This is a genomic window from Lactococcus petauri, assembly GCF_023499275.1.
GTDB classification, from domain to species: domain Bacteria; phylum Bacillota; class Bacilli; order Lactobacillales; family Streptococcaceae; genus Lactococcus; species Lactococcus petauri.
The window spans coordinates 921951-1152636 of record NZ_CP094882.1; the positions used below are offsets into that span (position 1 = coordinate 921951).

The following is a 230686-nucleotide window of genomic DNA, read 5'->3' on the forward strand; positions in this document are numbered from 1 at the left end:
TGTGGCGGATGCTTTTATCGGTACAGATACACAGCTGGTTTTAGCGGGTCACAGTCACGGTGGTCAGGTCTGGATTCCCTTCTATCCGATAAAAAATGTTCTGGCTGAGAAGTATACACGGGGCTTATACCAGCTTGATGCCATTACACAATTATATGTCAATACAGGGATAGGAACCACATCGATTCACGCGCGTTTTGGAGTTATACCTGAGGTAACTCAGTTCACCATTTATATTTAAAAGAAAAGAGGGGCTACTCTCTTTTTTTTGTTACAAAAAGAGCTTTGCCATCTCCTGTAAAGTGACTATTTTGCAGCTTTAAATATTATAAAATAGAAGAGTTGTCTATACATGAAACGGAAAGAATTGTAGGTGAAGCCTTGATTAGAGTATACTACCGCAAACCTTGTACCGCCAGTCAAAAAGCAAATTCGTGGTTTCAGAACTATGGGATAGAAGCGAAATATGTCCGAATTGAAAAAATATCAGAAACGGATTTACTGGAAATTTTATCTCTATCTGAAGGTGGTTTTGCAGAAATTACTAAAAAATCACGAACATCTTCAAAGAAGACCTTGAAAGCCCTAATGGGACTCAATAAATTAACTTTTAAAGAAGCTCTTGCTTTCGTCACTGAGTATCCAGAATGTTTGATTACACCCATTATTATTGGTAAAAATAAGATGTTGGTAGGATATAATGAAGTCGAAATGAGGAAGTTCATTCCACGTTATCTGCGCGATTAAAAACTGTAATGTTTACAAATTTAGAGTTATAATAAGGAGATAGGGCATTCAAAAAGTAAGGGATATTTATAATGAAAATAACAGCGATAGAAGATAGTGTGAGTTTGGAGCTCAAACTTTTGGAACTTATGAAAGAGAAGGGCGACTGGATTGATGCCGAAGAAATGGCAAAAACTTTGGGGATCAGTACAAAACGTACGACCAGTTTGATTAATAGTTTACTTCATGAGATAAGATCTTTTGACTCTGACAATCTCAATCTCAAAATATTAAAAGGGCGCGGAAACCTTTTAGAAATTAAGGATGCGCGTGATTATCGAAAATTTCGCCAGAAACTCATCGAAAATATCATTATTTATAAGATTCTCTTTTCGATTGCTTTAAATAAAGATGCAAATCTGGAACGTTTGGCTATGGAGAACTTTGTCAGCGAATCTTTGATTAAAAAGCGCATCGCAAGTGCCAATCAAATGATGGCCAATCTAGGTGTGAAGGTTGTAACCAGAAAAAAACAGTATCTTTTTCAAGGGGATGAACAACAAGTCAGAGGAATGTTAAATATTCTCTTTTGGCGCCTTTACCGAGGCGATGAGTGGCCTTTTTCAGGAGTTAATAAAGAAAAAATCATTAACTTGATTTCGCAAATAAGCCTTGAGATAGACTTACAGATGAATCAGTTTACAGCTTATCAAATTGCCTATATGTTTGCCATAAATTTCAGCAGATATCAACGCGGCTTTTCAGTAAACTTGGAAGAAGGCTGGGAGAAATATCGTTCGATTTGTGAATGGATTGATGATAAGACGGATATTTACGCTTTATTTTATAAAAATTATGGTTTTCCTAAACATGAAGTGGACTTTTTACTGATTGAAGCCATGACTAAGAGCAAAATTTATAATAGTCTTGAGCATAAAGCACCCGATTTTTGGAGTGTTCTTGAAGGGACACCCGCCTTTGAAGCTACAGAACGTTTGGTGCAAAAAATGGAAACACACACAGGGAAACTCTCTGGAGAGAAAAGAAGATTGTTCTTGCGGTATATTTATCCCTGTCATTTGCATGCGGACCTATTCTCAAACATCATTTTCTCAGAGTCTGGGCACCATGCAATTAACGTTTCGTCTTACTTTTTCCCAGTCATGCGCCAGTCTTTGAAAAAACTCCTTGCTGAGCTATATCAAGAAAGTGGACTCACACTCTTTTTAAATGAAGAATACTTGATTGGCGAGTATATACTGGCTTTATCCTTCTTTATGCCCGTCCAGTTTCAGGAAAAAGAAATCACGCTCTTCATTGATACTGATTTGTCCGAGATGCTAGAAAAATTGTTAATCCGGCAAATTTTTAATCAATTTGGTCATCTTTATAATTTAAAAATAATCACAAGTCTATCAGAACCAGAACAAAATGTAGACATCGTTATTTCGACAAGCGCTATGGGTGAGCACAGTAATTTGAAAAAACCAGCGCAGTTATTCCTTGTTCATCCTTTCCTCACGCGAAGGGAAATCGAGGATATTGAGGACTATCTACATATTTTAATCACCAAAAATGACGAGTAATATTCGTCTTTTTTTGTTGCTTCCCATCTGCCATTTTTTACCCCAATATCTTTTCCTATAGTGATAAGCTAGAAGTATTAAAAAAGACGATAAGAGGTATTAAAATGGCTTTAGATGCTATAAAAATATTACAAGATGTGGTCCAAATCAACTCAGTCAATGGCAACGAAGAAGAAGTGGCGAACTATTTGCGTGCGTTACTTCAAGAGCATGATATTGCAGCCAAGATAATTCCTTACAGCGAAGGACGCGCCAGTCTTGTTGCCGAGATTGGAAACGGTAATGGTCCGGTAATAGGTTTTGATGGGCATGAAGATACAGTATCTTTAGGAGATGAAAGTAAGTGGACATATCCGCCTTTAAGTGCGACTGTAACCGAAGAGGGAAAAATGTACGGACGTGGCACTACAGACATGAAGTCTGGCCTTGTTGCAGCCGTTGTAGCTATGATTAATCTCAAAGAAAGTGGCGTTTCTCTGAATGGGACAGTGCGCTTACTCGCTACTGTAGGTGAAGAAAAAGGTGAACTTGGAGCAGGTCAGCTTGCAGAACTTGGTTATGCCGATGATATGGAAGCTTTAGTTGTCTGTGAGCCAACAGGTGGAGACTTCGCCACATTGCAACAAATGAAAGATACTATTCCGCTCGATATTCCGAAGTTCGACGGGGAGATGCGTCTCATCTTTATTGGCCATAAAGGTTCCGTCAACTATAAGGTACATGCCAAAGGCAAGGCTGCACATAGCTCAATGCCAGAGCTTGGTCAAAATGCCATCGAAGGTTTACTTAAGTTTTATGATAAACAAAAAGCATATTTTGATAAGCTTACAGAAGAAGATGATCTTTTAGGTTCAACTATTCCAGTCGTGACTTTGATTAATGGTGGTGAACAGATCAATACTGTTCCGGCCAACGCGAGTATGGGTGTGAAAATCCGTACCATTCCCGCATTGTCTAATGAAAAATTGATTGCGGATATTCAAGCGCTGATTGATGAATGTAATCGTGAGCAAGCAGTAGAGTTATCTTTAGAGGTCACCGAAAATGTTGCCCCTGTCAAAAGTAGCCCAGACTCAAAAATAGTAAAAGTAACTTCTGAAGTTTTGGAAGAACATCTGCAGCAGAAAGCACCACAAGTTGGTGTATCTGGTGGAACAGACGCCTCACAGTTTGTAAGAGCTAATCCTAATCTTGATATTGTGGTTTGTGGACCCGGAAATGCTACAGCGCATGCTGTTGACGAGTATGTCCTTATAGATAGCTTTTTAGACTTTATCAAAATATACGAAAATATGATTCAAAAATATTTTGCAAGTTGAAACGGATAGGAGGAGATAACACTTTTGGCCAAGTAACCTTTCTTGAGCCAAAGTGTTATTTTTTGTGACTTTTCCTCAATTTTCTTCCTATATGAACTTCTATTATCTTTTATTGGCTCTATATAGTATAATAAAGAGTATGAAAAAAATAATCTCCCTTGGCTTAATACTTCTCGGTATTCTTGCAGATCAGCTATTGAAAGCTTGGACTGTTGCTAATATTCCATTGGGAGGAGAAAAGGAATTTATTCCTGGTATCCTCAGCCTAACCTATCTTCGAAACGAAGGTGCAGCTTGGTCGATGCTCGAAGGAAAACAATGGTTTTTCCTCATCTTGACACCGATCGTGATTATAGTCGCCCTTTATTTCCTTAATAAAAAAATAAATCAAAACTGGTACTTTGCCGCACTGACTTTGATTATTTCGGGAGCGCTAGGGAACTTTATTGACCGGGTGCGACAATCTTTTGTGGTGGACATGTTCCAGACGGATTTCATCAATTTTCCAATATTTAATATCGCTGATATACTGCTTTCAATAGGTTTTGTAGTACTCTTTATCGCGATTATTTTAGACAAAGAGGTAGAATAAATGACAGTAGTAATTATTGACGAGCCAAATGCGGGGCTTCGTTTAGACAAGGCTTTAGCAAACTTGAGTGATACTTCACGTTCAGTATTGACAGAGCTGATTCGTGATGGGAAAGTCACGGTAGACGGGCAAGTAAAAAAAGCAAAATATAAAGTAAAAGCAGGGGAAACTATCGCCTACGAATTACCAGAAGTTGAAGTGCTTGATATCCAAGCTGAAGATATTCCTTTAGATATTGTTTATGAAGATTCTGATGTGGCAGTAATTAACAAGCCCCAAGGAATGGTTGTTCACCCAAGTGCGGGACATGCTTCAGGTACATTGGTCAACGCCATTATGTACCACATCAAAGATCTTTCTTCTATTAATGGTGTGATTCGCCCCGGAATTGTCCACCGTATTGATAAGGATACTTCTGGTTTGCTGATGATTGCCAAAAATGATGCCGCACATGAGTCTTTAGCGGCACAGCTCAAAGCAAAAACAAATAAACGCCGTTATATTGCACTTGTGCATGGCGAGTTACCAAATGAAAAAGGTACGATTGAAGCCCCGATTGGTCGCAATCCTAAAGAGCGTAAGAAGCAAGCTGTGATTTCAGGTGGAAAACCAGCAAAAACGCATTTTACCGTTTTGGAACGTTTCCCTGGATATACTCTTGTTGCCCTTGAGCTTGAAACAGGGCGTACACATCAGATACGTGTACACATGGCTTATATTGGCTTCCCAATCGCTGGAGATCCTCTCTATGGCCCAAGTAAAACTTTAACGCCAAACAAGGGACAATTTCTCCATGCCGAAACCCTAGGTTTTGAGCATCCTGCAACGGGCGAACTGCTTGAGTTCCAGGTCGACATTCCTGAAATATTTGCTCAACAACTTGATAATTTAAGAGGCTTGTCGTAAGACAGGTTTTTTATGTCCAATACGCCTTAGGTTATTGTATAATTTCAGAGTGCCTAAGTCCGTTGTGAATTCTGAGTTATTGTTAAATAAAAACCATCAAGCTGTTTTATAAATTTTTACCGTCCTAGAATGAATTTGTGGTAAAATAGTTCTATGCTAAAAAAATCTGATTTCGAAAAATTTCCTGATTTGCTTGTCAAATATGACGAGCCATTGTCAAATTACACCTACACCAAAGTTGGCGGACCAGCAGATTTTCTTGCTTTTCCCGCTTCAAGTGAAGAGTTAAGCGAGCTTCTCGACTTAGCACGAGCAGCAGAAACACCAATTACAGTATTGGGTAATGCATCCAACTTAATCGTTCGTGATGGTGGCATTCGTGGCTTAGTGATTTTACTTGAAAAAATGAATCACGTAAAAGTAGATAAAAATGTAATCACAGCTGAAGCAGGCGCAAAATTGATTGACACCACACATGTTGCGCTTGATCATGCCTTGACGGGCTTCGAGTTTGCATGTGGAATACCGGGTTCTGTTGGTGGGGCAGTCTTTATGAATGCTGGCGCCTATAGCGGTGAAATTGCCCATGTTTTGCTCAATTGTACTGTTATTGACCAGGAAGGTCATCTCCGTGTATTAGAGGCAGATGAAATGAAATTCGGCTATCGTCATTCTGTTATTCGTGATGAGGACTTGATTGTTGTATCAGCTCAGTTTAAACTTGAAGCTGGTGATGCTTCTGTTATCAAAGCGGAAATGGATCGCTTAACAGGACTACGTGAAAGTAAGCAACCGCTCGAATATCCGAGCTGTGGCTCAGTATTCAAACGCCCTGCCGGACATTTCGCTGGACAGCTTATCCAAGAGGCAGGTATGCAAGGGCACCGTATCGGTGGTGTGGAAGTATCTAAAAAGCATGCTGGCTTTATGGTTAATGTCGATCAGGGTACAGCTACAGATTACGAAAATTTGATTGCTTATGTCATTGAGCATGTGAAGGAAAATTCTGGATTAACACTAGAAGCAGAAGTCCGTATTATCGGTGAGAAATTAGAAAGATAAAAACAAAGAAAAATGATTAATGCAATAGTTTTTGACGTTGACGATACAATTTATGACCAGCAAGCACCATTCAGACGTGCCATTTCGAAAGTCTTCCCAGACTTTGACATGACCGACATGAACAAAGCTTACATTCGCTACCGTCACTATTCAGACCTTGGTTTCCCAAAAGTAATTGCGGGCGAGTGGGATATTGAGTATTTCCGTTTTTATCGTACAAATGAAACACTTAAAGATTTAGGCTATCCTGAAATTTCACGTGCTACCGGAGATTATTTCCAAGAAATTTATGAATACGAATTGGAAAATATCACGATGCTTGATGAAATGCGTTTGACACTTGATTTTCTGAAAAAACGTAATATTCCAGTAGGTGTGATTACTAATGGTCCAACAGAACATCAGCTGAAAAAAGTACGTAAACTTGGTTTGTATGATTATGTTGAACCAAGTCATGTGATTGTTTCGCAAGCAACTGGTTTCCAAAAACCAGAAAAAGAAATCTTTAACTTGGCTGCGCAACAATTTGGCATGAATCCTGAGACAACTTTGTATGTAGGGGACTCTTACGACAATGATGTTATGGGCGGTCACAACGGTGGTTGGAAAACAATGTGGTTTAATCACCGCGGACGCAGTATTTCACAAGGAAAAAAAGTACACGACGTCGAAATTGATTCTTTTGAGCAACTCTTTGGCGCCGTAAAAGTTCTTTTTGATCTTCCAGATAACAAGTACATCATGGATTCTAATGACAAGACAAATCCTGTCCTTGAGTTGGGCATTAAGTCTGGTGTAAACCTCGCAGCAGAGCGCCTTTTGTCTACAGGGAAATTTGACTTAGAAACGGTAGCTGATATGCTAGAATTAAGTAAAAAACAGGTCGAATTCCTGACTTTAAAAGGATACAAATAAAAAATGAAATCAGAGAAGTCTCTGATTTTTTAATTCGCTACTAGCATTTGTAGCTAAAGCCACTAAATGCTAGACGGCAAGCTCTATGAAATCTTGCCTAATCTCCAGGAAAAGAGAAAATTCACTCTTGCATTGACATAAAATTTACGTTATAATTATAAAAGTTTCTGCTCAGCAGAAAATAGGACTCATTTTTGCTGTAAACAAGCGAAAACTAAGGCCATACGGACAGCCAGAGTCACAGCCGATTGGCAATTTTATTGCCTTATTGATTAAGCAAATTATTTTGCTTATGGAGCTTCACACTCCACCCAAGAAACACGCTTGCGCGCATCAATAAGAGTACTAAAAGTTGACTACTCGGTCTCTCCGCAGTAAGACTGCTTTTTATATGTAATCAAAGATTGAATGTGAATCCAAGTGTGTGTACACTTGGATTTTTTGATATGCTACCATCATTGCGCCTGAAGGCGCTAATGATGGACGGAAAGTCCTATAGGACCTTTCCTGAGCATCTCATTAGTCAAAAATCAAAAAAATATCGTTTTTGATTTTTTGCCGTCATAATATGCTGTTGTTCATTTAAAGGCCCTGATAGCAAACGGAAATCCCTATAAGGATTTCCTAAGCCCCTCATTAGTTGAAAAACAAAAAATATCGTTTTTGTTTTTCAACGTCAGGTGCCGTTATAATATGCTATTGATATTAACCATCAGCTAGCTCACTTTTAGCTCTCTTTGTAAATAACGAAAACTTATTTCTCTCAACCGGTTTTGAGATTCCGGTGTTGGTTGCCAACAATTAAAACTCTAAATCCAAGACGAAGGATGAAACCATGACTAAAAATATCATTGAATTTAAAAACGTAACGAAAACCTATGAAGATAGTGGTACGACAGTGCTCAAAGACATTACTTTTGAGATCGAAGAGGGGAGGTTCTATACCTTACTTGGTGCTTCTGGTTCAGGTAAATCAACGATTTTAAATATTATTGCTGGACTTCTAGATGCCACATCTGGAGATATTTTGCTAGACGGTCAGCGTATCAATGATGTCCCGACAAACAAGCGCGACGTGCATACGATTTTCCAATCTTACGCATTATTCCCGAATATGACGGTCTTTGATAATGTGGCTTTTGCTTTGAAAATCAAGGGAGTGAACAAATCAGAAATCGCACAACGTGTTTCTGAGTCGCTTAAGCTTGTGCAACTAGAAGGCTTCGAGAAACGTGCTATCAGTAAACTCTCTGGGGGGCAAAAACAACGTGTTGCTATTGCACGCGCCATTATTGACCGACCCAAAGTTCTCTTGCTGGATGAATCCCTGTCGGCTTTGGATATGAAGCTCCGTAAGGATATGCAATATGAACTGCGTGAGTTGCAACAAAGCCTGGGTATCACTTTTATTTTTGTGACTCATGATCAGGAAGAAGCTTTGGCCATGTCCGACTGGATCTTCATTATGAATGAGGGTGAAATTGTTCAGTCAGGCACACCAACCGATATATATGACGAACCGATTAACCATTTTGTAGCCGAGTTTATCGGTGAATCAAATATTATCAATGGCCGCATGATTGAGGACTATCTTGTCGAGTTCAACGGTCAACAATTTGAAGCTGTCGATGGCGGAATGCGGCCTAATGAGCCGATTGAGGTGGTCATTCGTCCTGAAGATATTGAGTTTACCCTGCCAGATGAAGGAAAATTCAATGTGAAAGTCGATACACAACTCTTCCGTGGGGTACATTATGAGATTGTGGCTTATGATGATTTTGGTAACGAATGGCTGATTCACTCCACCCACAAGGCCTTAGTTGGAGAAACGGTTGGTTTGAACTTTGAGCCTGAAGCTATACACATTATGCGTCTTGATGAGACCGAAGAAGAATTTGATGCGCGTATCGAAGAGTATGTTGAGGAAGAAGAGCAAACTATCGGTATCGCCAATGCGGTCGAAGAAGAAGCTGCAGAAGAAGAGGCAGCCATCATGGATGCTGTTCAGGAAGCCTTGGAAAACACAATGGACTTGACTGAGCTGGCGCAAGCTGTAAACGATATTTTGCATAAGCAAGAAAACGGGGAAAGTGAGGAAGAAGAATGACTAAAAGACTCTTCTCTGTCCCTTACTTTCTGTGGGTTGGACTGTTCGTAGTAGCACCTCTTATCCTCTTACTTTGGCAATCTTTCTTCAACATTCAAGGACATTTTACCTTTTCTAACTACAGCCAGTATTTTACAAGCTCAACTTATCTGATGATGACTTGGAATTCGATCCTCTATGCCCTCATCATTACAGTCGTTACACTCTTGATTAGCTTTCCTGTGTCCTATGTGTTAACGAAACTCAAGCACAAACAGCTTCTCTTGATGTTAATTATCTTGCCCACTTGGGTGAATTTACTGCTGAAAGCTTATGCTTTCATTGGTATCTTCGGAAAGTATGGCTCTGTGAATAGTTTCTTACAATTTATCGGACTTGGCCGACCACAGATATTGTTTACAGACTTTAGCTTTATCTTTGTAGCAACCTATATTTCTATTCCTTTCATGGTGTTGCCTATTTTTAATGCTCTTGAGGATTTGGATGAAAACCTCGTCTTAGCCAGTTATGATTTAGGTGCAACACGGTGGCAAACCTTTATTCATGTGGTTTGGCCTTTATCGCTCAATGGTGTACGCTCAGGTGTCCAAGCTGTTTTTATTCCGAGCTTGTCACTTTTCATGCTGACACGCTTGATTGGCGGAAATAAGGTAATAACATTAGGTACTGCAGTTGAAGAACATTTCCTCACCACCCAAAACTGGGGGATGGGTTCAACCATTGCCATCATCTTAGTTTTTGCGATGATGATTATTATGTTAGTGACAAGAGAAAGAAAGGTGGGTAGCTAATGCGTAGTAAAAACCGTGTCGGAAAAATCTATCTGGGCTTCGTGCTCTTTATCCTTTATGCCCCAATCTTTTTCTTGATTTTTTATGCCTTTAACGAAGGCGGGGATATGAATCAATTTACAGGCTTTACCTTAGATAACTTTAAAGAACTTTTTCAAGACAGCCGTTTAATTTTGATTGTCGTACAAACCTTTTTCTTGGCTTTCTTGAGTGCTTTAATTGCCACAATCATTGGAACTTTTGGTGCCATGTTTATCGAAAATCTTAAAGCCAAGGGTAAGACGACTTTCTTAGGCTTAAACAATGTCTTGATTGTATCGCCTGACGTTGTTATTGGTGCAAGTTTCTTGATTCTCTTTACCTTAGTAGGAATGAAACTTGGCTTTGCCTCAGTTTTGTTGAGCCACATCGCCTTTTCTATTCCGATTGTTGTCTTGATGGTGTTGCCACTTTACCAAGAGATGGATAAATCTTTAGTTGAGGCTGCCTATGATTTGGGGGCAACGCAGACTCAAGCATTAAGAGAAGTGATTCTGCCCTATTTGACACCTGGTGTCATCGCTGGGTTCTTTATGGCCTTCACTTATTCCTTAGATGACTTTGCCGTTACCTTCTTTGTCACAGGAAATGACTTTACGACAATGTCTGTCGAGATTTATTCACGTGCTCGTGCAGGAATCTCCCTTGAGATCAATGCACTATCCGCAATTGTATTTCTCTTCTCAATCTTACTGGTTATAGGGTATTATATAATCATGAGAGAATCAGATACTGCCGGAAAAACGCCAAATATTACTTAAGAAAGGACAGTTATCTTGAAAAAATTAATCTATTTCTTGTCAGGGATTTTAGCAATTACTGTTCTTCTTGGGGTTACAGCTTGGAGAATGTCCGCTGCGACAGGTGTTTCAACCTCTACCAATAGCTTGACGATTTTTAACTGGGGCGAATATATCGATCCGCAGCTTCTCAAAAAGTTTGAAAAAGAGTCCGGCTATAAGGTTAATTATGTGACATTTGACTCCAATGAAGCCATGTATTCTAAAGTTAAACAAGGCGGTACTGCTTATGATATTGTTGTGCCCAGCGAATACATGGTGCAAAAAATGGCCAAAGAAAATCTTTTGCTTCCTTTAGATCACACCAAGATTAAAAATCTTAATTATGATAATCCGAAGCTCTTGGATGCGGCATTTGACCCTAAAAATACTTATTCTGTGCCTTATTTTTGGGGGACTTTGGGGATTGTATATAATGATAAATACATCACTCAGCCACCCACAAAATGGGAAGACCTATGGTCTAAAGACTACAAAAATTCGATCCTCCTCACAGATAGTAGTCGAGATGTGATGGGGATGGGCTTAATCGCTACAGGAAGCTCTGTGAATACGACGAACCAGTCAGAGATTGATCGTGCTTATGACAAGCTCCTACAGCTCACACCCAATGTTAAAGCTATTCTCGGAGACGAAATCATGAGTTATATGATTAATAACGAAACACCGTTATCTGTCGTTTATAGTGGACAAGCATCCGAAATGACTTCAAGCAATGAACATTTACACTATGTGGTCCCTGTCCGAACAAACATTTGGTATGATAACTTGGCTATCCCAAAAACAAGTAAAAATACTAAAGCGGCCTATGCCTTTATCAACTTCATGCAAGAACCAGAAAATGCAGCGGCCAATGCTGAATACGTTGGCTATTCAACACCTAACGTTAAAGCAGAAGCACTCTTGCCTGCAGAAGTTCGTGAAGACAAGTCTTATTATCCTGATGAAGCTCTGATAAAAGAAGATGAAGCTTATGTTAATCTCAGTCCATATTGGACAGGTATTTATAATGATTTGTATCTTCAGTTTAAGATGAATAAATAAAAATAGCTCTAACCCTTGTGGTTGAGCTGTTTTTGTTTTCTATGCTCCAACTTAGTGTACATATTTTTTAAATTTTAGCATTCTAAACTTCCTTGATTATTATTTTTATTTTCAGGGAGACCATGCTAAAATTGATAATGTCCTAATTATATTCAAACCCTAGTATAATTTTGATTTTTCATAATAAATATCCAACCCATGGATATAACCTTGATGTCCCCCTTTCTCCATAGGGGGATTTTTGCTTTGTTCCTGCGCTTTTGACAGTTGCAACTCTCTTTGTTAACGCTTACTTTAGTGCTATAATATAGATAAGGTAAATGCTGAATCCTTTATTTCAGTAACACCTTTATTTGATCGCTCCATATCTGTGCTTTGGTTCTTTGCCCGCAGATGTGGAGTTTTTCTATATAAGCAATGATTTGTAATTATAATGTTATATAAGGTAATGAGAGGAGAACGAGATGGAATTTCTTAGTGAAAACAAGATTTAGAAAAATAAGAAGAACAAGTGCATAAAAACAAGGAAAAATATTATGAAAAAGAGAACAAATACCATTATGAGAAAAAGTCACACAATAATTTGTTCAAGATTAAAATAAATACCATTATTGGTATTTTAAGAAAATTATTCCAACATACGGTCCAGAAAAAATTATTTCTATTAACTGCCTCTCACATTAGAAAAAGAAGTTTTCGAAATAAATTCCTTAAACATCAATGATAATGAACTATAAGAGTGTTTTAAGAGTAGAAAAAAATATGGAAATAAAAGAATGAAAACAAGTGCAATTTCTCCTTAATTTTTATTAAGAAAGTGGTTTAAAATCCCCTTATCTTAACTGAAACTAAAAATATTGAAAAAATTACTTAATTTAATTAGCAAAAATTTTTAATGTATTTAAATACAAAAAAAGACATGGTTAATTTTTTTAAAATAAGAAGCGCATTAAATAGGGGTTTTTATTATACATTTTTCCATTTTGTAGAATAAATTTTCTGAATATTTTGTTTACAAATGTTTTCGCTTTCTTTTTTTACCTCGTTTATTTTAAGTTATGTTTAAGGTAAAGGTCATATAATGAGTCCCTCATGAAGGAAATGAATTTGACTTTGAAAATTTATTTTCTTCTGAGTGAACTTATACATTTTAAACCGAGAGCTTTCAAAGATATGTAATTTCGCAAGCAGCAGAGATTTGAAGGTTCCTTATAACAAACGTCCATAGCGTGCAATGACGTTAAACTGCTGACGGTAATCCTACACAAGCGTTCAAGACTTTATGATGTGTATGGGAAGTAACCATGATGATAGAGTATATACGGGGGTTCGTAATTGAGCTTTAACTCTATGGAATATTCTTAGTGGCGAAATTGAAAGGTCTAAATGAAATTCAGTAAAGTTGCTATTTCAACTGGTGTTATTGCTTCATTCATGTTTATCGGTACTGGTATGGCCCACGCGGACACACCAAAACAAACTACACATGATGTTGCAATTGAAGTTATTAACGGTAACTACGGTACAGGTCAAGATCGTGTCACAATGTTGACAAACAAAGGTTTTGACTTTGAAGACGTACAAACAGAAGTTAACAACATTTTGTTAGGAAAAGCTTCAGCAACTCCTACAACTGCCAAAAAAGTTGAAACACAACCTGCTAAATCTAAAGTAGCACAAACTGTATCAGGACTTGACTTAGGTCAAACTTCTGGTCAAGTAAATATTGAAGCCCTTGCCAACTACATGGTTTCTAATACTGCCAACGCAGCAGGATATTCTGCAAGCGAATGGGCATATATTATTGAACATGAGTCTAATGGACGTGCAGATGTTGCAAATGCAAGTTCAGGTGCATACGGTGCGTTCCAATTGTTAGGTCACGGTGAATACGCTGGCATGACTCTTGCTGAACAAATCGAAATGGCAAGTAAACTCCCTGCAGGAAGCTGGGTTGTTTATAACTAATAGGAAGTGAATTACAATTCGTTTCCTGGAGTGCTTAACTAAGATTAAACATCCAAGGCTATCACAAACAGTGAAGGCCTTTTTGTTTTGCCTTTAACCTTTTTAAAAATCAAAAAATCAAAAAATCAAAAAAACTCTTAAAAAATTTAAAATTATATGTTATAATAAAAGAGTAGATTTAGTAAAACGTACTAAATTCATAACAATTAAAGAGACAATATAGGTTGGGCGCAAGCTTCAAGAGATTTCCTCCGAGGGTAAGGAGGAGATTTTTTGATAGCTTGTGCCCTTTTTGTTTACATTCTTTTTTTTCGATTGCTACGCTCTTGGAAAAAAATGAAGTGTAGACCTAACTGTCGAAAATACAAGGAGGAAGCTTTTGGAATTTTATAAAAAAGCAAAAGAAGAAGTTATTGAGGAGTTTTTAGTTGATCCTAAGACTGGCTTAAATCATGAACAAATATTGAAACAAAGGGAGCTTCATGGAGAAAATAAACTTCCGGATGAAGAGGAAGAATCATACTTAGCTACGTTCCTCAAAAGTTTTAAAGAACCTATCGTTATTGTTTTACTTGGTGCGGTAGCTCTGTCCTTTGCTAGTTCTTACTACGCTTTTCAATTTCAAAATGATAGTAAGCATGGGATGGAGGCACTATATGAAGCGATTGCTATCTTAATCTTAATTATCATAAATGCCTTTTTAGGCTTTTATCAAGAAATTAGTGCACGTAAGAGTTTGAACGCATTAAAAGAGATGAACAATCGTTATGTTACTGTGTTACGAAATGGTCAATTTGAAAAAATACTTTCAACAGAGCTTGTCACAGGGGATATCGTAAAAGCCTCAATTGGAGACTTTGTCGAAGCAGATGTCCGTTGGATTGAAACCAATGAGCTCCAAGTTATCGAGTCGCATTTGACTGGCGAAGCAGATGCGATTAGCAAGCACACAGATGCTATTCTCGAGACGACAGAACTAGGTGATCGTCATAATATGGGCTTCTCCGGTTCAAGCGTTTCTGGTGGACAAGGTTTAGGGATCGTTGTGGCTGTTGGGGAACATACTGAACTTGGTAAAATTGCCAAACTGATTCAAGCAGTTGAAAACAGGACGTCGCCACTGCAAAATACGGTTCATAAGTTAACCAAAACCTTGATGCAAGTTTCAGCCGGTATTGTTGTCTTTACCCTCGTAGTGGGTATCATCCAAGCTGGTGAATTAAGCATAGCATCAATTACATCTGTTTTATCAACCTCAATCGCCTTAGCTGTAGCCTCTATACCTGATGCTCTACCTGCTGTGCTTTCGATTGTTTTAACGATTGGCGCTGCCAAAATGGCGAAGAATAAAGGGCTTATCAAGTCACTTAACAGTGTGGAAACACTAGGAAGTACTTCCTACATCTGTTCAGATAAAACAGGAACACTTACCAAAAATGAAATGACCGTTACACATTTCTATACAAACGGCCAGTACTATGAAGTTTCTGGTCTGGGCTATACTCCAGAAGGGGAAATTCGTAGTCTTTCTGATGAAGAGCAAGAGCCTTCATATTCGGCCTTTATTGCAGGTGCACTTTTGTGTAACGAGTCTGCTCTCAAAGAAGTCGAAGGAAAATTCGTGCCTTTTGGTAATCCAACTGAAATTGCCTTGACTGTTTTGGGGCAAAAAGCTGGCCGCACAAAAACTCAACTTTTAGAATCACATGAGCTCATCCGGACGCTACCTTTCACTAGTGACCGTAAAACAATGAGTGTCATTGTCAAGAAAGGCGACAACTATCTTCTCTATATCAAGGGAGCGCCAGATGTTCTGGTTGAGAAAAGCCGCGCCCTTTTGATTGATGGTGAATTAAATACCGAAGAAAGTGAAAAGCAAAAATTTATCACGACTGTAAATGATTATGCCAATGAAGCTTTGCGTACCTTGGCGGTAGGATACCGTATCCTCAGTAAGGAAGAAGCAGAACAAGGTCAGCTAGAAGATTTAGAAAAAGATATTATCTTGACGGGGGTTGCAGGAATTATTGACCCTGCGCGTGAAGAAGTCAAAGCTTCTGTTAAAACATTGCAAGAGGCAAGTGTCGAAGTCGTTATGATTACAGGTGATCACGAAAATACAGCTCGTGCTATTGCTTATAATCTTGGCATTGTAAAATCCAAAGAGGCTAAAGTCATCAAAGGTATCGAAATTGAAGAAATGACAGATGAAGAGCTCTATGATGTCGTTAAAACAACAAATGTCTATGCGCGTGTTTCCCCTGAACACAAGCAAAGGATTGTTAAGCAACTTCAAAAGCACGGGGAAGTTGTGGGTATGACAGGAGATGGTGTTAATGATGCGCCAGCTCTGAGAGCAGCTGATATTGGAATTGCCATGGGAATCGCAGGAACTGAAGTAACCAAGGATTCTGCTGACTTGATATTGCTTGATGATAAGTTTACAACGATTGAAAAAACAGTCGAAAATGGTAGAACTATTTATGCCAATATTAAGAACTTTATCCGTCACGAATTAACGACGAATGTCGCAGAAGTACTTTCCTTGATATTAGGCTTACTTTTCTTCACTGTAAGTATCGGGAATGTTGACTATACCACACCAACTTTAACAGCCTTAATGGTACTTTGGGTCAATATGGTCAGTGATGCCGTGCCTTCTTTCGCTCTAGGATACGATGTCGCTGAGTCAGACATTATGAACGAAAAACCACGTGACCCTAAAGAATCTGTCCTAGCCAACTACACGTGGTCAAGAGTCTTGATCCGAGGCACAATTATGGGCTTGATGGTCTTTGTAGCCTTTGTTTGGGCAGCAAAACAAGGCATGTCAAGTAACGAAGCACAAACGGTGGCCTTCTTAACACTTGTTTATGGTCAGTTGTGGCATGTTTTTGATGCAAGAAGTTCACAAACTCTCTTCAGAAGAAATCCATTCGGCAATCCACGTTTAGTCCTTGCTGTTGTCTTTGCAGGTATCTCTTCATTTTTAGTGACAATAATTCCATTCTTCAATGTTGTCATGGGAACTGCACCATTGAGCTTACCTGTTTATCTTCTTGTACTCTTTGTGCCAGCTTTACCAACATTTATCCTATCAGGTATTAAAGAAATCTTTAAAGTGAAAATTTGGTAAGGAGAATTTTTGAGATGTGTAACTATAATATGCTAAAATAACAGTATAGTAATCCTTGGAAGGAAGTATATACATGGAAAAAGTAAAAAGCTTTTTTACACCCAAAAGAATTTTAGTTCTCTTGATTCTTTTGCTCATCGTAATTTTTGCGGTTCTTAATTTCTCACCTGTTCGTGTTAACATGCTTTTCTTTAACATTGATATTCCCATGTTCTACGGCATCATCGCTGTAGGATTGATTGGGTTTATATGCGGTTATGTGATGCGTGGGAGAAAATAAATCTGAAAAAAATAAAAACTGAAGTGTATCATACACTTCAGTTTTTATATTGTTAGGTTTTCTCTTGCAAAAATATTAGAATTTAGAAGGGAAATTAAAATGAAATGAGTATATGATATGGAAGAATTAATCCGGTTCTACATTAAAAAGAAGGAGTTTAAAAAACTTCAAGTTATTCTTAAAGATTTACAAAGACATGAACTGAAAGAGATTTTTAAACATCTAAAGCAAGATGAACAGGTCATTTTTTTTGAAGTCCTTTCAGAAGATAAAGCAGTGGCGTTGTTCAAAATTCTTGGCACTCAGCAGCAAAAAAATCTTTTAGATGCGCTACAACCGCCAATGGTGCAAACTTTTCTCAATCAGCTGTCGTCAGACGATCGTGTCAGACTTTTTGACCGACTACCTGAAAGACGAGTGAAGAGTCTTCTGGGTGTTTTAACACCCGATAATAGAGCAGAAACACTCCACCTCCAAGCTTATGTCCCAGAAACAGCCGGTCGAATTATGACAACGGAATTTGTAACTTTGACAGAAGATATGACCCAAGAAAAGGCGTTGGCAAAAGTCACAGAGGAAGCCACGCGCAAGGAAAACATCTATATTTTGTTTATTATTGACGAGAAGTTAAAGCTCACTGGTTTTATAACTTTACATCGACTTTTGATGATGGCACCAACAGCAGTCATTAATGAGCATATGTCGCGTCAACCGATTTCTGTTAAAACTTCTGAGGACCAAGAAAAGGTGGCACAAAAAGTCAAAGAGTTGGATCTTCTGGCTTTAGCTGTGGTGGACGATACTAATAAATTAGTAGGCATAGTAACTTTCGACGATGCAATGGAAATTCTTGAAGAAGAGGCAACAGAAGACATTTTGAACCAAGCAGGTTTATCCGACTTAAAAGATACAGAGGAGGACCGCAGCAAGCTACTTATTAATGGCAAATTAAACAAAATTTTGGCAGTACGTTTACCCTTTCTTTTAGCCACTTTGTTGTTAAGCATGCTTTCTGGTTTAGTCATTGAAAATTTTGAACAAACATTAGAATCCATCGCAATGGTGGCAATTTTTATCCCATTGATTATGGGCATGGGAGGAAATATTGGGACACAATCTTCAACAGTCTTTACACGAGGCTTGGTTTTGGGGCATATTGAGATTGAGAACTACCTTGAGCACTTTTTCAAGGAATTACGTGTCGGTTTGACCATTGGCGCATTGATGGGAATTATGGCGGGGCTAATGGCGACCATATGGCTAGGTTTTCCGATGTTAGGTTTGGCAGTTGGTTTAGCCCTTTTTGCCACGATGACCGTCGCATCCTTGCTGGGCTTTTTAGTCCCTTTTATCTTAATCAAGTTAAAAATCGACCAAGCTGCAGGATCAGCACCAATCATTACAACGATTAAAGATTTAGTTGCCTTACTGATTTACTTCACCTGCATCTCGCTCTTCCTTGGTCATCTTATTTCATGAGTTTGATAAGATAGAAAAAATTTAATTTTTGTTAAAATAGACAAATATGAGACTAGATCACTACCTGTTCCTCAATGGATGGAAGGATAAGAAAGAACGCAAACGCTTGATACAGACCAGAAAGATTATAATTGATGGAGAAGTAGAGTATAACCTAAGTCGCAATGTCGATCCTCAGATGCATGAAATTATTGTCAATCAGCAACAGCTCACAACATTTGGACATCATTATTTTATGATGAATAAGCCAGCTGGTGTACTTTCAGCCAATAAAGATGAGCACCTGCCCACCTATCGTGACCTTGTGGAAGAAAAGAATGATGCACTCTATCCTGTGGGACGGCTAGACTTTCTAACGACAGGATTATTATTCATCACGGACAATGGGCCACTGGGCATCGATATGCTAAAGCCACAGCAACATGTTTCTAAAACATATTTCGTAGAGACATGGGAACCACTTGAAGTAAGTGATAGAGTTGCATTTGAAGCAGGCCTTGAATTTATCGGAGGCGTTCGTACGCAGCCAGCGCAACTCGAAATTTTAGATGTGCATCATGCTAAAGTTACTATCCAAGAAGGTAAATATCATCAGGTTAAGAAAATGTTCTTAGCTTTAGGTAAAAAAGTTGAGCAACTTCAACGTTTAAATTTTGGACCGCTGGTCCTAGATGAAGATTTGCAACCAGGTGCTTATCGCCCTCTTACGCAGCAAGAAATCTTGAGTCTGAAGCCTTATATGAGAAAGTAAGATTCTTTGACAGTCTGATAAGGCAAGTGTTATAATCATTATCACTTAGAGCCGATGAAGAAAGGAAGTGTCACTATGCCTATTTATGATTTCACAGTGAAGGGAAAACAAGGAGATGATATCTCTTTGTCCGACTATAAAGGCAAAGTTCTACTCGTAGTGAATACTGCGACAAGATGTGGTTTTACACCACAATATGATGGACTTCAAAAACTTTATGATGAATATAAAGAGTCCGGATTTGAAATTCTCGATTTTCCTTGTAATCAATTTAAAGAGCAAGCACCTGGCACAGCTGATGAGATTGATCAGTTTTGTACATTGAACTATGGGACAACTTTCCCACGCTTTCAAAAGATTGATGTTAATGGCGCGGATGAAAGCCCGCTCTATACATGGTTAAAAGAAGAAAAAGGAAGCCCGCTTGGAAAAAAAATCAAGTGGAATTTTACGAAGTTTTTGATCAACGCTCAGGGGGAAGTTGTCGCACGTTATGCTCCAGCAACAGAACCTGAAAAAATTGCCAAAGATATTAAAAAAGAGCTTGAAAAAGTAGAAAAATAGGAGCACGTGCCTCCTGTTTTTTCTTTTGGTATCATTATAAAGAAGCTCATATTTATAGCTGGTTTATGCTATAATTGAGTCATGAATATTCTGCTCGAAATCCAAACGAAATTAAGAGAACTTTCCCCTAACGAGTCAAAAGTTGGAAAGTATGTTCTCGCTTTTCCTGAGGCTGTCATCAACCTAAGCACCCAAGACATTGCTAAAAATAGTCAAGTGTCACCAGCTACAGTTATTCGCTTTGTCAAATCCATCGGACTTGAAGGTGTTCCCCAACTTAAGCAGCAACTTTCCGTCTGGAAGGCGAGCGCCCAATCGGATACAGATTTTCAAGAATTACGTCCTAATGAAGAGATAGACTCAATAAAATCAAAATTAAAAGCGCGCATTAATCATATGACAGAACTTGTTAATGGTCATTTAAACAATGAAAGACTTGCTAAAACGGTCGACCTGATTGATGAAGCGGAGTTAATCTTTATTTTCGGGATTGGGGCTTCTTTTCTTGTGGCACAAGACTTAGCTCAAAAATTGAACCGTATTGGCAAAATCAGTATTTGTGCGGACAATACGCATACGATGGCTGTTAATTTAACCAATAATAATCAAAAGAAACTCTTTATCGCTGTCAGTGACCGAGGGGAATCCCGTGAAGTTTTAGCTATGCTTGATTTGGCTCAAGCTGAAAAGATTGAAACCATTGCGATTACCGGTATTGAAAACTCAAGTCTTGCTAAACGTGCCGAATATCCGCTCATTTCTCTATCAGGAGAGAATTTTGAGTTTAGGCATGCAGCTACGGTTTCAATGCTGGCACAATTGTATCTCATCGATTTGCTCTTTTATGCCTATGTCAGCAAAAACTTTGATGATGCACGAGAATCAGTGATTCGTTCTTTAGATATCGTTCGTCATCTGGAAAAAAATTATTGATGTGAAGTTATACATAAAAACAGTAAAAATCTTGGCGTTTTCGTTGTGAAGCGAGATTTTTACTGTTTTCTTTACCTTAAACTTTTTTATGTTAAAATAGAAGAATGATTTTACTACAAGGGAATGGGATAGCACGCACTTTTGGTGGCGATGTTTTATTCGAAAATATAAATTTTAATCTTCAGGACCACTCACGCATGGCTTTAGTCGGACGCAATGGTGCGGGAAAATCGACTTTATTGAAGATTATTGCAGGCGTTGAAGAACCTTCAGCAGGATCGATTTCTAAGGTCAAGGATTTGCATTTAAACTATTTGGCTCAAGATACAGGACTTTCTTCAGAATTAACGATTTTTGAAGAAATGTTGACGGTCTTTGAAAAACTCCGTCAAACAGAGCGACAATTGCGCCAGATGGAATTACAGATGTCGGAGTTAACGGGTGGTGACTTAGAGAGTTTGATGCACCGTTATGATTCTTTATCGGAAGAATTTCGTCAAGCCAACGGTTTTACCTATGAAGCAGAGATTAAGTCAGTACTTAATGGTTTTCGTTTCGAAGAGAAGATGTGGGACCGTGCTATTTCTTCTTTATCTGGTGGACAAAAGACAAGGTTGGCTTTGGCAAAAATGCTTTTGGAAAAGCCTGATTTGTTGATTTTGGATGAGCCAACCAACCATTTGGATATTGAAACATTGGCATGGTTAGAAACTTACCTGAAAAACTATTCAGGAAGTCTTTTGATTGTCAGTCACGACCGTTACTTCTTAGATAAGGTTGTGACAGAGACCTTGGAGATTTCACGAGGCAAGCTGACACGCTTTGCAGGAAATTACAGTAAATATATTGAACTTAAAGCAGAGATGCTCGCCACTGAGCAAAAGAACTATGATAAGCAACAAAAAGAAATTGAAAAATTAGAAGATTTCGTTGCTCGAAATATGGTTCGTGCCTCCACAACAAAACGCGCCCAATCCCGCCAGAAAAAGTTGGAAAAGATGGAGCGTATCGAAGCACCGAGCGCAAGCGAAGCGGCTGCTCATATGACCTTTTCTCCAGCTAAAAAGTCGGGCAACATCGTTCTTACAGTGGAAGATGCAGCAGTGGGATACGATAAAGTCCTCGCTGAACCTATCAATATCGATACACGAAAACATGATGCCATTGCTATTGTTGGACCAAACGGGATTGGGAAAACAACATTGATCAAGTCAATCATTGGTCAAATTCCTCTTCTTAAGGGCCAGGTGAAGCTGGGAGCGAATGTCGACTTAGGATACTATGATCAAGAACAAGGGGCGCTGACACCTTCTAACAGTGTTCTTGACGAGATTTGGAATGAGCATCGTCTCTTACCAGAGGTAGAAATACGTAATCTTTTAGGGGCCTTCCTTTTCAGCGGCGAAGATGTGAAAAAGACCGTTTCGATGTTATCGGGGGGAGAAAAAGCACGTCTTCTTTTGGCGAAGCTCGCTATGCAACATGATAATTTTCTTGTGTTGGATGAACCTACCAACCACTTGGATATCGACAGCCGCGAGGTTTTGGAGAATAGCTTGATCGACTTCGATGGCACTTTACTCTTTGTCAGTCATGACCGTTATTTTATCAATCGGGTTGCGACCAAAGTTCTCGAAATATCACCTCAAGGAAGTAAACTTTACCTGGGAGATTACGATTATTATTTAGAGAAAAAACGCCAAGAAGAAGAGACACATCAAGAAGTTGTTTTGGAAGAACAACCAGAAAGTTCGGGCCAGATGGACTATGCACAACAAAAAGAAGCACAGAAAATCCGTCGCAAGTTCGAACGTGAAGTCAATGCTGCGGAAGAAAAACTTGCTGATCTGGAACAACAAAGCGAAGAAATTTCTCGAGCTATGTTAGATATAACAGATGACTTTGTTAAACTAGGTGAACTCCAAGCAGCACTCGACCAACTGGCTGAACAAAAAGAAGAAACAGAGATGAACTTACTGGAAGCAATGGAAAGCTTAGAAAGTTTATGATTGCAAACTCACAGTAAATCTGTTAGACTATATAACAAGAAACCTTTAAATTAGCACGAGAGGCTAGCAAGGAAACCGTATAATTGTCTACTTATATAGTATTTAGGTGTATTCTAAATATTACTGGCATATTTTTTTACGCACTTGCAGCTTTCTGCAAGTGTTTTTTTGTGCAAAACAGCGTGCTATTGATATTAACTTAAAGGACTAGAAAGAGGATAACATGTCATTATCAAAAACTATCGCTTCTGATTTACTCGAAATAAAAGCTGTAAGCCTATCGCCGAGTGCACCATTCACATGGGCAAGTGGGATTCAATCTCCTATTTACACAGACAACCGTGTGACCTTGGCTTATCCTGAAGTACGTACTCGTATTGAGCAGGCTTTTGCGGAATTGGTCAAGGCAGAGTTTCCTGAGGTCGAAGTGATTGCAGGTACAGCAACAGCAGGTATTCCTCATGGTGCAATTATTGCTGACTATCTTCAATTGCCTTTTGCCTATATTCGTAGCAAACCAAAAGATCACGGCGCAGGAAATCAAATCGAAGGACGTGTCTCTAAAGGACAAAAAATGGTATTGGTTGAGGATCTTATCTCAACAGGAGGCTCAGTACTAGAAGCAGTGGCTGCCGCACAACGTGAAGGGATCGAAGTTCTCGGTGTGATTGCTATCTTTACCTACCAACTCGAAAAAGCAACAACAAAATTCCAAGAAGCACAAGTGCCACTGCACACATTAACAAATTATTCTGAACTTATCCAAATCGCTCAGGAAACAGGCTATGTAACAGAAGCTGAACTTGAAATGCTTAAAAAATTCAAGGATAATCAAGAAACATGGGATAAATAACATAATAAACATTATGTAAAATATAAAAAGGGGAACAGATGATACTCATAAAAAACGGCCGTGTAATCGATCCTGAGTCTGGCTTTGATCAAGTTGTTGATGTGTTAGTTAAAGATAAGAAGATTATTCGTATTGCCCAAGATTTGGAAGAAGAAGGTGCAGATATCATTGATGCCAGCAACATGATTGTTGCTCCTGGGCTCATCGATATTCATGTTCATTTTCGTGAACCAGGTCAAACGCATAAAGAGACGATACACACTGGTGCTTTATCTGCAGCACGTGGTGGTTTTACGACAGTAGTAATGATGGCAAATACTAAACCGATTTTATCGAGTCCTGAAGTGCTTGTAGAGACACTGAAACTTGCAGATGAAGAGAAAATTCATATTAAGTCCATTGCTTCTATTACCAAAGATTTTGACGGGCGACATTTGACGGATTTTGATGCTTTGTTAAAGGCAGGCGCAGTTGGCTTTTCAGATGATGGTATTCCACTGAGTGATTCAGGGGTCTTGCATGAAGCTTTGAAGAAAGCCAAGGAAACGGATAGTCTGCTCTCTATTCACGAGGAAGATCCCAACTTAGTGGATACGCTTGGAATCAATGAAGGCGAAGTGGCACACCAATGTGGTCTAACAGGAGCGACAAAGGTGGCTGAGTACAGTATGATTGCACGTGATGCAATGTTGGCTTTGGATATTCAAGCGCGTTTACATATTCAACATTTGTCTGCAGGCGAAAGTGTAGATGTAGTTCGTTTTGCGCAAAAGATGGGCGCAAAAGTTAGTGCTGAAGTTACACCACAACATTTTTCATTGACAGAGCAAGCTGTCCTAGAGATTGGTACAAATGCAAAGCTTAATCCTCCACTGCGTCAAACAAAAGATATTGCGAAAATTTTGGAAGGCTTGAAAGATAACACGATTAGTGTTATTGCGACCGATCATGCGCCACATACCCATGAAGAAAAAAATGTTGCTTTGGCTGAAGCACCGAGCGGAATGATCGGCTTAGAAACTTCTTTGCAACTGGGGCTTACACATTTGGTTACTCCTGGACATCTTGAACTGGCTCAATTGCTGGCGAAAATGACTGTTAATCCAGCCAAACTATATGGTTTTGATGCAGGATATTTAGCGGAAGGTGGACCGGCTGACATTACCATTTTTGATGCTCATAATACTTATAAAGTGGATGAAAACTTTGATTCCAAGGCAAGTAACTCACCATTTATCGACCAAGAACTTGTGGGACAAGTCAAATATACGATTTGTTCAGGAGAAATTGTTTACCGCCCATAAAAATCTTGCAAGAGCTTACATAAATTGTTAAAATGATTTTAATGTTTAATAAATTTTATTCTAAGCAATAGGAGAAATCTCATATGAAAATCAGTAAAACAATTAATGCTCCTGTCGAGTTTGTCTACAATCAGATTCTGGATTCATCACTTTACGATATCGAAAAAAATACTGGGCACAGACCTGACATCAAGTCTCTTAATGGCTTTGAATACTCAAAAACATTTGGCAAAAACCAACATGGAACTATTACGATTGATGAAGTTGTGAAAGCCAATAAGTATGCTTTTACCACGAAAACTATCCGTAATACATTCAATACACGTTGGAATTTTCATCCTGTTGATGATAAGAAAACAGAGATAACTATTGAGGAAAGCCGTACTTCCAGCGGAATGATTCAAAAATTAAATGATATGTTTGTCGGAACGCTTCTGGGACACTGGAAAAAACGTCAGATGGTCGCTATTTTGAATCACATTGAACAAGCTTATAGTGGTGGGAAGTGAAAAGATGGAAAAGAAACAGCATGAACTTTTAGATCTCGCGACTTATGCTTTTAATAAGCCCCGGAGTAAGGAGCGAGAAGAAGCGTTTGATAAACTTTTAAGTTTTTCAAAACCTTACAGTTACTGGGAAAACGATGAGCTATCCTCTATGATTATCGATACCTCTTTTAGGGTCTATTGGAAGGATGCAAAGCTAAAGATGTCAGGAATTGGTTATGTTGCCTCTTACCCAGAATTTAGAGGAAACGGCAGCATTCGTAAACTCATGACCGATATTTTAGAAGACAACTATGAAGCTGGCACCGCCTTAAGCTATCTGGCTCCCTTCTCTTATCAGTTTTACGGACAATTTGGTTATCATTACGCTTTTGACCAAAAAGCATATACGATTCCTGCACAAGAATTTCCTAAAGGCAAAAAAACAGTGGGTCAAGTGCAGCGCCGCACTGTAAGTGAGGAGCTTTTGGAAGAAGCGGCTGAGGTCCATGATCAAGTCTATAACCAAGGTTCACTAGTCCGTCCACAACATGTTTGGGAATACTATTTCAAGTATAAAGCACAGCCCTTCTTTGCGACTTATGAGGAAAATGGCAGAGTTCTAGGTTACTTAATTTATGAATTTGCAGGTACGGCTTTTGTAATTCGTGAATGTATTACATTGACCCATGAAGCTCAAGATGCACTTTATCGTTTTGTCTCAAGCCACGCTGCAAGTTTTGAAGTTATTAAATGGACTGCTCCTTCAAATGTTTTCCTCGAATATGATTTGGCTGAACCATCGCGCATAGAGCTACAGTTGCAACCTTATATGCAAGCTCGTATTGTTAATCTGCAAGCATTTTTGAAAGTGAACGGTCAGCCTGAATTTTCTGCCCGTATTGTTGATGATATTTTGCCACAAAATAATATCTGTGTTGGCCCTGAGACAGACCAACCAGAGGAAATGACCATTGGAGTATTTACTGCCCGTGTACTACGAGAAAATAAAGCCATTCTTCGTGAATATTTTTAAAATAGTCAAACTAAACACCGAATCTTAACATTTTTTGTAAGATTTGGTGTTTTTATTAATTAAAACTAAAAAAATAACACGATTTTGTTTCTAAATTTGTAACATGTTTCAGAAATCAGCCGGAAAATTAAAGTTTTTAATGGTTTGAAGAAAATGAAAGCGCTAAAAATAAGGGTTTCATTAAAAAATACTTGTTTTTTCGCTTAATATTGTTTGGACAAATTATATTTGAAATCGCTTTCTGAAACCGCTATACTATTGGTATAGATAAAAAGAAGGAGATCATAGAAATGGCAGAAAAAGTTATTGCATTAGCCTGTGCAGCAGGTATGTCAACATCATTACTCGTGACAAAAATGCAACAAGCTGCACAAGAAGCAGGAAAAGATTATGAAATCTACGCAAAGTCTGTAGCTGAAATTGACAACATGTTGTCTGGCTCAGAGAAACCAGATGTATTGCTTCTCGGTCCGCAAGTGGCTTACATGAAAAATGAAGTCATCAAAAAAGCAGCAGCAGTTGATGTTCCTTGTGATGTGATTAAAATGCAAGATTACGGCATGATGAATGGAAAAAATGTTGTAGCAGCCGCTGACGCATTAATGAATGGATAAAGAGAATTTGTAGAAATTCTAGATAAAGAAAGGAGTATTATGGGGAAACTAGGAATCTCGATTTATCCGGAACGTTCCAACTTTGAAGCTGATAAAGCCTATTTAGACTTAGCGCACCAATATGGTTACACTCGTGTCTTTACCTCACTTTTAGAAATCAAAGGAGATAAGGAAGCAGTTCTTGAGGGCTTTACGAAAGTGATTGCTTATGCTAATAGTCTTGGTATGGAAGTCATGGTAGACATTAATCCCGCCTTATTTGAACAACTTAACATTAGCTATGATGATTTAAGTTTCTTTGATGAAATGGGTGCTGATGGTATTCGTTTAGACCTCGGATTTACAGGAGCTGAGGAAGCACGTATGACGCGCAACCCTTATAATCTTAAGATTGAGATTAATATGAGTCAGGGAACAAGTTATGTGGACAGTATCATGGATTACTCGCCTAACATTGAAAACTTACTTGGCAGTCATAATTTCTATCCTCACCGTTACACAGGTCTAGCGTTTGATCATTACGTGAAATGTACCGAGAAATTCAAAAAGTATAATTTAAATACTATGGTGTTTGTTAATTCTCATGAAGCAACATTTGGACCGTGGCCCACACAAGATGGCTTATGTACCTTAGAGGATCATCGTGACTTAAGCTTGAAGACACAAGTAAAACATTATAAGCTTTTAGATGGTATTGATGATATTACTATTGCTAATGCTTATGCGAGTGAAGCAGAGCTTAAAACAATGGCAGAAGTTTTCCATACGCAAATGCCAGAACTCAAAGTTGTGCCAAGAGCTACGATGACGGAAAATGAACGAAAATGTGTCTTTGAGGCTACGCATAGTTATCGTGGCGACCGCTCAGAGTACATGCTACGTTCAACCATGACTCGCGTTATTTACAAAGACTTGGATTTTCCGCCACATGATACAGATACTATAAAACCAGGCGATGTGATTATTGACAATGATGGATATGGTCAATATAAGGGGGAAACCCAAATTGCTCTGAAGGAAATGAAAAATGATGGCCGGGTCAATGTTGTTGGACATATCGCGGAAGACGAAATGTTCTTACTTGACTTTATCAAGCCTTGGAGTTCGTTTAAATTTATTGAAAGTGATGAGCTATAATTTATAACCTTATACGCAAATAAATTAAAATTTTAGGAGGAATTCTATGAACGGAATTACGATGTGGATGGAGAAATATCTCGTCCCAGTAGCAGCAAAAATCGGGTCGCAAAAGCACCTGGTTGCCTTGCGTGACTCATTCATTGGTATCCTGCCAGCAACACTGACAGGTGCCCTTGCAGCGATGGTATCAGCCATCGTCACAACATTCCCACAGTCCATTCAACAAATGGTTTTGGGTCCAACCAAGTTTGCCCAACTCGCACCAGAAGATGTTTGGACGCTTGCTAATACACCAATCATTGGCGATTTGAATAACATTTCAACACTTGTCAACCAAGGGACTTTGACAGTTATTGGTCTTATCTTTGCTTTCTCTTGGGGTTACAATTTGGCCCGTGCTTATGGTGTCAATGACCTTGCAGGTGGTGTTGTAGCAGTTGCCACTCTCTTTGCTGGTTTGCCAAACCAAATGCCTAAATTCTTGGATGCTTTGGGTGTGAGCGATGCCGGCGTAGCTGCAACAGACAAAATCAATGGTGTATTGACTGGTCAAGGTCTCGCAGCATGGAAGCCACTCTTTGCTGCCGCACATATGGATGCTGGTGCTTACTTTACGATTATCATTATGGGTGCCCTTGCGGTGATTATTTATGCTAAACTTATGTTAGCAGATATCACTATCAAGATGCCTGAGTCAGTCCCACCGGCTGTAGCAAAAGCTTTCCTTGCGATTATTCCAACGATTGCTGCAATCTACGCTGTGAGCTTGATTTACTATGTTATTGATAAATTGACACATGATTCTGTAATTAATTTGATTACACACTATATTGCAGAACCCTTCCAAATTCTCTCACAAAATATTTTCTCAGTTCTTATTGTTACACTCTTCGTTTCAATCTTCTGGTTCTTTGGACTTCATGGACCAAACGTCTTGGCACCTGCTCTTGATGGGATTTGGCTTCCACTTGGTCTTAATAACCAAGCCCTTTACTTCCAAGTTCACTCAGACGGTATTCGTGACTTAGTAGCGCGTGGTGCGATTGATAAAGCACATGCGATTAATGGTGACTATGTCAGTCTTTGGGTTCGTGGTTCATGGGATGCCTTCGTCTGGTTTGGTGGTTCTGGTGGTACAATTACCTTAATCCTTGCCATTCTGATCTTCTCTAAACGTAAAGATTATAAGACAGTGGGACGTCTTGGTTTAGCACCAGGTATCTTCAATATTAATGAACCTGTACTCTTTGGTATGCCAATTGTACTGAACGCTATCTTCTTTATCCCATTTGCAATTGCTCCATTGGTAGCGGTTATTATCGCCTATGTTGCAACGATGCTTCATTGGGTAGATCCAGTTGTCAGTGCTGTGCCATGGGTTACACCACCAATTATGAATGCCTTCCTTGCTACAGGATTTGACTGGCGTGCAATTATCTTAGCAATTGTCAACTTACTTGTAACCTTTGCTATTTGGACACCATTCGTTATTGCAGCAAACAAGATGGAAGAACCAGAATTATAAAAAACAGAAAGGAACCCAATGATTATTGTTAATGTAGCTATGATGCAAGAAAAAGTAATTCAACTTCTAGAAGAAAATGGATTTACTTATAAGGAAAAAAAGGGATTGAAACTCTATTTTCGAGGTCCGAATAGCGACTTAGCTACGGATGCTCAAACTGCAAAACGCTTAATTAAACAAAGTTCATTTGGTTCAGCATTATTCTTTAACGTCGAGGAGGTTTAAATATGGCTTGGATATATGCATTACTTAGTTTGTCACTCTTACTTCTAGCTTATCAAAACTGGAGTTTTGGAGGTACACTCTTTATTCTATCTGTGGTCATGCTTATACTTGCACGACAAAAGAAGAAAAAAGAAGAATAATAAAAAAGACTTGCTACGGCAGGTCTTTTATTATGTTTGACTTTAAAGCAGAAGCGTTATAAGATGAAAGAAGTGAGTATAAGCTTTATGGTTTGAGGCAAATCTCATCCTTTGACTATATACCCCTAAGGGTATATAATGGATATATCAAAAATTTGAGGAGAGAAATATGCGTTCAATCCAAATGAAGCAATTAAAAGAGAAACTTGGTCACGTTGTACTGATTGATGTTCGAGAAGAGGATGAATATCTCGAAGGACATGTGCCAACAGCAATCAACATACCCCTGAGTGTTTTAGAGCAAAGATACTTAGAGATAGAAGATGAGAGCTATATTATTTGTCAAAGCGGTATGCGGTCTATGCGCGCTTGTCAATTCCTAAAGGCACAAGGAGTGGCAACTACGAATGTTACAGGTGGTACTCTATCTTGGGATCAAGAATTAGAAAAATAAGAGGAAGAAAATGACGAAAAAATATCTTATCGTTGGGGGCGTTGCCGGTGGCATGAGTGCAGCCACTCGATTACGCCGTTTAAAAGAAGATGCAGAAATTATTGTTTTTGATAAAGGACCGTATGTTTCTTTTGCAAACTGTGGGCTCCCCTACTATCTCTCTGGTGAAATCGAATCAAGAAATAAACTTATCCTACAAACACCTGAAAGTCTGGCACAGCGTTTTAATTTAGATGTTCGTCCTGATTCTGAAGTGGTTTCTATTGAGCCGGATAATAAAGAAATTACTGTAGTATCGAATGGGACAAGCTACACGGAAAATTATGATGCATTGATTTTGTCACCTGGCGCAAGTCCTTTTATTCCGCCTATAAAAGGTTTAGCGGAAGCGGATAATGTCTTTAGCCTGCGTAACATTCCTGACTTAGATAAAATCACAAACTATATGGAAATGGAGCACCGCAAGCAAGCATTGATTATTGGCGCGGGTTTCATCGGTCTAGAGATGGCTGAAAACTTACGAAAACTTGGTTTAGAGGTTACAATCATCGAAAAAGCCAATCATGTTTTACCAACTCTTGATCAGGAAATGGCCGTTCATATTGAAGAAGAGTTGACACATAATGGCTTGAAAGTACTCACGGGTGTGTCTGTTGTAGAGTTCCAAGACCAAGGAAAAACGGTTATTCTGGAAAATGGCGACAGTCTTAGTACGGATGTGGTTATCCTTTCTGTGGGGATTCAAGTGGAGTCAAAACTTGCTACTGATGCGGGGATTAAGCTTGGAATGAGAGGAGCAATTCTTGTCGATGAGCAATATCAAACATCTGTGCCTGATATTTATGCTGTGGGAGATGCCATTCTTGTTAAAAATCAGATTACCGGTAATGATGCGCTCATTTCCTTAGCAAGCCCAGCCAATCGCCAAGGACGTCAAGTTGCAGATATCTTAGCAGGATTACCTGTTACAAATAAAGGGAGTATCGGAACAGCTATTGTTCGAACTTTCAGTTTGACAGCTGCCTCTACTGGACTTTCAGAGAAGCAGACACAAGATGCGGACTTAAAATATAAGACTGTGCATATCACAGCTAATGATCACGCAGGTTATTATCCTGGCGCAAGCTCTATTCTTCTCAAACTTATCTTCAATCCAGAAAGTGGTTATATCTATGGAGCATCAGCAGTTGGGCAAAAAGGTGTAGATAAGCGTATTGATGTTTTGGCAACAGCGATTAAAGCAGGGATGACGGTTTTTGATTTACCAGAACTTGAATTGAGCTATGCGCCACCATTTGGCTCTGCTAAGGATCCTGTTAACATGATTGGTTATGCGGCTATGAACATTGCTATGGGCTTGTCAGATAACATTCAGTGGCATCAGCTCGAAGCAGAACTTGCCCAAGGTAAAGTACTCTTAGATGTGCGCCAAGTAAATGAAGTGGCGCGTGGTGGTTTTAAAGAAGCGATAAATATACCATTAAACAATTTACGCCAAAATATGGACAAATTAGATAAAAATAAAGAATACATTGTCAGCTGTCAATCAGGGCTTCGTTCTTATACAGCTGAACGTATCTTGAAACAAGAAGGCTTTAAAGTAGAAAATCTTGATGGAGCTTATGGCTTGTACAGTAAAGTGAAGGACATTTAACTCAAGCTGAACGAAGGGATTATTTTAGGATAGTCCTTTTTCTTATTGAAATTTTTAATGAATTTGTAGGCTGCTTATGGTATAATATTAAAAAATATTTGTTAGATTTGGGGAAGTCATGAGACTTGAACTATATGAAGAAAAGCCAGAAGAAGCGAGTGCAGCTCTTGCTCAGGTTTTTGAAGCCTTTAGTAAAGAAACAGAAGAAGCCGAGTTACAAACAGTACGCTATAACTTAGCTGAAGATGCGGACATCTTTGCGCATCATCCTGTTGTCAATCAAGCAATACAAAAAATGGAAGCGGCTTTGCCTTTGATGTTGGTAGATGGAGAAATTATGACGATTGGCGCTTACCCTGATATGGAAGATTTGACGGAGATTACGGGTTTGAGTTTTCAAGATATTAGAACACGAGAATGTCAGTGTGGCAATTGTAACTGTGGAAAGGGATAAAATGATCGAAAATTTTCAACGACCAAGCAAGGAAGAATATTTTAAAGAAATCGTCGAAGTTGTAGCTAAACGCTCTACCTGTACGCACGCTCAAGTTGGTGCTCTTCTCGTGACTGCGGATGGGCAAATTCTTTCGACAGGCTATAATGGTTCTGTAGCACTTATGCCGCATTGTACAGATGTAGGGTGTCTGGAAGATAAAGACGGACATTGCATTGCGACTGTTCACGCGGAGCAAAATGCAATTGCCCAAGCAGCAAAGCACGGTGTTTCACCAGAGGGAGCAATTCTTTATACGACTTTATTCCCTTGTATCGCTTGCTTGAAGCTCGTCTTGGCATCGGGTGTAAAACATATCAAATATATCAATGAATACCATGCTAAAAATCCTTATGAGGAAGAGTTGATTGAAACTTTAGGTATTCAAGTTGAAAAAATATAAAAATCCAGAAATCATGCTGGTTTTTTTATTTTAACGTAAAAAACGGTTCCCTAAGTTTATCTGTAAAATTTATTCTTACTTGAGCTTTTTATGTCTGTTTTTGCTAAAATAAATAAATGGGAATAAAATACAGTCAAACACATAAAGTCGCTTTTTATGAGAGCGACACACGAGGCAAGATGAAAATATCAGATCTTCTTGCCGTAGCACTTCAAATTTCGGGAGAGCAGTCTTATACGTTAGACCGTAGCGACACATGGATTTGTGATAACTTCAATCTATTTTGGGCAGTTATCGAGCACGAAGTTCAGGTTCATCGCTTACCCGAGTTTAATGACCAGATTACAATTGAAACAGAAGCCACGTCTTACAATAAATTCTTTTGTTATCGTGACTTTATTTTCAAAAATACAGCTGGCGAAACCTTAGTAAAAATAAGTTCAACTTGGGTTTTGATGAACAAAGATACACGTAAGGTAGAACGTGTTGTTGATGAGATTGTGGCACCTTATGAGGCACCAAAAGTCAGCAAAATTGTTCGTCCTCACAAATATCTTACCTTGTCTGATCAAGCGCAATGTAGCCTAGCTTTTCCAATTCGTTTCTCTGATCTGGATATGAATGGACATGTGAACAATGCTAAATATTTCGACTGGGCTGTTGATCAGTTGGACTATGATTTCCGTATGGCATACGAACCTAAAAAAATATATATTCGCTATAATCACGAACTCCTTTATGGCAATCATGAGTTTATTCATCCTGTTTTTGAATTTCAAGGAGACACCACTTGCCATATTATTAGGAAAGATGGTGTAGATAATGCTAATATTGAGATTGAGTGGTCAAAAATAAGCGAGGAGAATGAACGAAAATGAGAAAAGGTTACAAAAAGTATAAAGGATATCTGATTGATTTAGATGGCACGATTTATATGGGCAATCATCGTATTCCTGCAGGGGAAGACTTTGTTCATCGTTTGCAAGAAGCGAAAGTTCCTTATCTGTTTTTAACAAATAATACGACAAAAACCCCACGTGTGGTTCAAAAACGTTTGGCTACACAGTTTAATATTGATACACCTTTAGAAACTATCTATACAGCAAGTGCAGCTACAGTCGATTATATGAACGATTTAGGTTTGGAGAAGACAGTTTATATTATTGGTGAAGATGGCTTAAAAGAAGCAATCTATGAAGCAGGCTATAAAAAGGATCGTGAAAATCCAGCATATGTCGTTGTTGCTTTGGATTCTGACTTGACATATGAAATGCTTGCTTTGGCAACTCTTGCTATACATAAAGGTGCGAAATTCATCGGAACAAATCCTGATTTGAACCTTCCAAGCGAACGAGGACTTTTGCCAGGAGCGGGCTCTTTGGTTAAAATGATTGAAGCAGCCACACGTGTTCAACCCACCTTTATTGGAAAACCTGAGGCGATTATTGCAGAAAAAGCGGTGGAAAAAATGGGCATTCCTAAAGAAGATCTTTTAATGGTTGGTGACAACTATTTGACAGATATTCGTACAGGGATTGATAATGGTATCGACAGTTTGCTTGTTACAACAGGCTTTACAAAAGCTGAAGAAGTTCCTGGACTTCCAATACCACCAACACATGTCGTTTCAAGTTTAGAGCATTGGGAAGTTTGAGATGCGTGATCGCCTGATTTTCACGAGTCTTATTTTATGGGGTATTGCAGCAGCAGTAAGTTTAACCTTACTTTTGGCTGTCCCACTCTTTTACATAGATATTCATTTGGAAAATTTGACCCAGATATCAGGACTTTCAGCAGAAGTACTAAGACATAACTTTAATGTTCTGATGGCGTATCTGGTTAATCCATTTGAAGGTGTGTTACAGATGCCTGATTTTCCTTCGTCTCCCGATGCTTTACAGCATTTTAAGGATGTGAAAAAGCTCTTTATGCTTGCTTTAGGACTCACACTTGTATTGAGTCCCGCGCTCATCTTATTTTTGAAAGAACATTTAGCCATTCTCTATCATAATGGCCTACGTTTTGTGATGGGAACTCCTTTGTTTATTGGTTTGGTTGCTTCCTTGATTGGATTTGATAACTTTTTTATCTATTTCCATGAGATTTTTTTCCGAGATGACACCTGGCTCTTCAATCCCGATACAGATCCGATCATTAATGTCTTGACGGAGAACTATTTTATGTTTACTTTTATTCTATTTGTCGTCCTTTTTGAATTAATTTTTTTCCTCCTTTACTGGTCAGGAAATAAAAGACTGCAAAAGAAAACTTTCGGGAAAACCGAACAATAAGATGTAAAACTGATATAAAATCAGTTTTTTTTCTTTTGTTTTTATCAATATGCGTTAAAATAAATAAGGAAGGTTTGGTTTGCAGAGATTTTTATCGCCAAACTAGCGAGGTTGTCCATAACGGAAACTCGGTCGGTATTCTGTAATAACAAATGAATAAAGAGGCATTCTTATGAACACAATGGTTCCAGTTTTTGATTACGAAGATATCCAACTTATCCCTAATAAGTGTATTATTAACAGTCGTAGTGAAGCAGACACGTCAGTTAAGTTGGGGGATCACACTTTCAAACTTCCCGTTGTTCCAGCAAATATGCAAACAATTATTGATGAAAATATTGCTGAAATGTTAGCTAAGCAAGGTTATTTCTATATCATGCATCGTTTTGAAGAAAGTACACGTAAAGACTTTATTGAAAAAATGCATGCTCAAGGTTTGATTGCATCAATTTCTGTAGGTGTTAAAGACAATGAACGTCAGTTTGTACGTGAGTTGGCAGAAACAGCAACAATTCCAGATTATATTACAATTGACATCGCGCATGGTCACGCCAATTCTGTTATTGAAATGGTACAGCTCATCAAGCGTTTGATGCCACAAGTTTTTGTAATTGCGGGGAACGTAGGAACACCAGAAGCTGTCCGTGAGTTAGAAAATGCTGGTGCTGATGCAACGAAAGTTGGGATTGGCCCAGGTAAAGTTTGTATCACTAAGGTAAAAACAGGATTTGGTACAGGCGGTTGGCAACTTGCAGCTTTACGCTGGTGTGCAAAAGCAGCAAGTAAACCAATTATTGCTGATGGTGGTATCCGTACGCACGGTGATATTGCTAAGTCTGTTCGTTTTGGTGCAACAATGGTAATGGTTGGCTCACTCTTTGCAGCTCACGAAGAGTCACCTGGTAAAACTATTGAACAAGATGGCAAACTTTTCAAAGAATATTTTGGCTCAGCAAGTGAATACCAAAAAGGTGAACACAAAAATGTTGAAGGAAAGAAAATTCTTTTGCCACACAAAGGTGCATTGAAAGATACACTTCAAGAAATGCAAGAAGATCTCCAAAGCTCTATTTCTTACGCCGGTGGACGTGATCTTAATGCATTACGTAAAGTCGATTATGCTATCGTGAAAAATTCTATTTGGAACGGTGATTCATTATAAAAGATAAAAACTGTCTAGTGACAGTTTTTATCTTTATATTAAATAGTAGAAAGTTAATTATTTTTGAATCCAAGTAGAAGATGATGTAGAATGTTAGTAAAGATAGAAAAAGAAAGCAGGGTGAGATATGAAAGTACTTGTCGTTGGTGCAAATGGAAAAGTGGCGAAACATTTAGCCAAAAACCTAAAAGACTATCCTAAACTTCAAGAAAAAGCTGTTATCCGTAAAGAAGAACAACAGGAATTTTTTAACCAATTAGAGATTGAAACTATAATCTTGGATATTGTCAATAATTCAATTGAAGAATTTGCTGCAGCAATGTCTGACGTTGATGCTGTTGTTTTTAGTGCCGGCGCAGGTGGTTCTGGATTGGATAAAACAATTATGATTGACTTAGATGGAGCGGTTAAAATTATGACGGCAGCCGAAAAAGCAAAGGTCAAACGTTTTGTTATGGTCAGCACTTTCCGAGTGGGAAGAGAAGAAATTACACGTCAAATTCAAGAAGATTCTTCGCTTAAGATTTACACGATTGCAAAGAATTATGCGGATGAATGGCTCAAAACACGAACAGAGTTAGACTGGACAATTATTCATCCTGGAATGCTTACAGACAAAGAAAGTACTGGTAAGGTAGCATTAGCAAGCCATGTGGAAGCAGGAGGAATTCCGCGAGAAGATGTGGCTAAAGTTATTTTGGAAACGTTGGTAAACGACGTGACCATCAGAAAAGAATTTGAAGTGGTCAGTGGAGTCACTCCGATCGATGAAGCCGTCAAAAATTTAAAGGATTAAAAGAAATGAACGTGTGACTTAAATCACACGTTCACTTTTTTTACATGAATGTCATATTGTTGCTGATAATATTGGGCAATTTCTTGACTACCAATTTGATGAAATATTTCTAATGCTTGAAGCATCATCGTATTTCCAGCCTTTTCATCTTTGAAACGATAGGTCCAGAAACCTTTGGAGAGGTTAAGGAGATTGCGCAAAAACATCGATTGTACGAGTTCTAGTGATTCAACCCGATTGAGAATATGTGCACTGTATTCTTGGTAGCCTTTGCTTGCTAAGAGTGCTATAGCACGACAGCATGCACAAACAAAAATTTCCAGATATTTCACGGAGTTAAATATTTTATGCTTTTTTTCTAAGAGGAATAAGTCAAGAATATATAAAATATCGCGTATGCTTAATTTATTCATTGTAAAGTAAAATACATAAAGCTCAATCTGGCCCCAAACTTTGATATCATAGAGATAATCTGTGATTGTATCAATATTTTCTGAACTTAATTCAGTATATGAAGCTTTTGCTGCTAAGGAGATATAAGGATAGCCTGCTTCAAAAGCGACTTTATAGAGATTGTCAAGTGCTTTTTTATCTTGTTTAAGAAAAGCCATCTCGATTTCCTTTAAAAGGGCTTCTGATTCATTGGGTGCATAATCGTTTAAAAGGTACTCGTATTCCTCAAGCCCAATCCCCATCAGTTGCAAAGCTTGTACGACTTTTTCAAAATTCATCATGGTTTCAGCTCGCTCAAAACGAGAAAGGGTGGCTTTTGAGATTCCTATAGAAGAAAAGTCCGATAAGGAGATATGTTTTTGCTCACGTATTTGCCGAAAAACATATCCAAATTTTTTATATACCATAAAATCTCCAGTCATTCATAGTGGCAGTTATAGCTATACTATCAGAAAATGCAACAAAAAATTAAAGTGTTATCAAATACGTGACGATAAAGAATATCGTTGCTTTTATGCAACGACATGAAAAGATAAAATTATTTATTATATTATAATATATTGTAAGAAGCAGAAGAAGAAAAGCCACTTTTCTTTTTCATCAAAAGGATAGAGGTGAAGATGATGGATATTATCAAAGAAATACTGGGGCCTTATTTTTTTGCCAAATTATTTTTGATTCCGGCAATCTTAGGTGGAATATTTCTCACTAAAAATATCATCCATCGCAGTAAATACGCTGAAAATCCTTACTCTGCCTTTTGGTTCTATTCGAGTAATTTTACATTATGGATTTTTCTTTTAAAATTATTATTTATTGAAATAGCTCAGGGTGGTGCTTATGGTTATTTACTGAGTGATATTTCGCTCATTTTCATCGCTATTGCAGTCGATTATTGTATTGTTACGCATTATGAAAAAATAGAATATGCTATGCTTCCACTGTTTACAATTTTCTATCTGTTTTATATTTACAACTATGGTTTTCATTGGAAGTCGATTTTATTAGTTACCTTATCTCTGGGTCTTTTTTGGCTGACGCTCTATTTTATTGCCAAAAATCAAACGGCTGTAATGCAAAGTTATGGTAAAATGATGCTTATAGGTTTAAGTCTGGTTGTTTCTGTGCAGCTCTTATTCCTTTCCGAATTTGCTTTTAGTTTGATACATTCACTAGAAATTTTCTGGAAAACATTTATACTCCTTGTGATTGCCAAGTTTATTTTGTTGGATATTTCTTCTATTGTAGGAGAGTATGCAAAGTACAAACGATATACTTATATTGATGCACTGACCAATGTATATAATAGGAGAAAATTTGAAGAAACGATGGATGAAATCCTCGCCAGTGATCAGATTTCCAAATTTTCATTAGTCTTTTTTGATATTGATAATTTTAAACACATTAACGATCATTATGGGCATAGCTCAGGTGATTATGTATTAAAAGAAATTTGTATGCTCATCAAAAAGTATTTAAGAGAAACAGGAGAAAACGGGCAACTTTTCCGCTATGGTGGTGATGAATTCTTTCTTCTTTTTCGCAATCGCAAAGGAGAAGTCGTACGTGATATTATGGAGCAGATAGCCAAGGAAATTTCCGAATATGTCTTTCACGCGAGTTCTAACACTATTAAAACATCAATTTCAGTCGGGGTGGTTGAAATTACGGATAAAGTAACACGTGACCAAGCTATTTATCGTGTCGATAAGCATTTATATATTGCAAAAGAAAACGGGAAAAATCAAGTTTACTTTAAATAGAAAAAAATGATTTTTCTCTTTTTTTTGTCTATTTCATTTTGTTTTAAGAAAGTTTTTAAGTATACTGAAGTTGTAGGAAACAGGAAGGTGTGCTTTTACATTAAAGGAGTATCAGATATTGCAAAAGGAAGAATTAAACAAGGAACAAACCGAAGAAAATTACAGTTATTCCGATCTGTTCTTTGAAAAGGGACATTGGCTTTTAAAAATTAAACAACTCCTCATCGCTCTTTTGGGTTGGGTGTGCTTCATTGTGCCGACTTTTATTACCATAGCATCCTTTTTATATAAGACTTCAAATGGGAAGTATGGCATTGCCTTTTGGAAATATTCCGAAGGAGTTTTGGAAATTAAATTTTTGTTGATTCTGCTGGCTTTCTGTGTGGTCATCACCTTTACTTATGCAGCGAGCATGACAATTATTCAAAATAACCGAAGGGAATCGGTCATTGAAAAATGGCCTACATTTGATTCGGTCTCCAGTATTGAGCGAAGAAAAAGGGGAAAGAAATTTATGGCGGACCGCTTCGGTGAAGAAGAATTCCGTCATAATGTAAAATATTTTGAAGTTCTACCAGAAAAGAATTTAAAAAATGACGAGCTTTCAAAAGTTCTAGGTAAAGATGAGGTTGATACTTATGATATCTGATATTTTCGGCCAGATGTTTACATCGGATAGTGGTCTACAAATGGTTATCACCGTGTGTTTAATAATCTTGTGTCTTTATCCCGTTATTGGTGCTTTGTTTTGGTTTTTTGGCTCTTTGAGTTACCGTTTCCTAAAAAAAGGGCGAAAAGAGACAAATTTTGTGGAACTAGCACCTGATGAGCAACCGATGATTACGATTATGATTCCTGCTCATAATGAAGAAGTGATGATTGAGGAAACGATTGAGTACTTAGCTACAATGCTCAATTATAGTAACTATGAAATATTAGTGATTAATGATGGTAGTACCGATCAAACTTTGCCTATTCTCCAAAACTTACAAGAAAAGTACGATAAGTTGCGTGTTATTAATATCTTGAAAAATCAAGGAAAGGCACACGGCTTTAACATTGGTACTTACTTTGCGAAGGGGGAATATATTTTAAGTAATGATGCGGATACAATCCCCGAAAGAGATGCGCTTATGAAATATATGAACTATTTCATGAGTGAAATCGATGTCAACACAGCTGCGGTTACAGCCAATATGGATGTGCAGAACCGGACGACTATTATGGGAAAATCGCAAACTGTTGAGTTTTCAAGTATCGTTGGTGTCATTAAAAGAAGCCAAACCGCGATCAATGATTCAATGTACTCGTACAGTGGAGCGAATACCATGTATAAAAAGCAGTTTTTGATCGACGTTGGCGGCTTTAGACAAGACCGAAGTACAGAGGATATTAGTATCGCTTGGGATCACTTAATGTATGGTGTGACGCCGCGTTTTGCCCCAGATATTATTTTTCACATGAATGTACCAGAAACCCTTTCGCAGCTCTATAAGCAAAGAAAACGTTGGGCTCAGGGAGGTACTGAAGTATGGTTTACTAACTCACTGAAGTTTATCTTGCATCCCATTAAGTACCGTTATGTTCTGTCAATGTTTATTGACACGACTTTTTCCATCATTTGGTCATTCTTCTTTTTCATTACGTCAATTATATTTATCTTGGCTATGCTCTATTTCCTTATTGTAGGTAATTATGAGCGGCTTTGGCATGGGTTTGCGATGTCCTTTATCTTTGTTACCTTCGAGCTTATAGCGGGCACCTTGCAGCTTTTAGCCGCACTAATCTTAGACAGTAAGGGACAAAAATTCAAATACTTTATTTTTGCTCCCCTCTATATGTTATTTTTCTGGATGGTCAATCCATTGACGATAATCACGACTTTTATACCAGCCATGAAGGCTTGTTTTGGTAAAAGTGAACACGCTGGTGCTTGGGTCAGCCCTACAAGGAAAAGCCTGAAGAAAGGATAAACTATGCTTTTAGATGTAATGTTTCTGTTGACAATAATCTTTATTCTTCTCTGCTTGCTCGGAATTGTGACCAGCTATGTTTGGGCGAAACGACAAAACAGAATTTATCCTAAAACAATGGAAGATGCTGAAAATTATACATTTTACTTTCAGACAATTATTGATAATAAAGGAGAAAAAACTGGTTTAGAAGCACTGCTCCGCAAGTATGATGTAGAAAAACAAGAATGGGTTTTCCCAGATGATATTGATAAATTTACCTTACGTGAAGTGATTTATCTGCTTCATAAAAGTTTTGTGAAAATAAACTATCCGTCACAATTTTTAGCCATTAATATTAGCCTGAAACAACTTTCAGATCCACGTTACGAATACTTTATTCGCTGGGTCAAAGGCGAATGCTATCCGATGGAGCTGCGGATTGAAATCAATGTGGAGTTGACAGACAAGATTGGCTGGCTTATGAAATCAAGGATCAAGAAGAATTTGAAGTTAAGCCAAGACATTGGTGTTCATGTTATCCTAGAAAAAGTCGAACCAAGTAAAAAATACTTTCACAAGATCAAGTGGCTATTGAATGATATCTATGGTGTGAAAATCCCGCTTTCTAAATTTCAAAAGAAAAGTGATTCTGAATGGTTTGATCTCAACATGGGCGATTGGGTCCGTTTGATTAGAGAAAAAAACAAAAATATTGATATCACTGAGGTTGAAGATCGAGAAGGTATTGATTTAGCCGATAAATTAAAAATCGACAATCGACAAGGTTATTTTATAGACAAGCCTCATTATGAGAAATAGCTTGTTCTATTTTTTTTGCTTAAATTAGTGCTTGAAAGTTGCATTATTTAGGAAAAAGAGTAGAATAGGTTTGAGCAAAACGATTTTAAAAAAATGTGGCGCATCTCAGACAATAATCAATGAAAAAAGGACGAGTACGGAAATGACTGAAATGACTTTTGAAGAACGCTTAAAACAGCTTCGAAAGACTTATCTTGAAGGCGATAGTGAAGATAAGGAAGCTCAAGAGATGAATGCTTTCATGAGTTTATCAAAAGAAGATAAAATCAAAAAAATTGAAGCCCATTTAACAGAAATTGAAAATAAAAAAGAAGCTTTGGAAAGCACTCTCTCCAATCAAACAGATGCTCTCTCACGTGAGAATATTCAGCATCATCTGGAAGCATTAGCTGACAAAAAAGAACTTATGCTTCAAAAATTAGAATATGTTAAAAAAGATGAATTTAGTGCTGCAAAACGAGAACGAATCAAACGTCAGTTGGCAGAACTGGAATTTAAACGTTGTCGTCTACGCATGAATAATAAGGACTGTTCAAAGTTGGACAAGAAAATTCAAGAGAAACAAAGACGATTTAGAAATGATATTTAAGGAGTTATATGCTTCAGTCTATCCTTCATGTGATCATTTTCTTGCTCGCATTAGTTTTTTCAAATGTTATCAATAAAATTTTCCCTAAGTTAGCCTTGCCTTTAGTGCAAGTTCTCATAGGGATTCTTTTTGGTTTTGGAGGTATTTCAGAATTTCTTCACGTTGACCCGGAATTCTTCCTTGGTTTCATCATTGCACCGCTCTTGTTTAGAGAGAGTACAGAAGCAGAAGTGAAACGGATTGTTAAACACCGACATTTGATACTTGTGCTTATATTCCCGCTGGTTTTTGTTACTGCTCTTGGATTAGGTGGTATTTTACATCTGTTTTATATGAGCATTCCTTTAGCAGCTTGTCTGGCTTTAGGAGCTGCACTAGCCCCAACGGATGCAATTGCTGTGGGTACGTTATCGACCCGCTTTGTTTTTCCTCAAAGAATCATGAATATTCTCCAGGGTGAGGGACTCTTTAATGATGCATCTGGTATCGTATCCTTCCAGATTGCTGTGCTTGCACTTGTAACAGGGACTTTTTCTTTACCACAGGCGACCCTTAATTTAATCCTGTCCATTATAGGCGGCTTTGCTATTGGTATTGGGCTTTCGATTTTTAAAAATAAAATTTTAGAAATTCTTGATGATGTCGATGCGCGTGATGTCAGTGGCTATTTGATGCTGGAGTTCGTAATGCCGCTTGCAGCATTTGCTTTGGCCGAAGTTTTGCACGTTTCGGGAATTATCGCCGTTGTTGTTGCTGGTATCTTCCAGTCCAATGGTTTTCGACCAACTACTGTGTTTGATGCACAAGTGACGCGTGTCAAAAATAGTGTATGGGAAACGATTGTGTTTATGCTGAACTCAAGTGTCTTTATCTTCCTTGGGATTGAGTTGCATAGTCTTGTTTTTCCTTTCCTTTTTGACCGGACATATTCCGTTTTTTGGCTGGTTTTTGTTGTACTACTTTTGACTTTTGCCCTATTTTTGCTAAGATTTTTAATCTTATTGTCTTATTATTTGGTGACTGTCAAAGACAAGGGAGAAATCTTTCACTCTTATTGGAGCGAATTGTTATTGTTGACTTTTTCTGGTACAAAAGGGACGGTTTCCATTGCGACCATACTTCTTTTACCTCAGCTTGCGGATAATACCAACAATCTATTAATCTTTTTTTGCGCCTCAGTTACTGGTTTAAGCTTTCTTGTGAGCTTGCTTACTTTGCCTTACTTTGCAGTTGAGAAAAAACGCATGGTCAATAATTTGGCAGTTATCGCAATTTTAGGTGACGTTGTGCAAGAATTACGGGAAAGAATTACTGAGAAAGCGCAAAATGGCTATCACCTTGTGATTGCCGATTATCAAAACCGGATTCAGAAGCTCATTGTAGAGCAAGAAAGTGCTGGAATTACAGAAAATTTTAACACCTTGCAATTATTAATTATCCGTGTAGAAATTGAAGGGCTTGAAGATGCGCTGGAAAAAGAGAAAATCTCGATGCGTACTTATCGTACCTACCACCGCTACATCCATACTCTGGAGCAAGATTTGGCACATGACTTGGTTTCAAGTATCCAGTTTGCCCAAGTGGTTACTTTGCGTGCTTTGAAAGTTTTAAAAACACGTATTTCTCGTTTTGACTTCCAACTTTCCCGTCCAAAAGTTGAAGATATGGAAGAAACGCGCCAAGAGATTAGCAATCTTTATTTAGATAATACAGAACTTGTTCTTGAACTTTTGGAAAATTTAGGGACAATCTATAATGCACAACTTGTTGACTTTCTCCAAGCAGAACGCTTCCGTCAAGCAGAGCATATTGCTCAAGGTAACTGGAACTATGTTAATGGATTTCGTGTAGCTACAGAATTGACGAATATAGAAGAATTGATGGAAGCCTATTATTTAGAGCGTAAGGTGATTTTCGAATATGAGCATACAGGACGAATTGCGCTTAATGAAGCTAAAAAATTACGCCAAACCGTTAATCTTTTGGAAGAATATGCCTTAGCAAGCGATCACCGTTCCTTCCTTTACGATTTATTTGAGTTTCGCAAAAGAAGAAAAGGAAAATAAAAAAGCGTGTGAGCGCTCTTTTTTTTGACCAAAAATAATTTTTTGTGATATAATAAACGTATCTTCAGGGCACCGTGAAATTCGGGACCGGCGGTTAAAGTCCGCGAAGCTGAAAAGCTTGATGTGGTGTAATTCCACAACCGACAGTAAAGTCTGGATGGGAGAAGAATAGGAAATAAGACTAGCTCTTTTTGGGTTGAGTCCGTTTTCGTCAATATTCAAAAACTCCCTTCAAAATGAAGAAATATTATTTTCTATTTTGGAGGTTTTTTCGTGTCAAATTCAAAAACACGTCGACTCACACTTATCGCAATGCTCAGTGCAATTTCTTTTGTACTGTCCTACCCAATGTTCCAATTTCCTTTGGTGCCGAGTGCAAGCTTTTTAAAGATTGACTTCACAATCTTGCCCATTTTGATTGGACTATTTATGCTTGGCTTAAGCAGTGCTTTTGCTATTCTTATCATTCGTTCGCTTTTGTGGTTACTTTTAAATAGTGACGGAGTGAATACCTATATTGGTTTACCAATGAATATTTTGACAGTTACTGTCTTTGTGCTGGTACTTTGGTTCTTTCTCCGTCACAGATTTAGCTTGCGTAACTATATTATGGCAGCCATTTTGGGGACATTGGCTTTAACTGTATTACAGGTAGTACTTAACTATGTATACGCTATACCACTTTACGCAATGTTTGCTAATTTTGATATCGCAACAATGTTTCCTGGTGGTATTTCAGCTTATATTGGTGCTGTTGTTGTCTTTAATATTCTACAAGGTCTCATTTTTGCAGGAAGCTTTGCTTTACTGTATTGGGCCCTCCGTGGATCAAAAGCCATCAAATTTATTAATGCTTAAACAGAAAAATAGAGCCTATAACTCAGGGCAAACTGAAAGAGAAAATGATCATGACTTCGTTAATGGTCATTTTTTTTGATTTTTTATTAATTTTTCCCTTGCATTTTTTAAAAACATCTGATATACTAATAGAAGTTCTGAAAAGGACTGACCGAAGACAGTTGGGGACATAAGTCATAAGCATCCAACCGAGGACAAACATTTTAAACAATGATTGAACTCTCTATGTCTTTTGGTCGTGGGGATTTTTATTTGTAAAAATTCCTACGAACAAAATAAAATGGAGGTAAACAAATGAGCGATTACAAAGTAAACGAAGCAACTATTGCTAAGAAAGCTGAGTTGGTTGACGTATTTGCAGAAAAATTCGAAGCTGCGACATCTATCGTTGTTGCAAGCTCACGTGGTTTAACTGTAGAACAAGACACTCAACTTCGTAAAGAGTTGCGTGAAGCCGGTGTGGAATTCAAAGTTGTTAAAAACTCAATCTTGCGTCGTGCAGCTGAAAAAGCTGGACTCGAAGGTTTGAACGACAGCTTCGTAGGCCCATCAGTAGTAGCTATCTCAAACGAAGATGCTATTGCCCCTGCTAAAATTTTGAGCGAGTTTGCTAAAACAGCAGACAAACTTGAAATCAAAGCTGGTGTTATCGAAGGAAAAGTTACAAGCAAAGAAGAAGTTGCAGCTATTGCATCTCTTCCAAGCCGCGACGGTCTTCTTTCTATGCTTCTTTCAGTGCTTCAAGCACCTGTCCGCAACGTGGCTCTCGCAGTCAAAGCTGTTGCAGAAAAAGAAGAATCAGCTGCTTAATTCCATATGGAATGACAGTAAGCAAATTTTATATCGGCGGATTTACGCAACAAACTAAAATTTACTAGGAGAATCAAAATGGCATTGAACATTGAAAACATCGTTGCTGAACTTGAAACAGCAACAATCCTCGAACTCTCTGAGCTCGTTAAAGCAATCGAAGAAAAATTTGACGTAACTGCAGCTGCTCCTGTAGCAGTAGCAGCTGCTGGTGGCGAAGCTGCAGCAGAAAAAGATTCATTTGACGTTGAATTGACAGCAGCAGGCGACAAAAAAGTTGCTACAATCAAAGCTGTTCGTGAAATCACTAGTCTTGGCTTGAAAGAAGCTAAAGAACTCGTTGATGGCGCACCAACAATGATCAAAGAAGGCGTTGCAACTGCAGAAGCTGAAGAAATCAAAGCTAAATTGGAAGAAGCTGGTGCTTCAATCACACTTAAATAATCATTTAAGTTCAATTTAGATGCAAGCATCCAATATTTTGGATAAAATTGCAATAAAAAACAGCCATTATTGGCTGTTTTTTTATATCGTTATGTAGTGAGTTGGCACAATTATTCCCTTGTATTTTTACGTGAGAAATTATATTTTTGTTATACTAGATTTATAATAGAAACTGATTCGAATACAAAGAGGAGTGCATATGATTGATAGATACAACTTGCCTAAGGAAGAATTACTTTCTTTACTAATGGAAGAGTCCAAGTTAGCACCACAGCATCAGTTGCCAGGTGAAGAGATTGAGGGGGTGAATGTTACCATGCAGTTTTTACGTGACGAAACTGGTCAAGTGCGTTATCTTCCGCGCCGTAAAGTGATGGGCTATGATCTTGATGGTGTAATTTTTTCTATGAAGAAAGCCATTGAATGTACCAATCAAAAGTTGGGCACTAACTTAAATATTGAAACGATGGAAGCTATTGACTATGACTTGATTTATTATGCAACAATGGATGAAGACATTCAGCGAAAAATTATCAGAGAAAGTACGCCAAATCGCAAGATGGTCGAAGATTTGGCAGAAGAACATTTGAACGGAGCAGAAATAGTACTGATTACAGCACGTCATGTTTCTTATGCTAAAGAAACGATAGAATCACTTAATCGTTTCGGTATTTATTATGACAAGATTTATTTTACTGAGGAGAAACTGCCGTTAATTATTGGATTGGATATTGATTGGTTCTATGATGACAAACCGGAAACCATTGCAGCCATTAAAAATCATAAAGTACGCACAAAAGCCGTGCTCGTCTCAGCGCCCTATAATCGTGGTGCCACAGAATATGATTATCGCTATAAAGTAGGACTGGAATAACTGTTTGGAGCTTCTTGCTTGAGTGCTGTGAGAGTTTACTTTCATATTTCTGTCACAGACCAGATATGGCCTGAGGGATCTTCGATATTAATGACACGCTGGCCATGAGCAATGAAAGAAGGGGTTTCAGGCGTACCGGGAGCAACCACTTGTCCGCCATTATCAAATGCCAGCGCTAAAATATTGTCAATATCCTTCAAATAGATTTGCAGACAAAGACCAACACCGCCTCGAGATTTCGGGGTGTTTTCTTTTACTTCAGCTAAAGTAAAGGGATAATTTTCTATTTTAAAATGACATCCATCCTGAATGCTTGCTCCGAAAACATTTTGATAAAATTTTAGCGATTGTTTGATATCTTGCACAAAAAGATTAATTGAAATTTTCATGGTAGCACTCACTTTTTATTCTTTATTATTTTATTGTACAAAACGCTTGGTTGCTTTACCAATGATTTGTGGGTATTCCTCCAAGCAAAGTAGAAGAAGCTGTTCCGAAAGGAGAAGTTTACTGAGATTCAGGAAAAAATTTTTATTATATGTTGACGTTTACATTTTTTTGTGATATCATTTACTTAACTTAATAAATGGCATGTAACTGATAATGCAGGCATAACCGGATTAGATTTAAAGAATTATATTCTTTTTATTTGGTTCGGTTTTTTTGTGTTTTCAAGTAGGATGCTAATACTAACACTAAGGGAGACAAACCATGAATGCACAAGAGTTAGCACAGAGCATATTAGAACTAGTCGGAACTAATTCTAATATATCTCAGCTGGAACACTGCTCAACAAGATTAAGGTTTACTTTAATTGATGATTCCAAAGCCGATGTTGAAGGATTGAAAAAATTATCGGGAGTACTAGGAGTTGTTCAGAATGTACAGACTCAGATTATTATTGGTAATTCTGTGGTAGAAATATATAATGAGATAAATAAGCTGCGGTCAAACAGTGAGGAAGAAAAAAATACAGCAAAGAAAAAGAACATGAAATTGTCAGCAAAAGTTTTAGATTTTATTGTTAGTATTTTTCAACCCTTGATTCCTGCCATTGCTGGAGGGGGGATTCTTAAATCTTTTCTTATGCTTTTTGCATTATTCGGCTTATTAGATAAAGCTTCCACAACTTATCAAATCTTATTTTTCATAGGGGATGCTCCACTTAGATTTCTTCCTTTATTGGTTGCTGTAACTACAGCAAATAAATTAAAATCTAATTCACTTGTGGCCCTTGCTGCAGTGAGTGCTCTATTAACGCCTGATCTAACCTCCATGTTAACAGAGGGCACACAATTATTTGGACTACCCTTAACAAATATAAATTATGCTTATCAAGTATTCCCAGCCATATTATCTGTTATCTGTTATTCCCAACTCGAAAAGGTTTTTACAAAGATAGTCCCCAAAGTGGTACGGACATTCTTTGTTCCAATGTTTAGTTTGCTCATTGTGGTGCCTTTAACTCTGTTTATTTTAGGTCCCTTAGGATTTACATTTGGTCAAGGATTTGCCTCAGTAATAATGTTCCTATTTGGTAAATTTGGGTGGATTGCCGTAGCAGTGTTAGCTGCATGTTTACCTTTTATGGTGGTTACAGGTATGCACAAGGCAATGATTCCTTATGTTGTTACATCTTTAGGACAAACTGGAAAAGAAATTATTTATAACGCCGCTTCTCTTGCGCACAATATTTCAGAATCCGGAGCAAATTTTGCGGTATCTTTAAGAACAAAAGATAAAAACTTACGTTCAACGGCTCTTTCTGCAGGGATTTCGGCACTGTTTGGTATTACTGAACCTGCTTTATATGGTGTGACAATTTTACATAAACGTGTATTGTACGGAGTAATGATTGGGAGTGCTATTGGCGGTGCATCCTTAGGATTGATGGCTGTTGAAGCATATGTTGCAGTTGGTCCAGGACTTGCTACATTATCTATGTTTATATCAGAGCGATTGGCAAATAACATGCTTCATGCGGTTATTGGATTAGTCATATCTTTCATTGTTTCGTTTATTGCTACCTTTATTTTATGGAAAGAACCCACTACAGAAAAAACAAAAATAGAAAGTACAAATACAACGACTTTGAAATCGCCAGTAGAAGGAACTGTGATTCCTTTGGAAGAAGTAAATGATGATGTGTTTTCAGCTAAATTACTTGGGGATGGCGTCGCAATACTACCAAATAAAGGTGAAGTGTACGCTCCAAGTGATGCAATCATTAAAATGGTGTACAAAACAAAACACGCTATAGGCTTAGAAACAGATAATGGTCAAGAAATTTTAATTCATATTGGAATTGATACGGTTAATCTAGAAGGAAAATATTTTAATGTACATGTAACTGAAGGGGACAAAGTAAAAACTGGAGAATTGCTGGTCAGCTTTGACATCAAGAAAATTGAAGCAGCAGGATTTGACCCGACAACTGTATTTATCTTTACCAAACCAAATCCAATTAAAATAAATATAACAAAACAAAATGAAGTCAATAAATTTGAAAATTTGTTGACCATAGTATAATGAAATAAGGAGAAGATAATTATGAGTTTTAAAAAGAACTTTCTTTGGGGTGGGGCATTATCTGCCAATCAAGTTGAGGGCGCATGGGATTTAGACGGCAAAGGCTTATCGGTTGCTGATGTAGCAATGTACAAGCCTGATTTAGACGTGAGCGACTATGCAGGTCACAATAACATTACATCAGAAATGATAAAAACGGCAGTTGAAACGAAAGATGACAAATTTTATCCTAAAAGACGAGGAATAGACTTTTATCATAAATACAAAGAAGATATTGAACTATTTTCAGAGATGGGTTTTAAAACTTTACGTATTTCAATTGCATGGACACGTCTTTTCCCAACGGGAGAAGAAGAATATCCTAATCAAGAGGGAATTAATTATTATAAATCCATTTTTAAAACCTTAAAAGAAAAAAATATTGAACCAATCGTAACTCTGTCACACTATGAAATGCCACTTCATCTTAGTATAAAATATAATGGATGGGTCAATAGAAAGCTTGTTGACATGTTTGTTAAATATTCCAAAGTTTGTTTTGTAGAGTTTGGCGAATATGTGAAATATTGGCTGACATTTAATGAAATTGATAGTGTAGGACGTCATCCATTTATTACAGCTGGAATAGTGCCAGACAAATGTATAGACTATAGTTTGGAGGAAGCAGTATATCAAGCACTTCATCATCAGTATATCGCAGCAGCTCAAGCAACAAAACTATGCCACCAATTAATTCCTGGAAGCATGATGGGATGTATGTTGACCAAGCTAACAACGTATCCAAACACATGTCATCCTGAAGATGTACTACTTTCGTTAGAACGTAATTTAGATAACTATTCTCATGCAGATATACAGATTTTTGGAAAATATCCCCGTTTGTATCTGCAAGACTTAAAAAATAAAAAGATTAATATTATAATGGAAGAGGATGACGAAAGTATTTTATCAGAGGGAACTGCTGACTATTTAGCCTTTAGCTATTATATGTCACGAACAGAATCCGCAGATCCGCAAAAAGAAAAAGCAGCCGGCAATACTATTATGAGTGTGAAAAACCCATATTTGTCATCAACCGAATGGGGGTGGCAGATTGACCCAGTTGGATTGAAAATATCATTGTTAGAGCTGTATGATCGCTATAATCTCCCTTTAATTATCGTTGAAAATGGTATGGGCGCAATTGACAAGCTAGAAGATAATCTTACAATTAAAGACAGTTACCGCATCGCTTATTTGAAATCACATATCGAAGAAATGAAAAAAGCTGTAGATATGGGAGTAGAACTCATAGGCTATACGAGCTGGGCGCCAATTGATTCCATTAGTGTTTCGACCTCACAAATGAGTAAAAGATACGGCTTCATCTATGTCGATCAAGATGATTTAGGCAAGGGTAGTAAAAAAAGATATAAAAAAGATTCATTTTATTGGTATAAAAAAGTTATTGAAACAAATGGTGAGAAGTTAGAATAGGAGCACATCTGTTGATAATAAAAAAAACGATGAACTCAAATGCTGTACTAGCGACTGATGATAAAGGCATAGAGTACATACTTTTAGGCAAAGGGATTGGTTACGGTAAAAAAATAGGAGCAGCTGTAGAAGAAGATACAGTTAATCAAACGTTTATTCCCTTAAAAAGTTCAAATCTAAAGGAATATATGGGAATTTTAGAAGCTATTCCTCCAGAACTGTTAGAAATAACTCGAGAAATAGTTTCAGAAGCTGAGCGTGTATTAGACTGCAAACTCAATCCTAGTATATACTTTATGCTTGGTGATCATTTAAACTTTGCAGTAGAACGATTTAGAAGTAATATATCTATAACAAATAGGGTTTTTTGGGAAATAAAAACTTATTATCCTAAAGAGTTTAAGTTGGGAGAATATTCCTTAAAAATCTTAAAAAAAGAGTGTGGCGTGGTTTTACCGCAAGAAGAAGCTGCAAATATCGCGTTTCATATTATCAATGCTCAAGTCAAATCAGGGCTTCAAGCAGATGGGATGAACTATGCAAAACTCATATCATCCATCAATAGTATTATACGATATAGCATTAGTGAAGAAATAGATACAGATAATGTAAACTATCAAAGGTTTATTACACATTTAAAATTTTTTGCAGAGCGATTTTTTAGTGATAGTCTTCTAGATGAAAGCAACAACCAGCTCTTCGAGCAAATAGTTATGATGTATCCCCAAGCGGTAGAGATATCCTTTCTTATTAAAGACCATATCGAAGCCATTTATTCTAAAAAAATCACAAAAGATGAAATCACTTATTTAACTATTCATATCAATCGCTTACTTAATTCGCATAAAATAGAAAAGCAAAACGATAAAAAATAGTAGTGTAACTCTTAATTTGTATTTGTAGAAAGTCTGATAAGAAGGATATTCTTGGCGCTAAAAGAAATAAAAAAGAACTGTAAAAATAAAACAACAATAGTAAAGTGAAAAACCCTCAGCTATTCAAACAGCTGAGGGTTTTATATTTTAAGTAACCTGAAAATCAGATAAAAAAAACTAAAAAAATGATAGAATAGGACTTAAGCAACACCCAAAAAATTGAATTTTATAGTTTGCAGGCTCTTGTCTACGGACTTTATGAAGAAGGAGAAAACGATGCCTGATACGATTCGTGTCATTGCAGATAAGGTCAATAATTTAAAGAATGTGTCGCTTGAAATCCCCAAGAAGAAAATAACAGTCTTTACTGGTGTTTCAGGCTCTGGGAAATCAAGCCTTGTTTTTGATACTCTTGCCGATGAGTCACAACGCCTCTTAAATGAAACCTTGCCTGCATTTGTTCGACAGTTTCTACCCAAATATGAACGTCCTGATGTGGAGCGGATTGAAAATCTTCCGGCCTCCATCGTCATTGACCAAAAAACTTTAGGGGGCAATGCCCGCTCGACTCTTGCGACAATCACTGATATTGCACCTGTTATTCGTCAACTTTTTGCAGGTGGAGGAAGCCCCCAGCTTGGAGCAGACCATTTTTCGTTTAATCTTTCAGCGGGCATGTGTCCAGAATGTCAAGGTATTGGTAAAAAACTAGAGTTGAAAATGGAGCTTTTTATTGATAAAGAACGCTCACTTAATAATGGTGCAGTTCTTTTTAAGCCTTACCAAAAAATCATCAAAATGTATGTAGAGAATGGTCTTTTTGATGGTGAAAAATTATTGAAAGATTATACAGAAGAGGAGCTGGATCGCCTTTATCACGGCAAAGAAGTCGGCAAAATCAAAATGGGCGAATACAACCTTACCTACGAGGGAATAGTTGACAAGTTTAATCGTGGTTTCTTGCAGAAAGAAGGTGACTTGTCTGCAGGTGCCCAAAAGACACTTGCAACTTATACGCATGAAGCGCTTTGCCCAGTTTGCCAAGGGAAACGTTTAAACCAAGAAACACTAGCGGTACGTTGGTTCGGACATAGCTTTGCGGATTTGATGAGTATAGAGCTGACAGAATTAAGTGATGTTCTGGCTCCACACGAGGGAACAGAACACCTTAAACAACAAATTGATCATCTGATCGACCTTGGGTTAGGTTATCTCAGTCTTGATCGAGAAACGACGACTTTATCTGGTGGAGAATCTCAGCGTGTAAAATTAGTAAAGCATTTAAATAACGCGCTATCGGATATGCTCTATATTTTTGATGAACCCTCTGTTGGTCTGCATCCGAGGGATGTGGCTCGTATTAATAGCATCTTTACAAAGCTGCGAGATAAAGGAAATACTGTGCTTATTATTGAGCATGATCCGGATGTTATCAAAATTGCTGATTGGGTGATAGAAGTTGGACCTGGTGCTGGTGTACATGGCGGTGAAATCATGTTTGAAGGAAGCTATGAGCAGCTTCTTCAGTCTGATTGTTTAACGGGGGAATATCTTTCTAAGATGACAACGATTAACGAAAAACCAAGACATCCTGTTCACTTTTATCAAGGAGAAATTTCAAACGCTAACAACCTTAAAAATGAACATCTTGATATTCCTCAAGGGCTTCTCACCGTTTTGACCGGTGTAGCTGGTTCAGGAAAATCAACACTTGTAGAGCATTCTTTACGAGCAACTTATCCAGAAGCTATTATGGTGACACAAGCAAGTCTAGCTGCCAACAGTCGTTCGAATCCAGCGACTTTTATAGGCATTATGGATAACATCAGAAAAGCCTTTGCAAAAGTGAATGAAGTTAAGCCTAGTCTATTCAGCTACAACTCCGAAGGCGCGTGCCCCGCTTGTGAAGGTAGAGGTTATATCGAATCTAACTTGGCATTTATGGAAACAGTGAAACAAACCTGTGAAGTTTGTCAGGGGAAACGTTACAAGATGGAAGCTCTAGCCTTTAAATATCAAGGAAAAGATATTACGGAAGTCCTAGACTTAACGGTTGAAGAAGCATTGGACTTTTTCAAGTCTGCTCCAGCGATTAAGAAAAAAATAAAAGCTATGAACGAAGTAGGACTTGGTTATCTGACATTGGGACAGCCAACGAGTACTTTATCTGGTGGTGAACGTCAGCGCTTGAAGTTGGCTAATGAGTTTTATCAAAAAGGAAATCTTTTTATTCTGGATGAACCATCAACAGGTCTGCATCTGTCTGATATTAGCCGTCTGATGAAGATTATGAAACATTTTGTTGACCAAGGCAATACCTTGGTCGTGATTGAACATCAGTTAGATATCATTCGCCAGGCGGACTGGATTATTGATATAGGTCCAGAAGGTGGCTCAGCTGGTGGCCAAGTGATTTACGCAGGACCGCCAGCTGGGTTACGAAATTGCTCAGCTTCACTTACTGCCCAATATATCTAATAGGAGACATAAAGATGTTACAAGTTATTCTGCATATTGATGAAAACAACAAATGGAACACACTCCTCTCTAACGTAAAGAATCTCAAAGAATGGCTCACTCAGAATAAAGAACCAGGCAAGATTGAGATTTTAGTAAATGGAGAAGCAGTAGAAATGGTACTGAAGTCCTCACCAGTGGATCTTGTGGAAGTCTTCAAAAGAGACGTCAAAGTTGCCGTTTGCCAAAATTCTTTAAACATGAGAGGATACAAAGTAGAAAGCCTACAAGAAGGTTGTACAGTTGTGCCCGCTGGTATTGTGGAACTCGTCCAAAAACAGAACTCAGGCTTTGCATATGTTAAACCATGAGATATTTTACTTTCAATATAGAGCATAAAATCATTCCAAACTATCAGGATGATTTTTTTTAGCTATATAGTATATTTGAAATAAAAAAAGACCTCCTATGAGATCTTTTATTTTTAATTATTCAGCAGTTTTCACAGCAACTTCGCCAGAAACTTTAAATTGGTTAGCGGCATCCAATTCTTTGTATGCGTCCAATTGTTCTTGAGTTGCGAAGTAAAGGTTACCATTGATTTCAGATGGGATTGTTTTGCCATCTGTACCTTTCATATCGCGAGCTTTGATTGATGCATTTTCTGCAACGTAAACATCACCTTTAATGTTACCGCCTTCGAGGTCAAAGCCAGGTGATTTAATGATCAAACGTTTTGTAGTCAAAGTAAATGAATCTGTGACTTGGTGTTTGTCGTTTTGTGCGATCAATGCCAATGTACGTTGAATTTGGCCGCTCTCGTTCATGAAGATACCATCAACAGTGATATCTTTATCAGCCGCATCGATATCTGAGTTACCAGATACTAACCAAGCACCTTTAGCGCTCAAGCCTGAAGCTAAAACATCAGCTGCATCTGTACCAGTTGTTGCACCAGTTTGAGTATCAGGTCCGTTACCTTCAAATTCGTGAGTTACTTCACCGTGTTCACCAATAGTGATTGCACCCATAGGGAATTCAAGAACTTCACCTTCGACAACTTTAGTTTCACCTGTTACTTTTGGTTTTTGCTCTTCAGGAAGTTTATTATAAGCATCCATGAGGTCTTGACTTGCAAAAGTCAAGTTACCGTCGATAGTTGCTTTACCTTCAACACCTTTACCGCTTTGTGCACCGAATCCAGGTGCAAAGACAGCTACATCACCTTTAATTGTACCATTAGAAAGTTTGAAACCAGGTGATTTTACTTCAACTTTATCAACAGTCAAAGTGTAACGGTCAGTTACAACGTGATCAGCATCTTGTGCGTAAGCTGCAAATTTACGTGCGATTTGGTTTTTGCTAGCATAAACACCCTCAACAGTCAAAGTTTTACCTGAAGCATCCATATCTTTTGTGATTGCTGCCAACCATGAACCGTTTTTAGACAATCCTTTTTGTAAATCTTCGAAACTGTTTGCTCCAGCAGTTGCTCCTGTGAAGGCATCAGCTGATTTGCTGCTGTCAGATTGTTCAGTTTTCGCATCGTTGTTGCCGTTTGCTGAGTCATTGTTGTTGCCACATGCTGCAAGCAAGAAGATTGAAGCTGCTGACAAAGTTACGATTGAAGCCAATTTAGTGGTTTTCATTTAGATTCTCCTAAATAATAAATTTGAATTGAGTTTGAGAGTGGTTATGAAATCGCTCGCAAACCTCGACACTTTAATTCTAACTTAAAAAAAAATAAAAAGCAAGAATTTGCCGGTTTATTCACAAAATTAAAAAGTGCATCTTTTCCATACAAATTGTGAGATACGAATGACAATTACTGCATTGTATACCTTACTTTATGACATCTATCTGCAATAGATTGCTTAGGGTTTCTGTGTGTTTAATTGTTTTTCATCCTAAAAAATAAACCTTAGAAGAAGAGATAACATCAAAAATTTAATTGTGCTCAAATGTGGATGTCTCAGGGATGGGCCAACACTTTAATTCTATCAACTTTGACAATAACATTAAAGAATGTTACTATGAATTACAATTGATGTAACTTAAGGGAAACAAAAGTAATGTTCGTCGATGAGAAAATTAATAAAGAAAGAAATTGAGGAAAAAATCAATGAAACGCCGAAGTAGACTTCTAGCTGTCCTTGGAATTGCAGCCTTATCTCTGACCTTAGTCGCATGTGGGAACAACCAAGCAGCTTCTGAGCCGGAAAAAGAAGCAGATACTGCTGCAGGAGCCACTAAAGAAGTAAGCTATACACCAGCTTCTGAGCTCAAAGATCGTTATGATGTTGTCATCGTAGGAGCGGGTGGAGCTGGGATGGCCGCAGCCCTCCAGGCACAAGAGGCAGGCATGAATCCGGTTATTTTAGAAAAAATGCCTGTAGCTGGGGGAAACACTTTGAAATCTTCCGGTGGAATGAATGCATCAGAAACTAAATTCCAAGAAAAAGCAGGCATTAAAGATTCAAATCAACTGTTTTTTAATGATACCTTAAAGGGTGGCAATAACACTAATGATCAAGACTTGTTGCACTATTTGGTGGATAATTCTGCTGAAGCCATTGATTGGTTAGATACAATGGGAATTACCTTGGACAATATCAGCTATAGTGGCGGTGCTAGCGTTAAACGTATCCATCGTCCTACAGATGGCTCAGCAGTTGGAACTTACTTGGTAGATGGCTTGCTAAGGAACATCCAAGAGAAAGAAATCCCCTTGTTTGTAAATGCTGATGTGAAAGCAATCAATGGAAAAGATGGAAAAGTAACAGGTGTTAAGGTTAAAATTGAAGGCCAAGAAAAGGAAATTGCTGGCGATGCAGTCGTAGTAACTACAGGTGGTTTTGGATCTAATAAGGAATTGATTGAAGAAAAACGCCCGGATCTTAAAGGTTATGTCAGCACAACTTCTAAAGGGAGTACCGGTGATGGCATCAAGATGATTAAGGCTCTTGGTGGTGCACTTGTCGATATGGACCAAATCCAAGTCCACCCAACTGTTGTTCAAGATACAGGCATGCTGATTACGGAAACTGTACGAGGTGAAGGAGCTATTCTTGTGAACCAACAAGGAAAACGTTTCTTTAATGAACTAGAGACTCGTGATAATGTTTCAGCTGCAATTACTGCTTTGCCTGGAAGCTATGCTTACCTGATTTTTGATAATGCGTTAGCAGAAAGAGCTAAACAATTGGAACACTATAGAGAAGAGGGTGTTGTAGTCGAAGCGGATACTATTGAAGAGTTGGCGAAAAAAATTGACATGAATCCCGAAGCTTTAAAAACGACTTTAGATAAATGGAACCAATCGGTTGCGGAACAAACCGATAAGGAATTCGGTCGTAAAACTGCTATGGATTATGATTTGAAAGAAGGACCTTTCTGCGCAATCCAAATTGCTCCAGGTATCCATCACACAATGGGTGGTGTAAAAATTAATACTAAAACTCAAGTATTGAAAGAAGACGGCTCTCCAATTACAGGCTTATATGCAGCAGGCGAAGTAACAGGTGGTATTCACGGACAAAACCGTATTGGTGGTAACGCTGTTGCGGATATCATGGTGTTTGGACGTCAAGCCGGACTCCAAGCAGCAGAGTATGTAAAAGCAGAATAGAATGAGTTCTAAAAAAACAGATGAATGATGATTCTGGTTTTTTAATAGTTTCTTTTCTGATATAGCATTCACTTTATAAAGTAAAGAAAGTGTAACAATGAAAACAAACACCATCCTGAAAGTAATCGCACAAGTTGCCCTTTTTATCGGGTTGTCCTCTCTTATCTTTGACAATATTCTACCAGAACAAGTGCATTATTCTGCCCCTGTTCTGTGGGTGCTCATGATTTATCGTTTTTTAGGCGCAGTAAGTTTTGGTTATCTGGCACTCATTTTAATCAAAAATAAAAAGCTTTGGTTAATTTATAAAGAAAATGATTCCTCTCAAAGTAAATATTTAAACTGGAAAAATATCAAACCTCTTCCTTTTATATTTCTTAGTTATTACCTTTTTCACCTCTACATGATTTTTATGGAGAATTTAAATAACACTCATTTTGTGATTGGTTATCGCTCTTTAAACTTAGGCTTGTTAGTAGAGCAGTATTTCCCTCTAGTCCTGATCATTTTGTTTGTCCTTCGTTTAGTGCTTGATCTACCAGAAGGAAAGATTCCGTCAAAACTTTTAAATGTCACAGCCGAGTTAAAAAAGGAACACTTTTATTGGGCCGTGCTCACGGCTCTTGCTTTTACGGATCATCTAGTCGCACGTTTGGTTTGGAATATTATTTTTGCCCCAGTTGATTCAACTGCGCCATTGCGTTTGATTTATGCTGATATGAGCATCCTTGGACGTCAGGATTTTATCCAACTTTTAGGAAATTTAGTCTTGATTTTTATAGTTATCGGCACCTTAAGTTACTTTATCGTCAAGGGTATTCAAGCCTTGACGACCAATAATATTAATTTTTCAGGTGCTTTAACGAGTAATTTTTTATTGGCCCTTGTTTTTAACTTCCTTATCCAAGCTTCAATGCGTGTAAATGAAGGACGAATGTACTATGGATATGTTGTGACAGGAATTAATCTCTTTCAGATTCTGATATTAATGTTGATCTTTATGTTCATCTATATGGTGGTGAATCGTTATATGATTGCGACAGCGATAATTATCATTATTTTTGGTGGCTTTAGTCTTGGCAATGCAATAAAATTTTCAGTGCGTCAGGAGCCTATCTACGTTTCTGAACTTGCTTGGCTATCTAATCTGCAGAGTTTGGCTTCTTTTATAGATGGGAAGTTATTGGTAGTCTTTAGTTTTGCTCTCCTCAGCATTTCTTTCCTCACTGTTCTACTGAGCAGAAAGTTTTTCCAGGGCAAAATGATGACTTGGAAAGTAAGAACGATGGTGCTTCTAGGAATCATCTTGCTTTTCTTTCCAATCATGTAAAATTTTCAAAATCTGAATGAACCCAAACAACAAATTAACTTTCCCATCCTTAGTCAATATATACAGCGTTACAACAAAAGCCTTCTGTGGCGCGGCTCGCCCAAACTTGCTAGAGACAAATCTCTGTCATATGTCTGGCTCAAGAAAATATACGGAAAAACTATGGAAGAGCCTGAGGGATACAGTCCATCAAAGCTTAAAGAAATTGTCCAGCGTTACAGCAAGGAAGCGGAAAAAATTAATGAAAAACGGTCAGAAGACATATCTGATGGTTTTGCGGGTGGCACAGCCAATATGGAAGCACAATCTTTGAGTGGTTTGCCGATGGTAAACTACTCAAGCAATATCTCGACCATTAATTCAGACGTGTTTCCGAGTATGCCTTTTATCCCTTCCATTTCAAATCAATTTTCCGAAAAAATTGCGTTGCATCCAGAAAATGCTGCCAACTATAACCGTAATGCGATTTATAAAAAGCTTGGTTTTGATCATTTCTATGCGCTCTCAAATACTGAAAAAGAGGATATCTTGACCAATCAAGAAACTTTGGATGGTTACGTTACAGATGCGCAAGTCTATCAAGAGGTCTTAGCCAAGATAGATCCTGAACGTTTGCAATTCTTTAGTGTCCTCACCATGCAAAACCACATGTCCTATGAAAAATACTCAGGCGCCTCAACAATCAAAGCGACTGGCGATGGTTATGATGAAGAGCAGAATAAATTCTTACAAAACTATGTTCGGAAAATTTCTGATACGGATAAAGAAACACAAAATTTCTTAGAAAAGCTACAGAAAATCAATAAAAAGATTACCGTTGTTTTTTATGGCGATCATCTTTCCAATGTCTTTCCGACTCATTATCCAAGCCTAAAAGCTGAGCCCTTAAAAGCTTATCAGACAGACTACTTTATCTGGACTAACACAGGGAATATGCACAATAAACAAGAAGAGATAAATGCAGCAGAATTCGCCCCAGCTTTGCTTGAAACCACAGGGGCAAAAGTTTCTCCATATTATGCTCTTCTATCCAAAGTGATGTGGGAGCTTCCGTCGGAATACAACTCTGCATTAGCTCCACAATTAACTTTTAATAACACGCTGCAAAGATATAAGGAGGACTTAGAAATCATTCAATACGACTTAACGGCGGGGAAACATTATTTAAAGGAAAGTGATCCTTTCTTTCAATTATCAGAATAGAAGTGAGAAGTGATGGAAACAGAAAAATTAAAAGACAGAGTTGAAAAGTTGGAGAGCAAACATAGAAAGATGACCATTGGATTATTTGTTCATGATATTGTCCTGATTGCTTTATCTGTGGCGGTGAGTTACTTGTTTTTATCTTAAGAATAAAAGATGAAAAACTCCAGAACGATTAGTATTCTGGAGTTTTGTGTTTCTAAGCTATGGATTTCTTATTTTTGTAAAAAATTCCCGCCATTGCCATGGCTGATTGAATTTTAAAAATAAAGGATAAGTAAGGCTGATGACAGCAGTTACCCATAAAAGACTGCCCACTGTGTCTGAAGGATAGTGTACACCTACTAAGAGACGTGAAAGTATGGTTAAAAGAACCAATACAAGGGCGCTTAAGGCTAAAAATATTTTAAAAAAAGCAGAGTTAATTTTGGGCAGTAGGATAAGGAAAAGGCAGCCCAGGAGCGCGGCAATGAAAGTTACGTGTCCACTCGGAAAGCTCATCCCTTGCTCTTTCAAAAATGGAGGCACCCGATAAGTTTCTGGTCGTACACGACCTATAATTAATTTAAAAAATGAAGCACCTGTTGAGCAAAGCATTAGGACGAATCCTAGCCATAACGGCGCCACTTTATTTCTAGTAAAAATAAGAAAGATAAAACCAGCAAACAGTGTGACTAGAAAGATGGGCACTAAAGAATGGTCAATAAGAGTAGAAAGTTTTAACAAGGAGTCGTTATTTTGCAGATGTCCAGCATAGGCTTGTATTTTGGGGTCTACAAAAGGCAGAGGACTTTCTAAAGCTTTCCCTTTGATAATCAAGGCAAGTAAAGCAAACAGAAGTAGACTTGTTATGCCACATATATACCATCGTTTATTGTTCATGTTTTCTCCAATATGAGTAAATTTATCTTTATGCTTAAAAAAACTTCTTGCTTGAACTGAAAGCAAGAAGCAAGGAGTTGAAAATAAGCTACAGGCAGTAACAAGCTAAATTTTATAGTTTTGTTCTATAGCCTTTTTCAACTTTTCAAATTATAGCATATAAAATTCTTTTTATACAGGTAAAATACATTAATTTACAATATGTTTACATTAAGTGTCTGAAAGGAGGGCTTTCAAAAAATATTAGACTTTGTGTTAAGAGTTTTCTGTTAAAATGACAATGTATTTCAAATGTAAATGCAATCTTGGTTATTAATTGAAATATAATTTCAATTAATATATAATGAAAGGGTATTCAAAGAAATATTGTTCTGCTGAATAGACATGTACGTTTTGCTGATTTCCTAAAAGAAGGAGTCAATCGCTAGTGGCTGAGCCGATGAACGTGCGCATATTTTATTTAAACAAGTGATCATTATTAGCTGGATTTACAGCTGATATGAAATAAAATTTACTTAAAGGAGTAAACATGCAAAAATTTCTCAAGTGGATTGAAACAAGATTGATGCCACCTATGACCAAAATTGGGATGCAACGCCATATGGTTGCTATACGTAACGGGGTTATCTCTACACTCTCCCTTATCCTAATAGGCTCTTTCATCATGGTTTTCGCCAATTTTCCGATTCCTGCTGTGGCGGAATGGTTAGCACCACATACAGCCAACTTAACAATTCCTTTTCGAATTACAATGGGTTTAATGGCAATCTATGCCTCCCTTGCCATGGGGGATTCTTTGGCTAAGTCTTATGATTTAGATGGTGTCACAGGAGGCGTTCTCTCATTAGCAGCTTTTTTGACTTTAACAATCCCTTTAAATGTCGATACTGTACTGACTGAAGCAGGCGAAGCGGCGATTGGTTGGGTCCTGCCTATGCAATACTTAGGTGGTGCAGGAATGTTCTCTGCGATTCTAACAATGATTTTCGCCGTGGAAATTTATCGTTTCTTCATCAAACGGGATATCACGATTAAAATGCCTGATGGAGTACCACCAGCAGTTGGTCGTTCATTTGGAGCATTATTACCAGGAGGATTTATTATTATCTTTCTCTGGATAGTACGTGTAATGCTCAATTTTGATATTAATGCCTTTATCATGAGCATTTTCAATCCAATTGCTGATCTGATGGGCAATAATATGTTTGGCGCTCTATTACCGATGATTTTTATCCATTTGCTTTGGGCGGCTGGTGTTCATGGAATGAACATTATCGGCTCCATTGTTCGTCCGATGTGGCTCATGATGCTTGATGCAAATATGGCTGCTATGGCTGATGGAACTCCGTTGACACAACTTCCTTATGTCGCACCAGAGCAATTTTATCAATGGTTTGTCACAATGGGCGGTGCGGGTGTAACATTGGTTCTTGTTTTCCTGCTCTTTACTTGTCGTGCCAAATATCTGAGAGATATGGCAAAACTGACCTTTGTACCAGGGCTATTTAATATCAACGAACCTTTAATCTTCGGTATGCCTTTGATGATGAATCCGGTCTTTACGATTCCTTTTGTTTTGAATCCCATAATCTTAACGATTGTTTCTTACAGTGCTGTCAGATTAGGATTGGTAAATGGTTTTGTGGCCAATGTGCCATGGACCTTACCTGCTCCAATTGGTGCTTATATGGCAACGGGGAATGACTGGCGTGCAATTATTCTTGTTTTAGTCAACCTCTTTATTGCTGGCTTAATTTATTATCCATTTGTAAAAATGTATGACAAGCAAATGCTTGAAGAAGAAAAGAAAGCAGCTACTGAAACTGAAGGAGCATAGATTTAAGTGCTCATTATTTAAATAAAAGTTCACATATAGAAAGTGTATAGACTTATGTTATATTCGATTCTCTTTTTTATCGCTACAGTAATTGTTATCCTTCGCGCGCGCCATTTCTCTATCAAAGCAGAAAACTTTAAAAATAAATATTTGCGCAGCCGTTGGTTTTGGGGAATTATGAGCATGCTTGCTCTGGCAATTGGTATTTTACTGCTCCCAAGTTTCCTTGTGCTACTGAAAATCCCTCTTATCATTTTTGCAGTATTCGCAGCAATGGTTTTCTTTGAAATGACACGACATGCGATTGAACGCGCTATGACCATCTATAATAAGAAAAATATAAATAAATATGACAGCAAAGATATTCACGAAGTGAACAGTTTGAATTAATTTTAAAAGGAAGAACATATGAAACGATTAGGAATCTCGATCTATCCAGAACATAGTACACTTGAACAAGACAAGGCTTATATTGACCTTGCCCATAAATATGGCTTTAGCCGTATCTTTACCTGTTTATTGTCCGTCAATGGCGAAAAGGAAGAAATTTTACAGAATTTTAAGGAAACGATAAGCTATGCCAGAAGCAAAAATTTTGAAGTGACGGTTGATATTGCACCACGTATTTTTGATGAGTTGGGAATCTCATATGATGATTTATCATTTTTTGCGGAGATGGGTGCGCATGGGATACGTCTAGATGTAGGTTTTACAGGTAAAGAAGAAGCCTTGATGACTTACAATCCCTATGGGCTCAAAATCGAGATCAATATGTCCAATGCGACAAAGTATATGGAAAATATTTTAAGTCACGTACCCAATCGCGACCTTTTAGTCGGCTGTCATAATTTTTATCCCAAGCGTTTCTCAGGGCTTTCTTATGATTTCTTTGTCAAATGCTCAAAAATGTATAAGGAAAACTACATTCAGACGGCTGCTTTTGTTAATTCTCACGATGCAACTTATGGTCCCTGGCCAGTGATGGAAGGCTTGGCAACTCTGGAGATGCACCGTGATTTGCCCATCGAAGTTCAAGCACAGCATTTATCAGCTACAGGGTTGATTGACGATATTATTATTGGCAATGCTTATGCTTCAGAAGCGGAGATACAAAAGCTTGTTGCTCTCAACCGTCAGATGATGACTTTTGGTATTGAGCTTGACGAAGCAATTACAGAGTTAGAGCGTGTGATTGTAGAAGAAGAGCCGCATTTTTACCGTGGTGATATTTCTGAATATATGATTCGCTCCACGCAATCACGGGTAAAATACAAGTCTGAAGCCTTCCCTAAAGGAAATACACGTGATATTAGACGGGGTGACATTATCATTGAGAACGAAACATATGGTCAATATAAAGGTGAGCTGAACATAGCACTTAAGGACATGAAAAATTCAGGTAAAACAAATGTAGTTGCCCGAATCCGGGAAGAAGAAATCTTTCTTTTGGATTATTTACAAGCTTGGGAAAACTTTCAATTTCAAGTTAAAGGATAATTGAAAGATATGAAGATTATTATTGGCGTGGACGCTGGTGGAACAAAAACAGAAGCTGTAGCTTACGATAGAGATGGAAATTCTTTAGCACAGGCATATTCTTCCTATGGAAATGTATTGATTGATTTCACAGCAGCTTGTCAGCATATTCAGCAAGCCATCAAAAGGTGCTTGAATGTATTACCTGATGCGGAGTTAGTTGCCCTTTCTTTAGGTGTGGCTGGAATAGGTTCAGGAAAATATAACGCAGAGCTTCAGCAAGCTTTATCCTTCTTTGGGGTTCCTATCCGGATAGAGACTGATGCACGTATCGCGCATGCGGCCTATTTCCCTAATGGTGATGGTATTTTGACAATCGCAGGGACAGGTGCTGTCAGTTTTGGTCACAGAGGAGAAAAGCAAGTAATGACTGGTGGTTGGGGGCATCTGATTGGAGCTGATCGTGGCTCTGGATATTGGATTGCTCTTCAGGCTATTGAAAAGATGGCAAACGACGAAGACCAAGGGAAACCTTTATCCCAACTTTCAAATGCGATTCTCCATTATCTTAACCTTCCTGATTCAGTCGCAATAAAACGATTTGTCTACGGCGCACCTAAGAAAGAACTTGCAGCACTGACACCGATTATTGTTGCCGAAGCAAATAAGGACAGCTTTACTGCTCAAAATATTCTGAGAGAAGCAGGACAGTTTTTGGCACAGATAACAATTGATAACTATAACAAATTAGATCGGCCCCAAGCCATTGGAATTGCTTTAAAGGGCTCTGTCCTTTTGAAAATACCTCAAGTGCAGACAACATTTATACAAGAAGTAAAGAAATTTGTGCCAACAGCCTCTATCATAACAGCAGAAGTATCCTCAACCAAAGGTGCCTTTTCCCTGGCTTTGGCTGAATTATAAAAAGAATTTTTCGCAATATTCTTTGTGATTTAAAAGAGCACTTGAGCAATATTCTCAAGTGCTTTTATTATACGTTCTTCTCAACATTTATTCTTGACATATCAAAAAGATAGGTTTACAATTGTAAACATAGGAGGAGGACATATGGAACTACATCATATATCTCTACTTACAGCTGACTTTGAGCAGAATTTTGATTTTTATGTTAATATTTTAGGCTTGCGTTTGGTGAAAAACTCTATTAATCAAGGTAATATCTATATGCGACATGTGTATTACGGTGATTTTATGGGGACTCCTGGAACTGTAGTGACTTTTTTTCCGGATCAACGCTTTGATGTAGAACGGCAAGATGGGAGTGACTATTTGTCCGGTATCCAATTCAAAATTCCTAAGGATTCTACTGAATACTGGGCGAAACGTTTTAAGAAGTTCGGCTTAGAATATCAACACACAGACAATACTTTACAGGTTCTTGATTTTGACAAGATTTTACTTGAGTTTATCGAAGTAGAAGAGCAAAATCAAGATGCCAATATCAATGTGCTGTCAGATGTACCTGCAGCTTTCCAAATCACAGGACTCTGGGGCAGTCGTCTCTACAGCTCAAATCTTGAGCAGACAAGGATCTTTTTTCAAGAGATACTTGGGAGTGAGGGAGGTATTACGCTTCTTCCCGCAACATCTAAAGAAGGCAAACGAGTCTGGGGGAGAGGGTCAATTGACCATATCGCTTTTGCAGTTCCTAACAGTAAAGCGCTCGATAATATATGGGAAAAAGCGCTAAGCTTAGGTTATGAGAGAGAATTATATGCGGATCGTGGTTATTTTCGATCGGTATATCTTAAAGAGCCAGGCGGTGTAAGGATTGAGTTTGCGACCCTAACTCCAGGCTTTACTCTGGATGAATCAATTCAAGATTTGGGAAGCGATTTAGCTTTACCGCCACGTTATGAAGCAAAACGTCAAGAACTCTTGCGCTATTATCAAAAGCAAGGTGTTCATTTTAAAAAAAAGAAAGAAGAAAATCATGAAAATTAAAGTACAACATCTTAACGGCCGTCAAGAAAGTAAAGAATTCGCTAACGTAGAAGAATTTGTTCTCCTCCAAAATCGTGAAATTCCTGCTTTAGAAGATTCAGCGAAAGTATTAGAACTCGAAATTGATGGTCAAAACCGCGAATTTGAAGGAAATATTGCTGCGCTTTATTTTGAATTGAGCAAATATTAAATTCCCGCCTGCTTGGCGATAATAATACATGGAGAAACAAAATGACAAGTGGACGTTTATCTGCATTTACAGATGGAATTGTCGCCATCTTAATTACTGTTATGGTTTTAAACCTGCGCATTCCTAAAGGTCCAAATTGGACAGACTTATTTGATATGGGATTTATTTTCTTAACCTATCTTGCAAGTTTTTACTTGTTGGCCATCTATTGGAATAACCATCATCACCTTTTCCATCTGGCTGAACGTGTTTCAGGAAGAATTCTGTGGTGGAATGTCGTGCTCTTATTTTTTATGAGTTTCATTCCCTTTACCACAAACTGGCTGTCTGAATTTTCAGGTTCAAAAACGCCTGAGATTGTTTATGCTGTAAATAACTTATTTATTGATATTATTTTTAATATCTTAAGCTACGAAATTTTTAAATCGAGAAATTATAAACTAAAGGACATGCATTGGGTTTGGAAAGGCGGTTTCTCTATCCTCATTTTAATGGTCGGAATTTTACTGACCGTTTTACTGCCTGTAGCTCAGATTTCATTAGTGGCAACAATCTTGAGTATGATTCCGTGGGTAATTCCAGATAAGCAGATTGAAAATTATGTCAATAAAAATTAAACAATCTATTGTAAAAAAGTGGCTCAACACAGTGTTTGGTCACTTTTATTTTGTTGTAAGAAACATAAATTGTGTTAAGATGAAGTGAGAGGAGAAGAAGCATGATCAGAAAAATGAAGGCTGAAGACCTGCAAAAAGTTGTAGAGCTTTGGCTGAGAGTTAATATTGCTAATCATCGGTTCATCAAGCGTGAGTACTGGTTGAAACAAGCTGCAGCTGTTGAAGAAGCTATGAAAGATGCTGACATATATGTTTACGAAGAAAACCAAAAAATCATTGCTTTTGTCGGTTTGATTGACCAATATATTGCAGGCATTTTTGTGAGTAATAGCAAGCAGTCTAAAGGTATTGGCAAATCACTTTTACAGCATATTAAAGCTTCAAGTCAAACGCTCTCTTTAAAAGTTTACCAGAAAAATGAAGGTGCTCTTCGTTTCTACCAAAGGGAAGGCTTTAAAATAGTGGCTGAAGGCTTAGATGAAGATAATAATGAAAAAGAGTTTTTGATGACTTGGAACTAAAAAGAACCATATTTTGGTCCTTTTTTTGATTTTTACTCAATTGTTATAAAACTCAGGTAAGATGAACTGGTCATTATTTTCAAATTGTAAAGCGAGACTTAGCATCAATACTTCCGAGTTTTTCTGGCCCCAAAGTTGAACACCTTGTGGTAAATGTGTTTCTTCCTCCAAGTAAATTGGAAGTGACAAGGCAGGTTGTCCTGTGAGATTACTGATAAAGTTGTAAGGCGTGAAAGCCAAGGAGTTTTCGAACGCTTGTTCTATGGTTGAGATTTGTTCAGAAAAGTTATATAACTCCATGTGTTTCATTTTTTCCGTAATGTTAGGATGGATGAGTTCTTCGTCCACTTTGGGGGCTGTTTTGGCTGTTGTCGGCGTTAAGAAGAGGTCAAAATTTTTAAAAATTTCTTCATCCAATGTGGCACATGCGCTATCCCACTTATTTAAAGCTTGAACATAAGAAGCAGCATCCGCATTACGACCAGCTTCTAACAAGGCATAAGTTAGTGGCTCTACATCACTGTTAATTATCTTGCGGTCATTAGCAATTTCCCAAGGTTTAAGCATAGCATATGTTTCAGCAGCATTCATTTGATAATATGTTTGAATCAAAGGGCGAGCATCGAAAGGAAAAGAAACCTCAGTTAGTTGATGACCTTGAGCTTTTAGAAAGTCTACGGCTTTATGAAGGGCGGCCTTAGAGGTCTCCGAAAGCATTATTCCCGATACCGGTGATTCAAAGGAATAAGCAATGTTTAAAGCTTTGTTTGGTTCTGTGAGATGATGCAGTGCCTTCTTATCTAATAACTCTGTTTGATAAGGATCAGCTTCTTGTTTAAGTTGCATTTCGGCCACAAAACTTGCTGTATCACGTACAGAAATAGTTAAAGCTCCAGTAGTTGCTGCACCTTGCCAACCTCGGTAGTTTCCTGGGCCCTGTGGCATAAGACCTCGTGTCATTTTCAAACCAATAAGACCTGAAAAAGAAGCAGGAATACGTATGGAGCCACCACCATCAGATGCGCCAGCCATGGGGAAAATCCCAGAAGCTACAGCGGAAGCAGCTCCACCTGAAGAGCCACCAGAGTAATAAGCTGTATTCCAAACATTACGTGTGTCACCATAAAGAGCTGAGTCTGTAATATTTTTAAAACCAAATTCAGGAGAGTTTGTTTGTCCGAAAGGCGTTAAGCCAGCTTTAAGAGCAGCTTTGACAAAGTTATCGTCTGAATGGGCCATATTATCTTCAAAAAGTTTTGAACTCGAAGTTGACGGAAGTCCTGCATGATCTTGCCCCAGCATCTTTAGTGGAAAGGGAAGACCTGCGAAATAACCGTTTTCTGTTTTTGATAAATCAGCTTGAGCCTGATGCAAGTCATAGGCAACGACGGCATTGTATTGCGGATTGATTTTTTCCAGTTTTTTTTGAGTGTTTTGGAGTAATTCAGTAGCACTGATTTGACCAGCACTGATTTTTTCTGCCCAATATGTAGCGTCTTTAATCTTTCTCATCTTTCATATCTTCCTCTCTAGGAGTAAAATCGCCACCGAGGTATTTTTCAGAAAGTTTTTTCATCGTTCCATTTTCTTGAAGTTTTACCAAGGCTTTATCGACTTTCTGTTGTAGGTCTTTGTCTTCTTTTTCCTTACCAAAAATGAAATAGCTAAATCCTGTATGTTTATCTGTCTCGCCTAAATCAATTGGTTCGACTTTTAAATTATAAGCATGTTGCTGGATGATTTGTGTGAGGGAAATTTGATCGTAAATCACAAAGTCACTTTTTCCTGAGTCAACATCAGCAACATAAGAAGCTAATGGATAGCTGGCGTCCATATATTTTAAATTCATTGCTTTGTCAGGATTTTCCTTGTTCCAGTTTTCCAGCATTGTTGCGACTTGAACACCAGATAAGACTTCGGTGGTTTTACCGGCTAAGTCATTCAAAGATTTGACTTGTAAATCAGGTTTAACTGCTACCGATGTTGCTGACTTAGATAGAGGTAGTGAGTAATTGTATTTTTCTGCACGTTCAGGTGTCCAAGAAAGAGCATTTGCAGCCATTTGAAAACGTCCATTATCAATTCCAGAAAGCACGGAATTAAAATCAATCACTTGGAATTTTAATTTGTATTCAGGAAGTTCTTTGAAAACAGCGCGTGCAAGTTCCACATCATAACCTGTTAACTTATTGTCTTCCATATAAGTATTAGGTTTTGAGTTGGCATTTGTGGCCACGATAATTTCCTTTGGCTCAGGCTTAACGCTTTCTTTTTTGCTGCAAGCGGTCAAAACCCCAAAAGAAGTGAGAGAAAATAAGGCTAGACCTAAAACTAATTTTTTATTCATTTATATATAATGGGTTTTTGCAAACCCTTCCTTTCTGTATATTTTTATTTTAGCAAATTTTAAAAATTCAGAAGCTTTTTATGTTTGGAAATTTTTGGTATGATCAAAAAGAACAAAAGAATAGGATAGAGGAGATAAAAATGGCAAAACATATCTTTACATCGCAAATTAATTGGCCCGGCGGACGTAATGCTGTTGGAAAGCTAGAAACAGGCGCTTTGCAAGAGAAAATTTCGATTCCATCTGTGATGGATGGTCCAGGTGTGGGGACGAATCCAGATGAAATGCTCTTGGGCGCTGCAAGTACTTGCTATACGATTACACTAGCAGCTTTACTTGAACGCAATGAGATTGCAGTACTTGATTTTAAGGTTGAATCTGAAGCAACAGTTAGTGTTGAAAAAGGAGTTTTTGCTTATGAAAAAATTGTCCATGACCTTTATTTGAAAATTGATGAAAAAGCAGATTACGACAAGACTTATCGCCTTGCTCAATATGCCGAAACTTCTTGCATGATTTCGAGAGCCGTGCAAGGTAATGTTGCAATCGAAGCTAACATCCATCTAGAAAAGGAAAAAGCAAGTTAAGCAGATATTCCATTTTTATTTTGGTGGAGGGTAAGTACTAACATGATATAATAGCAGTAAAAGTTTCAAAAAATTCAATTCAAGAAAAAATAGAAATCTGGAAATAAAAATGACGATTGCTTATCCTAAAATACTCTCAAGCTCACAAGTAAAACCTTATCTTTTTCAAGCGCGGTTTGGCTTAGAAAGAGAAGGTCACCGTGTGGATTCATCAGGAAACATAAGCGACTTAAACCATCCGGTAGCACTTGGTTCGCGGAGCTTTCATCCTTATCTTCAAACTGACTTTTCAGAAACACAAATGGAAGCCATTACTCCAGTTTTTGAAGAGCCAAAGCAAGCTCTACAATTTATGGAGGCTCTTCATGACGTGATGATTCGCTCTCTTGAACAAGATGAGCTCCTCTGGGCCCAATCCATGCCACCCGCTTTGCCGGAAAATGAATCAAATATCCGTCTTGCCAATCTAGAAAAAAAAGAAGATGTCCTTTACCGTGAAGGATTAGCAGAAAAATATGGCAAAAGAAAGCAAATGGTTTCTGGTATTCACTACAACTTTGAGTTCGGTGAGGATTTGCTAGAAGCCATGTGGAAGCAACAACGAGCGACAGATTTTAAAGCCTTCAAATCTGAAATTTATATGAAGCTCTCCCGACAATATTTGCGCTATATGTGGATTATTACATATTGTTTAGGAGCTTCGCCACGTGCCAATGCTGGATTTTTTACTGATAGAAATGAAAAAATACAGGAACCTGTACGTTCTATTAGAAATTCTAAATTTGGCTATCGGAACACGCCTGATATTTTCGTAAGCTATCAGAGTCTTGAACAGTATTATGATGACTTGCAAACTTACGTCAAAAAGGGTGCACTCTCTGAGATGAAGGAGTTTTATTCTGCTGTTCGTTTACGTGGTGGAAAGCGGGCGGAAGAGTTGCTGGACGTGGGCGTTCAGTATGTCGAGTTTCGCAATTTTGACTTGAATCCTTTTGTGCGAGTCGGCTTGGATGAAGATACTGCTCGATTTATCCACCTTTTTAGCCTTTATCTGATATATAAAGAGGAAGAAGAGACGCCAGATGAAGCACAAAGATTAGGTTATACAATAAATGATGTTGTAGCTTTAGAAAATCCTTTAGAAAAAACAGCTTATTATAATGAAGGCAAGCACTTTTTCGATCACATGCGCAGGTTTGCCCAGAACTTAGACTTTGCCCAAGATGATTTGGCGCTGATTGATAAGTTTGCTCAAATGCTGGAAAAACCTGAAACCACAATTGCTGGACAGATGGAGCTGGCTTATCGTCAAGACAAAGCTTTTGCTTTGGACTTGTCTCGCAAATACCATCAGCAATCCTATAAACGTCCGTTTCAATTGGCAGGCCTTACTCATCTCGAACTTTCGACGCAAAATTTGCTTTTTGATGCTATTCAAAAAGGCTTAAAAGTTGAAATTTTAGATGCACAAGACCAGATGATTGCTTTAAGTTATAAATCTCATACAGAAATTATCGAAAAAGGGAATATGACTTCGAAAGATTCCATGGTCGCTTATGCCATTATGGAAAATAAAGTGGTCACGAAAAAGCTGCTCAGTCGGGCACATTTAAAAACCCCGCAAGGGCAAGAATTTAGCAATTTAGCAACTGCACAGGCTGCCTTTCCACTTTTTGAAGCGGCCGCAATTGTTGTCAAGCCTAAATCAACGAATTATGGCATAGGAATTTCTATCTTTAAAAAACCAGCGACACAAGAACAGTTTTATAAAGCTCTAGAAATTGCGTTCCGAGAAGATAAAGAAGTTCTTGTTGAACGATTTGTTTCTGGTACCGAATACCGTTTCTTTGTGCTGGATGGCAAGACAAGGGCAGTCCTTCGCCGGGATGCCGCACATGTTATTGGTGATGGAGTATCCACGATCAGCCAACTGGTCGCACAGAAAAATGAGAATCCTCTACGTGGACATGATCATCGTTTTCCCTTGGAAAAAATCCAGATTACTGCCACCGAAAAACTTATGCTGGACGTCCAAGATTATACGGAACAGAGTATCCCTGAAAAAGACGTAAAGGTAAACCTCCGAGAAAATTCTAATGTATCAACAGGTGGAGACTCTATCGATGTCACGGATGAGATGCCTGAAATCTATAAGAACATTGCTGAAAAAGCTGCTGATGCTCTGCAAGTCAAGATCACTGGAGTGGATATACTGATCGAAGATCTCAATAATAGCTTGGGTGAAAAGTACAGCATTATTGAAGCTAACTTTAATCCTGCTATGCTTTTCCATCTCTATCCGTTGAAAGGGAAAGGTCGTCGGGTAACTATGGACGTTTTGCAATTCCTCTTTCCGGAAATTTTTGCCTAATAAATAAAATTCCTCTACCTATGAGGGATTTTATTTATTGTACGGTATTTATGAACATTTGATATGAAAAAATTGATAATAAATTTATACTTTTTTATTTTTGTGCAGAATATGATAGAATAGACTTAACAAATAGAATAGGATAAAAAGGCGGTTTCAAATTTTTGAATCTGTCTTTTTATCGGGTATTGGGGTATAGTTATGAAAAACAAACAATGGATGATTAACCTAGCAATTTCAAACTTATTGCTTGTGTTCTTAGGTGTAGGTCTCGTTATTCCTGTTTTGCCACAACTGAAAGAGCAAATGCATTTTTCAGGAACAACAATGGGAATGATGATTTCGATTTTTGCTATTGCCCAATTGATTGCCTCTCCAATCGCTGGGCATTTATCGGATAAGGTTGGACGAAAAAAGCTCATTGCTTTGGGTATGATTATTTTCGCCTTTTCTGAACTTTTATTTGGTTTAGCACAAGTAAAAGCTCTTTTTTACGTGTCTCGCGCTTTGGGAGGCATTGCAGCAGCTTTATTGATGCCTTCTGTTACAGCATATGTGGCAGATTTGACAACATTAGGCGAACGTGCCAAAGCCATGGGTAAAGTTTCAGCAGCGATCAGTGGAGGTTTTATCATTGGTCCTGGTGTCGGAGGATTTTTAGCAACTTTTGGTATAAGGGTTCCTTTTTTTGTGGCTGCACTATTAGCCTTCATCGGATTTATTTTGAGTATGACTGTGTTAAAAGAGCCAGAAAAAACAATGGATATTAATCCTGACACACCAAAAGCATCTTTCTTGGATATTCTCAAAAATCCAATGTTCACATCGCTTTTTGTCGTTATTTTAATTTCTTCGTTTGGTCTGCAAGCCTTCGAATCAATTTATAGCATTATGGCGACAATCAATTTTGGCTTTACTACAAGTGAAATTGCTTTAGTAATTACAGTAAGTGGTATTATCGCCCTTTTCTTCCAACTCTTCCTGTTCGACTGGATTGTTGGAAAGATTGGTGAAATGCATTTGATTCATTTGACCTTCTTTGCAAGTGCGCTCTTTATTGCTATTATTGCTTTCACAGGTAATCGCATCACTGTTGCTATTTCTACATTTGTTGTCTTCCTCGCCTTTGATTTATTTAGACCGGCAGTAACAACTTACTTGTCAAAACACGCAGGAGATCAACAAGGAGCAATCAATGGATTGAATTCAACCTTTACAAGTTTTGGTAATATTTTAGGTCCATTGGCTGCAGGAGTAATGTTTGATATCAATCATTTTTTCCCTTACTATATCTCGGCGATTATCTTGTTTGGTACCGGTGTATTGTCAATGCTTATGAACCGTAAATCGAAAAAAATGAAAAATTAAAAAAGAGTTCTTTAAGAAGAACCCTTTTTTATTTGGCATTCGCAAAGATTACCAAGTAAAGTAACGAATCAATTTGAAAATACCTAAGATAAGAACAACAACACCAAGAAGTGTCCAAAGTGCCATTGCACCCCATAAAGGTGTGAGCAAGAGCATGAAGCCCGCAACGACACTGAGAAGTCCTGAAAGAATTGTCCAAGGTTTAGATGGAGAATATGGAACAAACCCAAAGGAAACAAAGCCTTCAGTAATCCATGTGAAACCAACTAAAATACCAATGATGATAAACAAGGTAGCTGTTGCAGCTGCCAAGTTAATTAAAGAGAAAATACCCGCAACCAAGTAAACCGTACCTAAAAGAAGATGTCCAAAGCGTGACCACGGATTTTCATTCATCAAGGCAAAGATAGAAACAAGATAAGAAACCCCAATTAAAATGAAGGAAATCCCAATCAAAACAGTTCCAACTTGTGCCGTACGTCCAGGCCAAAACAAAATGAGTAATCCAATAAGTGTGGAAATAAGACCATTAATTCCGACGTTGTTACGTAATTTTTTCGAAAAGTTTTCAGAAAACATATTTATACCCCTTTCTTTTCTGATAATTTAATTATAACTTATTTTGGAGAGAAGTGCCCATAATATATTTGCCTAGTTATTATAATTGACATTCTGAAAAAGGACATTTATACTTAAGGTAAAATGAGAGTCGAAGGAGAAAAAAATGCAAATATCAAGTCGCTTTACGATTGCACTTCATATTTTTGCCTGTATCCATACCTTTGAGGGAGAACATAAGATTACTAGTGATTTTTTGGCTACAAGTATTAATGTAAATCCCGTGATTATTCGAAGAGTATTACAGCAACTGAAAGCTAACGAATTAGTGCATGTTGTGCGCGGGAGCGGTGGAGCTGCAATCGCTAAACCAATTGAAGATATTAGTTTATTCGATATTTATAGTGCGGTTGAAGTCATTAATAAAAATGGCTTATTCCATTTTCACGAACATCCCAGCCCTGACTGTTCTGTCGGGAAAAATATCCATCAGGTACTGGATGATAAACTTGATTTAATTCAAAAAGCGATGGAAGACCAAATGAAGGTGATGAGTTTACAAGAAGTAATTACTGATATTGATCATTATGTGGCGATAAATCCTTAAGAAACCAATTCGTTGACATTTAATAAAAGCTTATGTAGAATTAGTTGTAACAAAAAATATTACAACGAAAAAGACATGGAGGTCTAATATGAAATTAGCAGTAGTAGCAGCAAATGGTAAAGCCGGTCGTCTTATTGTACAAGAAGCGGTAGACAGAGGCTTGGATGTAACAGCAATTGTTCGGGGCGAAAACAAAACAGTAGCTCCGTCTTCTATCCAAAAAGATTTGTTTGATTTAACTAAAGAAGACATCAAGGATTTTGATGTTATTATCGATGCTTTTGGAACATGGGCAGAAGATAGCTTGGAGCAACATACTACTTCAATCCAACATCTTGCTGATCTTGTTGAAGGTACGGACAAGCGCTTGTTGATTGTTGGTGGTGCCGGAAGTCTTTATCTTAATCCAGAACATGATTTGGCACTTTATCAATCAGAAGGTTTCCCAGATGCTTTCAAACCATTGGCAACAGCTATGGCTGATTCATTAACTGCGTTGAGAAAACGTCAGGATGTGAAATGGACTTATGTAAGCCCTGCTGCAGATTTCCAAGCGGATGGTGAAAAAACTGGAGACTATGTTGTTGCGGGAGAAGAGTTTACGGTTAATGACAAAGGCGAAAGTGTGATTAGTTATGCAGACTATGCGAAAGCGATGATTAATATTGCACTGGAAGGAAATTATGTCGGACAACGTATCAGCGTTTTTAAAAAATAGTAAAAATAAGAGGGATTTTCTCAAGAAAATCCCTCTTATTTTTATATGTAAATTTATGAGCAAATAGTTTGACCTTTACTGACCAAAAGAGTATAATTAAGAGGTAGTAAGAAAAATGAGAAAAATACTACATTACTATGAAATGAATCGAGGTGCATTATGGACATCGAAAAAATGACAACAAGTATGCAAAAATCGCTTTATGAAGCGCAACAAATTGCGCAGACTCGCCATCATCAAGCGATTGAAATTCCACATTTATGGCGAATATTTGTGCAACCGAACAGTTTTGCCTTTAATTTTTACAAAGATTCAGAAATTAACATTGAAGAATTTACAAAAATTATTGAAAAAGAAATAGACAAGATTTCTTCTGTTGAAGGTAGCAATATTACCTATGGTCAAAATATTAGCGCAGATCTCTTTAATCTGTTCAATGCAGCAGATAAGATTGCCAAAGATATGGGTGATGAATATCTCTCAACTGAAATTGTACTCTTGGCCCTTTTTGAGTTAAAGAAAAATCCTTTAACAGAATATCTGGTTAGCCATGGAATGAATAAAGAAAAAACGAAATTAGCAATTGAAAACCTACGAGGAGGTGATAAAGTGACAAACCAAAATGCTGAAGATACATATAAAGCACTTGAAAAATACGGCGTCGACCTTGTTGCTCAAGTGAAATCAGGAAAACAAGATCCTGTAATCGGACGTGATGAAGAAATTCGTGATATTATTCGTGTCTTATCACGTAAAACAAAAAATAACCCGATTCTAATTGGTGAACCTGGTGTAGGTAAAACAGCCATTGTTGAAGGACTTGCGCAACGTATTGTCCGTAAAGATGTACCTGAAAATCTAAAAGATAAAACAGTATTCTCTTTGGATATGGGGGCACTTATTGCAGGTGCTAAATATCGTGGTGAGTTTGAAGAACGTCTGAAAGCAGTACTGAATGAAGTTAAAAAGTCTGACGGACAAATTATTCTCTTTATTGATGAGTTACACACGATCGTCGGTGCTGGTAAGACTGAAGGTTCAATGGATGCTGGTAATCTTTTGAAACCGATGCTTGCACGTGGTGAATTGCATTTAATTGGTGCAACAACTTTGGACGAGTACCGTAAATATATGGAAACAGACAAAGCTTTGGAACGTCGTTTCCAAAAAGTTCTAGTTACTGAACCAACAGTTGAAGATACTATTTCCATTCTGCGTGGTTTGAAAGAACGTTTTGAAATTCACCACGGTGTAACAATCCACGATAACGCATTGGTTGCAGCAGCAACACTTTCTGATCGTTATATTACAGACCGTTTCTTGCCAGATAAAGCGATTGACTTAGTCGATGAAGCCAGCGCAACAATTCGTGTTGAAATGAATTCTCTGCCAACAGAACTCGACCAAGCAAACCGCCGCTTGATGCAGTTGGAAATTGAAGAAGCAGCGCTCAAAAAAGAACGTGATGATGCTTCGAAGAAACGTTTAAATATCATTCGTGAAGAAATTGCAGAACTTCGTGAAGAAAACAATCAACTTAAAGCCCAATGGGAAGCTGAAAAGAAAGAAGTGGGCAATATTTCTGATAAACGGAATGAACTGGAACGTGCACGCCATGAATTAGAAGAAGCACAAAATGAAGGTGACTTTGAAAAAGCAGCGGCCTTACGTTACGGTAAAATTCCAGAAATTGAACAATCACTGAAAGAGCTTGAAAGCAAAGCAAAATCAGATGATCTCAGTCTTGTTCAAGAATCTGTCACTGAAGAACAAATTGCGGAAGTTGTAGGCCGTATGACAGGTATTCCTGTGACAAAACTGGTGGAAGGTGAACGTGAAAAACTCCTTCATTTACCAGAAACTCTTCATCAACGTGTAGTAGGGCAAGATGAGGCAGTTGAAGCTGTGTCTGATGCTATTATTCGTGCTCGAGCAGGAATTCAAGACCCTAATCGTCCTTTAGGTTCCTTCCTTTTCTTAGGACCTACAGGTGTTGGTAAGACAGAGTTAGCTAAAGCCTTGGCCGAAAATTTATTTGACTCCGAAGAACACATGGTTCGTATTGACATGAGTGAATATATGGAAAAACACAGTGTATCCCGTCTTGTCGGAGCTCCTCCAGGATATGTTGGTTATGATGAAGGTGGTCAACTGACTGAAGCTGTGCGCCGTAACCCATATACAATTATTTTGTTGGACGAAATTGAAAAAGCACATCCAGATGTCTTCAATATCTTGTTGCAAGTCTTGGATGATGGTCGTTTGACGGATTCAAAAGGCGTTTTGGTCGACTTCAAGAATACTGTTTTGATTATGACATCAAATGTCGGATCACAATATTTGCTAGACAATGTTGATGATCAAGGTGAAATATCTGAAGAAACAACTGAAGAAGTGATGAAACAATTGCGGATGCACTTCAAACCAGAATTCCTTAACCGTATTGATGATACTATTCTCTTCAAACCATTGTCATTGAATAATATTAAAAATATTATTGTGAAGATGACCGGTCAATTGACACAACGTCTTGAAGAAATGTCTGTTGAACTAGAACTCAGTGAAGAAGTCAAAGCATGGATTGCAGAAAATGCTTATGAACCAGCTTATGGTGCACGTCCATTAAAACGTTACTTGACAAAAGTTATTGAAAATCCACTTGCTAAATTAATTATAGCAGGTAAAATTCCACCAAAAACTAAAGTTCTTGTCAAACTTGTCGATAATAAAATTGACTTTGATATCTTACCCATCGAAGAATAATTGAAGAAAAAGAGAAAAGCCCGCGTTATCTCGGGCTTTTTGTATATAAAAATAGTATTTTGTCGAAATTTACAGATAATTCTTGACAACTTATAGCTTTTAGATGTAAAATATAAACACGATATATAGGAGGAGTCAATCATGGAAAAAACTTTCTTTATTATTAAACCTGACGGCGTTCAACGTGGTCTTGTAGGTGAAATATTGAAACGAATCGAGCAGCGTGGTTTTCAGCTAGAAAAACTAGAGCGACGTTCTGCTCCAAATGGAGACTTGATTGACAAGCATTACGAAGCATTAGTTGATAAAGATTTTTATCCAAATATTCGTAGTTATATGACTTCTGGACCAGTAGTTGTTGGTGTGATATCTGGTGTAGAAGCTATTTCTTGCTGGCGCACAATGATGGGGACAACTAATCCTAGTCAAGCTCAACCAGGGACTATTCGTGGAGATTTTGCTCAATCACCTGAAAAAGGTAAAGCCATTAAAAATATTGTCCATGGATCAGACTCACCGGAATCTGCAGAGCGAGAAATAGCACTCTGGTTTTCATAAACAGAAATAAGGTCAAGGATAAAGGCTTTCCATGGAAGTTTGAGCGACAAAGCTCCAAACATTAAAGGAAAGTCTTTTTTTGTTTGCTATTTTATTCAAGGAGAAGAATATGAAAGAATTTTGGGGACTTCATCCGACCATTAAAATTAGGTTAGTGATGAATTTTTTAGGAGCACTATGCTTTAGTACAGTTGGTGGCTCCATGACAATTTACTATAATAAATATATGGGTGCTGGTATCACAGGACTCTTGCTTATTGTGAGCTCTATTATGGTTTTTTTGGTTGGCCTTTATGCGGGACATTTGACAGATTTAAAAGGTCGTCGGCCTGTCATGCTTTTTTCAACTGCAGTAACTGCAGTTGGAGCAGCACTGGCAACTTTTTCTAACTCGGGATTTTACTTCAACCCTTGGACAACTTTTTTCGGATTTTTAATCGTGAATTTTGGTTTTGGCTTTTTTAATACAGCCAGCCAAGCGATGATTGTTGATTTAACAACAAGTGAAAACCGGAGAACAGTCTACAGTATTCAATACTGGATTATCAATTTTGCTATTATGATTGGTTCGGGACTTTCTGGTTGGTTTTTCCGTGATTATTTGGTCTGGCTTTTGCTGGTGATCACTATTGAAGAAATTTTGAGTTTTGTCGTTGTCTTGTTTTGGATTGATGAGTCTTTTGACCCGCATCAAGAACATCAAAAGAAAGCACCAAATATTATAAAAGCTTATTTCTTTGTGGCTAAAGACAGCATCTTTATGTCTTATTTATTTGCTTCGGTTTTTATTGCGATGATTTTTAATCAAATTGATTACTATTTGCCAGTACATCTAAGTGACAGTTTCTCAACAACACGAATTTTAGGGTTGGAACTTTATGGTCAACGGATGTTGACACTTTTCCTATTGATCAATACCTTGATTATCGTACTCTTTATGAGTAAAATGAATCAACTTACTAAAAATTGGTCGCGGAGCACAGGGATTACATTAGGAATTTTTCTCCAAGGTTTAGGTTTTATTATTGCCTTTTTAGGTCATAATTTAAGCTGGGAAGTTACAGCAGCAGTAGTTGCTACTTTGGGCGAAATGATTCTTGTACCTTTCTCTCAAGCTTTGAGAGCCGACCTGATGGAAGGTGATCATGTTGGGACTTATACGGGCGCCTTTTCAGTGACTCAGCCAGTCGCTTCCGTACTCTCAGGTGTTTTGGTTTCGCTGTCAGCACTCTATGGGAATATTGGCATGGCTATATTTATGGGAATAATTATCCTTTTAAGTATCCTTCCCTCACTGCGGGCTATTCGAATGCATGAAGCCTCATAGAATTTTAAAAAGGTCCATGTTATAATAAAAAACAAAGGAGTAAAAATAATGTCAGAAGGAATTATTGCTCAAAAAATTGTTTCTACCCATGTAAACGTATAAATAAAATTTACATGGGAGAATAACAAATGAAAGAAAACAAATATAATAATCAAGAATTTTTTTCAAAATATGCTCAAATGGAGCGTTCAAAATCAGGGTTAGAAGCTGCCGGAGAATGGTCAGAGCTACGAAATATTTTACCTGATTTTCACAACAAAAAAGTTTTGGACCTTGGCTGTGGATATGGTTGGCACTGCAAATATGCTGTTGAAAATGGAGCATCTTATGTCTTAGGCACAGATATTTCGAGTAAAATGCTGGAAAGAGCGACAAGTAAAAACTCAGATGAGAAAATAACTTATCAATGTATCGCTATGGAGGACTTATGTCTTGAACTGGATTCTTTTGATGTGGTTCTGAGCTCATTAGCCTTACATTACATTGAAGATTTGCCCATGCTTTTTTCCAACATATACATGTGCTTAACTACGGGCGGTCAGTTTGTGTTTTCGGTAGAACATCCTCTTTTTACTGCATCTGGCCTGCAAGATTGGATTTATGATGCAAAAGGAAAAAAAGAGTACTTTCCTGTAGACAATTATTTCTATGAGGGAAAACGTAAGGTGTCCTTCTTAGGAGAAGAAGTAACTAAATATCATCGAACTTTAACCACATATCTCAACATATTGCTACAACTTGGCTTTGAACTTCAACATGTGATTGAACCTCAGCCACCTGAACAAATGCTTGTATTTGAAGAAATGCATGATGAGCTGAGACGCCCGATGATGTTGATTGTTTCTGCAAGGAAAAAATAAAGAAAAGCTAGGAATAATTATTCCTAGCTTTTAATTTTCACACAGGAGGATTGTTTGTATGACGGAGTATGTGATATACTAAAGAAATAGAAAAAATTAGAAAAGGTGTTTTATGTCAGCCGTTAGTTTCATAGCTGTAATGTTGATTGGGGTCATTGCGGCAAATGTAATCAAAGAATTTTTCCCAAAAATATCTGAAACCTTTATTTTGATCGGAGTAGGAATTCTTCTGAGTTTCTTACCAGAGTTTAGGCATTTTGAGTTGGAGCCAGAGTTTTTCATGATGTTAATTATTGCACCTTTAATGTTTAATGAAGGCAGTAAAACATCTTTGAAAGAAGTTAGAAAAAATTTCAGAGGAATATTCTTTCTCTCCATTACTTTAGCTGTTGTAACTGTACTCTTTGTTGCAGCATTGACCACAAATATTATGGGCAGCTGGATTTTCCCCTTGGCAATTTGTTTTGCTGCAATTGTTACGCCAACAGACTCTGTTGCTGTTAAATCTATTATTGCGGGTAAAAAAATGCCACAAGGCGTAAATGAAGCTGTCGAGTTTGAATCTCTTTTCAATGATGCATCAGGTTTGGTCCTCTTAAGTTTGGGGCTTTCGGTGCTGGAAAGTGGTCATTTTAGTATTTGGAGAGGACTTGGCCAGTTTGCTTTTGTTTCCATTGGGGGAATACTTATTGGATTAATTGTCGGGACTTTCTTAGTTCGTATTCGCATTGCGATTAATCTTCGGGCAACAAATCCAGAAGCGACGATTATTCCGATTTCTATTTTAACGCCTTTTGCTCTTTATTTGCTTGCTGAGCATTTTGGCACCTCTGGAGTACTTGCAGTTGTTGCTGCAGGATTAATTCATAATTTTGAAGGCGATATGCTTAAACTTACGTCGACCAATGTTCAACTCACCAATAATACCATCTGGGAAATACTGAGTGGGATTCTCAACAATTTTGTCTTTATTTTATTAGGAGTAAGTCTCTTTGGTATTTGGGATATCTTTAAATCCTTAGGCTTAGAAGAAGCTGTTATACTCTTCTTTATCAGTGCTTTGGTTTACGTGCTGATGTTATTTATACGAAAATTCTGGACTAATCAAAGAGGTAATCGTTCTATCGAACATTTCTTCTCAAACGATAAGAAAGAGCGCGGTAAAGACTCCACTATTTTTGCTCTATCAGGAGCACACGGAACAATGACATTAGCAATGGCCTTCTCTTTACCCCTAAATACTGCTATTTTGAGCACTGAGAACAGAGAGATTATTATTAGTATGGCAACGATTGTCATTTTGCTCAGCCTTATCGTGCCTACATTTATCTTGCCTAAACTCTTGTCACCAATGAAAGCTGCAAGTTCAGACGACATTGATAGTGTTCGAAATGATATGGTTGACTATGCTATTTTACATATGATGCAAGTGATAGAGGACAGTAAGGTGCGCAGTAGCTTAACAAAGCAATTGCAATCACAAAAAGGTTTGCAAATTCCTGATCATAATAAGAGTAGTCGACTCTTAGAAAACATTGTGACCTGGCAAGAAGCATTTTTGGATAGTTCAGATATTCAAGAAAATTTTTCAGCGAAAGCTATTGACTACTTCAGAATTTACTTGGAGAATAGCAGCAAGCGCGCCATGAGTAAAAAAATTAGAAGAATGTTTTCGAGAAGAAGTCGATTACGTGGAGCTGATCAAAGTGAGATGCAAGAATTCATAGCCGTAAGAAATGAACTTGGGCATTTAGAGGATGTTCTTTATGAGGCCACAATGGAAAAATTAAATCGTCTTGAAAGAGAACGATTTGAGAAGAAGGTTACTGATTTCAGCGACATTGAAGAAGTGAAGCGAGTCTTCGAAAATAGACATTACCGTATGCGAAATGAAATTCAAGAAGAAACAATCGTGCCTAACGAACTACTTATTGAAGCTTTCCAACTTGAATATCAGTATGTACTGGATCAGGTGAAATCGGAAACTATCTCAAAAGAAACAAGCAACAAACTCTTTAAAGAAATCAATAACGCGCAAGTTTTACAACTACAAAATCAATAAAAAGGCTTAAGGCTTTTTTATAATAACTTTCGCTTAAGAAAAGTACTGTAAAATAAAAAATAATAATTAAATTTAAAATGTCTTTGTGACAGACGGCCGTTTATAAGTTGCTCACAGATAAGGGGAGATTATGGTTTCAAGAAGATCAAAAAGAAATAAAAAAGGAATTTTGAGAAGATTAATTGGTTTTCTTGTTGGGCTTATTATCGTGCTTGCGCTTTTTGTGGGAGGTCTTGTTTTGCTTGGGCGTTATGCAATTGCCAATAATACGGATAATCTTCTGTCGAAAGTTATTCCCTATTCAGAAAGTTTGACTGATGCTTCAGGAAATATTGCTCCAGCCAGTCCAGAAGCGATTGTCTCAACACTGAATCAAAATGCCAGCAATATTGTGAGTCGTTCGCAAGGTTTTATTGATTCAGCCCAAGCCACAACAGATGGACAGACAGTAAAATATACAGTAAGTTCCTCTAAAATGAACGGCTTCCTATCTCACAGCATCTTAGCAACAAATGGTGATCAGATAGAAAAAGTTGCCGATAAAGTTTTAGAATCAATGAAAGCTTCTGGGGTAAATCATCCTCAACTTGTTGTGAATCTTACCGATGATCAAGGCAAAACAATTCAAACTATTGATTATAGATAAAGAGAGTAAAAAGTTTCTTGACCTGAGCAAGAGGCTTTTTACTCTCTTTAATTTTATGTTATAATTAGAAAAAATGAGAAAGTAGGCCCAAATTTATGGAATATCAATTGAGCTCAACATCAGCTTTTCCACTTGTACATGTTACCCTGCAAGATAAGGAAGAAATTCAGATTGAGTCAGGAGCAATGGTTTACCACAACCCTTCAGTTACGCTTGAAGGTAAGATGAATAGCAATGGGAGAGGTGGTATTGGTGGCGCCTTGAAAGCTCTTGGGCGCTCAATAACAAGTGGTGAAAGTTTCTTTATCACTAAAGTCAAATCAAGCAGTGCTAATGGTCAAATCACTTTGGCGCCAGCTACTCCGGGTGCTGTGAAAGAACTTAATATTGGTCAAGAACAATGGCGTTTGAATACAGGGGCCTTCCTTGCAAGTGATGGGGATGTTCACTATACGATGGAACGACAAAAACTAAGTGGAGCTCTTCTTGGTGGAACTGGTGGTCTGTATGTTATGGAAACACAAGGAAGTGGCCGTATGTTAGTTAATGGCTATGGTGATATTGTCGAAATTGAATTAGATGGTACAGAAGAATATATCGTGGACAATCATCACGTCCTTGCATGGAGCAAAACGCTTGATTATTCAATCGAAGTCGCTTCTGGAACTTTTGGTTTTAAAACTGGTGAAGGGCTTGTCAACAAATTTAAAGGTCGTGGTAAAATCATGATTCAAAGCCGTAATATGGAGGCTTTTGCTGAGTCAATCATCCCTTTCTTACCAAGTAATGGTTAAATAAAAAAAAGCTATCGGTGATAGCTTTTTTTTATTTATGAATCTGATAGTTTTTGATTAAGCAGTGAGAGTTTTCTATTGCCTCGGTAAAGTTCAAATATAGTCCAAATGAGTAAAGCAATTACTAAAACAATAAGTAGAATTGCGGTTCCATCTGCAAGATAGGCAAGATTCTTAGGAAATAGACTTTCAATTTGGTCTGGTAGACCAATAAGATTAAGGTAAGTCAACGCAATGACAGAGAACCAACCAAAGAGTTGAACAATCCAATTGTTTTTAAATTTACCCATTTCATTTTTACTATTTGTAAGCATTAGAAGAGGAATAATGGAGAAGGGCAGTGCAAATGCAAGAAAGACTTGCGAATTATTCATGAGATTGTTAATGGCTTCATGCTGTGCTTTTAGACTGTAGCCACGTGTCATCGTAACACAAATCAAGACAGGAACGACAGATAGTAAGCGCGTGATTAGACGACGCGCCCACATTGGCATCCGCATATGGATAAATCCTTCCATTATGATTTGTCCTGTTAAAGTCCCCGTGATTGTCGAATTTTGCCCAGAAGCCAGTAAAGCTACGGCAAATAAGGTAGATAAAGCACCTGTCTTAGCAACATCCGCAAGTACACCATTACTTAATAAATCTGGTGTCGAAAGGGCATCGTAAAGGCCAAAAAATGAAGGGTCGTCAATGACACCTGTCTTAAATACAGCAACACCCATAATGAGCAATAGCGAATTAACAACAAAAGCTAAACTCAATTGGATATTAGAATCCCAAGTTGAAAAACGAACAGCTCGAGCGATATCTTTATCGTCATCATGGTCAATTTTACGACTTTGTGAAATTGAAGAATGGAGATAGAGATTATGTGGCATTACAGTTGCCCCAATGATACCAAGAGCTCCTGTTAAAGGTGTCATTCCTGCAATAGAAGGGGAAGTAGCAAAGGTCCGTGTATTTGGAATAAAACCTTCAACAATTCCTTTCCAATCGGGATTAGACAAAGCAACTTGATAGGTGAAAATAAATAAAATCACTAATATTAGACACACAACAAGAGCTTCAATCTTTCTAAAACCTACTTTTGTGAGGAGCAAGAGTAAAAAGACATCAAAAACCGTAATGAAGACCGCTAGAATAAGGGGAATATCGAAAAGTAAATACAGTGCGATTGCTGCACCAATAACTTCTGCAATGTCTGTTGCCATAATCGCAAGCTCTGTAAGTATCCATAGGATGATTCCTAAAGTTTTGCTGGTACGTGCACGGATAGCTTGGGCGAGGTCCATCTGGCTAACAATCCCAAGTTTTGCTGACATGTACTGAAGGAGCATAGCAATTAGGCTTGACATCAAAATGACAGAGATCAATAAATATTGAAAATTTTGTCCACCTGTGATTGAGGTTGACCAGTTTCCCGGATCCATGTAACCCACAGCCACTAAAGCTCCAGGTCCTGAATATGCAAGAAGTGTCCTAAAAAACTTACCATCTTTTGGAACTTTTACTGTGCCGTTAATCTCTTGGAGAGACTTTCCGTTTGTATGATAAATCAACTTATGTGGTTGATTTTTAAAATCATTCATTTTTACCTTCTCTAAGTTGAACTATATTCAACATTGTTTTTTAATATTACTGTTAATATAAGAGAAAATGTCTAGGTGTTTTCGTTTTCTAAAGCAGAAGCAACGGTTCCAGTTCTTTGCATTAGTAAGATTTTTTCTTGTAAAAATTGAGGAATAACCGAAACTTGGCCATTGTCCTCTTTTAGAATAATTGATCCATCCTGAAGCCGCTCAATAATCTGAATAAAGTGCGGGATGTTAATGTTTAACTTTTCAAAGAAGGCTTGTGCTTCCTCGTTTAAAGTCGTGATATAGTAACTTTTGTTTTCCTCAGCTTGCTTTAGCGGAATTTCTACTTTATTTTTTTTCCAAAACACTTCTGAAGGAATGGTTGAACCATGTGGATCAACAGCAGGATAATCTAATAAAGCATAGAGGTATTCCACAAGCTTTGGCGAAGAGGCGTGTTCTAAATTTTCAGCTTCATCATGAACTTCCTCTGTAGAATAGCCAAGTTTGTCCACTAAGAAACTTTCCCAAACACGATGGCTTTTAATAATAAAGCGAGCCTGAACCTTGCCTTGCTCTGATAAATTTACACCACGATATGGTGCATAGTCTACAAGTTGTTTTTTTGCTAATCTTTTAATCATTTCAGTTGCACTAGGCGCAGCAACAGATAATTTTTTTGCAATAAGTTGTATACTGACAGCTGAATCATCTCCCGCACGTTCCAAGGTATAAATAGCCTTAAGATAATCCTGCTCATTTTTTGTTAGTTTTAACACCTGAGTTTCTCCTTATATTATAACAAGAACATTATAGCACGTCCTTATTTATTTTTCAATAATATAAGGGCGGCCTAATGAGGGCATTGTTTACAAATGAAGATTAAAAAGCCACAAACATTTTTAAATTTGTGGCTTTTTAATCGCTTTAGTTCTTTTTGAGATGAATATCAAGTGCAAATTTGGTTTGGTTACTGATAAAGTAGGATTTAGAAAATTCAAAAGCATGTCCTTTTTGGTCGTAAGCAGTTTGCTCAATAACGAGGACGGGCGAATGACGTTCAATCTGCAAATTTTTGCTCACTTCCTCATCGGCTTGATCGGCGTAAATGACACGTTTAGCATCTACTAACTGTAGTTTTGCTTCCTGTCCCAGATAGTCATAGACAGAGCCTTCTAAGATTTCTTCGGTGATGGGAGCGATATAACTTGGCATGACAACATGTTCAAAACTATAAGCTTTGCCATTCAAAATACGAAGACGTTTAAATTCGTAAACCGGATCTGTTTTATTCAATAGAAGATGCTTTTGCTCTTCTGTAGAAGGTAAACGCGCATCAAAAAAGAGTATTTTACTTTTAATCTCTTGATCACGATGCGAATAAGTTACACCAATTGGTAAATCTAAAGGTAGAAGCTCTGTGGTTTCTTCCACTCTGGGACGAATATAAGTTCCGGAGCCTTGTTTACTAAAGATTAAGCCTTCGTTTTCTAATAAAGTGAGAGATTTTTTTAAAGTAATGCGTGACACATTATACTTTTCAGCAAAGAATTCTTGTGTAGGGAGAAGCGTTCCCGCTCGATAATGGTTGGTCAGGATGTCTCGTTTGATGTCAGCGTAGATTTCACGGTATTTGTACAATTTGTATACCTCGCTTTTTATGATTTGTATATATATTATATAACATTTTCTATGATTTGTCTACATTAATTTTATATTCATCTTTACAAATTTTAAAAAATTGTATATAATAAAAAACGGAAGCGGTTTCTTTTTGATGGAAGTGGCTTCTAAAAAAAGAAAAAGGAAGTGCGTATTATGAAAATTGATGTGCAGAAGTTTCAAGAACCATTACTAAAAGTATCTGCTTGGGTGGAGCGGAATACGATTTTACAGGCCATTAAAAATGCCTTTGTAAGGACAATACCGTTCACGGTTGTAGGTTCCTTCTCTAATCTGATCAAAATGCAGCTTGATGCCCTTATTAAAAACCAAGATATTCATAATGCTTTATTGACGAATATCAGTAATCTGTTTGGTTATATCGGAAATGCGACCTTAGGTATTGTTGCGCTTATTGTGGTCTTTTCTTCAGCATATTCTTATGCTTTCGAGCTCAAAAGAAATGAAAAAAACAGCCAACTTAATCCAATCATTGCAACTTTGCTAGCCTTTGCAGCATATTTCGTGATGGTACCCAATAACGTTAATTATTTGGATCCGAAAGCGGATATTGTTGAAGGTTTTTCAACCTCATTTTTCAGCTATGAAGGGATGTTTACAGCCCTCATCGTTGGTTTAATTGCCGTGGCTTTATTTGCACGATTTACACGAAGTAAATTTACAATCAAAATGCCCGGCAATGTGCCACAAAATGTATTTGATTCTTTCTTCTCATTAATTCCGATTAGTGGTGTACTGTTAATCTTTGGCGCAATTCGGATTGCCCTACAATCATTGGGTTATGTGTCATTACTACAAATGATTTCTGAAGTACTTATTAAGCCTTTGCTAACAGTAGGTACGGGATTACCTGCCATTCTCATCGTTATTCTACTCCAACAAATCTTATGGTTCCTCGGCCTTCATGGTTTCAATATCGTTTGGGGTGTCGTATCAGCTTTCTGGCTCCCTATTTTCTTAGAAAATGTAGCAAAATTTGCTGAAACACAAAGTTTTGCTGGCATTTCTATTGCGCCAAATACAATGACCAACGTATATGCCATGATTGGTGGTTCAGGTGCGACCTTTGGTTTAATTATCGCGATGCTTATCTTTACGAAGAAAGGCGAAAAAGAACGTGAAGTGGCAAAACTTGCTTTAATACCTGGATGTTTTGGGATAAATGAACCGGTTATCTTCGGCCTTCCTATCGTTCTTAATCCGTTAATGTTTATCCCCTGGGTGCTTGTCCCAATGATTAACGCTGTTATCGCTTATATTGTAACATCTATTGGCTGGGTTGTTCCTCTGGTCGTCCTGAATTCAGGAAATGAACCTATCTTTATCAGTACCTGGGTTTTAGGAGCCTTCCATATTAGTCCGGTTATATTGACCCTTGTTTTGGTTGTCTTAGACATTGTTTTATATGCACCGTTTGTAATTCTTAACCAAAAACAAGAACGTGCTGAACAAGCAGCAATGCTCAGTGCAGAATAGAATTTAAATAAGAAATAGAGGAAAGTACCCATGAAAAAAGTATATACTGTTGCACATACTCACTGGGATTTTGAATGGTATTTTACAAGACAAGAAGCACGTGTGCAATTTATTTTTCACATGGATGAAGTTTTAGAAGCTTTGGAAAGTAATCAGTTGGATTTTTATACTTTAGATGGTCAAATGTCAATTGTCGAAGATTATCTCAGTCTCTTTCCTGAAAGAGAAAAACAGCTGAAAAAATTTGTCCAGGCGGGCAGACTCTTCGTCGGACCTTGGTTCACACAAATTGATGAAATGACAACTTCTGGGGAATCAATAGTGAGAAATCTACGTATTGGTATTCGTGAAGCAGAAGAACTAGGCAGCGCTATGAGAATTGGCTACTTGCCAGATTCTTTCGGACAAAGTCAAGACATGCCGAAAATCTATCATGGCTTTGATATCCAACATGCCCTTTTTTGGCGCGGAATGCCGAATGAAGCGAATACGCGCTACTTTTATTGGTCAAGTAATGATGGTTCAAAAGTACTGACAGCCAATATTAAAAATGGTTACTATGCGGGAGTTGATTTAGTAGAAAAGAATGATTTTTCAGACCTGGTTGAAAGAATATCAACACATACAAATAGCAACGCGCATCTTTTACCGGTGGGAGGGGATCAGCGTGCAGTTGATTTTAATTTAAAAACAAGGATCGATAAGGCAAATCAAGAAATTGAAGAATCAACAGTGTTTATTGAAAGTAACTACCCGCAATTTTTCAAGGCACTCGAAAAAGATGCCCAAGAATTTCTAGATATCAAGGGCGAGTTTATTGAGCCAATAGATTCCAAAATTCACCGTGGTATTTATTCATCACGTTATGACTTAAAACAAGTCTATGATCAACTTGAGCGTCTCCTAACTTATCAGTTAGAACCAATGTCTGTTTTAGCTGCACGTTATGGCATTCCTGTTAAACAAGGTCTAATAGATAGCTTGTGGAAGATAGTAAGCCGCGGTCAAGCACACGACAGTGCTGGTGGTTGTAATAGTGATAAAACTAACCGCGATATCTATATGCGTGGGATAAATGGCCTACAGGAAGCTCAGTCTTGTATGGACTACTTGCTCAGAAAATTAAGTATTTCACTAAATAGGAATCAAGAAGACAGTCTTTTCATGTGGAATCCTCTTCCTTTTGAGCTTAAAGTGATAAAGAAAGTCAAACTTTCTACACAAAATAAACATTTTTCACTCACTGACGACAGGGGAGAGAAGGTAGCTTTTGAGATTATTGAGCAAGTAATGGAAAATGCAGCACTGCTTCGCAGAAATCCTGAGGAAATGCTTGATGAATCTTACTATGTTAGTACAATAGCAGTAGAATGCACTTTACCAGCCATGGGCTATGTGCATTATCATGTTAGTGCCGAGGAAGAAAAGGCTCAAACACTGCTAAAGGCAACAAGGATTGAAAATGATTTTTATCAGATTGAGTTTACCGAGGGAAAGTTCAATCTTTGGCTTAAGAAGAACGGTAAAAAATATTTAGATTTTCTATCTTTTGAAGATGGAGGAGATGAAGGAGATACCTACGATTATTCACCAGCCTTTGCGGATTGGATCTTAAATCTGAACTTTAATAACAGTCAAACTTCTCATGTGGAACAAGGAAAATTACTAAGCCGAATAATTGTAGAAGGCGAATGGAACCTTCCTTATAACCTAGCATCACGGAAAGCACAACAACTTGATGGACAGGTCACATATACATTAACTTTAGAGCTTAATAAGCAGGATAATCGGATTCAGCTTAGACTAAATGTGAATAATCAAGTGCTTGATCATCGTTTACGCCTAGTACTTAAAACAGATGTTCAGTCTGAGTTTTCGACCAGTGATACACCTTTTGGTATTATCAATCGACCGATTGAAGAAAAGCACTTGCAAGATTGGCGAGCAAGAGGATATAAAGAAGAACCCACAAGCATGCGTCCGATGATTCACTTCGCCAATCTTCATGATACGAAGACAAGCTGGAGTTTCTTAAGTAAAGGAACAAAAGATTTCCAAGTTCTTAATAAGGAGCAGCAAGAGCTTGCCATTACCATATTTAGAGGCGTGGGTTACCTAGGAAGACCAGATACACAAAGACGACCAGGAGATGCTTCTGGTTTGCAAACCAGAGAGGTTGAAACACCTGATAGCCAACTTTTAGGGGAAGTTTTCTTTGAAGGAAATATCGTGATAGACACTGATTTTAATGCTGCAGCTCTCCAAAATCAATACCTACTCACTACACAGGAAAATATATATTACCAAACACAGACAATCAATCGTTTTAGCACACCAATAGAATATTTCCCTATAAACAAGAAGAAGCTAGAATTAAAAGAGCAACAGGTAATAGCTTTAGCAAATAGTGAAGTAGCCTTCAGCAGCATGGAAACTTGTATCGATCAAAGAGGAATACAACTACGGCTCTATAATCCCTGTGATACTGCCCAAGATATGCCGGGAATCATCAAACTTCAAGATCCAGCAACAATTAAGCTGTTAAACTTGGAAGGTAAAATTATTGGCAATCTTGAAGATTCTGCCGAAGAGCTCATAATGGAAGAATTTAGACCAGGTGAAATTAGAACTTATGGTATCTTTTTCAAAAAATAGTAGGAGGACAAAGGAGTTGATAAAACAAGAAGAGTTAATCTCCAAGATTCAAAAACATGCAGAGACAATTCGTCTATGGGATGACCGAGCTACATCACTTTTTCAAGATGCCATAGTGGATACTATTTCAAACACCGTTTCAGTACGTGAAAATGGGGAAATATTTGTGGCCACAGGTGATATTCCGGCAATGTGGTTAAGAGATTCTACCTTTCAAATACTCCCATATTTGGAAATGGCGGATTCTATTCCGGAGATAACATCTTTGGTTCACGGTGTGTTGAGGCAACAATTACGCTATATTAATCATGACCCTTATGCCAATGCTTTTAATAAAGAACCAACAGACAATCACTATAGTCAAGATGTCTCTAATGTTCAAATATCGCCTTTAGTCTGGGAAAGAAAATTTGAGATTGACTCCTTGTGTGCACCATTATTCCTGGCTTATCAACTCTACAAGCATACAGGCTATAGCGAACACCTTAAGGAAGATTATTGGGCAACAGTTGAACTTGTTCTCGACACTTTTATTACGGAGCAACATCATGAAAGCTCAGACTATATTTTTAAAAGAACAAATTGCCCGCCATCCGATACACTATCTCATGAAGGACGTGGAGAACCAATTGGTTATACAGGTATGGTCTGGAGCGCCTTTAGACCGAGTGATGATGCGTGTAAGTACGGTTATTTTATTCCAGGGAATTGCTTTATCTTAGTGGTTTTGGGTCAACTTCTAGAGCTGTTTCCGGAGCATCACTCTCCAAGATTAAAAAGAAAAATAAAGAAACTTCAAGAAGAAATAACAGAAGGAATTCAAACTTATGGTCTAGTTACGTCTGAAAAAAATCCTTATTATGCCTATGAGGTTGATGGTTTAGGTAAACAACTCTTTATGGATGATGCAAATGTACCAAGTCTACTTTCCCTGCCTTTCCTCGGCTATTGTGAAGCAGAAGATCCACTTTATACAAAAACGAGAGAAAAATGCTTAAGTGAAGAAAATCCTTATTATTATGTGGGACGATATTTGCATGGCATCGGTAGCCCACATACGCCGCCACGGTATGTATGGCCAATAGCTTTAGCTATGGAAGGATTGACAACAAACGATATAGACAAAATGAAAAAACAGATAGAGACAATCGTTGCCGCAGATGGAGGAACTGGCCAGTGCCATGAGGGGATTGATGTGGACAATCCGAATAATTACACTCGCGAATGGTTCTCTTGGTCAAACATGACCTATTGTCAATTGGTTTTTCGGTACTTAAAGTTTAGTCAAAACAAATAAAATTTTTAAAAATGTTTTCTTAAGGAGGAGGCAAGATGAAAAAAATGAAACGCTATATTTTGGGTTTGCTTACAGTTGGACTTGGTATGCTTATTTTTGGTCCAATCTCTGCGCAGGCACAAGAAGACAGCCAGCAAGCGAAAACTATGGTCTACTACCGTGCATGGCGTGATAAGGAAATGAAAGGTGTCAATACCAGCCTTACAGACGAAAATTGGTTAAGCATGGATGATATTCCTTATGGAATTGATATTGTCAATGTTTTTAGCTATGTCCCTCAAGGTCAAGAAGATGCCGCTGCCCCCTTTTTTGAAAAGCTTAAAAAGTCTTATGTCCCCAACTTACATGCTCGAGGTGTAAAGTTGACTAAGGCAATAGATTATTCAGAGCTTTTAAAAATTCCATATGCAGGCAACTTTCCAACCCCAGAAGAATTTGATGCTTATGCGAATCAATTGTTAGACGAGCATGTACGCCAATACGGACTTGATGGCTTAGATATTGACATGGAAACGTATCCAAGTACTACAGATATTGCTCTGTCAAATGGTGTTATTCGAGCATTATCAAAATATATTGGGCCTCTCGCAAAGAACGGAACCGTATTTGTTTATGATACAAATGGCTCCAATCTCAATCCTTTGAAAGACGTTGCTGACAGTTTTACATATCTTGGTTACCAACAATATGGGTCAGATGACACACGCACAGCCAGAGCAATAAAAGATTATACCGGGGTAACTCCAAAAGAACAATTTATGCCTGGTTTAGCCTTTCCGGAAGAGCAAGACCGTAATAGATGGTACGATGCTAAAGAACCTTACGAAGAAAGTAATATTTACAAAGTAGCAAAATATACAGCAGAAAATAAACTGTATGGCATGTTTCTTTATGCCTTAGACCGTGATGGAAGAACATATAACAATTTTGATCTAAATCATATTGTGCCTTCTAACTTCCTTTGGACGAAAACAGCCATTTTACAGGCCAAAGGCTTTACTCTCCAAGAGACAAAAAATACAGCACTACATCATTGGGAGCGTGTTGGACAAGGAGCAGAGAATTATCAAACCGTTTTAAATAGAATTAATCAAGCTCGGTCAATTTATGAAGTTAATAAAGTCTTGCTTGGATCAAGCGATAACTTTGCCAATGACGGTGTAAGTCCTCAATATGACCCAATGTATGAATTACAACTCATGAAGTAGACTTCCGTTTTTGAATAAAAAATAGATGAGATTCTAGGAAATTTTACTTTTTCTAGGGTCTATTTTTGAAAAAGTATAAATCCTTCTATTTGAGAAGAAGGAAAGTAGAAGGAGCAGAATAATGAAAATAGAATTTCCAAAAGACTTTTGGTGGGGCGCAGCGACAAGTGGTCCACAAACTGAAGGACGTTTCAAGAAAAAACACGACAATGTTTTTGATTATGACTTTGATCATTTTAGTGAACGATTTTGGGGCTCAATTGGTCCAGATACTGCCAGTAATTTTTACAATGATTTCGAAGAAGATATCCGTTTGATGCAGAAAGCTGGACTCAACAGTATTAGAACAAGTATTCAGTGGTCCAGACTTATTGAGGATTTTGAGACTGGGAAGACTAATCCTCAAGCAGTGGCATTTTATAACCGCGTAATCGATACTTTCTTATCTGCCGGAATTCGGCCCATGATGAACTTACATCACTTTGATCTGCCTGTAGAGCTTCTCCATAAATATGGCGGATGGGAAAATAAAAAAGTGGCGCTACTCTTTGCTCAGTTTGCGGAGCAATGTTTCCGCTTATTTGGCGACCGAGTAACGGAGTGGTTTACACATAATGAGCCAATAGTAGTTGTTGAATGTGGCTATCTTTTAGGTTTCCATTATCCCGACCTTAAAGATGGTAAAAAAGCAGTTCAAGTTGCCTATAATCTGCAGTTAGCTTCCAGTTTAGCGATTGAAAGATTTAGAAAAATTAATAAGAATGCCCAAGCTCAGATTGGGATCATTCTCAACTTAACGCCTAATTATGCTAAGGACGAGGAAATACAGAACCTCAGAGCGGCTCACTTTGCTGATTTATGGCAAAACCAACTGTTTTTAGATGCTTCAGTAAAAGGACATTTCCCACAAGAACTCGTTAACATTTTAGAGCGTGATGGTGTATTGTGGGAAAGCACTACTGAAGAGCTTGAGGTGATAAAGCACAATACCGTGGATTTTTTAGGCGTCAATTATTACCACCCAAGTCGAGTCCAAGAGCCAGAGTTTTCAAGTGACAGTTTGGCTCAGGATTGGTTACCTGAAAAATATTATGCATCCTTTAACAAAAGAGGCGTGCGTATGAATGCAGACAGAGGCTGGGAGATTCACCCACAGACGATTTATAAAATAGCAAAAACGATACAAAAGGACTATAATAACATTCCTTGGTTCATCTCCGAAAATGGAATGGGTGTTGAAAATGAAGCGCGTTTTGAGGATACAAGTGGTGTTATCCAAGATGATTATCGTATTCAATTTATGACGGAACATCTTTACTATTTACACCAAGCAATGGTCGAAGGTTCAGCTTGTTTAGGTTATCATACATGGACACCAATAGATTGCTGGAGTTGGCGTAATTCCTATAAAAACCGCTATGGATTAATTTCTCTAGATATTCACAGACAAATCAAGAAACTAAAAAAATCAGCACATTGGTATCGTAAAGTTTCAGAAAGCTCAAGTGTTGACATTGAAGAAGCACTGTTACAAAAACTGAAAGAGGATAAATAATGGCACTGATAACAATTGATGTTGGTGGAAGCAACATTAAATATAGTCTTTTCTCTGAAGGGAAATTAGGAGAAGTCAAGTCGAAACAAACCCCCGATAATCTCGAAGATTATTACAGCTGTCTGAAGGATATTGTGAGTGAAATGAGACAAGAGAGGACAAATATTACTGGTGTTGCGATGAGCTCTCCTGGAGCGGTGAATCAATCAACAGGCTATATTGAAGGATTCAGCGCATTGCTTTATATTCACGGCTTTAATATCCAACACGCGTTAGAAGAAAAGTTAGGCTTAACTTTGACTATTGAAAATGATGCCAATTGTGCTGCTCTTGCCGAAGTTGCTTTTGGAGCAGCCAAGCATCTAAAAAATGTACTTTTTCTAGTACTTGGCACAGGAGTAGGTGGAGCTGTTGTTCTCAATGGAAAAATTCAACACGGGAAACATCTTTTTGGTGGTGAATTTGGTTTTATGTTGATGGATGAAAAACATACTTTTTCGGAACTGGGAACAGCAGTAAACATGGCAAAGCGTTACAATCAACGGCGTAATACAAATGTGACAGGTCAAGAAGTCTTTAGGAGAGCTATGCAAGAAAAGGATATTCTTGCACAAGAGGAGATGGAACGCTTTACATTTAATGTTGCTAAAGGTATTTATAATCTCCAGTATGCTTTTGATCCTGAACTCATTGTCATAGGTGGGGCAGTTTCACAAGCGGAGTGGCTGGTTCCAGAACTTAACAAACAGCTGAACAAAATAATTAAGACTTTAGAAATACCGCCTTTTTTGCCTGAGATTAAGGTTTGCCACTATCGTAATTCAGCCAATCTCATAGGTGCAGCCGTAAATTTTCAACAAAATAAGAGATAAAATAAAAGACATAGAAAACTATGTCTTTTTTAATAGAAGCATTAAATTTGATTATATACCCTATAGGGTATATAATGGTGTTATAAACAAAATAAAGGAAATAGTAAATGCGAACAATTACAATGCAAGAATTAATAGAAGTAATGAAGGACAAAGCTGATATTATTGATGTGCGAGAAGCTTATGAATATGAAGCTGGACATGTACCAACAGCACGTAATCTCCCCATGAGTGAGTTCGAAAACCGTATTGCCGAAGTTAATGTTGGAAGCTATATTATCTGTCAATCGGGTGCTCGCTCAGCACAGGTGACACAATGGCTCGCTGCAAATAATATCGACGCTATTAATGTCTTGGGCGGTACAAATGCTTGGGACGGTTGTTTGGCCAGTAAGGAGAACTGATGTTTGGATTATTTACTAAAATTAAAAGTATAACAACAACAGAGCTTGCTACACATCTGAGAAATAATCAGACAAAAGAAGAAGTTATTGATGTACGAGAACCTTATGAATATAAAAAAGGGCATATTAGAGGAGCTATAAACATCCCTTTAGGGCAAGTTTCTGGTGCATCACTAGTACCCGGCAAAAAGTATTTTGTGATTTGTCAATCAGGGATGAGATCGAAAAAAGCCTCTAAAATACTTTCAAAAATGAACTACAACGTAACAAACGTGACCGGGGGAATGCTGTCATGGCATGGTAAAGTGACACGAAAAGATTAAAAAGCTAAAAGCAGAAAAGTTCAGAGTGATTAACAAGTCTCTCTCTTTTTTTGATATAATACATTTATGACTTATCAAGTAAAAATAATATACCCTAAAGAAGAAGCTCTTGAGAGCAATAAATTAACAGAACGTACATTTAATGAATACATGGATGACTTGGAAGCAGAAGAAGTCATTAAACAGTATGAGCAACTTCTAACTGAAGGTTATTCTATCTCAGTTAACTTTTTCCCGCCACAAGTAGACAAAGAAGGTAGTGAACAAGATCCATTTAAAATTGCGGAGAGTTTTGAACTTGCTGGTATAACTTACAAAGCAACGTTGAAACTCAAAGCTTCAGGAACTTATGAAGATATGGTAAAAATTGCTAAAATGATTGAGCAACAAGGCTATGATTACAGCATCACTGTCAAACTTCAGATTAATGAAAATTCGCCCGTCGATTTTGAGAAAGAAAGTTCATGGTTTGATTCCGAATATGCAAAATATACGGTATTGCCTAAGGCAAGTAGCCAAGACATTTCAGATCTCCGCTCACTTTATGATATCTTATCCGAAGAACACTATAAGGTAAGCATCAATCTTAAAGCTAAAGTCAAAAAAGATGATGACGATAGCTTCGCCAGTCAGTTGGCAGCCTATCCTGCAGAAACTTTAGTCACCTTTAAATTATCGGATGCTACAGTATAATAATTATTTACATAAATAAAAATATGTAAACCGAAATTAAAAAGTGTCTGGGCTTAAGTTTTAATAATGAGTTAGATGGTCTTTAGATTGTTTTACATAAATAAAAAAAGAGCACAGGAATGCTCTTTTTTTATTTTTTCTTATTTTTCAATGCAGAATAACTTGCAAAGAGTCCCAGAATTACTAATACGAAGAACATGAGTAGAATGACTGATGTCCCAAATTGAGTGCCTTCTTTAAATCCTTGAGCGTGTTGAAAGACAGAGAGAATGTTGGCTACCAAAGCAGTTGCAATGGCTCCGATAAATTGTTGTGATGTATTAACCAATGCATTTCCGTCTGAGAGCTCTTCTGATGAAAGTGTGCTTAAACTGCTGGTCATTAAGTTGCTGTAGGAAACACCCAGTCCAAGCATCATAACGATATGTGCAATCAATAATAAAATAAGTGATTGCGTTGGTAGGAAAACAAAAAGTAAAATGATACCAAAGCTTGCAGTTAATAAACCAAAGGTGATTGGCTTCTTCGCACCAACCTGATCCAAGATTTTCCCAGAAATTGGAGCGAGGATTGCTCCGACAAGAGCTCCTGGAAACATAAAGAGTCCAGCCACAGCAGAGCTATATCCCGCAGAAACTTGGATAAAGTTAGGTAAAATAAAGGATAGACCTAAAAGAAGACCTTGATAAACCAGAAGCGTAAAGAGAAGTGCAACAAATTTATGATGACGTAATATAGCTAATTCGATCAGTGTTTCTTTACGATTATAATAAACAAAGAGTAGGGCACTTAAAATACCAACAATAAAGAGAATTACAAAGGTCAGAATTTGCTCGGCGCTCAAGGCAGAAATGAAGACGAAAAACATGACAGAAAGTGCCAAAACTGGTCGAAGTGCCAGTTTTTTTGTCGTTTGTTTTTTCTCTTCTGGAAGTGAAGAAAGACCAATAATTAGGGATACAACGATTAATGGAAGTAAAAAGATGTAAATATAGCGCCAATCCAATGCGTTTGAGATGATACCACCATAAGTTGGCCCAATGGCCGGTGCAATTGATGTTGTCACTGTTCCTAATCCCATCATCATACCACGTTTTTCAAGCGGCGCCTTGGTTAAGATAAGGTGGAACATTAAAGGCAAAGCAATACCGGTTCCGACACCTTGTAAAAGGCGTCCGGCCAGCAAGAAGGTAAAGTTAGGTGAAAAGCAATTAATCAGGACACCAAGGAAGAAAAGAAGATTCCCAGATATAAAGAGCTTACGAGACGAGAAGCGCTGATTAAAGTACGAAGACAAAGGAATAATAATCGCAATTGCTAATAGGTAAATAGTGGTCACCCACTGTATCTTGGAAGTACTTAGCCCAAACTCAGTAATTAATTGAGGGAAGGTCACGTTCATCGCTGTTTCGATTAATACACCTGAAAAAGACAAGAGCCCGGTAGCAATGACAGCACCTAAGAGATGAAATTGTTTGTTTTTATTCATGCAGTTAAATGTCCTCCTAATTTAAACAAAAAGAGGCGAAATTATTATCCTAAAATAATAATTTCGCCTCTGTATAATATCAACATAAATCTATGTTATCTGTACGAAAGTTATAACTTTTCTATTATAACTTCTATGATAAAAAAATGCAACTGTAAATATGAAAGGAAAGCCCAAGAAATCTAATTGAAATGTTCTTGTTATTTAACTATCAAAAATTTAACCTGTATTTATTACTTAATTATTGATATTTTGAGGAAAAGGAGTTATTATATAGTTGTGTTTACAAACGTAAACAATTCGAGCAAGTGAGTTTCACTTCCTACAATAGAAATAAAATGGAGAAGACAAGATGATTAAATTTTACTACACTCCCTCATGTACCAGCTGTCGGAAAGCAAAAGTTTGGTTAGAAAACCACAATCTGGAATACACAGAGCATAACTTATTTGCTGATCCTTTGACAGAAGAGGAGATTGGTGAATTGTTAGCTAAAACAGAAAACGGCACTGAAGATCTCATTTCAACACGTTCACAAGCATTTAAAAATTTAAACGTCAATGTAGAAGATATGACTGTTAAAGAGTGGACAAAATTCATCTCACAACATCCGGAGCTTCTTCGCCGACCACTTTTAGTGAAAGGTCCACAGCTCCAAGCTGGATTTAATGAAGATCAATTGCGCAGTTTCTTTTCGAGAGAATATCGTCAAATTGAGTTACAAGAAACAAAGAGCGCAGTAGCTTAAAGTACAAACTTGAAAAAATAATAGAAAAGAAAGAGGAAATAACCATGGCATATGTTACTAGTAATGATGAACAAAAAGTAGAAATCGTAAATATTGCTTCGCTTGAGAGACGTGTAAAAGATCGTATGGAAGCTCAAGGGAATAAAGGTGCCTTTGGTTATATTCGTGGTGGCGCAGAGGATGAATGGACAATGCGAGAAAACACGGCTTCCTTTAATACTAAAGCAATCTCTCCTCGTGTGTTACGGGGAATTGATTCTGCAGACTTGAGAACCAGCATTTTTGGAATTGATCTTAAAACACCGATTATACAAGCTCCGGTTGCTGCACAAGGTTTAGCTCATATGGAAGGAGAGGTTGATACAGCTAAAGCCATGGAAGAAGTGGGATCACTTTTCTCTATTTCAACTTATGGTTCAACATCTGTGGAAGATGCAGCAGCAGCTGTTAATGGAGCACCGCAATTTTTTCAACTTTATATGAGTAAAGACGACCAATTTAATCAGTTCTTGCTTGAAAAAGCGGTGAAATCTGGAGTTAAAGCCATTATCTTAACTGCTGACTCTACACTAGGTGGATATCGCGAAGAAGATGTGATTAATCATTTCCAATTTCCACTTCCAATGCCAAATTTGGCAGCATTTTCTGAGTCGGATGGCGTAGGAAAAGGTATTTTTGAAATTTATGCGGAAGCAAAACAAGGTCTCGTTCTCTCTGACATTCAAAAAATTAAAAACTGGACAAATCTTCCTGTTATCGTGAAAGGTATTCAAGATCCAGTTGATGCGATGGAGGCTATTGCAGCTGGTGCTGATGGTATTTGGGTATCTAATCACGGAGGTCGCCAGCTTGATGGAGGACCAGCTTCCTTTACCGTCCTTCCAAGAATTGCACAAGTGGTCAATAAACGTGTCCCAATTATTTTTGATAGTGGTGTACGTCGTGGGGAGCATGTCTTCAAAGCTTTAGCTAGTGGTGCAGACCTTGTTGCTATTGGTCGTCCCGTACTTTACGGCTTAAACTTAGGCGGGAAAGAGGGTGTTAAATCAGTGTTTGAACATCTTAATAAAGAATTATCGATTACCATGCAGTTAGCTGGTGCTAAAGATATTGAAGCTATCAAAAACACCGACTTACTTTAAATTTGAGTAAGTTAAATCAAAAAGTGTACCGAAAATCCTCTCTTAAAAAGTTATTTTTCGGGTATCTTTACCTTTTCAGACTATTTCGTAGTATAATTAAGATATATTGAAATGAAAAGGCTTTCGCTAGAGAGCAGCAATTCGTCATCTAATTTTCGGTCACTCATATTTTAAGTTTTTAGAAATGAGAGGAAATAGTAATGGTAGAAACAATAAAAGCTGGTGTTGCAGCAGTTAAAGTTCTTGAAAATTGGGGAGTAAAAGATATTTATGGTCTGCCAGGTGGCTCCATTAATTCTTTGATGGATGCCCTCTTAGAAGAAAAAGAGCGTATTCATTTTGTTCAGGTCCGTCATGAAGAAGTGGGTGCGATGGCTGCAAGTATGCACGCTAAATTTACAGGACATATCGGTGTAGCCTTCGGTTCTGCAGGACCTGGGGGAACACACTTAATGAACGGTTTATATGATGCAAAAGAAGATCATGTTCCTCTGTTGGCAATTATTGGTCAATTTGGCACTACTGGAATGAATATGGATACTTTCCAAGAAATGAATGAAGATCCAATTTATGCTGATGTTTCAGTCTACCATCGTGTGGTCATGACCGCACAATCGCTTCCTCATATTATTGACGAAGCGATTCGTCAAGCCTACAGCAAAAGAGGTGTGGCTGTAGTTCAACTTCCTGTTGATCTGGGTTGGCAAGAAATTGAAAAAGATTCATGGTTTGATGCAAGTCAAGCTTATATCCAACCGGAACTTGCTGAACCCAAACAAGAGGCTATTGAGCAAGCGATGCAAATTTTACAAAATGCTGAACGTCCTGTCATTTTCTCTGGTATCGGGATGCGTGGCGCAGGGACTGAACTTATGGAGCTTTCAAGAAAAATTAAAGCCCCAGTAATGGTTTCCGCACTGGCTATTGATATTATGGATGATGACTTTGAGGCTTTTCTTGGATCGCCTACTCGAGTTTCAAGAAAACCAGCTAATGATGCTATTGCAAACGCAGATACGGTTTTAATGCTGGGCACGAACCAACCTTTTATCGATGTTACGAATATGTTTGAACATGTGAAACACGTGATTCAAGTAGATATCGATCCTGCAAAACTAGGCAAACGACAACGGACAGAACTCAGCATTTTAGCAGATGCTAAAAAAGTTGTGAAAGCCCTCTCTCAGCAAATGAAGGAAAAAGAAGAGACACCTTGGTGGCGTGCTAATGTAAAAAATATCGCCAACTGGAAAAATTATACGCAGACCCTTGAAGAAGATAAAGAAAATCCGTTGAATCTTTATCAGGTCTATCATGCTATTAATAAAGTCGCGAAAAAGGATGCACTTTTTTCCACTGATGTTGGAGATGTTACGATGACATCTGTTCGTCATTTGCATATGGGTAAAGGTCAACTTTGGCGCACTTCTGGTTTATTTGCGACAATGGGTGTTGGGCTTCCCGGTGCGATTGCGGCCAAGTTAGATTTCCCTAATCGTCAAGTGTGGTCACTTTCAGGTGATGGTGCTTTTTCAATGGTTATGCAAGATTTAGCAACTCAAGCTCAAGAAAAGTTACCAATTATTAATGTCGTTTTCTCTAATCAACAGTTTGGTTTTATCAAAGATGAGCAAGAAACGACTAATAAAGGTTATCTTGGGGTGGAATTTACTGGGATTGATTTTGCAAAAGTTGCTGAGGCAATGGGCGTTCATGGCTTTACAGTTAACAAAGTCGAAGAGTTGGACAATATTTTTGCCCAAGCAATGAAGTTGGTTGAATCAGGCTTACCTGTACTTATTGATGCTAAAATTACGGGTGAAAGTCCTATTCCAGTGGAACGTCTGCAGCTTGATCCTAAACAATATCCACAAGAAACTATTGATGCTTTCAAAGAACGTTTCCATGCTGAAAAATTACAACCTTTTGCTGTTTATATGGAGGAAGAAGGTTTAGTTGAGGCAGGAAAGGCGACAGACTTGGGAGGCTTCTAATCACATTAAGGGGGGGAAATGGACAATTCAAAAATTAATAATCAAGCAACAACTGATGAAAACTTGGATCAAGCAGGTTACCGACGTTATCGTGGTAAGGAAATGGATATCTATTATAATGCTCAAATTTGCGAGCATGCAGGAGAATGCGTACGTGGTAATGCAGCTGTCTGGGAAGTGGGGCGCAGACCATGGATTATCCCAGACAATGGAGAAAAATTTGATAATCAAGAGATTATCAATCGTTGTCCATCTGGTGCACTAAAATTTATCAAATAAAAAGAAGAAAAGAGGAAGACTATGAAAACTGTTGAAGAAGACAACAACATTATCTTGTACAATGACAATAATGAACGCATCGGCGAGATGACGTTTATGAGAATGGGCAATAATATTGTTATCACTCATACAGGTGTTGCTATTGAATATCGAGGCCAGGGTCTTGCTCAACTACTTTTAAAGGCAGGAATTGAGAAAGCACGTAAAGAAAATCTCAAACTTCAAGCGACTTGCCCGTATGCGGCAAAGTATTTTAGAATCCACAAAGAAGAATTACAAGACGTTTTAAAATAGGAAAAACAAGTCAAAACATTCGCGTTTTGGCTTTTTTACTATTATGATGGATTTAAGAGAAAGTTGGAGGAGCAGATATGGAAAAATATAACTATATTATTATCGGTGCAGGACCTGGAGGGAATGCACTAGCTTATGCACTCAAAGAGCAGGGAGCATCTGTCCTAATTGCGGAAAAGGATAAATGGGGGGGAACGTGCCCGAACTATGGTTGTGATCCCACAAAGATTATGATGGCACTTGTCGAAGCAAAGTATAAAGCAGAAAATCTCGTATCTGCTGGTTTACACGGTAACCTTAGAATTGATTGGCAAGAAATGCTAGCTCGAAAAAGAGCATACAGTGATGCCATTCCTTCAAGCACTGAACAAGGATTGAAAAGCGCAGGCATTAAGACTGTTTATGGCTCGGCAAGTTTTCAGACCGATGGACATCTAGATGTCGGGGATAAGGCATACTTTGCGGATAACTATATCCTAGCAACTGGTGCACGACCAAGGGTTTTGGATATTCCGGGTAATGAGTTTTTACTGACTTCCAATGACTTCTTAGAGCTAGAGGAACTTCCCAAACGTCTTGTTTTCTTAGGTTCGGGTTATGTCTCACTTGAATTAGCGCAAATCGCTAATGCAGCGGGAGCTGAGGTTTCTGTTCTCACACACGGTGCACTAAAAATTCGAGGTTTCGCGGATGAATTTGCAGCCTCGTATATTAAGCAATTACAAAAGGAAGGCATTTCCTTTATTGATAATTTTTCGCCTGAAAGGCTTGAACAAACTGACTCAGGAATCAAAATCACTAGTGAAGACAATCGCAAAGTCACTGCTGATGGTGTTATCTCAGCAGTCGGGCGTATTCCAAATATTGAAGACCTAAATCTCGACGCTGTCGGTGTAAAAACAACGGCTAAAGGTATTGAAGTTAATGAATTTTTACAAACTAATAATCCAAATATATATGCTATCGGAGATGCTTTAGATAAAAAGCAACCCAAACTAACCCCTGTTTCAGGTTTTGAAGCCAGATACCTTGCACGTTATTTTGCACAGGACGGTGAAATTGAAGGTATCAAATATCCGGCCATTCCTACTGTTATTTTTGGATCTAGCAAACTCGCCCAAATTGGTCAAACCAAAATTCTTGATAAAGAAAATGAGCGAAACATAGATATGACGGATTGGTATACCTATAAACGCATAGCTGATCCTCTTTCAAAAATTAATGTTATTGTAAATGATAAAAATGAAATTCTTGGAGCGACACTTCTCTCGACAGTGGCAGAAGAACTTGTAAATATCTTGAATTTCTGTATTAATCAAGCTATTAATTTGGACAAATTTCAAAATATGATCATGGCCTATCCCACAATTGCTAGTGATTTATTCTATCTTTATGACTAAAAAGCAGAAAGAGCCAAGGTTGAGGCTCTTTTTTTACGTTTTTTAATTAATCTAATAATTTTTAGTTTATGCTTGACATATTTACAGCAAGCGATTACAATAGTTAAGTAATATGTGAGAACGTTTCCACATTATGTCACAAGGAGGTCTATTGGCTACAATCAAACAGGTTGCCTCGAAAGCTGGCGTTTCCGTGTCTACAGTTTCAAGATATATCACACATAACGGATATGTTAGCGCAGAAGCAGAGGTAAAGATTAAAAATGCGATTCAAGACTTGAATTACTCACCAAATATCTCGGCTCAGTCTCTAAAAAGTAAAAAAAGTAACTTGGTCGGTCTTTTATTGCCTGATATCTCTAATCCCTTCTTTCCAATGTTGGCGAAAGGAGTGGAAGAATTTCTTAGAGAAAAAGGCTACCAACTAATTTTAGGGAATGTTAGTGAAGATCGTGAAATCATCAAGTCCTATCTTCAGTTTTTAGTTCAAAGCAATGCTGCTGGTGTCATCACAACGGTTGACTTTAAGGAAGAATTTCCTGAGTTTGATTTACCTGCAGTAACTGTGGATCGTGTAGGTAAGAAAAGTGAATTTGGTGTCTTCTCTGACAACAGCCACGGCGGATTTCTGGCTGCCAAGGCTGTAGTAGAAGCAGGAGCACAGCAGATTGCAGTTGTTCGAGGACCATTGACAACGGATAATACGAATGAACGCTTTAGTTCTAGTATTACCTACTTAAATCAAGCAGCGGTGGACTATCAAGTTTTTCAAAGTATGAGCTATGATTTTTTGGAAATCCAAGCGGAAGCAGAAAAACTTCTCAAAGAACAAAACACTCTTGATACGATTATTCTGCCTTCTGATGTTCATGCGGTTGCATATATGCAGGAGATTCATCGCATAAATAAACGTATTCCTGAAGATATCCAACTGATTGGTTATGATGATATTTTGATGAGCAAATACGTTTATCCCGCTCTTTCAACAATTCATCAACCCGCTTATGAAATGGGGCATGAAGCGGCCCAATTAATTTATAAAATGGCAAACCATCAGCCAATTGACCAAAAACAGATTAAACTTAAAGTTTCTTATGTTGAACGAGACAGTACAAGAAAAATAAAGGAGAACTAAAATGAATAAGATCACAATTATTGGCAGTATCAACCTAGATACAACTTTGAGAGTAAGCAATATGCCGAAACCAGGTGAGACTTTACATGCAAAAGAACATTTTACTGCCGGTGGCGGTAAAGGTGCCAACCAAGCGGTAGCAGCAAAGCGTTCTGGCGCTGATACTTTCTTTATCGGTGCCATTGGTAAAGACGGTGCTGGACAAATGATGCGTGAGCTTTTAGAGTATGAAGATATAGATACTTCAGCTGTCCAACTCTTAGAAAGCCAATCTACAGGTCAAGCCTTTATTACCGTGGATGATTCTGGTGAAAACAGCATTATGATTTTCTCAGGGGCGAATAATGCATTTACATCGGATCACGTTGAAAACTCAAAGCATATTATTGCCAACAGCGATTTTTTGATTGCCCAATTTGAAAGTGCCCTTGACAGTACAGTTACTGCCTTTAAGCTTGCTAAAGAAAATGATGTTAGAACTATTCTTAATCCAGCACCTGCGAGAACGGATATTCCACAAGAGCTCTTAGCTACAACCGATATCATTATTCCCAATGAAACTGAAGCTGAACTCATAACTGGAATAAAAGTAGAAGATGAGCATAGTCTAAAAGCTGCTGCTGATTACTTCCACAATCTTGGTATTGAAGCAGTGATTATCACCTTAGGAAGTAAGGGAGCTTATTATGATATCAAAGATGGCAAGTCTGGTATTATTCCTGCTTTCAAGGTAGCGGCTGTCGATACAACAGCTGCTGGTGATACTTTCATCGGTGCTTTAAGCACTGTTTTAAAAGCTGATTTCAGTAATATTGAGGATGCTATTCTTTATGGCAGTAAAGCTTCATCACTGACTGTACAAAGATACGGCGCACAACCCTCTATCCCTTACAAAAATGAACTGGATTAGGAGTATTTCAAATGAAAAAAACAAAAGTTATAAATTCTGATATTTCACGTGTCATTGCTCAAATGGGTCACTTTGACAAGCTTAGCATTGGTGATGCTGGGATGCCAGTTCCAAGAGGAACAGAAAAAATTGACTTGGCTGTAGATAATGGTATTCCAAGCTTCATGGACGTCTTAAATAACGTTTTAGAAGAACTTGAAGTTCAAAAAATCTATCTTGCTGAAGAGATAAAAGAAAATAACCCAAAAATTTTAACTCAAATTACTGATCGCTTACCTAATACACCTGTCGAATTTATTCCACATAGCGATATGAAGGCAGAGTTAAATAACTGTCATGCCTTTATCCGTACAGGAGAAATGACACCTTACGCAAACATCTTACTAGAAAGCAATGTCGTATTTTAAAGACAAATAGGAGAAAAACAAAAACATGAATACAACAGCACTATTAATTGGCCTTGGCCCGCTTCTTGGTTGGGGGCTTTACCCAACAATCGTTTCAAAAATTGGTGGGAAACCCGTCAACCAAATCCTTGGTTCAACTTTAGGTACTCTAATTTTTGCCCTAGTTTTTTCCATGTCACAAGGCATTCATTTAGCTTCAGGGATGGATTTATTTCTCGGTATTTTATCTGGAATCGGTTGGGCTGCAGGGCAAATCGTAACTTTTTACTGTTTTAGTTTGATTGGTTCTTCTAAAGTAATGCCAATTACGACAGCTTTCCAACTCTTAGCTGCATCACTTTGGGGTGTTGTTGCTTTGGGAAACTGGCCTGGTGTTAGTGCTAAAATTTTGGGAGCTTTCTCTCTTATACTTATTATTTTTGGTGCGAGCTTGACTGTTTGGTCTGAAGAAAAAACGCCTGCAAGTACGGGGCTTTTGAGAAAAGTAGTTATTTTCTTAGCGCTTGGTGCGATTGGGTATTGGGCCTACTCTGCTGCACCTCAAGCTAGTAACTTGTCAGGTCAAGAAGCCTTTCTCCCACAAGCCATTGGTATGCTCTTGACTGCTCTTATTTACAGTATTGTCATCTCTTTCAAAGAAAAGTCAAAAATGGCAATCTTTGAAAGCGTATCATACAAACATATCATCTCCGGTTTCTTCTTTGCATTTGCGGCCTTAACTTATCTCATCTCTGCTCAACCTGATATGAATGGTTTGGCGACTGGATTTATTCTTTCTCAAACATCTGTTGTTTTAGCAACTTTGACAGGAATCTGGTTCTTAAATCAAAGAAAAACAAAAAAAGAAATGCTCCTAACAATTATTGGTCTGGTCTTAATCATTATTGCAGCCTCAATAACTGTTACTATCTAAAGAGAAATACAGCTTTAAAGGCTGTATTTTTTTATATTAAGATATGCTATACTTGAAGTAAAAGAAAGGAGCAATTATGCACGTAAATAAGGAAATTGTAAGACATGGGGAGGCACTTGCTCACGTCTGAACCATGTTGTCTCCCAATAAGTTACTAAAACTTTTTGGAGGAACAAAACTTGAACACAAACTATAGATTAAATACATTAGGCTTCACAGAAAAATTTAAAAAAGAAGCTATGAATTATCCAGATTTTTATCCCGGACGAGTGATTGAGCAGAATCGCAATCAATACATCGTCGCAACTCAATCAGGTGAAGTCAAAGCAGAAGTATCGGGGAAATATCGTTTTGAAGCATTAGAATCACTTGACTTTCCAGTAGTCGGCGATTTCGTTCTCTTAGATCGAGAAACAGATTCTACTGGACGGGCACAAATTCAGCGCTGTTTGCCACGCCACTCAGCTCTTATTCGTAAAGCAGCTGGAGAGACGCATGAACGCCAACTTATGGCGACTAATATAGATAAAGTCTTGATTTGTATGTCGCTTAATGAAGACTTTAATCTACGACGAGCAGAGCGTTATCTTACCCTAGTATGGGAATCAGGTGCTCTTCCTGTATTTGTATTAACTAAAACAGATGTAGCACAGAATATGGAACAAAAACAAGCAGCTCTCCAAGTGATTAGTTTAGGTGTTGATATTATTCTGACATCCTCACAAACTGAAAATGGATATTTTCCTTTACAATCCTACATCACGGCCGGAGAAACCTATGTTTTGATTGGTTCATCTGGTGTGGGTAAATCAACATTGGTTAACGCATTATTGGGACAAAAAGCGTTAAAAACAAATAATCTACGCAGTGATGGAAAAGGAAAGCACACCACAACACAACGTAGGCTATTTAAATTACCTTCAGGAGCTATGATTATTGATACGCCGGGGATACGTGAAGTTGGCTTAGATCGGGCAAATTTTAGTGAAAGCTTCTCAGATATTGAAGCTTTAGAATCGCAATGCAAGTTTTCTGATTGTAAGCATGGCAATGAACCCGCATGTGCTATTCAAGGCGCTCTTGCACAAGGTGAACTTTCATTTGAACGTTTTTCAAACTACCAAAAGCTACTAAAAGAAACAGCTTATGCAGGTCTAAATAACAGAGAAATTGAAAGAAAAAAACTCGACACAATGTTTAAAGAAGTTGGCGGCATGAAAAATGTTCGTAAAGCACTAAAACAAAAAAATAAACGTTACTACTAGAAGACAAAGCACTGATCTTTACTCATCAGTGCTTTTTATGATAGAACCAATAAAAATTTGAGCGCTTGCTTTATCTTTATGACACAGTATGTTATACTAAAATTAATTTCTATATGAAATATAATCCTATAGAAAAAATAAATATCATAACACAATGGGTACCGATAAAATGATCATTTTATCAGTTGAGAAAAACCATCAAACCTGCTCGGGTTAAGACCTGCGAAGGGATGTGTCATTACTACTTTTAGTTTATCTAACTTGATGTGGTATGTTTTTTGCTTTCCCCTCCTTGTGTTTACAAAGGAGTTTTTTTATGTCAACTTTAACAGAAATTCGTCATCAAAAGCCTTTAATCTTAAGTCTTACGAATAGTGTTACCATCCAAAGAGTTGCTGATCTTGTAAGTTTTCTAGGTGCTTCACCTTTAATGTCGTCCGAAAAGGATGAAATTAAAGATCTCCTTACACTTGCAAGTGTACTTGTTTTAAATACAGGTACTTTGAGCCAAGAAGATGTACCACTTTTCATTGTAGCGGGACGTTTAGCAAACGAAAAAGGAATCCCGGTTGTTTTAGATCCAGTAGCCGTACACGTTCCTTATAGGGCCAAAATCATGAAACAACTCTTATCTGAAATTCACTTCGATATTATCCGAGGGAATGCTTCGGAAATTGCTTGGTTTGCTGAAGAGGAAGAAAAGAGTAAAGGTATCGACTCACTTGCTACGACTATCAGCAGTAATAATGCAAAAAGTGCAGCAAAAAAAACAAATGCTGTTATTGTTCAGACGGGACAAACAGATGTCATCACAGATGGAAATCATCTGCATTATGTGAAGACAAGCAGCAAACTTTTTGAAATAAATGTTGGATGTGGTGATATGTTAACTGCGGCGATCGCTACTTTTTCAGCCACAAATTCTCACCTACTTGAAGCTTCATATGAAGCTACTAAATTTTTTAGTGAATCTGGAATCCAGGCAGAACGACAAGTCAAAGGGCTTCCTGGAGATTTCATCACTGCCTTATTAAATAATATCTATTGCAGTTCAAAGAAAGCGGGGCTAAGAAAATGATTGAGGTACCACAAGTTGTCACAATTGCAGGTATTGATTCAAGTGGAGGAGCAGGAATTAATGCGGATCTTAAAACTTTTCACAGTCAAAAAGTTTATTCGGCTACGATTGTTGTAGGTCTGACTGCTCAAAATACACTTGGGGTGCAAGAGATTTCAAGTGTAGCGCCTCATTTTATATTATCGCAATTTGACTCAGTGTTTTCTGACTTAGATATTTCTGCTGCAAAAACAGGGGCACTTTTCGATGTAGCTCAAGTTAAAGCTGTTATCACAGGAATTAAACGCTATCAACCCCAACATTTGGTAGTTGATCCGGTGATGGTTGCGAAAGGAGGTACCGTTCTTCTTTCAGATGAAGCTATCAGGTGCATAAAAAAAGACCTTTTTCCCTTAGCAGAACTCATTACGCCGAATCTGCAAGAAGCAGAAGTACTTCTGGATTACCCGATTTCTAATGAGGAAGAGATACGACAAGCGCTTTATGATCTGCAAAGTTTGGGGGCGAAAAATGTTCTGATTAAAGGAGGGCATTCAGCGCGAGAAACTGTGACAGATTTATTATTGACAGAATCTGGTGAAATTATGTGTTATTCTGCTTCAAGAATTCATACAAATCGAACACATGGTACAGGGGATACACTTTCCTCATATATTACAGCTCATCTTGCACGGGGAGAAGAACTGCTTGATATTTTACCTCATGCAAAATCCTTTATCACAAACGCAATAAAAGAAAGTATTAATGTTGGTCACGGACACGGTCCTCTTAATCATTGGGTAAGATGTGATGAATAAAGAATATTTAAAGTGTTATTTTATTGCAGGTCCACAAAATTTTGCTGAATTATCCATAGAAAAAGCAGTCGAAAAAATTATTGTGATTCTACAGTCAGGAGTATCTTCCTATCAATTTCGCGATAAAGGAACAATTTATAGGAATCAAAATCAAAGAATGACCACTGTATTGAAGCTCCAAGAAGCAGCAAAGGACTTACATATCCCTTTTATTGTCAATGATGATTTAGAACTGGCTTGCATGATCCAAGCAGATGGGGTTCATCTTGGACAACAAGATAGAGCAATTGCAGAAGCCAGAGAAAAGCTAGGCCCGAAAAAATATATTGGGCTATCGGTTAGAAATAAACAAGAACTCTTAGCAGCACAAAAAAGTGACGCAGATTATCTTGGCATTGGCCCCATTTATCCTACAAGCAGTAAATCAGATGCTGCCGAGCCATTTGGAGAAAAACAACTGAGAGAGTTGCTTCTTGTAAATCAAAAATCAATCGTTGGAATTGGTGGCATTACTCTTGATTCGCTAAATAAACTGAGCCAAATGCCTTTGGATGGAGTAGCAGTTATTTCACTTTTAACAAGAGCAACAAATCCACAAAATATCGTAAGAAAAATACACGCACTATTTTAGACAAAAAATAGTATTTATCATTAAAAAGTCTCCTTTTATTACTTATAATAAACACAAAAACATGAATGTTCAAATTGCTCTTAAAAATGTATTTATGTTTTAGTATACTATAAATAAATAAGACTATTGGAGAAAATATGAAAAGATTTATTGGGTTAACTGTTGTATCAATTATTTTTTGTGGAGGATATTTTGCTTTAAAACATATTTTAAACACGACTGACTATTACGCGAAAGTTACTTTGGAAAACAAGACGAGTTCTGTGACCAGAAGCACTTCTGATTCAGAAAGTGAATACGTCTATTTCTTCAAATCCTCTAATAGTAAAGGGGAAATCAAAGATCTACGTTTACGTGCAGATTCATTACGTGAAGGTGTATACATCATGGCTCACGTAAATTACGATAAGATTGTACGTTGGAATATTGTAGAAGAAAGAAGTGTTCCGCCAAAAGCGCTAGAGAAGATAAAGTTATAAAACAAAAATAATGCCTACTGCATTATTTTTTTATTTTGTTTAATATTAATAAATGTTTAAGCAATTAATTCGCTTTTGTTCTGACAATTCTGTACAATTAAAATATAAAGCGCTATCACACCAAAAGATTGGAGAAGGATATGAAAATTAATACAAGGAAAAGAAAGTTCACCTTAGCTTCTGTGGTGTTACTTGCTGCAGTTTCAAACATGATTGTTTCTCAATCAGCTGTGGAGGCCGTAACGACCACCATTAAAAATCAGGTCTCTAATGGTGAGGTTGTTATTTATGCACAACAGGCTGGACCTTCAAGTGCTGCCGCTACGGGAAATGCTATCGGGAATAATGACGGTACACAACAAGCTGCAGGTGAATCTTCAACATCTACGGCGACAAATAACTTAACAATGTCGAACGTTCAGTTTTCTGCAACTAAAATTACACCGACTGGTGCTGCTTCTGCAATGGTTAACAGTACAGGTGATGTTGTATCTTCAGCCTTTACAGCCGATGTTTCAACAAGAAAAATTCAGAAAACCGATACAAATGGTATGACGGACTTTACGGGACTTACTGATGGTTATTGGCTTTTTCATCAAATGACTTTGGTTGGTGGTGTCCAGACCGTTAAGGATTTTATTGTGACGGTTAATACTTCCGATACAACCAATAAAGGTCCACTGAATGTCTATCCGAAGCAGGATATGACGAAATATAAAAACTTATTTGATATTGCTGCTACAAACGCTGATGATAACTACAACGGAAAAACGCCTAATGAACTTGTATCACCCAATGCAGATACGACAACTTTAATTGATACAAATGAGAGTGACGCTGCGAATACAACGACAGCAGCAGCTGGAAACAAGGTCGGTTGGAACGTCAATACAAGCTTTGATAAATCACAATGGGTCAATACTTCTGATACAGTGACTTCGCCTGATATCGCAGATAATGTTAAAGCAAAATTTACGATTGAAGATACGATTCCAGCAGGATTCACAATCGGTATTCCAACGCTTAAGGCGGGTACAACAGCTTTAACACCTGAAGTAGATTATACAATGACCATTACGAATCAAGTGGTTTCAGTTTCTTTAACAAATGATGGCATGAAAAAAGTAGCTGGTCTACTAGATGCAGCAACAGGTAGAATAAATATGAACCTCTACATTCCTACGACAGTATCAGGTAGTGTTACAGCGGGGTCATATAAAGATAATGCCAAAACAACAATCATCAATGCTTACGGTGTCGATCTCAGTTCAACACCTAAAAATTCTACTGTAAATATTGGTGGTGTCCAACTGACGAAAACGGATGGGACTTCAGCAATTACTTCATCTCCAGCTACATTTGTGCTGGTAAGAGCAAAAGATGCAGCCGCGGCTGAGTCCTTGGTTAAAAAACATGCCTCAAGCTTTAATGGCTCTTCTTCAGATCTTTCCAGTTTACCGACAGCCTACTCATCAACAGACAAAGCATCTTTCGTGACACAAGCTGACGGAACAATTGCTGTCAAAACAACAGGAGCTTCAGGAGTCGCTACTTTTTCTGGTCTTAACCTTGTTGACACCAACACAGACACAGAAAACACAAGCAACTATTTTGCGGTCGAAGTGATTGCTCCTGATGGTTTCCAATTACCAACAGCAACGACAGCTGCCAATGTAACAAAGGTCAATGCTTCAACAACACCTGCTGCGCATAATAATGATATTGTGAATAATAAACCATTCCCACTTCCATTTACAGGTGGAGCAGGAATTGTCGCCGTGGTATTAGTAGCAGGAGCAGCGGGTTTTGCAGCAATGGTTATTCGTAAAAAGAAACAAGAAGTAGAGGTAGATTCAAAATAGTAAAATATGGATACCATGCAGGAGGAGCACATGCGTGATAAAAGTTCAGATAGAAAAAGCGAACGCCGATTTTCACTGCGCAATATTATTTCCACTGTTCTGTTGATTCTTGCTTTGGGTCTTTTATTTTATCCTATCTTTGTGAACTATATGGTCGCGCAACAAAATAAAACGACAATCCAAAAATATACCAATAGCGTTGAAACAATAGATCCAGCCCAAGCAAAACATCTCAAAGATGAAGCAACTATTTATAATCAGTATATTTACGCCAAAAGTCAATACCAAAGCTGGAATAAAGCAGTACCAGATTATAAGCAGCAGTTGGTGACTAACAATGATAAAGTTATTGCTTATCTCTCCATTCCACAAATTAAGGTTACGAACATCCCTGTTTATAGTGGCGATAGTGAAGAAACATTAGCAGCAGGTGTAGGTCATATCCCACAGACAAGTTTACCCATTGGTGGGGAAAATACACATGCTGTATTATCAGCACATTCTGGGCATATTAATAATACCTTATTTTCTGATTTGGAAGACTTGAAAATGAAGGATGTTTTCTACATTCATGTCTTAGATCAAACATTAAAATACGAGATTTTTGAGCGAAAAATTGTAAATCCTGAAGATACGGATGCTATTAATGTCATTCCGGGAAAGGATTTGGTCACACTGGTTACATGCTGGCCAACAGGTATTAACAATAAACGCCTACTTGTTACAGGAAGAAGAGTTACTACAAATACATTGAATCCACAAGAGCACATTCAACGTAATAAATATGGCTACAATTTCTGGGTGATGCTTCTTGCAAGTCTGTTAGCGCTGTGTGCATTGGGGCTTGTTTTACGCAATGTCTTGGGTGCTAAAAACTATAATATGCGAATCGATAGAGCACAGTTCGATGCGATTCAAAAAGGCAAACAAGAAATTATTATTGCGCCACTTCCTCCGGGAAGTAGAAAGTACCGCTTAAAAGATAAAATTACACTCATTGCGGCAGAGGCTCTTGAGTCTGATAAACGTCAATATTTTGCAAAAGTAGATGACCAACAGTGGGAGAGTGTTAATAAGAGTAAGAAAGCTGAAAAACAAAAGATAAAAATTACTCAAATTATAAATGCAGATGAATTTAATAAAACAGATGAACACTTAGAAAACACAACATATCTTGAGTTTAAAAAGACAGCGGAGCACCTGTTACAAGAGCGGTTAAATACAAAACAGCTTCCTGAAAACTGTATTTTAATTAAGGTGATGGTAAAAGAATAAATTCTAGAGAGGATCCACATGAAAAAAAGACGACTATTGGCTCTTATATTCTTTTTTTCAATTATTTTATTGAGATGGAATAATGCGCCAATTCAAGCAGCGGAAAGACATTCTCAAAATATAATCATTGTAAAATATGGACTCACATCGGCGTCTCATGGATTTTCTACTGATCAAAGCTTTAATACCGGCTTAAAAATTAACAATATCATTATTGATAATGAAGGTAAGGAACTTCAACCCATAGCTGATATAAGCTATACAGTACAGCAAATTACGGAGAAGGATGATTTAGCAGTAATGGACTCCTCAAGCTACACAAAAGTGGGCAATCCGATAAAACTCGTGACAAATAACGAAGGTATCGCAAATACACGTTTAGGTGACGGCAAATACATCCTAACTGAGCAAGCCAATAGTGCTGCAGGGCTTATTAATCCGCAAGCACCTGTTTTGCTTGATTTCCCAACAGCAGATAGCCTAGAAGAGATTTATATATATCCCAAATCTAGTCTTATTAAGACTGAAAAGCAACCTACACAAAATTTTCCCAAGCCAAAACAAATTCAGTACAGACATGATTTACCACATACGGGTGAAAAAATCTCATGGTTTATCGCACTTGGTGGGGCATTTCTTTTGATTATTGTTGCTTTTGTTCTTAATCGTAAAGAAAAAAGTACACAAACGAAGTGAATTTAGGGGAAGGAGGTGAATTTATTTGAAGAAAATGAGCAAAAGTGATTGTGGTGACTTAAGTTTGGGCTACAAATATTATAAGGAAATAAGAAGAAAGGATAATAGAAGGAAAAGCAAAGCATTACACAAATATTTTAAACTGGTTTTATATGCTCTCACCTTCTTTATACTTAGTCCATTGTCACCTGTTGTGAATTGGATGCCTTCTTTGGGGACTCTTTCTGCTGAGGCTTCCATTTCTCAACAAACGGATGGTACTGGTATAACTTGGAATCTTATCACAGCAGGTAATGATATCAATACGTTAGCTACCACAGCACTTCCCGGTTCTACACTTTATATAAAAGCAGCAAACGATTTGACCTTAGGCGTTACTGCAGTATTGCCTTTAAACTTAACTTTAGTTTTTGATATGGGCGGCCATGCTCTATACAATACAGGAGCTGCCGTTATTACACCTTCTGTAGGGAACACCATAACTTTTCAAAATGAACGTATCGTATCAACAGGGACGACTAATAGCACTACTGTACCAAGTCCCTTAGGAGTAGGTACGGTAACAGGAGTATACAACTACTATTATGGTCTCTTTAGTGCAACAAATATCTCGGGAGTAAGTATAACTTACAAAAATGTTGTCCAAGATTTAGGGACTATAACAACTTGGGGAGCTGGTGGACAACCTTTTTATAATATTGGAAGTTCTGTTAATTTCTCTGGAACCAATTACTTTAACTATAATTCGGGGCAGGAATTCATGGAAGGTACAGGGATTAATGTCCTTGATGGAACTACAACAATTAAACACAGCTCCGGTGGAAATGCCCCATTGTGGGCTCAATCCGCGGCTTCAATAAATGTTGCGGCAGGAGCGACTTTAGATTTTACGGGAAGTTCAACTGGACGTGGTTTTATTTATCTTGATAATACACCCACTTTTACGATAAATAATAATGGCACTCTAAAGCTCAACATGGCTGGCCCAAGTAGTAATAATTTTTATAGCAATACCGGCATGTCATCGATTACAATGAATTATGGTGTTAATTCTAGTACAACGATAACTGCACCCGGATTCTTTGATTATAATGCTACTGGTGGCGCTTTTAAAACAACGATTGGGCAGGGGGCGAGTTTTGACTATAGTACAGGGAATACTTCAAATGCTTTCTTAGGAACATTGGCTGCTACTGACAGTTTTACGCTAAATTCTGCGAAACATGTTCGGCTTAATACAAGTAAAACATCTGGAAGTAGCATCCTAGGAACGGACGCAAGTGCAATGCCATTTGTGCTAAATGCAAGTTCACCTTCAGCTTACGCCATTAACGGTTACAATAGTACCGGAGCTGCTAGTCTGCTGGCAAGTCCTACAAGTGGTGCATTTGGAGTAACTGGAACCTTTCATAGTAATTTAGCAGACTTAAACAAGCTTACTGGTCAAAAAATTCCTACAGCAACAGAAATTACCAGCTATCAAAATTCCGCACAGCTTGAATTTAACCTAGTATCTCCTGCGCAAGCCAATTTTAGTTATGTATGGGCGGCGAATGTTCCTGGACAAAACGGGATAGCTGGTACTTTACTTGGGCAACTTCCGGCTCGTGTATCAGAGCAAGGAACCGTTGGAGGAGCTCTAACAGCGCCAACATTATCTGCAGCACCCAAAGGCTATTATATCTCGGGTTATAAGGCACCCAACGGCACAATCTACAGCACACTGGCTGCAGCTTTAGCAGCGGTTAATAATGTATTTGGTACGACTTCGAACACAACGACACCTGATGTTTACATGCCTTCCACAAATGATTTTCAAGTCATTTTGAGTGCAGAGGAGCAAACATTTTATATTAATTATGGCTATGCGTTTACAAATTTTGGAAATGTACCACCTTTCCCACCCAATGCTTATAGCCAAAAAGGCTTGACTGGCGCACCACTCGCAATAAGTGGATTAGGAGCTGCCCCGACAGGATATCATTATTCTGCTGTGATGAATAACAAGGGGTCATCTTGGATTGATCAGACAAATCCGGAAACGGGAGCAGCTAATACACCTACACCTTATTATGTATCGATTAGTTTGGCACTCACAGCAGCGATAACTCAGCAAAATGGGGGAATGTATTTCGGAACCTCATCTTTAAGTGCAGCACCAATAATTAATAATCAAGGGGCATTTGATAACAATGTAATGGCTATGCTTACAGCAAATGCGGAAATTGCAAACTATACTTATGGTTGGGCCAATATTACACCAGGTTATAATGGAAATGCCGGACAGATTTATGGGAATCTTCCAAGTCAAGCAACTTCTAATGGTGGCTTCGGTGACACCATTGCGCGAGACACATCGGGCATAAATTCTCCGGGAAACAATTACCAGACCTTTGTAGCTCCTCCAAATGATAAGGCTCTTAGTGGCTATTCTGTGGCTGTACGTGCACCAAATGGAATAACATACACATCGGATTCCAATGCTGTTGCGAGCTCTACAGTAATTAAAACAACTACGCCATTAACAACTGCGACTCAAGCCAATACTTTTAAAGAAGGAGCAGCAGCAAATAATTTCGTGATTACTTATACACCTATTGCAAATAAGATAAGTTGGCACTACACATACGATCCAAGTATATCTAATCCACCGGCTGCCCCTGCTGACATTGTCCAAACAGGTGTGTTAACAGGCGCGCCACTTACAGATCCAAAAGCGACAGCGCCAAATGGATACTTTATTGAAGGGTATCAGTATCCTGGAGATACCAAGATTTATCCCACAATTGCGGAGCTACAGACTGCGCATTTCTCTGGCACTAGTGACATAACGATTAATGTCCTTTTAGCTAAAAATTTTGTCTTACCTTATACAGGAGGCTCAGGACAGTTTGGGATAATCTTAGCATCAGCTACACTTGCCTTTCTTGCTTTAGCTTTTTACATCTTTAAAAGGAAAGATTAAAGTATTTCTTTTAACCACAGGATCTCGATCGTGTGGTTTTTTCTAATTTTTTGCAATAATTGAGGTATATAAGTGTATTTGTGCTCAGATATTGGTATAATTAAGCATTATGACAAGAAAAAATATACTAAAAGCACAACGAATCGTAGTAAAAATTGGTACAAGCTCGTTGATTTTACCGAATGGGAAGATAAATTTATCAAATATAGATGAACTGGCTTTTGTGTTATCCGATATAAATAATAAGGGGTATGAAGTTATCTTAGTAACTTCAGGAGCTATCGGAGCAGGATTAAACGTTCTTGGGATGAATGAACGTCCAAAAGATATTGCACAGCAACAAGCCTTAGCAAGTATTGGTCAAGTAGAGTTGATGAGTCTTTACACGCAAATGTTTCGTCGTTATTCTCAAAAAGTGTCACAGCTTTTATTAACACGGGATGTTACCGATTTTCCACTGAGCTCAAATAATGCTGAAAATGCCTTGAATGCGCTGCTCTCTCTGGGAATCATCCCTATTATCAATGAAAATGATGCTATAGCTGTCGATGAAATGGATCACCAAACAAAATTTGGCGACAATGACAAGCTGGGAGCGATTGTTTCAAAACTTGTGGATGCTGACTTACTCATTATGCTTTCTGATATTGATGGACTTTATAATAAAAACCCCAATATTTATGATGATGCTAAAATATTTAAAGAAATCCATGATATAACGGATGAATTACGACAAATGGCGGGAGGAGCCGGAAGTCGTTTTGGTACAGGCGGAATGACCTCTAAGCTTGCCGCTGCAGAAATTTTATTTGAGAACAAGCAGGAGATGGTTCTGACCAATGGTGAACGCATCCGTGAAATAAAGGATATTATTGCTGGACAGGAAATCGGGACTTATTTTCACCAAAAAATTGAGAAAGAAGAAGCAAGATGATTGAAGATTTAGGAGTAAAAGTCAAAGCGGCAAGTAAAGAAGCAGCAAAACTATCTGCTGCAACAAAAAACAACTTTCTGCTTTTCCTAGCAGATACTCTCATTCAAAACACAAGCCGGATTATTTTTGAGAACGAGAGGGACTTACTTAAAGCAAAAGAATATGGCATTTCGGATATTATGGTAGATCGTTTACGATTGACGCCAGAAAGAATTTCGGATATGGCACTTGGGTTACGTCAAGTGGCGGACTTACCTGATCCTATCGGCCAAGTTTTACAAGGATTCACAAATCTTGATGGGCTAAAAATTGTCCAAAAACGTGTGCCACTCGGTACGGTTGGGATGATTTTTGAGAGCCGCCCAAATGTGACAATTGATGCCTTTTCACTTTGTTTTAAAACAGGAAATAGTGTTCTCTTACGCGGTGGTTCAGACGCCATACATTCTAATACAGTCTTAGTTGAAATTATTAAAGAAAGCTTACGTAAGCAAGGAATTAACTCAAGTATCGTAGAGCTTCTCACGGATACCAGTCATGCAGAAGCAGAAAAGATGATGCAGGCTGATCAATTTTTAGACGTACTTATTCCTCGAGGTTCTGCTCGATTGATTAACCGTGTAAAAGAAAAAGCAACAGTTCCTGTTATTGAAACGGGAGTTGGAAACTGTACCATTTATGTTGATGAAACTGCTGATTTAGACATGGCTACAAAAATAGTCGTCAATGCTAAAACACAGCGCCCAAGTGTTTGTAATGCTGCTGAAAGTCTCGTAGTACATGAACAAATCGCTGCTGAATTTTTACCTAAATTGCAGGAAGCTTTGAAAAAAGCACATGAGGTTGAGTTTAGAGCAGATGAACGTTCCTTGAAAATTCTCCAAGCTTGTGCGGAAAGCTTAGCAATTGCCGTTCAAGAAGAAGATTTTGGTGCAGAGTACTTAGACTATATTATGTCAGTTAAAACGGTTGACAATTTAGATGAAGCAATTGAACATATTAATCAATATTCGAGTCGCCATTCAGAAAGTATCGTAACTAAAGATTACTTTAATGCTCAAAAATTTCAAGAGGAGATTGATGCAGCAGCAGTCTATGTAAATGCATCGACACGATTTACAGACGGCTTTGTCTTCGGACTTGGTGCTGAAATTGGGATATCTACTCAAAAACTCCATGCACGCGGGCCAATGGGACTAGAAGCTTTGACTTCAAGTAAATATCTAATTGACGGAAATGGTCAAATCCGCTAATATTTTTAAATAAAGAACGGTCTTCTAGGGCCGTTCTTTTATTACAAAAAAGTAAGGAATCAGTTAAGCAAAAAAAGATAAAATAGAAAGAAAAATGAGTATAAGAGTTTGATATTTCTTAGCTCGAGAGATTGAAGCTTGCTTAAATATAAGGAGTACATATGAAAAAAAGAGCGCAGAAGAGAAAGAAAGGAATCGATATGTTAGGTGTGACATTTTTTGTTTTTATTGCTGCGGTAATTGGAGTTTTATGTGTTGCTTTATATTATCAACAGACCAAGGCAAGCCCTGGCGAGCCAAGTACGCGCGTGATTAAAAAAACGGAAGAGCAACTAAAGTCAGAGCTTACCATTTACCCAACATTGTATGTTACTGGCTCAAGTGGCAGTCCTAAAAACAACATCAGTCATTTAGTTCAAGCAGTAACCAATAAAAATAATGCCGCAAAACCAGGCCTCACTGTAATTGCAGAAACAGGAAACAAATATAAATTAAGAATTACTGGAAAAATTGATGCTAGTAATAAATATCCAGCTATTGCTGTTGGGACAGATCATGGAACAAATAATCACGAAATCTATCAGTATGCGATAAAAGCTACAATAGAATATCTAGCGGCACACTATAATGTCCCTTGGTATAATATTTTAGGCTATTCTTCGGGAGCAGGTGGAGCTATGCGGTTTTTGATCAATTACTCGCAAGATAAAAATTTACCTCCCGCTAAAAAGTTTGTTGCCTTAGATGGTGAATTTAATCGCAAAGAAAAATTAAGAACCAACGAGACCATGGAAAGCCTGTATCAAAATGGTCCCGAAAACAAAAGCGCTGATTATAACTATTTTGAGAAAAATTATTCAAAAATGGATAAGGGCATCCATGTCTATCTCATGGCTTTAGATACGCCTGTCGGATCTGACTTTGATGGCGTTCTCCCGTGGTCGGATCTCTTTTCTGTTTATAACCTCTTTGAAAAAAATGGCAATATAACGGAAAAATTCACCTATACAAATAGCCCAGGAGAACGCTATTCTCATGGTTCGATTTGTAAAATGCCTGCAGCACAAGACTATATCGAGAAGGTTTTCTACCATTCAACTTAACTTACCAAAATGTAAGTTTACAGACAATTTAATTATAGTACAATCATATATTATGAATAGAAAATATAAAAAATTATTCATCTTTTTGGGAAAGACACTGTTTTACTTCGTAGTTATTTTAATTCTACTTTATCTTTATTCTTATAGTAAAACAGGAGGCGCACACTTTATCTACAACGAATTTTAGAAAGGAGATGTCATGAACATTTTTCACGAAATTTTATCCGGAGCAACAAAATATCCGGAGCGTTTAGCGATAGTCGAACACGACCAAGATTATACTTATCGTCAATTGCTTGATGCAGCATCACAGGTAGCTCAAAAAATATCTGCAATGCCCATCTCCCAACGTCCAATTATTGTATTTGGTAAAAACGGATTTTTATCATTAGCTACACTACTCGGTGTTTCGCTTACAGGGAGGGCCTATATTCCTGTAGATGCCCATACACCTTTTGAGAGAACGCAGCTGATTAAACAAGCCGCAAACCCCTCTTTAGTCATACATACAGTGGAACTTGAAGAGAAGTTTTCCCAACTTTTTACATCAAGAATATCTTATACTGAATACCAAGAAAATATCGATTTCGATTTTTCACAGATTGACAGTCGTCAAGCTGTGAACGGAGAGGATATTAACTACATTATCTATACTTCGGGCACAACGGGACTTCCAAAAGGTGTCGCAGTAACACATAATAACTTACTTAGCTTCACTAAATGGATGAATAAGGATTTTTCTATAATCGAAAATAATCACTTTCTGTCTCAAGCACTATATAGCTTTGATCTATCAATTTTCAGTTTATATCCTAGCTTGACAACAGGTGGGACCTTGATTTCACTTAGTCAAGAGGATACAACGAATTTCAAAAAACTTTTTGAACGACTTAATTCAAGTACAATCAATACCTGGGTTTCTACTCCATCCTTTATCGAAATATGCCTGCTTGATCCATCATTTGTTGAAGAAAATCATCCAGATTTACAGCAATTTATTTTTTGTGGCGAGGAATTAACGCACAAAACAGCATCAAAGTTGCTCGAAAAGTTCCCACATGCAAAAGTTTGGAACACTTATGGACCAACCGAAGCTACAGGTGCTATTACAAGTATTCAAGTTGATAAAACAATCCTTCATGACTATAAGCGCTTGCCTATTGGCACTGCAAAGCCAGGAGTTGAAATTCAAATCATTGATGATGAAATTATTATTATTGGGGATTCTGTAGCACAGGGATATTTTGAAAATTCGGAGAAGACAGCAGAAGTCTTCTTTGAGTATGAAGGCAAGAAGGCGTATCATACAGGAGATTCAGGCTATTTTGATGAAAATTCGGTCCTTAACTATAATGGTCGTATCGACTTTCAAATAAAATTCAATGGTTTTAGGATTGAGTTGCAGGATATCGAAGCTCATTTATATGAAATTGCTGAGATTGAAAAAGCATTAGTGGTGCCTCAAGAAAATGCCGCACATAAAGTAACAGGATTAATAGCAGTCATCCATTCTTCTCTAAGTTTTGAAACTAAGGCTGAAGAACGCGCATTTAATAAAAAAATCAAGGCACAACTTTCAAATACGATTATGGATTATATGATGCCGACTAAATTCATTTATCTTGATGATTTCCCACTTACTCCCAATGGAAAAATTGACCGAAAGGCCTTAACCAAACAAGTCCTTGGAGGTAAGAACTAGTGGAACCATATGCAACACCTTTTTATTTTGTGATTTTAGGGTTAGCACTGCTTCCACTTGTCATGGCACACGCCTACGGAAAAAAATGGATGGGCTATCAAGTCATCTTGACCATTGCCTTTCTCTGGATCAGTTTCGGCGGTAAAGTCAGTCTTTGGTCCCTTCTGGGTTTTGGGATTTTTGAAACAACTTTAATCAAGCTTTACGAGCACTATCGAAAACTCCAAAACAAAACCTGGGTGTTCGTTTTAGCAGTGATTGCATCGTTACTACCTTTAATAATCGTTAAGGTGACACCCTTATTGGACCCGATGCACCCACAATCTATCCTTGGTTTTTTAGGAATATCTTATGTGACCTTTAAAACTGTAAGTGTAATTCTTGAGTTACGCGATGGCCTGATTAAAGAAGTTCCCTTAAAGGAATATCTCTATTTTCTTTATTTCTTTCCCACCATTTCGTCAGGGCCAATTGATCGTTTCCGACGTTTCCAAAAAGAGCTAGAAGCGCCACTGACAGATAAGTATTCAGAGTATTTAGGAAAAGGAATTTTCTATATTTTCCAAGGATTCCTATATAATTTCATCATTTCTTATCTGATCTCACATTATTTTCTGCATGATTTAGCGATAAAAGCAACATTGCATCCCAATTTGTGGAATATGATGGGGAGCATGTACGCTTACGGTTTTTATCTCTTTTTCAACTTTGCAGGTTATTCTCTTTTTGCGATGGGCGTTTCTTTGATTATGGGATATAAAATTCCTATTAACTTCAATAAACCCTTTCTCGCCAAAAATATTAACGACTTTTGGCAACGCTGGCATATCTCTTTATCATTCTGGTTCAGAGACTTTGTTTTTATGCGTTTAGTAAAGTGGATTATGGTTAAAAAGTGGTCCAAAAATATGGTGACCATCTCAAACGTGGGTTACTTAGTAAACATGTTTATTATGGGATGCTGGCATGGTTTAACGTGGTACTATATCTTATATGGTGTTTATCATGCCTGCCTGATGATCAGTTATGATGCTTGGAAGCGAATGAAGAAGAAGCACAAATGGAATATTCCTGATAATATGTGGACACGTGGAGCTGCAATATTTATCACTTTTAATGCCGTTATGGTCAGTTTCCTTATCTTTTCAGGAATCCCTAATTATGCTATAATGCATGCAATCAATGGACTTGGTAGTCCTTTACCTAATTTTTAGACAATAATAGAAGAAAGAAGAATAAATATGAAAAATGAAGTATTAAATATCATTGAAGAAGTTGCTGGCACAGATGAGTTTCGTGAAGATTTAGATATGGATCTTTTTGAAGAAGGCATTCTTGACTCTATGAGAGCCATTATGCTTATTGTTGAGCTTGAAAATGCCTTTAGTTTAAGTTTACCACCTTCTGAAATGGATCGTGACGACTGGAATACAGCAAATAAAATTGCCGATCGTATCAAGGAAAAGATGGATGAAGAAAGATAAGGTACTTCAAGAACTCGCACCTTTGGTTGCGGCCCTTACTTTGCTAGCGATACTCATCTTTTCTCCTCTCACTGTTTTCCCTAAGTTTAATAAGCATGAACTTGATGAGTTTGCGACTGATCCTAAGAATCGGACAGGCTTTGTAAGCTATGCGATTAAATCACAAGCATTCTCTAATCTGCATTATCTGCCAATTTTAGGCTCTTCTGAGCTGGAACATATTGATCCTTTTCATCCAAGTAGTTTCTTTATGAAAAATAATAAAGGTTTTACGCCTTTTCTAGCAGGTCAACCCGGAACCCAATCCTTAACACACTTTTTCTATCTAAATTCTGTTGAAAAGCAATTGCATAACCGTAAGATTGTTTTTATCATCAGTCCACAATGGTTTACACGTAAAGGTATTGGTACACCTGAGTTAAGTCAATTTGTTTCTAAAGGTGAAATATATGCGTGGTTACAATCTGCCTCACCAAAAGATGTCGCGACACAAAAACTCGCTCAACGCCTCTTGAATTTTAAAGATTTTCCTGAGGATATTGTTGTTACTCATGCACTAAAAGCTCTAGCAAATGGTAAAAAAATCGACAGTATAAACCAGATTTCAATTAAACTTGCAAATCAGTTCTGGACGAAACAAGATTCTCTTTTTACGGGCTTATCAAAGCTCAGCGGTAGGCAAGAAAATTCATACGAAAAGATAGAGCGAATCAGTAAACAATTACCAAACACAAAAGATTTCGAAAAACTGGATCAAGCAGCATACGAACGAGGAGCTGCAAATTCAGCAAATAATGAATTTCAAATTGTTGACCATGTGTGGTCAAGAAATCTTCAAAAGGTCTTTAAAGAACGTAAAGGTGTGATGAAGGAAGTGAGTTACCTGAGAAGTCCGGAATATCTTGATTTTCAACAGCTTTTAAATCAATTTGCAAAAAATAATAATGATGTCCAGTTCGTTATTCCACCTGTAAATGGAGCATGGTACCAGTATACAGGGCTCTCTTATGACATGTTACAGGAGTTTAGCGCAAAAATTAAATATCAACTTAACAGCCAAGGTTTCCATCACATTTATGACATGACAAATAAATTCAACGAAAAGTACTATATTGGGGACACTATCCACTTGAATAATCGTGGTTGGGTGGCTTTAGATAAAAAAATCGAAGAATTTATGAAACATCCGACTAAAACAGAATATAAGATCGACAATGCTCAATTTCTTAGCACAGAATGGGCCAATGGAGATAAGGAAGTTTCTCTTAATAGATAAAAAATAAATTAAAAAACGACAATATTCAATTGTCGTTTTTTGTTTGTCCGATTTCTTGGACATGTTCTCATTATTTATGGCAGAAAATGCTTAATTTACTCTATTTTATTCTATGGAGTTAAAAATCGTCTACTCAATCTAATATTAAAAACATTTGGACTTATCCCTCTATCTTTGTATTATTAAATTAGGAGAAAGAGAAAAAATTTAAAGTAATTATCATTTTACTTTAATGTTTAATCTTTTTTAAACTAAATAAAAAGGAGGGAAACGAAATGTTGCAAACAAAGTGACATCTATTTTTGATTTTTTCTAAAAAAGTTCATTAATTCAAAATAAAAAGGAGTAGAAACATGAAAACTTTAAGACAAGTATTGAAAGGGCTTGTGTTGGCGATAGTACTTTCGGTATTAATTATCTCCGGGATGCGATTAAAAAATACCTTGAGTCGAGTAAGTGCGGATAGAGTTGATAAGAAAACAGATCAAAAAGTGGCACCCATACGAGATAATAATAACAACACAGCTCAAATTTTAGAAAAAGAGGCATGGTGGACAGATCAAGAAGCTTATGAAGCTAACTTACTTTTAAAAGTGAACGGTTCAAGTCTCTCTGGGCCGATGGATGTCGTTTTTGTTTTAGACCGCTCAGGTAGCATGGACATGACTTATACCGATAATGCTAATGCGACAGGTTATGAAGGATATCCTTTATTCTCCAGCTCTTGCTTAAACCAGGAACATTTCTACCTTGAACCACTTCATGAAGGACAGGAACCCGAAGCAAGCGCAGATAAATCAAAAGTTTATGAGAATAGTGATAACACCCTCACAGTTTATAACGCGGATGTTGATAAATGGGAAGTGATTGGGACTACACCGGTTCATCTTTTTGAGCAATTTACTCAAAGTACAGCCAAGTATATTCCTTACCATTTCAAGAAGGAAGGTGAAAAATTTGTACGTATCAGTCATTGGGATGCTGCAGCTAAAGTAGCTGGAAAAACACAACCTGGTGTTTGGGTACATGGCGATGAAGATGAAGGTTGCTATGACCGATGGATGCTATCAAAAGAAGCTATTTCGGAAGTGACCGATAAGTTACTCCAAGAACATCCTGAAAACAGAGTGGCTCTGGCACCATTTTCAATTCGAGATTCATCGATGGTTACCCATTTAAATTATAATTCACAACGAATGAAAAATTTTAGAGATAATCTTGTTTTAAAAAATAATGAACATGGCTACTTTGGCCCAAGTACGGGAACCACCATTGAAGCAGATGGCTCAATCGGTGGCAACTATAATTCTACTGTAGGTTGGAAGGATAATATTGCTGAAAATAGAGCAGCTATTGATGATATGCTTCCTCGTCTGTTTACAACGCCACAAACAGACTATCAATACGGATTGAGTATGGCATATAACCTCCTTCAATCACGCAGTGATGAAGCTAAGGCAACAAAAGGTGCGATGGTCGTTTTCTTATCAGATGGTGTTCCACAAAGTACTGCAACAATGCGAGCTGGCTGGTCAGGTGGCGGTCCCATTGTATCTTTTGGGCAAACAGATGGTAGAATTCTAGCAATGTCCGCAGCTATTACAAGTGATGAACCTGTAGAAGTAGAAGGTGCACCAACAGGGACATATCAACGTCACGATATCGACCAAAATTATCTAAAACTCATTGAGGGAACAACCTATGAAGTTGCTGGAATGGGTGCAGAAATGCTGACAGTAGATTATATGGCTAACAGTGCTATCTTAAAAACAATGGCAAACGACCCACAAAATTATTTTGAGGTTCCAGCTGATAATGTTGGTGCAGGAAAAACGTACTTGACTGATTTGCTGCTTAATTCTACGCTCTTCCCAGGTGGGCGTGATTCTGTTCTTAGAGATAAAGTGAGTCAATATTATTATGTCCCAGAAAACGCCACTCTGCCTCAAGGTGTCACGATTGAAGGAAACTATGAGGACAAAGGTGAAGAACAGACGATTGTCTGGGAGTTAGGCGATCTTTATGATTATAGTCCTGATGGCTACCCATCTGTAAATATTCCGCTGGTATTAAAAGAAGAATATCGTCAGGTTTCACAGGATACTTACTACCCAACAAATGCAGATACAAGCGATAAAGCCATGGATATTTTGGATCCTGAACGAGGAATTGACGATGAAGATACAGGCGCAAAGCTCTATTATACAGACCCTCATAATCAAAAACGTTACGATACTATTGGCACACCAAAGCTTGCTGTTAAGCCGGATACAGTAAAAAGTACTCGTTACCAAATCCAAGCTGAAAAACTATTGAGCGGACGTTCTCTTTTAGCGGGAGAGTTTGCTTTCGAGTTGCTAGACAGTGCAGGAAAAGTTATTCAAACCGTACACAATGATGCTTCAGGTAAAATAGAATTTTCACCAATCACTTACACAAGCACGGGAGATTATGATTATACAGTGAGAGAGAAAGGTGGTTTGGATAAGACCATTGACTATGATGCAGTCAATCATAAAGTTACTGTTAGCATCAAGGAAGAAGCAGGGAACCTTGTTGCTACAGCTACAGGAGATGCAGCGATACAGTTTAAAAACAGTTATCAACCACTTGGTACAGAAATTCATTTGCAAGCAACCAAAGAACTTGTCGGAAAGAAACTGATAGATCAGGAATTCACGTTTGAATTAGTCAATGCTTCAAATCAAGTTATTCAAACGGCCAAAAATGATGCTTTAGGACAGATTCGATTTGATAAGCTAGCTTATACAAAAACAGGAAGCTACGATTACACGATTCGTGAAAAGGCTGGAGTAGATCCTCAAATTACCTACGATACTAAATCCTATAAGATTCATGTTGAAGTAGTAGACCAAAAAGGAAAACTTGTTGCATCTATAAGTTACAAACAAAAACCACAGTTTAAAAATATCTATCTTGAAGAAAAAAAATCATCTTCTAAAGATGATGGAAACAAGAACTTGATTGAAAAGGTGGAACCACAGAAAAAAGTCTTACCAAAAGCAGGAGAGTTTAACAAGACAGCTGCTATTGTCACTGGGCTTGGATTAATTTTAATGGTATTGGCAATCTTCTGGGCAAGAAAATTTAGAAAGAATAGAAAATAGAAATCTGTAAAAAGACTAGTATTAACTAGTCTTTTTAATATGTTACAATTAGAAAAACAATGATAAAGAGTGGTGAAATATTATATGAATCGTAAAATAAACAATAGATACGGAAAAATTTTTAAAGAACTGAGAGAAAAAAGATCATTACCTCTTTCTCATTTTGAAAAAATTGGTATTTCTAAATCTTCTTTAGCTAAATTTGAACGTGGAGAAACTATGATGAAATTTGATAGAGTAGTAAATGCCTTACAAGAAATGGATTTTACTTTAACAGAGTTTGAGCATTTTATTAATGATTTTTCACTTAGTTATATTGAAGAAAAATTAAAAGAAATAGAAGTGGCTGATTTTACACAAGATAGTACAAAATTGGAGGAAATCTATCAAGATACTAAGATAAGAGGTTACACTTTGACCTCTTTATCAGCCAAAGCATTATTTATGGGACTGACGGAAGAAGAAGAAGAACTTATTATCAATCACTTATTTGAAACAGAATCGTGGGGTTATTTTGAATTATCTATTTTTTATTTTACAATGGATTGTTTGAAAACGCGGGAAATATTGAAATTACTTCATCCCTTTCTTCTACACGGGCATACCTTTCTTGATATACAAGGTTATCGTGAAAGGTTTCTACAAGTTTCTTATAGAGCTGTAGCCCGCATGTGTTATACCAAAAATCAAGAATTAGCACATATAATTTTAGGAAATACAAGACTAGAAAAATATGAACATAGCTTGCTTTTGACAAATATTAGAAATATTATTGAAGGCTATTATATTTATACTTTTGAAAATCAATCAAAAGGAGAAGAACTTATGAATGAAGCAATCTGGATTTTTAACAAGCTTAATAGTCATAAGATAGCAGAATATTATCAGCACAGATATGATAAATATATTAAATAGAAAGATAGTGTTTAAGTCACTATCTTTTTCGTTTGTGCTCTTCGTGTCATAAAAGACACAAAAAAAATTCCTTTATATATTTCTGTTATCATGAAATAAAGGGGATGGGAAATGATTTACAAAAAATATGGGAGAATATTTAAAAAAATAAGAAATCAAAGAAGATATCCTCTCTCTTATTTTGAGAATGTGGGTATCTCTAAATCAGCGCTTGCCAAGTTTGAAAGAGGAGAAACGATGATTGGGCTTGACAGAGCTACTCGAGCGCTTCAAGAAATGGGTATTACACTTGAAGAGTTTGAGCAACTTATAAACGATTTCACAATGGATTATTATGATGAGTTTTTATTTGAAATTGAAAAAGCAGACATTGCTCAAAAGACTGAAGTTCTAGAACGCCTCTATATTCAAGCAAAAACGCATGGTGATTATTTACTCTCATTAGCAGTTAAAGGCCGGTTGGGTGTCTTAGAAACAGAAGATATAAATGAAATTGTGGATACATTAACTGAAATTGAGTATTGGGGATATTTTGAACTTTCATTTTTTTACTTTACAATGGATGATTTATCTGTAAAAGATATAAAAAAATTAATGCTAGATTTATTTTCTGTCAATACACCTGGATATAGGAGCTTTAAATACCGTCATCGTCTCTCGCAAATTGGATATAGAGCAATATTTATTTTTACAAAAAGGGGTTATCAAGAATATGCGAGACTTTTTTTTGATACCTGTGAACCTTATCATTTAGAGTATGATGTCTCTCTCACACATCATAGAGAACTCGTTATAGGTTTTTATATATATAAATTCATAGATAGAGAAAAAGGCTTGAAGAGGATTAATACAATTTTAAAAATATTTGAAAAAACAGGTGAGCAAGAACTGGCAGATTATACAAAGCTCAGGTTGGGTTTATAAGAAGACGTTAGAAAATTAAAAGAAGGAGGATTGAACTACAAATGAAAAAAATAAAATTTTTGGTTGCCTGTCTAGTTAGCATGTTTAGTCTCTATGTGATTATACAAAATAATAAAGTTTATGCTGATAAGGCCAATTTTTCAGTCAATCCAATCATAACAAAGAGTGATACGAGTAAAAACACTGGTTATTTTGACTTGTTAATGCAACCAGGAGAAGTCAGAGATGTATCTTTTGAAATCTACAATAGCTCTAATAGAGAAATCAAAATAAAGACATCTTTGGGTACAGCATTTACTGGAAGTACAGGTACTGTTGGTTATAAACCAGATGTTGTAAAACCCGATAATTCTCTTAAATATAATCTAAAAGACTATGTAACTACACCCAATGTTGTCAGAATTTCTCCAAAGTCGAAAAAAATTATATCAGCTATAGTGAAAATGCCAAATGCAATCTTTGATGGTGTAATGGCTGGAGGATTTAATTTTACTGAAGCAAATTCAGCTCCAACAAGACAATCTGAGAAAAAAGGCATTACTATTGAGAATGAATATCGATACGTCATTGGACTCATAATCCAGCAGTCAAGTAATTATGTAGCTCCTTGCTTAAATTTAGAAGGCGTATATGCGTCACAAAAGAATAGACGAAATTCAATTAATATTAATTTAACAAATACAGCTATGACCTATCTAATGGATATGAGTACTCAAATAAAAATATCTAAAAAAGATGATCCCTCAATTTCTTATTCTTATAATAATAGTCAGATGAAAATGGCTCCAAATTCAAATTTTGAGCTTGCTGTTCCTGCATATTTAAAAAAATCTGGAGGAGAACTGAGCACCTTATTAAAACCAGGGAAATATAAATTAATAATGACAGTCTATGGAGAAAAAGATGAAAAAGGAAAATTTAAGGAAATTGTCAACCAGCAACCCATACTATACAATCACAAATGGTCTTTCGAAAAAGAATTTGAAATCAGTGAATATACAGCTCAAAAATTAAACGAAAGTGATATAAGCATGGAGAAAAATAATTTAGGATGGCTTCTAGTTCCAGCGGCTTTAGTCATAGTAATGTTAACACTCGTCATTATTATACTCCTTACAAAACAAAAAACAGGATAAGAAAGGAAAATAAAGTGAAAAAATATTTATTATTGCTGTTGGTTTTATTTACAATGGCGCAACCTATTAGAGCAGATACTTATTCAATAGATTCTTCTGTAGTGACAGCAACTATAGGATTTACCAACAATCCAGACTTATCAGCAAATAAAAAACCAGAAGCTGAATCTTTCGCAGAAAGTGTAGTAATAGATAAAAAAATAGCTACCTTACCAGCTACGGGAGAAAGAACACAAGTGAAAATTTTTGGCGTTATCTTTGTTCTATTATCATTATATTTACTTATTTTAAAATATTTAACGATTTTTCGAGAAAGGAAAATTTTATGAAAAAAACAACCTTATTTTGCGCAACAGCAATTACAACTCTTACAGCATTAAGTTTAGCGACTAGTGCTTCCGCTCTATCAGTTGATGACACTCACTACACTACAGATGCATCCGTTTCATTTACTCCAAATACTACAGCGCCAGAAATTACAAATCCTGACGTTCCTAATCCAGGTACTGGTATTGACTCTGCTTTTGCTATAGATTATGCTTCAAATCTTGATTTTGGTAGTCATATGGTTGAATCAGGTGAAAGAACATATTATGCAACATTAGACAAAACAACAAATAATGCGCTAAGTGTTGTCACGCATGATCAGCGAGGAGAAACTACTGGATGGACACTATCAGTTCAACAAAAAGGACAATTCAAAAATACATCCAATACATCACTTGAAGGAGCATCCTTAAAATTTAGTAGTGGAGTAGCTATGAATACGTCGAGCACGGGAATATATGTACCAACATTCAATTCCTCTTTAGGAATTCTTGATCCTGATGCAACTTCAGCAACCCCGATTATGAGTGGAGATGGTACTGTCGGAGGATATGCCGTTGTATTTGGTACACAAGCAGATTATGGTACAAATGATAATACCAGTGGGCCAATTTCTTTAACTATTCCTTCAGCTAAAGTTGGGAGCTTTTCAACAACTTTAGAATATACTCTTGAAGCAGCTAGATAATTTCATCCAATTCATAGGAGGCAATAATGGGAAAGATAGCAAAAAAACTATTAAAGCACTTAATATTAAGGGCATTATTTCCACTTTTATTATTGTTCCCTTTAACTCTTGTAAAAGCTGAGACCAACAATATAATCGTTAATCCTGGAGATAAAATTGATACAGGGAATCATGATTTCTCTCCTACAGAATTAAAAGAAACAACAAATTGGGGCATTTTAGGTACAAGCAGTCCTTGGTGGGATGCAAATGGTTATACCTTAATGCTAAATAACCAAGGAAAAGATAAAGTTGGTTATGGTGTTTTTAAATATGCTCTGGACTTTAGTAAACCTGTTAAATTAACTGCATCATTTGGTGTGAATATTAATAATGCTTATACATATGCAGCTGGTGATAGCTTGGGTTTTATCTTGACAGATGTCAATGCTAATGAAATAACGAAAGGACAGTCAGGAGGAGGATTGGGAATTTTAGGTATTCCTAATGCCATCTTTGCAGGAAGGGACTTTTATTATAATTTTGGCATTCCGACCTACGATAGCTCTGTGGGACAAGTCACTGAGGGACCATTACTTGGTCGAGTTAATGGCTCAAGTCAGATTACAATAAGGCAAACGAGTGCCGATGGCTTATCACTTTTAAAACCCGATACTCTATCAGCAGTTTCAGCTCAATATGGTATTTTTAATAAAGGAAGTGGCTCAACTAAAAGTACAGGAATTGACTATGTACAACTTGAGTGGATTCCTACAGATGGAGGGATGGTGACTTCATCAGGCAAGGTTTCTGGTTATTTAAAACTAACTTACGGAAGTGGAGTGGATGCAAATGGTGATGTGAATGGCTCAACTACATCTGTCCTCTATGGAAATCCAACTGATTCTTCGCTTCAACTTTCTCAAATGTTGAGTATAGGAGTGGCTGGTGCAACTGGGGGGAATTATTCTGACCTTAGCTTTAATGCACAAAGTTCATACTTAACTGGTAGTAAAGCAACTCAAGATGTTAAAGTTAACTATATTAATGCTGTTACAGGCAAAAAAATCTTGACAAAAGAACAAGCGGTCATTCACGCAAATGTTGGTGATACTGTTTCACTTCATTCTCCATCAGCTAGTCCGGATAGCAATCGAGACTTTTATGAGTACCTCGCACCAGATTTAACGAGCGAAGGATTCACATTTAAAGGAATATCAACGGGAAATAGCATCGATACAAGCAACAATAACTCTACTTCGGATCTGACAGTACTTAATAATGATGAAATCATTACAACGCCTGAAGGATTAGAGACGCCAACAAATAATACATTTAATATTTATTATACTCCAACCTTACAATCAGCAAAGTTTATTTCGTGGTATAGTCAAGGAACACCGGGAACTAGTGAGGCTTTGACAGATATTTCAGGAACGGTATTCGCACAACCTTCAAATACTCCTACAACACCTGGAAAAGCTGCTGCTCTCCCAAAAGCTTTGTCAATTGAAGGCTATCTGGAAGATGCAGTGCCAGAACCTGCCTTAGAAATACCTAAGGGTTACAAAATTGCAAAAGTTATTGGACCTGACAAAAAAGTATACTCTTCAATCGAATTAGCCCGTTTAGCCAATCTTTTATTGTACATGAATGATAATGAATTCAATGTTGTTTTAGAAGCTAACACGCATCGAGCAAGTTTTAGTTATCAATATGGGAAAGGTACACCTGGTGTAGATGATAATACGGGGTTACCTAGTACTACACCTACAACTCCTGGACCCATGGCACCAGAGCTCCCTCAGATTTCTGCAGCAGAAGATCAACAAGGAACAACCGGAAGTCCAATAGCTTCTCCGATTATAAATCCTATAGATATACTTGGTTACAGCGTCACTTCAATTTTGAAACCAGGAAATACATTAGTGCCAGTTGCAACAGGAATCCATCCTGAATCAGATTGGATGTCTTGGGACTATAGTCAAGAAACTATTACCGGTGAGGACAGTCAGTTTGTGTATATTATTACACCAGACGTTCAAACAAGTATAGTTGGATTTGTGTATTCACCTGGAACACCGGGTGTAGACGAAGGAGGTATTCCAAGTGACAATCCAGTTATACCTGGAAAAGCAGCTCCGTTACCAGCGGCTCAAAAGATATCTGGAGTTACAAATGGTTTATTGACTATCGAAAAACCTAATATTCCAGCAGGCTATACCATTGATTATGTAATAGGTCCAGATGGAACAAGTTATTCAGTTGAAGGTACATTACTTACAATGATAAATATGAAAGGGCAAGTAACGACGGAAACTGTGGCAGCTGGAACAACAGCTTTAGAAGCTGCAAATAATCATCACCCGTACTTTATTATTGCCCCAAATATAATTGCAAATAATTTTGCGGTTTATTTAAAAGCGTTACCTCGAACATCTATGATTTATTTTGATGTGAGCAAGGTGGATGCACCTGATGAAGTTCCGCAACCTAAAAATATTACTCTCTCGCAAGGAGTAACGGGAAGTATTATCAGCAAAAATGATATTGATACAGCAGTATCTGCCCTTCAGGCCATGATTACAGATGAAAATGGATATGAAAAATGGGAAATTTCTCAAGTACTGGGACCAAACAAAGATGAGTTAGATTTGAATGTGATTGAAGGAAATAATAATGCTATTATTGGTCAATTACCAACTCTCATTAACAAGACGCCCTATTTACTAGGAGAATCTAGCGATTATAAAAATGATGATGGTGATAAAGTGGTCAATAATTATATTTTTAAGTTATCTTATTCAGGTAAATTACTACTAACAGTACCAGATACTCTTTCATTTGGTGATCATTTTGTGAATGGAGGTAATCCTGTTTATACTGGTCAGCTTAGTGATGATGTAATCGTTACTGATGAGAGAGCTATTTTAACGCCTTGGACCTTAACAGTAGAAGAATTGAGCCCAATTCAAGAGATAAACCCCATAACCCTTTTACCTCTTGTAAAAGGAGTCGGAGTTACTTTTACGGATTGCTTAAGCTTTGGAGAAAATGAAGAAACAGCAAAAACTTTGACCTCGAGCAACAGTATTGAAATCTTTAAGCAAGATTTTGGTACGAGCAATCCAATTACTGTTTTACCTCGATCTCATCCCTCAAAACAATTTTATCTTAAAGTTCCCGACGAAAAGCAGAAAGTGGGGAAAAACTATTCTGGAAAATTGGAATGGACAATTGAACTTGTAAAATGAGGGTTAAGATATAATCAAATCGTAAAGGAGGAAAGCTATAAGAAAAAGAAATATTAATGAAAGTGTTTTAAGTAAGATGTTAGAAGAAATTCTAACATCTTACTTTTATATAATGGATAAAATAAAAAAGAAGGCTCCCTTCTTTTTTATCGTATGTAATATATAAAGATTATTCTACAGTTTCTACAATCTCACTCAAACTTTGACGCTTTTTATTAGGAATTTCCGTTGCTCGATAACCAAAACCTGCCATATATGCGACACCAAATTCTTCTAAATCAATTAGTCCTTTTTCAGATAAATAATTTTCAACAGCATCGATATTAAAACCTTCGATAGGACAACTATCAATGCCTAGAAAAGAAGCAGTAGTCATCATATTTGCTAATGGGATATATGTTTGTTTTACCGCCCAATCATATTTTGCCTTGTCATCAGATAGTTTAAAATCTTCTGCCTGAAATTTTTTGAAAAATTGGCTTTGGGGTGAGTTTTCAGAATAAGGGAGCTCTAAAACATCTTCAACAATATGTTTGACATGGCTACTGTCATAAGAAACCCCTTTCTTAGCTAGAGCGATAATAAATTTATCTGCTCCATCTAGGCTATTTACTGCTCCCCAAGCCCGGCTTTTCAGGTCTTCCCGTATTTCTTTGTTCTCGATGACGAGAAATTTCCAAGGTTCATAGCCAAATGAACTTGGAGATAGACGCGCAGCCTCAAGGATTGTTGCCCAATCTTGCACAGCAATTTTTTTACTTCTATCGAATTTTTTTGTTGCAAAACGATTAGTGTGTGCCTTTAATATCATATTTCTTAATTGTTCTTGATTCATTTTTGTCTCCTTTTTTAGAACGCTTGTTCTCATAAAACTAAAAATATTAATACTCCGAATCACTCAGAATATTTTTATATTTTATAGAATTGATAGTGTTGTTTTAATAATATTTTCAAGCTCTGTCCGGCTCGTCGCTGAGCGTACAAGTACCCGAATGCCAATTAAAGCATTGTTTAAATAGCTTGCTAAAATACGTGTATCAGTATCAGCAGCTAATTCACCTTTTTCCTTCGCTTGATTTAGCAAAAGCACAAAAAAACTTTTTGTCTTTTCGAAAAAATGTTGAACTTGATCAGCAATATCACCATCACGTAAGGCGAGCTCAATTGCCGAATTTACAAAAAGACAACCTTTACGACATTCTTCTTTTGGAAATGCTGAGTCATTAAAAATTGCTTCAAACTTTTCTCGAATACTCATACTTTTAGCAGTAATCAAAACATAATTTTGACTCATATCTTGATCATACTTGTTTAAGATTTTGAGATAAAGTTGGCGTTTATCACCGTAAGTATCATAAATACTTCTTCGATGGATACCTAGATGGTCAACTAAATCTTGAACAGAAGTATGTTCATAGCCTTTTTCCAAGAAAATATCTGTTGCTCTATCTAAAATCACATCGTAGTCAAACTCTTTGGCTCTAGGCAAAATATTCTCCTTTCTATAAATAGTAGAACGCTCATTCTAATAATAACAGAAAGATATATCTGATGCAAGTTTGAGGAATTTTTGCATAAGAGATAAAAAATTTAAGACTAAAAATAAAAGTCAAAATGATAGGTTTTTTAATAAAATAATACAGAGAATATTATTTTATTATGTTTTAAATAGTTTGCATGATAAACTAGTAATAGGTACTCTTAAAAAAGATAAGTATTTTAATAAAAACTAAAAGAATTATGGGGGAATTATAATGAACTGGTTTCAATTATCAAAAGTAGATATATTAAAGAAGCTCCAAGTAGAAGAGGATGTTGGATTAGCAGAAGAGGAGCGCAAAAAAAGATTATCAGAAAATGGTTTTAACTTATTATCTGGAGAAAAAACTGAGGGAAAATTAAAAAAGTTTTTCAAACACTTCAATGATTTATTGATTTATGTATTGCTCGTAGCTGCACTACTTAAAGGAGTTAGTCAAGACTATATCGATATGTTTATCATTTTAATCGTTGTGGTTATAAATGCATTGATTGGTTATATCCAAGAGTCAAAAGCAAGCAACTCCTTAGACGGCCTAACGAGTTTAATGGGAACAGAGGCGACAATCGTCATTAGCGGTGAGAAAAAAGTTGTTTCGACCGATTCTTTAGTAAAAGGTGACATTGTTTTACTAAACTCAGGAGATATTATTCCTGCTGACGTAAGAATTTTAGAAGCGTATAATTTAGTTGTAGATGAAGCGATGCTAACAGGGGAATCAACCCCTGTACAGAAAAATGCTGATTCCATATCAACGGAAGTAGACTTAGCAGACCGTGTCAATATGGGCTATTCAGGTTCTTTAGTGAACAGCGGAAGTGGTAAAGCGGTTGTTGTTGAAACAGGTGACAACACAGAGATAGGGAAAATTAGTGTCCACCTGAAAGAGGTTGGTGTGACAGAAACGCCTTTGATTAAAAAGATGAAATATTTGAATAAACAAATATTTTTTATTCTTTTGATACTCATCGTTTCATTAGTTGCTTTCAGTTTCTTTCACCGGGATTTCACGTTTGAAGAAGCAACTTCCTGGATTATTTCACTGGCAGTGTCCTCAGTTCCTGAAGGATTGCCAGCAGTCCTTTCAATTATTTTATCTCTGGGTGTCACGCGCATGTCTGCAAAGAAAGCCATCATTAAAAAAATGCCAGCAGTTGAGACATTGGGAAGTATGGAAATTATCTGTTCCGATAAAACTGGTACCCTGACTAAAAATGAAATGTCAGTTTTGACAGTCTTGACTAAGAAAAAGATATTTGAAAAAAATCAAACTGAACAATGGAAAGATGACCTTAATATCTTTAATGAAGATTACCAACTCAAGAAGTTGGTTGAAACTGCTATTTATTGTAATGATACAAAAATCGATTACCATAATGGGCAAAGGACTGTGATTGGTAATCCGACTGAAGCAGCCTTACTAGAGTGGGCTTCTCATATGGAAACTACCCAAGATGAAAAGGTGCTGTATAAAATTCCGTTTGATTCCTCATACAAATATATGGCGACTCTAGTTGATGTAGATAATCAACGCTTTATTTACTTAAAAGGAGCACCAGATGTTTTACTTGGAATGGTAGATTATCAATTTGGCGATAACACAACAGAAAAAATTGACCCCGAACTATGGGATAAAATGATATCGAATCAAGCCAAAAAAGGCCAACGTATACTCGCTACGGCTATGAAAGAAGTTTCTTCGAATCAAAAAACAATTACACATGAAGATTTGAAAGAGAATATGGTTCTTGTTGGAATGTATGGTATCATTGACCCACCAAAACCATCTGCAATAGAAGCAATTAAAAAGAGCCACCGTGCTGGTATTTCCGTTAAGATGATTACCGGAGACCATAAAGATACAGCTGTCGCAATAGCGAAAGAAATTGGTCTGAAAAATACGGACAGAGCCATTACTGGTAAAGACATCGAAACGATGACAGACCAAGAGCTATCCGAAGTTGTACTTAAAAATGATGTTTTTGCGAGAACTACGCCAGAACATAAATTGCGATTAGTGAGTGCTATAAAAGCGCATGGCAAAATTGTTGGAATGACAGGAGATGGTGTGAATGATGCTCCAGCTCTTAAAAAAGCAGACATTGGTATCGCAATGGGGCAAAAAGGAACACAAGTTACAAAAGATGCTGCAGATATGGTTTTGGCAGATGATAATTTTGCTACTATTTCAGATGCAGTACGCGAAGGAAGACGTGTCTATGATAATTTAAAAAATACAATTTATTTTTCTTTACCAACAGCATTTGCTCAAGGTTTGTTAGTTGTTGTATCTATATTAATTGATCGCCCATTACCATTGACGTCAATCCAAATCTTGTGGTTAAATATGGTCACAACAATTACACTTTCTTTTGCATTAGGTTTTGAAAAAGAAGCACCTAATGTCATGGATAGACCCCCTCGAGATCCACACGAAAATATATTAAGCCGTTATGCTATCTTTAGAATGTTCTATGTTTCTATACTCTTAGCTGCTTTAGGCTTTTTAGTCAATAATATTGTTATATCTATGGGAGCAGCAACACCTGTAGCCCAAACTACTCTTTTAATGACCCTCGTTTTCGGACAAGTGTTTTACATGATAAATTGTCGAAGTATATCTAAGTTCTCTATCGACCAAAACATGTTTAAAAATCGTGTGTTGTGGCTATCATTGTTTATTTTATTGGTGCTGCAACTTGCTATTGTCTATATCCCAACAATTAGTAGTGCTTTAGGTACGACAAACATCGGGTTTCATAATCTTCTTTATGCATCCTTAGCTGGATTAACAGTTTTCGTCGTAGTAGAGCTAGAAAAATTTATTTCACATCGTCTCTTTTCTTTAGAAATTTAGCATAGAAAAAGATCTATCACTTTCGATGAATATCAAAATAAAAAAGCTAGTGAATAACTCAATTCATTAGCTTTTTTAGACTAATCTCGCTTCATGTATAACAGTGGATAGGGATTTCCTTGCTCATCGAACTCTGTTCTCTTATAGACTTCAAAGCCCATATATTCATAAAACCCTCTTGCGCGTGGATTTTGTTCATTCACAGCAAGATCATTAATGGAGTATTCAGTGATTCCATATTCGAGGAGTTTCTTGCCAAAGCCTTTACCTCTTTCACCAGATGCAATAAAAAGCATCTCTAGATGATGATCAACAATACCCATAAAACCAACTGGCATATCTTTATCATTTTTTAAGAGAATTAAACGAGGGATTTCCTTTAGTGCTTGAGGCACATACTTTTTAATATCATTTATTTCATTATCTGAAAGGAAGAGGTGTGTTTCTTTTACAGAACTTTCCCAAATCACCAATAACTTTTCTACTAAATCTTCAGATCTATCTTTTAAATCAATATCTATAACTTTCAATTTAACTATGCTCCTTAATACTTTACTAAGCTAATCCTAACACATGAAGTTCCTTATTTCAATTTATGGCATGACTAGAGTCTTTTTTTAGAAGATATTTTTTGTGTTTAATTATATTATATATATTTATACTAATTTTTATATTATGGTATAATATTCAATAAAATTAAAAAATAGGAGTTCTTAAAATTATGGAAAAAACCTTTATCCCAAAAGAATACAAATCAATACTGGATGTTTATGATACTCAAACAGCTATTGGATTTATTAAACGTTGTTTTGAAGAAGCGCTAACAGGAAGTTTAAAACTAAAAAGAGTATCAGCCCCACTTTTTGTTGACGATCATTCGGGTTTAAATGATAACTTAAGTGGAAACGAACGACCTGTAAAATTTGATGTACCAGTTTTAAATTATAATGGAGAAATTGTACATTCCTTAGCTAAATGGAAAAGAGCCGCTTTAAAACAATATGATTTTCATGTAGGCAACGGCCTTTACGCAGATATGAATGCCATTAGACGTGACGAAGAGTTAGATAATCTTCATTCAATTTATGTAGACCAATGGGACTGGGAGCGAGTGATTTCAAGAGAACAACGAAGCCTTGATTACCTAAAAGAAACCGTTCAAAATTTAGTGAATGCTATCGCAGAAACATCAAGTCGTTTACATACCAAATATCCAAAAGTAGAAACAGTCATAGATACAAATGTTTCCTTCATTACAAGTCAAGAATTAATAGATCTTTATCCCAACTTAACAGCAAAAGAAAGAGAAAATGTTTACGTTAAAGAACATCCGACTACCTTTATCTTACAAATTGGTGATATCTTAAGCCACGGTGAACCACATGATCAGCGGGCACCAGACTATGATGATTGGTCTTTAAATGGTGACTTACTTTTCTGGCATGAACCTTTAGGATGCGCAATGGAATTATCGAGTATGGGCATTCGTGTAGATGATAAAGCTTTACTTACACAATTAGAAAAGGCCAATGCCAACGATCGTTTAGCATATCCTTTTCATCAGCAAATACTCAATAATGAATTACCATTAACCATTGGTGGGGGTATTGGACAAAGCCGTATGTGTATGTTATTACTGAGCAAAGTACATATCGGTGAAGTACAAGTTTCTTTATGGGATGAAGAAACACTTAATGCTTGTAAAGATAAGGTCTTTTTACTATAAAAACTAGGGATGAAGGAAAGTAATTAGAGTTAAAAAATATAAAGTGTGTTTGAAGTTATTGCTTAATAATAAAAAATAATAAATAAAAAAACTTTTTTGGTTAGATTATTATCCTCCAAGGCATAAATGATAAAAGAAAATTTATAAAACCCATAGAGACTACTCTTCTCTATGGGTTTTATCTCAAGTTAAGAATGTGAATTTATATAGCTGTCCTTTATTTCTTGAGGTAAGTCCTCAGGAATTTTTCTTTTTACAGCTTGTTCATCGCCAGTACTCAAAGCTTCATCGTAATACCAACATTTGAACTTTAACATATCAAGTGTCTTATTCAGATGATTAATTTCTTCCTCAATCTGTTGTTTTTGGTCATTAAAGAGTTTTTTTCTTTCCTCGAGAGTTTCGTTACCAAGCTCCGTCCAGTCAATGAATTTTTTAATATCTCTAATTTTTAGACCAGATTTTTTCAGGCATTCAAAAACCCGGAGAGCTTCAATTTCGTCTTCAGAAAATTGACGAATACCCGATTTTCGCTCAATCTTTGGAAATAATCCTTCTTTATCATAATACCGTAACGTTGATATAGGAATATCAAACATTTTTGAAACTTCACCAATTGTATACATGTTTTCTACCTCTTTTAGTGAGAAAGTGTTTTGTACAATAATATCGTAAATATCATACGTTAACTTTCTTTACATACTAAATTATATCATAACAATTTTCTAATTATTTTTATAAAAGAAGTTTGAAATAAAATAATTTTACTTATTATTTGACCTAAAGTGCACTCTAGGGTATATAATAAATCTTACAATAAGAGAGGAGATAGAATAATGACAGATTATAATCCATTATTTGGTAAAGGTGAATTAAACATTGACTATGCAAAATTTTTTATTGGAGATTCTCATTTAAAATTTTTAGCAAGTCAAGGAGATATTTCAGTTAATAATGTTACGTTTGAGCCAGGAACTAGAAATGATTGGCACACGCATAGCAATGGTTTCCAAATCCTTCTTGTCACAGATGGAGAGGGCTGGTACCAAGAAGATGAAAAGCCTGCTCGAAAACTTACTAAAGGGGATGTCGTAAGCATTTCAGACGGTGTCAAACACTGGCACGGTGCAACAAAAACCTCTTGGTTTAGTCATATTGCAATTAGCAAGGGGACTACTACTTGGTTAGGAAAAGTAACAGATGAGTATGAAAATTTGTAAGGAGAATAGAAAATGAAAACAACAATTTTTGAAAAAGCAGGTTTGGTAACAGTTCAAGAAGTGGAAAAACCAAAATTACAAGCAGAGGATGATGTTATTATCAAAGTTGTCCGTGCCTGTGTTTGTGGATCAGATTTATGGTCGTATGCTCATGGAGACAACAAAGAAGCCCACTCTGAAAATACAGGACACGAGGCTATTGGGATTGTCCACGAAATCGGATCTGCTATTACCACAGTGAAACCTGGTGACTTTGTAATTGCTCCCTTTACACATGGATGTGGTGAATGTGATGCATGTCGTTCAGGATTCGATGGGACATGTGATCGACACCTCGGAGGTTCAAACTGGTCAAATGGTTTTCAATCAGAATATATTCGTTTCCACTATGCAAATTGGGCATTAATAAAAATTCCAGGACAACCCTCCGATTATACTGAAGGTATGTTAAAGTCCTTACTTACTCTGGCAGATGTTATGCCTACAGGTTACCATGCTGCGAGATGCGCCAATGTAAAAAGAGGAGACAAAGTCGTAGTTATTGGGGATGGTGCTGTTGGTCAGTGTGCAGTTATAGCCGCTAAAATGCGGGGCGCTTCTCAAATTATTTTGATGAGTCGTCATGCAGATCGTCAAAAATTAGCCTTGGAGTTAGGTGCAACAGATGTTATTGCTGAACGTGGAGAAGAAGGAATTGCAAAGGTTCGTGAAATTTTAGGTGGCGGTGCGGATGCTGCTCTTGAATGTGTTGGAACTGAATCAGCAATAGACCAAGCACTTGGAGTTCTTCACAATGGGGGACACGTTGGTTTTGTTGGTGTTCCTCACTATAATAACCGTCCGCTTGGTTCGACATTTGCACAAAATATTTCAATTGCCGGAGGTTCAGCATCTGTAACGACATATGATAAACAATTCTTGCTAAAAGAAGTTCTGGATGGAAATATTAATCCTGGTCGCGTATTTACTCAAACTTATGATTTTGAGAATGTCAATCAAGCTTATCAAGACATGCAAGATCGTAAAACAATCAAATCTATGATTGTTACGTCCAAAAGTTATTAAATTACAAGCAATGAGAAAAAGCCTTGTGTAGGTACTTAAAATAAATCTTCCTTAGCTGTATACTCAATAATATTAAAAAAATTAAACAAAAAAGACTATCCACAGATGGCCTTTTTTGTATTTTTATGTACATGTAAAAAATATATTCCACTGGAAATTGAAAAGTCTTAGTGAATAACTTAACATATAAATTAAAGGAGAAATGAAAAATCAATAAACACAAAGAAAAAATAAAGCCATTAAAATCACAGATATAGAACTTCATGAGTTGGAAAATCTACCAAAGTAGGCGAATAAAAAACTCGAAAAACAGAAGCAGCGGTCTATTACTTAGTACCAAAGTACTCTGAATCCTTTAAGGTTAAAGTATCGCCTCATACACTACGACATATATTGGCTACAAGGTTGTATTCAAAAATAAAGTCCCAAGTTTTAGTGAGTCAACAACTCGGACATTCAACAAGTAAATCAAATGATTTATAAAATAACTTATAAAAAAAGAGTCCAGAAATTAATAAATTTCTGGACTCAGTATAAAAAACATCTGGATACTTTTTATACTACACGTTAAAGTGTTTTTTATAATATAAGCTGATTGAACCTAAAATAATTAAAATAGTTCCGATTTCTAAAATAATTTCCGTATTATTTTCCCCCGTTTTAGGTAGTAGTTTTGTACTTTCAGCAGAGTTAAATGAATCTTGTTTTTGTAACTTACTCAGTGTGGAGATAATTGGTGTACTTTTGGCCGTATTGGTTACTGGATTACTTGGAATTACAGAATCAACTGTAGGCATATTGGTTGCTGGGTCACTTGGAATCACAGGATCAACTGTAGGCATATTGGTTGCTATGTCACTTGGAATTACGGGATCAACTGTAGGCATATTGGTTGCTGGGTTACTTGGAATCACAGGATCAACTGTAGGCATATTGGTTGCTGGGTCACTTGGAATCACAGGATCAACTGTAGGCATATTGGTTGCTGGGTCACTTGGAATCACAGGATTTGCAGTCCATCCAGCATAAAGTTGAATATTTTGAGTAAGCGGAGCTGGGAGAAACACATATTTAGTTATTGCTTCTGGCTCTAGATACCATCCAGAAAACATATATCCATCTCGAGTAGCAGGAACAGGGGGCTGTATTAAATTCGCCCCAGCTTTAGGTACATACATTATTGTACTATTATTATTCCCAGGATAGTTATCAAAAAATTCAATTGTATATTGTGCGAATTCTTCATAATTATGTACCCCCCAAGAGGTATTCCCATCTGTGAACTCTATATCTGTGGATATACCATCATTCATCCAAGTGCTATCAAAGGGACTAAAATCAGCATTTTTATAAGTTAGAGTAAGAGTTTGCGCAACAATGTCCATTTTTATTTCACTTGGACTAAAGTTCAGTTGATGGCTAGGGCTACTACTATAGTTACCTTTATAGGTTCCTATAATATACGGTTTTACAAGAGTCATATCGGGAAATCTTGAAGGTATGTACACTGTAACGATGAGATCTTCACCCGTTTGAGGATTATACGTTGTAGAATGGATCTGCGTTTCTTGAATAGTAACTTTAGTTGAAGCTTTTATCTGTTTTGGGAATATAATGACACTCATAATAAGAATGATTACCAAAAGGAACACTTTTTTGAAAATAGTTGTACTCTCCTAAGTTTTATTTTTATAAGTGTAATATATCACAATGCTTTTCTTAAATCTACCTAAAAACAATAAAAATATTAAATCTTAATAAAATTGTAAAATTGCAATTTGAACTAAAGTGGCATATGTATAATAAACTGGATAGTATGTTAAGATAAAATTAAAAAATATTATTGTGAGAAAAAAATTCAAGATAATATAGATTAAAAATATACGCTAAATCCATGTTTCAATAAATCATTTTCTGTTATTGAGATAAATTATGAGTTTGAAGTTTATATCAATTAGCCCCCTAGAAAAAAATATTCACAGTTGAATCTATTTTTTTAGTTAGAATAATAGTTTTAGAAATATTTATGATTTTCTTGAGAAATAATTGAATTTTTTGAGGTAAAGTAGATTAATAAATAAAAGGAGCAACAATGGAAAAAATATTACAAACCCAAAAATTATCAAAAAAGTATAAATCGCAATACGCATTAAAAGATGTTTCTATATCAATTTATAAAGGTGATATTTATGGCTTGATTGGGAGAAACGGAGCAGGGAAAACTACTTTATTGAAATTAATTACACAATTAATTTCTCCTACCGATGGTAAAGTCATTTTGTTTGGTTCAAATAGCAGAAATGAATGGGAAAGAAATCTTAAGCGAATAGGTGCAGTTATAGAAAATCCGGTAGCTTATGATATCCTATCTGCAAAACAAAATCTTGAGTTTTACTGCAAACTACGTGGAATCTCTAATTCCAAACAAATAATAAAAGAAACATTAGAATTAGTGCGTTTAGAAAATACCGGAACAAAAAAGTTTAAAAATTTTTCTTTGGGAATGAAACAAAAGTTAGGTATTGCCATTGCGATCCTTGCTCGACCAGATTTACTGATATTGGATGAACCTATAAATGGATTAGATCCTATAGCAATAACTGAATTCAGAAGAATGATTCTTAATCTTAATAGAACAGAAAATATGACAATTATTATTTCAAGTCATATATTAAGTGAACTATATCAAGTTGCAACTCGATTTGGGATAGTCAATCAAGGAAAGTTAGTTCGAGAAATCTCTAAACAAGAATTTGATGAGATGAGTGAAGAATACATTATTTTAAAAACGCCACAAGTATCCCAAGCAAGTCAAGTATTGGAAGAAAAATTGAATTATCCTTTTAAAGTTATTTCAGAAAATCAGATTAATATTTTTGGAAAAAATCACCATATTAATGAAGTAAATAAAACGTTACTCATGAGTCAAATAGAGATTGAAGAAATACATTACTTCAAACAAAATCTAGAAAATTATTTTACCAATCTTATCACAACTACTGAGGAGGAACGATAACATGTTTAATATTATTCGAGCTGATTTTTATAGGATTTTACATTCAAAGATATTTTATCTTACCCAGATTGCTTTGTTTGTAATGGTATTAGTGAATGTCTCTAGCCATACGACTTTTCTTGCAGGGATTCAATCAGATGATTTTATGAATGTAGTACATAATATTGAAAGAAGTAGTTGGACAGGAGCTACGGCACTTGTGGGTACAAGTTTGATGGCAGGGGCGTTAATATATTTTTACCTTCCGCTTTTCATTCTTAGTATTGGTTATGATTTAACTCATGGAACCATTAAGAATTTAATTAGTTCTGGATTTTCACGTCAAATAATTTTTGTTTCAAAATATGTTACCTTTCTTATTCTGTCAGCAGCTGAATATCTCTTTTACTATGTACTTGCTTTTTCTATTGCAAGTATTTCTTCTGGTATTGGTGTTTTTAAAGAAAATTTCTTATACAGTTTTTTTCAATCAATGGGAATACAATTTCTTTCACTTCAGGCGATATTTGCTTTGACAATATTAATTCTATATGTGTCTCGTTCAAATGTAGCAGCGGTTATAGCTACGGTTTCGTTTCCTGTTTTACTGTCTACAGTCTCCGTCCTTTTATTCCCCAAAAGTAAAATCATTCAATATTTTGACTTTCAAGGCAATATCAATAATACATTCCTTTCGATGCCAAAAGACTACTGGTTGAATGTTTCGCTTTTTTCAATTGTCTTTATTATTATTTGGAGTTCAATTAGTTATATTTGGTTCAAACGGCAAGAATTATAAAGTATAAAAGTAAATCAAAAAGGCATGAGTCCCTAAATATTAGGTTCATGCCTTTTTGATTATTTCCCAATTCAATATAGTAACAAATACGGGGGAATTATAAAAAATATCAAATTCACCATTTGTCTGTTCAACTAATTCTTTGACAATATAAAGTCCTAAACCTGAAGAAACTTCAAACGAAGATAAATTCTCAGAGTAAAAACGATTGGTTAATTTTTCTATTGCAACAATTTGCTGCTGAGTTTCATTTTTAATAATAATTGAAGCTCTATTTTTGTTAGAAGTAAGTTTTACCGAAAGATTATTTTTACCATGTTTTAATACATTCCCTAAAATGTTTTGCATAATGCGTTCAAATACATCTGAGTTATTATATATATAATATTCTTCATTTGGAAAATCAAAACTGACGTTAAATTTTTTATCAGTTAAACGATCATAGTACTGTAGAAATATATTCTTAAGTAGAGTATTTAAGTTGATTACTTCAATTTCAATTTTTTTATTTTCGAGTAATGCTTGATACTCTAGCAAAACTGTCAACCTTTTGGAGACAATTTCTAAGTTATTTTTTATTTTTATTAGAGCCATATCTTCAGCGGGTGAATTTTTAATAGTTTGCTGAAGATAACCGTTGGCAATAGTTAAAGGAGTACGAATATCATGAGCAATATTATGTAAGGCAAGATTAAAAGACTCTCTTTCATATTTTTCTAACTTTTGACTTTCAGATAAAGCATCAAACATAAAATTGATTTCTTTGCTCAATTTTTCGATTGTAGCATTATTTGTTGCATGAGTAATTAATAAATTAGATTTATTATTTATCTTGTATCTAATATCGTGACTAAGCTTATTCAATGCTTTGTTAAGAAAATAATATTTTAAAAGCAGAATAACAAATATAATTAAAGCAAAAATAATTATTCCTATACTATACATCTATTTGTCCATTCTTACACCTAACCCCCATAAGGTTTCTATATAATTATTTTTAGGGTCAAGTTGAGCTATTTTTTTTCGAAGATTACTTAAGTGAGTATTGATTGTATTGTCGCCAGCTAAGTAACTTTCTTTCCAAACAACTTCATAGAGATGTTCTTTAGTAAAAATTTTTTCTGGATGACTCATCAAAAGATAAATAATCTCAAATTCTATACGTCCAAGTATGATTTTTTTTCCTTATTATTTAATGAAAAATCTGAAGAATTCAGAGTTATTTGTTTAAAGCTTAATTGAGAATATTTGGATTCAGTTGTATTTGAATTCCTGAGTTGCACAGCTATTCGAGCAGATAATTCATCTAAATCAAAAGGTTTTGTTACGTAATCATTGGCACCGTTTAAAAGAAATTCACTAATTTTCTTTTTATCTCCTAGGGCACTCATAATAATAATGGGTACGTTATTTTTTAAACGTAATTCTTTGAGAACTTGATCTCCTTGTTTTCCTGGAAGCATAACGTCTAAGATAACAAGATTGATATTATTATTTTCAAAAAGAAGTAGTCCTTCTGTACCAGAAAAGGCAGAAATAACTACATATTCATTTTTGAATTGGTTCGTTAATATTGATTGAATTTCATCATTATCTTCGATAATTAATAATGTTTTTTTCATATTTTCTCCATAGGGGATAATTACCGTTTTGTATACTTTGTTTATTATAACTTAAAAAATCCATAAAGAATAGTAGGAATAACACGTAAAAAATTTAGTAAATATATTTTTTGCTTATGAATTTAATTTTATGGTATAGTTTTGCCATAGTACTTTCCTTCAAGATTTATAATGAAAGTTTAATGAAATCTGAGCAAAATGTAGAGCGGAGGCATAGAGAGATGAATAACACATATATTGACTTAGTCACAAAAAAAGTGCATAGTCTAGACGAAGGGTTATTGGTTAATGAACTGGATGAGAGTTTAAAAGCTTTGATAAAAGATGATTTCCCCTATTTATCAGGAGATAATTTTATTAGTCAAAAAAGCTTAGTCAATTATAGAAAAAAAAGAATTAATCAAATGATCACTCAAGATAATAAGGTAAATGCGAAGATGGACAGGCGTTTTAAAAAGTTTCACAACAGTGGTGATTATCAAGAAGTAGACGTACAGGCATCTTTGGACAAAACTAAAACAATAGGAACAAGGTTAGCAGATGTCGTTTCCAATTTCGGAGGATCATGGACTTTTATTCTTATTTTCCTTTCGATTCTAATCTTGTGGATTATAGTAAATACAATACACCTTTTTGGACTTCATTTTGACCCCTACCCTTTCATTCTACTTAATCTAGCATTGTCTATGATTGCGGCAATACAAGCTCCAATAATTATGATGAGTCAAAATCGCTCTGCAACATATGATCGTCTGAGTTCAAAAAATGATTATAATATAAATAAAAAATCAGAATTAGAAATCCGACTTTTGCATTCTAAATTGGATCATTTGATTCAAAAAGACCAGCCTATTAATATGGAAATACAAAAAATTCAAACAGATCTTCTTATAGACATGGATGTTAGATTGGAAAAAATAGAACAACAATTAAAATAAAACACTTATACTCGAGGTGGATTTTAAAATTGAGTAAAGATAAAAAATATTGAGTTAAAAATGAAAAAATTTAATAAAAAAATATACATTTTCATTACATTATAGGAAATTAAATGTGATGAATTTATACCAGATCGAACTTTGAAATTCTCAAGCGGAGTTAGCGTTTTAAATAGACATTAGTTGATTAGCTAGCACCGTGGGTAACTCATATATCAAAAAGGAACAGAAGTTATTTTGTTCCTTTTTGAATGAGGTCAAAAATATGTTTAACTTCGTTTATAGTAGCTTTTCTAAAATAATAATCCATAGGATTAAGTCCTTTCTCTATAGAAAATTGTAAAGACCATTATAACATTATTGGAGATAATATGAATTCAATTTAAGTAAAAGAGAGTTATAACACAAGTTTTTCGGAAAGATGTCTAATAAAAGGTTATGTTATAATATAATCTATCAGCAATAACCTCCAGGAAGGATAAATAAAGTGAAGATAATCCAAGCTGTACATGTCAACGGTACAGATCATTTTTATCTTTTAATGTAGCCTAGTAAACTTCAATAGAAAATTACTTTAAATGGCTCAACAGTCAAGTTCAAACCTATTTATTTCTAGAAGTTATGGTATAATTATATTCGAAAAAAATAAATTATAGGAAGAATTTATTAAACTTACTGAGTATATAGTTTAGAGAGATTTTGGGATATCCTATGACATCTTTCCGAAAAACTATAATATTCTTGAAAGTTTTATAAATTTATGGTATACTTAAAAAACTATGAAACGTGAACTTCTACTTGCAAATATTGACCGCATAAAAAAACGTATGCCCGACTTCGTTTTGGAATATTATCAATCAAAGCTTAGTATTCCTTATAGCTTGACTACGCTCTATCAATATCTTTTAGAATACGAGAGATTTTTTAATTGGCTTATTGATAGTGATGTCAGCAAAGCAAAAAATATTTCTGGTATAGATTTAGATACATTAGAAAATCTAGCACGTTCTGACATTGAAGGTTATATCCTCTACTTACGTGAAAAACCACGTCAAAATAATAAGTCTGGACTAACACAAAACTCAGTAAAACGTACTTTAGCTGCACTTTCCAGCCTTTTTAAATATCTTACGGAGCAAGCTGAAGGCGTAAATGGCGAGCCATACTTTTACCGTAATGTTATGAAAAAAGTGCAGATTCAAAAAAATAGAGAAACTTTGGCTTCCAGGGCTGAGAATATTAAAGGAAAACTGTTTTTAGGCGATGAAACACAAGGTTTTCTGGATTTTATTGATAATGAATACGAAAAAAGTTTGTCTAATCGAGCCCTCTCTTCTTTTAATAAAAATAAAGAACGTGATTTAGCGATTATTGCGCTGATGTTGGCTTCTGGCGTACGTCTGTCTGAAGCTGTTAATATCAATATAGCTGATTTGAATATGAAGACTCTAGTTGTGGAAGTTACACGTAAAGGGGGCAAAAGGGATGCCGTTAATATCGCAAAATTTGCTGAGCTTTATCTACTCAACTACTTAGAGATTCGTGAACAGCGTTATAAACCAGAAAAAAGTAATAAAGCCTTCTTCTTGTCTATTTACCGAGGGCAAGCTTCTCGGATTGATGGATCAAGCATTGAAAAGTTAGTCTCTAAGTACTCGCAAGCTTTTAAAGTAAGAATAACACCACATAAACTTCGTCACACCTTAGCGACTCGCCTTTACGCACAAACCAATTCTCAAGTTCTGGTAAGTCATCAGCTCGGACATTCTTCAACACAGGTTACTGACCTCTACACCCATATTATTAGTCAAGAACAGAAAAATGCACTTGACGAACTATAAGCAAGACTGGTAAAATTTAAGTAGACTATTAATTTAAGATAAAAACTATAAGTGGAAAGAATCGAATGAATAATACTACTCTAAAAATGTCACAACAAGAAATTATTTATGAATTGAAATATGCTTGGAGCAGACAAAAATCCGTTAGCATACGCTTTTTGCAAAATTCGCAAGAAACTACTTCTCAAGGTAAAATTTTTGGTATTGACTATGATTTACTTTATATTAAAGAAGAGAACTTGGTGCGGAGAATCGCCTTAGATGATATTTTAAGCATAAATATATAGCGTTTTACATAATTAATTTTATGTAAAATACACTTAATAATAAAAACCTCTATTAATTTAGAGGTTTTTATTATTACATTTTTTCAATGATTTGGCTTAAGTCTTCTAATGCTCGCTCAGCAACCTTCGTATAACGTTCCTTTTTATCACGGATACGCGGACCTTCAAGTTCTTTGACAATACCAAAGGTCACATTCATAGGTTGGAAATGTTTACTGTCTGTATGTGTGATGTAATATGGGAGAGCACCAATAGCTGTTGTTTGCGGGAATATGATTTCTTCTTCACCCTTAAAAAGACGAGCAGCGTTTATTCCGGCAACCAAACCACTTGCTGCTGATTCAACGTAACCTTCTACACCAGTCATTTGACCGGCAAAGAAAAGATTTTCTTGTTTTCTTGATTGGAAAGTTTGCTTGAGTAGGTTAGGAGAATCCATGTATGAATTTCGATGCATTACACCATAACGTACAAACTCAGCATTTTCTAATCCAGGTATCATTTGGAAAACACGTTTTTGCTCCCCCCACTTAAGGTGAGTTTGGAAACCTACGATATTATACAAAGATGCCGAAGCATTATCCTGGCGCAACTGTACAACGGCATAAGGCGTTTTAAAATCACCATCACGTGGACCTGTATATGTATCAGGATATTCTAATCCAACAGGTTTCATTGGACCAAATAACATTGTTTTATAACCACGTTTAGCCATTTCCTCGATTGGCATGCAACCTTCGAAAACTTTTAGATCTTCAAATGAATTGAGTGGAGCCTCTTCAGCAGTAATTAAAGCTTGTTGGAAATTATTGAATTCTTCCTTTGTCATTGGACAATTGATATAGTCCGCTTCTCCTTTATCGTAACGAGATTTTTTATAGACTTTATCGTAATCTATTGTATTCGCATCAATAATCGGAGCTGCAGCATCATAAAAATAAAATCCATCTCCACCATTAAATTCATGAATTTTTGCAGCTAAAGCATCACTTGTTAAGGGACCCGTTGCAATAATTGTAATTTCTTCGTCTAAGTTAGGTAAATCTGTAATTTCACCGCGGATTACCTCAATCAAAGGGTTTTCTGAAACAGCTTGAGTAATAAAAGCTGAAAACTCTTCACGGTCAACTGCTAAAGCTCCACCAGCTGGCACTTGTGTTTTTTCGGCAGCTTGCATCATGACAGAATCCAAACGACGCATCTCCTCTTTCAGTAGTCCCACAGCATTTGTGATTGCTGCTCCACGGAAAGAATTTGAACAAACCAACTCGGCAAATTTGTCTGTTTTATGCTGAGGCGTAGCTTTAACGCCACGCATTTCGTAAAGTTTTACTGGAATGCCACGTTTTGCAATTTGGTAAGCAGCTTCAGAACCCGCAAGACCTGCGCCAATAACGTTTATATGTGTTTTATTCATTTTAACTTTCTATATTATTAAACATAAAATTAATTATGTAAAATGACTTTATTTTTGTTTTTCCTCTTTGTAGTCACAAGTTTCATTACTACATACTACTTGTTTGCCACCGCCACGTACTTTCTTTTCTACCAAATAGTGCTCACATTTTGGACAAGAACGGCCAACAGGTTTATCCCAGCTTGTAAATTCGCACTCAGGGTATCTGTCACAACCATAGAAAAGACGATTTTTCTTTGTCTTACGTTCAATGATTTGCCCTTTGTGGCAACTTGGACAGGTTACGCCAATTTCTTTTACAATGGCTTTGGTATTGTGACATTCAGGGAAATTACTACATGCATAGAATTTGCCATATCGTCCCAACTTAATTACCATTGGATGTCCACAAACGTCACAATCAAAACCAGCTGGTTCGTCTTTAATGACGATTTTTTCCATTTCAACCTCGGCTTTTTCAAGTTCGACGGCAAAAGGTTTATAAAATTGATCAACGACATCAACCCAACGGCGCTGGCCTTCTTCTACTTTATCCAGATCTTTTTCCATTTCGGCTGTAAATTCAGTATTTACAATATTCGGGAAAAATTCAACCACAAGTTTATTTACAATTTCGCCTAGTTCAGTTGGTTCAAAACGTTTGGCCACTAAACGGGCATAATAACGTTTTTGGATTGTTTCAAGAGTTGGTGCGTATGTTGATGGACGACCAACTCCATTTTCTTCCAGAACTTTAATCAAAGTTGCTTCACTGTAACGGGCAGGCGGCTGAGTGAAGTGCTGTTCTGGTTTGAGATTTGCTTTCTTAACAACATCTCCAGCTGTCATATCAGGAAGCATGTTGTTTTTCTCAGAGTCGTTATAGATAGCTAAATAACCATCAAATTTAACTTGTGAGCCATTGGCAATGAAAATCACACCATTTTGTGAAAGATTGACTTTCATCGTATCAAAAATAGCAGCTGTCATTTGGCTTGCCACAAAGCGATTCCAAATTAAAGTGTAAAGTTTTAACTGATCTTTGTCTAAATATTTCGCAATTGCTTCAGGAGTATTAAGGACATTAGTAGGACGGATTGCTTCATGGGCATCTTGAGCTCCGGCTTTATTAGAAACTTTTGAAGAATGCTTGCTATACTTAGCACCAAAACGCTCTGTAATGAAGTCTGCAGCTACGCCTTGCGCCACTGGAGAGATACGTGTTGAATCGGTACGCATATAGGTAATCAGCCCTTGGTGGCCTTGTGCACCCAATGTGAGCCCCTCATACAGTTGTTGGGCAACCATCATGGTTTTCCGTGTACGGAAATTAATTTTATTGGCCGCATCTTGTTGCATTGAGCTAGTTGTGTATGGAAGTGGTGAATTTCTACGACGTTCTTTTTTCTCTACTTTATCAACATCGAAATCTGGACCAGACAACCGAGACATAACTTCCATCACATCATCGTTGTTATTTAGTGCACGTTTCTTACCATCAACACCCCAGAAAGCAGCTTTAAACTTTTTAGCTCCTTTTTTAAATTCGCCATCAATTGACCAATATTCTTGAGGGATAAAAGCATTAATTTCGTTTTCTCGATCAACAATGAGTTTGAGGGCGATAGACTGGACACGACCAGCTGATAATCCTTTTTTAACTTTTTTCCAAAGAATTGGACTGATTGAATACCCAACTAAACGGTCTAAAATACGTCGTGCTTGTTGTGCATCTACCAAATCAACATCAATACTACGTGGTTCTTTAAATGCATTTTTAACAGCATCTTTAGTAATTTCGTTAAAAACAACCCGATTTTTATCTTCCAAAGGAAGACCTAAAATATGTGCCAAATGCCAAGCAATGGCTTCTCCTTCTCGGTCCGGGTCACTTGCTAAGTAAACAGCTTTTGCTGCTTTAGCCTCTTTTTTAAGAGAATTGATCAGTGGTGCTTTTCCACGTATATTAATATATTGTGGTTCATAATCATTGTCAATGTCTACGGACATTGTTGATTTTTTCAAATCACGTATATGCCCAACAGAAGCAACAACTTTGTAGTTTCGTCCTAAATATTTTTCAATTGTTTTTGCTTTAGCAGGTGACTCAACAATTACGAGATTTTTGCCTTTAACAATTTTTGTTTTCTTTTTACTCGCAGTTTTCTTACTGCTCGTTTTCTTTTTTGTAGTTGTTTGTTTTTCACTTGCTTTCGCCATATATTTACCTATTTTTTCAAATTTCAATAGTCTAATAATATAGGCTTTTAGGTCAGATGTCAAGTAATAAAACCAAAAGTGTTTTTCTTATAGGAGAATTAAACATTTATTAAAATGAAAAAAGTTCTGTCAGTCCTTGGTTTTACTAATTTTACATAGATTTATAAATTTTCAATTTTTATAAAAAATTAAGGAAAGAAATTCCCTTCATATAAATAAAATTCATCTAAAATATCTTGTCCATGAGTGACAAGCTTGGCTGCACCTTGTTGGATTAATTGATTACAGCCAGAAGCATTTCTATTCAAAATATCTCCAGGTACAGCAAAAACTTCTCTATTACCCTCTAAAGCATAACGACTTGTGATAAGGCTACCACTACGTTGTTTTGCTTCCACAACAACAACACCACGGGAAAGACCAGCAATGATTCTATTTCTCTCTGGGAAATGAAACTTGAGGGGTTGCTCTCCTACAAGGTATTCTGATAAAACTAATTCATGTGCTGCTAAGTATTCTTGTAATTTACGATTTTCTTTTGGATAACTAATATCTAACCCATTACCAATGACAGCAATGGTTGGAGTTTTTTGTTTTACAGCTGCTACATGGCTTGAGGTGTCAACACCGCGTGCTAATCCGCTCACAATAACAAAGTTTTGCTTTAATTCCTCAATAAGCTTGTGGATTATTCTTGGTGCTTCCTTAGACATTTCACGACTACCTACAAACCCAAGTTTAGGAAGACTAAGCAATTTAAGATCTCCTCGGTAAAAAAGGAGGGCAGGCGGATTATATGTTTCTCTCAGCCATTCGGGATAAATGTCATCTAAAATGGAAAAGGAGGGGAAAATTTTGTATTGCTCACGAAGTCGTTTCACATCTTGACTCTTATAACTCTCAATAAAATTAGGGACAGTTTTGACCTCTGCAATCCGCGCTAACTGGCGTAGAGTGAGTTTTGCTTCATGCCTCCTCTGATAATCAATCAGTTTCAAAATCCCTAAATTAGACATTCCTGCTTTTTTTAAACGTAATATTTCAAAGTTTTTAATCATGCAGCCTCCATTTTTGGTGTTATTCATTAATTAATACGCAAAAAATAGAAGCTGTTCACATAAAAAACTGCATTTCTGCAGTTTTTTTATTCCGCTTGTTCAATATCTTTTTTGAGTTGATCAAGATTAAATTTGGCTTGGAGGAAGTTTTGAGATTTTGTTGGGAAGTTTTGCTCTAAGGCATCCACTTGGCCTATTTCTACTTTACCGGAAAAGCCAGTAAATCCTAAAATATGGCCACCAAAATTGCATGAATCAGCAAGAAAATGCAGATGGTATCCAGCGACACTTACACCATGAAACATTTCTGGAGTCCAAAAACCGACGATAGTTCCCTTGACGTTCTCCTCTTTATATTCGGGTTGATTTTCTGCTACTTTAGCAAAAGGTTCGCCTTCTGCTGCGCCTGGAGCCATGCGCACATGCATCATATCAAAATCACCAGTCATTTTAATTGTATAAAAGGTATTTTCGCTATTAAACTCATTTTCAATTTTTTTGAAGAGTTCTTCGCTGGCGATTTTTTCTTCTTGTTGGAAAGAAAGTGTTGCTTCATGATGAGATACTGCAGCGTATGGAACAGTTTCATTGTCTTCTACTTGACGTACTTTTTTGTCTCCTGTTGCAATATAAGCTTTGCCATCCAAGACAATCAACTCACCATTAATACCAGACAAGGTCCCGATACCAAAGTCACCTTTCTCCAAGAGTTCTCCAATTGTTAGAGTTCCTTCGTAAAGTCCTGACATCAAAGCTGCAAGGGTGTTGTGTTGAAATAACTTCATTTTTCTTTCCTTTCGAAATTTTGGATTATTTAATACTCTAATTTTATCATATTATCACTGCCACAATGAATATACGGATTATTTTTTATATCTTCTTCTAAAAAAGACTAAGCAATTTGCTTAGTCTTTAATGAATAACTTATTAGTCTTCAAACCATTTATCAACTTGTTCTTTATGAGATTTAATCCATGTTGCTGCTGCTTGTTCTGGTGTTTTACCATTTTGAACATCAAGCATTACAGATTCCATATCTTTTTGAGACCAGTTAAACTTGTCTAATACTTTATAAGCTTCAGGATTATCTTCTTTAAGTCCTTTACGTACAATTGTATTGATGTCTTCAGCTTTACCCATTGAGTTTTTAGGATCTTCTAAATATTTCAAATCATACTTATTAAACATCCAGTGAGGTGACCAGCCAGTGATTACGATATCTTTATGTTGCTTGATAGCTTCACCAAGGGCAACAGTCATCGCACCTGAAGACGATGGTACTAAGTTCCAATCTTTCAAGTTATCATAATCTTTCAGAGCTTTCTCTGTTGCGGCCATAACACCAGCACCAGGTTCAATACCGATAATTGATTTTTCTGCTTGATCTTTCAAATCTTCGATAGAATTTGCTTTCATGTAGCTTGGTACGACAAGACCAACTTTAGCTCCTTTAAGGTTAGGGCCAAGCAATTCAACAGACTTGCTGAATTTTTTCCATTGTGTTTCATGGGTGTTTGGGAGCCAAGCAGAAACCATACCGTCAGCTTGACCATTTGCTACAGTTTGCCAAGCAACAGTATTATCTAAAGCTGTCTTCTTAACGTCAAATCCATGTTGCTCCATAGCTTGACTTAATACATTAATAGATGCAACTTCTGAGTCCCAGTTCATATATACAAGCTCAACATTTTTATCTGCTGCTGTTTTCGTAAGTGTAACACCAGAAATACCACCAATGATAAGAACGATAAGAGCTACCAGCGCTCCTCTTTTTTTCCATTTCTTAAGTTGCGGATTGCCTTGTTTTTCAGTTGGGGCAACATTAAGTTTTTGAGTGAAACGGTCAATGATAATAGCTAAAATAACTAAAGCAATACCGTTTACAAAACCTTTACCAATATCCGCAGATTGAACAGCCGCTAAGACGCCACGTCCAAGACCAGGTGCACCGATCATTGAAGCAATAACGACCATCGAAAGTGCCAACATAATAGTTTGGTTAACACCTGCTAAAATTGTTCCTTTTGCTAACGGAAACTCTAACTTAAAGAGCTTTTGTCTTGGTGTTGACCCAAAAGAATCTGCTGCTTCGACCAATTCAGTAGAAACTTGACGAATACCCAAGTTTGTCATACGAACTGTTGGTGGCAAAGCAAAGATAACTGAGGCAAATACACCAGGGACCACACCGATACCAAAGAAAGCAACGGCCGGAATCAAGTAAACGAAACCGGGCATGGTTTGCATGAAGTCCAAAATGGGCTGCACAATCTTAGCAACAAGTTCGGACTTAGCCATCCATATACCTAAAGGAATACCGATAATAATAGAAACTAAACTAGAAAGCAAGACCAATGTTACTGTATTCATCAAATCTGTCCATAAACCTTGATTGGCAATAAGAACTAAACCTAAGAATGTAAAGATAGGGAAGGCAATTTTACGTCCAGAAACTAAAACTGCCAAGAAAGTAACAACAATAATCATTAACCAAAATGGTACAGCTGTAAGTCCCGCAGTTACTGTATCCATAATTGCTGTACCAGCTTTTTGAATAATATCAAAACCAGCACTTAGATTGCTTGTAATCCAATCTGTTGCAGTCGAAACCCAATCTGCTAAGGGTATCTTACCTATTGCTAACTCAATCATTATTTACCTCCTCATCGTCTACATCTGCTAAAGCTTCAAGTACTCGTCCGCGGATAAGAATACCTTTGAGGAATCCTTCGTCATCTACCACGGCAACAGGCGTTGGAGAGTCATATATGATAGGTAAGATATCACTTACTAATGTTTCTTTACCAACTTGTCCAACATCTGTCATGAGAACTTCGCGAAGAGATTTATTCGCTTGTTTTGCTTGAACTGCTGCTTCACTGGTAATAACACCATAAAATTGACGTTTTTTATCGACAGCCATTAAAGAACTTACTTCTTCTGTCTTCATCTTTTTAAGCGCAACACTTGGACCATCAATGTCAATGTTAGTTGTTAAGGCAGGAATCATAATGTTCTCCGCTGTGATAACTTTTGCACGATCGACATCTTCTACGAAGGTTTTAACGTAATCATTAGCAGGATTAGTAAGAATTTCTTCACCTGTACCAATCTGCATGATTTTACCATCCTTCATAATGGCAATACGGTCACCGATACGTAATGCTTCATTCAAGTCATGCGAAATGAAAATAATTGTTTTTTGGAATTTTGCTTGAAGTTCCAAAAGTTCATCTTGCATCTCACGACGAATCAATGGGTCCAAAGCTGAGAAAGCTTCGTCCATCAGAAGAATTTCTGGGTCATTGGCTAAAGCACGCGCTAAGCCGACACGTTGTTGCATCCCTCCTGAAAGTTGGTTCGGATATTGATTTTTAAAATCAAGTAAGTTAGCATTGTCTAAAGCTTTTTCAGCACGCTTGCGACGCTCTTCTTTTGGTACGTTTTGTACTTCCAAACCATATTCTGTATTCTCAAGAATCGTTCTATGAGGGAAGAGACCAAAATTTTGGAAAACCATACTCATCGTTTTGCGACGCACTTTCAGCAAATCTTCTTTATTTAACGTAGCAACATCTTCACCGTCAATGAAAATCTTACCGCTTGTTGGCTCAATCAAACGATTAAGTAAACGTAATAGTGTGGACTTGCCTGAACCAGAAAGTCCCATAATAACGAAAATTTCGCCTTCATTTACTTCAAAGTTGGCATCATAAACACCGACACTCGCACCTGTTTTTCTTAAAATTTCGTTTTTCGAATCACCCTGCTCGACCATTGCCAAAGCAGTTTTTACACGTTTACCAAATATTTTGGTTAAGTGCTCAATTTTAATTTTTACTGGCAAAATATTCTCCTTTACTCTTAATAATTAAATACATTTCATTATTTAATGTTCATCAAAGTGACCATTCCATAATAACAAGGTATTGTCACTTTGTCAAATAAGTAAACTTACAAATATCTTAAATTGCCTAAATATGAAAAAATCTTTCTATAGTGACAGTTCCTATTGCCTGTCTCTATAGAAAGATATTTCTCAATGTCAAAACTAATTTTTATAAAAGAAATTTTGAATAATTTGTAAAGAATCTGCTCCACCAACAAAATACAAGGTATCATATTGGTTCAATGTCGCATATGGGCCTGGCGAAATAATTAATTCGTCATTCTGTAAGATGGCAATAACGGTTGCACCTGTATTTTGCCATAAGTTCATTTCTCCGATAGTTTTACCTAAGTTTTCGGAAGGTTCATTAAGCTCAAGTTCAATCGGAGTCATTGGATTGGATTTTTGAAAGTGTGCTGTTTGCCCAACGAGTTTATCTAAAGTCGATGAAAAATTGGCAAGTTCCTTTTGTTGGCGAGCGACACTTTTCAAAATATCAGCTTGTAAATCCTGAATTGACTTAACTTCTTGATGTTGAGTCAAAAACTCTTGAGCTTTTTGACGTGAAGCAATAACAACGCCACTTCCATGAATCGAATCCACAATCCCTAAATCACTAAGAATGCTTACTGCTTTTCGTGCTGTTTCGGGAGAAACACCAAAAGTTGTTGCTAAGGTCGATCTTGCATAAATTTTTTGACCGATTTTTAATTCGTTGCGTACAATATTTTCCGCAATTAATATAGCAATTTGCTGATATTTCGGTTGTCTAACCTCTTTCACTTTTTCCTCCTTTTTTATTTATTCGTATACTATCATCATATAAAAATGCATTATGCCTTCTATTTTAATGTAAAAATACAAAAAAAGATAGTAAAATTATTTTTAAAGTGTAAAATTTCGAATATATCCTAGTTTGTATTTTATCGACTTGTATGATAAATATGTTTCGTATAAGTAATCTATGATATAATAGTCGCAAAAGTTTAAAAATAGAAAGTGATAATATGAACTGGATTTTTCGATTGATTAAAGGAATGATTATTGCTCTTGGCTTCATTCTTCCTGGTGTTTCTGGCGGGGTTCTTGCAGCCATTTTAGGGATTTATGAACGTATGCTCCATTTCTTGGCTCATATTCGTCAGGATTTCAAGAAGAATTTTCTTTTCTTCCTTCCTGTTGGTATTGGTGGGATTTTAGGCTTAGTTCTCCTTAGTCGACCTCTTGAGTGGGTGTTAGCGCATTATCAGATAATTGTATTATGGGGGTTTGCAGGTGCAATTTTAGGAACACTCCCTTCTCTCTTTAAAGAAAGCACACGTCAGAAGGCTCGTGATAAAAGTGATACCTTTACTTTAATCCTCACATTTGTTTTGTCAACACTTATTTTATATATGTTACCTGCCATTGCAGGAACGGTTCCGGCAAACTTCTTTGGTTTCTTCCTTGCAGGTATTTTAATCGCCTTAGGTGTTTTGGTACCTGGACTTAGCCCCTCAAATCTTCTTTTAATTCTTGGACTTTTCTCTCCAATGCTCGAAGGTTTTAAAAACCGTGATATTTTCGGTGTGTTTCTTCCTATTGCCATTGGTGGATTATTTGCTCTAGTAAGTTTTTCAAAATTAATGGAGAAACTTCTTATTAATTTCCATTCTAAAGTTTACAACTTTATCATTGGTTTAGTACTCTCAAGCACATTGCTGATTGTAGTACCTACACAAAGTGCCGAAGCCATCAATTATGCAGGTGCAACTCTCTCAACCTTCTTTATGAGTGCTCTACTCTTTGTAATTGGACTTGTATTAGGTCTCTGGATGAGTAAGTTAGAAGAAAAATATAAATAAAGATTAATATCATAATAAAAAAGACTGGATATCAAACCAGTCTTTTTGTCTTAATCTGTTTCAATTAAACCAATATTTTTATCGGCACGTCGGTAAACAACACTCGTACGATTAGTATAGGCATCCAAGAAAACATAAAAATCATGGCCAAGCATATCCATCTGAAGCACTGCCTCTTCCGCATCCATCGGTTTAAGATCAACACGTTTCGTGCGGACGATTTTCACAGTATCTTCTTCAATCTCATCAATGGCATCTAAAGGAGCAAATTCGTCACCAAAGGCTAAGCCAGTTGGGACATTTATTTTTGATTTGCGGTTTACACGCGTTTTATATTTGCGAATTTGTCGTTCTAACTTTTCTTCCACTAAATCAATAGCTGCAAGTACATCTAGAGCAGTATTTTCTGCTCTTAAAGTTACATTTTTAGCTGGCACAGTTACTTCAACCTTATTACGCTTATCGGAATAAGACTTAATATTCACGTAGGCTGTGACTTCATGTCCATCATTAAAGTATTTATTTAATTTACCGATTTTATCTTCGATATATGAACGAATTGCATCTGTAATTTCCACATTTTCTGCACGAATACTAAATTTAATCATAAGGTTGTTCCCATGGCATTTCAAAGAAATGCTCTTTCTTTTATTTATTTCTTATTTAATTTTAATATAAAAACAAATATGGGTCAACTAATATCCGAGATTTGCTAGAATTAAAACTCTTGTGCTGCAGTTTCTACTTTACCAAGGAATTCAGCCAAAAATTCTTCAGCTTTTTCAGGTTGGTAAGCATGGCCTTCAACACTAAGTGAAGAGAAGTCTGTACCAATGAATTCAAAGATAGTCTTCATATATTGGCTACCTGTATCTTGACCATTATACATACCGCCGCTTGCTTGCAAGTGCATAACTTTCTTATCTGTTGCCAAACCTTTTGGTCCTTCTGCTGTGTAACGGAAAGTTTTACCAGCAACATTGACTGTATCAATCCATTTTTTAAGGCTAGCAGGAATCATAAGGTTCCACAATGGACTCGCAATGACTACCTTATCTGCTGAAAGGAATTGTTCTGTAAAGGCACCAAAACGTGCAACTTTATCTTGTTGTGATTCAGACAAGGCAGTGAAGTCTACACCATTTTGCATTGCAATAAAGGCAGAAGCCATGTCTTGATCAATTTCAGGAATATCGGCAGAGAAAACATCGAGTACTTCTACTTCATCATCTGCATTTGCAGTCTTATAGGCTGATACAAAAGTATCCAAGCCTTTAATTGAGAAGCTGTCTTCAGCTGTCAAGGGATGTCCTTTTACAACAAGTAATTTAGTCATTAATAAATCCTCCAAGATTTTGTTTAATTTACATTTGTAAACAATTTTTACTTTAATATTATAGCAAAAACATTTTAAGAATACTACAATTTTAGTACGTGAAACTTAGCACAAACTTAAAGAATAATAAAACCACCTCGAAATGTTTCAAGATGGTTTTGTTTTTAATGACGAATGAGATAGTCAAAAGCACCCAGAGAAGCTGTTGCACCACTTCCCATGGCAATCACAATTTGTTTATAAGCTGAATCTGTACAATCCCCTGCAGCAAATACACCAGGTACATTAGTAGCACCTTGCTTATCAACGATAATTTCGCCTCGTGAGTTACGCTCTACTACTCCCTCAAGCCACTCTGTGTTAGGCACAAGACCGATAAGAATAAAGACACCTGATAATTCGATATTTACTTCTTTTTGAGTATCACGTTCGACATAATCTAGACTTTCAACTTTATCTGTACCATGAATAGCCTTCGTTTCTACATTGGTCAGAACCGTAACATTATCCAATGAATAGAGTTTTTCTTGTAAAACTTTATCTGCTTTAAGCTCTGGTAAAAATTCTAAAACAGTCACATGTTCAACTACACCAGCTAAATCGATGGCTGCTTCAATCCCCGAGTTTCCTCCCCCAACTACGGCAATTTTTTGACCTGCAAAGATCGGTCCATCACAATGCGGACAATAAGCAATTCCTTTATTTTTGAATTCTTCCTCACCTGGAATACCAAGTGAACGCCAACGTGCTCCTGTTGATAATACAACCGTTTTAGACTGTAGAACAGCTCCATTTTCCAGAGTCACTTTAAGCAGGTCGTTTTTCTCTAATTTCACTGCTTTTTGTGTTTTCATAATATCAGCTGGATAGGCTTTGACATGTTCTTCTAGTTGGGCAGCCAACTTTGGTCCTTCAGTATAAGTCGTCCCAATCAAGTTCTCAATGCCTAGAGTTTCTAATGGCTGACCACCGAATTTTTCTGCTAAAATACCTGTGCGTATCCCTTTGCGTGCTGCATAAATAGCCGCACTCGCACCTGCTGGACCACCGCCAACAACAAGAACATCATAAGGATCTTTGTCGTCAAATTCTTCACTTCCAGCTTGACCCACGAGTTTATTTAATATTTCTTCAAGACTCATGCGCCCACTTGAAAATTCCTCACCGTTAACAAAAACTGTTGGCACAGCCATCACACCACGAGATTTGACTTCGTCTTGGAACATGCCGCCTTCAATCATCGTATGCGTAATATTTTCGTTAAGAACACTCATGATATTCAAGGCTTGGACAACATCTGGACAGTTATGACAAGTCAAACTTACATAAGTTTCAAAATGATAAGGTTTATCGATAGCTTGAATTCGTTTTTTAAGGTCTTCTTCAATCTTTGGTGCGCGACCACTTACTTGTAAAAGAGCCAAAACAAGCGAGTTAAATTCATGACCTAAAGGAATACCAGCAAAAGCAATACCTCTCATTTCTCCCTTACGGACAACAGAAAAGCCAGGAGCTTTGACTAACTTAGCTTCTTCAACACTTATACGTGGTGACATTTCAGCAATTTCATTAACAAAATCACGTACTTTTTTACCGTTAGCATCTGCAGGATCTGCCTTAACGCGTAATGCGATATCATTTTCTAGAAGCTCTAAATATTGCTTGAGTTGTGCTTTAAGATTTTCTTCTAACATTTTATCTTTCCATTCTTTTTAGCTTAAAAAGGCGAGTAATCTACTTCGCCTCATTAAATTAAATTTTACCAACTAAGTCTAAACCTGGTGTTAGAGTTTCCGCATCTTCTTTCCATTTAGCTGGGCAAACTTCTCCTGGATTTTTACGGATATATTGTGCTGCACGTACTTTATCTACTAATTGGCTTGCATCACGACCAATACCATCTGCAGTTATTTCGACAGCTTGTACAATACCATCTGGGTCGATGATAAATGAACCACGTTGTGATAAACCAGATTCTTCATCCAATACATCAAAAATACGAGAAATCTTTTGTGATGGATCAGCAAGCATTGGATATTCTACTTTACCAATAGCTTCACTGTGTTCGTGCCAAGCTGCATGAACAAAATGTGTATCTGTAGAACATGAATAAACTTCTACGCCCAAATCTTTAAGAATACTATATTGTTCTTGTAAATCTTCCAATTCTGTTGGACAAACAAAAGAGAAATCCGCAGGATAAAAGACAATAACATTCCATTTTCCTTTAAGATCATCTGAGTTTACTGTCAAGAACTTGCCATTTTGATAAGCTTCAGTGACGAAAGGTGCAACTTCTTTTCCGATTAATGACATGATTATTATCTCCAATTTTTCTAATATTTTTTTGTACTTCTTAAATAATTATCACAAAATGAATAAGGTTAGTCAAAAGATATGTTCAAGTTTTTAGAGAAAATAAAGCGCTTAACACTTCTGAATTATTACATTTTGAGTGATGATTCTATATACTATTGTTTAGATATACGAAACACCCATCACGAAAATGTTTATCAAATAACAAATCACTCGCTTTTAAAAATTATCTATTAAAAACAAAAAAAGCCCAGGTGGGCTTCTTTATTTTACAGTAAAAGCGGATGCCTTATCCAACATAAAAGGACGTAAATAAGCTGTTGCACTACTTGTTGGAAGTATCTCGTCGCGAAGTGTGATGCCTAATTCATTTTGAATATAAGCTCTTCTCTCTTGCACGCGCCCCCAAATGTCAGGATACGCTTCTTTTATCTCCTGTCTTAACTGTGCATCCGCCAAGAAAATGCCACTTTCACAACTTACACCACCGTATCCAGGAACAGATGGAATAATATCAATCTGGAACAGCATGCCACTCTCGATACTTTCTGTTGACTGCGGGTAGACTGGTGAGCTCATCCATTCTTCATCAGCGGAGAGATGGCCAGGATTAAGAGTCCAACCGTATTTTTCTTGTGGCAAAACTTCTTCTATTTTGTTATATAGCTCTTGCCCTTGTATACCAATCTTGATTGTTTCCAGCCAAGTTTTAACGGCATTAAAATAAGGTTTTGCAACAGCCGAAAGATAATCTTTCTCTTCATCTGGAAGATCAGAAACTTGACTTACTGCATAGCCTCCTCGGCTTTGGAGGCCTCCTTTATACCCTGTCGTTAGGGAAAGTTTGTCTCCCTTTTTAATGACTTTATCGCTTGGATAAATATTGGCCTTTACAAAACGTTCACCAGTTGCCATTATTGTAACGACATTATGTGCTTGTCCAAGGTCTGATAATTCTCTTGCAACTTCCATTTCACTTTTTCCAAGCTCTATCTGATTCATCGCTTGTAACATGCAGCGTCCTGCCAAAGCAGCACCGAATTCATAATGAGCAAATTCGTTTGCATTATTTGTTGTGCGAACACCATTTTCCCCGATAAACAAACGTGTAGCATTTTCTAGCTTAGCTTCAGGACATAAGGTTTGGACAGCGTGAACTAAGAAATGAGGTACATCAAAAAGCTGATAATTATCCTCTTTTGCGCTGGTAAAGTTTTTCCACCCCACTAAACCAATCTTTTGAGTATTCTCTAGGCCACATTTGCTTAAGATTTCTTCAACTGTTTCTTGAGTATTCATAGGCTGATTAGGTAGAGAAAGATGTGGCATATGTACCGCTTCTGCTTTTAATCTTGCCTTATCTGCTTTATTTAGGTTTTCATTACCTAAAACAAGATAAGCTTTACCATCCTTATGAAGTACAAGCAAGGCTTCTTCAAAACGCGGGACAAACCCTGTAAGATACTCAAAGTTACTGCCATGTTCTAGGTCCGCATAGATAATTAAGCGATCAAAATTATCTTGGTTCATTTTATCAAGCAGTTTTTGCTTTCTTTGTTCCATTGTTTCGTCAGACAGTACAACTGGTTTTAAGTTTGCTTCAAGCGCTGGTGGTTGAATTTTTGTGAGTTGAATCATCTTTACTCCTTTTGTCAAAATAAGAACTGCCGCTTCAGCAATTCTTATTTCTTACTTTATATTCTTTTAATTTTTTAACTCTTGGGCGACGGCTTTCAAGCGTGAAAATTGAGCAGGTTCGGATAAAGAAACCGTCATTTCCCAAGCTTTGCTCCCTTCCTCAACTGCTAAAGTCAGGAAAAAGCGCTGAAAATACGACAAGTGCTCTGACTGCCGAAGATAATCAATATCGTCTTGTGTCAAAAAAGTTTGTTCACGCTGGATTGCTTTATTCAAATAGCGGAGCCAGAGCCGCGCATTTCCTCTTGATTTTTGAGCCGCAGCTTCAAAATATTCTTTCCAATTCATTTATAATAGCCTCAAAAGTTCGGGATTTTCTTTTAAATAATTTTTTAACGCTTCTTGGCCATAAGCGAGACCGTAAGCTTCTAAAACAACCGCAGGATCTGAAGTTCCTTCTGAATAATTGTTGAGTAAATCAAGGAGCGTATCTGGACGCTCAATGTTTAACTTCTTCATAATCTGGGCAATATCAGGAATATCCTTGGCTCTGCCCACTTGAATTTTGTCAATCAATACTGACTGTAAGGAAGACAGATAGACTTCGAGATGACTTGCTTCAAAAATTAAAACTTTATCCTCATCAGAAAGTGACATAATACGTCCGATAGAATGGCTTAGCCAGGGTTCGTTAGCAGTTCCGACATGAAATTCTTGCCCAATCTCCGCAATAATTTCCTCGACTTTAGCAGTAGACTCATAGAAAGCGTCAATATCTTCGGTAGCCTTTAGTCCATGATATTCTAAAACAAAACCACCAACACACTGTAAGCTTAAATGGATATTATTTTCTGCTAATTTTTCATTCAAACGTATAAACAACTTATTATAATTCATAAATTATATACTTTCTTTTGAAATATCTCTTCTTGATTATAGCATACCACGCCCTATAAAAAAAGAGTTTTTCCTCTCTTTTACATAATAAAAAACACCTCTTGGTGTTTTAATTGTTAATTTTTTCAAAGGCATTATTCAGGTCGGCCAATAAATCATGGATATCTTCAATACCTGCAGACAGGCGAATCAGGCCATCCTTAATACCAGCTTCTTCACGAATCTTTTTCGGTATTGAAGCATGGGTCATCACTGCAGGTACCTCAATCAGACTTTCCACACCGCCGAGTGATTCAGCTAAAGTAAAGTATTCTAAAGCCTCGACAAAGTCTTTGACTTTATGTTCATCCTTAAGTTCAAAAGAAAGCATTCCTCCAAAGCCAGACATTTGTTGTGAAGCAATCTCATAACCTGGGTCTTGCGGAAGTCCTGGATAATAGACTTTGCTTACTTTCTCTGACGCATCAAGAAACTCTGCAATTTTTTGAGCATTTTTAGCATGGGACTCCATACGAAGTGCTAAAGTTTTGATTCCTCTTTGAACTAACCAGCTGTCTTGAGGACCTAAAACACCACCGATTGAATTTTGCATGAAGGCGATACGTTCAGCTAATTCTTCTTTATCTGTGGTGACAAGTCCAGAAACAACATCGGAATGTCCACCAAGATACTTCGTACCGGAATGCAAAACAATATCCGCACCTAAACTTAAAGGACGTTGGAAGTAGGGTGTCGCAAAAGTATTATCAACGATGGTCAGTAGATTATTTTCCTTAGCAATATCTGCAAGTTTTTGGATATCTAAAACAGTCATCAAAGGATTAGAAGGTGTTTCAAAATATATTGCCTTGGTTGAAGCTTTAATCTTATCTTTTAAAGCAGAAATATCTGTCAAATCGACCAAGTCATATTCCAAACCAAAATTAGACATGACTTTATCCATGAGGCGGAAAGTTCCCCCATAAACATCATTACCTAGAATCAAGTGGTCCCCTGATTTAAAAATAGAAAGAACGGCATGAATGCCAGCCAAACCTGAACCAAAAGCAAAGCCCTGCACACCGCCTTCTAGGTCAGCAATGAGCATTTCTAAGGCCTGACGGGTTGGATTTCCCGATCTTGAATATTCATAAGCTTTGGGTTGACCCAGACCATCTTGCTTATATGTCGACACTTGATAGATAGGAACAGAAACAGCCCCTGTGGTAGCATCTTCACTGATACCTCCGTGAATCATCTTCGTTTTTAATTTCATCTCACTCATACTTCACCTCTTTTTAATTGTTTATTTATTATAATGCAGATTATCTTTCGTTGAGTTTGGGTAATCCTATATCCGACTTTTAATTTTTTTATGTTAAGAGAAAAACCCTTAAACAAGGGCTTTTTTCTTATAGTTTCACTTCATTTGCCGGAGCAAAAAGATCATTTAAAGCTTCACTCATGGTTGGATGAGTGTAGATATGATCTCTTAACATCGTGTAAGGTATTTTTGCTTTCATCGCAAGCGATAAAATATTTATCACTTCATGTGATTCTTCAGCATAAAGAGTTGCACCTAATATTTCTTGTGTTTCTGGGTCTACTAATGCTTTAAGTAGCCCTTTACTTTGTCCCAGTACTGCAGATTTTGGAATAGATGTAGCTTCTAAACGGAACAATCGATATTTGGTACCTTGAGCTTGAGCTATTGTTTCTGTTAAGCCTATATTAGACAGAGTTGGTGTGATAAAAACACTACTTGCTAACTCGCCTCGATTACTTAATGTGCGAGATTTGTCGCCATAAAGTTGACTTTCAATGATACGAAAATCATCCAATGATGTATAAGTAAATTGAGGACCACCGTGAACATCACCTAAAGCCCAAATATTTGGAGTCGAAGTTTCAAGTTTTTCATTCACCAAAATATGCCCGGCCTCACCAACCTTAATTGACGTATTTTCTAAGCCCAATCCAGATGTATTAGGCTTACGCCCTGTAGCAAGAAGAATCTTATTCCCCTGCACCTCTTCTGCCTGACCGTCTCTTGTAATATTGAGGATGCTTTCTTCATCACGGTCAAAAACACCATTTATCTCATAGCCAAGTTTGAATACTGCACCAGCATCTTCTAAATCTCGCTTCACGCGCTGCGCAACATCTCTATCTTGACGCGGCAAAAATATATCGTGTGAGTCAATAATCGTTACCTTTGATCCATAAGACAGAAACATGGCTGCAAATTCAAGTCCGATATAGCCAGAACCCACAATCAGAAGGTGTTCAGGTTTTTCTTGTAAGTCCATCAACCCTGTCGAGGTCACAAGATTTTTACTCTCCGACATACCAAGGATTGAGGGCAAAATAGCACGCGCACCCGTATTGATAAAGATACGTTCAGCTTGAACAAGCATTATGGGCTTTCCTTCTTCGGATATTTCGACCTCATGGTCTGAAAGAAATCTCGCCTTCCCGTCAATTACAGTTGCATTTGGTTCATCTGCAATCATATGGTAATTCTTTTTATTCAGCTTTTCGACCAGGCTGAATTTTTGAAGGACTGCCTCGGTGAAAGCTTCACCTTTTTGGCCATTTACAATTAACGACTTAGACGGAATACAGCCAATATTAATACAAGTTCCCCCGTACATCCGCGTAGATTGTTCCACGATTGCTACTGTTTCCCCTTTATTGGCCAATGATTTAGCAAGGGTTTTCCCTGCCTTCCCAAAACCAATAATTAAATTCTTAAATGTCCTTCTCTCCATATTAAAGCTTGCCTCTATAGTCAACGATAAGAAGATTATGGCTCAAATATTCTCCGTCTGTCTTCAAAGCAATGAGGTTGTAACTGCCTTCCACTTTAGCTTGTAAATCTTGGGCGCTCCAGAACATTTCCCCCCATTTTTTGAAGTAAACAGGGCCAAATTCTGAATCCATATGTGCATCAAAAGCCTCTGGCAACTTGCCTTTGTCAATAGCAAGGATACGGTAACGTGAGATACCGCCCGCACATGCGTCAATAGCCTCGTTCTTTTCACTCAACTCGTGGTCAAAATCCAATACAAAATCTGCATTATCAAATTTCGCTAATTTTTCGCTTACTGTTTTGTCAAATATAATTTTCATGCTTTTTTCCTCCTATGATTTAAGCAAGTGCCTTAATTTCTTTTCCTAATTGATCCAAGCCGTTTTCAAAAACTGACCAGTCTTGTGTAAGTTTCAGTAATAGGAGACTTCCTTGTATCGTTGAGATGACATGCTGAGCTTGCGTTTTAGAACGCGCTTGAGTCCAACCTGTGATTTCCACAATCCTAGCTTGAATCAATGCTGTCCAAGTCTCCATAAGCTGTCCTAACAACTCACGAAAATCTTTATCTTCACTCGCACCAAGTTCAACGACAAGGTTTCCTACAGCACAACCATAATGTTGTGTTTCATCCACATGCACCTGAATTTCCCAGTTTAGCATTGCTAGCAAAGCTTGTTTGGGGTCCTCCATCTGGCGCAATAAGGGATCAAAACATTGTGTTTCCCAGTCATTACTATGAGAACGAATCACTTCTAAACAGATTTCTTTTTTTGATAAAAAATAATGATAGAGTTGTCCTTTTCCAGTACCCGAGTCCTCGAGAATATCTCGGATAGAAGTTGAGGCATAACCTTTTTGACAAAAAAGCTTTTTACTGCTGTCAATGATTTTTTCTTTTGCTTCTGACACTTTACACGCTCCAATCATTTTACCTACCGCTTGGTACAATACTAATATACCAAATTATGATGCCTTGACCAAATAATTGAACTGAGATTTTCTTTTCTTAATTTTTTGAAAGGTTCATGATATTAAAAATTATAATATTTTGTTACACTAAAATATAACGGATGTAAAAACAATATTGGAGGAATTATGAAGAAGACCATACTATTATCGATAGCATTAATAGGAGTTTTTGTACTTAGTGGATGTAAAGATGTCAAAAAAGAAAATACTGAAACAAAAAATGTTCCAGTTTCAAGTACTAATAAGAGCACCGTAAAGACAACAGAAACCCAAGCATCAAGTGCTTTGGAGAGTATCCCTACATCAACTCCTACATCTGAAGAAAAGGAAACTGAACAAACTTCTTCATCTTTATTTGAAGGTTATAGCGCTGAACAAATTGAATATGCGCGGGTAACAGAAGCAATAATTCATTATTATAAAGGGGATTATCAACCTGTATCTATCGATGTTACTAAAAATGGACAAAATCATCAGATTTTTCCTTTTGAAGGCTCTGTAGTTCTTCCTCAAGAAACTGTTACTTTATCCTTTAGCAAAGATAATACGATGGCCGGAACAACTATTATTACCTATAGTTCTAATCATGACGGTTCAATAAATTTTTATAAAGATCCAAATCATTATCAAGATGAAAGATACCTTAAAAATCCTTCATGGGTTAAGGAGGAATCGCAAAAATTACTAGACAGCATGCAGACAATAGAAATACCTATTTCATTTGATTACGAAGCTGCTCAAATCATTTCCAAAATACAAGTGAAGTAAAAATTGATCTTTTTGTTTGTATTTAGGCTTTAAAAAAATCCAAAATAAAAACCTACCCTACTTAAGTTACATGGCCTTAAGCAGGGTAGGTTTTTCTGATCTGTGTTTTAAATTACACCCACAAGGATGAAGAGGATAACGATAATCCCCAGCGCAATACGGTACCAACCAAAGATTTGGAAGTCACGGCGTTTGATGTAGCTCATCAAGAATTTAATAACGAAGATAGATACAACATAAGCGACAACCATTCCAACGATAAGGGCAATCACTTCTGAGAGACTAAAGTGAAGGCCGAATTTCAAGAGTTTAAAGGCAGAGGCGCCAAGCATAGTGGGTACTGCGAGGAAGAAAGTAAACTCGGCAGCAACGACACGTGAAACTCCAATAAGCAAGGCACCCACAATTGTTGCTCCTGATCGTGATGTCCCTGGAATCATTGAGAGGACTTGGAACATCCCGATGATCAGTGCAGTTTGATAGGTAATTTCTTTCATTGTATTGATTTTTGGTACACGTGTTTTATTCCAACGTTCAATCACGATAAAGGCGATACCATAAACAATCAGCATAATGGCAATTGTCAATGGTGTTCCAAAATTTTCTTCTAAGAAATCATTTAAGAATAAGCCAAATACAGCTGACGGAAGGAAGGCCACTACAACCTTAACCCACATGTTAAAGACAGAACGTTTGATCCGTACACCTTTTCCTTCAACATTAACAAAAGGATTCATCTGTGACCAGAATTCCACAATAACTGCAATAATTGCACCTAATTGGATGACTACAAAGAACATATCTTTGAAAGCTTGTGTCATGTTGGTGTGAATGAAGGCATCCACTAAAAGCATATGCCCTGTGCTTGATACGGGGAGCCATTCTGTAATTCCCTCGACGATGCCGAGAAAAATAATTTTCAAAAGTTCAATAAAATTTAAATCCATTTTTCCTTATGTCCTATTCATTAATGAGGTAGAAACTGCCATCTGTAACTTTGACTGTCAAAGCTGTCTCTTGATTTCCCGTTTGATAAGGAAATTCTTTTTTGACATGATTTACATAAAGTTCTTCTGCCTCTACATTTATCCCCGGCAATTGACTGTTTATTATTTTCAATTGGCCGTCTTTTTTAACAATTTTGCTACGTTCTTTCAGATGAAGATTTTCAAAAATAGTTGCACCATCATTTGAAGCAAAATCCATACTTTCTGCTGTCACACGTTCTAAAACAGAAGCCCCATCATTAGAAGTTACTTTCAAATGTCCCGACAAAGTCAAATCACGCAATTGCCACGCAGCATCACTAATATTCATCGTGAGTTGGCTTCCTTTAACCCTTTCTAAGGAAAGGCCACCGTCTCGAAGATTAATTTTGAGACTATCTGCTTTCAAATCACGCAAGGTTTTTTGTCCGGATGTTCCGTCGATAATGATTTTCTCAAAATTCATATCTTCTGGTACAGTTACAATTATTTTTTCCTGACCCATTTTACCAAAATTAAGCCCTAAATTGAAGTCAAAGGTGCTTTTTCTCGCCTCAACATTCAAAGTTTTACCTTGAAGGTTAATCTCAGGCTTCTGATCAAGCAAGTGGCTCTCAACTTTCAGAGTTGAGCCAGAGATAATTTCTAAATCCGCATCTTTACTGTTGATAATCAGATTTTTTACTTTATCTGTAGCAAAAGTCTGTTCTGTAGAAATAAGATGAGAGATTTGAGGACGACCTTCTTTCCAGACAAGACTCGTTTTACCTCCAGCAGCTAAGCCAATACCTAAAAGAATAATGCCAGAAATAATCATAGTCAGTGCGGCAACTATCGTTCTTCTATTTTTCACAAGACTGCTCCTTTCTGATCGCGTTTGGTTCTTTGAGTTAATTTACGCCCCAACCATTTAATCATTCCAAGAAAACGAAGGCACAGCCATTTTGTGAGGAAAAGAATAAAAGGACTGATAAGGATTCCCAACCCAAAAAGCAAAAGACCAAGTCCGCTAAAGACAAGTGTTGTCATTGGACTACTGAAGATGACACCAAGTCCAGAAATGAAGGAGAATAATCCACCAAACACGAGTGAAACATCAAGCATGTACAGGCTAAAGAGGAGAGCTAATAGCATCATTAACAAGGCTAGAATAAGTAAAAGAATGGCAAGTGTCAAGGGTACCAAAAGCGGTGAAGCAAAAAGACCAAGTATAATGAGCCAGACCAGCTGAAAACGTGATTTAGCGGGTATACTTTTTTCTTCTTCTTGCGCGTGATCATCTTGGTCTAAGAAATAACTGAGTTTGAGCTTGGTAGCAAATTGTTTTGGTGTTCCATACTGTGCTTTTATATCCTCAAGTGTCATTCCTGACTCAATAAAGTATTCTTGATAATAAGCGATTAAGTCTCCACTTTCTTCTTGAGGTAGTTCTGTCAGATGGGCCTGCACAGCCTCTAAATAACTATTCATCGTTTTCGAGTTCTCCTTCTACTAAAAGTTTATCCATGGCATTACGGAATTGCTGCCAGTCAGCAATTATTTTTTGAAGCTCGTGGTGTCCATTCTCTGTTATCCGATAATAACGTCTCATGCGACCTTCATAAGGCTCGTCATAATTTTCTAAAAGCTCATGCTTTTTTAAACGACGTAAGACAGGATACATGGTTGATTCACTAATCGGAAGTTGGGCTTGTACTGTTTTTGTCAACGCATAGCCATACATATCTTTCTTATTCAACAAAGAAAGTACTGTCCCGTCTAGAAGTAAGGTTGGAATTTGAATATCCATAATTGTCCTTTCCTTTTCCTTCATAGCATATTATATATTGTATAATATGATACTATACGACATATAATAACATATAAAACATCTGCTGACAAGTATGAGGCAATAATTTCAAAAGATATGATAAAATAAGTTAAAGTTAAACTGAAGGGTAAAGAACTGCATGCAAATCATAAAACTCCGGGAACATAAGGAAAAGCTTGAACAAGCTGCAAACTGGTTTCACCAGAAATGGGAAATTCCACTTTCTGCCTATCAAGAAAGCATGGCGTCTTGTCTCCAAGGTTCAGAAACCATTCCGCAATGGTATATGATGATCCATGAATCAGAAATTATTGGTGGCCTTGGAATTATTGAAAATGATTTTCATGATCGTAAAGATTTATCGCCTAATATTTGTGCTTTGTATGTGGAAAAAGAATTCCGTAGTCAAGGGATTGCGGAAAAGTTACTCCAAGAAGCTTGCGATGATATGAAGATGCAAGGGATTCATAGGCTCTATCTTGTCACTGACCATACTCATCTTTATGAACGCTACGGTTGGGAATTTATTGGCTTTGTTCAAGCGGAAGATGAAGACGAGATGTTACGGGTGTATTCTTACCAAATCTAAAAAAACTCCTATTTAGGAGTTTTTTTATTTTTCTTGTGGTCTTTCATATTTTAGTCCCATCGCATTGATTGAGACAATTACTGTTGAGATACTCATCAATACTGCAGCAGCCAATGGATCAATAGAGATACCAAAGGTTGGGTAAAGAATGCCGGCAGCAACAGGAATAGCAATGATATTATAACCCGCTCCAAACCAAAGGTTTTGTTTCATCTTACGATTAGAGCGTTTAGCTATCTCAATCAGTGCTAAAACATCACTCGGATGTGAGTTGACCAAGACAACATCTGCTGTATTGATAGCGACAGATGTTCCGCCTCCAATCGCAATGCCGAGATCACTTGTAGCAAGCGCAGGTGAGTCATTGACACCGTCACCAATAAAGAGAACACCACCTTTTTCTTGGTAATCTTGGACAATCTTTGCTTTATCTTCTGGTTTTAATTCAGCACGAAATTCCGCAATGCCAAGATTTTTTGCAATTTTTTCTGCGGTAGCTCCATTATCTCCAGTCAACATTACAGGTATGATATCACGTTTTTTCAATTCTTCGATAAAGAATTTCGCATCTTCTTTTGGTGAATCACCTAAAGCAACAAAACCGTAAAGTGTTTTATCTGAAATGAGGAAGGAAACAGTCAGACCTTTGTCAAAGACCTTTTGAACTTCTGCTTCATCAATTATGATGCCATTTTCTTTGAGGTAAGCGTAAGAGACGATACTGTAATTTTTTCCTTGAACAGTACCTTTTAAGCCTACACCAGGAATATTTTCCAGATTTTCTGCTTCTAATTTCAAATCGTCAACAGCATTGACAATTGACAGCGCAATAGGGTGTGTTGAACCACTTTCTAATGCGGCCATAACTTGTAGAATATCTACCTTATCATCCTTAGCCAAATCGACTACTTGACGTACACTAAATTTTCCGTCTGTTAGTGTCCCGGTTTTATCCATAAGAGCATATTTTATTTTACTAATAGATTCAAGAGATGTACGGTTTTGAATCAGCAAACCATTTTTAGCCGAAAGATTAGTTAGGCGTGCCACGACTAAAGGTACAGCCAATCCTAAGGCGTGAGGACATGCGATGACAAAGACAGAAACAGCAGTCATAAGTGCAAAGCTCAATGAGGAAGTCATCATCCAAACAATAAAGGAACCAATCCCCACGATCAATGCCGCCCAGAAAAGCCAACCTGCTACACGATCTGCTAAGTTTTCACTGGCAGACTTTTGCTTTTGCGCCTTCTCTACTAATTGCGCAATTTGCGCCAGAAGAGAATCTTTTCCTAGAGAAGTTACTTTCATTTCAAAAGGGAGGTTCTGGTTTAGAGAACCGCCGTAAACTGTATCTCCTGCTTCTTTCGAGACCAAACGCGATTCACCTGTGATCATCGATTCATCAATAGACAAGTGAGTTGTTTCCGATGTCAAAATACCATCAGCTGGAATACGTTCGTTTTCTTTTACGAGAAGAATATCGTCCACTTGGAGCTCAGAAATGGCTACATCTTTTCCGTCTTTCAGATGAGCTTTTTTAGGAACGAGGGATGCAAGATCCTTGAGGGCATCTCCTGCACGACTAACTGCCCGCATCTCGATAATGTGACCTGCCAGCATGATAACAATCAAGGTCGAGAGCTCAAACCAAAAGTCCATTGCCTCGCCACCTGTCCATAATAAAACCGTAGCATAAACCGAGTAAGCATAAGCCACGACAATTCCCATCGTAATGAGCATCATCATCGCCGGTTTTCGAGATTGAAATTCTCCACGCGCGCCACTAAAGAAAGGTGTGCCACCATAGAAGAAAATAATGGACCCTAAAATAAGTCTGACAATCGAATCGCCTTGAAAGCTTATCAGCTGAAAACCGGCAATACTTGAAATAGCAAGCAAAGGAACCATGAGCGCAATACTGACCTTCAGCTTCTTACCCATATTACCCATGTGCATCATATGTCCTCCATGGTTCATCATATCATGTCCATCATGATGGTCCATTTCTGCCATATCATTCATCTCGTGATGCATGTGCTCTTTATGTTCTTCTTCCATCTCAACCTCCTTAAATTTTCTATTCTTTTAATAACTTTATATCTACAGTTTACATTTGTAAACTTATAAAGTCAAGTAAAAACTAAAAAAATGGAAAGAGAAAACTCCCTTCTGCTGTTTTGCGCCAAATAAAAAGTGGAATTAACTCCACTTCTATCTTTATTTACTTGTAACTTGACCAATCACGAGGTTGGCAATGACATTACCCGTTTTTGTAAGATTGATATTTTCTACACGCTCCGCATTTGTAAAAGCCACAATAATTTCTGTTCCTTTTCCTGCAGCTTTAATTTTTTGCAGATCCATATCAGCAATCTTATCGCCTTTTTTAAGAACTTGGCCTTCAGAAACAGTTAACTTAAACGGCTCACCTATAAGCTCAACCGTATCTAAGCCCATATGTAAAAGAACTTCTAAGCCTGATTCTGTTTGGATGCCCATTGCATGTTTGGTTGGGAAGATATTTGTTATTTTACCTGAAATTGGTGCAAATACTTCTTCTTTTGTCGGTAATATCGCAAAGCCATCTCCCATCATTTGAGCTGAGAAAACTTGATCCGGAACTTCCGTGATTGGCATAACTTTACCTGTAGCCACCGCAAATATTTCTTGCGTGAATGCTTTAGTATCTGCCAGAACAACCTCTTTTGTTGTTGCTACAATATGGTCCGGAACTTCTCCAGTTTGTTGAATTTTTTTCAATTCATCCGCTACAAATTGCACTTCTGTACCTACGATGACTTGGACGTTCTTTTTATCTAAAACACGCACCCCAGGTACACCAGTTGCTTTGATTGCAGCTTGATCCACTAAGTCAGAATTTTCGACAGTTAAACGTAATCGTGTCGTACAATTATCAACTGTTTTAAGATTATCATTGCCAAGACCTTGATAAATACGGCCAGCAAGAAAAGCAAATTTTTCATCTGTAGAAGATAAATCTGGCTCTTCCTCACCTTCGCCACCTTCCTCACGACCCGGTGTCATCATATTAAATTTCTTAATGACAAAATCAAAAGTAAAGTAATAAACGACAGCCATAACCAAACCGAGCACAAGAAGCATGTAAGGTTGATTCGCAATTGGCACACGTAAGCTCAAGATGAAGTCGATGAGACCAGCCGAAAAGTTAAAGCCGGCAGTCCAATGGAAAAGGGCAGCGATAAACATGGAAATACCTGTTAATACCGCATGCACAACATAAAGTGGCCAGGCCACAAACATAAATGAGAATTCCAAAGGTTCGGTTACACCAGTGAAAAATGAAGCAAAACCAGCAGCAAGCATAAGTGAAGCCGTAGCTTTTTTCTTTTCGGGACGTGCATTGCGATAAATTGCATATGCACCTGCAGGCAAGCCAAACATCATAATAGGGAAGAATCCTGCTTGATAACGGCCCGTAATCCCTTGAGTTCCAATGTTTTTCCAGAAATTACCGATGTCATTAATCCCTGCAGCATCGAACCAGAAAACGTTATTGAGTGCGTGATGCATTCCTGTTGGGATTAACAAGCGGTTCGAGAAACCGTAAATCCCAGCTCCTAAAGGACCAAGATTAACGATAGCTTTACCAAAAGTTGTTAATCCTCCGAAAACGGCAGGCCAAAGGAAAAGTAAAACAGCTGAAAGTGCGGCCATTATAACCGCAGTAAGTATTGGCACTAAACGTCGACCACTAAAGAAAGACAAGGCCATCGGCAGTTTCGTGTTACTGAACTTATTATAAACTGCTGCTGCGATTAGACCAGCTAAAATTCCTATAAAAACGTTCCCGTTGTTAATCTTAGTGAATGCAGTATTCACTTTTTCGACATCAATTCTTTGCAAGAGAGCCACAGAATCAGGATTGAGTAAAGTCATTGGGACAAGGAAGGATACTACGCCAGCCAGTGCTGCGGAGCCATCTTTGTCCTTGGACATTCCAAAGGCCAGTCCAACAGCAAAGAGTAATCCTAAGTTATTCAAAATCGTTTGTCCGGCTTGAATCATAAAGGCTGCCAATACATTATTGGCGCCCCAGCCTGTAGGATCAATCCAATATCCAATCCCCGTAAATAAAGCTGCAACAGGTAAAGTCGCAACCGGAAGCATGAGCGATCGGCCCATCTTCTGCATGTATTCTTTCATAAATCCTCCAAGAATAGAAAAATTAAATAATTTACCAAAAATGGCACGTACACAAACCTCTACTTTTAAGCACCAATATCAATACTTCTTATTTCACAAAAAGTAAGATTTAACTTTGGTTGACATATAAAAAGGCCATTGCCAATGCTTACACAATCGCCTTGTTTCGTTAAATCTTCGACCAGTTAAAATTTATGATATTTTTCACTTAATATGAGTAAATTTATTTGTACAATATTATTTTAACATCTTCTTGGTGATTTTGGTGAGTATAGGTGTAGAGGATGTATTACTTGTCAATATACGACCTGATTTTTACCTTTAGACTTTGCAATATAAAGTTTCTTATCAACATCATTGATAATTTCTTGCTGCTCTTGTGCGCCAACTACTTCAACTGCTCCTACCGATATTGAAGCCTTGAAGCTACTTTTTTCATACTCGAAATCATAAGTTGAGACCATATTAACAATGTCTTCCATAATCTCCTTGACTTCTTCTTCTAGATTATTTCTAAATATGATGAAAAACTCATCTCCTCCATAACGGAATAACTGACCAGATGTATTTTCTTTTTTTAACTTAATCCTAACAAGCTCACAAATCTCTTTTAATGTATGATCACCAGCAGCATGACCATAAGTATCATTTATATGCTTAAAGGCGTCCACATCAAAAAGGACGACAGTAAAAACTGACATATACTGACTTTCAATGATTTCTTGTAAAGTTTCCTCAAATTTTCTCCTATTATAAGTATTCGTAAGAGTATCCATGTAGGAGTACTTCCTCAATTCAGAATATTCTTGAACGATCAACTTTAAAATCGCTAATACTTTTTCAGCAATAAATAGCATAATGCATATTTTTAAAAATATACCTACAGAATAACCTAAACTAAATTGAAATCTGGAACTAGATATGAGCATGACAGATAGAGTGATAGGAAAGCTCGCGAATAAATAGAAGTAACGTTTTTTTGTTACAAGCAATCGGTACTTGGAAATGATGTATAAACTCGTCCAAAATAAAAAGAGTGCCAATAAGACAAGCACAGTTGAGCGTATGTCAAATCCATAAGTGTAAGTATACAAGGCATAAAAGAGTAAAAATAACGGTATGACTGCATATTCTACGTATTTATAGTAGGATACAACAAAGTAATCGATAGCCACAACAACAAAAATTAATGAAGTATCACTTAATAGTCCGCCTTCTGGTGAGTTTTTATCAATTTGGGTAAATAATAATTTTAAAACAATGATTAGAAATGTGAAATTCGTGGAATATAAAATATAGGTAAAAAAACTATTCTTATTTAATTTATAGTGGCGAATTAAATATTTAAAAATATAAATCATCCCTAAAATGCCAGGAATTAAAAACATTTTTACAATAAAATTACTCCCAAATATATCTTGAATATCATTGACATAAATCATAAACTAGTCCTCTCAATAAAACTGATGTGGAATACTGTAATAGTAACTTTGCTGTTTCCACTCTTGAGGAAAAGTTTTCAGAAGCGCTTCTTCTTCCACGCCTTCAATAACTATTTCTTTATCAAATGATGTGATAATCGACTCTATTGCTAATAAATAGTTGGAGAGTTGTTCTGATTCAAGAATATTTTTAAACTCCAAGGTTGATAATTTTATTCGTGATATGTAGGGATGCAAGTCAATTAAGCTCCTAAATGAATTAACACCCAATAAAAAGTCATCTAAGGCAATATCATAGCCCATCTGCTTGATTGATTTTATTATCTCACGTGGAACAATTTCTGAATAGTGGTTATTTCTATAAAGAGGAATCCGTTCTGTCAGCTCTATTTTCAGCTTTTCTTTATAATTGAAACTTTCAAGAAATGCAATCGTTTCAGAATAATACAATTCTTGATAGTCAATATTTAAAGAGTAGATAGTCTTCTCTTTTTTCAATAAATCATTCAAAATTTTACTGATTTTTTCTATATAGAGCATATGTAATTCTCGATCTGACATTAATTCAGCAAAGAGTTGTTCTGGAAACACATATTTCCCTGAAACTTCTTCCCTCAATAGCAGCTCGTATTCTTCTTGGATCGAATCATTCATATTACATATTTTTTGTCTAAAAAAGCATAAGTTATTGATACTTTTTCTTGCCTTATTGTTTGTCATTTTCTTTTATTATTCCAATTTTATCTTAAAGTGGCTGAGACATTCTCTGGTTTACTGACACTTTTCTTAATGATACCTTCTGTACTTTTGCGGAAGATATTTCCTGATTTCTTCACTGTTATATCCAACTAAAAGCTTATTATCATCTAAAACAATCGGTGTTTGAAGGAGGTTTGTATTATGTTTTAAATACTCAAGTCCTTCATTAAATGACAATTCATATAAATGAAGTATACCTTTTCTTGTCTCAGATTTACTTCGCGTTGGGTGTTTAACAATATCTTCCAAACCTTTATCTGTCATTGATAATGTCTTTACTATATCTTCTTTTGAAATTTTGGCAATAGGAGCTTTGCTTATTGTTATGCTGTGATCTTTAAACCACTTAAGTGTTTGACGCGAAGAATTACAGCCCCTTTTATAATATACTTGTATGATGTCTTTATCCTCTAATTTTATCTTTAAGAATTTTTATTCTATTTGTTTTGTTAGAAGTGATTTAAATCACTAATAGATTATAACGATAAATGACGTTCAAATTTTTTATATCCGGTATTTCGGATTAATAAATACATATTTTCTAATTTTATATTATAATAAAGTTTGATATTAAATTTTAGTAGGAGTAATTTATTTGGTCTATCAAAAATATGGAATAACTTTTAAAAATATGAGAAAACAAAATAAATTTACTTTAGCTGATTTTTCCGAAGTAGGTTTAGCAAGTTCGACCTTGTCTGATTTCGAACGTGGTTTGACCATGATTAGTTTGGAAAAAATTGATTTAGCCTTACAACTCATGGGCTGTAGTTTATCTGATTTTGATAGCCATTTAAATTTCTACTCTCCTACTGATCCCATATATATATTGCAAGAACTAGAAGGAGCAATCCTATTCAATGATTCCCTAAAATTGAAAGACCTTTACATGACTTGTAAACAAACAAAGCAAAGAAATCTTTGCCTAACCATAAAATTCCTACTGAAAAAGGGAACTTTAGAAGAAAAAAATGAAATCGTCAATTTCTTATACGAAACCAAGGCATTTGGTATAAAAGAACTTTCTATTTTTTACATCATCATGCATCAACTGGCCCCTCAAGATATTTTAAACATTATGAAGAGGTTAAAACAATATGGAAAAGGGATGTCTAATTCTGAAATTTATCACCGTCATCTGTCTCACGTGATACTAGAAGTTATCACTGTCCTTTCAAATTACGGACTTAAAGACGAAGCTCACTATTTTATAAAAAGAGTTGAAGAACTCAATCTAGCTCAATCTATGCTTTTAAGAAATTTATTTAAGGCGGTAAAAGGGTTGTGGGTATATAATTTTGAAAACAAACTTGAAGGAAAAGAACAGATAAAAAAAGCTATGGAAATACTGTTGCTTGCTGCTCAACCTGAGGTCGCTCAATTTCACCAAGAAAGATTTAAAATGTTAGTTGACCTATGAAGAATAGAATTTTCTACTCTGTATATGAATTTCAAATAAAAAGAAACGAGTATCAAATCCCGTTTCTTTTTTTTATTTTATCGCTATCTAATTCAAAACAGCGACAGCCAAGCTTAAATAAGTCGCAAAGAGTATCCAGACAAAGTATGGCAAGAGTAGGATTGCTGACCATTGGTTGATTTTGAAAAATTTCTTAATACAAAGATAGACCACAATATCAAGAACAAGGATAACAAGTACTCCAAACCAGAAATAACCCTTGAAAAAGATAATGCTCCAGATAAAGTTGAGGAATAACTGGATGACATAAAGCAAGAGAGCGGGCTGGGCTTCACTTTTTCTTAATTTTAAATTTTGAAAAACTATAAAACCTGCTACAGCAATCAAGGCATAGAGAATTGGCCAAACAATACCAAACAGATAATCTGGTGGCGCCAATGGCGGAAGTTGTAAGTTGTTATAAATTGATTTGATATCACCAGCTAATATTCCTGATAAACTCCCAATTGCTTCTACCACAATGATAAACAACCCAACAAGTAATATCGGTTTTAGTTTACTAGAATGTTTCATAATGCTCCTCCTCTTTTTCTAAGTTATCCGTTTTCTTTAGTATTTTCTTAATTTTAACATATCCCCTATTTTAAAGGCAGTTATTCGATTGTAAATTTTACGCATGTTGGGTTGCTTAGAAAGCTTTGTCTATACTCTTTGATAAAGATTTTACTTTGACTTTACCCTATTTTTATTTTTTAAAATTCCCTTTTTAATTGAATCGAAAATTAAAAATTGTTATAATAATTATAGCGCTTACATGATTAGTCCGGACATAGTCTTACCACCAACAGGAGGAACTATGATCAAAAATGGAAACACACGTCACTTAAAAATAGCTATTGCGACATTAGCCTTGGCTACACTTGGTTTTACAGGCGCACATGCTCAAGCAGATGCTGCCGATGAAATGGTCAATCCCACCGATAAGGTTTTAGTCGGTTATTGGCACAATTGGAAATCAACAGGTAAAGATGGTTATAAATACGGAACCTCTGCTGATTTTGATCTTTCACAGACACAAGACGGATACAATGTTATTAACGTATCTTTCATGAAAACACCTCAAGGAAGTTCTCTTCCCACATTTAAACCTTATAATAAGACCGATGCTGAATTCAGAGCTGAGGTTGCAAAACTCAACGCAGAAGGCAAATCTGTATTAATTGCATTAGGAGGTGCAGACGCTCATATCGCACTTACTAAAGCGCAAGAGGATGACTTTGTGAATGAGGTTATCCGTCTTGTAGATACTTATGGCTTTGACGGCTTGGATATTGATTTAGAGCAATCTGCCATTGATGCAGCTGACAATAATACTGTCATCCCATCAGCTTTACGGAAAGTCAAAGCTCATTATCGTCAACAAGGTAAGAACTTTATGATTACGATGGCCCCAGAATTTCCTTATCTTACAACTACAGGGAAGTATGCGCCTTATATCAATGGTTTAGAAGGTGATTACGATTATATTAATCCTCAGTATTACAATCAAGGCGGTGATGGTTTTTGGGATTCTGACTTAAACATGTGGATTTCCCAATCTAACGACGAGCAAAAAGAAGCTTTCCTCTATGGTTTGACACATCGCCTTGTCACAGGAACCGATAATTTCATCAAAATTCCGGCAGACAAGTTTGTGATTGGCTTGCCTGCAAATGAGGATGCGGCAGCAACAGGTTACGTTAAAAATCCTAAAGATGTCGAAAATGCCTTAAAACGCCTAAAAGCTTCTGGAAATGAAATCAAAGGCTTAATGACCTGGTCCGTCAATTGGGATGCAGGTAAGAGCGCGACAGGCTTAAATTACAACAATTCCTTCGTCAACACCTATGCACCGATGCTTTTTGGAGACACTGGGGGCGGAAATGAAACAAAACCAACACTTCCAATAATCACAGTTTCTGATCTTACAGAAACCAGTGCTACAATTCAAGCAAAATCAACAGATGCATCTGGGATAGCCAACTACGAGATTAAAGTTGGGGGAAAAACTTATACAAGTAAAGATGGATTACAAGCTATCTCCGGTCTTAAAGCCGCAACAACTTATACCGTTGAAGTTGTCGCAATCAATAATGCTGGCATTCGTTCTGACAGTGCAAGCACGACTTTTAGCACTACAGGTGGCACAGTAACTCCTGAAAATACATGGAGCAAGGATAAAGAATATTGGACGGGTGACCGCGTCTACTACAATGGAAAAGAATATGAAGCAAAATGGTGGACCAAGGGTGACCAACCTGACTTGTCAGGCCCTTACGGACCTTGGAAAGAAATATGATATGCTTTAACAAGCAGAAAGGAGCAAAGTTATGAAAAAAATGTTTATTGGGTTTTTAATCACTTTAGGAGTATTGGGTGCTTCATTGGCTTTCAATACTAAAACGGTCTTAGCTCACGGTTACGTTGAGAGTCCTCCAGCACGTGGTTATCAAGGTAAGCTTGATTATGAAAAATATGGCTGGACAACAGCTTATAATCTCTATGGAAATGTCATCACAAATCCTCAATCACTTGAAGCTCCCAAAGGTTTCCCTGAAAGCGGACCTGTAGATGGACGCATCGCTTCAGCTAATGGTGGTCTAGGACAAATCGCTGACTTTGTCCTTGATAATCAAACAAGCGACCGTTGGAAAAAAACAACAATAAACACTGGTGTAAATCAGTTCACGTGGAAATATACAGCACCACATAAAACAACCAAATGGCACTATTACATGACCAAAACAGGTTGGGATCAAAATGCGCCACTCAAACGTTCAGAGTTAGAGCTCATTGGTACTGTCAATCATGATGGCTCTACTGCTTCTAACAACTTGACACACTCTATCACTGTCCCAAGTAATCGCTCAGGTTACCATATTATCCTCGCTGTTTGGGATGTTGCTGATACACCAAATGCTTTCTACAATGTTATCGATGTCAATGTCCAAAATAATAATATGCTCTTCGGACCATTTGCTGCGGTTGAATAAACAAAAGAAAAGAACTCTTATCAAAGAGTTCTTTTTACTTTTCGGAAGTTTTGAGCCACTTGATGAGTTCTGCCGCAATTTCTTCTTGTTGTTTTTCATTTGAGATATCTGCTTGGTTGTCGCCTTTCTGGGCACCATAGCTACCAAAACCGGCATGATTACCGCCCTCCAATTCTACATTTATCGTTTGTTGTGGCAGATAGGTTTTGGCCTTATCATATGAAGACTGGTTAAGCACGCCATCTTTCGTGCCTACGATAGATAAAACTTTCCCCTTGAAATCTTTCAAGCTTCCTTTTTGATCAGGATAACTTGCAAGGAAAAAGACACCTTCTAAAGCTGAATTATCTTGATGACCTGCTGCAAAGCGACTGGCCATAACTCCACCTAGAGAATGACCGCCAACGATATATTGGGAGAGATGTTCATCCTTGATTACTTTCTCAGCCAGATTGGGATTAAAAATGGCAAGATTCAGAGGCTCTTTGAGAAGGTAAACAGAATATCCAACTTCTGCTACTTTACTGGCCCAAATACTATAACTTGCATTGTCCACCAATGCGCCTTGATAAAAGATAACACTGGCTTTATCTGGATTGCCTTTAAAGAACAAAGCATTATCTGTCTTTTCGGCTTGGCTAGCAATGTTTGATGCTTGAGGAGTTGGATGATAGGTACTGGACTTAATGTAGATAAATCCTGCGGCCAGAAGGACGAGTAAAATGCTTACAACCCATAGAACTATTTTTTTGAGTTTTTTCATTGATTTTTTCCTTTTTATAATATTTTTATTCAAACTAAAAGCCCTCAAAGAAAGGACTTCTAAACATTATTTAAAATTGCATTGAGGAAAAAATAAATTAAAATATATAGTTTATCGAAAGCCATTATTGTAAGTGAAGACAGATGCCTCATGACTCTCGATTTCTGTTTATTTACTTTGCCATCAATTCCATTCTTATTCTATCATTCTTATGAAGAGAATGCTTTAATTCTGCTTACAATATTTATTTTAATTCAAAATTCCTTAAAAAAAACTAAATCATATGTTATGATTATAATATGCTAAAAAAAGCAAACAAATAATGATTATAAGAGATATGGTAAATAAGGAGGAGATATTTTATAGTGAAAAAATATCAAAAGGTTTTAATGCTGAGCGCAGTTTTTCTGTCGTCGACGCAAGGAATAATGGTAAGTGCGAGTGAACTCACAGCCGTAAACAAGGAAAAAAATGAGCCAATAGCTTCAAGCATCGAGGAAAGTAGCACTTCAACTTCTGCAAGTACTTCTGAAACTTCAACTGAAAACAAAAGCACTGAAAATAGTGTAGTAGATAAAAGCAGCTCAAGTACTGAAGTAACGATAAAGGAACAAGATACAAGTGCTGAAACGGCGGAAGTAGCAAGTACGACCGAGCATCCTGTGGTACAAGCTCGAAGTGCTGTAACTTATCAGCAACCTCTTAATAGTGGTACACTACCAAAGGTGCCGGTAAGCTTAGAAAAATTACCTATCAAGCATTCAGGCAATCCTTTTAAAGACGTTTCACAATCTTTATATAAAAATTACATTAGCTGGATCTATAGTCGAGGAATTACCACAGGTTATACACCAACGACGTATAATCCAGATGGTTACGTGACACGTGGTGAAATGGCTGTCTTTCTTCATCGTCTCGCGGGAACTCCAAGTTATAAAGCACCATTCAATGTCTATACAGATGTCAATCAGTATAAAAACCAGATTCTCTGGCTGACAGCGACAACTGTATCGAACGGAACTGCGCCCCACTACAATCCGAACGGTAACGTGACGCGAGGGCAAATGGCTGCCTTTCTACATAGAATGGCAAAAGTTTCAGGAAATGCTCCTACCTCAGGAAAATATAACACGAAGTTCGTAGATTCCAAAAATCATATGTTTGCCAATGACATTGGCTGGTTGAGTTCAAAAGGTATCACTACGGGTTATACACCAACAACTTTTAGACCTGATGCATATGTGACACGTGGTGAGATGGCAGCTTTCCTCCAACGTTTCTATAATGTCACTTCCCAGACAAATAAACAAAATCCCTATCCTGCAGGCCAATGTACAGCTTATGTTTGGGACTATTTCAACGGAAATATTCCTCTCTATGTCGGCAATGCAAAAGAGTGGACTAAATACGCTAACAGTAAGCCTGCTGTCGGAACAATTGCTGTCTTTCCTCCAGGAAATCAAGGTGCAGGAGATCTTGGCCACGTCGCAGTTGTTATTTCGGTTTCCGGCTCTAAAATGAGAGTAAGTGAAGGAAACTATAACGGTGGATGGGGCACTGAGCGTGACTGTTCAACAGCCGGTGTTAAATTTATTCGCCCTTAAAATTCAAGAAAATTATACTAAAAAGTGCTGGATAGTTGTTCCAAGCACTTTTTTCTATTCTTACATATCATAGTTGGGAATGACGATATTTTCTTCTTCGAGAACGGCCTGACCAGAGATTTTAACTCTTTCCCCCTCAATTTCGCAAGCAATCACCCCACCACGATTAGAGAGTTGTCTAGCGATGAGTTTTGTTTTCTCTAGCTTCTCTCCCCATAATGGTGCCAAGCGTGTATGTGACGAACCTGTCACTGGGTCCTCATCTACACCACCATGAGGTGCAAAATATCTCGATACAAAATCAACATCTGCTCCTTTTGCTGTGATTGTGACCGCATGAGAAGCTAATGATTTAATGATAGCAATCTGTGGTTTTGCATCCTTTACTGCTGATTCTGAATCCAACACAAGTATAAGGTGATCTTTTTCTTGGGTAGTGTAAGCTTCTTGAATGGTTGTCCCTGAGAATGCTGCTTTCATTTCTTCAGTGATTTCCTTTGGAAAAAGCTGTTGACGTGGAAAGTTTAAGATAAATTGATCATTATGCATGGCGACAGTTAATTTCCCAGATTTGGATTTAAAGCTCAAAACCTCGCACTCGTTTTCTAACTTCTGCTTGATGACAAATGCGGCCGCAATCATACCATGTCCACACAATAGAACTTCCCTTTTAGGGCTGAACCACTGGATTTCCCATTCATTTTCTACATTTTTATAGATAAAGGAGGTTTCAGGCAAGGCAATTTCAGAAGCAATCTGTTGGAGCTGCTCTTTTGGAAGTTGTTGGGTTAAGATACAGACTGCCGCAGGATTTCCTAAACTCTCCTTGCCGGTGAAAGCGTTGATGATGTCGTAGTGCATGAATTACCCCTTATTGTACTCGTTTTAATATGTACCTTTATTATATACTATAATTTACAATAGAGAACTATAAGGAAGAAAAAACTTGATAATACTGACATTATCAAGTTTTTTACTTATTTTTATTCTTTATTCAATGTTATCAATAAAATTCCTCAGGCAAAAGCGTATCCGCTAATTTAATATTGTCTGAGTAATCGATAGGAACATCAATAACGACTGGTCCTGTGCTGTCAGGGATTGATTCTAAGAGTTCTTTGAGTTCTTCTGCGCTGTGGACACGATAGCCTTTAGCACCCATAGCATCTGCATATTTCACATAGTCAACACTACCGAAGTTTACACCTGCTGCACGGCCGTATTTTTTCTCTTCTTGGAATTTAACCATGTCATAGTGACCATCGTTCCAGATGATGTGGATCAATGGTAAGTTAAGGCGAACGGCAACTTCAAGTTCTTGACCGGTGAAGAGGAAACCTCCATCACCAGAGTGAGAATAAACTTTGTGTCCTGGGCGGAGCAAGCCAGCTGTAATTCCCCAAGGCAAAGCTACACCGAGTGTTTGCATACCATTTGAGAAGAGCAAGTGACGTGGTTCATAAGAACGGAAGTAACGTGCCATCCAGATATAGAGTGAGCCAACGTCAACAGTCACAGTTTCATCATCTTTAACGACTTCTTGGAAAGTACTTACCAAGTCGAGTGGGTGCAAACGTCCTTCTTCAGCTGCTTCAACATCAAATTCGTGTTGGTTAATCACGTCACGCAGACCTTTAAGGTATTCAACTGAACCCTCTGGCAAGTTGTAACCACGGACTGCTGGCAAAAGATTTTCCAATGTTTGAGCGATATCACCAATCAATTCACGTTCTGGTTGGTAATAAGTATCAATCTCAGCAATGGCGTTGTCAATAACAACGATACGGCTATCAATTTCGGCATTCCAGTTGCGTGCTTCATACTCGATTGGGTCATAACCAACAGCAATGACTAAGTCTGAACGTTTGAGCAACATATCTCCCGGTTGGTTACGGAAAAGACCGATACGACCGAAGAATGTATGTTCAAGGTCACGCGAAATCACACCTGCACCTTGGAAAGTTTCAACGACTGGAATAGATACGTGTGAAAGTAAGTTACGCAAAGCTTTGGCCACTTTTTCATCTGAACCACCAGCACCGACAAGGATAACAGGCAATACAGCATTTTTAATCGCTTGCGCTAAATAGTTGATGTCATCAATTGAGGCATTACCCATCTTAGGATCTGACAAAGGTTTAATGGCATTCACTGAAACTTCTGAATCAGTCACGTCTTGTGGGATAGATAAGAAACTTGAACCTGCACGACCGCCTTTAGCGATACGGTAAGCATTGGCTACTGTTTCAGAAATTGTTGATGGATCCAAGATTTCTTGTGAATATTTTGAAGCAGGCGCCATCATTTGAGCATTGTCCATAGATTGGTGTGCACGTTTCAAACGATCAGCGCGTTTTACTTGTCCACCAATAGCAAGGATCGCATCTCCTTCAGATGTTGCTGTCAAAAGTGGCGTTGCCAAGTTTGATACACCAGGTCCAGAAGTAACCAAAACAACACCAGGTTCACCAGTGATACGTCCCACAGCTTGTGCCATAAAAGCAGCACCTTGCTCATGGTGAGTAATGATTAATTCTGGCGCTTTTGGATCATGCTCCAAGCGGTCGAATACGCGGTCAATTTTGGCACCGGGGATACCAAAAACATATTTTACATTATGGTTAATTAAACTATCTACAACTAAGTCTGAGCCGAATTTTTTATCAGTCATTTCTTCTCCATTTCAATTAAGATTCACAATCTTCACAATCAATTTTAGCAGAAAACATTTTAATTTACAAAAATCGCGCTTGAAGAATGTATATGTAGTCTGCTTTCACAAGATTTCTACACCTAAAACGCTTACATCTCCTTCTATGAAATATTACAGACTTTGTAATCTTACTTCAATAAAAAAAACCATTGCTCGATTACTCGAACAACAGTCCTCTCATTTCTTCATCTTCTGGCACGAGTTCCAGATATTGTTTAATATAGGTTTGCGCCTTCTCATTTTGTCCGATTTGCAAAAGGAAATCCACATAATCCTTCAAGAAATCTGGATTATCAGTCAAGGCAGTCGACAAGAGCTCTGTATAGAGCGCTTCTGCTTGTGCATCATTTTCCAACTCTTTATGGGATTGGGCAAATAACCACTGCGCTAAGAGATGTTCTTCTTCTAACAACTCTTCCAAGCGAATCACTGCTTCAAAGTCTGACTCGTTGAAATAAAGGTTTGCCAGGAGGAATACTGTTTCGTCATGGAGCTCAGCAACATTGAGCGCATCCATCAAGTATCGTTCTGCAGCTGCTTGATCTTTTTGACTATAAGCTAGCTTCGAGAGAAAATGCAACAGTAAAGCCGAATTTGGATTTTTCAATAAACCATCTTGAGCCACACGGGCAGCTTCATCAAACTGACGGTCTGCTTCCAGTGTTTGGGCATAGGCTAATTCGTAATTTAGTAAATCTGTATTATAATCTTCTAGCTGTTTGAAATAGCTAATCGCCCGTGCTTGATTGTCCAACTCGCTATAAAGCAAAGCAATCTTGTAAATCGTATCAACAGTTTTATCGAACTCTAAAGACTTTTCTAAAAAGGAAATCGCATTTTCAAAATTCCCTAGATGTGCGTAGGATTCACCGATACGCTGATAAGTAGAGATTTTAGTTTGCTGTAGAATTTCACGTACAGAAAGCTTGGCGTAGTTTTGAATAGCTTCCTGATAGGCGCCCTGCTCGTAATAACTTTCCGCAAGTGCAAACGTAATCAGGGGAGAGTCGGAAAGTTCACGTGCTTCTTCCAGCTTGCTAATGGCCGTCTCAAAGTCGCCTTCAAACTGGTACAAATCCGCAATTTGAATCAAAGCAGCAACATAGTTTTCGTCTCCAACAGGAATTTGATAGAGATAGTTTAAAGCATCATCAATCTGTCCATCATCCTCTGCAATCTCTGCCAGATTAATCAAGTAGTCGGTACTTTCAGGATTGTCACCCAGAATCTTATCATAGACTTGATGGCTCTCATCGATAAAACCCATCATTTGTAAATATTCTGCCAAATCCGCAAGCATTTCTTCATTATCATGCTTGAGCGCATTGCTCAAAGCATTATGCATCCCAATCAAATCACCTTTATGTAGAAAATCAATGGTATCTTCTGAATAAGACATTAGCTCTCCTCTATTTTTTCAAGTTCACTTGTATTGCCTAAATCAACAGGTTGATAAAGTTCCGAAATTTCACGATACCAATCATAGATATGTGTAATAATTACTTTGGCTGCAGCATAGAACGGAATTCCCAGTAGAACGCCCCATAAGCCAAAGACTTTGCCGGCCGTTAAGAGCACAAAGAGAACTGTAATCGGGTGAATGCTCAACTGTTTACCTAAAACTAAAGGCGAAACGAAACGTCCTTCAAGTGTTTGTTCAATGATATAGACAATCAAAACTTTAAGCAACATGATTGGTCCACCCGTTGCTAAACCGATAATCATAGCCGGAATGATGGCCAAGTAGAATCCAAGGAAGGGAATCAAGTTAAAAAGTCCGGATAAGATAGCAAGTGTAATCCCATAACGCAAACCAATGATTGGTAAACCAATCGCAAGCATCAAAGCAACTGCAATGGCCACAATAACTTGACCGCGTACATAGTTTGCAAGTTGTGAATTCATCTCAGTCAAGATTTTTGAAGTATCTTTACGCCAGTTTACTGGTAAAAGATGTGTAATATAGCCGTTCAGGTTTTTTCCGTCACGTAAAAGATAGAAAAGCACGAACGGGAAGATAACCAGTGAAATAAAGACACTTGCTGTACGCGTGATCACATCAGTGATTGAGCTAAAGGCAGCAGTTGAAAAGTTTTTCGACCAGTCCACGATATTATTCCCAAGGGAATCCATGAAATCATCCATTTGTGGGCGGAATTGCTCAAAGTGTCGATTGGTCAACAGTTTATTTACTTCTTCTTGCGCTTGTTCGACGTAGTTAGGTACGTGCTTAGAGAAGCTTGCCACACTATTGGAGATAGAAGGAATGGCGTAAGCCAAGCCCCAAACCAACAATCCAGCAATTAGAATAAAAAGCACAATAATACTGGCAATACGCGGCACACGTTTCTTTTCGAGATAATCAACAATCGGATTAAGCAGGTAATAAAACACAGCTGCTAAAACGACAGGTAATGAAACAATGGTCAGAAAATCTGCAATTGGTGCAAAGATAAAGTTGACTTTGCTGAGTAATAGAATATTAAGTAATAAAAGTAAGACAACTAAGAGTGCCGTCACGACTTTATTATTTACAAACCATTTGAAAAAAACAGAGGCTCTAAAATTTTGTTTTTCCATAGGATTTTTCCCCTTCTAATGTGTAAAATACTGTTTAAATTATAACATAATCCCTGTAATATTGACATCGAAGGTTCTTTTTTTACATAATTTTATTTATATAAAAAAGCTATGTTCACAGCTTTTTTAGTTCATAATATTGAATTTGCAGAAAAATTTTACGTTTCACAATTTTCCAGCCCTTTTTTTGAAAAAGATTTGCCAGCTCTTTAGGGTGATAAACTTTGACATCGCCTTCAGTTGAAAAGCGGTTCAGTCGCCAATTATAAAGCTTTGTCACTATAGGGATATGGATTTCCGCAATCACCAGTCTACCGTCTTGTTTTAACAAACGACTAGCTTCATCTAAAAAGCGATCGGGATGAGGGAAGTGATGAAAGCTGGCGGAACAAGTGATAATATCGAAATTATCCTTCGGAAACGGAACAGCTTCCGCGCTGCCTTGCTTAAAATCAAACTGAGGATGACGTTGGCTGGCAATCTTGACCATTTCAGAAGAAATGTCTAAACCTGCCCCAAAAATGGCTTTCTGCTTACTAATCATAGACAGTAATGTACCATTGGCACAGCCAATATCAAGGATATTGGCATTTCTCGGTACTTCCAAATGTTTGACAATAAATTTTTTGAAAAATGAAGCAAGGAAACCATCAAAGGAATGGTCAAACCGCTGGGCGATATTGTCGTAGAATTTTTCGGATTCTTTTTCGTAGTTATGGTTTTTGTGTGGCATTTTTGGGTCCTTTTTGGTATTGAGTCTTATTTTTTCACCAGCAAAACTATACACTCGCATAACTCAATCTATTAGAAAAGATAATTTTTTATCTTTTCTAATAGATTCAAACAGACACGCAAAACTGTAGAGCTATATATCTAATTATATTAATATTTATTTAAACGGTCTCTTTTATTGTCAGCGTATCTGGGACACGAACAGGTAAAAGCGAGTTACTTGTTCGACGGGACGTATTTATCTAATGTACTATTCAGAAAATTCCCTTTTGAGGAGCATTTTATCCACCAAGGAAGAAAGAAGATTCTGTTTATTTTTTAAAGACTGACTTAAATCATGCTAAATGATAACATAAGGATTATCAAGCAAATTACATTAATAAAAACTTCTTATCGAAACATACTTCAAGTAATAACAATCAGTTGAAATGCAATTACTTGAAAAAGATCTCCTTTGTATATCGGCACAACTTATAAAACGTTAAAATTCAATGAAAGTAAACTGTGTCTTCATCCTTGATTTAAGAAGAAACACCAAAATGGATGGTTATGTCCCACTTCTTTCTATATAATATCTTTTTCTCAGAAATTAATGTCCATCGAAAATACCATTGAAAGTCTAAGCATATTTCATAAGGTTTTCTATAAACTAAACCCGTTAACTCTTAATCAAAGTTGGTAAGTTTTTTAATTATAATTTACTTCTCAGGTAGCGAAAAAATCCTTAAGAATTCTTCAGTTAGAACTTTATTTCTAACAATAATACTTTCTTTATTCCAAATCCCTTTAGCCGTATCAATACTTTCATTAAGGTGTAGACCTAGTTCTAATCCCACTTTATTTCCGTTATCTTCGTACTTCACTTTTTCTATAAAGCTCCTATTCCCAAGTCCTGGATTATACGGCGTTAATGTTAAATTTCCTAATAGATGAACTACTTCATTTTGAATGTTTTCAGCTTGTGACATATCTTCAGAGGAGATCATTTTTTTCCAGTCATCAGTTAATTTTTGAGGAAGAATATGTTCAATTTGCCAGATTAACTTATTTGAATTTTTATCAAACTGGTCCAGTGAATCTGGAGTACCCTTTGTAAAAATCTTGTTAGGGAATGATCTCTCTAGATTTATTAAAATGAATCGTGCTGTTTTTGTATTCTTATCATAGAGACCATCCTCTAATGCAATTTGCATTTGAGAATTGCTAGGGGTCATCTCACGTAAAGCACCTTGCACAGCAGCAAAAAGATCCTTTCCAATCAATGACTCTTCAAAAATTCTATTTTTCAACTCAAATAAACGTTGACGTACATTAGAAGCTTTGGGTACTAATGCAACATTTCTTCGGACATAGAAATTTATTAAAGAAGATATTATTCTATTCCAATACTCTTCAATCTCAAGAGATTCTTTATTCTTAAGAACATACATCAAGAAAGGATAGGCAGTTGTACTATCTAATTGAGCAAGTCCCGAAAGTGAATAATCAAATTGTTTAAAATCAGAATTTGCTATTTCTTTAAAAACATTGGCATTTTCAATCAGCGTGTCTATATAGTTTTTCTCTTTGAAAATTTCAGTGTACTCTTTTACAAGTCGACCTTTTGTAATACTTGAAGCAGTTTTCATATTATGAAAAGCATCATAGTTATTTAAGATAAACTGTGTCATTTTCCTATCATCAAGCTCGTCATCAATAGAAAATAGGTCTCTTAGCTCATTCCACTTATTTATATCGCCATTTTTACTTAAAAATATATTCTTGAGTAAATCTAATGGAGTTAGAGGTAAACCTTTAGAATTCAAACTTGCAAAGACTTGATAAGCATCACTTAAATCTGGAACAGATATTTGTAATAACTCCACGTTATTAAGTTTATGATAATACCCTAAAAGTTCAGATACATCTGTAAAATCAGAAAAAAGCTTATCTTTAATAAAACCGTATCTCTTTGAAAAAGCATATTTCCCCCACCTTCCTGGCTCTTTTTTATTTAGTACTGATTTGGCTAAATCAGTCCAAATTTCTTGATCTTTATCCAAAAGTGTAAGTCTTACATTACCAGTTCTTGAAAAAATAACTTGACGTTTAATATCTGTCGTTGCCTCATAAATATCTTCTTTTAGTGATTCCGAAAGATCTTCTTCCTTTCTAAAATCAACAAATTTTTCATAAGCTGCTAGCAAAAATAAGGACAAAGTTGTTAGTCTTTGTTGTCCATCTATCACGTTATTATTTCCATCTTCAGAATTGATTAGGAGATTTCCAACATAATAACCAGTTTCTTCAAATTTAATGTCATTGAATAATGTTTCAATTTGTTCCTCCTTCCACGAATAGTTTCTCTGATAAACTGGAATTGTATAGATATTCTCAGAGCTAGTTTGAAAAATGGTTGCAAGTGTTTTAGTTTCTGGTGTTATCTTCATCTACGTTCTCCTTTTTTAATCTTGACCAACAATCCCACACACTCCACATGCTTCGTCTGCGGGAAAAGATCAACAGGTTGTACTTTTTCCAAAAGATAACCTTCTTCTTCAAAGCGGACGACATCACGCGCAAATGTTGCTGGATTGCATGAGATATAGACCACGACTCGCGCTTGGGTAGCTGTGGCCGCTTTGATAAAGCTTTCGTCTAGACCCTTACGTGGTGGATCAACGAAGATAATATCAGGTTGGATACCGTCTTGTAACCATTGTGGCATTACTTCTTCTGCTGGTCCTACTTCGTACTGCGCATTTGTAATACCATTCAGCGCTGCATTGGTCTTGGCGTTTTCTACTGCTTCTGGTATGATTTCCATACCATACACCTGTGCGACCTTATCTGCCATTCCAAGGCCGATCGTACCGATACCGGAATAAGCATCAATCACAACATCTTCGGCTTTCAAATCTGCAAAATCATAAGCCAACTGATAGAGTTTTTCTGCCTGTGCTGTGTTGACTTGATAGAAAGCACGGGCCGAGATTTGGAAGTCTTTACCTAACATGCTGTCCGTTATATAATCTTTACCTGAGAGCAGTTTGAACTTAGAGCCAAAGATCGCATTCCCTGTTGAGGTGTTAATACTGAGCTGGAAAGAGTCCACTTTATTACTGTATTCAGCCACAAGTTCTGAAAGTCCCGTGAATTTCTCTTTAGTCACAACCAAAATCAGCATCATTTGGCCGCTGTGATGACCGCGACGAATCACGATATTGCGTACAATACCTCGTTTCGTTTGCTCATCATAAGGCGGAATATTGAGCTTGATTAAACTCTCCCGCACCTGATTGACTAACTCATCAATTTCTGGATTTTGGATATAAAAATCACGGATTGGCACTAAATCGTGTGAGTTTTTTCGGAAAAAGCCCGTTTCTGTTTTACCATTGATGCTACGCACAGGCACCTGTGCTTTATTACGATATTGGCTTTCTTGCTCCGCACCTAAAGTGTCAAGAACCGGAAAGTCTGGCTTATGTGCATTTTTACGAAGTACATCAACAACTTGTTTATGTTTAAAGTGAAGCTGGGCTGAATAAGTCATGTGCCCAAAGTCAGCAATTCCTGTGCGGAGATAGGTCATATTGACATCTTGCACACGATCTGGTGATTGGCTGAACCATTCTTCAACCTTGCCAAAGCCGAAGTTTTTTCCGACTTTTAGGACTTTTATTTTAATCTCTTCACCGGGTAAGGCATTTTCAACAAAAAAAGGGAAGTTATCTGCTTTGATAACTCCTTGCCCTTCATGTGTTAAGTCAAGGACTGTTCCTTGAATCACTTCATTTTTCTGGAATTTTTTCATGCTTTTATGATAGCATACCCGCTTGATAAAGTCCAATGTCTTTCATCCCCTGCTATCAAGAATCAATTTCTCCAAAAAAGCAGTAATTTTTTCACTCTCTGCAGGCAGATGCTCCTGGCTCACCTGAAGAACTTCTGGATTATCTCCTACAGAAATTGCAAGCTTGGCATGTGCGAGTAATTTTACATCATTTTTATCATTGCCAAAGCCGATATAGTTAGTTTGTCCCATGACTTCCGATAACACCTGATATTTATTGATGTTTTTTGCCGTAATCACGAGTTCCTCTACATCGGAATGGTATAAAACAGCCAGTTCTTCGCCTGTATCGAATTCCTGATAAAATTTTGGTGTCACACCAAATATGATGATTTTGATAACATCTTCATAACTCAAGTCGACGTTTTGAGCTTTGTGGGCGGTATCCAATTTATTAAGTATGTTTGTTTGAGTAGAAACTTTTGCACTGTAATTCCAATCATAATCTATAACATATTCTAGCTTTCGCAACTCTATAAAAGTTACGATTTTTTCTACACTATTGGGTGTGATAGTTTGGGTAGAGAAAATGCGTTGCTTCATGCGGACAATACTACCATTTCCGCCAATCAAATCATTGTCGGGGAAGTCTTCCAAAAGCGACAACATGTCACGTACGGGACGGGCTGAAGCAAAGATTATTTTGACCCTTTCATCCAGTTGACGTAATTTTTCCAGTATATTTGCTTCGATTTCGTAACCATTAAAAACAATTGTCCCGTCCAAGTCAAACACCAATGCATCATAACTTTCTTTCTTAAAATCCATTCTCTTTCTCCATCATTGTCTCTCTCAACTTATTTTAACAGACATGAGCTTTTTTTAGAGCTATGCGAAACCCGATGCAGCTTTTATTTGGGAAATGGTTCGGCATTTGCGCTTATAAAATGAAAAAACTCCATGACCTGTAAAGTATCATAAAGTTTTGAATTTAAATATCAAAGAATGGATTAGTATTTTCTTTACTTTCAATAATTTCAACATCTGTGCCAAAGCTAGCTAGTTTTTCAGCGACTTTTGGGATAAAGAGATGTTCCAAGTAATGACCAGGATCAAGTCCAATAAGCCCTTGCGAAAGCTGGTCATGACCAACGTGATAATATATATCACCCGTAATATAGAGATCTGCAGCTTTGGCTTGGGCTTCCGGCCAAAATTTGCCGCCGCTGCCACCACAGATTGCCACACGTTGAATAGTCTGGCTCAAAGAGCGATCATAAGTCACCAAACGCAGATGATCTAAAGCAAAAGTTTGTTTCATTTTTTCTGAAAAATCAGCCAAGCTCATCGGTGTAATATTTCCAACACGACCTAAACCTTCCGCTGATAAGATTTCCGTATCTTTAATTTCTAAAAGATCACAGAACCAATCGTTCAGGCCACCATCCACAACATCAATATTGGTATGACTTGTATAAACTGCAATACCCGCTTTTATCAAATCAAGGACAATTTTTTCTTGACTGTCCGCATCTGTCAGGTTTGCTAAAGGCCGAAAAATAACCGGATGTTTCGCTAAAATCAAATCCACATCTTTTTCAATAGCTTCTGAAACTGTTTGTTCACGAATATCTAAAGTAACCAAGACCTTTTTTACTGGAGCATCAAGAGAGCCTATCTGTAATCCAACAGGATCGCCTTCAACTGCTAAATCTTTGGGACAAAATTCTTCGTACAAGGCCATGAAATCTCTGATTTTCATTGGAGAACTCCTTCTATTTTTTCTTTTTCTGCTTGAAATGTGGCACGTTTTTCATGATTTTCAGGAAGTCGCTCAAGTATTTTATTTAAAGTATTGAGCTCTTTATTCCACTTTTGACAGAAGACTTCTGATTTTTCTTGGGACAAATATGGTCCAAATTCAAGTTCTGTTTCATTCAGCTCGGCTGTGCCGTGTTCTGCCACAATAATTTCGTAGATTTTCCCTGCTTCCAGAAGTATCTTTTCGGAAGTAATTACAAAATCACGGTCCATAAGCCAAGAACGAAGGCTTTCTTCATGATTATTAGGTTGTAAAATGAGTTCCTCTACTTGGCTCAATTTATCTTTTCCTGCTTCGAGAATTTCGGAGATTAAAATACCACCCATACCAGCAATTACAATGCTTGTGATATTATCACTTTCTTCAAAGGCAGCCAAACCATTGGCTAATCTGACTTCAATCTTCTCTTGCAAGTTCTGCTCAGCCACATGATTATGGGCGATTTGATAAGGTCCTTTAACTACCTCGCCTGCGATGGCAAAGTCAATCTTTTCTTGCTGAATCAAATAGGTAGGTAAATAAGCATGATCACTGCCCACGTCCAGAAGACGACTGTTTGGTTTCACGAGATCTGCAACAGCTTGTAGACGTTTCGAGAGTTTTATTTCATTCATTTAAGTTTTTCTTTCCAAATTTACAGTATTCGAGCACAGGACATTCTTCACACTTTGGTGCACGCGCTGTACAATGATAACGGCCAAAGAAGATGAGATGGTGATGACTTTCCACCCAACGTTCTTCAGGAATCAACCTCATCAACTTCTCTTCAACCTCCAAGACGGAGGCTTTTTGTGGCACAATATCCAAGCGTTTTGAAATCCGTTCAACATGGGTATCAACAGCTATTCCGGGAATACCGTAGGTTTCTCCCAGAACAACATTTGCCGTTTTCCTGCCTACACCTGGCAAGGTTTGTAATAACTTTTTATCTCTTGGCAGTTCACTATTAAAATTTTCTACCAACATTTGGGAAGTCTTGACAATGTTTTTCGCTTTTGTTTTGTAAAGTCCAATCGTTCGGATACATTGTTCAACATCTGCGATATCTGCCTGTGCCAAGCTTTCCGGATCAGGGTATTTAGCAAAAAGTCCCGGTGTTGCCTTGTTCACACCCTTATCTGTTGCTTGGGCGGATAAAATCGTGGCAATTAAAAGTTGAAAGGGTGTTTCCCATTCTAGCTCCCCATGTGCTTCAGGAAACATAGCGACAATGATATCTAAAGCTTCTAAAAATCGTTTCTTACTCAGCATATTATTTTCCGTTCCAGGGCCCATCCATCGGGATATAGAAATCAGTATTTTTATGGTTTTGCGTTGCTTCGTTACGTTCTTCCTTGCGCTGTTCCACTGCTTGGGTACTCATCAAGCCGTCATTACGCCAATTGCGTAAAATGGCTTTGATATAGTTGAGCGAAACCTTGCGGTTCACCACTGCTTCACGTAGGGCAAGTTTAATGAGCTCAAAGTCGTACTTATCTTCAAACAAGAGAATACGAAGCTCTTCGCTTTGCATCGGAGTAATCATGCCCATTTCCGCTTCAAAAATATTGACCAATTCTTGTAGCTGGCTCTTATTTTGTTGTGTTGGTGCAGTTGTTTCTGCATGCTCTTCTTTAGCTAAACCATCCAGTTGGTCTAACTTTTTTAAAGCTGGTGTGACATCAAAAATGGTTTCCATATCTCCAGCAATTCCGAGTAAAGTAACTTTTAAAGAGCCAAACTCTTGAAGGTTGTCAATACTACGATTCACATCGGCAAGTTTTTTTCCTATTTTAGTTGCAATTTCACTTGGTGCTATATCACGATTTTCATATAAATAGAGCCAAACCAAAAAATCCTCTGCCGAAGGAAACACTTGAGCGAAATGCTCCAGCATAGCATGAGGAAGTACGATGTGTCCAGTCATGTAATTTTCATAGTAGGTCATAGTTCTATTTTATCATAAATGCTTCAATCAACCACAGATACATCATCATTGAAATACACATTTAATTTTTAAATTTTTTGACATAAACAAAACGCTCAACAAATGCAAAAATAATAACGATAATTACTGCCAGTGTACTATGAGAATCGACGATTCCTAATACTTTTAGAAGTGCAATAACAACAATTTCAAGTGCAATTAATACGGCGATAGCTACAATGTTTTTCATAAATCTCTCTTATAATTCTTTATTTTTAATAATGATACATGTTATTTTAGCATAAGCAATCCTATAGAACGCTACATCTTGAGACCGATTTATTGGGGGTTAGCTCATTTACAAAATATGATATTGAATAAAAAAGAAACCCTCATTTACTAAGAGTTTCTTTGTTTATTTGATGCTAATTTTAATCAAATTCCTCATATTCATTTGGATCTTGACCATCAATACGTCCGTCTGGTTTTTCCAGAGTATTAATCTGCGCAACTTCATCTTCAGTTAATTCAAAATCAAAAATTGCTAGATTTTTTCGTTGATGGATTAAATTTCTGGATTTTGGAATGGGAACAATGCCACGTTCTACATGCCAACGCAATACAACTTGACCTGCTGTCTTCCCATACTTTTCAGCCAGACTTGTGATAATGGGCTCTTCAAGAGCATCATTTCCTCGCCCTAATGGACTCCAGGCTTCCGTGATGATACCACGCTCAGCGTTGGCTTTCACCATACGCTCTTGCACCCAATAGGGGTGGATTTCGATTTGGTTAACGGCTGGAGTAACGCCTGTTTCAGTAATAATTTTGTCTAAATGCTCGGGTTCAAAATTTGAAACACCAATAGAGCGTATTAAGCCCATTTTTTGAGCTTGGATTAAAGCCTTCCAGGCTTCCACATATAGTCCACGTTTTGGCAAAGGCCAGTGAATCAGATATAAATCAAAATACTCCAAGCCCATCCGATAGAGCGATTCTTGAATCATGGCCAAAGCATCTTCATAATGATGATATTTTCCCGGTAACTTCGTTGTCACGAAAAACTCTGAACGCGGAAGACCTGAGCGACGAATGGCTTCACCAACTATCCCCTCACTGTCATAGTTGGTTGATGTATCCAAAAGACGGTAACCACTCTGGATAGCTGTCAAAACCTGATCCAGACCTTCTCCGCCCCTTATCTGGTATGTTCCTAAACCTACAGACGGTAGCAAATGACCATCATTCATCGTTATTAAAGGTGTTTTCATTAGTAAATCCTCCTTATAGTTGAATTTCCACAGAAAATAAACACATATTCTCTATATTTTCATTCTAACATAGGACAGAGTTGAAGAAAAAATACCTGTTTATTAATTTTGGACGACGAGGTTTTATTTTTCCAACTATTCTTTGCCAAACAAGAATTTATATTCGCCGTAGCCTTCTTCTTCTAACTTTTCAACCGGGATAAATCTTAAAGCCGCAGCATTTATACAATAACGCAATCCTCCTTGATCCTGTGGCCCATCATTGAACACATGTCCTAAGTGAGAATCAGCCTCCTTACTTCTTACTTCCACACGATGCATGCCTAATGAAAAGTCAGCTTTTTCTTTGACCCCGCGTTTTTCTATGGGGTGAGTAAATGACGGCCAGCCACAACCAGCATCATATTTATCAGTTGAACTAAAGAGCGGTTCCCCGCTGACCACATCAACATAAATTCCCTCTTGATAAAAATCATCGTATTTTCCTGAAAAAGGACGTTCAGTTGCATTTTCTTGAGTCACTGCATATTCTATGTCAGACAATCTTTGCTTGAGTTCTTCTTTTGAAGGTTTTTCCATTATAAACACCGCCTTATCTGTTTTTCTCCCTTTATTATAGCACTCTCACAATAAAAAGTAGTTTGTTCTGTCTGTAATTTCTCCTTGAAGTTCTTTATTATAGCAGCATAAAAAACACCACTTATCTAAAGTGGCATTTCTTCATCTTTGAACTCTAGTTTTTAGCAATGCAATGCGGCGTACAATGACATTTTTTAACTTTATCGCACCCATATTGTCCATCACTTCGAGACAACCTGCTATAATTTTTTCACCTTTACTTCGACTTTCAAAAGCGTAGGTATAACATCCTTTTAAAACACGAGCGATCGCCTTACTTGTCAAATCTGATTCCACAGCGAGACTGTTCAACCGTGATAAAACAATCCCTGCTTTTGTATCACATTCTGCTTCAATAAATACTAATTCGGCCTTAATCAAAATATTAATCAGCAATGCACGATATTCATGAAGTACTTTTAAGTATTTAAAAACATTTTTATTTTTAAAAAATGTTTCGATAATATTCCAGACCAAGTTTAGGTTGAGTTGTTCCAAAGTGTGGATGAGGATATATAATTCATACAACCCCCAAAGTGGCCCTACTGATAAAAGAGATTCGACTTCTTGGATCTCTTTTTCCGACAGCTGAGTGTAAGTTGCTTTGGCACTTAAAGCAATCATATAGGTAGATTCATTCTCATATTCGAGATTTTTTTCATACAGATGTTGGAGTTCTGCCTCATCTTGATTATAATATGCATCTTCAATATTTTGAAACTGTGTAATAAAATATTCAGGTAAGCCGTTATTTACAAGCAAGGAATAATCCAAAATAGTAAGATTCATACTTTCTAGAAGCGCTTCAAGCTTGTCAAAAGATACTAGAGATTTCCCATTTTCAAACTGTGAAATCGTTGCTTTAGAAACCCCACTTAGTGTATTCAACTCTGATAGACTCATATTTTTTTGTAATCTTAAGTTGCGGAATATTTTTCCATACTTACTATAAATCATTTTACACCAAACCTACTTTCGAGCTTACGAAGTAGATAATCATTATCTACTTCGTAAGCTCTCACTTTCCAAGATAAAATTATATCTTTTTTGTTCTTAGGAGTATATACCAAACAGGATATGTTTAGAATGCTAAACATAGTATGCTTACCTTAGATTTTGGCTTGTCACTTGAGGAGTCTTTTTGTTATGATTGAAAGTTATTCGAAAAGTAATTTTGGTTTCTTCTATTATAATGGTAGTGGCAAGTATTTCTCTTTAAATACGATAAAAAAACGAGGTTTTACAGGACCTCGTTTTAGTTCATTATTATTTTGTTATTATATTACTTTGATTGGAGGATCAATTAGTAAAAGAAGCGAATGAGTATACCACCCATGATGAGGACAATGGCACCACACAAACGGTTGGCCATTTGTGCGAAGGCAATCATTTCCATACGATCAGAGGCAGAGAGAACAGCGATATTACCTGTTCCACCCATAGAGTTGTTGATCATACCAGCCCCAATAGCTGTTTCGACAGGGTACATACCTAAGGCAAGGCCTAAGAACCAGCTTGTTAAGCCCATAGCAATAACACTTGTCAGACAAAGCACAATAAATTGCCATGTCAAAGCAGAACCTAGTGTGGTCAAATCAATCAATGCCAAACCAATACCTGCTAATACCGCATGTGTAAGATTGGTCATGATGATTTGGTTAAACATCACCACTGATTCTTCCAACTCTTTTGGTACAGCATCAAAGGCTTTGAGAACAAAGACGATGATGATCATAAAGGCATATTCATGGATATTTGGGAAGAATTTGTTTAAAATCACACCCACCATGAGTAGAGTAAAGGCATAAAGCATACCGACACCAATTTTAGTGGCATCAAATTCAATTTTAGGTTTTGCGAGTTCTTCTTTTGTTGCAGAAACTAAAGTTCCGTGACCATTGTATTTTGATTTCGCAAAGATTTTAGAAATAGAAAGCGCCCCAATGATGGCAATAATATTCCCAAAGGTTACTGCGGGAGCAAGTTGAGAGAAAATTGCGGTTTGGTTACCATTGGCTAAACCATCAGCATAGATTTGTGATAAAGGAGTAATTCCGGCTCCCATACCACCAGACATCATAGGCATTGAAACATACATGACAGAGTCTGCAAATCCATTGCCAAGCAAGACACCCATACCACCAACAGCGAAGAAACCAACAACCATTGTCACCAAAGCAACAGGGATAAATTTAGCTGAAGCTTTGACAAGCAAACTTCTATTCATTCCCAAGATTGACCCACAAATCAAGGCTGCAATATAGAAATCAAGAAAACCAAATTGACCGCCCATAAATTTGCCTACTGCATCAATCACATTTGCAGGAATAATATGGAAAAAGGATAAGAGAGTTGCACCTAACAAAGTGAAGACTGACCCACCACCCAAATATGAATTCATAATCGGTAATTTTTCACCAATAAAGTAAAGCAAGTGCCCCAATAGTACTAATAGGAGTGTAATCCCCACCATGTTAAGTGGCAATTTCCCTAAACCTATCGTCACTGCCAACACAATCATAAAAAAGGCATAGAGAGGAAGACTTATTCCTGAAATTTTTATTTCTTTTAATTTTTTCATTTTAATCCATTAACCTCTTAGTATTTTGGATACCATTTCATCTCGCGAACGGCTTTCACCATATCTTTTTCTTGAGCTTGTGCTAAGCCTTGTTCTTGAGCTTTTTTCGCTACTGCTTCTGCAACTTTGATTGAAACATCGGCAACATATTCAAATGGAGGAAGCACAGGAGCACCTGCAGCACCTGGATCAACAAGTCCGCTCAATGAGTGCGCAGCGGCACCAATCATTTCATCAGTAAGAAGTGATGCTTCTGAAGCCAACATACCAAGACCCAAACCAGGATAGATCAAAGCATTATTTGCTTGACCGATTTGGTAGTCAACGCCTTTATAAGAGACAGTTCCTGAAGGAATACCTGTTGCAACAAAAGCTTTACCATCAGACCATGTAATTACTTGTTCAGCAGTTGCTTCCAATTTTTTAGTAGGGTTTGAGATTGGGAAAATCACTGGACGTTCAGTGTTGGCACACATTGCTTCAACAACTTCTTTGGTAAACGCACCAGCATCAGTTGAAGTACCAACCAAAATAGTGGCTTTAACTGTTCTGATAACACTGGCTAAGTCAGTCATATCACCAGCATTTGCAAAGTCTGCACGTTTTTTAGCAAATGGTTTTTGTGCTGGAGTCAAATCTTCCATATCATCAAAGAGCAAACCTTGTTTGTCCATCATGAAGAAATGGTTGTAAGCTTCTTCTTCTGAAAGTCCTTCACTTACCATTTCTGCATGAACACGGGCAGCAATCCCTGCACCAGCAGATCCACCACCGTAGCAGAGATAAACTTGATTCGTTAATTTTTCACCTGTGATATCAAGTGAACCGAAGATACCACCTAAAACAACAATACCAGTTCCTTGAATATCATCATTGAAAGTTGGAATTTCTTTTTTGTATTTGTTCAAGATATTTGCAGCATTTGAACGTCCGAAGTCTTCCCAGTGCAAGTAGAGTTTAGGGAACATTGCTTCAGCAGTTTCCACAAACTGATCAACAAAGTCGTAGTATTGGTCACCATAAACACGTGCGTGACGATTTCCAAGATACATTGAGTCTTCCAAGAGCTCTTTACGGTTAGTACCTGCATCAATAACGATAGGAAGAACTGATGCTGGATCGATACCGGCTGCTGCAGTATAAACCATTAATTTACCTACAGAGATATCAACACCTTGTGTACCCCAGTCGCCAATACCGAGAATTCCTTCAGCATCTGTCACAACAATCAGACGGATATTGCGATCGCCCGCTGCGTTTTTCAATGTTTCTTGAATATTTTCTGGATGATTAATATCAAGATATGCAGCATATTGGGGATCTACAAATAGACGGCTATAGTTTTCGATAGTTTCAGCAATAACTGGATCATATACGATAGGGTTAAACTCTACGATATGTTGGTTAAACAAATAGTAGAACAAAGTACGATTTGTATTGAAGATTTCCATCAAGAAATGACGTTTTTCCAAATCAGATGGTTTTTCCAAGTAATGTTGGTAAGTTTGTTCTGCTTGTTCTTCAAGTGTTTGAACATAAGGTGGCAAAAGACCGATTAAGCCAAGTTCCTTACGTTCTTCCATAGTAAATGCTGTTCCTTTATTTAAAAAAGGATTGTTTAAAATTTCATGTGCACGCATACGTACGTCCTCCAAATTTATTATTCCTATAAGAAATTCTTACAAGATGTATTTTAATACTTATAAAAAATTATAGTCAAACCTTTGGGTTATGATAAATATTATTTATAACAAATCGGAAAACTTGTGATAGAATATAAGGGTCAAAGGAGCGTTTAAACTAATGAACTTGCATGATTTCGAGTACTTTAATGCCTTAGGAGACTTGTTGTCTTTTACTGCTGTTTCTAATCATTTTGGGGTAAGTCAGCCGACAATTACCTATGCTGTAAAGAGATTGGAACAATATTATAACTGTAACTTAATATACAAAGATCCTTCTCACCGGACAGTTGTCCTAACAGATGAAGGAAAAATATTGAAGATTCATATCGAAAGTATTTTAGAAGAGTTGGCACTAACGCAAAGAGCCATCGAGCATTCTAAAAATCATCAAAATCATATTGGTTTTCCTCCTATCATTCGAGCAAAAATCCTGGCTCAACTCTTAAACGATAAGGATGCGATTAGCTTTTTATCGAAATTTGATTTAGTATCGGGTGGCTCGGAGGAACTTCTGGCCAAACTTATCTCCGGCACAATTGATTTTAGCCTTATAGGCAGTATTGCTCCCCTGATGCACCCCAACCTTTTTGTGAAGCTACTTTATCAACGCGAATTTTATATCTTTGTTTCTAAAGATAACCCACTTGCCTCACGTCAAGAAATTTCATTTAAAGAAGCTTTGGATTATCCTTTTATCCTGCTTGATGAAAGCTTTGTGCATATGGAAGCTTTCCAAAATTTAAATGAAAAATACAAGAAAAAAGCAAAAGTGCTCTTTAATTTTTCTGATATCCATACTATTGGCCAACTGGTCAACTCAAATGTTGGCATAACCTTGATGACCGATTTTCTTCCTTTTGCCGATATGGATAGTCTTATAAAGATACCACTAATACCTGAAGATAAGCAAATTTTTCATGTTCAATATGCCTATTTAAGAAGTACACTGCTCAATGAGGACTTGAAGGAATTGATTCGCTTGCTTGATGAGCTAAATGAAAAAATAACTTAAAGTGAAAAGAGAATTTTTCTCTTTTTTCTTTGTTAATTTTTCTCCATTTTTTTCACAAACTTTCGCCAACCGCATAATTCCGGAAAGAATTGTTTGACAAGCCCCCCTCAAAAAAGGTAAAATATTCACAAAGACTATGTAAAGGAGATAACATGGCTGGCTCCCAAGTTAATAAACAACTACCTAAGGCAACGGCAAAACGTTTGCCTCAATATTATCGCTTGTTCAAACTTTTAGTTGATGAACAAGTAACACGCACAAACTCACAACTTATTTCGGAAAAAATTGGTGTGGATGCAGCGACGATTCGTCGCGATTTTTCACTTTTTGGTGAGCTGGGACGTCGAGGCTATGGCTATGAAACACGTGCTTTACGTGATTTCTTTGGAGAATTACTCGGACAAGATCAAGAAACGCATATCGCACTCGTCGGAGTCGGTAACCTTGGACGCGCCCTTATTAATTATGAATTCCAAAACCGCAATAAAATGCGCGTTACCCAAGCTTATGATGTTCCAGAAAATCCACTCGTTGGTACAACAACTTCTACAGGTGTTCCTATCTACGACATCGCTGACTTCTCTAAAAATATTAAAAATTCAAAAATCAAAACAGCAATTATTTCTGTAAATAAAGAGAACGCTCAAGAAGTCGCAGACATCCTAGTTAAATCAGGTATCAAAGGTATTCTTAACTTTTCACCTTTGCGCTTGCAAGTTCCAGAAGACGTTGTCGTTCAGTCGATTGACTTAACGAAAGAACTACAAACTCTCTTATTCTTTATGTCAAATAAGGACATCAAATAAAACAAAAAAGCCTGATTTAAAAATCACGCTTTTTTTAATAGTTTCATCTTTTTATGAATATCACAAGTCAGATAAAAATTTACGATATTCTCTCGGAAAAAAACGCCGTATTTCATCAGAATTATAGCCAACCAGGTAATTATTTTCATCTAAAATGATTGGTGTTTTAAACAGTGACGTATTCATTTTGAGATAATACAGCGCACTGTGGAGCTTCATATCTGCTATTTTTTCCAACTCTTCTTCATTTTTAATATTAACTCTTTCTGGATTTTTGATTAATTCATTTATCCCTTCTGTCGTTAGCATTAAAAGTCTCAGTAAATCATCTACAGTTATTTGACTTATGTTTTGCTTTTCAAAATTAATACCGTAACGTTCAAACCACATGAAAGCTTTTTGACTGGATTTACACTTGCTTCTATAATAAATTTTTAATATGCGCCACACCTCTTTACTATTGTATTTATTATTTGGAGATTAAATAAAATTAAGAAATAAAATAGGTAATACCAAGAGCAAAAAGAATGGAATCATTACTTGCATTGGATCTGAAATAATATGTGCTGCCAAATCCATTGAGAGCTGTTCAAAAGGAGATATGGGGCTTGTTTTTATCAAATTATCACCAGATACATTCCCGGTCATACTTAAATTCATTGTCTTACTGCTGTTATCATTTAAAGGACTCGTTTTTGTTAATCGTCCTTGAACTAAACGGCGATATATTGTACCCACATTTCCCTCACAGCGGATGAGTGTTAGGATTGGTGTTCCTTTAACATCGCTATTAACCACATCGACTTGTGTATCCTTTATGACTTCATTTTTAATCACTTGGTACTCATAAACATTCTGAAAATCAGTCGCATAGATTTTATCGCCTTTAACAAGGTTACTGATGCGATTAAAAAGAACATCGACATTTTTGTTTGTATTGACATTATAAATATTGTGTGCCAGAAGCACGTAGTTGCCTTTGCCTAATTTTTGTCCTTGCCGATATGTTGAAGCGCCGGTCATCAAATTTGTTTGACTTATCCCGGCCAATATGGGCAAGTTTACTTCTTCTTTTGGAATATAAAGCTTACCTATACCATTATCATTGACAGTCTGTTGCAGATTTTTCCTACTTTCAGCAAAATTAGTAACATTTACACTGGCAATTTTACTCTCATCATAATCATCTTTGAGTATCTTATCTGGATTATAGGCGGACAATTCGTGTTGCTTTCCCACATTAATATTAGGTAAGGAGGATTGTGTTTGCATTCGGAAATAGCCGTAAATGGCGAAACCTAAAATAGAAATCATAATCACTAACATCACAACAAACATCCCACGTGTCACCATTATCAAATGACGAATACGTGTCATGGCTCGTGCCGAAATTTCTGGGTCCTTCTTGCGTGACTGTTTCAAGAAGATACGATACAGCAGAAAGAGGAGAATGAACAAGAGGAAACAAAGTCCCAATGATCCCAACACAACAGTTTGATAAGTCCAAATATTACGCTTACTTGTCTTCTTAGATATGGCTTCTTTATAAGGAATTCGTTTTCCATTCACAAGGAGGCGATATGTGTTAATTCCTGGTGGTGTACATGTCAAAAGTGTTACGCGATCTTCACCGGGAATGATTTTCACCTTGTCCACTTCACTCGGAAGAACTTCTTGAAAAGAATCAATTTCATAGGCGAGTTTTTTACCTAATATATTAATGAAGAAGATATCTCCTTCTTTCAGATTTTTGATATCTGTAAAAAGAACTTGGTTTTCTAAGCCACTATGTCCACTAAGTACAGCCCGTGTATTCTTCCCCCCAATGGGCACAGAAGACGATTCAAAATGCCCCACGCCCTTATCTAGAGTGCCATAAGAGGTACCATGATAAAAAGGGAGATGATTTACATTGATAGCTGGAATGTCAATCGTCCCCATTACTGGAGGATTACCGTTAGAGATAACCTTGCTGTAATCTACTGGATGACCAACTTTTCCTTCTTGGCGGTCAAAGATATATTGGTTGTATTTTTCAGCTAAAGCCCACTGCTCGTCACGTTCTTTTTGACTCATCTTTTTCAGACTATCATTGTAACTACTGGTTGCGACAGACCTTTGTTGGTTAGCCAAGTAATTACCAATGATGGGATAGATAAGTATACCAATACCAATAAAAATCAATAGAAAGGCAAAAACAAGGAGGGGAGAAACTCTTCGCCTTTTTTGACCTAATGGGACAGCATTATCCCTTTTACTTTTTTGTTTCTTAATCAATTTTCTCTCCAACTTTTCTTCAAAGTTTTGTTTGTTCTTGAAAAAATATAAGATTGAAGTCCTGCATACCATCCGGCTTGCATTCTACTTCAATCTTATTTTTTCAAGGGTTATTGTGTTGTCACACTTATTCGTGTGCTTTTTTCGTCCACCATAGTCCACTGAAACCCACAACTACAATCACGCTTATCATCGCGATGATAATTTGATAGGATCCAATATTACCACTTGTATCGGGTAATTTATCTGGCAAATTATTATCCGGAATTTGCGGTGTATCCGGTAAAACCATACTTGATTTTGGATAAATATAGACTTCATTTATCAAACCATTTGCATTTTGCATGGGAAGGGAAACTAAAACAGGCGACATTGGTGTTGGTACTTGCTCACTTTTTGCTTCAGTGACTTGATACACACCACGGGGAAGTCCTGTTAATTCGGCTTCGCCTTGAGCATTTGTTGTGACCCTTTGACTAAAGGCATCAGTACCTTGAGCGGTCACATAAGTATTCATTTCCGTTTTAGTCATGCGTGTAATTGTATACTGTACACCTGCAAGACGTTGAAGATCTTCTGTACCACTTGTGACTGGTGTTCCATCATGAGTTAGCTGACTTTCTTGACTGTCACTCAAATTATATTTAATAATATGAATACCATAACTTCCAGGAACTTCTTGGGCTGCAGCATTTGAAGCAAATCCAAAGGACAGAAAGACTGACAAAGCAGCTGCTAGAGTAAAAATGTATTTTTTCAATTTAAGCTGCCTCCTTACTATTTTTTCTATGACGATAAAAGAGACCACCACCAAGTCCAAGCATTCCCAGAACAACAAGGCTAAGCGCAATCAAGAGGCCAATGCCTGCTTTTCCACCTGTGAAAGGTAAGATTGATTCAGCATCATCCTTGATTTGAAGATTAATCGTTTGATTACCTTCTTTTACAGTAAACGTAACCGGTGTTTTCAAAAGCTCATAACCATTTGGTGCTTTAATTTCAAAAACAGTATAGGTCTGAGAGATTGGATTATGATCGGCATCGTAACCAGCAAAAAGGTTTTGATCGACATTCAAATTACCTGTCTTATCGGTTGTATAGGTACCAATAAAGTCAGCGCTTTGTTCACCATCTGCCGGTATCTCTTTTAAATCTCCACGATAAATGGCGAATTTCGCACCAGCAAGTCCATCGCCTAAAATATTCTTTTTGAAGATGTCTAAGTGTGCTGAGCGGTTGAGTCCTAAGTTATTGTAAGGTAATTCTTGCAAACCATCTTTTGGCTTAATCACTGTATCGAGATCTTTAAGTCTTGCTCCAACGTCATTCCAGTCAGAACCTTTAATCGGATTTTGAGCTGTGATACGGTCTTCCTCTGCTTTAACTTTTGAATTTTTTGCATCTGAGTTAGACGAATCTGCCATGAACTTAGTGACTTGGTACTCTTTTGTTTGCAATTTGCCGTTGATTTCAAATTCAGCGATATAATGCCCTTCGGATAAGTTACTGAAAATATAGAATCCTTTATCATCTGTTTTGATTAAAGAATTTCCTTTGTCATCAATGAATTTTTCACCTTTGACATTTTCAGTTACCAGTTGATCTTTATAGTTTGGATTTTCCAAGCTTGTACGATAAAGCTTAACAGAAATATCTTTAACAGGTGCCTCAGCATCGTCTTTCAATCCGTCATAGTTATCGTCATACCAAACATATCCTGACAATTCACGACCATAAATCTTCGTTTCAACATTGTTTGTTGTTTGCTCTTGATTGACAATCGAATTCACTGTTGCATTATTGATTAAATCTGCACCAACGTTGTCTTTATGTTCTACTGTGATTTTCAAAGCATAAGTTGTATTGGCTGGAATGTTGTCTACATCCACCAAAATTGCAGATGTTTTTTCCAAGACAGAGGCATCTGAGCCATCATAAGCTAGCCAACCCTTAGCGGCTAATTCTGTCGCACTTTGAGGTAAACTATTTGGATCTAATTTAGTATTTGTTTCTGCTTGACTTGGATCTTTGTAATAAAGACGTGCTCCTTTAACAGCTTCACCGTTCGCATCAACTAATTGAGCTGACAGGACATGGGCTGTACCTTTAGCATTAAAGCTTGTTTGACGATCATCTTGATTGAAAGGTAAAACATCTAAAATACGAACCTTATCCATACTTGATGTTGCACTGGTATTTGCCATGTTGATTGTGTAAGTGATCGGTTGAAGACGGCTTTTTGCTGTGTCGACTGGATCAACAGTTCCGTTTTCTGTTAGATTCTTATCCACTTCTTTAGAAACTTTCAAGGCATTTTCTGTGTCTTTGTCCACCGTAGTCACCACATCATTACTTGGATCATCAAAAGTTGTGTCATTATAATAATGACCGGACTGTTTTGTATTATTCACGATATGAACTTTACCATTTTCGTCACGTTCTACTTTTCCTTCATCAGTTACGCGAGCACCTATTTCGAAACGCACTTTATGGATTTCTTCATACATTTTAGGATCTTTAAGCAACTCTGGCTTAGCTTTTATCGTTAACACACCATTAACCATGCTATATTCAAAACTATTTGTAAGATCCTCACCTTTAGTGCTGCCATCCCAAGCATAAGCTTTTATCGATGATACATCGTCAAAAGTAATTCCAGCAGGTGTGCTGTCTGTTAATTGCCAATCTTTGAGCGCCTTATTTTCATCATAGGTAGGAAGCTCTAAAAATTCCCCCTCTAAAGTATAAAGATATTTTTCATGGATATCCGTCAATGTATCGGAATCCACAAGTTTTTCATCGGAGTCACTAACATATTTTATCGGAGGATTTAAAGGTTTAGGCTTAGATAAATTCTTCACTGAAGGAACAGCAAAATAATCAACTGTCCCTTCAGCAGTTTTCTGATTGAGCAAATAAGTTGCAGCATTGGCAGGATAGAATTTTCCATCACGATATTCTTCTTTTAACTCAACATTATAAGTCAAACGAATACCATCTTTTTCTGTCTTTGTTCCACCGAAATTTAAAGAATTTAGGGTAACTTGATTATTTTCTGGCACAACTTGCACATCAGAAGCATACGCTGGAAAATTTGCAGTTCCTTGTTTGATTTCTGTCAGAGCACCATTCTCCACCTTCAATGCAGAAAGTTCTGGATTACCTTTGTAAGTGACAAATTCACTCATCGGATCAGTTACAATACCATTTTGAATGGAGTTTGACAATCTATTTTTCAATTGATCCAAAGCATCAATCAAGTCTTCTTCATTTGCTGCAGAGTAATGGCCATCTTCACCCATAGCTTCTAATACTTCAAAAGCATCTCTGGATGTACCGAACCCAATAGAATATTTAAGGACATTTGAAAAACGGCTATTCTGTCCTTCAATATAATCAATTGTAGGGGGAATACATTCGTCTGTATTCCAAGCTGTAGTACTTCCATTTCCTTTAAAATACTTTGTCGACCAACTATTTGACAATGAATATTCGTCTATGTCACCTAATGATTGGATTTTTATTCCATTTGTATCAAGTTCATTATTATAATTATTTGTATTTGGATAAAAAGTAGGTAAGCCATCTGTTAATACAATTAATACTTTTTCAGCATCACCTCGTACACCATATTTTGGATCATTTAACATTTTATAACCCGCATCTACGCCCATAAAAGTAGGGGTGGCTGAACCATCTCGAGGTTGATCTTTGATAATACTTTGTCTCATTAGGTCAGTGGAGTTATCTGTAAAAGTGCTTCCAGTTGAAAACTTCCCTATTTCAGCAAAGACACTCGAATCTTCCTCAGAACCAAAAGCCCCTAGACCTAATCTTATTGCTCCATTATTTGAAGAAAGTAATTGACTGGAAAAGTCTTGTACAGCATCATGCAGTTGATTCCATTTTGAAGTTCCCAAAGATATAGAATCATTCATCGAAGAAGACTTATCCAAGACTAAAGCAATATCGACAGGTTGTGTTTCTTTCAAAGCTTTACCAATAACATCCAATTGAATTTTGAAATTATTAGGATCATCAGTTGGTATGACGATTTTTTTTACATATGCATCACTATAAGAATGATAGCCATTTTCAAAATCCATTATTCCAGTATCTAAAACATTTTCAGTTGGTGTCACTTCACTGTTTTCTTTGCTGAAATCAAAGTTTTGAATATTGTCTGAACTCTGGTTCGTTGTGTAATTCTGTGTGTGATGGGTTGGATAAATGCCCGTGTTATCATTTACATAAGTGAATGGATCATTCGGATTCACATCTATTCTCGGTGTCGTTATTTTAGGGAAAAAGTTAGTCTCTTTTACTGGGTCCACAGGAACAGAATCATCTATTGTTTCCGCAAATACAGGAGCAAAGCTATTAAACACTAATACAAACGTAGCAAGCCCCATCATTATTTTTTTCATACGTTTTCTTTTAAGATTCATTTTTTATCCTCTTCCATCATTCAAAAAACAAAAGAATTTTCATTTTTTAGTAAAATTTATCTATTATTTCTTGATGATTAATAAGCAATCAGACGGCTAGAGTAAGCTCTATCCGCCTATTACCTGAATCTAATTATGCTTGACGACGTTTTTTGTCAATGACAACTGCCGCTGTACCAAGTGCAATTGCACCAATCGCGATACTTACCATCAATGTTGTGCCTTTTGCACCAGTAAATGGAAGATCTGATTCTTTTTTGTTTTCAACAGTTGCTTCCCAAGTTGCATCTGCTGCTGTATTTAAGTTAACAGTTACTTTTATTGGATCTTTAACCAATTCGTAACCTGTTGGCGCTTTTGTTTCAACCACCCAGTAGTCACGTTGGATATCTGCATCAGCAAATGTTGGTTCTGTACCATCCATATCTTGCTTGCCATTACCATTCACATCGTCGTACCATTTCAATGGTAAACCATCAAACCCAGCATGACCTTGACCATCTGAAGTTGTTGTTAAGAAATGAACCCCAGCAGGTAATTTGGTCCCTTCAGTATAAGATTGACCATCTGATGCTAAGAATTTCCCACCACGGGCATTTGCTTCTGAAGTTGCAATATAGAACTCCGCTCCCGCTAAGTTATCTCCTTTTTCATCTACCTTATGAAGATCTAAACCACCATCAAAGTAATCCGGAATATCACTGTTATGATCTGTATCTGGTTCCAAACCTGGTGATTTTTCATCTACAGTAAAGCTGTTATCAATCTTACCATCCCAACCTTCTTTAACTTGGGCTTTATAAACCACGCGCATTTGTGTTGCACCTGTCATAGTTCCAACTTTTTCCATTCCAGCTTGAGTTAACTGAACTGTATTCTTGCCTGCAGGTGTCATTTCATTAGCACCATCTACAAAAGTATAATCAGTCCCTTGTTCAAGTGATACCCAGTTATTGTCCTTGTCTTTAACTTGCATATCCACAGACAAGAGATTTTGATTTGAATCCATGTCATCGGTAACTTTCAGATAATCCATATAAACTTTATCACCTTTATGAACACGTCCACCAGTTGAGCCTGGTCCAGTATAATCTGTATTTGGATCTAAACCATCAATAAAGCTATCTTCTGCTGCCACATAGTAAAAATCAGAAGGATTAATATTAAATGCTGCTTCCCATTGATAGGTTTGACCAGCAACGAGTGATTCTCCGTCCATTCCATCAATCGTTTTAACGGGGTTAAGAGGTGTGTCTTCCTCATTTTTTGGATACACATTAATATCATAAATCAAACCAGACTGAGAACTACGATTTGTCATTGGCACATAAATGAAAGCAGGAATAGCTTTGTATTTAATTGTTGTTGCATCACCTGTCTCATTATTAATCACACCAGTTGAATCTTCTTCAACTAGCATGTAGATACCATCATTTGCTTTACCAGTACCTAAGTCAAATTTGATTTGCCCCTTATCATCCGTCGTTTTTTCTACTGGAGTGAAACTCTTATCAATTTCGTAGTCTTTACCTTCAACTGCTGTAGATACATCAACTAAAGGCTGCCCTCCATCCAAAGCCTTCACGCGCACGAGCTGGAACTTTACATTTTTCAATGTTGCTAAGTTGTCAGGATTATTCCATTCTGTACCATCACCAGGTGCTCCAAGTTGCCCTTCACTTTGAATAGCATATTTGGTCAAGGTGATTGAACGTGCTGATGTGTTATCCGCAATAGCTGACGAATCCGCATGAGCAACTATAACATTGTTCAAAAATGCTGGTGCTGATAAACTCATCACACTTGTTCCAGCAAGGGTTGTTAAAGCTAAGCCAACAATCATTTTGTGTTTGTAAGATTTTTTCATTTTTTCCTCTTTTTTTAGATATATAGTTCTCAAGTTAATTAAATTGACGAAAGACTTTAATGTAACTTAATCGGTTGTATTATACCGCCTATTTTTGCAAAACTCAATGGCTAAACGGCTTTGTTTAGGATACTAAACAAAGAATTTTTCAGGAATGCCCAGTTTATATTAGTCTGTTTTATAAAGCACAGTTTTGAAAAACAAAAATATTCAGACAATTGTTTCCAAACACTTTTAAGATATTTAAAACAAGACGAAAATAAACATAAGAAAACAACCAGTGAAAAAACACTGATTGCTTTAAAAGTTGTAACAGATTCTCTCAGTTTATCAATAAATAACTTTTTTTCTTACTATTAATTGTATTTTTATAGTAAAATTCCAGTATATTTTTAAGTTCTATAGCCTCTACATCTAGTAAGATACGCAAGGAACGTCTGACTATTTTGTTTCCCATTTGGCTGTCTTCAAATTTATAAATACAACATCCTTCCAAAAACATGCCAACAACTTTTTCCGTGATATCAATTATAGGCGGTAGTCCTTTTAGATACTTAATTAAACCCTCCGCTTCTTTTTGCATTCCTTGAGTGATAAGTAATAGAATGATTTTCACAATAAGTCGAGCAAAGAGAGGTCGATATTCCCGCCGTTCGCGGAGATATTCATATTTCGATAAACTTAACTTATTAATAATCGAAAGTGTAAGATTTTGGTCTATCTGAGGCATTACATTAATAAATAAATTGAGCTCATATCTACTCCACATCTCGCAATTATTAAAAAAAGTCTCAAGTTGCGTTTTTTCTTCCACATCGAGCTTCTCGTAACATGCCTTAGCCGCCAAAGCAATGAAATAATCTTCTTCAATCTCATAATAAATATTGTCATGATAAATCTTCATGAGTTTTTTTTTATTACGCGTCATATAAGCCCGTTCAATCTCTCGAAACTGTATGATAAAATATTCTGATTCACTGTTATTAATCATCAGAATATACGAAGTCATTGTTACATTCATCTTTTGAAGGGCCATATCCAATTTATCAAATGAAAGTAATGTTTTTCCATTCTCAAATTGTGACAACGTGCCTTTCGAAATTCCAAGGCTTTCAAAATAGCCTAGTGTCTTTTTATGCTGTTTCCTCAGCGTTCTAAAAGATTCACCATACTTGCTATAACTCATTTATTCTCCTCAAAAAAAAATCAAGTGATTCAAGCATTTCTTCTTAGACCTAATGAAATGCTTAAAACGCTTGAGCGTTATTCCCGGTGGAATTATATTTTATTTTTTTTGTATTTTTAACATGGATACAAAAGAAAATTACAAGATATAGTTTAGCATATTTTTTAATCATAATACGATACATTGGACTACAGAATGTTCATATTTCAAGATTTTAAACAATTTATATTAGATTGTCTATACCACTCTTTTAAGTGTTATAATAGTTTAAGTGAAAAAAGGAGCCTCAATGAAGAAAAAGTTTAAGATATTGACAATAATTTTTTTAATTATTCTGATAATAACGATAACATCATTAACATTTTATATGTATAATTTCGCATTTGTACCCGGAAACAAAAGTTTTGTCCCACATACTGGCCAAGATAATCCTGTAAATCTTAAAGCCAGCCAATGGCTTAAGTCTACGCAAAAGCAAGAATGGCATGAAAAATCAGCAACAGATAATTTGAAACTCAATGCTTATTATATTCCTGCACAAAAAGAAACCCCAAAAACCATTATAATTGCTCACGGTTACTTGGGCAAAAAAGAAGATATGGCACGCTATATGAAAATGTATCATGAGCTTGGATACAATGTCTTAGCGCCTGATGATCGCGGGGCAGGAACATCTGAAGGCAACTATATTGGGTTTGGCTGGCCAGATCGTTTAGATTATGTTAAATGGATTGACAAGGTTATTGAGTATAATGGTCAGGAGAGTCAAATCGCCTTGTTTGGTGTAAGTATGGGAGGCGCAACAGTCATGTTTACTGCAGGAGAAAAGCTTCCTTCTCAAGTCAAAGCAGTTATTGAGGACTGTGGATACAGCAGTATTTCTTCTGAACTCACTTACCAACTAAAAGAAATGTTTCACCTTCCAAAATTTCCTCTCGTCTACACGACCCAGTTCCTTGTCCAAGCGCGTGCGCATTACAACTTCGGGGAGGCGGATGCTACTAAAGCTTTAAGCCGGTCAACTCTTCCTATCTTTATCATCCACGGCGCAGAGGATAAATTTGTACCAACAAAAATGGCAGAAGAAAATTTTAAAGCTGCTCATTCTCCTAAAGAATTATGGATTGTACCAAAAGCCCAGCATGCACAGTCCTATATAGTCAAACCTGAGCAATATAAGCAACGGACAGCTGATTTTTTAAATAAATACATGAAGTAAAACTGTATGAACTGAGGATGTACCTTAAACGTTATGTTGTATCCCTTGCCTTCCTCTTTCCCTCGTCAACTTTCCAATAATCCCTCTTCTCTAAAACTCAAATAAGAAGCCTGTCCCGTAATGATATGATCTAAAAGGTGAATACCTAAATTATCGCATGCTTGCTTAAGCTTTTGGGTAAATAATTTGTCTTGTTGGCTTGGCTGTGTAAACCCCGATGGATGATTATGTGCAATGATAATCCCTACAGCTAAATTTTTTACCGCATGATGTAAAATTTCTCGTGGATTAGCAATGGAATGGTTCACAGCACCAATAAAAATCGTTTTTTTCTGGATAATACGATGTTGTGCATCTAGATAGATTGCCACCAAATTTTCCTGCTCAAAATCAGACATCTCATCTGCTAAACTCAATCCAAATTGCTGAGATCCTATCACCTGACCATATCTTTTTCTTTGGGTTGTGTGGATTCGTTTGCCCATCTCAATCATCGCCCGAATTTCCAAGGCTTTAATAGGTCCGATACCGGGAATTGCTTTCAACTCTTCTAGAGACGCACGCCGAAAATCTTCTAAACTACTAAAGGTGTTCAAAACCCGGTCAGCAAGTTCCATGACATTTTCTATTTTACTGCCTGTACGGAGTAAAATAGCTAAAAGTTCTTGTTCATTCAGCTTTTCAGGTCCAAAAATGATCAATCTTTCTCGGGGCCTCATAGGATAATGTTCTTCTTTAATCTGATACACGACTTTCTCCTTAGTCATTTATACGAAAAAAGAGTCTAAGTATCACTCCTGTTTTAGAAAATAAAAAAAGTGGTTTTTGATAACCCACTTTTTTATTTCGTTTTTATTCAACTGTTACAGCTTTGGCAAGATTACGTGGTTTATCAACATCCAATCCACGTTGGACCGTTGCGTAGTAAGCGATAAGCTGTGTAGGAACCACCATTGAGATAGCTGATAGATAAGGATGAACGTTATTGATAACGATATCGTCATCTTCACGCGCTACAGCTTCTTCTACAATCGTAATTGCTGAAGCTCCACGTGCCACTGTTTCCATAACGTTTCCACGTGTGTGTGCCGCAACTTCTTCGTTATTTGAAATCAGGGCAATAACAGGGGTACCATTTTCAATCAAGGAAATTGTTCCGTGTTTGAGTTCTCCAGCAGCAAAGCCTTCACATTGGATATATGAAATCTCTTTTAATTTCAAGCTGGCTTCCATAGAGACAAAGTAGTCTTGCTTGCGACCAATATAGAAAGCATTTCTTGCTTCTGGTAAAAGCTTAGCTACTACGTCGGAAATCAGGTCCTTTTCTGATAATGTAGATTCAATAGATTGAGCCACGAGTGAAATTTCTTTAACCAAGTCAAAAGAAAGTGACTTAGGATTTTGGTCTGCATCGCCTACAGCTTTTGCTAAGAAGGCAAGCGTTGCAATTTGCCCAGTGTAAGCTTTTGTAGAAGCAACCGAAATTTCAGGTCCAGCACCGATTAACATTGTGTATGTTGCTTCACGTGACAATGTAGAGCCAGGAACATTTGTAACCGTTAAACTTGGATAACCAAGTTCATTTACTTTTACCAATACCTGGCGGCTATCTGCAGTTTCACCAGATTGTGAAAGGAAGATGAACAAAGGGTTTTTACTCAATAATGGCATACCGTAACCCCACTCAGAAGCCACGCCAAGCTCAACTGGTGTATTTGTCAGCTCTTCGAGGATTTGTTTTGAAGCATAACCTGCATGAAGTGATGTTCCTGCCGCAATAATATAAATACGATCTGCTGCTTGAACTGCTTTAACAATATCCGTATCAACAGTTAGTTGGCCATCTTGATCGGTATAAGTTGAGACCAATTTACGCATTACTGTTGGTTGTTCATCAATTTCTTTGAGCATGTAGTAAGGATATGTTCCTTTACCAATGTCAGAAAGATCAAGTTCTGCTGTGTAGCTTTGGCGCTCAATCTTATTTCCTTCGTAATCCATGACTTCTGCCTTATCTTTAGTTAAGACAACCAGTTCTTTGTCATGAATTTCCATAAATTCAGATGTTTCACGAATCATCGCCATGGCATCAGAACACACCATATTGTAGCCGTCTCCCAAGCCGATAAGTAAAGGAGATTTGTTTTTCGCAACATAGACTACATCAGCATCTTCAGCATCCATAAGAGCAAAAGCATAAGAACCTTCAATAATAGAGAGTGCTTTTTTAAATGCTTCAAGTACAGAAAGTCCTTCTTCTTCTGCAAACTTAGCGATGAGATGAACAGCAACTTCTGTGTCTGTTTGACCTTTAAATGTATCTTTAGCGAGATATTCTTCTCTGATTTCGGAGAAGTTTTCAATTACACCATTATGTACTAAAACGAAACGTCCTGAAGTAGAAGTATGAGGATGCGCGTTATCTTCAGTTGGTTTACCATGGGTCGCCCAACGTGTATGACCAATCCCTGTTGATCCTGTAACGTTATCACCTGTTTTTGCCTCTAAATCTGCAATGCGACCTACAGATTTTACAAGATTCGCTTGTCCGGTACCATCAGCAACAAAGATTCCTGCTGAATCATAACCACGGTATTCAAGTTTTTCAAGACCTTGCATTAGAATGTCTGTTGCATTACGATTTCCGACAACTCCTACGATACCACACATATTAATTTCTCCATAAGCTAATTGGTATAGTTAGCTTTTTCTTTATTTTTCGTCAATAAGAATATGATAATACAATGTTTTGTATTTGTCAAGAATAATAAATCATTAATTGGTATAGTTTTTATTAAGTAAAAAAAAATAAATCTTCCGATTTACTTTAATTGTAATTTGAATAATGCTTTATCTATTTCTGTAAGTACCTTTTCGAGGTCTTCTGCATTATTTACGAAGTCAAGTGCGTCTCCATTAATCTGTATTTTAGGTGACACATCATAATTTTCATACCAGGTCGGGTATTCTTCATGAACTTGATGATAATATGCTTTTAATTCAGGCTGATCGTCAATCTGTTCAAAACTGCGACCACGTTGCGCAATCCGGGAAAGCATTGTTTCAAAACTCACATCAATATAAACTAGTAAGTCAGGCCGCTTTTTAGGCATTCCTTCCATTTCCTCGAGCATATTACTGAGCAAGTTCTGATAGATTTCTAACTCTGTTTTGGTAACATTGCCATTTTTATAGTTTAGAGTTAAG

212 protein-coding genes, 2 pseudogenes, 2 riboswitches and 1 other annotated feature (2 of these 217 only partly in view) are annotated in these 230686 nt (G+C 37.0%); of the genes and pseudogenes, 140 read left to right on the forward strand and 74 right to left on the reverse strand.

All coding sequences use genetic code 11. The annotated features are described in order from the left end of the window. The 38 genes from lgb_RS04575 to lgb_RS04760 form a co-directional block, all read left to right on the forward strand. Window positions 1–241 carry the 3' end of a metallophosphoesterase gene (locus tag lgb_RS04575; protein ID WP_019293503.1) on the forward strand. It extends 638 nt beyond the left edge of the window, so only the last 241 of its 879 coding nucleotides appear in the window; its start codon lies off the left edge, out of view; its stop codon occupies window positions 239–241. A gap of 101 nt (window positions 242–342) precedes the next feature. After that, a complete protein-coding gene (locus lgb_RS04580; protein WP_019293502.1) occupies window positions 343–747 on the forward strand; it encodes an ArsC/Spx/MgsR family protein in 405 nt (134 codons plus the stop codon). A gap of 71 nt (window positions 748–818) precedes the next feature. Then, window positions 819–2312 (forward strand): helix-turn-helix domain-containing protein, encoded by a 1494-nt coding sequence (locus tag lgb_RS04585; RefSeq protein WP_019293501.1) that lies wholly within the window; start codon window positions 819–821, stop codon window positions 2310–2312. Window positions 2313–2416: 104 nt separating this feature from the next. Beyond that, window positions 2417–3631 carry an ArgE/DapE family deacylase gene (locus lgb_RS04590; protein ID WP_019293500.1) on the forward strand — a complete coding sequence of 405 codons (1215 nt, stop codon included), beginning with the start codon at window positions 2417–2419 and terminating at the stop codon, window positions 3629–3631. A 139-nt stretch (window positions 3632–3770) separates the two neighbouring features. After that, window positions 3771–4223 (forward strand): signal peptidase II, encoded by a 453-nt coding sequence (gene lspA / locus lgb_RS04595; RefSeq protein ID WP_019293499.1) that lies wholly within the window; start codon window positions 3771–3773, stop codon window positions 4221–4223. After that, window positions 4224–5129, forward strand: coding sequence for an RluA family pseudouridine synthase (locus lgb_RS04600; RefSeq protein WP_019293498.1), 906 nt, complete (start codon window positions 4224–4226; stop codon window positions 5127–5129). It begins immediately after the preceding gene. Between the two features lie 153 nt (window positions 5130–5282). Further along, window positions 5283–6191, forward strand: a complete 909-nt coding sequence (murB, locus tag lgb_RS04605; protein ID WP_019293497.1) for a UDP-N-acetylmuramate dehydrogenase — start codon at window positions 5283–5285, stop codon at window positions 6189–6191. A gap of 12 nt (window positions 6192–6203) precedes the next feature. Next, window positions 6204–7106 (forward strand): HAD family hydrolase, encoded by a 903-nt coding sequence (locus lgb_RS04610; RefSeq protein WP_019293496.1) that lies wholly within the window; start codon window positions 6204–6206, stop codon window positions 7104–7106. 835 nt (window positions 7107–7941) lie between these two features. Beyond that, complete coding sequence (locus lgb_RS04615; RefSeq protein WP_019293495.1) at window positions 7942–9213, forward strand: ABC transporter ATP-binding protein; 1272 nt, start codon at window positions 7942–7944, stop codon at window positions 9211–9213. Further along, window positions 9210–10004 carry an ABC transporter permease gene (locus tag lgb_RS04620; protein ID WP_019293494.1) on the forward strand — a complete coding sequence of 265 codons (795 nt, stop codon included), beginning with the start codon at window positions 9210–9212 and terminating at the stop codon, window positions 10002–10004. The genes lgb_RS04615 and lgb_RS04620 overlap by 4 nt, the downstream gene beginning before the upstream one ends. Next, the gene (locus lgb_RS04625; RefSeq protein WP_017370221.1) at window positions 10004–10804 is read left to right on the forward strand and encodes an ABC transporter permease; all 801 of its coding nucleotides are present in this window, start codon (window positions 10004–10006) and stop codon (window positions 10802–10804) included. The genes lgb_RS04620 and lgb_RS04625 overlap by 1 nt, the downstream gene beginning before the upstream one ends. Window positions 10805–10819: 15 nt before the next feature. Then, window positions 10820–11887, forward strand: coding sequence for an ABC transporter substrate-binding protein (locus lgb_RS04630; RefSeq protein WP_019293493.1), 1068 nt, complete (start codon window positions 10820–10822; stop codon window positions 11885–11887). Window positions 11888–13273: 1386 nt separating this feature from the next. After that, the gene (locus lgb_RS04635) at window positions 13274–13855 is read left to right on the forward strand and encodes a transglycosylase (RefSeq protein ID WP_019293491.1); all 582 of its coding nucleotides are present in this window, start codon (window positions 13274–13276) and stop codon (window positions 13853–13855) included. 379 nt (window positions 13856–14234) lie between these two features. After that, window positions 14235–16991 (forward strand): cation-translocating P-type ATPase, encoded by a 2757-nt coding sequence (locus tag lgb_RS04640; RefSeq protein ID WP_019293490.1) that lies wholly within the window; start codon window positions 14235–14237, stop codon window positions 16989–16991. Window positions 16992–17064: 73 nt separating this feature from the next. Then, complete coding sequence (locus lgb_RS04645; RefSeq protein ID WP_019292723.1) at window positions 17065–17271, forward strand: hypothetical protein; 207 nt, start codon at window positions 17065–17067, stop codon at window positions 17269–17271. Window positions 17272–17388: 117 nt separating this feature from the next. Further along, window positions 17389–18750 (forward strand): magnesium transporter, encoded by a 1362-nt coding sequence (gene mgtE / locus lgb_RS04650; protein WP_019293489.1) that lies wholly within the window; start codon window positions 17389–17391, stop codon window positions 18748–18750. 46 nt (window positions 18751–18796) lie between these two features. Beyond that, window positions 18797–19501: a 16S rRNA pseudouridine(516) synthase gene (locus lgb_RS04655; protein ID WP_019293488.1), complete on the forward strand. Its 705-nt coding sequence runs from the start codon at window positions 18797–18799 to the stop codon at window positions 19499–19501. A gap of 75 nt (window positions 19502–19576) precedes the next feature. After that, window positions 19577–20065 (forward strand): glutathione peroxidase, encoded by a 489-nt coding sequence (locus lgb_RS04660; protein ID WP_019293487.1) that lies wholly within the window; start codon window positions 19577–19579, stop codon window positions 20063–20065. 81 nt (window positions 20066–20146) lie between these two features. Continuing rightward, window positions 20147–20998, forward strand: coding sequence for a MurR/RpiR family transcriptional regulator (locus tag lgb_RS04665; RefSeq protein WP_019293486.1), 852 nt, complete (start codon window positions 20147–20149; stop codon window positions 20996–20998). A gap of 104 nt (window positions 20999–21102) precedes the next feature. Beyond that, entirely contained in the window at window positions 21103–23007 is a 1905-nt protein-coding gene (locus tag lgb_RS04670; protein WP_019293485.1) for an ABC-F family ATP-binding cassette domain-containing protein, read from the forward strand. A 223-nt stretch (window positions 23008–23230) separates the two neighbouring features. Continuing rightward, a complete protein-coding gene (gene pyrE / locus lgb_RS04675; RefSeq protein WP_019293484.1) occupies window positions 23231–23860 on the forward strand; it encodes an orotate phosphoribosyltransferase in 630 nt (209 codons plus the stop codon). A gap of 38 nt (window positions 23861–23898) precedes the next feature. Then, the gene (locus tag lgb_RS04680; protein WP_019293483.1) at window positions 23899–25164 is read left to right on the forward strand and encodes a dihydroorotase; all 1266 of its coding nucleotides are present in this window, start codon (window positions 23899–23901) and stop codon (window positions 25162–25164) included. A gap of 83 nt (window positions 25165–25247) precedes the next feature. After that, window positions 25248–25673 (forward strand): DUF3284 domain-containing protein, encoded by a 426-nt coding sequence (locus lgb_RS04685; RefSeq protein ID WP_019292715.1) that lies wholly within the window; start codon window positions 25248–25250, stop codon window positions 25671–25673. Between the two features lie 4 nt (window positions 25674–25677). Beyond that, window positions 25678–26685, forward strand: coding sequence for a GNAT family N-acetyltransferase (locus lgb_RS04690; RefSeq protein ID WP_019293482.1), 1008 nt, complete (start codon window positions 25678–25680; stop codon window positions 26683–26685). A gap of 290 nt (window positions 26686–26975) precedes the next feature. Continuing rightward, window positions 26976–27299, forward strand: coding sequence for a PTS sugar transporter subunit IIB (locus lgb_RS04695; RefSeq protein WP_019293481.1), 324 nt, complete (start codon window positions 26976–26978; stop codon window positions 27297–27299). Window positions 27300–27338: 39 nt separating this feature from the next. Continuing rightward, the gene (locus lgb_RS04700) at window positions 27339–28436 is read left to right on the forward strand and encodes a DUF871 domain-containing protein (protein ID WP_019293480.1); all 1098 of its coding nucleotides are present in this window, start codon (window positions 27339–27341) and stop codon (window positions 28434–28436) included. A 46-nt stretch (window positions 28437–28482) separates the two neighbouring features. After that, the gene (locus lgb_RS04705; protein ID WP_004257558.1) at window positions 28483–29964 is read left to right on the forward strand and encodes a PTS sugar transporter subunit IIC; all 1482 of its coding nucleotides are present in this window, start codon (window positions 28483–28485) and stop codon (window positions 29962–29964) included. Window positions 29965–29982: 18 nt separating this feature from the next. After that, on the forward strand, window positions 29983–30189 hold the full coding sequence (locus lgb_RS04710) for a hypothetical protein (protein ID WP_019335858.1): 207 nt from the start codon (window positions 29983–29985) through the stop codon (window positions 30187–30189). A 2-nt stretch (window positions 30190–30191) separates the two neighbouring features. Then, window positions 30192–30329 (forward strand): hypothetical protein, encoded by a 138-nt coding sequence (locus lgb_RS04715; protein WP_014024702.1) that lies wholly within the window; start codon window positions 30192–30194, stop codon window positions 30327–30329. 169 nt (window positions 30330–30498) lie between these two features. Beyond that, window positions 30499–30783: a rhodanese-like domain-containing protein gene (locus lgb_RS04720; RefSeq protein ID WP_019293479.1), complete on the forward strand. Its 285-nt coding sequence runs from the start codon at window positions 30499–30501 to the stop codon at window positions 30781–30783. A 10-nt stretch (window positions 30784–30793) separates the two neighbouring features. Continuing rightward, a complete protein-coding gene (locus lgb_RS04725; protein ID WP_064305309.1) occupies window positions 30794–32437 on the forward strand; it encodes an FAD-dependent oxidoreductase in 1644 nt (547 codons plus the stop codon). 118 nt (window positions 32438–32555) lie between these two features. Then, window positions 32556–32891, forward strand: coding sequence for an arsenic metallochaperone ArsD family protein (locus tag lgb_RS04730; RefSeq protein ID WP_019293446.1), 336 nt, complete (start codon window positions 32556–32558; stop codon window positions 32889–32891). 1 nt (window position 32892) lies between these two features. Beyond that, window positions 32893–33333: a deoxycytidylate deaminase gene (locus lgb_RS04735; RefSeq protein WP_004257543.1), complete on the forward strand. Its 441-nt coding sequence runs from the start codon at window positions 32893–32895 to the stop codon at window positions 33331–33333. Between the two features lie 116 nt (window positions 33334–33449). After that, on the forward strand, window positions 33450–34211 hold the full coding sequence (locus lgb_RS04740; protein WP_019292707.1) for an acyl-[acyl-carrier-protein] thioesterase: 762 nt from the start codon (window positions 33450–33452) through the stop codon (window positions 34209–34211). Continuing rightward, window positions 34208–34987 (forward strand): TIGR01457 family HAD-type hydrolase, encoded by a 780-nt coding sequence (locus lgb_RS04745; protein WP_019292706.1) that lies wholly within the window; start codon window positions 34208–34210, stop codon window positions 34985–34987. The genes lgb_RS04740 and lgb_RS04745 overlap by 4 nt, the downstream gene beginning before the upstream one ends. 1 nt (window position 34988) lies before the next feature. Then, window positions 34989–35624 (forward strand): TIGR01906 family membrane protein, encoded by a 636-nt coding sequence (locus lgb_RS04750; RefSeq protein ID WP_019293447.1) that lies wholly within the window; start codon window positions 34989–34991, stop codon window positions 35622–35624. 172 nt (window positions 35625–35796) lie between these two features. After that, complete coding sequence (gene guaC, locus lgb_RS04755; RefSeq protein WP_019293448.1) at window positions 35797–36786, forward strand: GMP reductase; 990 nt, start codon at window positions 35797–35799, stop codon at window positions 36784–36786. A 127-nt stretch (window positions 36787–36913) separates the two neighbouring features. Further along, entirely contained in the window at window positions 36914–37582 is a 669-nt protein-coding gene (locus tag lgb_RS04760; RefSeq protein WP_019291910.1) for an SDR family oxidoreductase, read from the forward strand. A 23-nt stretch (window positions 37583–37605) separates the two neighbouring features. Here lgb_RS04760 and lgb_RS04765 read toward each other — a convergent pair whose 3' ends face one another. Next, entirely contained in the window at window positions 37606–38442 is an 837-nt protein-coding gene (locus lgb_RS04765; RefSeq protein WP_019293449.1) for an Rgg/GadR/MutR family transcriptional regulator, read from the reverse strand. A 213-nt stretch (window positions 38443–38655) separates the two neighbouring features. Between lgb_RS04765 and lgb_RS04770 the strand changes: the two genes are divergently transcribed. From lgb_RS04770 to lgb_RS04815, 10 genes are all read left to right on the forward strand, one after another. Next, window positions 38656–39798, forward strand: a complete 1143-nt coding sequence (locus lgb_RS04770) for a GGDEF domain-containing protein (RefSeq protein WP_019293450.1) — start codon at window positions 38656–38658, stop codon at window positions 39796–39798. 118 nt (window positions 39799–39916) lie between these two features. Beyond that, entirely contained in the window at window positions 39917–40447 is a 531-nt protein-coding gene (locus lgb_RS04775) for a hypothetical protein (RefSeq protein ID WP_019293451.1), read from the forward strand. Then, window positions 40437–41771, forward strand: a complete 1335-nt coding sequence (locus tag lgb_RS04780; protein ID WP_019293452.1) for a glycosyltransferase family 2 protein — start codon at window positions 40437–40439, stop codon at window positions 41769–41771. Before lgb_RS04775 ends, lgb_RS04780 begins: the two co-directional genes overlap by 11 nt. A 3-nt stretch (window positions 41772–41774) precedes the next feature. Then, window positions 41775–42572: an EAL domain-containing protein gene (locus lgb_RS04785; RefSeq protein ID WP_019293453.1), complete on the forward strand. Its 798-nt coding sequence runs from the start codon at window positions 41775–41777 to the stop codon at window positions 42570–42572. 142 nt (window positions 42573–42714) lie between these two features. Further along, window positions 42715–43161 carry a hypothetical protein gene (locus lgb_RS04790; RefSeq protein ID WP_019293454.1) on the forward strand — a complete coding sequence of 149 codons (447 nt, stop codon included), beginning with the start codon at window positions 42715–42717 and terminating at the stop codon, window positions 43159–43161. An 8-nt stretch (window positions 43162–43169) separates the two neighbouring features. Beyond that, window positions 43170–45227, forward strand: coding sequence for a cation:proton antiporter (locus lgb_RS04795; protein ID WP_019293455.1), 2058 nt, complete (start codon window positions 43170–43172; stop codon window positions 45225–45227). A gap of 56 nt (window positions 45228–45283) precedes the next feature. Then, window positions 45284–45400, forward strand: a riboswitch (FMN riboswitch). A 100-nt stretch (window positions 45401–45500) separates the two neighbouring features. Continuing rightward, window positions 45501–46085, forward strand: coding sequence for an ECF transporter S component (locus tag lgb_RS04800; RefSeq protein ID WP_019293456.1), 585 nt, complete (start codon window positions 45501–45503; stop codon window positions 46083–46085). A 133-nt stretch (window positions 46086–46218) separates the two neighbouring features. Then, window positions 46219–46345, forward strand: a sequence feature (ribosomal protein L10 leader region). A 34-nt stretch (window positions 46346–46379) separates the two neighbouring features. Then, window positions 46380–46895, forward strand: a complete 516-nt coding sequence (rplJ, locus tag lgb_RS04805; RefSeq protein WP_004257506.1) for a 50S ribosomal protein L10 — start codon at window positions 46380–46382, stop codon at window positions 46893–46895. Window positions 46896–46973: 78 nt separating this feature from the next. Further along, window positions 46974–47339, forward strand: coding sequence for a 50S ribosomal protein L7/L12 (rplL, locus tag lgb_RS04810; protein ID WP_249663295.1), 366 nt, complete (start codon window positions 46974–46976; stop codon window positions 47337–47339). Between the two features lie 199 nt (window positions 47340–47538). Beyond that, the gene (locus tag lgb_RS04815; RefSeq protein WP_019293457.1) at window positions 47539–48213 is read left to right on the forward strand and encodes a 5' nucleotidase, NT5C type; all 675 of its coding nucleotides are present in this window, start codon (window positions 47539–47541) and stop codon (window positions 48211–48213) included. Between the two features lie 41 nt (window positions 48214–48254). On the opposite strand, the gene lgb_RS04820 is transcribed toward lgb_RS04815, so the two are convergent. Continuing rightward, entirely contained in the window at window positions 48255–48602 is a 348-nt protein-coding gene (locus lgb_RS04820; RefSeq protein ID WP_019293458.1) for a VOC family protein, read from the reverse strand. A gap of 322 nt (window positions 48603–48924) precedes the next feature. On the opposite strand from lgb_RS04820, the gene lgb_RS04825 reads away from it, so the two are divergent. From lgb_RS04825 to lgb_RS04845, 5 genes are all read left to right on the forward strand, one after another. Beyond that, window positions 48925–50742, forward strand: coding sequence for a beta-glucoside-specific PTS transporter subunit IIABC (locus lgb_RS04825; RefSeq protein WP_019293459.1), 1818 nt, complete (start codon window positions 48925–48927; stop codon window positions 50740–50742). A 21-nt stretch (window positions 50743–50763) separates the two neighbouring features. Beyond that, complete coding sequence (locus tag lgb_RS04830) at window positions 50764–52218, forward strand: glycoside hydrolase family 1 protein (protein ID WP_019293460.1); 1455 nt, start codon at window positions 50764–50766, stop codon at window positions 52216–52218. An 11-nt stretch (window positions 52219–52229) separates the two neighbouring features. Beyond that, window positions 52230–53093 carry a PRD domain-containing protein gene (locus lgb_RS04835; protein ID WP_019293461.1) on the forward strand — a complete coding sequence of 288 codons (864 nt, stop codon included), beginning with the start codon at window positions 52230–52232 and terminating at the stop codon, window positions 53091–53093. Between the two features lie 276 nt (window positions 53094–53369). Next, window positions 53370–55571, forward strand: a complete 2202-nt coding sequence (locus lgb_RS04840; RefSeq protein WP_131005692.1) for an ATP-binding cassette domain-containing protein — start codon at window positions 53370–53372, stop codon at window positions 55569–55571. Between the two features lie 14 nt (window positions 55572–55585). Beyond that, entirely contained in the window at window positions 55586–55921 is a 336-nt protein-coding gene (locus lgb_RS04845; RefSeq protein WP_019292332.1) for a DsrE family protein, read from the forward strand. A gap of 117 nt (window positions 55922–56038) precedes the next feature. Here lgb_RS04845 and lgb_RS04850 read toward each other — a convergent pair whose 3' ends face one another. After that, window positions 56039–57199, reverse strand: a complete 1161-nt coding sequence (locus lgb_RS04850) for a hypothetical protein (protein ID WP_019293462.1) — start codon at window positions 57197–57199, stop codon at window positions 56039–56041. Between the two features lie 473 nt (window positions 57200–57672). Here lgb_RS04850 and lgb_RS04855 point away from each other — a divergent pair, with 473 nt between their 5' ends. The 4 genes from lgb_RS04855 (at window position 57673) to lgb_RS10270 (ending at window position 61858) form a co-directional block, all read left to right on the forward strand. Next, complete coding sequence (locus tag lgb_RS04855; RefSeq protein WP_019293463.1) at window positions 57673–59178, forward strand: flavocytochrome c; 1506 nt, start codon at window positions 57673–57675, stop codon at window positions 59176–59178. 97 nt (window positions 59179–59275) lie between these two features. After that, the gene (locus lgb_RS04860; RefSeq protein ID WP_019293464.1) at window positions 59276–60508 is read left to right on the forward strand and encodes a hypothetical protein; all 1233 of its coding nucleotides are present in this window, start codon (window positions 59276–59278) and stop codon (window positions 60506–60508) included. Between the two features lie 162 nt (window positions 60509–60670). Continuing rightward, entirely contained in the window at window positions 60671–61711 is a 1041-nt protein-coding gene (locus tag lgb_RS04865) for an LTA synthase family protein (protein ID WP_019293465.1), read from the forward strand. A 12-nt stretch (window positions 61712–61723) separates the two neighbouring features. Beyond that, the gene (locus lgb_RS10270) at window positions 61724–61858 is read left to right on the forward strand and encodes a hypothetical protein (protein ID WP_019293466.1); all 135 of its coding nucleotides are present in this window, start codon (window positions 61724–61726) and stop codon (window positions 61856–61858) included. Between the two features lie 57 nt (window positions 61859–61915). Here the strand turns inward: lgb_RS10270 and lgb_RS04870 are convergent, their stop codons facing one another. Further along, window positions 61916–62593, reverse strand: a complete 678-nt coding sequence (locus lgb_RS04870; RefSeq protein ID WP_019293467.1) for a phosphatase PAP2 family protein — start codon at window positions 62591–62593, stop codon at window positions 61916–61918. Window positions 62594–63122: 529 nt separating this feature from the next. Between lgb_RS04870 and lgb_RS04875 the strand changes: the two genes are divergently transcribed. The 8 genes from lgb_RS04875 to lgb_RS04910 all read left to right on the forward strand — a co-directional run bounded on the left by lgb_RS04875 (window position 63123) and on the right by lgb_RS04910 (window position 69199). Next, window positions 63123–64430, forward strand: coding sequence for a PTS sugar transporter subunit IIC (locus tag lgb_RS04875; RefSeq protein ID WP_019293468.1), 1308 nt, complete (start codon window positions 63123–63125; stop codon window positions 64428–64430). 54 nt (window positions 64431–64484) lie between these two features. Next, window positions 64485–64820, forward strand: coding sequence for a hypothetical protein (locus tag lgb_RS04880; RefSeq protein WP_019293469.1), 336 nt, complete (start codon window positions 64485–64487; stop codon window positions 64818–64820). Between the two features lie 18 nt (window positions 64821–64838). Continuing rightward, entirely contained in the window at window positions 64839–65927 is a 1089-nt protein-coding gene (locus tag lgb_RS04885) for a DUF871 domain-containing protein (protein WP_019293470.1), read from the forward strand. A 9-nt stretch (window positions 65928–65936) separates the two neighbouring features. Then, complete coding sequence (locus tag lgb_RS04890; protein WP_029345713.1) at window positions 65937–66830, forward strand: BadF/BadG/BcrA/BcrD ATPase family protein; 894 nt, start codon at window positions 65937–65939, stop codon at window positions 66828–66830. A gap of 144 nt (window positions 66831–66974) precedes the next feature. Then, on the forward strand, window positions 66975–67871 hold the full coding sequence (locus tag lgb_RS04895) for a VOC family protein (protein ID WP_019293472.1): 897 nt from the start codon (window positions 66975–66977) through the stop codon (window positions 67869–67871). Further along, entirely contained in the window at window positions 67861–68061 is a 201-nt protein-coding gene (locus lgb_RS04900; RefSeq protein WP_019293473.1) for a hypothetical protein, read from the forward strand. Before lgb_RS04895 ends, lgb_RS04900 begins: the two co-directional genes overlap by 11 nt. 41 nt (window positions 68062–68102) lie before the next feature. Continuing rightward, window positions 68103–68678 carry a TMEM175 family protein gene (locus lgb_RS04905; protein WP_019293474.1) on the forward strand — a complete coding sequence of 192 codons (576 nt, stop codon included), beginning with the start codon at window positions 68103–68105 and terminating at the stop codon, window positions 68676–68678. 101 nt (window positions 68679–68779) lie between these two features. After that, window positions 68780–69199, forward strand: a complete 420-nt coding sequence (locus lgb_RS04910; protein WP_019293475.1) for an N-acetyltransferase — start codon at window positions 68780–68782, stop codon at window positions 69197–69199. A gap of 36 nt (window positions 69200–69235) precedes the next feature. On the opposite strand, the gene lgb_RS04915 is transcribed toward lgb_RS04910, so the two are convergent. Further along, window positions 69236–70711, reverse strand: a complete 1476-nt coding sequence (locus lgb_RS04915; protein WP_035005067.1) for an amidase family protein — start codon at window positions 70709–70711, stop codon at window positions 69236–69238. Next, entirely contained in the window at window positions 70698–71546 is an 849-nt protein-coding gene (locus tag lgb_RS04920) for a transporter substrate-binding domain-containing protein (protein WP_019292322.1), read from the reverse strand. The genes lgb_RS04915 and lgb_RS04920 overlap by 14 nt, the downstream gene beginning before the upstream one ends. A 140-nt stretch (window positions 71547–71686) precedes the next feature. Between lgb_RS04920 and lgb_RS04925 the strand changes: the two genes are divergently transcribed. The 3 genes from lgb_RS04925 (at window position 71687) to lgb_RS04935 (ending at window position 75872) form a co-directional block, all read left to right on the forward strand. Further along, window positions 71687–72133, forward strand: coding sequence for an SACOL1771 family peroxiredoxin (locus lgb_RS04925; RefSeq protein ID WP_019293476.1), 447 nt, complete (start codon window positions 71687–71689; stop codon window positions 72131–72133). A 109-nt stretch (window positions 72134–72242) separates the two neighbouring features. Further along, complete coding sequence (gene gshAB, locus lgb_RS04930; protein WP_242359088.1) at window positions 72243–74504, forward strand: bifunctional glutamate--cysteine ligase GshA/glutathione synthetase GshB; 2262 nt, start codon at window positions 72243–72245, stop codon at window positions 74502–74504. A gap of 201 nt (window positions 74505–74705) precedes the next feature. Further along, window positions 74706–75872 carry an MFS transporter gene (locus tag lgb_RS04935; RefSeq protein ID WP_017369318.1) on the forward strand — a complete coding sequence of 389 codons (1167 nt, stop codon included), beginning with the start codon at window positions 74706–74708 and terminating at the stop codon, window positions 75870–75872. Window positions 75873–75920: 48 nt separating this feature from the next. On the opposite strand, the gene lgb_RS04940 is transcribed toward lgb_RS04935, so the two are convergent. Then, entirely contained in the window at window positions 75921–76451 is a 531-nt protein-coding gene (locus lgb_RS04940) for an HdeD family acid-resistance protein (RefSeq protein ID WP_014024733.1), read from the reverse strand. Window positions 76452–76596: 145 nt separating this feature from the next. On the opposite strand from lgb_RS04940, the gene lgb_RS04945 reads away from it, so the two are divergent. The 9 genes from lgb_RS04945 (at window position 76597) to lgb_RS04985 (ending at window position 86765) form a co-directional block, all read left to right on the forward strand. Beyond that, window positions 76597–77037 (forward strand): Rrf2 family transcriptional regulator, encoded by a 441-nt coding sequence (locus lgb_RS04945; RefSeq protein WP_019293351.1) that lies wholly within the window; start codon window positions 76597–76599, stop codon window positions 77035–77037. Between the two features lie 88 nt (window positions 77038–77125). Then, on the forward strand, window positions 77126–77755 hold the full coding sequence (locus lgb_RS04950) for an SDR family oxidoreductase (protein WP_019293350.1): 630 nt from the start codon (window positions 77126–77128) through the stop codon (window positions 77753–77755). 159 nt (window positions 77756–77914) lie between these two features. Next, complete coding sequence (gene clpB, locus lgb_RS04955) at window positions 77915–80518, forward strand: ATP-dependent chaperone ClpB (protein ID WP_249663296.1); 2604 nt, start codon at window positions 77915–77917, stop codon at window positions 80516–80518. Window positions 80519–80659: 141 nt separating this feature from the next. Further along, a complete protein-coding gene (ndk, locus tag lgb_RS04960) occupies window positions 80660–81076 on the forward strand; it encodes a nucleoside-diphosphate kinase (RefSeq protein ID WP_019293349.1) in 417 nt (138 codons plus the stop codon). 109 nt (window positions 81077–81185) lie between these two features. Further along, window positions 81186–82403, forward strand: a complete 1218-nt coding sequence (locus lgb_RS04965) for an MDR family MFS transporter (RefSeq protein ID WP_019293348.1) — start codon at window positions 81186–81188, stop codon at window positions 82401–82403. 128 nt (window positions 82404–82531) lie between these two features. Then, window positions 82532–83263, forward strand: a complete 732-nt coding sequence (locus lgb_RS04970) for a class I SAM-dependent methyltransferase (protein ID WP_019293347.1) — start codon at window positions 82532–82534, stop codon at window positions 83261–83263. Between the two features lie 112 nt (window positions 83264–83375). Continuing rightward, window positions 83376–85325, forward strand: a complete 1950-nt coding sequence (locus lgb_RS04975; protein ID WP_019293346.1) for a cation:proton antiporter — start codon at window positions 83376–83378, stop codon at window positions 85323–85325. 130 nt (window positions 85326–85455) lie between these two features. After that, a complete protein-coding gene (locus tag lgb_RS04980) occupies window positions 85456–85971 on the forward strand; it encodes a hypothetical protein (RefSeq protein WP_019293345.1) in 516 nt (171 codons plus the stop codon). A gap of 95 nt (window positions 85972–86066) precedes the next feature. After that, a complete protein-coding gene (locus lgb_RS04985; protein ID WP_019292312.1) occupies window positions 86067–86765 on the forward strand; it encodes a TIGR00266 family protein in 699 nt (232 codons plus the stop codon). Window positions 86766–86800: 35 nt separating this feature from the next. On the opposite strand, the gene lgb_RS04990 is transcribed toward lgb_RS04985, so the two are convergent. From lgb_RS04990 to lgb_RS05000, 3 genes are all read right to left on the reverse strand, one after another. Further along, window positions 86801–88357: an Nramp family divalent metal transporter gene (locus tag lgb_RS04990; protein ID WP_019293896.1), complete on the reverse strand. Its 1557-nt coding sequence runs from the start codon at window positions 88355–88357 to the stop codon at window positions 86801–86803. Window positions 88358–88428: 71 nt separating this feature from the next. Continuing rightward, the gene (locus lgb_RS04995) at window positions 88429–89124 is read right to left on the reverse strand and encodes a metal-dependent transcriptional regulator (protein ID WP_019293897.1); all 696 of its coding nucleotides are present in this window, start codon (window positions 89122–89124) and stop codon (window positions 88429–88431) included. 148 nt (window positions 89125–89272) lie between these two features. Next, entirely contained in the window at window positions 89273–89986 is a 714-nt protein-coding gene (locus tag lgb_RS05000) for a GntR family transcriptional regulator (protein ID WP_019293898.1), read from the reverse strand. Window positions 89987–90163: 177 nt separating this feature from the next. Between lgb_RS05000 and lgb_RS05005 the strand changes: the two genes are divergently transcribed. The 9 genes from lgb_RS05005 (at window position 90164) to lgb_RS05045 (ending at window position 100511) form a co-directional block, all read left to right on the forward strand. Continuing rightward, entirely contained in the window at window positions 90164–91504 is a 1341-nt protein-coding gene (locus lgb_RS05005) for a PTS sugar transporter subunit IIC (protein WP_019293899.1), read from the forward strand. 30 nt (window positions 91505–91534) lie between these two features. Then, a complete protein-coding gene (locus tag lgb_RS05010; RefSeq protein WP_019293900.1) occupies window positions 91535–94159 on the forward strand; it encodes a glycoside hydrolase family 38 N-terminal domain-containing protein in 2625 nt (874 codons plus the stop codon). After that, window positions 94137–95456, forward strand: a complete 1320-nt coding sequence (locus tag lgb_RS05015; protein WP_019293901.1) for a glycoside hydrolase family 125 protein — start codon at window positions 94137–94139, stop codon at window positions 95454–95456. The genes lgb_RS05010 and lgb_RS05015 overlap by 23 nt, the downstream gene beginning before the upstream one ends. A 35-nt stretch (window positions 95457–95491) precedes the next feature. Further along, complete coding sequence (locus lgb_RS05020) at window positions 95492–96664, forward strand: EndoS/ChiA family endoglycosidase (protein ID WP_019293902.1); 1173 nt, start codon at window positions 95492–95494, stop codon at window positions 96662–96664. A 121-nt stretch (window positions 96665–96785) separates the two neighbouring features. Next, window positions 96786–98219: a glycoside hydrolase family 1 protein gene (locus tag lgb_RS05025; protein ID WP_019293903.1), complete on the forward strand. Its 1434-nt coding sequence runs from the start codon at window positions 96786–96788 to the stop codon at window positions 98217–98219. Further along, entirely contained in the window at window positions 98219–99091 is an 873-nt protein-coding gene (locus tag lgb_RS05030) for an ROK family protein (RefSeq protein ID WP_019293904.1), read from the forward strand. Before lgb_RS05025 ends, lgb_RS05030 begins: the two co-directional genes overlap by 1 nt. Window positions 99092–99198: 107 nt before the next feature. After that, entirely contained in the window at window positions 99199–99495 is a 297-nt protein-coding gene (locus tag lgb_RS05035) for a rhodanese-like domain-containing protein (protein ID WP_019293905.1), read from the forward strand. Then, window positions 99495–99818 (forward strand): rhodanese-like domain-containing protein, encoded by a 324-nt coding sequence (locus lgb_RS05040; protein WP_019293906.1) that lies wholly within the window; start codon window positions 99495–99497, stop codon window positions 99816–99818. The genes lgb_RS05035 and lgb_RS05040 overlap by 1 nt, the downstream gene beginning before the upstream one ends. Before the next feature lie 66 nt (window positions 99819–99884). After that, complete coding sequence (locus lgb_RS05045; RefSeq protein ID WP_019292300.1) at window positions 99885–100511, forward strand: hypothetical protein; 627 nt, start codon at window positions 99885–99887, stop codon at window positions 100509–100511. 130 nt (window positions 100512–100641) lie between these two features. Here the strand turns inward: lgb_RS05045 and lgb_RS05050 are convergent, their stop codons facing one another. Then, window positions 100642–102000, reverse strand: coding sequence for an MFS transporter (locus tag lgb_RS05050; protein ID WP_019293907.1), 1359 nt, complete (start codon window positions 101998–102000; stop codon window positions 100642–100644). A 352-nt stretch (window positions 102001–102352) separates the two neighbouring features. On the opposite strand from lgb_RS05050, the gene spx reads away from it, so the two are divergent. The 34 genes from spx to lgb_RS05220 all read left to right on the forward strand — a co-directional run bounded on the left by spx (window position 102353) and on the right by lgb_RS05220 (window position 140373). Then, window positions 102353–102748 (forward strand): transcriptional regulator Spx, encoded by a 396-nt coding sequence (gene spx, locus lgb_RS05055; protein WP_019292298.1) that lies wholly within the window; start codon window positions 102353–102355, stop codon window positions 102746–102748. Between the two features lie 44 nt (window positions 102749–102792). After that, complete coding sequence (locus lgb_RS05060) at window positions 102793–103890, forward strand: lactate oxidase (RefSeq protein WP_019293908.1); 1098 nt, start codon at window positions 102793–102795, stop codon at window positions 103888–103890. 200 nt (window positions 103891–104090) lie between these two features. Next, window positions 104091–105884 carry a pyruvate oxidase gene (gene spxB / locus lgb_RS05065; RefSeq protein ID WP_019293909.1) on the forward strand — a complete coding sequence of 598 codons (1794 nt, stop codon included), beginning with the start codon at window positions 104091–104093 and terminating at the stop codon, window positions 105882–105884. An 18-nt stretch (window positions 105885–105902) separates the two neighbouring features. Next, complete coding sequence (locus lgb_RS05070) at window positions 105903–106163, forward strand: (4Fe-4S)-binding protein (protein ID WP_019293910.1); 261 nt, start codon at window positions 105903–105905, stop codon at window positions 106161–106163. 21 nt (window positions 106164–106184) lie between these two features. Next, window positions 106185–106457, forward strand: coding sequence for a GNAT family N-acetyltransferase (locus lgb_RS05075; protein ID WP_019293911.1), 273 nt, complete (start codon window positions 106185–106187; stop codon window positions 106455–106457). Between the two features lie 77 nt (window positions 106458–106534). Then, window positions 106535–107857, forward strand: a complete 1323-nt coding sequence (locus lgb_RS05080; RefSeq protein WP_019293912.1) for a dihydrolipoyl dehydrogenase family protein — start codon at window positions 106535–106537, stop codon at window positions 107855–107857. Between the two features lie 151 nt (window positions 107858–108008). Beyond that, complete coding sequence (locus lgb_RS05085; RefSeq protein WP_019293913.1) at window positions 108009–108992, forward strand: LacI family DNA-binding transcriptional regulator; 984 nt, start codon at window positions 108009–108011, stop codon at window positions 108990–108992. Between the two features lies 1 nt (window position 108993). Beyond that, window positions 108994–109902, forward strand: a complete 909-nt coding sequence (gene rbsK / locus lgb_RS05090; protein ID WP_019293914.1) for a ribokinase — start codon at window positions 108994–108996, stop codon at window positions 109900–109902. 11 nt (window positions 109903–109913) lie between these two features. Beyond that, window positions 109914–110309, forward strand: a complete 396-nt coding sequence (rbsD, locus tag lgb_RS05095) for a D-ribose pyranase (RefSeq protein ID WP_019292291.1) — start codon at window positions 109914–109916, stop codon at window positions 110307–110309. A gap of 25 nt (window positions 110310–110334) precedes the next feature. Further along, on the forward strand, window positions 110335–111222 hold the full coding sequence (gene rbsU, locus lgb_RS05100) for a ribose/proton symporter RbsU (protein WP_019292290.1): 888 nt from the start codon (window positions 110335–110337) through the stop codon (window positions 111220–111222). Between the two features lie 179 nt (window positions 111223–111401). Beyond that, window positions 111402–112487: a ribosome small subunit-dependent GTPase A gene (gene rsgA, locus lgb_RS05105; RefSeq protein ID WP_019293915.1), complete on the forward strand. Its 1086-nt coding sequence runs from the start codon at window positions 111402–111404 to the stop codon at window positions 112485–112487. Window positions 112488–112631: 144 nt separating this feature from the next. Further along, a riboswitch (TPP riboswitch) is annotated at window positions 112632–112735 on the forward strand. 68 nt (window positions 112736–112803) lie between these two features. Further along, window positions 112804–113565, forward strand: a complete 762-nt coding sequence (gene thiM / locus lgb_RS05110) for a hydroxyethylthiazole kinase (protein ID WP_019293916.1) — start codon at window positions 112804–112806, stop codon at window positions 113563–113565. Beyond that, on the forward strand, window positions 113562–114362 hold the full coding sequence (gene thiD, locus lgb_RS05115; RefSeq protein ID WP_019293917.1) for a bifunctional hydroxymethylpyrimidine kinase/phosphomethylpyrimidine kinase: 801 nt from the start codon (window positions 113562–113564) through the stop codon (window positions 114360–114362). Before thiM ends, thiD begins: the two co-directional genes overlap by 4 nt. Beyond that, entirely contained in the window at window positions 114355–114993 is a 639-nt protein-coding gene (gene thiE / locus lgb_RS05120) for a thiamine phosphate synthase (RefSeq protein WP_019293918.1), read from the forward strand. The genes thiD and thiE overlap by 8 nt, the downstream gene beginning before the upstream one ends. Before the next feature lie 137 nt (window positions 114994–115130). Next, window positions 115131–115472, forward strand: a complete 342-nt coding sequence (locus lgb_RS05125) for a YxeA family protein (protein ID WP_019292288.1) — start codon at window positions 115131–115133, stop codon at window positions 115470–115472. 140 nt (window positions 115473–115612) lie between these two features. Further along, a complete protein-coding gene (locus tag lgb_RS05130; RefSeq protein ID WP_019293919.1) occupies window positions 115613–117334 on the forward strand; it encodes a SpaH/EbpB family LPXTG-anchored major pilin in 1722 nt (573 codons plus the stop codon). 30 nt (window positions 117335–117364) lie between these two features. Further along, entirely contained in the window at window positions 117365–118609 is a 1245-nt protein-coding gene (locus lgb_RS05135) for a class C sortase (protein WP_019293920.1), read from the forward strand. 18 nt (window positions 118610–118627) lie between these two features. Then, a complete protein-coding gene (locus tag lgb_RS05140; protein WP_019293921.1) occupies window positions 118628–119305 on the forward strand; it encodes an LPXTG cell wall anchor domain-containing protein in 678 nt (225 codons plus the stop codon). A gap of 34 nt (window positions 119306–119339) precedes the next feature. Continuing rightward, the gene (locus tag lgb_RS05145; protein ID WP_019293922.1) at window positions 119340–122270 is read left to right on the forward strand and encodes a beta strand repeat-containing protein; all 2931 of its coding nucleotides are present in this window, start codon (window positions 119340–119342) and stop codon (window positions 122268–122270) included. 109 nt (window positions 122271–122379) lie between these two features. Next, window positions 122380–123204 carry a glutamate 5-kinase gene (gene proB, locus lgb_RS05150; protein ID WP_019293923.1) on the forward strand — a complete coding sequence of 275 codons (825 nt, stop codon included), beginning with the start codon at window positions 122380–122382 and terminating at the stop codon, window positions 123202–123204. Beyond that, the gene (locus lgb_RS05155; RefSeq protein WP_019293924.1) at window positions 123201–124457 is read left to right on the forward strand and encodes a glutamate-5-semialdehyde dehydrogenase; all 1257 of its coding nucleotides are present in this window, start codon (window positions 123201–123203) and stop codon (window positions 124455–124457) included. Before proB ends, lgb_RS05155 begins: the two co-directional genes overlap by 4 nt. Window positions 124458–124618: 161 nt before the next feature. After that, a complete protein-coding gene (locus lgb_RS05160) occupies window positions 124619–125560 on the forward strand; it encodes an alpha/beta hydrolase (RefSeq protein WP_019293925.1) in 942 nt (313 codons plus the stop codon). 52 nt (window positions 125561–125612) lie between these two features. Then, window positions 125613–125747 (forward strand): teichoic acid D-Ala incorporation-associated protein DltX, encoded by a 135-nt coding sequence (locus lgb_RS05165; protein ID WP_080567254.1) that lies wholly within the window; start codon window positions 125613–125615, stop codon window positions 125745–125747. Between the two features lie 12 nt (window positions 125748–125759). Further along, window positions 125760–127262 (forward strand): D-alanine--poly(phosphoribitol) ligase subunit DltA, encoded by a 1503-nt coding sequence (dltA, locus tag lgb_RS05170; RefSeq protein ID WP_019293926.1) that lies wholly within the window; start codon window positions 125760–125762, stop codon window positions 127260–127262. After that, window positions 127262–128476, forward strand: coding sequence for a D-alanyl-lipoteichoic acid biosynthesis protein DltB (dltB, locus tag lgb_RS05175; protein ID WP_019293927.1), 1215 nt, complete (start codon window positions 127262–127264; stop codon window positions 128474–128476). The genes dltA and dltB overlap by 1 nt, the downstream gene beginning before the upstream one ends. 27 nt (window positions 128477–128503) lie before the next feature. Then, a complete protein-coding gene (gene dltC / locus lgb_RS05180) occupies window positions 128504–128746 on the forward strand; it encodes a D-alanine--poly(phosphoribitol) ligase subunit DltC (protein WP_004257293.1) in 243 nt (80 codons plus the stop codon). Next, complete coding sequence (gene dltD, locus lgb_RS05185; protein ID WP_019293928.1) at window positions 128733–130022, forward strand: D-alanyl-lipoteichoic acid biosynthesis protein DltD; 1290 nt, start codon at window positions 128733–128735, stop codon at window positions 130020–130022. Before dltC ends, dltD begins: the two co-directional genes overlap by 14 nt. A 353-nt stretch (window positions 130023–130375) precedes the next feature. Further along, entirely contained in the window at window positions 130376–133150 is a 2775-nt protein-coding gene (locus tag lgb_RS05190) for a Spy0128 family protein (protein ID WP_019293929.1), read from the forward strand. Window positions 133151–133234: 84 nt separating this feature from the next. Beyond that, window positions 133235–134065, forward strand: coding sequence for an Rgg/GadR/MutR family transcriptional regulator (locus lgb_RS05195; RefSeq protein WP_046401197.1), 831 nt, complete (start codon window positions 133235–133237; stop codon window positions 134063–134065). Between the two features lie 111 nt (window positions 134066–134176). Next, on the forward strand, window positions 134177–134989 hold the full coding sequence (locus tag lgb_RS05200; RefSeq protein WP_046401196.1) for an Rgg/GadR/MutR family transcriptional regulator: 813 nt from the start codon (window positions 134177–134179) through the stop codon (window positions 134987–134989). Window positions 134990–135030: 41 nt separating this feature from the next. Continuing rightward, on the forward strand, window positions 135031–136125 hold the full coding sequence (locus lgb_RS05205; protein WP_046401195.1) for a WxLIP family cell surface protein: 1095 nt from the start codon (window positions 135031–135033) through the stop codon (window positions 136123–136125). 14 nt (window positions 136126–136139) lie between these two features. Beyond that, the gene (locus lgb_RS05210) at window positions 136140–136454 is read left to right on the forward strand and encodes a hypothetical protein (protein ID WP_019293933.1); all 315 of its coding nucleotides are present in this window, start codon (window positions 136140–136142) and stop codon (window positions 136452–136454) included. Next, window positions 136451–137140 (forward strand): WxL domain-containing protein, encoded by a 690-nt coding sequence (locus tag lgb_RS05215; RefSeq protein WP_019293934.1) that lies wholly within the window; start codon window positions 136451–136453, stop codon window positions 137138–137140. Before lgb_RS05210 ends, lgb_RS05215 begins: the two co-directional genes overlap by 4 nt. A 26-nt stretch (window positions 137141–137166) precedes the next feature. Beyond that, window positions 137167–140373: a lectin-like domain-containing protein gene (locus tag lgb_RS05220; RefSeq protein WP_019293935.1), complete on the forward strand. Its 3207-nt coding sequence runs from the start codon at window positions 137167–137169 to the stop codon at window positions 140371–140373. A 169-nt stretch (window positions 140374–140542) separates the two neighbouring features. Here lgb_RS05220 and lgb_RS05225 read toward each other — a convergent pair whose 3' ends face one another. Together lgb_RS05225 and lgb_RS05230 are read right to left on the reverse strand one after the other, a co-directional pair. After that, window positions 140543–141208 carry an NAD(P)H-dependent oxidoreductase gene (locus lgb_RS05225; RefSeq protein ID WP_019293936.1) on the reverse strand — a complete coding sequence of 222 codons (666 nt, stop codon included), beginning with the start codon at window positions 141206–141208 and terminating at the stop codon, window positions 140543–140545. 81 nt (window positions 141209–141289) lie between these two features. Then, window positions 141290–141862, reverse strand: coding sequence for a TetR/AcrR family transcriptional regulator (locus lgb_RS05230; protein WP_019293937.1), 573 nt, complete (start codon window positions 141860–141862; stop codon window positions 141290–141292). A gap of 265 nt (window positions 141863–142127) precedes the next feature. Here lgb_RS05230 and lgb_RS05235 point away from each other — a divergent pair, with 265 nt between their 5' ends. Continuing rightward, window positions 142128–144770, forward strand: a complete 2643-nt coding sequence (locus tag lgb_RS05235) for an HAD-IC family P-type ATPase (RefSeq protein ID WP_019293938.1) — start codon at window positions 142128–142130, stop codon at window positions 144768–144770. A gap of 80 nt (window positions 144771–144850) precedes the next feature. On the opposite strand, the gene lgb_RS05240 is transcribed toward lgb_RS05235, so the two are convergent. After that, window positions 144851–145300: a GNAT family N-acetyltransferase gene (locus lgb_RS05240; RefSeq protein ID WP_019293939.1), complete on the reverse strand. Its 450-nt coding sequence runs from the start codon at window positions 145298–145300 to the stop codon at window positions 144851–144853. 191 nt (window positions 145301–145491) lie between these two features. Between lgb_RS05240 and asnA the strand changes: the two genes are divergently transcribed. Then, window positions 145492–146496 carry an aspartate--ammonia ligase gene (gene asnA, locus lgb_RS05245; RefSeq protein ID WP_019293940.1) on the forward strand — a complete coding sequence of 335 codons (1005 nt, stop codon included), beginning with the start codon at window positions 145492–145494 and terminating at the stop codon, window positions 146494–146496. Window positions 146497–146684: 188 nt separating this feature from the next. Here the strand turns inward: asnA and lgb_RS05250 are convergent, their stop codons facing one another. Further along, complete coding sequence (locus lgb_RS05250) at window positions 146685–147122, reverse strand: MerR family transcriptional regulator (RefSeq protein WP_019293941.1); 438 nt, start codon at window positions 147120–147122, stop codon at window positions 146685–146687. A gap of 210 nt (window positions 147123–147332) precedes the next feature. Between lgb_RS05250 and lgb_RS05255 the strand changes: the two genes are divergently transcribed. The 3 genes and pseudogenes from lgb_RS05255 to xerS (lgb_RS10315) form a co-directional block, all read left to right on the forward strand. Further along, a complete protein-coding gene (locus lgb_RS05255) occupies window positions 147333–147716 on the forward strand; it encodes a cupin domain-containing protein (RefSeq protein ID WP_019293942.1) in 384 nt (127 codons plus the stop codon). Between the two features lie 12 nt (window positions 147717–147728). Further along, on the forward strand, window positions 147729–148781 hold the full coding sequence (locus lgb_RS05260) for a zinc-binding dehydrogenase (protein WP_019293943.1): 1053 nt from the start codon (window positions 147729–147731) through the stop codon (window positions 148779–148781). Window positions 148782–149096: 315 nt separating this feature from the next. Continuing rightward, window positions 149097–149264: pseudogene (xerS, locus tag lgb_RS10315) on the forward strand (tyrosine recombinase XerS); the annotation flags it as partial. A gap of 77 nt (window positions 149265–149341) precedes the next feature. On the opposite strand, the gene lgb_RS05265 reads toward xerS (lgb_RS10315), so the two are convergent. Then, a complete protein-coding gene (locus lgb_RS05265; RefSeq protein WP_131005666.1) occupies window positions 149342–150406 on the reverse strand; it encodes an InlB B-repeat-containing protein in 1065 nt (354 codons plus the stop codon). Between the two features lie 467 nt (window positions 150407–150873). On the opposite strand from lgb_RS05265, the gene lgb_RS05270 reads away from it, so the two are divergent. Both lgb_RS05270 and lgb_RS05275 read left to right on the forward strand, forming a co-directional pair. Beyond that, complete coding sequence (locus tag lgb_RS05270) at window positions 150874–151797, forward strand: ABC transporter ATP-binding protein (RefSeq protein WP_019293945.1); 924 nt, start codon at window positions 150874–150876, stop codon at window positions 151795–151797. A 1-nt stretch (window position 151798) separates the two neighbouring features. Further along, on the forward strand, window positions 151799–152575 hold the full coding sequence (locus tag lgb_RS05275) for an ABC transporter permease (protein WP_019293946.1): 777 nt from the start codon (window positions 151799–151801) through the stop codon (window positions 152573–152575). Between the two features lie 45 nt (window positions 152576–152620). Here lgb_RS05275 and lgb_RS05280 read toward each other — a convergent pair whose 3' ends face one another. Together lgb_RS05280 and lgb_RS05285 are read right to left on the reverse strand one after the other, a co-directional pair. Beyond that, on the reverse strand, window positions 152621–153520 hold the full coding sequence (locus tag lgb_RS05280) for a sensor histidine kinase (RefSeq protein WP_019293947.1): 900 nt from the start codon (window positions 153518–153520) through the stop codon (window positions 152621–152623). Beyond that, window positions 153521–154197, reverse strand: a pseudogene (locus lgb_RS05285) (response regulator transcription factor). 221 nt (window positions 154198–154418) lie between these two features. Between lgb_RS05285 and lgb_RS05290 the strand changes: the two are divergent. From lgb_RS05290 to lgb_RS05300, 3 genes are all read left to right on the forward strand, one after another. After that, entirely contained in the window at window positions 154419–155135 is a 717-nt protein-coding gene (locus lgb_RS05290; RefSeq protein ID WP_029345824.1) for a DUF1003 domain-containing protein, read from the forward strand. Window positions 155136–155914: 779 nt separating this feature from the next. Continuing rightward, on the forward strand, window positions 155915–156976 hold the full coding sequence (xerS, locus tag lgb_RS05295) for a tyrosine recombinase XerS (protein WP_019293950.1): 1062 nt from the start codon (window positions 155915–155917) through the stop codon (window positions 156974–156976). A gap of 65 nt (window positions 156977–157041) precedes the next feature. Continuing rightward, window positions 157042–157263: a hypothetical protein gene (locus tag lgb_RS05300; protein WP_019292266.1), complete on the forward strand. Its 222-nt coding sequence runs from the start codon at window positions 157042–157044 to the stop codon at window positions 157261–157263. A 73-nt stretch (window positions 157264–157336) separates the two neighbouring features. Here the strand turns inward: lgb_RS05300 and trmFO are convergent, their stop codons facing one another. From trmFO to lgb_RS05335, 7 genes are all read right to left on the reverse strand, one after another. Then, the gene (trmFO, locus tag lgb_RS05305) at window positions 157337–158680 is read right to left on the reverse strand and encodes a methylenetetrahydrofolate--tRNA-(uracil(54)-C(5))-methyltransferase (FADH(2)-oxidizing) TrmFO (RefSeq protein WP_019293951.1); all 1344 of its coding nucleotides are present in this window, start codon (window positions 158678–158680) and stop codon (window positions 157337–157339) included. A gap of 48 nt (window positions 158681–158728) precedes the next feature. Next, window positions 158729–160879, reverse strand: coding sequence for a type I DNA topoisomerase (topA, locus tag lgb_RS05310; RefSeq protein ID WP_029345828.1), 2151 nt, complete (start codon window positions 160877–160879; stop codon window positions 158729–158731). Between the two features lie 188 nt (window positions 160880–161067). Then, window positions 161068–161937, reverse strand: a complete 870-nt coding sequence (dprA, locus tag lgb_RS05315; RefSeq protein WP_019293953.1) for a DNA-processing protein DprA — start codon at window positions 161935–161937, stop codon at window positions 161068–161070. A gap of 86 nt (window positions 161938–162023) precedes the next feature. Next, the gene (gene budA, locus lgb_RS05320; protein ID WP_019293954.1) at window positions 162024–162722 is read right to left on the reverse strand and encodes an acetolactate decarboxylase; all 699 of its coding nucleotides are present in this window, start codon (window positions 162720–162722) and stop codon (window positions 162024–162026) included. Between the two features lie 142 nt (window positions 162723–162864). After that, complete coding sequence (locus lgb_RS05325) at window positions 162865–164589, reverse strand: ABC transporter permease/substrate binding protein (protein WP_019293955.1); 1725 nt, start codon at window positions 164587–164589, stop codon at window positions 162865–162867. Continuing rightward, window positions 164582–165784, reverse strand: coding sequence for a quaternary amine ABC transporter ATP-binding protein (locus lgb_RS05330; RefSeq protein ID WP_014024780.1), 1203 nt, complete (start codon window positions 165782–165784; stop codon window positions 164582–164584). The genes lgb_RS05325 and lgb_RS05330 overlap by 8 nt, the downstream gene beginning before the upstream one ends. Before the next feature lie 204 nt (window positions 165785–165988). After that, the gene (locus lgb_RS05335) at window positions 165989–166609 is read right to left on the reverse strand and encodes a GntR family transcriptional regulator (protein ID WP_019291676.1); all 621 of its coding nucleotides are present in this window, start codon (window positions 166607–166609) and stop codon (window positions 165989–165991) included. A 224-nt stretch (window positions 166610–166833) separates the two neighbouring features. Here lgb_RS05335 and lgb_RS05340 point away from each other — a divergent pair, with 224 nt between their 5' ends. Further along, window positions 166834–167670, forward strand: coding sequence for a DUF368 domain-containing protein (locus tag lgb_RS05340; RefSeq protein ID WP_019291677.1), 837 nt, complete (start codon window positions 166834–166836; stop codon window positions 167668–167670). Between the two features lie 50 nt (window positions 167671–167720). On the opposite strand, the gene hpf is transcribed toward lgb_RS05340, so the two are convergent. The 11 genes from hpf to lgb_RS05395 all read right to left on the reverse strand — a co-directional run bounded on the left by hpf (window position 167721) and on the right by lgb_RS05395 (window position 177560). Next, on the reverse strand, window positions 167721–168278 hold the full coding sequence (gene hpf, locus lgb_RS05345; protein WP_019291678.1) for a ribosome hibernation-promoting factor, HPF/YfiA family: 558 nt from the start codon (window positions 168276–168278) through the stop codon (window positions 167721–167723). A gap of 110 nt (window positions 168279–168388) precedes the next feature. After that, the gene (locus tag lgb_RS05350) at window positions 168389–169006 is read right to left on the reverse strand and encodes an FMN-dependent NADH-azoreductase (RefSeq protein ID WP_017370397.1); all 618 of its coding nucleotides are present in this window, start codon (window positions 169004–169006) and stop codon (window positions 168389–168391) included. Between the two features lie 164 nt (window positions 169007–169170). Then, on the reverse strand, window positions 169171–170700 hold the full coding sequence (gene ahpF / locus lgb_RS05355; RefSeq protein WP_019293956.1) for an alkyl hydroperoxide reductase subunit F: 1530 nt from the start codon (window positions 170698–170700) through the stop codon (window positions 169171–169173). Window positions 170701–170758: 58 nt separating this feature from the next. Beyond that, window positions 170759–171322, reverse strand: coding sequence for an alkyl hydroperoxide reductase subunit C (gene ahpC / locus lgb_RS05360; protein WP_019293957.1), 564 nt, complete (start codon window positions 171320–171322; stop codon window positions 170759–170761). Between the two features lie 264 nt (window positions 171323–171586). Beyond that, window positions 171587–172960 (reverse strand): M24 family metallopeptidase, encoded by a 1374-nt coding sequence (locus lgb_RS05365; protein WP_019293958.1) that lies wholly within the window; start codon window positions 172958–172960, stop codon window positions 171587–171589. A 66-nt stretch (window positions 172961–173026) separates the two neighbouring features. Next, window positions 173027–173308 (reverse strand): hypothetical protein, encoded by a 282-nt coding sequence (locus lgb_RS05370; RefSeq protein WP_019293959.1) that lies wholly within the window; start codon window positions 173306–173308, stop codon window positions 173027–173029. Continuing rightward, window positions 173309–173857, reverse strand: coding sequence for a DUF6036 family nucleotidyltransferase (locus lgb_RS05375; protein ID WP_017369818.1), 549 nt, complete (start codon window positions 173855–173857; stop codon window positions 173309–173311). A gap of 109 nt (window positions 173858–173966) precedes the next feature. Then, entirely contained in the window at window positions 173967–175121 is a 1155-nt protein-coding gene (locus lgb_RS05380; protein ID WP_019293960.1) for a cystathionine gamma-synthase, read from the reverse strand. A 127-nt stretch (window positions 175122–175248) separates the two neighbouring features. Then, a complete protein-coding gene (locus tag lgb_RS05385) occupies window positions 175249–176607 on the reverse strand; it encodes an FAD-dependent oxidoreductase (protein WP_019293961.1) in 1359 nt (452 codons plus the stop codon). Window position 176608: 1 nt separating this feature from the next. After that, window positions 176609–176968, reverse strand: a complete 360-nt coding sequence (locus tag lgb_RS05390; protein WP_019293962.1) for an iron-sulfur cluster biosynthesis family protein — start codon at window positions 176966–176968, stop codon at window positions 176609–176611. A gap of 19 nt (window positions 176969–176987) precedes the next feature. Beyond that, window positions 176988–177560: a TetR/AcrR family transcriptional regulator gene (locus tag lgb_RS05395; RefSeq protein WP_019293963.1), complete on the reverse strand. Its 573-nt coding sequence runs from the start codon at window positions 177558–177560 to the stop codon at window positions 176988–176990. 186 nt (window positions 177561–177746) lie between these two features. Here lgb_RS05395 and lgb_RS05400 point away from each other — a divergent pair, with 186 nt between their 5' ends. Beyond that, entirely contained in the window at window positions 177747–178388 is a 642-nt protein-coding gene (locus lgb_RS05400) for a hypothetical protein (protein ID WP_019293964.1), read from the forward strand. Between the two features lie 107 nt (window positions 178389–178495). On the opposite strand, the gene lgb_RS05405 is transcribed toward lgb_RS05400, so the two are convergent. From lgb_RS05405 to lgb_RS05420, 4 genes are read right to left on the reverse strand one after another with little or no spacing between them, the layout of a single operon-like run. Next, on the reverse strand, window positions 178496–179335 hold the full coding sequence (locus lgb_RS05405) for an undecaprenyl-diphosphate phosphatase (RefSeq protein ID WP_019293965.1): 840 nt from the start codon (window positions 179333–179335) through the stop codon (window positions 178496–178498). 13 nt (window positions 179336–179348) lie between these two features. Then, the gene (locus tag lgb_RS05410) at window positions 179349–180227 is read right to left on the reverse strand and encodes a DUF4097 family beta strand repeat-containing protein (protein WP_019293966.1); all 879 of its coding nucleotides are present in this window, start codon (window positions 180225–180227) and stop codon (window positions 179349–179351) included. Then, window positions 180224–180844 carry a DUF1700 domain-containing protein gene (locus tag lgb_RS05415; protein WP_019293967.1) on the reverse strand — a complete coding sequence of 207 codons (621 nt, stop codon included), beginning with the start codon at window positions 180842–180844 and terminating at the stop codon, window positions 180224–180226. The genes lgb_RS05410 and lgb_RS05415 overlap by 4 nt, the downstream gene beginning before the upstream one ends. Continuing rightward, window positions 180837–181163 (reverse strand): PadR family transcriptional regulator, encoded by a 327-nt coding sequence (locus tag lgb_RS05420; protein WP_019293968.1) that lies wholly within the window; start codon window positions 181161–181163, stop codon window positions 180837–180839. The genes lgb_RS05415 and lgb_RS05420 overlap by 8 nt, the downstream gene beginning before the upstream one ends. A gap of 160 nt (window positions 181164–181323) precedes the next feature. Between lgb_RS05420 and lgb_RS05425 the strand changes: the two genes are divergently transcribed. Then, window positions 181324–181773: a GNAT family N-acetyltransferase gene (locus lgb_RS05425; protein ID WP_019293969.1), complete on the forward strand. Its 450-nt coding sequence runs from the start codon at window positions 181324–181326 to the stop codon at window positions 181771–181773. A gap of 24 nt (window positions 181774–181797) precedes the next feature. Here the strand turns inward: lgb_RS05425 and lgb_RS05430 are convergent, their stop codons facing one another. The 5 genes from lgb_RS05430 to lgb_RS10285 form a co-directional block, all read right to left on the reverse strand. After that, window positions 181798–183834 carry a copper-translocating P-type ATPase gene (locus lgb_RS05430; RefSeq protein WP_019293970.1) on the reverse strand — a complete coding sequence of 679 codons (2037 nt, stop codon included), beginning with the start codon at window positions 183832–183834 and terminating at the stop codon, window positions 181798–181800. 159 nt (window positions 183835–183993) lie between these two features. Then, the gene (gene nagE, locus lgb_RS05435; RefSeq protein WP_019293971.1) at window positions 183994–185961 is read right to left on the reverse strand and encodes an N-acetylglucosamine-specific PTS transporter subunit IIBC; all 1968 of its coding nucleotides are present in this window, start codon (window positions 185959–185961) and stop codon (window positions 183994–183996) included. 296 nt (window positions 185962–186257) lie between these two features. After that, on the reverse strand, window positions 186258–187403 hold the full coding sequence (locus lgb_RS05440) for a GGDEF domain-containing protein (RefSeq protein ID WP_019293972.1): 1146 nt from the start codon (window positions 187401–187403) through the stop codon (window positions 186258–186260). A 12-nt stretch (window positions 187404–187415) separates the two neighbouring features. Next, entirely contained in the window at window positions 187416–188123 is a 708-nt protein-coding gene (locus tag lgb_RS05445) for an EAL domain-containing protein (protein WP_080567256.1), read from the reverse strand. 66 nt (window positions 188124–188189) lie between these two features. Next, window positions 188190–188582: an ArsC/Spx/MgsR family protein gene (locus lgb_RS10285; RefSeq protein ID WP_328288145.1), complete on the reverse strand. Its 393-nt coding sequence runs from the start codon at window positions 188580–188582 to the stop codon at window positions 188190–188192. Between the two features lie 175 nt (window positions 188583–188757). Here lgb_RS10285 and lgb_RS05455 point away from each other — a divergent pair, with 175 nt between their 5' ends. Next, window positions 188758–189582, forward strand: a complete 825-nt coding sequence (locus lgb_RS05455; RefSeq protein ID WP_019293974.1) for an Rgg/GadR/MutR family transcriptional regulator — start codon at window positions 188758–188760, stop codon at window positions 189580–189582. Between the two features lie 87 nt (window positions 189583–189669). On the opposite strand, the gene lgb_RS05460 is transcribed toward lgb_RS05455, so the two are convergent. Then, on the reverse strand, window positions 189670–190155 hold the full coding sequence (locus lgb_RS05460; RefSeq protein ID WP_019293975.1) for a TspO/MBR family protein: 486 nt from the start codon (window positions 190153–190155) through the stop codon (window positions 189670–189672). A gap of 283 nt (window positions 190156–190438) precedes the next feature. Here lgb_RS05460 and lgb_RS05465 point away from each other — a divergent pair, with 283 nt between their 5' ends. Beyond that, complete coding sequence (locus tag lgb_RS05465) at window positions 190439–191920, forward strand: glycosyl hydrolase family 18 protein (RefSeq protein ID WP_019293976.1); 1482 nt, start codon at window positions 190439–190441, stop codon at window positions 191918–191920. A gap of 31 nt (window positions 191921–191951) precedes the next feature. After that, window positions 191952–192614 carry a lytic polysaccharide monooxygenase auxiliary activity family 9 protein gene (locus lgb_RS05470; protein WP_042219796.1) on the forward strand — a complete coding sequence of 221 codons (663 nt, stop codon included), beginning with the start codon at window positions 191952–191954 and terminating at the stop codon, window positions 192612–192614. A gap of 34 nt (window positions 192615–192648) precedes the next feature. Here the strand turns inward: lgb_RS05470 and lgb_RS05475 are convergent, their stop codons facing one another. After that, entirely contained in the window at window positions 192649–193377 is a 729-nt protein-coding gene (locus lgb_RS05475; protein WP_019293978.1) for an alpha/beta hydrolase, read from the reverse strand. 365 nt (window positions 193378–193742) lie between these two features. On the opposite strand from lgb_RS05475, the gene lgb_RS05480 reads away from it, so the two are divergent. Beyond that, window positions 193743–194981, forward strand: coding sequence for an S-layer homology domain-containing protein (locus tag lgb_RS05480; protein ID WP_019293979.1), 1239 nt, complete (start codon window positions 193743–193745; stop codon window positions 194979–194981). A gap of 60 nt (window positions 194982–195041) precedes the next feature. On the opposite strand, the gene lgb_RS05485 is transcribed toward lgb_RS05480, so the two are convergent. From lgb_RS05485 to lgb_RS05570, 18 genes are all read right to left on the reverse strand, one after another. Next, window positions 195042–195842, reverse strand: coding sequence for a PhzF family phenazine biosynthesis protein (locus lgb_RS05485; protein ID WP_019293980.1), 801 nt, complete (start codon window positions 195840–195842; stop codon window positions 195042–195044). 142 nt (window positions 195843–195984) lie between these two features. After that, complete coding sequence (gene alsS, locus lgb_RS05490) at window positions 195985–197652, reverse strand: acetolactate synthase AlsS (protein WP_019293981.1); 1668 nt, start codon at window positions 197650–197652, stop codon at window positions 195985–195987. Window positions 197653–197851: 199 nt separating this feature from the next. Then, window positions 197852–199093 carry a tetratricopeptide repeat protein gene (locus lgb_RS05495; RefSeq protein ID WP_019293982.1) on the reverse strand — a complete coding sequence of 414 codons (1242 nt, stop codon included), beginning with the start codon at window positions 199091–199093 and terminating at the stop codon, window positions 197852–197854. Next, on the reverse strand, window positions 199093–200274 hold the full coding sequence (locus tag lgb_RS05500; protein ID WP_019293983.1) for an AI-2E family transporter: 1182 nt from the start codon (window positions 200272–200274) through the stop codon (window positions 199093–199095). Before lgb_RS05500 ends, lgb_RS05495 begins: the two co-directional genes overlap by 1 nt. 115 nt (window positions 200275–200389) lie before the next feature. Beyond that, window positions 200390–201007: a class I SAM-dependent methyltransferase gene (locus lgb_RS05505; protein ID WP_242810656.1), complete on the reverse strand. Its 618-nt coding sequence runs from the start codon at window positions 201005–201007 to the stop codon at window positions 200390–200392. Window positions 201008–201704: 697 nt separating this feature from the next. Beyond that, window positions 201705–203435: a DUF262 domain-containing protein gene (locus lgb_RS05510; protein ID WP_019293985.1), complete on the reverse strand. Its 1731-nt coding sequence runs from the start codon at window positions 203433–203435 to the stop codon at window positions 201705–201707. Beyond that, window positions 203432–204838 (reverse strand): 23S rRNA (uracil(1939)-C(5))-methyltransferase RlmD, encoded by a 1407-nt coding sequence (gene rlmD, locus lgb_RS05515; protein ID WP_019293986.1) that lies wholly within the window; start codon window positions 204836–204838, stop codon window positions 203432–203434. The genes lgb_RS05510 and rlmD overlap by 4 nt, the downstream gene beginning before the upstream one ends. 6 nt (window positions 204839–204844) lie before the next feature. Next, window positions 204845–205609, reverse strand: coding sequence for an HAD-IIB family hydrolase (locus lgb_RS05520; protein WP_019293987.1), 765 nt, complete (start codon window positions 205607–205609; stop codon window positions 204845–204847). A gap of 163 nt (window positions 205610–205772) precedes the next feature. Continuing rightward, window positions 205773–206543 (reverse strand): Nif3-like dinuclear metal center hexameric protein, encoded by a 771-nt coding sequence (locus tag lgb_RS05525; RefSeq protein ID WP_019293988.1) that lies wholly within the window; start codon window positions 206541–206543, stop codon window positions 205773–205775. Then, window positions 206540–207217: a tRNA (adenine(22)-N(1))-methyltransferase gene (locus lgb_RS05530; RefSeq protein ID WP_019293989.1), complete on the reverse strand. Its 678-nt coding sequence runs from the start codon at window positions 207215–207217 to the stop codon at window positions 206540–206542. The genes lgb_RS05525 and lgb_RS05530 overlap by 4 nt, the downstream gene beginning before the upstream one ends. Continuing rightward, window positions 207210–207854 carry an endonuclease III gene (nth, locus tag lgb_RS05535; RefSeq protein WP_019293990.1) on the reverse strand — a complete coding sequence of 215 codons (645 nt, stop codon included), beginning with the start codon at window positions 207852–207854 and terminating at the stop codon, window positions 207210–207212. The genes lgb_RS05530 and nth overlap by 8 nt, the downstream gene beginning before the upstream one ends. A 1-nt stretch (window position 207855) precedes the next feature. After that, window positions 207856–208530, reverse strand: coding sequence for a DnaD domain-containing protein (locus tag lgb_RS05540; protein ID WP_019293991.1), 675 nt, complete (start codon window positions 208528–208530; stop codon window positions 207856–207858). Between the two features lie 61 nt (window positions 208531–208591). Continuing rightward, entirely contained in the window at window positions 208592–208759 is a 168-nt protein-coding gene (locus tag lgb_RS05545) for a hypothetical protein (protein WP_019293992.1), read from the reverse strand. Window positions 208760–208940: 181 nt separating this feature from the next. Then, on the reverse strand, window positions 208941–209780 hold the full coding sequence (locus lgb_RS05550) for an aldo/keto reductase (protein ID WP_019293993.1): 840 nt from the start codon (window positions 209778–209780) through the stop codon (window positions 208941–208943). A gap of 135 nt (window positions 209781–209915) precedes the next feature. Then, the gene (gene msrB, locus lgb_RS05555; RefSeq protein WP_019293994.1) at window positions 209916–210359 is read right to left on the reverse strand and encodes a peptide-methionine (R)-S-oxide reductase MsrB; all 444 of its coding nucleotides are present in this window, start codon (window positions 210357–210359) and stop codon (window positions 209916–209918) included. 141 nt (window positions 210360–210500) lie between these two features. Then, on the reverse strand, window positions 210501–211355 hold the full coding sequence (locus lgb_RS05560) for a helix-turn-helix domain-containing protein (protein ID WP_080567257.1): 855 nt from the start codon (window positions 211353–211355) through the stop codon (window positions 210501–210503). A gap of 346 nt (window positions 211356–211701) precedes the next feature. Continuing rightward, a complete protein-coding gene (locus tag lgb_RS05565) occupies window positions 211702–212979 on the reverse strand; it encodes a 2-hydroxycarboxylate transporter family protein (protein WP_017371074.1) in 1278 nt (425 codons plus the stop codon). Window positions 212980–212996: 17 nt separating this feature from the next. Continuing rightward, on the reverse strand, window positions 212997–214619 hold the full coding sequence (locus tag lgb_RS05570) for a malolactic enzyme (RefSeq protein WP_019293997.1): 1623 nt from the start codon (window positions 214617–214619) through the stop codon (window positions 212997–212999). A gap of 163 nt (window positions 214620–214782) precedes the next feature. Between lgb_RS05570 and lgb_RS05575 the strand changes: the two genes are divergently transcribed. Both lgb_RS05575 and lgb_RS05580 read left to right on the forward strand, forming a co-directional pair. Then, window positions 214783–215676: a LysR family transcriptional regulator gene (locus lgb_RS05575; RefSeq protein ID WP_019293998.1), complete on the forward strand. Its 894-nt coding sequence runs from the start codon at window positions 214783–214785 to the stop codon at window positions 215674–215676. A 152-nt stretch (window positions 215677–215828) separates the two neighbouring features. Next, entirely contained in the window at window positions 215829–216482 is a 654-nt protein-coding gene (locus lgb_RS05580; RefSeq protein ID WP_019293999.1) for a redox-sensing transcriptional repressor Rex, read from the forward strand. Window positions 216483–216542: 60 nt separating this feature from the next. Here lgb_RS05580 and lgb_RS05585 read toward each other — a convergent pair whose 3' ends face one another. The 6 genes from lgb_RS05585 to lgb_RS05610 all read right to left on the reverse strand — a co-directional run bounded on the left by lgb_RS05585 (window position 216543) and on the right by lgb_RS05610 (window position 226260). Then, window positions 216543–216932, reverse strand: coding sequence for an ArsC/Spx/MgsR family protein (locus tag lgb_RS05585; RefSeq protein WP_333735487.1), 390 nt, complete (start codon window positions 216930–216932; stop codon window positions 216543–216545). Between the two features lie 30 nt (window positions 216933–216962). Beyond that, window positions 216963–218759 carry a sortase family protein gene (locus lgb_RS05590; protein ID WP_019294001.1) on the reverse strand — a complete coding sequence of 599 codons (1797 nt, stop codon included), beginning with the start codon at window positions 218757–218759 and terminating at the stop codon, window positions 216963–216965. A 127-nt stretch (window positions 218760–218886) separates the two neighbouring features. Further along, the gene (locus lgb_RS05595) at window positions 218887–219519 is read right to left on the reverse strand and encodes a pilin N-terminal domain-containing protein (protein WP_019294002.1); all 633 of its coding nucleotides are present in this window, start codon (window positions 219517–219519) and stop codon (window positions 218887–218889) included. Window position 219520: 1 nt separating this feature from the next. Continuing rightward, entirely contained in the window at window positions 219521–223207 is a 3687-nt protein-coding gene (locus lgb_RS05600) for a SpaA isopeptide-forming pilin-related protein (protein WP_019294003.1), read from the reverse strand. Between the two features lie 133 nt (window positions 223208–223340). Continuing rightward, window positions 223341–225074, reverse strand: a complete 1734-nt coding sequence (locus tag lgb_RS05605; protein ID WP_019294004.1) for a SpaH/EbpB family LPXTG-anchored major pilin — start codon at window positions 225072–225074, stop codon at window positions 223341–223343. Window positions 225075–225396: 322 nt separating this feature from the next. Continuing rightward, window positions 225397–226260, reverse strand: coding sequence for an Rgg/GadR/MutR family transcriptional regulator (locus lgb_RS05610; RefSeq protein ID WP_019294005.1), 864 nt, complete (start codon window positions 226258–226260; stop codon window positions 225397–225399). A gap of 289 nt (window positions 226261–226549) precedes the next feature. Here lgb_RS05610 and lgb_RS05615 point away from each other — a divergent pair, with 289 nt between their 5' ends. Next, entirely contained in the window at window positions 226550–227479 is a 930-nt protein-coding gene (locus lgb_RS05615) for an alpha/beta hydrolase (protein WP_019294006.1), read from the forward strand. Window positions 227480–227544: 65 nt separating this feature from the next. Here the strand turns inward: lgb_RS05615 and radC are convergent, their stop codons facing one another. The 3 genes from radC to lgb_RS05630 all read right to left on the reverse strand — a co-directional run. Beyond that, on the reverse strand, window positions 227545–228228 hold the full coding sequence (gene radC, locus lgb_RS05620) for a RadC family protein (RefSeq protein WP_019294007.1): 684 nt from the start codon (window positions 228226–228228) through the stop codon (window positions 227545–227547). A gap of 103 nt (window positions 228229–228331) precedes the next feature. Next, window positions 228332–230149, reverse strand: a complete 1818-nt coding sequence (glmS, locus tag lgb_RS05625) for a glutamine--fructose-6-phosphate transaminase (isomerizing) (protein WP_019294008.1) — start codon at window positions 230147–230149, stop codon at window positions 228332–228334. 152 nt (window positions 230150–230301) lie between these two features. Beyond that, window positions 230302–230686: the 3' portion of a deoxynucleoside kinase gene (locus tag lgb_RS05630; protein ID WP_019294009.1), read on the reverse strand. The gene runs 254 nt beyond the window's last position; the window shows 385 of its 639 coding nt (coding positions 255–639); its start codon lies off the right edge, out of view; its stop codon occupies window positions 230302–230304.

What these genes read in the sequence shown, in the direction of transcription:
- lgb_RS04850 (WP_019293462.1), bottom strand. Translation starts at nt 57,199, where the DNA reads ATGAAAACCACTAAATTGGCTTCAATCGTAACTTTGTCAGCAGCTTCA.
- lgb_RS05375 (WP_017369818.1), bottom strand. Translation starts at nt 173,857, where the DNA reads ATGAATTATAATAAGTTGTTTATACGTTTGAATGAAAAATTAGCAGAA.
- lgb_RS05195 (WP_046401197.1), top strand. Translation starts at nt 133,235, where the DNA reads ATGAATCGTAAAATAAACAATAGATACGGAAAAATTTTTAAAGAACTG.
- lgb_RS05415 (WP_019293967.1), bottom strand. Translation starts at nt 180,844, where the DNA reads ATGAATAGTTATTTAGAGGCTGTGCAGGCCCATCTGACAGAACTACCT.
- lgb_RS05070 (WP_019293910.1), top strand. Translation starts at nt 105,903, where the DNA reads ATGGACAATTCAAAAATTAATAATCAAGCAACAACTGATGAAAACTTG.
- lgb_RS10270 (WP_019293466.1), top strand. Translation starts at nt 61,724, where the DNA reads ATGGAAACAGAAAAATTAAAAGACAGAGTTGAAAAGTTGGAGAGCAAA.
- spxB (WP_019293909.1), top strand. Translation starts at nt 104,091, where the DNA reads ATGGTAGAAACAATAAAAGCTGGTGTTGCAGCAGTTAAAGTTCTTGAA.
- lgb_RS05380 (WP_019293960.1), bottom strand. Translation starts at nt 175,121, where the DNA reads ATGAGTGAGATGAAATTAAAAACGAAGATGATTCACGGAGGTATCAGT.
- glmS (WP_019294008.1), bottom strand. Translation starts at nt 230,149, where the DNA reads ATGTGTGGTATCGTAGGAGTTGTCGGAAATCGTAATGCAACAGACATT.
- lgb_RS05145 (WP_019293922.1), top strand. Translation starts at nt 119,340, where the DNA reads ATGAGCAAAAGTGATTGTGGTGACTTAAGTTTGGGCTACAAATATTAT.
- lgb_RS05225 (WP_019293936.1), bottom strand. Translation starts at nt 141,208, where the DNA reads ATGAATCAAGAACAATTAAGAAATATGATATTAAAGGCACACACTAAT.
- budA (WP_019293954.1), bottom strand. Translation starts at nt 162,722, where the DNA reads ATGAAGTTATTTCAACACAACACCCTTGCAGCTTTGATGTCAGGACTT.
- lgb_RS05400 (WP_019293964.1), top strand. Translation starts at nt 177,747, where the DNA reads ATGAAGAAGACCATACTATTATCGATAGCATTAATAGGAGTTTTTGTA.
- rplJ (WP_004257506.1), top strand. Translation starts at nt 46,380, where the DNA reads ATGAGCGATTACAAAGTAAACGAAGCAACTATTGCTAAGAAAGCTGAG.
- lgb_RS04875 (WP_019293468.1), top strand. Translation starts at nt 63,123, where the DNA reads ATGCAAAAATTTCTCAAGTGGATTGAAACAAGATTGATGCCACCTATG.
- lgb_RS04885 (WP_019293470.1), top strand. Translation starts at nt 64,839, where the DNA reads ATGAAACGATTAGGAATCTCGATCTATCCAGAACATAGTACACTTGAA.
- lgb_RS05560 (WP_080567257.1), bottom strand. Translation starts at nt 211,355, where the DNA reads ATGATTTATAGTAAGTATGGAAAAATATTCCGCAACTTAAGATTACAA.
- ndk (WP_019293349.1), top strand. Translation starts at nt 80,660, where the DNA reads ATGGAAAAAACTTTCTTTATTATTAAACCTGACGGCGTTCAACGTGGT.
- lgb_RS05425 (WP_019293969.1), top strand. Translation starts at nt 181,324, where the DNA reads ATGCAAATCATAAAACTCCGGGAACATAAGGAAAAGCTTGAACAAGCT.
- lgb_RS05390 (WP_019293962.1), bottom strand. Translation starts at nt 176,968, where the DNA reads ATGAAAATTATATTTGACAAAACAGTAAGCGAAAAATTAGCGAAATTT.
- lgb_RS05060 (WP_019293908.1), top strand. Translation starts at nt 102,793, where the DNA reads ATGGCATATGTTACTAGTAATGATGAACAAAAAGTAGAAATCGTAAAT.
- lgb_RS04705 (WP_004257558.1), top strand. Translation starts at nt 28,483, where the DNA reads ATGAACGGAATTACGATGTGGATGGAGAAATATCTCGTCCCAGTAGCA.
- lgb_RS05325 (WP_019293955.1), bottom strand. Translation starts at nt 164,589, where the DNA reads ATGATTGAGTTAGCAATAGGTAAGATACCCTTAGCAGATTGGGTTTCG.
- lgb_RS05165 (WP_080567254.1), top strand. Translation starts at nt 125,613, where the DNA reads ATGAATAGAAAATATAAAAAATTATTCATCTTTTTGGGAAAGACACTG.
- lgb_RS04990 (WP_019293896.1), bottom strand. Translation starts at nt 88,357, where the DNA reads ATGAATGATTTTAAAAATCAACCACATAAGTTGATTTATCATACAAAC.
- lgb_RS04820 (WP_019293458.1), bottom strand. Translation starts at nt 48,602, where the DNA reads ATGAAAATTTCAATTAATCTTTTTGTGCAAGATATCAAACAATCGCTA.
- lgb_RS04935 (WP_017369318.1), top strand. Translation starts at nt 74,706, where the DNA reads ATGAAAAACAAACAATGGATGATTAACCTAGCAATTTCAAACTTATTG.
- topA (WP_029345828.1), bottom strand. Translation starts at nt 160,879, where the DNA reads ATGGCGAAAGCAAGTGAAAAACAAACAACTACAAAAAAGAAAACGAGC.
- lgb_RS05220 (WP_019293935.1), top strand. Translation starts at nt 137,167, where the DNA reads ATGGGAAAGATAGCAAAAAAACTATTAAAGCACTTAATATTAAGGGCA.
- lgb_RS04950 (WP_019293350.1), top strand. Translation starts at nt 77,126, where the DNA reads ATGAAATTAGCAGTAGTAGCAGCAAATGGTAAAGCCGGTCGTCTTATT.
- lgb_RS04695 (WP_019293481.1), top strand. Translation starts at nt 26,976, where the DNA reads ATGGCAGAAAAAGTTATTGCATTAGCCTGTGCAGCAGGTATGTCAACA.
- lgb_RS05350 (WP_017370397.1), bottom strand. Translation starts at nt 169,006, where the DNA reads ATGACTAAATTACTTGTTGTAAAAGGACATCCCTTGACAGCTGAAGAC.
- lgb_RS04690 (WP_019293482.1), top strand. Translation starts at nt 25,678, where the DNA reads ATGGAAAAGAAACAGCATGAACTTTTAGATCTCGCGACTTATGCTTTT.
- lgb_RS04785 (WP_019293453.1), top strand. Translation starts at nt 41,775, where the DNA reads ATGCTTTTAGATGTAATGTTTCTGTTGACAATAATCTTTATTCTTCTC.
- lgb_RS04945 (WP_019293351.1), top strand. Translation starts at nt 76,597, where the DNA reads ATGCAAATATCAAGTCGCTTTACGATTGCACTTCATATTTTTGCCTGT.
- lgb_RS04925 (WP_019293476.1), top strand. Translation starts at nt 71,687, where the DNA reads ATGGCAAAACATATCTTTACATCGCAAATTAATTGGCCCGGCGGACGT.
- lgb_RS05035 (WP_019293905.1), top strand. Translation starts at nt 99,199, where the DNA reads ATGCGAACAATTACAATGCAAGAATTAATAGAAGTAATGAAGGACAAA.
- lgb_RS05280 (WP_019293947.1), bottom strand. Translation starts at nt 153,520, where the DNA reads ATGTATAGTATAGGAATAATTATTTTTGCTTTAATTATATTTGTTATT.
- lgb_RS04860 (WP_019293464.1), top strand. Translation starts at nt 59,276, where the DNA reads ATGAAAACAAACACCATCCTGAAAGTAATCGCACAAGTTGCCCTTTTT.
- lgb_RS04795 (WP_019293455.1), top strand. Translation starts at nt 43,170, where the DNA reads ATGCTTCAGTCTATCCTTCATGTGATCATTTTCTTGCTCGCATTAGTT.
- spx (WP_019292298.1), top strand. Translation starts at nt 102,353, where the DNA reads ATGATTAAATTTTACTACACTCCCTCATGTACCAGCTGTCGGAAAGCA.
- lgb_RS05520 (WP_019293987.1), bottom strand. Translation starts at nt 205,609, where the DNA reads ATGGATTTTAAGAAAGAAAGTTATGATGCATTGGTGTTTGACTTGGAC.
- pyrE (WP_019293484.1), top strand. Translation starts at nt 23,231, where the DNA reads ATGTCATTATCAAAAACTATCGCTTCTGATTTACTCGAAATAAAAGCT.
- lgb_RS05500 (WP_019293983.1), bottom strand. Translation starts at nt 200,274, where the DNA reads ATGGAAAAACAAAATTTTAGAGCCTCTGTTTTTTTCAAATGGTTTGTA.
- thiE (WP_019293918.1), top strand. Translation starts at nt 114,355, where the DNA reads ATGAATAAAGAATATTTAAAGTGTTATTTTATTGCAGGTCCACAAAAT.
- lgb_RS05125 (WP_019292288.1), top strand. Translation starts at nt 115,131, where the DNA reads ATGAAAAGATTTATTGGGTTAACTGTTGTATCAATTATTTTTTGTGGA.
- lgb_RS04870 (WP_019293467.1), bottom strand. Translation starts at nt 62,593, where the DNA reads ATGAACAATAAACGATGGTATATATGTGGCATAACAAGTCTACTTCTG.
- lgb_RS05565 (WP_017371074.1), bottom strand. Translation starts at nt 212,979, where the DNA reads ATGAAAAAATTAAAAGAAATAAAAATTTCAGGAATAAGTCTTCCTCTC.
- lgb_RS04970 (WP_019293347.1), top strand. Translation starts at nt 82,532, where the DNA reads ATGAAAGAAAACAAATATAATAATCAAGAATTTTTTTCAAAATATGCT.
- rbsU (WP_019292290.1), top strand. Translation starts at nt 110,335, where the DNA reads ATGAATACAACAGCACTATTAATTGGCCTTGGCCCGCTTCTTGGTTGG.
- lgb_RS05540 (WP_019293991.1), bottom strand. Translation starts at nt 208,530, where the DNA reads ATGACCTACTATGAAAATTACATGACTGGACACATCGTACTTCCTCAT.
- lgb_RS05190 (WP_019293929.1), top strand. Translation starts at nt 130,376, where the DNA reads ATGAAAACTTTAAGACAAGTATTGAAAGGGCTTGTGTTGGCGATAGTA.
- lgb_RS04745 (WP_019292706.1), top strand. Translation starts at nt 34,208, where the DNA reads ATGAGAAAAGGTTACAAAAAGTATAAAGGATATCTGATTGATTTAGAT.
- xerS (WP_019293950.1), top strand. Translation starts at nt 155,915, where the DNA reads ATGAAACGTGAACTTCTACTTGCAAATATTGACCGCATAAAAAAACGT.
- lgb_RS05460 (WP_019293975.1), bottom strand. Translation starts at nt 190,155, where the DNA reads ATGAAACATTCTAGTAAACTAAAACCGATATTACTTGTTGGGTTGTTT.
- lgb_RS04865 (WP_019293465.1), top strand. Translation starts at nt 60,671, where the DNA reads ATGGAAGAGCCTGAGGGATACAGTCCATCAAAGCTTAAAGAAATTGTC.
- lgb_RS05440 (WP_019293972.1), bottom strand. Translation starts at nt 187,403, where the DNA reads ATGATTTATGTCAATGATATTCAAGATATATTTGGGAGTAATTTTATT.
- lgb_RS04895 (WP_019293472.1), top strand. Translation starts at nt 66,975, where the DNA reads ATGGAACTACATCATATATCTCTACTTACAGCTGACTTTGAGCAGAAT.
- lgb_RS05300 (WP_019292266.1), top strand. Translation starts at nt 157,042, where the DNA reads ATGAATAATACTACTCTAAAAATGTCACAACAAGAAATTATTTATGAA.
- lgb_RS04825 (WP_019293459.1), top strand. Translation starts at nt 48,925, where the DNA reads ATGAATGCACAAGAGTTAGCACAGAGCATATTAGAACTAGTCGGAACT.
- lgb_RS05340 (WP_019291677.1), top strand. Translation starts at nt 166,834, where the DNA reads ATGAACTGGATTTTTCGATTGATTAAAGGAATGATTATTGCTCTTGGC.
- lgb_RS04720 (WP_019293479.1), top strand. Translation starts at nt 30,499, where the DNA reads ATGCGTTCAATCCAAATGAAGCAATTAAAAGAGAAACTTGGTCACGTT.
- lgb_RS05385 (WP_019293961.1), bottom strand. Translation starts at nt 176,607, where the DNA reads ATGGAGAGAAGGACATTTAAGAATTTAATTATTGGTTTTGGGAAGGCA.
- lgb_RS05080 (WP_019293912.1), top strand. Translation starts at nt 106,535, where the DNA reads ATGGAAAAATATAACTATATTATTATCGGTGCAGGACCTGGAGGGAAT.
- dltA (WP_019293926.1), top strand. Translation starts at nt 125,760, where the DNA reads ATGAACATTTTTCACGAAATTTTATCCGGAGCAACAAAATATCCGGAG.
- lgb_RS05155 (WP_019293924.1), top strand. Translation starts at nt 123,201, where the DNA reads ATGATTGAAGATTTAGGAGTAAAAGTCAAAGCGGCAAGTAAAGAAGCA.
- lgb_RS05215 (WP_019293934.1), top strand. Translation starts at nt 136,451, where the DNA reads ATGAAAAAAACAACCTTATTTTGCGCAACAGCAATTACAACTCTTACA.
- lgb_RS04980 (WP_019293345.1), top strand. Translation starts at nt 85,456, where the DNA reads ATGGTTTCAAGAAGATCAAAAAGAAATAAAAAAGGAATTTTGAGAAGA.
- thiM (WP_019293916.1), top strand. Translation starts at nt 112,804, where the DNA reads ATGTCAACTTTAACAGAAATTCGTCATCAAAAGCCTTTAATCTTAAGT.
- ahpC (WP_019293957.1), bottom strand. Translation starts at nt 171,322, where the DNA reads ATGTCATTAATCGGAAAAGAAGTTGCACCTTTCGTCACTGAAGCTTAT.
- lgb_RS04915 (WP_035005067.1), bottom strand. Translation starts at nt 70,711, where the DNA reads ATGAGAAAGATTAAAGACGCTACATATTGGGCAGAAAAAATCAGTGCT.
- lgb_RS05045 (WP_019292300.1), top strand. Translation starts at nt 99,885, where the DNA reads ATGACTTATCAAGTAAAAATAATATACCCTAAAGAAGAAGCTCTTGAG.
- lgb_RS04680 (WP_019293483.1), top strand. Translation starts at nt 23,899, where the DNA reads ATGATACTCATAAAAAACGGCCGTGTAATCGATCCTGAGTCTGGCTTT.
- lgb_RS04830 (WP_019293460.1), top strand. Translation starts at nt 50,764, where the DNA reads ATGAGTTTTAAAAAGAACTTTCTTTGGGGTGGGGCATTATCTGCCAAT.
- lgb_RS05205 (WP_046401195.1), top strand. Translation starts at nt 135,031, where the DNA reads ATGAAAAAAATAAAATTTTTGGTTGCCTGTCTAGTTAGCATGTTTAGT.
- murB (WP_019293497.1), top strand. Translation starts at nt 5,283, where the DNA reads ATGCTAAAAAAATCTGATTTCGAAAAATTTCCTGATTTGCTTGTCAAA.
- lgb_RS04620 (WP_019293494.1), top strand. Translation starts at nt 9,210, where the DNA reads ATGACTAAAAGACTCTTCTCTGTCCCTTACTTTCTGTGGGTTGGACTG.
- lgb_RS05600 (WP_019294003.1), bottom strand. Translation starts at nt 223,207, where the DNA reads ATGAATCTTAAAAGAAAACGTATGAAAAAAATAATGATGGGGCTTGCT.
- rbsD (WP_019292291.1), top strand. Translation starts at nt 109,914, where the DNA reads ATGAAAAAAACAAAAGTTATAAATTCTGATATTTCACGTGTCATTGCT.
- dprA (WP_019293953.1), bottom strand. Translation starts at nt 161,937, where the DNA reads ATGATTAAAAACTTTGAAATATTACGTTTAAAAAAAGCAGGAATGTCT.
- lgb_RS05605 (WP_019294004.1), bottom strand. Translation starts at nt 225,074, where the DNA reads ATGAAAAAATCTTACAAACACAAAATGATTGTTGGCTTAGCTTTAACA.
- lgb_RS04910 (WP_019293475.1), top strand. Translation starts at nt 68,780, where the DNA reads ATGATCAGAAAAATGAAGGCTGAAGACCTGCAAAAAGTTGTAGAGCTT.
- clpB (WP_249663296.1), top strand. Translation starts at nt 77,915, where the DNA reads ATGGACATCGAAAAAATGACAACAAGTATGCAAAAATCGCTTTATGAA.
- rplL (WP_249663295.1), top strand. Translation starts at nt 46,974, where the DNA reads ATGGCATTGAACATTGAAAACATCGTTGCTGAACTTGAAACAGCAACA.
- lgb_RS04765 (WP_019293449.1), bottom strand. Translation starts at nt 38,442, where the DNA reads ATGGTATATAAAAAATTTGGATATGTTTTTCGGCAAATACGTGAGCAA.
- lgb_RS04710 (WP_019335858.1), top strand. Translation starts at nt 29,983, where the DNA reads ATGATTATTGTTAATGTAGCTATGATGCAAGAAAAAGTAATTCAACTT.
- lgb_RS04780 (WP_019293452.1), top strand. Translation starts at nt 40,437, where the DNA reads ATGATATCTGATATTTTCGGCCAGATGTTTACATCGGATAGTGGTCTA.
- lgb_RS05510 (WP_019293985.1), bottom strand. Translation starts at nt 203,435, where the DNA reads ATGAAGATAACACCAGAAACTAAAACACTTGCAACCATTTTTCAAACT.
- rbsK (WP_019293914.1), top strand. Translation starts at nt 108,994, where the DNA reads ATGAATAAGATCACAATTATTGGCAGTATCAACCTAGATACAACTTTG.
- lgb_RS04585 (WP_019293501.1), top strand. Translation starts at nt 819, where the DNA reads ATGAAAATAACAGCGATAGAAGATAGTGTGAGTTTGGAGCTCAAACTT.
- proB (WP_019293923.1), top strand. Translation starts at nt 122,380, where the DNA reads ATGACAAGAAAAAATATACTAAAAGCACAACGAATCGTAGTAAAAATT.
- lgb_RS05265 (WP_131005666.1), bottom strand. Translation starts at nt 150,406, where the DNA reads ATGAGTGTCATTATATTCCCAAAACAGATAAAAGCTTCAACTAAAGTT.
- lgb_RS05570 (WP_019293997.1), bottom strand. Translation starts at nt 214,619, where the DNA reads ATGCGTGCACATGAAATTTTAAACAATCCTTTTTTAAATAAAGGAACA.
- lgb_RS05040 (WP_019293906.1), top strand. Translation starts at nt 99,495, where the DNA reads ATGTTTGGATTATTTACTAAAATTAAAAGTATAACAACAACAGAGCTT.
- lgb_RS05160 (WP_019293925.1), top strand. Translation starts at nt 124,619, where the DNA reads ATGAAAAAAAGAGCGCAGAAGAGAAAGAAAGGAATCGATATGTTAGGT.
- lgb_RS05470 (WP_042219796.1), top strand. Translation starts at nt 191,952, where the DNA reads ATGAAAAAAATGTTTATTGGGTTTTTAATCACTTTAGGAGTATTGGGT.
- mgtE (WP_019293489.1), top strand. Translation starts at nt 17,389, where the DNA reads ATGGAAGAATTAATCCGGTTCTACATTAAAAAGAAGGAGTTTAAAAAA.
- lgb_RS04750 (WP_019293447.1), top strand. Translation starts at nt 34,989, where the DNA reads ATGCGTGATCGCCTGATTTTCACGAGTCTTATTTTATGGGGTATTGCA.
- lgb_RS05030 (WP_019293904.1), top strand. Translation starts at nt 98,219, where the DNA reads ATGGCACTGATAACAATTGATGTTGGTGGAAGCAACATTAAATATAGT.
- lgb_RS04610 (WP_019293496.1), top strand. Translation starts at nt 6,204, where the DNA reads ATGATTAATGCAATAGTTTTTGACGTTGACGATACAATTTATGACCAG.
- lgb_RS05005 (WP_019293899.1), top strand. Translation starts at nt 90,164, where the DNA reads ATGAAAATTGATGTGCAGAAGTTTCAAGAACCATTACTAAAAGTATCT.
- lgb_RS05575 (WP_019293998.1), top strand. Translation starts at nt 214,783, where the DNA reads ATGAACTTGCATGATTTCGAGTACTTTAATGCCTTAGGAGACTTGTTG.
- lgb_RS04890 (WP_029345713.1), top strand. Translation starts at nt 65,937, where the DNA reads ATGAAGATTATTATTGGCGTGGACGCTGGTGGAACAAAAACAGAAGCT.
- lgb_RS05545 (WP_019293992.1), bottom strand. Translation starts at nt 208,759, where the DNA reads ATGAAAAACATTGTAGCTATCGCCGTATTAATTGCACTTGAAATTGTT.
- lgb_RS05015 (WP_019293901.1), top strand. Translation starts at nt 94,137, where the DNA reads ATGGTATCTTTTTCAAAAAATAGTAGGAGGACAAAGGAGTTGATAAAA.
- trmFO (WP_019293951.1), bottom strand. Translation starts at nt 158,680, where the DNA reads ATGAATAAAACACATATAAACGTTATTGGCGCAGGTCTTGCGGGTTCT.
- lgb_RS05200 (WP_046401196.1), top strand. Translation starts at nt 134,177, where the DNA reads ATGATTTACAAAAAATATGGGAGAATATTTAAAAAAATAAGAAATCAA.
- guaC (WP_019293448.1), top strand. Translation starts at nt 35,797, where the DNA reads ATGAACACAATGGTTCCAGTTTTTGATTACGAAGATATCCAACTTATC.
- lgb_RS05130 (WP_019293919.1), top strand. Translation starts at nt 115,613, where the DNA reads ATGAAAATTAATACAAGGAAAAGAAAGTTCACCTTAGCTTCTGTGGTG.
- lgb_RS04600 (WP_019293498.1), top strand. Translation starts at nt 4,224, where the DNA reads ATGACAGTAGTAATTATTGACGAGCCAAATGCGGGGCTTCGTTTAGAC.
- lgb_RS05550 (WP_019293993.1), bottom strand. Translation starts at nt 209,780, where the DNA reads ATGAAAACACCTTTAATAACGATGAATGATGGTCATTTGCTACCGTCT.
- lgb_RS04715 (WP_014024702.1), top strand. Translation starts at nt 30,192, where the DNA reads ATGGCTTGGATATATGCATTACTTAGTTTGTCACTCTTACTTCTAGCT.
- ahpF (WP_019293956.1), bottom strand. Translation starts at nt 170,700, where the DNA reads ATGTTAGAAGAAAATCTTAAAGCACAACTCAAGCAATATTTAGAGCTT.
- lgb_RS04685 (WP_019292715.1), top strand. Translation starts at nt 25,248, where the DNA reads ATGAAAATCAGTAAAACAATTAATGCTCCTGTCGAGTTTGTCTACAAT.
- lgb_RS05485 (WP_019293980.1), bottom strand. Translation starts at nt 195,842, where the DNA reads ATGCACTACGACATCATCAACGCTTTCACCGGCAAGGAGAGTTTAGGA.
- lgb_RS04740 (WP_019292707.1), top strand. Translation starts at nt 33,450, where the DNA reads ATGGGAATAAAATACAGTCAAACACATAAAGTCGCTTTTTATGAGAGC.
- lgb_RS05370 (WP_019293959.1), bottom strand. Translation starts at nt 173,308, where the DNA reads ATGAATTGGAAAGAATATTTTGAAGCTGCGGCTCAAAAATCAAGAGGA.
- lgb_RS04660 (WP_019293487.1), top strand. Translation starts at nt 19,577, where the DNA reads ATGCCTATTTATGATTTCACAGTGAAGGGAAAACAAGGAGATGATATC.
- dltC (WP_004257293.1), top strand. Translation starts at nt 128,504, where the DNA reads ATGAAAAATGAAGTATTAAATATCATTGAAGAAGTTGCTGGCACAGAT.
- lgb_RS04700 (WP_019293480.1), top strand. Translation starts at nt 27,339, where the DNA reads ATGGGGAAACTAGGAATCTCGATTTATCCGGAACGTTCCAACTTTGAA.
- lgb_RS04655 (WP_019293488.1), top strand. Translation starts at nt 18,797, where the DNA reads ATGAGACTAGATCACTACCTGTTCCTCAATGGATGGAAGGATAAGAAA.
- lgb_RS05445 (WP_080567256.1), bottom strand. Translation starts at nt 188,123, where the DNA reads ATGACAAACAATAAGGCAAGAAAAAGTATCAATAACTTATGCTTTTTT.
- lgb_RS04730 (WP_019293446.1), top strand. Translation starts at nt 32,556, where the DNA reads ATGAGACTTGAACTATATGAAGAAAAGCCAGAAGAAGCGAGTGCAGCT.
- lgb_RS04880 (WP_019293469.1), top strand. Translation starts at nt 64,485, where the DNA reads ATGTTATATTCGATTCTCTTTTTTATCGCTACAGTAATTGTTATCCTT.
- lgb_RS05365 (WP_019293958.1), bottom strand. Translation starts at nt 172,960, where the DNA reads ATGATTCAACTCACAAAAATTCAACCACCAGCGCTTGAAGCAAACTTA.
- lgb_RS05465 (WP_019293976.1), top strand. Translation starts at nt 190,439, where the DNA reads ATGATCAAAAATGGAAACACACGTCACTTAAAAATAGCTATTGCGACA.
- dltD (WP_019293928.1), top strand. Translation starts at nt 128,733, where the DNA reads ATGAAGAAAGATAAGGTACTTCAAGAACTCGCACCTTTGGTTGCGGCC.
- gshAB (WP_242359088.1), top strand. Translation starts at nt 72,243, where the DNA reads ATGACGATTGCTTATCCTAAAATACTCTCAAGCTCACAAGTAAAACCT.
- lgb_RS04905 (WP_019293474.1), top strand. Translation starts at nt 68,103, where the DNA reads ATGACAAGTGGACGTTTATCTGCATTTACAGATGGAATTGTCGCCATC.
- lgb_RS04735 (WP_004257543.1), top strand. Translation starts at nt 32,893, where the DNA reads ATGATCGAAAATTTTCAACGACCAAGCAAGGAAGAATATTTTAAAGAA.
- lgb_RS05140 (WP_019293921.1), top strand. Translation starts at nt 118,628, where the DNA reads ATGAAAAAAAGACGACTATTGGCTCTTATATTCTTTTTTTCAATTATT.
- lgb_RS04790 (WP_019293454.1), top strand. Translation starts at nt 42,715, where the DNA reads ATGACTGAAATGACTTTTGAAGAACGCTTAAAACAGCTTCGAAAGACT.
- alsS (WP_019293981.1), bottom strand. Translation starts at nt 197,652, where the DNA reads ATGACTGATAAAAAATTCGGCTCAGACTTAGTTGTAGATAGTTTAATT.
- hpf (WP_019291678.1), bottom strand. Translation starts at nt 168,278, where the DNA reads ATGATTAAATTTAGTATTCGTGCAGAAAATGTGGAAATTACAGATGCA.
- lgb_RS05615 (WP_019294006.1), top strand. Translation starts at nt 226,550, where the DNA reads ATGAAGAAAAAGTTTAAGATATTGACAATAATTTTTTTAATTATTCTG.
- lgb_RS04855 (WP_019293463.1), top strand. Translation starts at nt 57,673, where the DNA reads ATGAAACGCCGAAGTAGACTTCTAGCTGTCCTTGGAATTGCAGCCTTA.
- lgb_RS04770 (WP_019293450.1), top strand. Translation starts at nt 38,656, where the DNA reads ATGATGGATATTATCAAAGAAATACTGGGGCCTTATTTTTTTGCCAAA.
- lgb_RS04615 (WP_019293495.1), top strand. Translation starts at nt 7,942, where the DNA reads ATGACTAAAAATATCATTGAATTTAAAAACGTAACGAAAACCTATGAA.
- lgb_RS05420 (WP_019293968.1), bottom strand. Translation starts at nt 181,163, where the DNA reads ATGGATATTCAAATTCCAACCTTACTTCTAGACGGGACAGTACTTTCT.
- lgb_RS04985 (WP_019292312.1), top strand. Translation starts at nt 86,067, where the DNA reads ATGGAATATCAATTGAGCTCAACATCAGCTTTTCCACTTGTACATGTT.
- lgb_RS05250 (WP_019293941.1), bottom strand. Translation starts at nt 147,122, where the DNA reads ATGTATACAATTGGTGAAGTTTCAAAAATGTTTGATATTCCTATATCA.
- lgb_RS04635 (WP_019293491.1), top strand. Translation starts at nt 13,274, where the DNA reads ATGAAATTCAGTAAAGTTGCTATTTCAACTGGTGTTATTGCTTCATTC.
- lgb_RS05495 (WP_019293982.1), bottom strand. Translation starts at nt 199,093, where the DNA reads ATGTCTTATTCAGAAGATACCATTGATTTTCTACATAAAGGTGATTTG.
- lgb_RS05290 (WP_029345824.1), top strand. Translation starts at nt 154,419, where the DNA reads ATGAATAACACATATATTGACTTAGTCACAAAAAAAGTGCATAGTCTA.
- lgb_RS05010 (WP_019293900.1), top strand. Translation starts at nt 91,535, where the DNA reads ATGAAAAAAGTATATACTGTTGCACATACTCACTGGGATTTTGAATGG.
- nagE (WP_019293971.1), bottom strand. Translation starts at nt 185,961, where the DNA reads ATGAAAGAATACATGCAGAAGATGGGCCGATCGCTCATGCTTCCGGTT.
- lgb_RS04920 (WP_019292322.1), bottom strand. Translation starts at nt 71,546, where the DNA reads ATGAATAAAAAATTAGTTTTAGGTCTAGCCTTATTTTCTCTCACTTCT.
- lgb_RS05235 (WP_019293938.1), top strand. Translation starts at nt 142,128, where the DNA reads ATGAACTGGTTTCAATTATCAAAAGTAGATATATTAAAGAAGCTCCAA.
- lgb_RS04670 (WP_019293485.1), top strand. Translation starts at nt 21,103, where the DNA reads ATGATTTTACTACAAGGGAATGGGATAGCACGCACTTTTGGTGGCGAT.
- msrB (WP_019293994.1), bottom strand. Translation starts at nt 210,359, where the DNA reads ATGGAAAAACCTTCAAAAGAAGAACTCAAGCAAAGATTGTCTGACATA.
- lgb_RS04665 (WP_019293486.1), top strand. Translation starts at nt 20,147, where the DNA reads ATGAATATTCTGCTCGAAATCCAAACGAAATTAAGAGAACTTTCCCCT.
- lgb_RS05255 (WP_019293942.1), top strand. Translation starts at nt 147,333, where the DNA reads ATGACAGATTATAATCCATTATTTGGTAAAGGTGAATTAAACATTGAC.
- lgb_RS04940 (WP_014024733.1), bottom strand. Translation starts at nt 76,451, where the DNA reads ATGTTTTCTGAAAACTTTTCGAAAAAATTACGTAACAACGTCGGAATT.
- lgb_RS04815 (WP_019293457.1), top strand. Translation starts at nt 47,539, where the DNA reads ATGATTGATAGATACAACTTGCCTAAGGAAGAATTACTTTCTTTACTA.
- asnA (WP_019293940.1), top strand. Translation starts at nt 145,492, where the DNA reads ATGGAAAAAACCTTTATCCCAAAAGAATACAAATCAATACTGGATGTT.
- lgb_RS04845 (WP_019292332.1), top strand. Translation starts at nt 55,586, where the DNA reads ATGTTACAAGTTATTCTGCATATTGATGAAAACAACAAATGGAACACA.
- lgb_RS05020 (WP_019293902.1), top strand. Translation starts at nt 95,492, where the DNA reads ATGAAAAAAATGAAACGCTATATTTTGGGTTTGCTTACAGTTGGACTT.
- lgb_RS05530 (WP_019293989.1), bottom strand. Translation starts at nt 207,217, where the DNA reads ATGAATGAAATAAAACTCTCGAAACGTCTACAAGCTGTTGCAGATCTC.
- lgb_RS05475 (WP_019293978.1), bottom strand. Translation starts at nt 193,377, where the DNA reads ATGAAAAAACTCAAAAAAATAGTTCTATGGGTTGTAAGCATTTTACTC.
- lgb_RS05270 (WP_019293945.1), top strand. Translation starts at nt 150,874, where the DNA reads ATGGAAAAAATATTACAAACCCAAAAATTATCAAAAAAGTATAAATCG.
- lgb_RS05505 (WP_242810656.1), bottom strand. Translation starts at nt 201,007, where the DNA reads ATGCCACACAAAAACCATAACTACGAAAAAGAATCCGAAAAATTCTAC.
- lgb_RS04840 (WP_131005692.1), top strand. Translation starts at nt 53,370, where the DNA reads ATGCCTGATACGATTCGTGTCATTGCAGATAAGGTCAATAATTTAAAG.
- lgb_RS05610 (WP_019294005.1), bottom strand. Translation starts at nt 226,260, where the DNA reads ATGAGTTATAGCAAGTATGGTGAATCTTTTAGAACGCTGAGGAAACAG.
- lgb_RS04760 (WP_019291910.1), top strand. Translation starts at nt 36,914, where the DNA reads ATGAAAGTACTTGTCGTTGGTGCAAATGGAAAAGTGGCGAAACATTTA.
- lgb_RS05260 (WP_019293943.1), top strand. Translation starts at nt 147,729, where the DNA reads ATGAAAACAACAATTTTTGAAAAAGCAGGTTTGGTAACAGTTCAAGAA.
- lgb_RS05525 (WP_019293988.1), bottom strand. Translation starts at nt 206,543, where the DNA reads ATGAAAATCAGAGATTTCATGGCCTTGTACGAAGAATTTTGTCCCAAA.
- lgb_RS04725 (WP_064305309.1), top strand. Translation starts at nt 30,794, where the DNA reads ATGACGAAAAAATATCTTATCGTTGGGGGCGTTGCCGGTGGCATGAGT.
- lspA (WP_019293499.1), top strand. Translation starts at nt 3,771, where the DNA reads ATGAAAAAAATAATCTCCCTTGGCTTAATACTTCTCGGTATTCTTGCA.
- nth (WP_019293990.1), bottom strand. Translation starts at nt 207,854, where the DNA reads ATGCTGAGTAAGAAACGATTTTTAGAAGCTTTAGATATCATTGTCGCT.
- lgb_RS04965 (WP_019293348.1), top strand. Translation starts at nt 81,186, where the DNA reads ATGAAAGAATTTTGGGGACTTCATCCGACCATTAAAATTAGGTTAGTG.
- lgb_RS04645 (WP_019292723.1), top strand. Translation starts at nt 17,065, where the DNA reads ATGGAAAAAGTAAAAAGCTTTTTTACACCCAAAAGAATTTTAGTTCTC.
- lgb_RS04975 (WP_019293346.1), top strand. Translation starts at nt 83,376, where the DNA reads ATGTCAGCCGTTAGTTTCATAGCTGTAATGTTGATTGGGGTCATTGCG.
- lgb_RS05135 (WP_019293920.1), top strand. Translation starts at nt 117,365, where the DNA reads ATGCGTGATAAAAGTTCAGATAGAAAAAGCGAACGCCGATTTTCACTG.
- lgb_RS05430 (WP_019293970.1), bottom strand. Translation starts at nt 183,834, where the DNA reads ATGGAAGAAGAACATAAAGAGCACATGCATCACGAGATGAATGATATG.
- lgb_RS05275 (WP_019293946.1), top strand. Translation starts at nt 151,799, where the DNA reads ATGTTTAATATTATTCGAGCTGATTTTTATAGGATTTTACATTCAAAG.
- lgb_RS04590 (WP_019293500.1), top strand. Translation starts at nt 2,417, where the DNA reads ATGGCTTTAGATGCTATAAAAATATTACAAGATGTGGTCCAAATCAAC.
- lgb_RS04625 (WP_017370221.1), top strand. Translation starts at nt 10,004, where the DNA reads ATGCGTAGTAAAAACCGTGTCGGAAAAATCTATCTGGGCTTCGTGCTC.
- thiD (WP_019293917.1), top strand. Translation starts at nt 113,562, where the DNA reads ATGATTGAGGTACCACAAGTTGTCACAATTGCAGGTATTGATTCAAGT.
- lgb_RS05580 (WP_019293999.1), top strand. Translation starts at nt 215,829, where the DNA reads ATGGCTGGCTCCCAAGTTAATAAACAACTACCTAAGGCAACGGCAAAA.
- lgb_RS05075 (WP_019293911.1), top strand. Translation starts at nt 106,185, where the DNA reads ATGAAAACTGTTGAAGAAGACAACAACATTATCTTGTACAATGACAAT.
- lgb_RS05405 (WP_019293965.1), bottom strand. Translation starts at nt 179,335, where the DNA reads ATGGATTTAAATTTTATTGAACTTTTGAAAATTATTTTTCTCGGCATC.
- lgb_RS05025 (WP_019293903.1), top strand. Translation starts at nt 96,786, where the DNA reads ATGAAAATAGAATTTCCAAAAGACTTTTGGTGGGGCGCAGCGACAAGT.
- lgb_RS05050 (WP_019293907.1), bottom strand. Translation starts at nt 102,000, where the DNA reads ATGAATAAAAACAAACAATTTCATCTCTTAGGTGCTGTCATTGCTACC.
- lgb_RS04900 (WP_019293473.1), top strand. Translation starts at nt 67,861, where the DNA reads ATGAAAATTAAAGTACAACATCTTAACGGCCGTCAAGAAAGTAAAGAA.